This window comes from Maribellus sediminis (genome assembly GCF_011799805.1).
GTDB lineage: Bacteria > Bacteroidota > Bacteroidia > Bacteroidales > Prolixibacteraceae > Draconibacterium > Draconibacterium sediminis_A.
Window position 1 is genome coordinate 115,344 of the sequence record NZ_WXUB01000001.1, and the last position, 230,686, is coordinate 346,029.

The window sequence follows — 230,686 nt, forward strand, 5'->3', positions numbered from 1 at the left end:
AAGGTGTAGGTGGTGTGAATAAAGGTGCTGAATTGATGTTAATTGCAGCGATTGAAGAATTGGAGAGAAGATACAATGATCCAGTTATTGTTTTCTGCAACTTCAATCAGAAAAGCTACATTAGGAGAACGTTGGCTTACTTGATGAAAAAATATATATTAAAAAGGAATTCAAGATCGCCATTTGATGAGATAAGGAGTACAAACAGACTATTAGAGACTTTACCATTAATTTCCTACAATAAAAATATGAAGGTGGATCTGATTCTGGATGCCGGTGGTTTTCAGTTCAGTGATCAATTTGATAACAGCTCAAAAAGTTTTAGTAAACAAATTGAAAGATTGAGGTTGGCAAAAGAACAAGGTTCAAAAATAATTTTTTTACCTCAAGCCTTTGGTCCTTTCAATGATAGTTTAAGTGTCAGTAATATCAAAAGTATTAGTAAGTATGCAGATCTTTTTATTGCAAGAGAAAAGGTTTCTTGGGATTACTTAGTAAAAGTTCTTGGTAATGATTTGAAGGTTAAGGTTTTCACCGACTTTACAAATCTGGTTGAAGGAGAAGTCGAATCGGAATTGTTAGCAAAGGTGGAAAACAGAATATGTTTGATTCCTAATACAAAAATGATGACACATACCAATGGTAATAGAGGGAAAAAATATGTTGAGTTTTTTTTGGATTTGATGAATATGCTATATGAATTAAAAGAACCATTCTTTCTCCTTAATCATGAAGGCTTTGCTGATTTAAAACTCTGTAAAGAACTTAAGAGAAAAGCTAACATTCCAAATATTCAAATTGTAAATATTGAAGATGCAAAAGTAGTTAAAGGTATTATAGGTCGTTCTAAATTTGTCGTGTCATCAAGATATCATGGAGTAGCCAGTGCATTAAGTCAAGCTGTTCCTGTTTATGCAACAAGCTGGAGCCACAAATATAATTTGTTGTTTAACGATTATGATATTGACCAAGGAGTATTAAATTTTATGAATGGGAAGGAAAGCCTAAAAATTATCGAAACAGCGCTAAATAAAAAGGAGTTATTGGAATACCGACAACGTCTGCTGAAAGTGATACCAAATGTAAAAAGGCAGACTAACCTAATGTGGGATTCTGTTTTTAGCTTAATTTAAGTTTTGCATTTTTAGTATTCATGAATCAATAATTGCAGCATAAAAATCTTATTTTTTTATGATAAAAAAAATAATAAATGGGAACATTCAGAACAAATACCATTCAAGGAATTAAATGGTCATTTTTAAATAAAACCGCTACTCAAGGTCTTCTGTTTGTATTCTCTATCATTTTAGCCCGTCTGTTATCTCCCGATGATTTTGGGATGTTTGCAATGATCACTGTTTTTTCAAATTTTGGATTATTGTTCAACGATTTTGGATTTGGTCATGCACTTATCTACAAAAAAGAAACAACGAAGCAGGATTTCGATACCGTATTTATTTTAAATGTTTGGTTGGGAGTATTGTTATCTATCGTTTTTTATTTCTTAGCTCCTCTAATCTCAGATTTTTATGGAGAACCACGTTTAGAGAACCTGACTAAAGCTTTCTCAGTAGTCTTTGTTTTGCAGTCCGTAGGGCTAGTGAATATGGTTGAACTCAAGAAGAAAATTGACTTTAAACGAGTTGCAATTATTGAGAATATATCACTGTTGCTATCATCGATTTGTGCCATTATTCTTGCGTTTCTAAATTTTGGAGTTTGGAGCTTAATAGCACGTAACTTAATGAACATGATTCTGCGCACTATTTTGGTGTTTTTTGTATCATCCTACCGTCCTGGATTTAGTTTTACATTGACTGTAGTTAAAAAGCTATGGAAATATAGTGCAAGTGTTTCTGTAAATGGTTTTTTAACCTATTGGATGCGTAACCTCGATAATTTAATGATTGGTAAAATGATCGGGCAGCAATCTCTGGGTGTTTATAACATGGCTTATCAAATTATGCTCTTCCCCATTCGAAATATCAGCAATGTGATTAAAGATGTACTTTTCCCATCATTTTCTTCAATAAATAACGACATAAACAGAATAAGGGAAGTTTATTTAAAAGTGATTCAAACGATTGCTCTTGTTGCTTTTCCGTTGTTAGCTGGAGTATCCGTATTATCCGATTTATTTGTCTACTTGGTTTTGGGTGAAAAATGGGAATCTATGATACCAGTCTTAAGTTTGTTATCTTTGGTTGCTATTCCACAATCGGTATTTACAGTAAATGGTACCATTTATTTGAATACAGGAAGGCCTGATATTGCCTTAAAATTGAATATGATAGGTCTGCCGTTATATGCATTATCTTTTTACTTTGGGTTAAAATTAAATGGTATTATAGGTTTAGTACATGCCTATATTGTTACATATGCCTTTCTTGCCGTGCCAGCATATTATTTTAGTGCCAAAAACATAAAATTAAGGCTGTCTGAATTTCTTGGGAAATTACTACCTGTTATAATAGGGACTTTTGTTATGTATATTGGAGTGAAGATTGTTCGGCAAGTGATATTTAGGGATAGTATAGACTTGATATCATTTATAGTATTGATTTTCACAGGTGTTATTATATATTCTTTGGTTATACTGCTTTTTATTAGGAAGATAGATATATACAAATTATTAAAAGAGAATCAAATAAAATAGAGATCAATGGAACTTGTATCTGTAATCATCCCTACATATAACAGAGCTAATGTAATTGCTGAATCGATCAATTCAGTACTCAATCAAACTTACTCTAATCTTGAACTAATCATTGTTGACGATTATTCTACAGATAACACAGAAGAAATCATTAGAAATATGGGTGATAGAAGGTTAGTTTATTATAAGTTAGACAAAAACCGGGGAGCCTGTTTTGCCCGGAATTATGGTATTGAAAAAGCGCGGGGAGAATTAATTGCGTTTCAGGACAGCGATGATATTTGGCTTCCTACAAAATTGGAAAAACAAGTAAGTTGCATAAATGAACTGGATGGCTCGTATGGAATGGTTTACTGTAGTTTTACAAGGAATTACGGAAGTAAAAGCATTGTTCCTCGTCCGCAAGAGAAAAACACATCGGGTAACATACATAAAAAACTATTATATGGAAATTTTATAGGAACACCTACAATACTTTGCAAAAGAGATATTTTTAATAAAACTGGATCTTTTGATGATTCGCTTACTGCTTTGCAAGATTGGGATTTAGTTTTGAGAATCTCGAAGGAATATAAAATTATGCATTTAAAAGAAAGCCTGGTAAATGCGAGGATTACTTCGGATAGTATTACTAAAAACTTTAATAAAGGAATATTAGCGAGAGAATATTTTTTTAGTAAACACAAAGAAGATATGGATAAGATGACCTTACGGAAATGGCATTTCGGAATGGGGACCTTCTTAAAAAGAGCCAATCGATTAAAAGAAGCCCGCGAATCTTATTTTAAAGCCATAAATTTTCAATCGAAATGGGGGATTAAGGCTATAATGCAATACTTTCCCCTTGCACTGTCAATCAAGGTTTAAACAAAGATTTTGGATTTCGAAATAACAGTAAAATATACTCTTCTAACAGCCTAACCTGAAGCAAAAGTAAATTATAAAAGCTTGACAGATTTTGTTCATTGAAGAAACATGAAACAAGTAAGGCCTTCCTTTTATTTAACTGAAACTACCACGAATAAAATTTTGGATACAATTTGCTAAAAATGCTACGAAAAATCAAAAATGATTATAACGTATTCATTTTAGGATGAAGACCAGGATTAAAGAACCTATCTAATTAGGGGCTGTATTTAGTTTTTAAAAATAGTTATTTTCGCACGTTTGATTAATTTTAGAAGAGAAGAGATTTCGGCCAGAATAATATTAGATATGAATAGCGATATTAAACCTACTGTTTCTTTCGTGATTGTTTGTATGAATAATCTCAAAAACCTGTATCCTTGTTTGGATAGTATAAAAACACATACTACTGTTAATTATGAGACATTGGTTGTAGCTTATCTTTTTTCACAAATTAATCTGCAAAAATTGAAAGAAGATTATCCCTGGATCACTATAATTGAAAGTAATGAAATAAGAGGATTTTCTGAAAACAATAACTTAGCCCTACGACAAGCAAAAGGAGAATTTTGTTTTGTTTTAAATGATGATACGCTCTTTGAAATGCCCGTAGCAGACAAATTAGTCGATTCATTTGAATTTCAAAAAGAAGCCAGTATATTCTCGCCAACGATATTAAACGAAGACAATTCCATTCAACATTGCGGTAGACCGCCAATTAAAACATTTGATTTTGTTAAACATATTTTTAACCTGAAGAAATACGAAAATATCATCAGCAAATACAATAATCAAACTGGAATTTTTCAAACGTATAATATTTCAGGATCTGCGTTTCTTATTAAAACAGAGGTACTAAGAAAATTGAATTATTTTGATGAACGGTATTTTTTCTGTCCTGAAGATATCGCATTATCAACTAAGGCAAACCTTCAGGGGTATAAATGTTATGTAAACGAAGAAGTTAAGCTAAAACATTTACACGGTAAAACGTCAAAAAAGATTGAAGCAGCCACATTGCCTGCTTCACGGAAAGGAACGGTTATTTTTTATTCTGCTGATTATGGGGTGAATAAAAAACTGTTAGAAATCATTATATTTTTGGAGTCCTTAATAAAAATACCTGTTTATATTATCTTTTGGAATAAAATCAAATTAACTGCCTACCGACATGTAATGTTTAGCATATTTTCCAGCTCAACTCCCAAAGAGATTTTTATCAGATATTATAAAAAAATTGTGTGAATTTAGAGCAGCTTCATTAATCCTTCTTTCAAACTAATCTGCGGTATCCAGTTCAATTTCTTATTCATTTTACTTATATTAGCAACAGTGTCTAATACTTCATTTTTTCGCTGTTTTCCGGTAAATTCAAATTTATTCCCAACAATTTCTTGCACTATATCAATAACTTCTGCTACCGAATAGCTAATTCCTGTACCAAGATTAAACACATCAAAGCCATCAAAACCTTGGTCGATCATTTTAACTACAGCATCAACAACATCTGATACGTTAATGTAATCTCTCCTGGGACGCGGATCATCAAGAATTATTTTGGATTCGTTTTTGGTTTGTTGTATTATTTTTGATATCAAAAAATTTGAACTCTGGCCTTCACCGTAAATATTAAACGGACGAAATACGACTACCGGAACATTAAAATAGTTAGCATATGAATAACATAAGTCTTCGCCTTTTATTTTAGTGTCGGCATAGGGATTAAATGCTTTTAACGGATGTTTTTCATCAATGGGTAAATATTCAGGCTGACCATAAACATAAGAGCTAAAGAATATCATTTTAGCAGCCTTCTGTTTACACAATTCAAGAGCATGAAGGGTTCCAGTAATATTGGTATTGTAAAAATCGAAGGATTGTTGATAGGAATCCGGAACAAATAGTTTACCGGCAAGATGAATGAGATAATCAAATGAATCAATCTGCTTTAATAATTGCCAGTTTAACAAATCAATTCCGTTGGTTATATCAATTTCGATAATTTCAATATTCTTTTGCAGGAGCCTGTTTTTTAAATGGGTTCCTATAAAACCGGAACTACCTGTTATGGCGATCTTCATTAATTATCATTTTTTAAGAAACGTTCATATAAATTCCATTCCCCTATATCCATCCACGATTTTTCACTAACCGGGAAGATACCGATCTTTCCATTTCTTTTCATGACCAGACTCATTAAGTCGGTAATATGAAATATTCCATCATCGGGAATTACATCCAGTAGGTGTGGTTCAACAATATACATTCCGGCATTCACATGGAAGGTAAACTCCGGTTTTTCGGTTATATTATTTACCGAACCATCTTTGTCGAGGACAAAAGATCCATAAGGAAGCCGAAAACTTTTCACTGCTGTTACCGCTGTTATTTCGTTTTTGTTTTTCTTGTGATAATCTAATATTTGGGAGTAATCCTGATCAATTAAAATGTCGCAATTCGACACGAAAAAAGTGGATTTAATCTGATCTTTTATCAAAGAAAGGCTGCCTGCTGTTCCCCTTGGTGTATCTTCTTTATAAAATTGAATTTTATAATTTTTATCCGGCAAATTATTAAAATATGATTCGATCATATGAGACAGGTAATTTACCGACAAATAGAAATTTGATAAACCCGACTTGCAAAAATTATCAATAATCTTTTCAATAATTGTTTTTTCACCAATTGGAATGAGTGGCTTGGGTATAATATTCGTTAACGGTTTTAACCTGCTCCCTTTACCTCCTGCCATAATAACCACCGGAATAGCTAAATTCTGTTTTGGTTTGGATGAAACATCAAATTCTTCAGAAAATATTTCTTCCCAAAAATAGATATCAATTAATTCATTTGCCTCATTTACAACCGGCATAAACTGGGCTCTGATCTCTAACATTTTTTGTTTAATTTCTTCTTTGTTGTCAGAAACAGAGCAGACAATATCTTCACGGTTTAATGATTCTATTGCCTCATCCTGGAGAACTTTTCCTTGTATAATCGCCCTTTGCAGATCACCAATGCTAAGCAGGGATTTATATTTACTGTTTTCAAATACAATTAATAGTTTTACTCGCTCTTCATCCATCTTTTTTAAAGCTGAAAGAAGCGATTCTTTACTATCAATTATTAAATGTTCATATTCTTTTTCAGAATGCATAGCTAAACATTATATATATCTGTTTTATACTTATTCAAATTTTCATGTAAAGAAAACCATTCAATTGTCTTTTTCAGACCTCCTTCCAGACTATGCGTTGGCTGAAATCCTGTTAATTCCTTTAACAAAGTATTGTCACCCCAAAGCCGGAAAACTTCCGATTTCCCGGGCCTAATTCTTGATTTATCGGTTACGAAAGTGACGGATGAACCCATAATTTCTTTAATCATGTTTAAAGTATCACCCATCGAAATTTCAAAATTCGATGATAAATTTACTTCCTTACCAACAGCCTGTTCACTTTCGGATAATGCAATCAATCCATTACAAGTATCAGTTACAAAATTCAGATCCCTGGTTGGGGTTAAATCTCCAAGCATTATTTCCTTCTTCCCTGAAGCAATTTGGGTAATAATTGTAGGTATGATGGCACGTGCTGACTGCCTGGGGCCGTATGTATTAAACGGCCTTGCTATAACAACCGGCAAATTAAATGCATTATAAAAACTCATTGCCATGGCATCTGCTCCAATCTTTGAGGCAGAATAGGGCGATTGAGGCTGTTTGGGATGTTTTTCATCTATCGGAACATATTGTGCAGTTCCGTATACTTCAGATGTTGACATTTGCACAACTTTAATGTTGCCCAAATCTCTGGCTGCCTGACAAATATTTAATGCCCCTTTTACGTTAGTATCGACATATGAATCAGGAGCAACGTATGAATAAGGAATCGCAATAAGGGCAGCTAAGTTAAAAATTACGTCAACACCTTTCACGATGTTTCTGCATAAGTTCGAATCCCGAACATCTCCTGATACAATTTCCAGGTTGTCATTTTTAGGAATATATTCAAGCCAGCCCCAATCATTAAATGAATTATATAATGCTAACGCTCTTACTCGATAATTTCTGCTTAATAATTCCTCTACCAAATGAGACCCGATGAATCCATCTGCGCCAGTTACCAGAACTAATTTTTGGCTATTATTATTCATGCCTTTTTATTTTGTCATTATGTAAAAAAAAGATTGAACTAATTACATGATCGACATTAGGTCATTATATCTTTTATCTATTGAATAATTTGTGACAATAAAATCTCTGTTTTTTCTTCTTTGTTCTTCCTTATAGGAGTTCTCAGTCAATAATTTAATCGTTTCTGCGGTATTCCATTCCTGTAATAAAATTCCATGATTTTCTACTAAGTTTGCTACTCCTCCAACATTCATTGCAACGGGAATACTTCCACAAAGCATTGCTTCACAAATTGTACTTGGGAGCCCTTCACTTCTTGAGAGCTGTGCATAATATAAAGAATTCTGATAAATATTGTTGAGTTCCTTGTGTGTAACATGCGAACAAACTTCTAAATTTGAAGGTACATTGGTCAAATGAGACAGAAATTCTTTTGTCGTTCCAACCATGAGGAATAGTTTATCCGGCATTGCATTTGCTAATTCAATAAAACGGTCAATACCTTTCACCAGGTACCTTTCTTTATCATTCGTAATACTAACAGTAACTGCGAAATACTTTCTTTCTCCTTCCTTATAATGCCAATCCTCAACGACATAACCAGTTGGAATTGTTTTTATGTTTGCTTTACTACTAATTCTTAATATGGCAGGTATCAATTCTTTTGTGACAGGGATACAATATGTTGCATTTGATAGAACAAATTTTACCAGTTTGGCACGTATTGGATGCTTGACTGCACCATAATTAAATTCGGTTGAAAAATTAACATCATAACCTCCATTTACAACAAAAACCGATTTATGAAAAAGCTTTGCAAACAATACTGGTAAAAATGCATGGTAATCGGCAAACCAAATGAACATTTTTTTATATTTCCATCCCCAGAAGACCAGGAAAAAAAATTGCTTTAAAAGATTCATCATTATATGAAATGACGAGGAAAAAGGGTAAAATGCGATATCCTTTAAATTGTAATCCTTTTGAAGGATATTAATATCCTGAACAACAAACGTATTCCTTTTCTTATAAATAAAAAGAAGGTTTTCCTTATTTTTTCTTTCCATAGTATCCTTTTACGAATCCACGAGCTTCTTCCATGCCTAATACTTTTGTTTGCCACAATGCTTTAATTAACCCAAAGCCGTAAGCAAAAACCTGGATGTTTAAAGTTATCGGACTTAGCAAGGCAGCCGCTAAGGACTTGTATTTCATGAAAGCCTCGAAAAATGCCCATAGCACAATTAAAGCAAAACCGAAGCCGGTTAGCGACCACAATATCTTTGCGGTTGACGGAACCAGCAAGGTAAATAAGGCCAATGCAACAAGTCCAATTACAACCATTGCAGGAAGTAAATGAACCGGTTTTAACATCGAAGGATGTTTCTGTGCCAGGTTAATGCGGGCTACTCCCCAGTTAAATATCTGACGGTAAAATTTCGATAAACTTGTCCGGCGCTTGTGATAGACAAAAGCATCGGGGATAAGGCCTACTTTGTATCCGGCGTCGTATATACGTTGCGAAAAATCCATGTCTTGGCCATGGCGCAGTTTGTTCATTCCACCAATATTTTCGAATATTTTTCGGTGGATGCCCATGTTAAAGCTTCTGGGGTAGAATTTTCCAACCGACTTTTTACTTCCCCGGGTTCCGCCTGTCCCGATTAGCGAAGTCATGGAATAATTGATGGCTTTTAGAAGTGGGGAGAAGGACGGATGAAAGGTATCGGGGCCGCCGAAGGCATCGTAGTTGCTTTTAACGACTTCTTTGTCGATCTCCTTTAACCAGTGTGTGGGAAACATGCAGTCGGAATCCACATAGATATAATATTCGCCAAGGGCATTTTTCATCGCGTTATTTCGCGCTTCTCCCGGGCCTTTGTTTTCCTGGTAAATGGCCTTTATGTTTAAGCCGCTTTCCGATTTGTAGTGCTCTATAAATTGCTGAAAGCCGTCTTTCGATCCGTCATCAACGAACAGGAGCTCGAAGTTTTTGCGGTCGAACTCCAGATTTTCGGCCGATTGAAGCAATTCCTGTACTTCATCAACGCGATTATAAACGGCTACAATAACGGTATACTTCATTCGTTTATAATTGTTTATTTTTTATGGTAACTCATGTAACTCCCGTAATTTTAATCATCTGCGTTTGTGTGAAAAATTTTCTTATGGTCGTTTCATTTGCTACTGTTTGTTTTGGATCTTTTGTACCCATCGAAAAGAACGGAACCTAACAGAACTAAAATCAAGATATAGAAACTGTATTGCGAGAAAAGGTTTGCATTGTAATAATGCCCCGGATGAAAAACAAATTCTACTTTATGATCGCCCCGAGGAATTTCGATCCCTCTCAACACATAATTCACCCGGTAAATTTCGGCTTCTTTACCATCGATGTAGGCTTTCCAGTCGGGGTAATAAACCTCTGAAAAAACAGCAAGCCCGTTTTTGTCAGAACTGGAAGTATACGACATTCTATCCGGGGAATAATCATCGAGAGTTATCGATCCGTTAATACTGTTTCCTTCAGCTATTGATTTAAGTTTGTCTTTGTTTGTTGTCCTGATCACCGCTGTATTGGTGACATCGATATCGTTTAATGCGAGTATCTCGTCGTTTGGATTATCAACCCATTTAACGGAATCGACAAACCAGGCATCTCCCATCACAGCAGGATTGGTTTGAACACCGTTTTGGGTAATAAAATATTTGGCATTTAACATGTTCAAAACCGGCATGTGCATTTTACCGATGTGCTGTTCAATCATGTCCTGATACCTCCGGAGTTTTACAGGATGATATCCTCCGATCGACTTATGGGCGTTGGCAGTTACATTTTCCTGGAATGGAGAACCGGCTAAATTGAAAACACGGTACTGTGTGAACTTATTAATGACATGTGTAAGCAGTGCCTCTTCTTCTTCTTTGTTTTTTGGATTAAATTTAGCGGTGTATTCGCTTAATTTTTCCTGAAGTTCGGGCGAGGCATTCATTTCCTGCAGATAGATCTGACGATCGTTGTTGGATAAAGCATAGGTTTCTTCAACCAGGCTGTTTTTGTGAAATTGATCGATGCCAACATAACGACGTCCTATACCCCAAAAATCGAATACTGCCAGAACGATAATTGTTCCCCAAAACAGTTGTTTCGACAATTTCTTTCTTGATAACAGGTATATGGCAGCCGTTACCAAAACAACCAGGATCAAAGCCCGCCACAAATCGGCGCGGAAAACTCCGATACGAAAGGCCACCAGTTCGTTAATAAGCTGATCGACCTGGTTTCCTACATTTGGTTGACTCTGCCATTGGACGATCTGGTTTTGCTCAACATTACTGATATAGCTGTTGAATAAATGTGGAAGCGCAATGTTAATCAGCAAGAATAGTACAAAGCCTGCAGCAACAACCAGGTAAACAGGTTGTTCTTTTTTGAGACCGGGTACCTGCGCTTTTTTAGCCAGTAAGTCGTCGTCGGTACTTATTTGATACGCCGAGTAAAGCGCAAAAAAGCTTAATAATATAGCTGACAGCGCCAAAATAGATACCGGAGTTCGAAACTTATTGTACATCGGGAAATAGTCGATCCACAAATCGGTGAAGAACGAAAGATTTCCTCCCATGGCCAGCAGAAGAAAAAGAATAACCGGGATTAACAGGGCGGTTTTTAAACGGTCTTTTATTACGAAAACACCAATAACAAAGAGAAAGACAAACACAACTCCCAGGTAATTCGGGCCACCGCTAAATGGTTGGTCGCCCCAGTATTGGTTAAAACTTCCAAGTGTTTGGCGGTACTGGCGAGGTATTGAATTTAGCAATTCGCGATCCTGTGCTATTGACGCAGTTGATCCTCCTTTTACATTCGGAACGATCACCATCATGGCTTCGTCAACGCCGCTGCTCCACATGTTTATGTAGTCCTTATCCAGCCCTTTTTCGGTTTTTACTCCCTCGTTGCCAATGGTTAGTTCACTGCTGCCGCGAATTGACTGATCGTTGAAAAGGTAATAGTTTATCAACCGGGAGTAGTTTGGTGCAATACCCAAAATGGCTGCAACAACCAATACAAGAACTGTCTTCGAAAATTGTTTGAGTGTTTTTTCTTTAATCTGGTAAAACAGTTCAACGATACCAAATACCAGCAGAGAAATAAAGAAATAATAGATCATCTGAATGTGTGCCATGGTTATTTGCATGGCCAGGAAAAATGAAGTAAGAATGAATCCCCATCGGTATTTCCCTCTAAAAATCAGGATAATTCCGGCGAGTGTAGGTGGAATTAGTGCCAGCGTATATACCTTCATGTAATGGCCGGCAAGAATGATGATTATATTATACGAGCCAAGTGCGAAGGCAATAGCTCCTCCGGCCGATAGCAAGGGTGAAACTCCAACTGCGACCAACAAAATATAAAAGCCCAGCATGTACCAGAAAATGGAGGCCACTTCCCGTGGCATGCCTAATCGCATGGGGATATTGAAGACTTTTTTTAATGTTGATGCCCCTTTGTAATTAGCATGTACATATTCTGGCATGCCACTAAAAATCGATCCGTTCCAGATAACGGTTTCGTTTTCGTATTTCCTGAAATCCCGGGCTTCCCTTCCTTTTCCATATCCTCCAACAACATCTTCGCCTTGTAAGGTTTTGCCTTCCCAGGCCGGATAGAAATAAACAGAGGAAACAATGATCATGGCTAAAACAGCCAAAACATGCGGAACAAGACTTTTAAGAATGGGCTTGAAATTCATGGGTTGTGGTTTTTAAGCTTCATAATAAATTACCGGATAAAGTTGCATAAACTTTACCATTTACCAAAGGGGAATTTTAATATGTAGGTCAGTAAAAGATTTACTGAAGTTTCCCAAACAACTTCTTATAACTTATCTGCTCGCCAATAATTTTTCCAAGTTCTGAAATCGCAACGCGTTCCTGTTCCATGGTGTCGCGGTAACGGATCGTAACGGTGTTGTCTTCTGCTGTTTGGTGATCCACGGTTACACAGAACGGGGTTCCAATCGCATCCTGGCGGCGGTAGCGTTTACCAATCGAGTCTTTTTCGTCGTACTGACAGATGAAATCAAATTTCAGTTCGTCGATGATCTCGCGGGCTTTTTCAGGCAGACCGTCTTTTTTCACCAATGGCATAACAGCCAGTTTTACCGGGGCAAGTACCGGAGGCAATTTTAATACTACCCGTGTATCTTTTTCGAGTTGTTCTTCGCAATACGATGCCGAAATAACCTGCAGGAACATGCGGTCTACTCCGATTGAAGTTTCAACCACATAAGGCACATACGATTCATTCAGTTCAGGATCGAAATAGCGAATCTTTTTACCCGAATATTGCTCGTGTTGCGACAGGTCGAAATCAGTACGCGAGTGGATTCCTTCCACTTCTTTGAATCCGAATGGGAATTTGTATTCCACATCAACTGCGGCATTGGCATAGTGTGCCAGTTTTTCGTGCTCGTGGAAACGGTAGTTCTCGTCTCCGAAACCAAGTGCACGGTGCCACTTCATTCGCGTTTCCTTCCATTTTTCGAACCAGTCGAGTTCGCTGCCGGGACGCACGAAGAACTGCATTTCCATCTGTTCGAACTCGCGCATGCGGAAGATAAACTGACGGGCTACAATTTCGTTACGGAATGCTTTACCAATTTGTGCAATACCAAACGGGATCTTCATACGTCCGGTTTTTTGCACGTTCAGGTAGTTCACAAAAATTCCCTGGGCAGTTTCCGGACGCAGGTACACTTTTAGTGCACCGTCAGCTGTTGAGCCCATTTCGGTGGCAAACATCAGGTTAAACTGACGAACGTCGGTCCAGTTTCTTGATCCTGAAATCGGGCAAACAATGCCTTCGTCTTCGATGATCTGTTTCAATTCGGCCAGATCGCTATCATTTAACGCTTTTGAAAAGCGGTTGTGCAAAGTATTCCATTTTTCCTTATTGGCCAGTACTCTCGGGTTGGTTTCGCGGAATTGCTTTTCATCGAAAGCATCGCCAAAACGTTTGGAAGCTTTTTCTACTTCCTTGTTCATTTTTTCTTCGTACTTCGCCAGCTGGTCTTCGATCAACACATCGGCACGGTAGCGTTTCTTCGAATCTTTGTTGTCGATCAGCGGATCGTTAAAAGCATCAACGTGGCCCGAAGCTTTCCAAATAGTCGGGTGCATGAAAATTGCCGAATCAATTCCAACTACATTTTCGTGCAGCAGTACCATGCTGTCCCACCAGTATTTTTTGATGTTATTTTTTAACTCAACTCCGTATTGTCCGTAATCGTACACTGCTCCCAAACCATCGTAAATTTCGCTCGATTGAAATACATAACCGTATTCTTTGCAGTGTGCAACCAGTTTCTTGAAAATATCTTCTTGTGCCATCTATCTTTAATTATCTGAATTGAAGCACAAATGTAAACGATTTTTTTTATTTAGCTGCGAGCTGCAAGCTGCCAGCCGCGAGCTTTGCAATTCTTTTAAAATGAAAATTGAATTTCTATTAATTTGGGAATAAAATATTCAATATTGATGATTGAAAGATGAAGTATTCATGCACCTCATATGCCTGACTTTCGCTGACAATTTTACAATTCAGCAGTTTAACAATTCAATCCCCCAATCCTTCAATCCCCCAATCCTTCAGTCCCTCAATCCTTCCGTCCTTCAATTCTAGTCTACTTCCTCAAAATCGATGTATTCGCCTTTGCTGTCGGCAGCGTTTTTCTTGTGTTGAGGTTGTCCTTCAATGGTAACTTCTCCTTCAGGACGCCGTGGAGGTTGATTTCCTTGCTGCCGGTCTTGCATTTTTTGTTGCATGTTCTTAATTCCTTTGTCAACCAGCATAGGTAAAATGTAGCGTGTAAAAACACGAATGCCAAAATAGATCAGCGCTATGATTACTAGCGTCCGAAGAAAATTAACCAGGTATAATAGTACAAATAAGGTCATTTCAGCGTTATTTTTCTGTGGTGGAAAATAAAAAATTCACACCAAACGACAAATTTAGATATTTTGCTGAAGTGGGTGCAACAAAGCCAGTGATATTGTTGGTTGATAGGTAGAATTGGGCCCGCCGGCCGGTGTAACTGGCCGCCACTCCGGGTAAAAATTTATGAAAGTTTAACAGGCTGACGGTAGCTGCCAGGTTAACTTTTTCACCCAATTGGGTATGCATGAAACCACTGATATAATTGTCGGTGTATTTTTTTGTGTAGGTCAGCTGGCCCGAAACTCCCAAATCCAGGCTGTTTGTAAGTTTTTGTTTTAAGCTTGCTGTAAATTTCAGGGGAATTCGTTCAATCTCACGTTTGCTAACTTTACCTGCAGTCGTGATGTATGGGATCGAATCGCTAAAGGCCTGAATTGCCAGTTTGGGTTCTTTGTAGTTGGGCTCATCCGGGAATTTCGATTGATACAAATCATCCCGACTGTACCTGATCGCATCGGTAAACTCAACGTCGTAGGTATTGTGCTTAAATCCGATGTAACCAAGATCGAGAATCGCTGCTGAAATTTGAAGACCGTTGTCGAACCGATAATTTATTCCCAGATCGATTGCCGGGCTCAGGTTGTGAAAGTTGAAAAAATAATCGTTGGGTCGTGGGTTCGGTCGGATATTGGTAGCTCCTATTTCCTCGATATAAGTTACCTCAACCGGTGCCGAAAGGGTGTAATTTCCGTTTGGTTTCAAAATTAATTGTTCCGATTCTTCATTGGTGGTTACCTCAAAATTCAGTTCAGTAACATCATAATAAAAGCGGGCAAATAAAATCTTTGGTCGCACGCCAACCGAAAATCCTTCCCAGATTTCATAAGCGTAACCCACAGCAAGTTCGCGGAAATAGTAGCTTTTAAAAATAACGGGGCCAAAATCCTGGTTTTGCCCGTAATAGGGTTGAATGCCCTGGTCTAAAAACTTCAGGATTTCGTGGTCGAAATAACCTGTGGCATAGATGCGATCGCGGATCGACAAACTGAAATTGTGGTCGTACTTTTTCAAACTGAGGTAGAACATGGGAATATCGAACGTGCCGGTAGCATCGCCAGGTTCACCAAGTTCGTCGTAAAAATTCCCAAGGCTGTAGGTAAAATTTTTCGAGAAAATATAGTCGAGCGAAAAATTTGATTTCCAGTCGAAGGAAGCTCCTGAGATTAAAGGAAAGCCAATGATCAGTTTTTTGCTTTCGTTTTGATGTGCCGGATCAAAAAACGATGACTGACTGACGCCGGGAAGGAATTGCAAAGGATTTCCATCCTGCGATTTGCAGGGAACAGCAAATGTCAGTATTGAAATTAAAATCAGTAATAAGCTTTTTATTGCCTGCTTCATCAGCCTGAAAATATGAACGCAAAAATATGGTTTATATTCGATTACCTGAAAAAGGACATAAAAAAAGGCGGAACTTGCCGCCTTAATAGTTTATTGAATTTCAGATTATCTTTCTCTAACGTCGCCACCGCTCGATTCGTCAATGTCTTTTTTCTGCGGGTTTCCGTGGTAAACAATATCGGCGCCGCTGCTGGCATCGGCCTCCAGTTCTTCAGTAACTGTTAAACTGATGTCGGAACCACTGCTGGCATCCACCTTTGCATAAACCGATTCAAGGTCGGAAGCATCAATGTCGCTGCCACTGCTGGCTGACAGTCTCAGGTATTTTACTTTTCCGCTAAGTTCGGCATCAGAACCACTGCTGGTATCGAGCGACAGGTTTTTGTAATGTACATCAAGTTCGATATCGCTGCCGCTACTTGCCGAGATTTCCAGTTTTTCACCATCCAGTGTATTTTCCGATTCCACGTCGGAGCCCGATGAGGCTTTGATTGAAACCAGTTCGGTTACCGTAACATATACTTTTCGGGTTGCATTTCCGCCACCCCAGTTAAACCAATTGTTCTTTTTCATGTAAATGCGAAGGGTTCCGTTCTCAACCTCAGTTTTCAGGTCGTCGATAATATCATCGTCGGCTACTACTTTAACTGCTTCCGAATTACCCATGCTAATGTACAGGTCGATTCCGGTTGAGACAGAAATGGCATTAAAACCACTCAGGTTGCGGTTTTCGGTTTTGTCACTATTGCCTGCCAAAACCGGAACGGTGATGGCGATCATTGCGATTAGCAGAATTGCTTTAAGTTTTTTCATCTCTTTATGGTTAAAAATTTTCAGCGGTATTCGATGCCTGCCTGCGGTAGGCTGGGAACTTGCTTGTACTGATTCTCTTTATTGTAAATACTTTTACAAGCTCGTTTCATTTTTATGAATTGTTTTTGTCGATCTCTGTAAGGACGCAGGTAAATATTGAAAGTTACACACTGCCTACATTTTTATCACATTGCCACCCGACGATTTATGAAAATCGGTTTCTTTGGGATCACCGGCATAAAAAATATTTCCACCGCTATTGGCGTTGGCTTCCAGTCTTTTGTCGGCGCTTATCCAAATGTTGGCGCCGCTGCTTACTTTTGCTTCGGCATTCTTTGTTTTCAGATCCTCGGCTTTGATGTTCGATCCGGAACTGGCCCGTCCGTAAAAATCTTCAGCCAGTCCTTCAAGCTTAATGTTCGATCCGGCCGATGAGGCTGCATCTACCGTTGCAGCGTTTATTTCCAGTTTGATATTCGATCCTGCTGAGGCTCTTAATTCAAGCTCATCGGCAGAAATTTCATTTTCAGAATAAATATTGCAACCGGCCACGCCTTTTATTGCTTCGAATTTAGGCGCAGTTACAAAAACCTTAAAAGATTTGGCGTTTTTTACATTGGCCGTTGACCGGATGATCAGTTCGTGGCCGACCACTTCGGTTTCAATCACTTCAATCAGGTTTTCGTCGGCTTCAATAACAAGAGCCTTTGACTCACCCTGTGTGAGGTACAAATTAATTCCCCGGCTTGCTTTAATCTCATCAAACTGATCAAGCTCTCTTTCTTTCGTTGTAACGTTTCCGTTGCCTTTAATTGTGGGAGAAAATATACACGAAGTAAATAGAAGCGGGAGGCTAAGTAAAGCGAATAATACTTTGAATTTCATTTTAGCGCAATTGTTTGATTTAAAGCTGAAAGTTAAGCGGATTGCACCACGAACAGATTAATTTTTCGTTGAACACAGGAATTTCATCGGTAAACAAAATAATCTTCAATATCTTTTTGAAAGCTTTGCGTCTAGTTATGAATAACATATTGTCTTTCCAGACGGGAAATACTTTTTCCAATAGCTGAAAAAGTATTCAAAAAAGCCACCGCTGACATGAAAATTGCTAAAATTTGGTGAATTACGCTAAAAGAAAAGAACTCCACTGACGCTCGCTGTTCTCGATCAGTGTCAAACAGCTTTTCTTTTTAAACCTGCCCGACTGTGTTGTTCAGGCGGGCGCTGCATTCCCTAAATTTCTTTACGCATTTTCATGTAGGCGGAAGGAGTGGGCTTGTTAACATCAATTTTTGAAGAATCTTCATACCTGCATTGGCCTTTTTTGCTTCGTTTTTGTGTCAAGACAAAAATGAAGGCCTCCGGCAGGAATTATTGAGATTTTATATTATTAATCCAACAAATAAAATTCGTTGAAAACAAAAAAGACTGATCCAAAACAGATCAGTCTTTTCACTACCTCTTCTACCTCGTGTTATCCCCGATCGTTACGAGGTGGGCGTTCACCTCTGAAACGATCTTGCGGACGGTCTTTCATCCTTGCCTTTTGGGCATCAAATTTTATAAGTTGTTCTTCTGTCAACATCGACCGAACCTCCTGATGTTGTTTGGCCATAATTTTTTGAATATCCGCTTTTAGTTCTGAAATCTTGTCAATGTTCTGATAAATGGCATCCATATCAGCTTTTTCAGCGGTAGTCAGTGTTTGCTGACGAGCTTCCAGTTCGTTCAACTGGTTTTTCAGTGGCTTAATCTGTTTCGCAGTTTCAAGGCGAAGCGCTTTCATTTGTTCCTGTTGTTCTTCGGTAAAGAAATTGTCCATTCGTTCGGCCCTCAGGTCGTGGCGTTTCATCATTTCACCTTTCTTTTCCAAATCCCGTTTTCCTCTTTCAGCATTTTGGGCATTTACACTGCCGATTGCAAAAAAGGCAATCAATGCCAGTGTTAAAAATTTGATTTTCATGACTTTAATTTTTTGTTATTGAATTCGTTTTTTTTGACGGCATTAATTTTTTAAGGTTTAACGGTTGAAAAAGATCATATACTGAAACTTTACGTTATGGAATCCTAACTGGCTGAACAACAGCATGTACTTAGGGGGCTATTAAAAGACCAGTTCACCTGTTTTTAATATAAATTAACGTAATGAATAGTCGGTTTTGTTAACTTATATCAGGTAAGAATTGTTACTTTTGGCAGTTCATAACTGAATTGAAAGCCAATAAATTCAGAAAGGAGAAAAGATGATGAAGAAAAAAATTTGGATTGGAATAGCTCTGGTAGCAGTATTAAGCTTTTCGTTTTTCAGCTTTACACGCGATGAGAAAAACTTTGAGATTGCCAAAAACCTGGACATTTACCATACGCTTTTTAGGGAACTCAACATGTTTTACGTGGATGAGATCAACCCCAATGAGTTGGTAAAAACCAGTATCGACGATATGTTGCAGTCACTCGATCCGTATACCAATTACATTTCGGAAGACCAGATTGAAGACTTCCGTTTTATGACTACCGGAGAATATGCCGGTATTGGTGCGCTGATCGGAAAACAAGGAGATAAGATCATAATCTCTGAACCTTACGAGGGTTTTCCCGCACAAAAATCGGGATTAAAGGCCGGTGATATTATTCTCGAAGTTTCGGGAAAAGACACAAAGGAAATGTCTACCGAAGATGTGAGCAGCCTGTTGAAAGGCCCTGCGAAAAAACCGGTAACGATTAAAATTCAGCGTCCGGGCGAGAAAAAGCCTTTAACTTTTGATGTGGTTCGCGAGAAAGTGTCGATCGATGCAGTTCCGTACTATGGAATGCTTGACAAAAACACCGCTTATATCCGTTTGTCGAATTTTACCGCGAACTGTGGTGAGGATGTGAAGAATGCATTTCTCGAGTTAAAAAAGAACGATCCGGATGCGCTGGTACTCGATCTTCGTGGAAATCCCGGTGGACTGTTGATGGAAGCGGTAAAGATTGTGAACTTTTTTGTTCCGAAAGGCGAAGAAATTGTAAGCACCCGCGGCAAAGTAAAGCAATGGGATAAAGTTTACAAGGCTACTGCCGAGCCTATTGATACGACTATTAAAATTGCTGTTCTGGTTAACCGTGGTTCGGCTTCGGCTTCCGAAATTGTGTCGGGTGCTATTCAGGACCTCGACCGTGGAATTATCGTTGGTTCGCGAACATTTGGAAAAGGGCTGGTACAAACTACCCGCGATTTGAGCTACAATACAAAATTGAAAGTTACTACCGCAAAATATTACATTCCGAGTGGCCGCTGCATCCAGGCGTTGGATTACTCGCACCGTAACGAAGACGGAAGTGTTGGTCATGTACCTGATTCACTGATTTCAGAATTTACTACCAAACACGGACGAAAAGTATACGACGGTGGTGGAGTTGTTCCTGATTTAAAAGTGGATCAGGAAAGCCTGAGTACACTGGCTATTGAGCTGATGACGCAGTTCAAAATTTTCGATTTTGCGACCAAATATGCCAGCGAAAACGAATCGATTGCCACACCTGAGGAATTTAAAATCACGGATGATATCTACAGCCAGTTTGTCGACTATGTGAAAGCTTCGGATTTCCATTACGATTCGCAGTCGCAGGCCGATTTCGAAACGCTGCTTGAAACCGCAAAAGATGAAAAATACTATGGCCTGGCGAAAGAGGAATTCGAGGCTTTAAAAGCCAAACTCGAACCAAATCTCGATAAAGACCTGAATGGTTTCCGCGACGAGATCAGCGACCTGCTGGAAGACGAAATCGTGACAAGGTATTACTATCAAAAAGGTGCTATTCGTGCCGCTATCACTGACGACGACGGCATTAAAAAAACAATCGAGGCTTTGCATTCCGAAACTGCTTATGCGGGATACTTTCAGCCGGGACTGGTTATTTCAATGAATTAACAATTACGACATATATTTTTGAAAGGAGGCTGCCAGCCTCCTTTTTTTTGTCAAAACTTCAACATATTCTGGTTGTATGTGTTAGGTTTTAAAAGCCTACTTTAAATCGGTAATTCACAATCGCCTAAAATTTGTAATTTAAAGGCTTCAAGCGTCTTGTAAATAAAATCGACAGGCCTGCTTGCAGGATCACAAAACAACCAAATTGGAATAATTATGAAGCACCTTAAACGATTCATCCTTCCTGTTTTTTTACTGCTTATTTCTGTATTTCTGAAATATTTTCTCGAAAAGTACGATTTCACAAATGAAGCGTCGTATCCCGTATTTGACAAAATTGGTTCGATTTTAATGATCACCGGCATTGCCTGGATCCTAAGCTCATCATTACGAACGATCAAACGCATTTTTCTTGAGAAGTTTAATACGTCGAAAGAGGATAATCTTCGCTCGCGGAAATTCCATACGCAATTCAACATTCTTGAAAGTGTTTTTATCACGGTGATAATCGTAATTGCAATTGGCGCTGTACTGATGTTGTTTGATGACGTGAGGAAAGTGGGGATCAGTTTGTTTGCCTCGGCTGGAGTTGCCGGAATTATTGTGGGTTTTGCAGCCCAGAAATTTATTGGAGCTGTTATTGCGGGCTTGCAAATTGCGATTACTCAGCCTATCCGGCTCGACGATGTTGTGGTAATTGAAGGTGAGTGGGGAAGGATCGAAGAAATTACCTTGACCTACGTGGTTGTAAAGATCTGGGATTTGCGTCGTTTGGTAGTTCCGTCGACCTATTTTTTCGAAAAACCTTTTCAGAACTGGACCCGCACTTCGGCCGACATTCTGGGAACGGTTTTTATTTACACCGATTACAAAGTTTCGTTCGATGCCATGCGCGGAGAGCTGACAAGAATATTGGAGTCTACTCCATTATGGGATAAGAAAGTAAATGTACTTCAGGTAACCGATGCCAAACAAAATGGTGTGGAGGTGCGTGCGCTGATGAGTGCCAAAGATTCGTCAACCGCCTGGGACCTGCGCGTTCTCGTCCGCGAAAAACTGATTGAATTTCTTCAGAAAAATTATCCCGAAAGTCTGCCGAAAACCAGAATACTGGTTCAAAGCGATAGCGAACCAGGTGTAAAGATTGGTGGATTTGGTAAATTGCAACAAGGTTCTTAAAACACAGCAAAGTTCTAAGAAGTTCTAAACTTCTAATAACCTGAGAACCTGAAGATCACAATACTCATGTCTCACTACTCAATTCTATTAATTCAATGAAGATCTATTTTGCAGGCTCTATCCGCGGTGGCCGCGAGGACGCTGAGTTATATTATCAAATTATTGAATACCTCAAAAGCTTTGGTGAAGTGCTAACTGAGCATGTAGGCGATAAAACGCTTTCTGCTTTGGGCGATGACGGTCCAACTGACCGTTTTATCCACGACCGTGACCTCGAGTGGTTGCAGGCTGCCGATGTATTGGTAGCCGAAGTTACAACCGTTTCAATGGGCGTTGGTTACGAAATTGGACGTGCTGTTGAAGCCGGAAAACCGGTGCTCTGTTTGTTTCGACCCGAATCGGGTAAGAACTTATCAGCAATGATTGCCGGCTGCCCTGAAATTAAACTGGTCCGTTATGAGACTTTCGAAGAAGCACAAATGGCTATTTCTGCATTTATTGAGGGATAAACGATTCTTTCATCAGAAATAAAGTATTTTTTCATCGTGCAAGTGAAAGTGAGTCAGGTACTTTTGTAATCCATTATAAGTGTAGAAATAGAGGGACTCAGATATTTTCATAGTTTTGAATGAACTAAACACGAATGAATTTGTACAAATTCCGGTCGGGAATAATTCATTCTTACAAGATTGTATGAAACAGATAGCTCAATTGGTCGCTTTGTTTATTACATTATCTGCATTTCTTTTTCCTGCAAGGGTTGAAGCACAGGTAGTGATTAACGAATTTCTGGCTTCCAATACCGGAACAACTGTCGATCCTGATTACGGGGAAAGTGCCGACTGGATTGAAATTTACAACGCAGGGAATTCGGTGGTCGACATTGGAGGGTACTACCTTACCGATAATTTTAACAATACAAGCAAATGGAAGATTCCTGAAGGAACGCAAATTGAGCCACAAGGCTTCCTGCTTATCTGGGCCGATGGATATGACAACGGCCTGCACACCAATTTCAAAATTTCCGCTGATGGAGAAGAACTGGCTATTTTAAATCAGGATGGAATATTTATCGATTCGGTTTCATTCGGATTTCAGGAACCCAACATTTCAATGGGTCGAAAACCTGATGGTGGGCCGGATTGGAACTTTTTCCCCGAATCCTCTCCGGGTTTCCCGAATAGCACACAAAATTTTGAAGGAATTGTAAAAAATAAGCCTCTTTTTGATCCCTTGGGTGGAATTTTTAAGACGCCTGTTACAGTGTCGGTATTTAACTCTTTTGGAGGTGATATGCGCTATACAATCGATGGTTCTGTACCCACCGAGAATTCTCCGGTTTTAACTACAGACCTTCGAATTGAAAAAACTACAGTGCTCAGGGTGCGTATTTTTAAAGAAAACCAGGTTCCGGGTGAAACGGTAACCAACACTTATTTTATCGATGAGAATGATTCCATCGGGAAACTCCCGGTAGTTTCGCTGGCATCGGATCCTGAAAATTTCTGGGATACGGTGCAAGGAATTTATGTGCAGGATTTCAAACCTGAATGGGAAATTCCGATTAACATAGAACTTTTTGAAAACGATGGCAGCGATCGTGCAGGGTTTAACCTCGCAGCCGGCACAAAAATCAACGGATTGTATTCCTGGCAGCTTCCGCAGAAGATGTTAGGAATTTATTTCCGCAAAGAATACGGAAAAGGGAAGCTCGAATATCCGCTTTTATTTGATCGCGACCGATCTGCTTACGATGATTTTGCCTTAAGAGCATCGGGAAGCGACTGGGCTTTCACCCTGTTCAGAGATGGCATGGCACAAACGCTGACTGCTGATAACATGGACGTCGACTTCCAGGGAATCAGACCCTGTGTGGTGTTTGTCAACGGAGCGTACATGGGAATTCATAATATCCGCTCAAAAGTGAACGAAGACTTTATAGTGCAGAATCGCAAGCTTGGCGACCGGAAAATTGACATGGTAGAGAATGAAAATTATGTAGAAACCGGCTCACTTGATCAATACGCGGCGTTTGAAACTTTATACCACAAGGATTTGTCAAATCAGGCTAACTACAATGCTGTGGCCGAATTGATGGATATTGAAAATTTTACTGATTTTGTGATCACAGAAATCTACTCCCAAAATACTTCAGTCGATCATAACATCATGGCATGGAAGCCGCAGGACGGTGGAAAGTGGAAATGGATTTTGAATGATCTGGATCGCACCTTCTTCAATGCCGGGAATAACATGATTAATTTTTACGCCGGCAAAAGTGTGATTCCGCTTTCTGCGCTTCTTAAGAATGACGACTACAGGCATTATTTTGGTAAACGCCTGGCTGATCACCTGTTTACAACCTTTGATCCCGATCGGGTAAAGGCGATGATCGATGAATTTAGAACCAACATTGAAGAAGAAGTCCCAAAACATATTGAACGATGGAAGGGGACCAGTTCTGGCTATGGTGATCCGATTCCTTCAGTGGAGCACTGGAACAACGAAATAGACAAAATGAAGGTGTTTGCCGAGCACCGGCCAGCGGCCCTTTTAAATGATCTGAAAAACTATGGTTTTGAGGCCAGTAAATCTTTAGCGCTGCTGATATCCCCCGCAAATGCAGGTACAGTTAATTTCAACGGCATCAAAATTAAACAGGCTGAAAGCGAGGGTGCGTATCCCAAAAATGAAGAAATAAAGTTGTTTGCCGAAGCAAAAAGCGGAGATGATTTTATAGGTTGGAAAATACTCAGGAGTATTGCCATTATTGAGAAGGAAGCAGTTTGGAAATACAACGATTCAGGAACTGCTGCTCCTTCAACATGGAAAACTGCAGATTTTGATGATAGCGAATGGAAAGAAGGGCAGGCGGAACTTGGTTATGGCGACGGCGACGAAAATACACTGGTCGACTATGGAGGAGACGGCAGTAATAAACACATTACCACGTATTTCAGGAAAAAGTTCGTAATTGAAGATCCCGGCAATCTTGATAACTTAAAAGTTAATTTGAAATGCGACGACGGTGCCATAGTATACCTTAACGGTGTTGTGGTAATACGCGAAAACATGCCGGAAGGTGAAATAGTAAACTCAACCCGGGCTCTTACTGCTATTAGTGGTGGCGATGAAAGCGACTTTTTTGTTTATCCGGTTGATAAAACGCTTCTGGACACAGGTAATAATGTTATTGCCGTAGAAATTCACCAGGCAAATCCGACAAGTTCTGATATCAGTTTCGATTTGCAACTGACAGCATTTTCAACCGACAGTTCAGGTTTGATTACCAGTAACTCGTTAACTTTTACGCATACCGAAGATCTTGAGGTGATCGCACTTTTTGAAAGCGATGGAAGTTGTATCGTTCCGGAAGAGATTGCTGAAGAAATGATATTGAAAAAGGAATGTTCTCCTTATTGTGTGCCGGATGATGTTGTGATTACAAAAACGGGTAATCTTATCGTTGAACCGGGCGTTGAAATTTGGTTTTCGGATAATGTTTCAATGCATGTAACCGGCAAACTCGAAACAAGAGGAACTAATGAAGAGCCGGTGGTTTTCAGAAGTAATCCCGAAAGTAAAAACCACAAATGGGGAAACCTGAATTTTGTTAATGCCGATACCTCATATCTGACCAATATTATTATTGAAGATGCTTCGAAAGGAGGAAATCCGATACGGGAAATTGCTGCAGTTTCCGCTTTCAATTCCGTATTAATTATTGATGGTGCGGTGATAGAAAATGTTCATGAAAATCCGGTGCTTGGAAGATATTCTGATATTACGATGAAAAACAGCAGGCTGCATTCCGGGATAACGGGCGACCTTATCAATATTAAATACGGAAAAGGCTTAATCGACAGTTGTGAATTTATTGGGAATGACTTGCCGGATACCGACGCAATTGATTATGATGATGTTGAAAACGGCGTGATCAGGAATTCCTTTATTCGCGATTTTCACGGTTTGAACAGCGATGCGATCGACATAGGTGAAAGGGCAAAGAATATCACTATCGAAAATATGTTGGTGTATAACATTACTGACAAAGGTGTTTCAGTAGGGCAGCAATCATCAGCCAATATTTTAAATTCGGTTTTTGTCAACTGCAATTTGGGAGCCGGACTGAAAGACTCAAGCCGGGTGACAATAGATCATTGTACCTACTACGGAAATGGAACTTCTGTGGCCACTTACGAAAAGAATGAAGGTGACGCCGGTGCAAATGTGAGGATTACGAATTCCATTCTTTCGAATGCCTACGATGCCAGTTATTTCAGCGATTCAAAATCTACCATTGAAATTTCGCATTCAAGCTCCGACAACGATGAACTGCCGAGGTCAGGCAACAATTTATTTGTCGATCCTCAATTTGTCAATCCCAATTTGTTTGATTTTAGCTTATTGGCTGCTTCACCATGTATTGGTGCGGGATCCTCCGGGGATATCGGTTCAGATCTTTCGATAGAACACGAATTTAACCAGGTTTTAATAAGCGGAATAGCATTCAAATCTAATCCTGTATCAGAAATTATTGAGTTTATTAAACTCTCCAATCCGGGAAGGTCAGAAATTGATATTTCCGGTTATGTATTTACAAAAGGTATCACATTCGCATTTCCCGAAAATACCATTCTTGAGCCTGGTAAAGATGTTTACGTGGCCTACAACATAAGTTCTGATTTCTGGTTCAATAAAAACCGGGATGTTTACCAGTGGGAAAGCGGAAGACTGGCTGATGAAGGGGAAGCTATCAGATTGGAAACTCCCCAGGGAATTATTATCGATCAGGTGCATTACAATTTGGATGAAAGCTGGCCGGAAATCGCAAATGGAGAAGGTATTTCGTTAAATTCGAATGAGCTTGATAACCACTTTGGGAAGAACTGGAAGAAGAATAATTTGAACACTTTATTGAACGTAAAATCAGAGGATACAACGAATAGTAAATTGGCATTTTACCCAAATCCTACTTCAGGAGTAGTAAATATTTCAGGACTCGATACTGAGGGTGCACTTATCACTGTCTTCACTCTTACAGGAATTCCGGTGAAAAGTGAAAACCTCAATGCAAATCAGGCTCAAATTGATTTAAGTAATTTGCCTGAGGGAATGTATCTGTTGCGTTGTGGTTCGTATGCTCAACAAATTATATTATTGAAATAAGCTTACGGCGACAGAAAGCCGATTTCGTTCTCAAGAACTAGCAATCGGTGCTGCAATTGGCTTCCACCTGTTCTTTTTCAATTTGAAAAGTGGTGTGCCCAATACCAAAGCGATGTTCGAGATCGTTCTGCAGACGGGCCAAAAAAGCATCGTCGTTTCCGCCGGGCATGATCAGGTGAGCAGTAAGCGCCACTTTGGTGGTACTCATGGCCCAAATGTGCAGGTCGTGCACATTTATCACGCCTTTCTGAGCTTCCAGAAAGGTGCGGACCTCCTCCACTTTAATGTGATTTGGTACAGCATCGAGCGCCAGTCTCAGCGAATCGGTAAACAACTTCCAGGTACCCCACAAAACAACTGCGATAATCACAAAACTGGTTAGTGGATCGATCCAGAGTGCACCGGTGGACATAATAAGTAATCCGGCAATAACCACCCCCAGCGAAACGCCCGCATCGGCGGCCATGTGCAGAAACGCTCCCTTAATATTGAGGTCTTCCTTCTGGCCTTTCATAAAAAGCAGGGCGGTAATGGTGTTGATCACCACTCCGATTCCCGCAACAATCATTACTTGTGTTCCTGCCACCGGTTCAGGATTTTGGATTTTCCCAATGGCATCCCAGGCGATAAAACCTACAGCACCGAATAACAGCAGGGCGTTCAAAATAGAAACCAGAATGGTAGTTTTGCGCAGTCCGTAGGTGTATTTGCCGGTTGGTTTAATGGTCGCCATCCAGGCGGCAGTCCATGCAAAAACAAGACTCAGCACATCGCTGGCATTGTGGCCGGCATCGGCAAGTAACGCCGATGAATTGGCCAGCATGCCATAAATCACTTCTACCACCACAAATACCACATTTAGCGCAATGCCAATGGCAAAGGCCTTACCGTGGCGGTTGCCCGGCTCGTGGTGGTGATCATGTGAATGCGAATGTGCCATCCTTATTTTGTTAGAATAGAATTACAATGTACAAAAGTCAGTATAATAAACAGTACATATTTAAATCCTTAAATAATCTTCTGACTTACAACAATAAATACGTTTTTATTGAACTAACTCACCCTGATTGCGACTTCGTCACAATCGTCCCTCTCTATACGTAGAGAGGGAACAGAGGGAGAGTAAAATTCGTACATTAAAATGTTCTGGATCAATCATATGTAATTCATTAGCTGTAAATCAGCAATTGAGCTTTGGTTGTACTTAATTCCTTTTCCATTTCCAGTAAATTTTCCAGGCTGTCGTAATAAACAGTTAGTTCAAACAAGTACTCGGTAAGCGAAATTGAGCCTTTGTCCAAAGCCTTTTTCAGCAATTCGAGGTCGCTTTGTAAAGACAGCTGATCGCGAAATTCGCTGATGTTCTGCTGCAGCGCGATCGCCTTGGTATGAAGTGTTTTCATTTCGTTGTAAAAACGCATCTTTTCATCGATTTGCCGGTGCTGGGCCGCTTCGTTTTTCAGCCGTGCATATTTCACCGTGTTCTTGTTTTCAAACAGTGGAATCGATATTCCAACCGTAAGTCCCTGGAAATGTTCGCCAACTACTTTTTCGCTCATATAACCTGCATTCAGTTTGGGCAGGCTTTGGGCGCTTTGCAGCCTGGTGTTTTTTTCCGATATATCTATTTCCTGTTTTAACCAGTTGAGCACCGGATTGTTTACAGCCGCTTGTTCAACCCACTGTTCGAAATCAGTATCGATTGCCGACAGTTGAAAAACGCTGTCGTTAAAATCCACGGCATTTCCACCGTTAAGCGTTGCCAGTTGTTGCAACAACGTTTGCCGCTGAATTTCAATGTGTCGTAACTCAGCTTCTGTATTTAATAAGGTAACTTTTGCTTTGTTCCGGTCCAGAATGTTGGCTTCTCCTACATTGAGTTTTGTTTCAACCGATTGTGCAATCCGGCTGGCATTTTCCTGTCGTTTTTGGTATTCTGTTCGCAGTGCATTCTGGTAAGTGAGTTCAGCACAAATCAAACGCACCCGAAGAAAAATATCCAGCTTTTGCTTTTTGTATTCCAGTTCGGCCTGCTCATTTTTCATGTCAGCAATTTGATTGCGGTATGCATAGGCCGATGGAAAATCAAACGACTGCTGAACGCTGATGTCGGTACGGTTACCGATAGCCGAAGGGTTGCCCCACAAGTAATGAAATTCCACCTCGGGATTTTGCAGCTGAATACCTGTTTTATTGCCCATTTTTTCAGCTTCAACAGTTTTTCTGAGGGCTGAAAGCGTGGTATTGTTGTTCTCAATTTCAGCCAGTAAGGCATCAATATTATTTTGTGCCGATGAAAACTGGCCAATCGTTAGAACAGCGGTAAGTATCAATAGTAGTTGTTTCATTTCGATTCCTTTTTAGCGTATCCGTTTTTGTTTAAGGCATAGTAAACAATAGGCACAACATAAATATTCATGATGGTTGACGTAAGCAAACCACCAAGGATAACCTGTGCCATCGGGCTTTGTATTTCATTACCCGGCAGATCGCCTTTCATTGCCAGCGGAATAAGCGCGAGGGCGGCTGTTAATGCGGTCATCAGAATGGGTAACAAGCGGTCTTTAGATCCATGCACTAAGGTTTCGTACAACTTTTCGCCCTGTTGCTCCAGGTTCTGGTAACGCGAAACCAGCAGGATGCCGTTTCGGGTAGCGATGCCGAAAAGTGTAATAAAGCCGATAATAGCCGGAATGCTTAACATGCCCGACGTCAGCAAAATGGCAAAAATACCACCAATGAGCGCCAGCGGCAGATTTAGCAAAATGATGCCTGCCAACTTAAAGTTTTTGAATTCCTGGAACAGAAGCATGAAGATGACGAAAAGTGCTGCAATGGAAGTGAGTAACAACATGCGCGAAGCCTTTTCCTCGCTTTCAAACTGGCCGCCGTACTCAATGCGATAACCTTCCGGCAGTTCAATGTTTGCGTTGACGTTTTGTTTGATCTCTTCCACAACGCTGTGCAAATCGCGACCGGCAACGTTGGCCGAAACCACCAGTTTACGTTTTACATTTTCGCGGCTGATGGAGTTTGGCCCGCTGGCTGAAACGATTTCTGCGACTTCGCCTAGCGGTACTTTTTTCCCGTCGTGTGTATCGATCAATGCATTTTTAATGCCTTCCAGTTTTTCAGTATAATCGTTGTTGTACCGAAGTATCAGATCGTATGTTCTTTGTCCTTCGTAAATGTCCGCCATTTTTTCGCCGCCGAGTGCCACATCAACAAATTCGTTGAATTCGTGGATTGGAATGCCGTAAAATGCCAGCATATCGCGGTTGGGACGGATTTGAATCTGCGGGATCTCAATCTGCTGTTCTACGTTTACATCTACCAGCCCGTCGATATCAAAGATGCTTGATTTAATTTGATTGCCCATCTGGAACATCCGGTTTAAATCGGAGCCAAACAGTTTAATGGCGATGTTGGCGCGTGTTCCCGACAACATGTGGTCGATGCGATGTCCCAAAGGCTGACCTACGGTAAACGCAATTCCCGGAACTCCTGAAAGTTTGCTGCGGACGTCCTTCATAAACGTTTCCAGTTCGCGGTCTTTTAAAGTGAAATTCACATCGATTTCAGCACTGTTGGTGCTTTGTGAGTGCGTGTCGAGTTCACCACGGCCGGTACGCCGGGCGGTGCTGTTTACTTCAGGAATTGAAAGCATTTCTGTTTCTACCAGTTCGCCCAATTTGTCGCTTTCTTCCAGCGATGTTCCGGGTTGCGTGATCACCGATAGTGTTAAAGCTCCTTCGTTAAATTCCGGTAGAAAGCTTCGGCCAAAACCTGTGAAAATAAACAGAGACAGCACAAACAAGCCCAGAATTGGAATTGCAACTGCTTTTTTATGTTGTAATACCCAGATCAGTGAGCGTTCGTAGCCTATCGTGAGATTGCGTGCCAGCCAGCTTTCTTTTGAATTGCGGGAGAGATATTTGTCGCTTGATAACATCATTTTCGAAAGTAGCGGGGTGAGTGTCATTGCAACAATCAGCGACATAAACAGCGAAACGATATAGGCAATTCCGAGTGGTTTTAACATGCGGCCTTCCATTCCTGATAGGAAGAAGAGTGGCATAAAAGCAACGATGATAATTAAGGTTGCATTCAAAATTGAAGCCCTGATTTCTTTTGAGGCCTCGTACACCACCGTAAAAGAACTCTGGTGCTCGCCTTTTGGCAGCTGGAAATTTTGCCGGAGACGTTTGTACACGTTCTCCACATCGATAATGGCATCGTCCACCAGCGAACCGATGGCGATGGTCATTCCACCCAAACTCATGGTATTGATGTTCAGCCCAAAAAGGTTAAGCACAATTGCCGATCCCAGCAACGAAAGCGGAATGGCAAGCAGCGAGATCAGTGTTGTTCTGAAACTTCCGAGGAAAAGGAACAGGATGACAATTACCAGAACCGCTCCTTCCAACAGCGCACGTTGCACGTTGTTTACTGATGTTTCGATAAATTCTGCCTGGCGGAAAATTTTTGTATTGATGCTTACATCAGGTGGTAAGGTAGCCTTCATGGCAGCCAGCTTTTGCTCGATGTTTTCGGTAACCTCCAGTGTATTGGTCTTGGGTTGTTTCGAAATGGAAATAATGATCGCCTTTTTGCCATTGTGCGAAGCATATCCCATTTTAACGGCACTGCCGATTTTTACTTCTGCAACATCGTTTACCCGAACAGGTTTTCCGTCTATTATTTTGATGAAAGTATTTCCCAGTTCTTCGGGATTCGAAGTACGGGCTACGCCGCGCACCACGTATTCGTTACCGTGTTCACGAACGATCTTACCCGTCGAATTCTGGCTCATTTCGCGGCAGGCATCAGCCAGTTCGTTGATGGAAACACCGTAGAAATTCATTCTCAGGGGGTCGGCCAGCACCTGGTACTGTTTGTAATCGCCGCCAATAATGGTCACCTGCGAAACTCCTCCGGTGGCCAAAATTACGGGTTGTATATCCCATTCCGCGATCGAACGAAGTGTCATCAGATCGGTGGTATCTGATTGAAGACTGAGGAAAAATATTTCGCCCATAACACTCGACTGCGGAGCCAGGATTGGTTCGCCAACATTTGCCGGCATTGCTTCCTGAACGCTTATCAGTTTTTCACTAACCACCTGACGTGCTTTGTAAACGTCGGTTCCCCAATCGAAATCGACCCAAACAAATGAAAAGCCAAGTCCGGATGTTGAACGCACGCGACGAACGCCCATCGCACCGTTTACTGCTGTTTCTATGGGGTAGGTAACCAGGCGCTCTACTTCTTCCGGAGCCATGCCGTGTGCATCGGTCATTACAATTACGGTAGGTGCCGTGAGGTCGGGAAACACGTCAACATCAGTGTGTTTTACCGTGTAGATTCCAAACACGACCAGCACAACCGAACTCAAAATAATCAGGTATTTATTGTTCAGCGAGAACTTTATAATGTTGTTAATCATTGTGTTTTCTTTTTAGTGAACATGTCCGGCGTGGGCATCCAATGTTCCGGTGGCTTTAGCCAGTTTTACCTGCATGGCACCGTGTGTTACAATTCGCTCATCGGCACTCAAGCCCGAAATTACCTCGGTTTGTAAACCATCGGTTCCACCGATCTTAACTTCGCGTTTCTCAAACATTTCCGGCGTTTGCTGCACAAAAACATAGTAAATGCCCTGTTCTTCCAGAAGCGCACCATTCGGAACGGTTATCGCTTTGGAGTTGGTAAGGGTTTTCAGAAATATTTCAACAAAAGTACCAGGGGCAAAACCTGCATGGTTGGCAATTTCTATATTTACCGGGAAGAGGTAGGAATCATCGGGTGCCGATTTCCCAAAAGAAAGGATCTTGCCGTTCAGTTCGTCCAGCGTGAACGTTAGGTCATCATGCATGGTGCTGATGTTTGCTGTATTTACTTCCGGTAACAAGGGCAGGTATTTTTGCTGCACCTGCGCAGTGAGGAGCAGTTTGTTGTTTTGCGTGATGCTAACCAAAGGCTGGCCGGCAGCGACGTACTGTCCGTTGCTGACAAATATCTGTTTCACAAAACCATTCATTTTGCTCTTCACCATCTGACCGGATTCATTAAAATTTTTTGAAAGGTTTTCGTAAACTGCTTTGCTGGTTTCGTAGGCATTTTTGGCATTCAGTAATTCCTGCTCCGAAACCAGGCGGTCTTTCACCAGTTCCGATTTGCGTTCGTAATTGGCTTTGCTGGTTTCGTAATTGCTTTTGGCTTCTGCCAGTTGAACCGCAAAGTTGTTTTCGGCCATTTCGCTCGAGGAAATCGTGAAAAGCTTTTCGCCATTTGACACTGTTTTTCCTTCAACCAAATTGCTGTTGCTGAACAACACCAGACCGGCAGCTTTGGCAGCAATAATTTCTTCTTCGCCAGGTGCTGATTCGATTTTAGCCACTGTTTTTATTACCGGCCCGAACGCTTGTTCCCGGGGCAAAGCAGTTTCGAAATCGATTTTCCATGATTGCTCTTTTGTGAAAACGGTAGCGTTTACCGCCGATGGTTCGTCTCCGTGGTCATGATGTTCTTCCAGTTCCTCGTCGCTGGCAAAAACATCTACATCGGGAACAATAACCTCGAATTGATCTCCTCCGGTTTCTATTTCGAAATACAGCTTCCCTTCACCCGAAACAGTAGGATCAAGTGAAAAACTGTAGATGCCTTTTCGAAGCGGTTCGTTTAAAGTTTGGCTCACTGTTTTTCCATTAACGATGAGTTTGGCAGTTACTTTTCCCGATTCAAGTGGTTTGAAATTTTCAAGAAAAGTAAAGTGCGCCAGAATATTGGCCGACTCGCCTAATACCATGGCATCGGCTTCTGCAAACAGTTCAAAGTTAGCAGTGTAAGCGGTGAATTGAACTTTTTCGTGTTCGTGTTCCTCAGCAGCTTCGTGCTCGTGGTCTTGCTCAGCTTCTTCGCTGTGTGATGACTGGGATTGATGGCATGAGAAAAACATAAATGCAATAACTGCCATCCATAAGAATTTTGATTTCATTCTAATAATGTTGTTTAATTTTCCGAATAATAAAACGTGATTCCGGACGGGAGCCGGAAAGAAGTTTGGCGGGGAAAATTAAACCATTGGTGGAGCACGTAAACCTTTGGTTGACGCGTAAATACTTGCTGGTAAAGGAATGGTCCCTTCAATGTGATAACGCCAGTCGCAGGTATTTGTAATGAGTTGAGATTTGAATAATTCGGATGTGGTCAGGCTGTAGTTTTTTAGCAAACACGAGATAACCGTAGCCTGTTGTGCTTTTATTTGTTTCCCGGGAATTACAAGCAGGTGGTGCAAGGCACAATCGCTCGCTTCGTTTTCAGAATGATCGTGATTACAAGCTGTTGTGTGGCCATCAGCTTCATGCTGGTTGGTGTGTGTATGGTGACAACTGGAAATTCCGAAAAAAGGTTGCCCATCGTGCTGGTGATGAGGTACTAAAGCATGTGCCAGAATAACCGATCCGGCCAGCAATAAAAAAAGACTCCCAATATGTTTTAGTTTGCTTTTCAAAAAGTATAATTCCAGTTATTTGCTTCAGCGAATAACAAAAGTAAAAAAAAGTTGCTAAGCGAAAAGCTTAACAATAAGTATTTTGATGCGCTTCAAAAAGAAACCCGGCAGCTTAGAAATACTAAACAAACCGGGTTATTCCTTTCAATCCCTCAACTAAACTTTATTTCTCCTCATCTTTTTTCCGGTCGTAATGACAGCAGCCTGGCAGTTCGTTGTATACCTCATCCTTTGCTTTGTAATGTGGTGTATCGTGCCCTACTTTTGCAACGGCTTTTTCGATCTTGTCGGTGCTGGTAAGAGCATCGTCGAAAGTTACTTCCAGCATTTTTGTTTCTTTATTCCAGTCAGCTTTAGAAACTCCTTCAACCGCACTTGCAGCTTTTTCGATACGTTTTTCGCACATACCACAATTTCCAGACACTTTAATTTTTTCCGTTTTGTTTCCTGCAAAAACGGTAAATGCGCCCATTATAAACAGGGCTGCTAAACTCAAAACTTTTGCTTTCATCTTTTAAAATTTTAAATGGTTAATTATTAAGTTGTTATCCTAATTTTTAAATCTTTCCTTTTTCAAATTCACCCTTGAGGGGAATAAAAGGGGTGAATTTTGTTGAAATACTTATTCATCCTCCAGCCCCCTTCAAAGGGGGAGTTGAAAGCTGAATCTGAAGAAAATCTTTTAACATGTGCAATATCTGTTTTTTATTTTTTTCGTAATCGCAATGCATTGGTAATTACTGAAACCGAACTAAAGCTCATGGCAGTTGCTGCAATAATGGGACTCAGCAAAATGCCAAAAAACGGAAACAGGATTCCGGCAGCTACCGGGACTCCAACCGAGTTGTAAACAAATGCAAAGAACAGGTTCTGTTTAATGTTCTTCATAACTTTATGACTCAACTCACGAGCCCTTACAATTCCATTCAAATCACCTTTTACAAGTGTTATTTCTGCACTCTCCATGGCGATATCGGTGCCGGTGCCCATGGCAATACCAATGTTTGCCCTGGTAAGTGCCGGTGCATCGTTAATACCGTCGCCTGCCATGGCTACGATATGACCCTGGTCCTGTAATTCTTTTACTTTCCTGTTTTTGTCATCCGGAAGGCAGTTGGCAGAATAGCTGTCGAGCCCTATTTCATCGGCTACTGCCTTGGCGGTTTGTTCATTGTCGCCGGTAAACATGTGTACCTTTAAACCCTTTCGTTGCAATTCGTGAATGGCTTTTTTTGAGGTGGATTTTATGGAGTCGGCAACGCTGATAATTCCTTCTATGTTTTTAGTAGATATTACATACATCACTGTGTGGCCATAAGATTGCCATTCTTTTGCTTCATCTCGAACATCTCTTTCAGCGGTAATTCCAAAATCTTCTAACAAGCGGTGGTTTCCCAGACCAAATGTTTCATTTTTGTAAGTTGCCTTTACTCCTTTGCCGGTAATCGATTCAAAATCCTCTATTTTTTCGGTTTTGATCTTTTTCTCTTTAGCACCAGCAATAATGGATGCTGCAATGGGGTGTTCGCTGTTTGCTTCCAGGGATGCCGCCAGTTTCAACACTTCTTCATCGCTCATTTTACCGAACGATTTATAACTCTTGAGCGATGGTTTTCCTTCGGTAATGGTCCCGGTTTTATCGATTACCAGCGTATCAACCTTATTCATCTCTTCGATGGCACGCGCATCTTTTACCAGGACTCCGGACTGCGCCATTCGTCCCGAACCAACCATGATAGACATGGGTGTAGCAAGTCCAAGTGCACATGGACAGGCGACGATTAGAACCGCAACTGCATTTACAAAAGCGTAAACATAGGTCGGTTCGGGTCCCCAAATGGCCCAAATAATAAAAGTTGCTATGGCTACTGAAACCACAATCTGGACAAAATACTTCGAAATGGTATCCGCCATACTCTGAATAGGCGCCCGCGAGCGTCCGGCTTCATTCACCTGTTCCACAATTTGTGAAAGCAGGGTGTCTTCTCCAACTTTTTCTGCTTTCATTTCAAAGGCCGTTTTTCCGTTGACCGTTCCCCCGGTAACCTTGTCGTTTTTCTCCTTGTCGACCGGAATCGATTCACCGGTAATCATGCTTTCGTCGATCACGGCATTACCGTTCGTGATTACTCCGTCGACGGGTATTTTCTCACCCGGTTTTACTTTCAGAATGTCGCCAACCTGCACCTTTTCAAGTGGTATTTCCATTTCTTCGCCTTCGCGAATGATCCGGGCCACGGGAGGCGCAAGTTCCAGCAATGCCTTTATGGCTGAATTAGTTTTACTGTGTGCCTTTAACTCGAGCACCTGTCCCAGCAGCACTAGTGTAAGGATTACTGCGGCTGCTTCGAAATATACGTGAACATTGCCCTGTCCATCTTTAAATTGCGCAGGGAAGATGCCCGGCATGAGTATGGCAACTACACTAAACAAAAAAGCAGCCCCGACACCAATTGAAATTAGTGTCCACATGTTAGGACTGCGCCTGACTATTGAACTCCATCCACGTTTGAAAAAGTCCCATCCGGCATAAAAAACTACAGGAGTAGCCAATGCAAACTCAATCCAGTTCCAGACTTTTTCTGATGCAATGTTATTCAGTTTTAAAAAGGGAACCATTCCCGACATGGCTATTATTAACAAAGGCAGGCTAAATCCTACCGCCAGCCAGAACTTACGAAGCATTTTTTTGTACGCTTTTTCTTCCTCGCTTACATTCCCGCTTTTTTCGGGAACCAGGTCCATCCCGCACTTCGGACAACTTCCGGGGTGGTCTTGTTTTACCTCCGGGTGCATTGGGCAGGTGTAAGTTGTATTTTTGCTGCTGCTTTTTTTGCTTTCTTCTTTTTTCAGATCCATGCCACAAACCGGACAAGAGCCTGGTTCATTGTACATTTTGTCGCCTTCGCAACGCATGGGGCAGTAGTATTTGCCTTTTCCGTTTGATGATGCTTTATGTTGATGTTGGTGATTGTGTTGTTTATTATGCTCATGATGCTTGTGCGAACTACCACCGGCAGAATGATTGGCATGGTAAGATTGTCCTGCTTCTTCAACAGGAACAAGGTGCATGTTGCACACCGGACAATCACCCGGCTGGTCGTAGCTTTTATCGCCTTCGCAATGCATCGGGCAGGCATATTTCTTTACTTTTTCCATATTCATGTTTTTCTTTCTCTATGGATTAATGTGAAAGAACGCTTTTCTTTTCTTCGAACTCATCTTTGTTGATCTCGCCCCTTGCATAGCGCTCTTTTAAAATGTCAAGAGCCGATTTTCTTTCTGTTGAAACTGAGTTTCCAGAATTGACACTTTTGGTGACCGCCCAGATAATAAGTACCAGAATTGCCAGGCCAGCCAACCAGCCAAAGCCCATTCCCCAACTCATTCCATTCATTCCTGTTCCAATCATTCCGTACATGATGTGCCTCCTTTCTAAATTTTTACTACTGTAAAGTTACAATGCCGGCCTTCCAAATGCGTTACATCTTTTTTAAATTGATTTACACTATTTTAAGTCACACTTTATCGATCGATTTGCGCTTTTGTTCTCCCAGTTTTTTATAGTAGGAAGGCGTAAATCCGGTTACTTTTTTAAACTGTCCTGATAGGTGGGCCACACTGCTGTATCCCAGTTCCCAGGCAATCTCACTTAAGGTTTTTTCGTCGTACACCAGCAATTCTTTAACTCGTTCAATTTTCAGGTTAATGAGGTGCTTTTCGATGGTTGTACCTTCAATCGACGAAAACAAGGTGCTCAGATATGGATAATCAAGATTCAATTTACCGGTGAGGTAGTCCGAAAAATTCTCTTCGTGTTCGCCCGAGTGCTGATACACGTAATCGATTGACGCATTCCTGATCTTTTCAATCAGGCGGCTTTTGGCATCGTTGATGATTTCGAAACCAACTCTTTTTAATTGTTGGTTCACTTGTTTTACAGTTTCGTCGCGAAGTACTTCAGTAGTAGTCACCTTTCCCAATTGCACGTTTTCCACTTCAATACCTGCTTCACTGAAGATCTGCGAAACTACCATCACACAACGCTGGCAGACCATGTTCTTAATGTTTATATCCATAATCGTAATTTTATCGCTAGAATTCCATGTTCATGGTTACGCTCTTTCGAATATTTACGTCTCTTTTTTTGTTAAGTCGTTTACAGACAGTTTCTTTACCTCTATTTTGCGAGTCGGATGAGTTCCTTCCTCTTCGTTTTCTTCATTTACGAACGAACAGGAGCGCATCTCGAATTTTGCATTTTTATCGAACAGCATTTTGATCCCCAGTGCCAGCATGACAATAGCAACCAAAACCACAGATACGATAATTGTTTTGATGATCATGAGCGTCTTATTTAATCGTTTCTTTCGTCTCTCCGCAACTCAACATCATATCCCCGAAATACGGATTCCGGATTTCTTTTTCAGCGCTAAACCAGTAAGCTCCCTGATCGCCGTTGGCCATAGGGCAGTACTGATAATAAGTAGTGTCGTTGTCAAGCCCGAACATTTTCAGGCTTTTGTACAATGCAAGATTTAAAGTGGCGTATTCTAATCTCTGCTCGTCAATGTTGTTGCTGTTACCAATTTTTTGCAATGCCGGTTTTAAGGTTTTTAGTTGATCCATCCAGGCCATGTGGGCATCGCCTTTGAGGAGCTCCATTTCAACATTACCCAATGCATTGGCCGAATTTTTTGCTTCGGTACTCACTTTGGCTGCATCCGAAGCAATAAATGCCTCGTTCATTTTTAAGTAGGTTTCGTAAAAAGCAGTGAGTTGTTTCACAAATTTTGGATCGACTTTAACCTGTTCAATCACTGCATTTTCTTTATCAGAACTCATATTCATTTCGCCGTGATTGTGACCGGTTGTGATCGCTTCACCTCCGGGATTCATCATACTTTGTTTGCCTTGTAACTGAGCGGCTGCATCAATTTTGAATACGCCGTTGGTAGCAATTACCTCGCCTTCTTCGAGTCCTTCGGCTACCACATAATTATCGCCCGCTTCAGGTCCGAGTGTAATTTCATGATACAGGAACGTTGGATTCTCGCGCTCCGGAACTTTTACGTAAACCACTGCTCGTTTTCCTGTCCACAGCACCGCTGATTTTGGCACAAGCAACTGTTCCGAATTACTGGCTATGCGCGATGTAACGGTACCCGAAACAAACATCTCGGGTTTGATTTTTTGTCCGGGATTGCGTTGTTCCACCCTCACTTTTGCAATACGTGTTTTGGCATCGATGATCGGATCGATAAAAGCTACCTTGCCGCTAAATTTCTCAGCGGGTAACGACGGAATGATGAATTCAACCTTGTCGCCACTTTTGACCCATGGAAGGTCGCTTTCGTAGGCATCAAACTGTATCCATACGGTGCTGAGATCCACAACTTTAAAAAGTGCGCTGCCTTCTTTTACGTAATCGCCCAATGCCACGTGGCGCATGGTGACGGTCCCCGAGATGGGTGAAACCACATCGAAATGCACCTTCGGTTCGCCATTCTTTTCAATTTCGGCTACTTGTTCATCGCTAATGTCCCACAACCTGAGTTTGTTTTTTGCGGCATTGTACAGTGCCGGCCGGCTTTCCTTAAATTGTGCAGCCTCAATCAGCTCACGCTGTGCAGTAACCAGATCGGGTGAATAGATGGTGGCCAGTTTGTCGCCTTTTTTTACGTCCTGGCCTGTAAAATTGATGAACAGTTTTTCGATTCGGCCTCCATAGCGGGCAGTTATAAAAGAAATATTGCGTTCGTCTTCCTGTACTTTTCCCTGCAGAAAGATTTCATTTTGCGGTGTTTCCAATTTTACAACTGTTGTACGGATATTTGCCAGCTCGGCTGCCGCTTCCGTTAACATCAATTCATTCGGATTGGTGTTGTTTTCATCGTTTTGCATTGATGAAAGCGGAATAAGGTCCATGCCGCAAATGGGGCAGTCACCCGGTTCGTTTTGTTTTATTTGCGGGTGCATCGAGCAGGTCCAGACGGTGGCTTCCTCTGCTCCATGATCGTGTCCTTCGTGGCTTTCAGTTGCTGATCCTGCTTCGGTACTTTCTCCCCCATTGTGGAAGAACAGCCAGCCCAGTAACAAACCGGCCGCCAGCACCACCAGCACCAGTTTGTAATTCGTTTTTATATTTTGAATGATCTCTTTCATTTCTTTCTTTTTTTAGGTCTTCAGTTTATTTTCCCATCAGGTATTTTATGTTTGAAATAGCCGCCTGCTTGTCGGTTTTGGCTTTTTCGAGTTCCAGCGCATATTTCAAAAGTTTGCGTTCCATGCGCAGCAACTCTTCGAAATTCTTTCCGCTGGTGGCGTACTCGGTTTCCATGATATTCAGCGAACGCTGCGCTAGCGTGAGTTGCATATTGTACAATTCTATTCGCCGGTTGGCATCCATGTACTCCGTGTAAGCCGCTTCGAAAATCGCTTCAAGCATGTTGTCCTTGTTTTGCATTTCGAATGTTTTAGCCGATTCCTGCAGTACCACCTCTTTTACCATGGAGTTGTATTTATTTCGGTAAAGCGGAATGCTTAAGCCAATGCGGGGAAACATAAAAGCATCTTTCCCTTCCAGGTTCATTTCGCCTTTACCGACATTGATATAATCGAATCCGACCGAAATTGAAGGGCTTCCCTGCTTGCGGGCTACTTCCTGTTTCAAACTGAACAGTTCCCGCTCCAGTTCCAGCTTCAACAACTGGTGGTTTTGAGCGCGAATACTATCGAGGATGGCCACTTTTGAAAATTCAAGGTCGTTTGCCCATAAGTCGTTTGGCAATTTTACGGGTGTGTCCAGCGTGTCATTCAGCATTTGGTTGAAAAGTACCGTTTGCGAACGCATTTTATCCTTGAGCAATGCCAGTTGGTTCTCCAATTCACCGGTTTCCATTTCTATCCGGTATTCATCGACTGTTGAAACCAGTCCGGCTTCTATTTTAGCCACTGCCAGCTTCTGAAATGCCGATAAAATCTCCAGATTTTCACCGGTAATATCAATGGCTTTTTGCGTGAAGTACAGGTTGAAATAGGTCCCCCTAACGTCGTTGAACAATTGCGATTTAGCTTCTTCAAACAATTCATATTTCACTTTAGCCGCCTGAACTGCCACATTTTCGCGGGCATTCAAAGTTCCGAACCAGGGAAACATCTGGGTAAGTGAAACCTTAAACCGCTGCGGGCCCATTCGGGTTTCCACCGGTTGAATAAAATATCCAAATGCCAGTTGCGGATCGGGCAGGGCGCTCACCTGAGGAGCTACCTCCAAAGCCGCCATGTAGTCGTCGAATTTGGCTTTCAGTCCCGGATTATTTTCAGCTGCCGTTACCAGGTAGGTGTTCAGCTCATCCTGCGCTTTTGTTGGCATTGTTGCCAGAATCAGCAGGCTGCTGATGATATATATTAATTTCTTCATAATTAACCCTCCATTTTTTTGAGCTGTTTTTTTACCAGGCGTTCCTGCCACATGCTGTACAGAACTGGTACCACAAACATTGTCAGTACCTCAATGGTCATACCGCCAAACAGTGGAATGGCCATCGGAACCATAATATCCGATCCTTTTCCGGTGGAAGTAAGCACCGGTAACAGCGCAATCAATGTTGTAGCTGTGGTCATCATGGCCGGGCGCACCCTTTTCGAGCCGGCCTCCAATACAATGGCACGCACTTCTTTTACGCTTGTGGGCTTGTGTTTTTCGTGCAATTGTTTCAGGTAAGTGCTTATCAAAACACCGTCGTCGGTGGCAACACCAAAGAGTGCGATAAATCCCACCCAAACGGCCACACTAAGGTTGATGGTTTGTACCTGGAAGAGATCGCGTAAGTTCATGCCTTCGATGCTGAAGTTTAGAAACCACGGTTGTGCATACAACCAGATCATGATAAATCCGCCGGCCAGTGCTACAATTATCCCCGAGAAAATGAGTGATGTTGAAGTGACTGACTGAAACTGAAAATACAGGATCAGGAAAATTATAAGCAGGGAGAGTGGTACCACGATCAGCAGACGTTTGGTAGCCCGGATCTGGTTCTCGTAATTCCCGGTGAAAACATAATTCACTCCGGCAGGAATCACTAATTCTCCCGTTTCGATTTTCTCTTTCAGAAATTGTTGTGCATGTTCCACCACATCCACCTCGGCATAACCATCCTGTTTATCGAATATGACATAACCAACAAGGAAGGTGTTTTCGCTTTTTATCATTTGCGGACCACGGGTATACTGAATGTCTACCAGGGTACCCAAAGGGATCTGTGCACCTCCGGGTGTTGGAATCAAAATATTTTTCAGGTCTTCCGGGTCATCGCGGAATTCGCGGGCGTAACGTACCCTGATCGGGAAGCGCTCGCGGCCTTCAACAGTATTTCCCAGTTGCATTCCGCCAACTGCACTGCCAATTATCCGCTGCAGGTCCAGCACCGAAATCCCGTATCGTGCAATGGCATCGCGGTTGATCTTCAGTTCGATATAAGGTTTCCCTACTATACGGTCGGCAAATACCGACATTGGTTTAACACCTTCCACTTCTTTAAGTAAGGTTTCTAACTCCAGCCCAACTTTCTCTATGGTCTCCAGGTCGGGTCCAAAAACTTTTATTCCGATGGGTGCCCGCATACCGGTTTGCAGCATTACCAAACGTGTTTGAATGGGCTGTAATTTCGGTGCGGAAGTCAGTCCCGGAATATTGGCCTGCTGAACGATCTCATCCCAAATATCATTAGGCGAATGAATTTCATCACGCCACTGACGCAGGTATTCACCGTTTTTGTCTTCAATTAACCGGTCTTTATCAATTATCCCGAATCCATCTGTTTCAGGATTATAAGTACCACCATCTTTTAAAAGATATGCTCCTTCGTCGTTCACTTTGAAACGCATGCGGTGCCCTTTGTCATTCAGCATGTATTCCGGTCGGTAGTTGATCACATTTTCATACATCGAAACCGGAGCCGGGTCGAGAGCAGAACTTACACGGCCCCATTTGCCGATCACATTCTCCACTTCAGGAATTGAGTTTACTTTTTTATCGAGCAGGCGAATCACTTCCAGGTTTTCTTCAATACCCGAGTGTGGCATCGTTGTTGGCATCAGCAGGAAAGAACCTTCATCGAGTGAAGGCATAAATTCCTTTCCCAGTCCCGGGAAATTCCGGTCGGCCGATGCATAAAATTTGCCTGCCTTTATTTTTTCGGGAACAAACCCGAACAACTTATCAAATCCCTGCCAGGTCATGATTCCGAAAGTGACTATCAGGATTGGGACGCTCAGGAATAGCCATTTGTGGTTAAGGCTCCAGCGTAAAATTACCGGGTAGAAATATACCACGGATGATAAGGCGCCAAGCACAAATCCAACGATTATGGCAATATAGATGAAATTGGCAAAAGCGCTGTGTTGTGCACCCATCGGCATCCATGCCCGGGTTAAAAACCAGAGCACAACAAGCAATGTAATGGCTATATTGATGTAGTTAATTACTTTTTTGCTGAGCCATTTCTCGCTTAACAAGCCATTCACACCAAAAGCGGTCAGTGCAAGTGCAATGAAGTTCCCCGAAATTATTGCCAAAACAATTCCGGCAATTATCAGAACGCCGTTCCAGAAAAAGCGCATGCGTTTTTTATCCGATTTCAGCGAGAAAACAATATTGGCCAGCATCGGAATGATCATTAATCCCAGCAGCAGTGCCGAAACCATGGCAAAAGTTTTTGTGAAAGCCAGTGGCTTAAACAATTTCCCTTCGGCAGCCTGCATGGCAAAAACCGGCAGGAAACTAACGATGGTAGTTGTTAACGCAGTAATAACAGCACCGGCTACTTCTACCGTTCCTTCATAAATGACCTGGGTGAGTTTTTTCCCTTTTGCACCTGCATTTTGTGGTAGCTCCAGATGTCGGATTATGTTTTCTGAAAACACAATCCCAACATCCACCATCACGCCGATGGCAATGGCAATTCCCGAAAGTGCTACGATGTTGGCATCAACGCCAAACTGCCGCATGGTAATGAAGGTCATTAACACACCAATAGGCAAGACACTCGAAATGAGAAAGGATGCACGCAGATTGAAAACGAGCACGATCACCACAATAATACTGATCAGTATTTCAAGTGTTAATGCTTCTTCCAGTGTCCCCAATGTTTCCTTTATTAAACCGGTACGATCGTAAAACGGAACGATGGTAACTTTAGAAGTGGTTCCGTCTTCCAGCGTATGTGATGGCAAACCAGGAGCGATCTCTTCAATTTTAGCCTTAACATTTTCGATGGCTTGCATGGGGTTTGTGCCATAACGGGCAACCACTACACCACCTACGGCTTCGGAGCCACCTTTGTCGAGGCCACCACGACGGGTTGCCGGGCCATAATTAATCTTTGCAACGTCTTTTAACCGAATTGGGACGTTGTCGCGCACCGTGACCACACTTTTCTCAAGGTCTTCCAGGTTCTTCACATAACCCAGTGCCCTGACCAGGTATTCAGCCCTGTTAAATTCGATGGTTCGGGCACCGATATCGAGGTTGCTGTTTTTTACAGCCTGTATAATTTGTGCAACATTCACCCCCTGTGCTTTCATGGCAGCGGGATCGATATCGATCTGGTATTCTTTTACAAAGCCGCCAATTGAAGCGACTTCAGCCACGCCTTCTGCCGAAGTGAGCGCATATTTTACATAGTAGTCCTGAATGGTGCGCAGTTCCTGCGGATCCCAGCCACCGGCAGGTTTACCATTTTTATCGCGGCCTTCGAGTGTATACCAGTAGATTTGTCCGAGTGCAGTGGCATCGGGGCCAAGAGCCGGTGTTACATCATCGGGGAGCGTTCCCTGGGGCAAGGAATTTAGCTTTTCCAGTATCCTTGTGCGGCTCCAGTAAAATTCAACCGATTCGTCGAATATGATATAAATACTGGATAGCCCGAAAATGCTGTTGCTTCTGATGGTTTTAACACCAGGAATACCAAGCAGCGCAGTTGTCAGCGGATAGGAGATCTGGTCTTCAATATCCTGTGGCGACCTCCCCGGCCATTCGGTATAAACAATTTGCTGATTTTCGCCAATGTCGGGTATGGCATCCACCGGAACCGGATCGCTTGGAAGAATTCCGGTCTTCCAGCTAAAAGGAGAGGTTACAACTCCCCAAATAATGAAAGTAGCAAGAACCAGTACTGTAACCAGTTTATTTTCAAGAAAAAAGCGAATTATTTTATTGAGCATATCTTATTATCCTATGAGATTAATACAACAGAGAAACCGGATCATGAGCATTCATAATCAGTTAATTTATCATAATAAAATCATAAAAGATATACCTGTTCCTCGGCAAGAAATTCGAGTACTGTTGGAGGTGGAGGATCGTCGGTTAAAGTAAAGTTTTCTTCTGAATACTCAGAAGGAATCAATAAATCAAGATCGATAACGGAATGCTGTAATACGTCGATCTCTGCCAGAACCGGAATCGTATAAATTGCCGGTGTAGAAAAATCATCTTTTACCTGGTAGAAATGGTTTTCATTGGTACAGCATCCGCCGTCGTCGCAGCACGAGTCGGCTTCATCGAACATGGCAACCGAAACCAAATGGCCGCCGCAGAAATGTTTGCTCACAGCCATCCCCATTGTTGATACCAAAAGGAGCGTTGCTAAAACGATATGGCTGAGTTTTTTAATCATTACTATTTACTGTAAAAACAGTTGATCCTTGTAAAAGTTTAATACCTAAGATTTGACTAATTTACAGTTTTTCTGCAATATAGCCTGCTTTTTTAATATTGGTGATCAACGCATCGATATCAGCACCCTCCGAAGAGAAACTTACCAGTTTGTCGGGATGGGCCAGATCGATGGAATAATCAACTATTCCTTTTGTTTCTTTAAGGATCGGCTCTACTTTCATGGCACAATGCGGGCAACTCAAGTCTGTTTTCAGTTTAACTTGTTCCATTTTCAATTCTTTTCCACAAAGTTAAAGGCGAAACAGCCACGGGTTTTTATATAATTTTTGAAAAGTATTGTAAGATTTTGGCAAAGGCTTCACAATCCGATATGATCCAGCGGATTGCGGTGTTTGTCTTTTAGTTTTTTGTATTGACCGGGTGTCATGCCAGTTTCTTTTTTGAATTGCGAAGACAGGTGAGCTGCGCTGCTGTAACCCAATTTAAAGGCGATTTCGCTGGCAGTAAGTTCGCCGTAGGAAAGCAGCTCTTTTACCTTTTCAATTTTTTGAAGGATGGTAAACCGCTCGATCGTTAGCCCTTCCGATGATGAAAACAGGGTAGAAATTGATGAATAATCGGCACCGATCAGCGCCGAAAGATGACTGGAAAGGTTGACGTTTAGAATTTCGTTTTCGCTGTGGTGCACCAATTTTATGATCTCCGATTTCACCTGGTCGACAACAATCTTTTTTTTATCGTGTAACAGCTCAAATCCTTTGCTGTGCAATATTCTGGAAATATTTTCGAGTTGATCGGTGGTGGGTTGGCGGTCGATTTCGGCTTCGCCCAGTTTTATCTTCTGCACCTCGAATCCTTCGTTTGTCAGCACTTCCTGAACCGATTCGATGCACCGCGGACAAACCATATTTTTTATGTGTAACACTGCCGACATGATCTTTCTGAACTTTACCAATGATTAATTCTGTCAATATACGAAACCCAATTTCAAATAAATAGTTTAGTGCAGGCCGACAAAGAAGATTTCACGTTTAATCCACTTTTGAAACAGCTTTTAAAATGGCCGGGAAATAGATCAGGTCGTAATCTGAATCGTAAGCCAGGTATTTATTCACCCAATCGGGCTTAAATTTCTCCTTAAACAAATAAAGTCCTTTAAAGTGGTTGAGCGGCTTTAGATTTTCAAGAGCAAATTTCATCGAGCGTTCAGCCATGTTTCTGGTTTCAGTATTTCCGGTAAACGGTACCATTCCTAAATTCACTTTCGAAATTCCCTGTTGACGGAAATATTCGAACATTTCAGTTAAAAGAAAATAAATAATGCCGGTTGGAGCGCTGTCTGAAGTTCGTATCAGATCGTAGGTTCCTTCCGAGTTGGCATAATCCGGCACAATATTCAAAAAGGCCACAATTTTGTCTTCCGAATTTTCGATGCTAAGAATGGTTGTTTCCTTGATGACATCGGCTAAAAACATTCCCTGCGAAAAGATGGTCTCCTTCTTTCCCGGCTTTTTTAACCATTCGTCAGAAACCTGTTTTAGCTTTTGAATGACTCCGTCTTTTACAGGATGAGGATGAATATGAAAGGTGTAGCCTTCTTTTTTTGCTTTGTTGATGGCATTTCTCAGGGGATGCATTTTCGATCCACTCAAACTAAAAGTTTCCAGGTCGAGTATGGCTTCCTGACCAATAAAAAGTGTTTTCTTATTCAGTTTGTTAAACCACTTTGTCGATTCCTCCGGAATTCGGTAATAAAAGGTTCGCAAGCCGTTTTCGTACGCATATTTTTCGAAATCGTGTAACAATTTCTTTTTTGCCGATTTTGTTTCGCAAACAGGCAATTCAAGCACTACGGCAAAGTTCTTATGGATTTTGTAGGCCAAAAAACCATCGTTATGAAAAAAGAAAAGCTTATCGTGGTAGTACTTAAAATAGTCGAGTGCCGAGTCGCCGTAATTTTTTACTAACAGTTTGGCGTGGGCAATTTCGTTTTCGTCACTTTTGGCATCGTGGTCGAAAATGGGTTTAACAGCCAGAAAAATTGCAGAAATAAACAGAAATCCACTGCACCAGTACATGGAGGCAATAAAAAACTCGCCAAAGTGTGTTGACGGAATGTATTGCGAAGAGTCGAAAAAGAAGATTAAACGGGAGGAGGCTTTAATGGCTTCGAAAAAACTGTAATCGAAACCCATGTGGTGCTTTTCGAGAAAAAAGGTAGCTGCCACCGCATATAACAGAAGTGATGCCAACGAAACGATCCATATTTTCCACCAACTTGTTCGAAACAGCGGAAGTGATTTTACATGATAAAACCGGTGCGTGATGAGCAGGCTGAGAAAGGCTACAAATGAAATTGTGGCCTCTTCGTAATCTATGCCTTTTACCAAATGTCCGATAACCGATACGGCCAGTAATACCAATGTAATTCTTCTTGCCCGTTTTACGCCACGCAACAAATAAATGGCTAAAATTATCAGTAGTACGCCAATTACAAATACACTGTATTTCGAAACAGCAATGGCCAGCTGAGGCAGTAATTTTTCGAGAATAACGATGCGATCGGGGATTGAAGGAGTAATTGCCGAGATAACGTTGATGATACCCGAAATAAAAATAATGAACACCGGCAGTACCCGCGATAGCACATTCTTTTTTGAAAAGAGGAAGGATCCTAAACCGATGAGCAAAGGCATCCAGAATTCAAAAAAACGAAAGACCAAAGTAATGGTAGCTGCACCTGTTAATGGAATGCCGCTTTTTACGAAAACGTAGGTCATGGTTACTTCAATGGCACCCATTCCGCGTAAAAACGGCGACATAATCAATAACATTACCATGATGATGTAAGCGATTAACGACACCATTAAAGTTGGATGAAAACCCAATGCCAGCATCGAAATATAAACGTGGGCAATGCCAGCAAACTCGATAAATACCGACGATATAATGGTGTATAAAAAGTGTTTTTTATTTAAGCGCGTGGTATTTATGTTGTCGACAATGATGGATATTCCCGGATTAAAACGAAGCAGGAGTTTGTACACCAGCTTTCTTTGGAGCAGCGACCACACCGAGTAAATTACTAGTGCAATTAGCAGGGTAAGCAATAAAAAGGGGATCAATTCTTTTGATGTGAGCCTGTTTTTAAGCAATAATAACCCGATTACAGGAATAGCAACCAACACTACCGAAATTAGTCCGGTTAGTCCGTAAATGTACGATGCATAATAAATATCGGTATTGTTAAGGCCCTTCTTTTTAAGCGGTTTGGTAAAAAATACAAGTGAAGAAAAACCACCGGCCGGCAAAAAAACACTGATCAGGTTTCGTTTCAGAAACAATATTAGGGCATCCCAAACTGCGACTTTCAATCCAATGGTTCGAAAACTGAATACATACATTAAAGCTTGCAGAAAGAGATAAATAACCGTGACGAAAAGCCCGAGTATCAAATAAAACGAATTAATGTCTTTCAGAGTATTCTTTATTTCAACCAGTTCGAGATGCTCATTTTTTATGAAATAAATACTCATAACCAGCATTAACACCGCAAGTGCAACCTGCCAGATAGACTTGTGTATTTTAATATTTCTCAGCCTTTTAAACATGTAATACTTGTGCGGGTTTCAGCTAAAAGTTTCTTTTTTTTGAGGCAACAAAAACACATGCCAGAAATGTTGCGTGTTACCAAAGTTAATTTTTTATTCAGTACCATATTTGAATGAAATGTTAACGATGGAGCAATTCCAAAACCTGCCGTCAATTTGTATTGAGGGAATTTATTTGCGTGTTAGAGCTCGGAAAATTTGATGATCCAGCCATCGCTTCGTGGATTCAGGCGCTCGTTCAATCCGGGGCCGATTACTACAATCCCGCCATCGGGAGTTACAATTGCTTTACTTGCCTGTTCCAAACGCATGTTTAGCAGTTTTTCATCCAGAATGTTTCCATCCGGATCGATACGCAGCAACCAGGGGCCAATTTTTCCGGAGAATGAACTTGCTTTTGTTCCGGCAATAATGAAGTTTCCATCGGGTAGAATACTAACATTATTTCCTCCTTCAGCTCCCTCTCCATCATAGTTTTTGGTCCAGATCAGTTTGCCGTCGGCACTTAGTTTTTTAACAACTATGTCGAAGTCGAATACCGGGTATTCGCCGGAGATGTCATTCAGGCACAATCCGCCCCAGCCAACCATTATAAACGAGCTGTCGGCAGGCGAACAACAAACACACTGCGGCCATTCTTTGCTGTTGGGCGAAGGCAGGTGGCTAAACCAAAGTTGATTTCCCTCGCTATCGGTTCTGATCACGGCAACATCGCAGTCGTTTTCAACTTTACCGGCAACCTGGGCGCCAATAATAAACTGGCCGTTTGGCATTTGCTTGATGGAGTTGGCACAGCCTTTTCCGTTGTAAGTTTTTTCGCTGATTATTTCTCCGCTTTCATTCATCTTTGCCAGCCATATTTGCGGTATTTCGCTCCCCGTTTCAAGTTTATTGCCGGCTATCATGAATTCACCATTCGTTAAAGGAAACACATCGTTGCCGGTGTATTGTTTGTCAAGATTCGTTTCCCATTTTAGCTGCCCATTCTTGTTTGTTCGCCTTAAAATGCTTACTGTTTTTTCACCTTCAGTTGATTTGGACAGAATCAGAAAATCATCATCGCCCAGTGCAATTATTTTTTCGGGGATATCATTTCCGGGAGATTCAAATGTTTGCTCCCACATCAATTCGCCATCTTGCCGGTAACAATCCAGGTGCAAATCGGCCGAAGATCCACTTCCGCTTGCGCCCAGAACCAGGTAATTCCCGTCATTTGTCCGGGTGATGTCAGTATAATAATCCAACTTGTCGTTCCCTGAATATTTTTCCCAAACGATATTCCAGGATTGTGAGAATGCCGGTACCACCAACATGAGCATTAGCAATGCCGATAAGTAAGTTGATTTCATGTTTTTTCAAAGATTAAGTTGATTTCTGCTGTATACGGATAATTCAGTGGCAGGTTTAGAATGAATATATATTGTTGAAATGACCAGAAGGTCTGTTTTCATTCCTTTAAACGCAAAAAGAAATTTCTTATCTTGCTACGCCTTAACTAAACCGACTCTTGTAAAAGCTAAGGTTTTAAGGAACCGGGATTCAAACTTAAATTTTACTAAACATGGATAATAAAGAATCGAATCAACTAAATCGGAGGAAGTTTCTTGGTCTTTCGGCGCTCGGACTTACCGGACTTACCATCCTTCCGAGTTGGACCATCAACGGAATTAAAATTGCTCCAAGCGATCGTGTAACCATGGGTTTTATTGGCCTTGGTCAGCAGGGAATGAATGACTTTCGCAGTTTCTCATCGGTTCCGGGTGTTGAAATTGTTGCCGGTTGCGATGTTGATAGCATGAAAACGGAACGTTTCAAACGATCGGTTGAAGAGTGGCAAAAATCGCTGGGTTTAGCTCCCCGGGTCGACAGATACGAACAGTACGAAGAACTGCTCGAGCGCAAAGATATCGATGCTGTTGAAGTATGTACGCCCGACCACTGGCATGCTTTGATGACCATTCACGCCTGCCAGGCCGGTAAAGATGTTTATGTACAGAAGCCACTGTCGTTTACCATTACCGAAGCGCAAAAAATGGTGCGCGTTGCCAACGACAACAAACGCATTGTGCAGGTAGGAAGCCAGCAACGTTCAAGCGGCGAATTCCAGAAAGCCATCGAACTGGTTCAAACCGGAGCGATTGGCCACATCGATAAGATTTATGCCAAAGTGGGCGATCCGCCAAAACCACTGGATCTGCCGGAAGAAATGGTTCCCGGCAACCTGAATTTTAACCTGTGGATGGGACCTCTGAACGATCCGAATATTCATTATCATCCTGATCTGTGTCCTCCTATCTCGCTCGACCCGCCGGAAAGAGAGAAACTTTGGGGAGCATGGCGTTGGTACCGCGAAACCGGTAACGGTTTTACTGCCGACTGGGGTGCTCACATGTTTGATATCGCGCAGGCTGCCATTGGAATGGACGGATCAGGTCCTGCCGAAATTATTCCGAAAGGATACGATGGCGCCGAATACCTGACTTTTAAATATTTGAACGGTGTTGTAATGACCGAGCAACCCTATCTTGAAGATATGCCGGGAGCTCAGGGAATTAAATTCATTGGCGATAAAGGCTGGATTGAAGTGGGACGGGGTTACCTGGCCTGTTCCGATTCGTCGCTCGTGCCCGATGAACTGGCCGGCGCCCGCCCCGGAGATTTAACTGCTGCCGAAAAGGCCCGCAAATTTAAGGAAATGCAAAAAGCGCAGGCAAAAGGTGGTGGCAGTTTCGAAATCAGTTCGCCACATATGCAAAACTTTATCGATGGCGTTCGCTCGCGGCAAAAAACAATTGCCCCGATTGAGGTGGGAGCAAGTACTGCCATTGTGTGTTGCCTGGGTAACATTGCTACCGAATTGCAACGCCCTGTTAAATGGAATGCAGCCACGCAAAGTTTTGGCGAAGACAAGGAAGCCTGGAACCATCGTTTGTACCATTATAAATACAGGGGATCGTATAAATTATAGGTCAGCAAAATTTCGAAACCTTTGAAACAAGTCCCGGAATAAGGGGACGAGTTTCTTTTTACCATAATAAACCTAATAAAAAATTTGTCAGATGAATAAAAGAGAATTTCTAAAAGGACTTGGCTTGATTACAGCCGGCGGTATGGTGACAAGTGCCATTAACCCGCTTTCTGCTGCAACAAGTGTCAGCAGTTTACCGGCCAAAAAGAAAATTGGTTTGCAACTCTATTCGCTCGGAAAAGAATTAACCGACGACGTTCCAGCCGGATTGAAAAAAGTGGCTAAAATTGGCTATGCAACGGCAGAGGCAGCCGGTTATCGCGAGCGGAAAATGTATGGTTACGATATTGCCGAATTTATAAAGGTAGCGGATGATTCGGGTTTGAAAGTATCCGGATCGCATGTAAATCCGCCGGTGCGTAAGTACACCAAAGACAATAAAAGTGAAATTGCCGATTTTTGGAAGGCGACGGTTGAAGATCACGTAAAACTTGGTGTTTCATCCCTGGTTCAGCCAGGAATGCCACAAGTAGAAAGTAACGAGGATGCAGCAATGGTTTGCGAGGTTTTTAATAATGCCGGAGAGATTGCAAAATCGGCAGGCATTAAATGGGGCTATCATAACCACAGCGGCGAATTTAAACGCGTTGTAAAGCCTGAAGATAAGGAGAAGCAAAGTAATCCGTGGCAACGTGTAGGCGACGTGATTTACGACCTGATGCTGAACGGAACTGATCCGGACCTTGTATTCTTCGAAATGGATGTGTACTGGACAGTAATGGGCCAAAACGATCCGTTGGAGTATTTTAAAAAATACGCCGGCAGGTTCCCCGTGTTACATATTAAAGACCGCAAAGTTCTTGGTCAATCGGGAATGATGAACTTCAAGAATATTTTCACCAAAGCCTATGAAAACGGGCTCGATGAATTTTTTGTTGAACTGGAAGGGATTGGAAAAGAAGATAATATGACGCAGTTTGAGGGCGTTGAGGCCTGTTTCAATTACCTGAACAAAGCTTCGTTTGTAAAATAAAGGCCAGGGATCCGATCCCTCCAAGGGATCGGATCCTTTATTTTTTTAACCCTGCTAATTCTCTATGGGCACCGCGTTGTTGTAATCTTCTTGGGTGATTTTAACTATCCTTTCTTCAAGTAGTAAAGCATGGGCCGAATCCGTGAGGACTAATAGCTTTTTAGAATCAAATACTATACGTACAGAATCTACAGAGGCAATAGAGAAAAAAGACCGACTATCCGAATCTTCACCCATTTGTCTTTCAAATTCCAGCCTAGAATTTGGTGATAAAAATATACTATCAGATACAGATGTCCCTCTATTTCGATATCCTACAAGCGAAACATCAAAATCTGTATCATTTACCAGGGTATAGGTTATTGTAGGTTGGTTAGTGTACCAACAAGAATACAACGGTAACATTAATAAAAAATATATAATGATTTTTTTTGTTTTCATGGTAGAATTCTATTTGTAAGTTGTAAAAAGATAATCAATGTTTTCTTCAGTAGGGTTGTCAAACATCTTTTTCAAATCATCTCTCCATGCCCACCAGTTTCCTGAGGATGTCGGAAGAGCCCTTTCAATCTCGGATAAGGTATAACCCCAAGCTTGATCATTCGGTCGCAGGCTATTAAATTTTCCTTGGTTATAGTCATCAATTAAATCAATTACTAATGGTGTATATCCTTTTAAATCATCAATTTCTGAAATATCAACCAATTGATATTTATTATTATAAATGCCATATCCTTGATAAATATCGTTCGTTATTTGCCATTCAACTCCTACGGCCCAACTTTCAGGTATTCTTTTATTAACCACCCACAAGATATCTCCATAGCCAGAATCCCAATGTGATACATGTGCCAATTCGTGAATTGTTGTGCCAAAAATACCCCTACTGTCTTTGCCATTTCTATGTATGAGCACCGTCGCCGATTGTGCAATAACATTCAAATCAAAAAAATGAGAAGCAGAAAAGAAGTCAACCCTACCACCGATATGGAGTCGTTGTTCCAAAAGACCTTTCTCGTCACAAAGCTTCGTTTGTAAAATAAAGGCCAGGGATCCGATCCCTCCGAGGGATCGGAGCATTTATTTTTTTAACCTGCTAATACCCTATCAGCAACGCATTATTGTAATCTTCTTCGGTGATTGTATAAGTATATCTGAAGGTGCTTTCACTTACCTTACCACCAGCATAATTATCAATAATAAGAATATTCCTTGACGATGTATCATTATAGAAATAATCAATTCTAACAGAATCGTTAAACACAATACTTGCTTTAATCAAAGACTTTCCAAACGGATACTTTGATGTTTGATTTTCGCCATCTTCAACATAGAAGAATTCAGCCTCGGCCCCTTGATTTATAACCGTTACAGAGTCTAAGACAATTGAGTGACCAGCATCTGTTCTTGGTGCGATTATTTTAAGGTCACTATTTGTTGTATTGATAAAGTTAAAATAGGTAATAGATTCGTTGTCTTTAGTACAAGATGTTAGGAATAAAACTCCAATAAAAAATACAAATAACTTCTTCATAGAAAAGATTTTAATATAATTCTAGTAGTAATTCTATCTGAGCATCGGTTGTGCCATTCAACTTATATGCTTTAAGCGCATCTTCCAAACTACTTATACCATACGTGTCTTCAAGAATATGGTAATTAATATCTGCTAAAGTGTATCCGAAAATCTGATCATTCGGATAATTATTATTACCGGGTATATTTAAACCATAATGTAATCCTCCGTTTCTTTGATTAAAATCATCTAATAAATCAATAAAAACTGGAGAATATTCCCATTGAACGTCAGTTCTTCTCCAATCTTGTTTATCATCATGATTGAAATTTGTCATCCCATAGCTGTGATACTCATCATTAGTAATCGCCCACTCAACAGCTTCTGCCCAGCTTTCATAAATAACCTTATTTACTTGCCAGTACTGAATGTTACCGAGGGACTGGGAATGTACCTGGTGCCCCAATTCATGAGAGGTCGTTCCAAATATTAAATTAGTAGGTTTGTAACTCCCGCTTGAATATTTTCCATAAACTTTGATATCAGGTAATATACCACTACTACTCCAATCTCCCCAGAAAACACCAGAACCTTCTTCGTCAATATAACATAGCTTAGTTTTACTCCCGTCTGAAAGAATTGGTCGTCTTATTCCCAAATTATTTTTATAAAACTGTTTGTATGCTGCACGATGTATTGTTGCAAACATAATTGATTTTCCACCTTGTTCAATATTAAGATTCCAATCACCACTCTGATTCGGACCATTAAAATAAGCTTGCCCAAATGAACCATCACGTATATCGTAGTATGCCCTTTCCCATTTAATACTATAGTTGGCATCGTTGCTAAAGGTTCCATTGCAGGAGTAGTTTCCATTTGCATCGGTAATGTCGGAATAGGTAGTAAACCACCGGCGAGCGCGTACCTCAACTCCTTCTAGCGGAATGTAATGGCTGTTTACACTGTTGGTTACATAATGATAAATTGGTCGGGCACAAATATTCTCACCCTCGGGAATTTCACCCGTATTCTCATCCCCGTCGGCGGGTACCTCTTCGGTTGGGTCACCTGCGTTAACCGGCTCTCCGGTATCGCAATAAATATATTCGTAATGGCTAAAAACTTTAATCCGGGTGGAATATGAATTGATAATATCATCGAATACTTTTATGTTTCCGGCAGGTCTCCAACTTGTCGATTTTAATGTGTTTTCAGTTTGTGCGTTTTCGTCCAGGTTTCCGGTAATCCGCAACGCTTCGTTTTCCAGTTTTAACCAGTCGAAATGTTCTATTCCTGTACTTTTTAGTTCTGTCAATTCTTCTCCATATTCAGGTAAATACAAATTTGCAAGTTTCTGGTACTGCACCTTAGGAAAAACATAATCAACAGGTACTACCGTATATTGCCAGGTTATCTCGTTTTTAGGAATTTCCGGGTCGTGGTAATGTGTGCCACCTCTTTTAATTTCAACATCGAGAGGATAATCGTAAATATAAAGCGTTGTATCGCGGGTTATTAAATCAAGTTCCTTTGTGTTTTTGGGCCTGAACCGAACATAGAAATGGGTAGCCTCGATTTCTAAACCCGATTTGAGTTTGTTTTCGGTTTGTAAGTTTTCATAGGCAATTTTCATGTTTTCAACCGAATAAGGATTTTCAAGTTGTTTTCCCAGTATCATAGGGCCATCTTTGAAATGATCTTGTTCTGCAATAATTTCTCCATCCTGTTCATGAGAATAAAACTCTTCTTTCACACAACCAGCGAAAGTGAATAATAGCATAATAATACCTAAAAAAGCTGATCTTTTCATAATTTTGTAGTGTTTCTGGGGATTTGGAGGTGCAACTCCATTTCCCTGTTAATAAAAATAAATATTTGGGCCGGAGGAAACTCCGGTCTTTTTGTAACTGTGATTTGGGTATATTTCATAAAATAATTCGGAATTGAGGTTAAATATTTCTTGTGAAATTAGAAGATTTATTTTATTAAACCAACATTTTGATAATTAGGGGGGGGGTAATTTAGAGTTGTTCAAAATAAAAGAATCCGACTTTTAAAAGGTGATTAATACCAAATAGAAAGAGGCTGTTAGAAATTAATCTGACAGCCTCTTTTGATTTATAAAAATTGGGTTTTTTCTTTTTCCGAATTAGTACCTCGACATCATGGCCGAAATACCACCACCGTTTTTCACGTTTGAAAAGCCGCGGCTCATCAATACCTGCTGGGCATAAGCCGAACGGGCTCCACTGGCACAATACACAATAATCTCGCGATCGGTATCGTCACCCAAATCGGCATTACCCGACATCAGGTCATCCAACGGAATATTGATAGCATCAGGGAACGCACCGCTTCTGAATTCTCCCGGCGTACGAACATCAATTACCAGGCGCTCCAGTTCTTTAGCGCTTACGTTGTTGTTCGTTTCGGTTTCTTCCATCACCTTTTCGTTGATGCTCTTTTTCTCGATTGCCAACAACATCATGTTGACGTTTTTGAAACCTGCAGTTACCGCGTGGCGCTGCAACGAAATATGACCTCCTGAGATATTTTTTACCTCCTGGCATCCTGCTCCAATAAGCATACGAACGGCTTGGTGACCTTTCTTACCGGTTTCATCATAAATCAGTACCGGAATATCTTTTGGAATTCTGTCGAGGTTAGGCTGCAAATTTTCAAGCGGCAAATGGTAAGCACCATTCATATTGCTTTTCTGGTGGGCAAATACGTCGCGGATATCCAGTACTATCAGTTTTTCCTGAGTTTCAAGGTATTCATCCAGTTCCGAAGCTAAAATGCTGGGTCCGTAACCGCTCATCTTGTTTTCTGCCACGTAGGCTGCCATGTTCATGGCGTCGTTGGCGGTTCCGATTGGTGGCGAATAGGCAAAATCGATATCAGCAATTTCGCTTACCGGAAGTTTGGCGGCACAAGCAGTTGCAATTACATCCAAACGTTTGTCGGCGCCTTTGTAACCTGCGGTCTGGCCACCCAGTACAACACCGGTGTTTTTATCGTAAACCAGCATTACACTCACTGTTTCTGCGCCCGGATAGTATGAAGTGTGGTGTTCCTTGTGAACCACAACGGCATCGGCATCGATACCGGCAGCGCGGGCCTGTTTTAGCGATAGACCGGTAGTTCCGGCAACGGCTTCAAATACTCGAACAACCGAAGTTCCGATCGATCCTTTGTAGCTGTGATTTCCACCCAATGCGTTTTCGGCGGCAATCCTTCCCTGGCGGTTGGCAGGTCCTGCCAGCGGGATACGTACTTTTTTATCGTTTACACGGTGCTCAATTTCCACCATATCGCCGGCAGCAAAAATATCAGGATCCGAAGTTTGCAATTTATCGTTCACCAGCAAACCACCGGCTTCGCCAATTTCCAAACCGGCATCTTTGGCCAGTTGCAAGGTGGGGCGGACTCCAATCGACAACAGTACCATGTCGGCATTAATGGTTTTTCCGTTATCCAGTTCAACCGTGTTGTGGTTAATTTTTGTAACCGCAGTTTCGGTATGAACACCAACGCCGTAGGCTTTCAACTCGCGGGTGATAAACCCGGCCGTTTCAGCTTCCATAATCGACATTACATGCTGCATTTTTTCTACCACATGCACTTTCAAACCTCTTTTTACCAGCGCTTCCACCATTTCGAGCCCTATAAATCCACCACCCACGACTACGGCCGTTTCCGGTTCTTCGTTTTTCAGGTAGTTGTCAATTTTGTCCATGTCTTCCAGTGTCCACAAGCTGAAAACATGGTCGGCAACAGCACCCGGAACATCAGGTTGGATTGGGCGGCCACCCTGCGCTAAAATCAGTTTGGTATAATCGAATGATTTTTTTGAACCGTCGCGGCCATCAATGGTATGAACTACTTTGTTCCCGCGGTCGATTGAATTTACCAGCGTATGCGTATGTACTTTAACCTGGTATTGTTCATCGAAACTCTCAGGGCTCTGAAGAATCAGTTTCGAACGGCTGTCGATATCGCCGGCAATGTAGTACGGCAGTCCGCAGTTAGCGAACGAAATGTCAGGGCCGGCTTCCAGCATCGTAATTTGTGCCTCGGGTGACAGGCGACGTGCTTTTGCCGCCGCAGTAGCTCCGGCAGCAACTCCTCCAATGATTAAAATCTTTTCCATTATATTATTTTCTGTTTGTTATTATTTGCGTCTTTTAAATAATCTAGATATCTAGATATGTCGCTGCAAAAATAGAGAAGATTCTAAAAAGGATTAACAAAGGATTGCGAATGTTAAGTTATTGTTTAGCGACTTAAAGTCAACTGGAACGATGTTAAATTATCATACTCAATTTACCATCCTGATTGAGTTTGGAAGAGTAGTTTTCAGAACAAAAATGTTTTCCAAAGGATAGCTAAATAGCAGAATATAAAGTGAATATGTATTACGTTTTGGCTAACTTTAGATTGAAAAACTAAATGGTTTGCTTGTGTTTTCAGCAGGCTTGAAATTTAATTTTTAGCGCAGTTTTTTACGTCCGAATGTGTCAAATATTGAGTGTCCTGAAAAATGACAGTAAAAAAGCTATGAAATATCAGTGGATGCTCTTAAGCAAATGATTGTGCACAATAGTTAATAATCGAGTATCTTTAATAGAAAAATCAACATTCTGTTCATGAATAAACATCATCTAATCGTAATTGGTCTGTTGTTGCTGGCGGTGCAGAGTTTTGGACAGGATTCGCTGCTTACCATCCAAACAGCAGTGCAATCGGCTTATACCCGAAATGCCGAACTTCAGCAATTGTATGCCCAGTTAAAACAAAAGGAAAATGTCTGGCGTTCGGAAACCGGTATTTCCGCGCCCGAGGTCAGCTATTTTAAAGAAGGGATTTCATCGGGGCCGGGCGATGCTTTCGATGAGCAACGCATTACCATTTCGCAGGAAATTGACTTTCCGCTTACTACAGCTTATCGTTTAAAAGGTTTGAAAGAAGAAGTACAGGCGATCGAACTTCGGATAAAAGCCAGAGAAAATGAAATTAAGGCTGCCGTAAAAGGAAAGTATGTTGAAGTGCTGTATGCGCTTCGGCTTCAAAAATCGCGGCAACATCAGGTGGAACTTGCCCAGGAATTGTACAATGCCGTTTACACCAAGTTTGAAACCGGAATGGGAAACGGTATCGATCTGGCCAATGCCGAACTGCGCCTTGAGCAATCGAAAAATAACCTCGATCAAACCGAGTGGATTTTGCATCAGGCCCGTTACGGTTTGTTTTATGCCATGGGTTTACCGGTAGCCGATCAGAAATACAGCATTCAGTTTTCTGATTCGCTGAGCGCTACAGATATCGAGATCTCGCAAATTATGACCCTGGCAGTACAGGAAAATCAGCCCGATTTTTTATCCACAGAGCATGAGCTTTCGGCTACCAACTATTTTTTAAAGGAAGCCAGAAGCAACATTCTGCCCGATATCCGGCTAAATCTGTACACCCAGGATTATGGTAGCGGCTACGATTACCGCGGTTTTGAAGTGGGCCTGAAAATACCCATTTGGTATCCCTTCGATCAGCGCGGAAAGATCAACATGGCATTGGCACGTCAGGAGGAAGTTCAGTGGAAACAACAGGAAATAAGGCTGGATATGAAAAAGCAGATTGAATATGCCTGGCACAATTATTCGGTGAGCCGCAAAATTATTGAACGCTACAATACTACCATGCAGAGTAAGGCGGCACATTTACAAAGTCTTACCTTGAAAGCGTATCAGCTTGGTGAAGTTGATTTGCTGAATCTCCTGAATGCTCAGCAAACATTTTTATCGGGCGAAGAAGGCTACCTGATGGCTTTGCGCGATTATTACCTGCAATTGGTTTCGCTTGAAAAATACCTCGAACAGGATCTTGTTTATTAACCCACTCAACCAGAAAATACCAACGAAATGAAGAAAATAATTTTACTCCTGACAATTGCCGCAATTACAAGCACGTTTTTCGCCTGCAATTCTAAAAAGACAAAGGAACAATCCGCAAGTTCCGAACAAACTGAGTTGCCACCTTCGCTTCAGAAGGCAAGCACTGAGCTTAAATTGATCCACTTATCAGATAAAGAGCAAAAAGAGCTGAGCATTGAAACGATGGTTGTAAGCAACAACTTTATCGATTACACGGTTTCAGCTCCCGGCGTAGTGTTTCCGGCACCAAATCACGGCAGTATAATCAGCACGCCAATTAACGGACAAATCAACAAAGTGAATAAATTCGAAGGTCAGTGGGTACGTAAAGGTGAGGTACTGTTCGAGATTCAAAGCCTGGAATTTGGCACCCTGGTTTCGGAATACCTGCAGGCTTTTGCCGAAGAACGTTATCAGACCAACCGTTTAAGCCGGATAAAGCAACTGGTGGAAGAAACCATTACATCAACAAGTGAATTGGAGCGTGCAACTGCTGAATACGATCGCGCTTCTGCTTCGGTTCGGGCAAGCTATTCGAAACTAAAGGCAGTTGGCGTTTCTGATGCCGAAATTAAAGCGTTTACCGAAGCTGAAAATATTGATCCGCTTCTAAAAATATCGTCGCCGATCGATGGGGTAATTGAAAAGAACTTTGTGGAACTTGGGCAGTCGGTTAATGCGCTTGAAAACCTTTCGAGAGTGCTTGATACGCGCGATGTTTTGGTTCGTGCCTATTTATCGCCCGATGATGCCCGCCTGATTAATGTGGGTGATTCAGTGGATATTTTGAAACGCGAGAAAGCCGAGAATTTACTGTCGGCAACCATTACTTCGGTCAACCCCGGACTCGATGAAAGCAGCCGTTCGGTAATTGCGAATATTCTGGTTCCAACAAAGGATGGTTGGCCCAAACCGGGTGAAAATGTTCGCTTGTCGATTTCTACTTCTTCGCAACGGGAAATAATCGCGATCCCCGTGAAAGCTTTAACCTACGACGGTAACGATCCTGTGGTGTTTGTGAAAAAAAGCGTAGGTGTTTTTGAGAAACGATTTATCGGAGTTTCCGAAATCCGGGACCAGAGTGTGTTTGTAAACTCCGGATTGGACAAAGGCGAAGAAGTTGCCGTGTCGAATGTATTCAGCCTGAAAGCGCTTTCACGTTTCGATATTATTGCTGAAGAATAACCAGGAAAGAAAAACACCATGCTAAAACAAATCATAACATTTAGTGTCCGTCAAAAATATGTGGCCCTGGCCTTGGTTATTCTGATGGCTGTTGCCGGATATTTTTCTTTGATTCAGTTACCAATTAACTCGCTGCCCGATGTAACTCCGGTGCAGGTGCTGGTTATTACCAAGGCAGGCAGGTATTCGCCTTACGATGTGGAGAAACTGGTAAGTTACCCCATTGAAACGGCAATGAACGGTTTGCCCGATGTAGCTCAGGTGCGTTCGATTTCTCAGTTTGGATTATCGGCTGTTACGGTTGAATTTGAGGAGAAGACCGATATTTATTTTGCGCGTCAGATGGTGAGCCAGCGTTTACAGTCGATTAGCGATGAACTTCCACCCGATGTTTCCAGCCCGCAATTGGGGCCGATTACAACAGCTTTGGGCGAAATTTACCAGTATGTTGTTCGTGGAGAAAATTACTCGTTGACTGAACTCCGTGAAATACAGGACTGGCTGATCGCGCCGCAATTAAAAGTGGTGAAGGGAGTTACGGAGATCAACTCGTTCGGAGGTTTTGTAAAACAATACAATGTGGTTGTTCAGCCCGGGCGGTTGCGCATGTTCGGAATCGGGATTTCTGAAGTGATCACTGCCATAGAAAACAATAATAGTGTTTCGGGTGGTAATTACCTCGAACACAATGGCGAGCAGTTTATTATTCGCGGTGTGGGGCAGATCAATAAAGTGGACGACCTGGAGAATATTGTGATTACCAACATCAACAACAAACCTGTTTTTATAAAAGATGTTGCAGCTGTTGAAATTGGGACGCAAATCAGGCAGGGTGGAGTTACCCAGGATGGAAAGGGAGAAATTGTGACCGGTATTGTAATGATGCTTCGAGGGGGAAACGGTCGACAGGTTATTTCAGCGATCGAGGAAAAAATCGACAACATCAATAAGAATTTACCCGAAGGAGTTAACATCGAAAAATTCTACGATCAGTCGGATCTGATCAGCCGGACCACAGAAACCATTTCTACCAACTTATTGGAAGGAGGTTTTCTGGTTATTGTGGTACTCTTGTTACTACTTGGGGAGATTTCGGGTGCATTGATCGTCGCTATGGTTATTCCGTTTTCCATGTTGTTTGCCTTTATAGGAATGCGTGAGTTTGGATTGGCTGCCAACCTGATGAGTTTGGGTGCCATCGACTTTGGTATGGTGGTCGACGGCTCGGTAGTAATGGTGGAAAACATTGTTCACGGCCTTCAGAAAGAAAAAGGAGGAGATAAAAGCGAGATCATTCGAAAGTCAGCTCAACAGGTGGTTCGCCCCATCTTTTTTGGTGTTTTGATCATTCTGATGGTTTATGTTCCGATTATGACCTTCAGCGGAATGGAAGGAATTTTATTCCGGCCAATGGCGATAACGGTTGCAGCAGCCGTACTGGGTTCGCTGTTGCTGGCACTTATTTTTGTGCCGGCTATTTCATCCATCGTTTTCAGGAAGGGAGTTAAGGTGAGGCGGAATTACCTGATCGATTTTTTGCGTCCACTATATAAAACGCAACTGGCATTATACATGAACAGGAAGTGGTTTGTTGCCTTGTGGGCAGGAGCATTGTTTGCTGCTTCAGTCTTCCTGATGACTCGCCTCGGAACAGAATTCATTCCCGAACTGGATGAGGGTTCCATCCTGATTGAACAGGTTCGGATGCCTTCGGTTACACTCAACGAGTCGTTAGAAAATGCCAACTGGCTGGCCGGGAAACTGGTTCAGAATATACCCGAAATTCAAACCGTGGTTCCAAAAACCGGCCGCTCCGATTTGGCAAACGACTGGATGGGAGTGCACCAAACCGATGTGTGGGTGATTTTAAAACCTGCTGAAGAATGGCGAAAGGGAGTTACAAAAGAAGATATAGTAGCGCAGATTCAACCTTACCTGGAAACTGAACCGGGGCTTTCATACAACTTTACCCAACCGATTGCTATGCGAGTTGATGAGCTGACAAGTGGCGTGAAATCGGACCTGGCAGTAAAAATATATGGCGAAGATCTGGATGTGCTTAGTAATATCGGTGATAACATCTCGAACCTGTTGCCGGGTTTAAATGGTACCGATAATTTTTATGTGGAACAAACGGTAGGGCAGCCCTACATCACCATCGAGATTGATCGCGAAGCGGTGGCATCTTTTGGTTTGAATGTGGATGATGTGCAGCAGGTTATTGAAGCCGGAATTGGCGGGCAGGAGGTTGGACAGCTCTACGAAGGACAGCGTCGTTTTGGAATCGCCATCCGTTACCCCGAAGATATTCGCGACGAACTGCACAAAATACAGGATGTCCCGGTTCACCTTCCCAATGGCGATTATGTGCCGTTAAAGCGGGTGGCCGAAATTATCTTGCAGGAGGGTCCGCGCGAAATCCAGCGCGAAAACGGCTGGCGCCGGTTGATCGTTGGGATCAATATAAAAGGGATCGACCTGGGAACTTATGTTTCCAATCTTCAGAGCGAGATTATGGAAAAAGCAAATATTCCGGCCGGATACTTTGTAGAATACGGAGGTACTTTCGAAAACCAGCGACGTGCGATGAGGCACCTTTTGCTGGTTGTTCCGCTTTCAATTTTTATCATCATCGGCCTGTTGTACCTCAATTTCGGTAGGATGCGCTATGCCATTCTTATTTTGCTGAACCTGCCCTTTGCTTTGTCCGGAGGAATATTCCTGTTGTGGGTTCGCGGCATGTACCTGTCGGTTTCAGCCAGTATCGGATTTGTGGCCTTATTTGGGGTAGCGGTGTTAAATGGTATTGTGCTGATCGATCACATCAACGAGCTTCGAAAGGAGAAGAAAGGGGCGTTAAAAGACCTTATTGTTGAAGGTTCAGCAGATCGATTACGACCGGTATTAATGACCGCGTTAGTGGCCAGTCTTGGTTTTATACCGATGGCATTTAATACCGGCCCGGGTTCCGAAGTACAACGTCCGCTGGCTACAGTAGTTATCGGTGGTTTGATCACCTCAACTTTGCTCACATTAATGGTACTTCCAATAGTTTATCACTGGATGGAAAAAAGAGACCTAAAGAAAAAAGCGAAAACAGCAAAGTAATTTTTATCTGGGTAAGCTTTTGTAAGCTGCTTTTGTACATGCGGCGCCGTTTCCGGCGATACTTAGTGGGCATATAAATTCGAGTGAAAATTGATAAAAATCCACCGGAAATGAAGGTGCTACAGAAAGCAGAAGTTAATTAACGATATCGTCGAGTTTCACCTGGTTTTCGAGCAGATCCTGAATAGTAGTTGCTTTCAGGTAAGCGATGATCTGGTTGTTCAACTTGCCCCAGAAACCTTTTGAAGCGCATTTTCCTTCGCGTTTGCATGAATAGTTGTGCGATAAGCAATCGACCACGCAAACACCGGGTTCAAAAGCATTGTGAATATCGTTGATGGTAATTTCTTCAGGTTTTTTCGTGAGAACATAACCACTTTTTCTGCCGGAAGCTTTCGTGATAAGGCCGGCAACTTTCAGTGAATTCATAATGTGATCGAGGTACTTATACGAGATATTCTGATTCTTGGCGATATCTTTCTGATAAATGCCATTTTCAGAATCGTTCATAGCTATCTCAAGAATAGCACGAACTCCATACCTGGTTTTTGTACTGAATTTCACAAGTGGTTAGTTGAATATGCTCTCAAATATAATTAAAAGAAAAAGTAATATAAACCTTGTCGTCAACTTTTACAGTTCCAAGAACTTTTCTGGGAGGATCGATATCGAAGGCTGATAGTTTAACTTCGAGATTACCTTTAATTACAAGGCCCTCATTCTCGCAGTGGTCAACTTCACAAGGAATGATGTAATTATGTGTTTTCCCGGCAATGGTAATTTGAGTCTGTAATAATGTTCCGCCGGTTTCTTCGTCAAATTCGGCCGAATCGTAAGATTCAAGCCTGATGTTTATGAAAGGATATTTAGCAGCATTTAACAGCTGGTAAAAATCATTTAGCATTAATTTGTTGGGCCCCGAAAAATCGTACACCGGAATGTGAATATTCTGGGTGTGATTTTGGTTTTCGGCTTTTTGGTTGTTGATTTTGGTGTTGTAGTTGATAAATTCAAACTTGTTGATGTTTGATGAACCTTTGATTAATACATAGTTTTTGCATTCGCCTGGATTCTCATTGTCACGGTTGTTGTAAGCCAAAACCTGAAAATTCAAAGCAATGAGCAAAAGGAGTAAATAATATTTTCGGTAATCAGGCAACGATTGAAATTTATCAGTGAAGAAAAAACTTGTCCGGAATGTTTCAGCCGGACAAGTTTACAAAGTCCCAAAGTTTAGAATGAAATAGCAGCTTCAAGTACTACTCCATTGAACTTACCCCCATCAATATCTCCATGAGCTGGTCCATCATATTTTTGATTTACGTAGTCGAGTTTAACCAATGTGTTTGGTGTCATGTACCAACCACCACCGAAGTTGGCGCGGTTAACTGTCGATCCGTCGTTGTTGTCAACTTTGTTGAAACGGGTTCCAACATAAAAAGTACCGAATCTGTAGATTGCCTGAGCAGCGGTTTGTGTAAAATCCTGGTCGTTACTTTTTCTTACACCCTTCATGTTTTCGTAAATTCCGAATACTTCCAGTCCGTGGAATTTCACAAAAAGGTTAGCCATGTAGCTGTTCATTTCCGTCTGGCCACTGCTCGGATCCCAACGGCCTGAACGGAAGTTGTCGCCTTCGGCAGCAGCTGTCTGCATAACGTTGTAGTAACGTGCACCGGCACGGTCGCCACCCCACAGGTACGATCCGCTGTGTCCTTCACCAACATGGTAACCTGAAAGTGTAGCTCTTACACGCAGGTTTTCTGTAATGTTGTTGTCGTAACCAACTTTCCAGTTAAATACGAGGTCTTCGCCAAGGTCGCCGCCACGTCCGTAGTTCATACGTCCGTTGTTTGCACCAGCCAAAGCCAGAAAACCATTGCTGCGGAACATAACTTCCAATCCAGGATTGGTTGTGTAAGCATCCATTACCCAGTTTCCTACAAACGGGTTGTTCAGTACACCGGCGTTGTTGCTGCGGAAGTAGTGTGCATCACCATAATCAGGCATCATAACACCTGCTTTAATGGTCAGGTACTTCATAATGTTATCGGCAGCCGGCAAAAACGGCATGTTGTCGATAAGCAAATAACCGCCTTCAACCCATGCTTCGTTGTGGTGACGCGACGAAAGGTAGGTGTTCATGTGCAACTGAATACCAGCTGCTAAATCGGTAGTTATACTAAGGTTAGCAGTAGGGAGGTTGAAATTGTTTTTCAAATCAATCAATTCCACATCTGCTTCATGGTCAATCGCTTGCAATTGTATGGCGAAATCGGCTCCAACTTTAACTTTTACTTTTTCGAAAGTAGTCGGATCGAGTTTGGCCTGTTCGAATTGCTGGCCAAATGAAATCATGCTTACAAAAGCAGCAGTAATTACAAGAATAAATCTTTTCATTTTAAATAGAATTAGATAATTTACGTTATTACTAAAGCCGAAGAGTTTCGGCCTCTTTTTTATTATTTCTCAGATTTTTTTAAGGTAAGGTCGTAGCTGATCACTACTTCGTCGCCGGTTTTTAGGGCGCCCATCATGGCTGTTGGAGGATCGATACCAAAATCGCTCATTTTTACAGGCATTTTCCCGGCAATTTTTACCGTTGAATCGCTTGCGTCGTGAAGCGTAAATGGCAATTCAACTTCTTTTGTTTTTCCGGCAATACTAAGTTGTCCTTTAATTTTTGTTGCCGTGTTGGCAGAAACGGAAATATTCTCTGCCGATTTAAAAGTGATTTTCGGGTGCTTGTCGCCTTCAAGAGCTTTGTAGGTTTTGCCATCCATAATTTTGTTGTCGCTCTTTACGTTTTTCACCTCGCAAACCACACTTACATCCGAAACATTCACAATTCCGCTCGCGTCGTTTGTTACGGCAGCGTCGCAACTAAAATCGGCAACTTCAATTTCCCAGTCGTGTACCGAAGAGGTACCTAAAATAACCATTTTGCTAGCTGTTCCATCTACTTTGTACGGAACATCTGCTGTTGAAACAAGGTGCGCAGATAAAATCAATGCGCTTAAAATCAAGTATTTAAAATCTAGCTTTTTCATAATAAATTGTTTTCCTATATGTCCTATCGAATAAGTAGGACAAAGATATATTTGAAGCCTCAAATCGAAACCTGACAAAAGTCAGGAATTGCTGTATTTTAAATAAGTCTGATTAACTGAAAGCCTTGTCTATACAGTCAAATAATGCAATTTCATAATTCATTTATATGTTGAAAATCAAAATATTGGCAGGGAACATTTTGAGATTAATTTCGTTAATTTCCGAAAGTTGAATGATGATTTTTAAGCTTTGGTTTTTGCTTATTTATATCCATTCTGTTAGCATTTTGTTTACAATGACGGTTTTTGGGCAGGAAAATAGCTTTGCAGGAGAGCGCTACCTCATGGTAAAAAAGCAAATTGAAGCACGTGGAATAAATGACAAAGCAGTTTTGAGTGCATTCAGAACGGTTCCGCGGCACGAATTTGTTCTTTCCGAATATGTCCGTTATGCCTACAACGATTATCCCTTACCTATCGATGAGGGCCAGACCATTTCTCAACCTTTTATAGTAGCTTTTATGACCGATGCGCTCGATCTAAAGCATACCGACCGGGTATTGGAAGTCGGGACCGGCTCGGGTTATCAGGCTGCAATAATCGCACAAATCTGCGATTCGGTTTTTACTATTGAAATCTTTGAAGCGCTCACGGAAAAAGCCAAAGCGACTTTTGAGAAGCTCGGATACCAGAATATATATTGTAAGATAGGTGACGGCTATCTGGGTTGGGAAGAGAAAGCGCCTTTCGATGCCATTATTGTTACCTGTGCTCCCACTCACATTCCTAAAGCACTGGAGGATCAACTGGCTGAAGGAGGACGGATGATTATTCCGGTTGGGGAAAACCAGGTGCAACATCTTGTTTTGCTTGAAAAGCACAATGGAAAATTAAAAGAAAGGAAAGTTTTGCCGGTGCGTTTTGTACCTATGATCGACGAAGAAGGGGATAAGTACTGAAAGCTTTGAAATTGGAGCCTAAATTTTTTTATTTTAGGGCAACCAAAAATCAAATTATGTCAAAATCAACTTTCTTCTACCTGTTTCTTCTTCTTATTTTAATGTATTCAGCCGCTTGTCAGCCTGTTGATCCGCAGCGACAGTGGAGTATGTACCGTGGTACTTATGCGTCGGGAATTCTCGATGAAGCTAATTTGCCTCAGAACTGGGACATTGAAACGGGTGAAAATGTTGCCTGGGTTACAGAGATACCGGGTCTGGGTCACTCTTGTCCGATAGTTTGGGGCGACAATGTTTTTGTAACAACGGCGGTCAGCCAAGTGGATAGCGGTGCGATTAAAACCGGAATTTACGGCTCTATTGGGTCGGTACCCGATACTTCGGTTCATCAGTGGAAAGTTTATTGCCTCGACAAAAAAAGTGGTAAGATGAACTGGGAACAAACAGCATGCACGGGAGTTCCCGAACAAAAACGTCACCCGATGTCGTCGCATGCCAATTGCACACCGGCAACCAATGGTGATTATGTGGTCGCATTTTTTGGCTCCGAAGGGCTGTATTGCTACGATATGAAAGGACAGTTGCAGTGGAAGAAGGATTTTGGTGTGCTTAAGTCGAATTTCTTTTTGGTGCCCGATGCGGAATGGGAATTCTCGAGTTCACCGCTTATTCATAAAAATGTGGTTATTATTCAATGCGATGTACACGAAAATTCTTTTGTAGCTGCCTTCGATCTAAAGACCGGAAAAGAACTCTGGAAACAGGAACGCGACGAGTACCCGGGCTGGTGTACACCTAATATTTATTCCGACGGAAGCCGTGATATTGTTGCCGTTAATGGCTACAAACACCGTGGTGGCTATGATTTTGAGACCGGTGAAGAAGTCTGGCGCATGTCGGGTGGCGGCGATATCCCGATACCGACGCCAATAGTTGGAAACGATCTGGTTTATTTTAACAGTGCTCACGGAAAGATATCGCCAATTCTGGCTATCGATAAATCTGCTGAAGGAGATTTAACATTGGCTGAAGATGAAACTTCTAATGAACATGTAAAATGGGCATTGTTGAGGGGAGGCGCTTACATGGGAACCATGTTGCTTTACGGCGATTACCTGTACAATGCGCGTTGGAATGGCCGACTGAGCTGTTACAATGCCTTAACGGGTGAGGAGGTTTATTCCGAGAAAGTGGGGCACGGAAATAGCTATACTTCGTCGCCGGTTGCTGCTGATGGTGTGATTTATATTGTAGACAACGACGGTGTGGTGTACAGTGTTAAGGCCGGTCCGGAATATAAGCTGCTTAGCGAAAATAACCTCAATGAGGTGTGCATGTCGACCCCTGCCATTACCGATTCTTATTTGCTGTTTCGTACATCCCGTCACCTTATTGCAGTTGCAGCAACTAAAAATTAGGCTATCATAAAAAGACTTTAAATTGGCGGTTTCCCGGGGTCTTACTTTTCATTTATCGAAGAATTTGTGCTACTTTCGCCGGTGATTTAGATTTAAAAGCATGTGGGTCAGGGTTTCCCGGATTATTCTTAGGAATAGAATTTTACTTCTTAGTATTTTAGCAGTGATCACCATCTTTTTTGGCTACCATGCCCGAAAGGTGGAAATGTCGTACGAATATGCCTCCTTGCTACCCAAGAAAGACCAGGCCTACAAGGATTACCTGAAATTCGTTGATGTTTTTGGAGAAGAGGGAAATCTCATCATTGTTGGAATAAAAGATACAGCATTTTTCACCCTCGATCATTTTAACCGTTGGGAACGTTTAAGTAACGAATTATCGAAAATTGATGGAGTGGAAAACCTCCTTTCGGTTACCAATACTTATAACCTGGTTAAAGACACCGAAAAAAAACAGTTCAGAGTGGTGAATACCTTTCCCGACACGATTGCGAGTCAGGAAGAACTGGATGAATACACCAAAGAATTCAAGCGGTTGCCTTTTTACCGCGACCTTGTTTACAATCCCGAAACCGATGCCTATGTGCTGGCCATTACGGTGAACAAGGATAAAATGAAAAGCAAGGAACGCGAAGACGTGGTGGCCGATATCCAGAAAGTTTGCAAGGCTTTTGAACTGGATGAGAATGTGAAACTGCATTATTCCGGTCTGCCTTATATCCGGGTGGTGAATTCGGTGAAGATCAAAAAAGAACTGTACATGTTTAGCGCCCTGGCTTTGGCCATTTGTATTGTAGTCCTGTTCTTCTTTTTCAGGTCGTTTAAAGCTGTTTTTGTGCCTGTTCTCATCGTTATTGTTGGCGTGATCTGGGCCATGGGAATGCTTTCCCTGTTCGGTTATAAAATCACCCTGCTTTCAGGTATGATACCGCCGTTGCTGATCGTGATTGGAATTCCGAATAGTATCTATATGCTCAACAAATTTCATCACGAATTTGTGAGCCACGGAAACAAGGTAAAGGCATTGCAACGGGTGATCATAAAAATCGGGAATGCTACTTTCCTAACCAACCTGACGACTGCATCAGGTTTTGCCACTTTTATGATTGTGAAGAGTGATATCCTGCGGCAGTTCGGTATTATTGCTTCGCTGAATATCCTTGGTCTGTTTGTGTTGTCGCTTTTGCTGATACCGATTATTTTTAGTTTAATCGGACCGCCATCGTCGAAACACGTTGGGCATCTCGACAATAAATTTGTATCAGTCATTATTCAAAAACTGATACACATCACGCGCTACCACCGGAAAAAAGTATACATAATTACCATCGTAATTTTGGTTATTGGCCTGTTTGGCATTACCCGTATGAAAAGTTCGGGTTACATGGTGGACGATATTCCCGAAAGCGACCCGGTGTATGTCGATCTGAAATTCTTCGAAAATAACTTTCACGGGCTGATGCCACTTGAAATTATGGTGGATACCAAAAAACCACAGGGGGTAATGCAGCTCACTACATTCCGAAAAATTGAACAGCTGGAAAAACGGCTGGAAGCTTACCCCGAATTATCACGGCCAACATCGCTGCTCGATCTGCTGAAGTTTTCGAAACAAGCATTTTACAACGGCTTCGAACGATACTACAGCCTGCCCAACAACCGTGAAAAAAACTTTATTCTTCAATATGCTCAATCGGGGGAAGAAAATGCGCAACTTCTGCACTCCTTCCTCGACAGCACGCGGCAAACCACCCGAATAAGTATACGTGTAAAAGATGTGGGTACGAAGCGGATGAAGGAATTATACACCGATTTTTACAACGACATTGATTCCGTTTTTACTTCGGATAAATATGATATAACAGTCACCGGATCGAGCATTACGGCGTTTAAAGGTACGCAGTACCTGTTGAAGAACCTGTTTACCAGTTTAGGACTTGCCATATTACTGATCTCGTTGTTTATGGCCTTTATGTTCTCATCCTGGCGAATGGTGATCATGAGTTTAACACCTAATGTTATTCCGCTTGTTATTACTGCGGCGGTAATGGGATATACGGGTATTCCAATAAAGGCTTCCACTATTTTGGTATTCAGTATTGCCTTTGGTATTTCCGTGGATAATACTATCCATTTCCTGGCCAAATACCGGCAGGAACTCAACCATACAAACTGGGATATCCGCGAATCGGTGGTACTGGCGCTAAAAGAAACCGGGGTAAGTATTTTATATACATCGGTGGTGCTGTTTTTTGGATTTGGAATCTTTAGCATCTCCAATTTTGGCGGAACACAGGCTATGGGTATTCTGGTTTCGTTAACGCTGATGGTAGCGGTGACTTCCAACCTTATTTTGTTGCCATCCTTACTATCCGGACTTGAAAGACTGACCACTACCGAAGCATTCAAAGAGCCGTTGTTGCACATTTACGACGAAGAGGAAGACATTGAACTCGACGATCTGGAAATTGCAACCGATGACGAACACAAAAAAGAAAGTTGATGTATACAGTTGAAGAACTTCAAAATCTGGTTGAAAAAGAGGTAAGCAAACGGTCGGCTGATTTGCTGAAGCAGTCGCCGGTGGAGTTGTATCAGCCCATAAAGTATTCGCTTGATATGGGTGGAAAACGTCTGCGGCCGGTATTGCTCTTGTTGGCTTATAACCTGTTTTCAGAAGAAATAGGGAATGCAATGCCTGCTGCCCTGGCAATAGAAGTTTTTCACAACTTTACCTTGTTGCACGACGACATTATGGACAAGGCAGAAGTTCGCAGAAACGAGCCGACTGTTCATATCCGATTTGATGAGAACAGCGCCATCCTTTCTGGCGATGCCATGGCATTTCAGTCGTATAAATACCTTGTGGAATGTAAATCACCACGCTTGATCGAAACCATCGAATTGTTTACCAACACCGCAATTGAAGTTTGCGAAGGCCAGCAGTTCGATATGGATTTCGAAAAACGGCTGGATGTAAAAGAGGAGGAGTACCTCGAAATGATCAGGTTAAAAACTGCTGTTTTGCTGGCTTGTGCTTTAAAAGGCGGCGCTTTGCTGGCCGATGCTGCCCCGGAAATGGCCGACGCACTGTACAGATTTGGCGAAAACCTGGGGCTCGCATTTCAGTTGCAGGACGATCTGCTGGACACATTTGGTGATCAGCAAACTTTCGGAAAAAAGATCGGCGGCGATATTCTGGCGAATAAAAAAACCTTCCTGTTGATTAACGCGCTTGAAAAAGCAAGTGCCGGTAAACGTGAAGAATTACTTGGCTGGATCGAAAAAACTGATTTTGTTCCTGCAGAAAAAATTGGGGCGGTTACGGCTATTTATATTGAAAGTGGTGCAAAAAAATTAGCCGAACAAAAAGTTGACAGTTATTTTAACGAGGCTATCTCAATTCTTGATGATTTGGCACTTCAAGATGTTGTGAAACAGCAGCTTCGGAAATTAGCGCTGAAAATGCTTACCAGAAAGCAATAGCGCGCGAACCGGCCAAACAAATATTCTAATTTTAAAGAAAGCCCGGTTGCTTAAAACCAAAACAATGCTAAATTTGTTAGCTGTTTAAAATTTTAAAGAAATCCCGGAAAAAAACGGTATAAAAATCTAATCCGATATGGCTCAAAACATAGGAAAAATCATTCAGGTTATTGGACCTGTAGTTGATGTTAGTTTTGAAAGAGAAGGAAGCGAACTTCCTGCAATTTACGATGCACTTGAAATCCCGAGAGAAGGTAAGGAAAGCCTGATCATTGAATGTCAGCAGCACGTTGGCGAAAATACCATACGCTGTGTAGCAATGGACTCAACCGATGGCCTGAAAAGAGGTACTGAAGTAACGCCTCTTGGCAGTCCGATCAGAATGCCAAAAGGAGAAATCGCTCTTGGCCGTTTGCTGAACGTGGTAGGCGATTCCATCGATGGTTTGGAGCAGCTGCCAAAAGAAGGCGGAAAAATTCACAACGAACCACCAAAATACGAAGATCTTACAACCGAAACCGAAGTGTTGTACACCGGTATCAAGGTTATCGACCTGATTGAGCCATACGCCAAAGGAGGTAAAATTGGTTTGTTCGGTGGTGCCGGTGTTGGTAAAACCGTGTTAATCCAGGAATTGATCAACAACATTGCTCTTGCACACTCCGGTTTGTCTGTTTTTGCAGGAGTTGGAGAACGTACACGTGAAGGTAACGACTTGCTTCGTGAGATGATTGAAGCCAACATCGTTGATTACGGTGAAGAATTCAAGGAGTCGATGGAAAAAGGTAGTTGGGACCTATCGAAAGTGGATGAAACAAAATTAAAAGAATCGAAACTGGCCATGGTTTTTGGACAGATGAACGAACCTCCCGGTGCTCGTGCCCGTGTAGCACTTTCGGGATTAACCATTGCTGAAAGTTTGCGCGATGGCGACGGAAGTTCCGGTGGTGGTCGCGACATCCTTTTCTTTGTCGATAATATTTTCCGTTTTACACAGGCTGGTTCCGAAGTTTCGGCGCTGCTTGGTCGTATGCCTTCAGCGGTAGGTTACCAGCCGACACTTGCCACCGAAATGGGTGTGATGCAGGAACGAATTACATCAACCAAAAACGGATCGATCACTTCGGTTCAGGCGGTGTATGTGCCTGCCGATGACTTGACTGACCCTGCTCCGGCCACAACTTTTGCTCACCTTGATGCCACAACAGTATTAAGCCGTAAAATTGCTGAGCTGGGTATTTATCCTGCTGTTGACCCGCTTGATTCAAGTTCAAGGATTCTTACACCGGAGGTTGTTGGTGAAGAACATTACAATTGTGCTCAGGACGTGATCATGTTGTTACAGCGCTACACCGAACTGCAGGATATTATTGCAATCCTCGGTATGGACGAACTTTCAGAAGAAGATAAACTGGTTGTTCACCGTGCGCGTCGTGTACAGCGCTTCCTGTCGCAGCCGTTCTTCGTGGCCTCTGCATTTACCGGTCTCGAAGGTAAACTGGTTTCTATCGAAGACACCATTAAAGGTTTCCGTATGATTATGAATGGCGAAGTGGATAGGTATCCTGAATCGGCATTTAACCTGGTTGGAACCATTGAAGAAGCCATTGAGAAAGGCGAAAAAATGTTAGCTGAAAATTAATTCGGAAAGGAAGAACATGTACCTTGAAATTATTACACCCGATAAAAAGGTTTTTGAAGGAGAAGTAAAGTTGATACAGCTTCCCGGAAGTAAAGGAGCCTTCGAAATGCTGAAAAACCATGCCCCGATTATTTCTACCCTTGGAAAAGGAGTAATTAAAATTGAGGATATGGACAGCAAAGAACAGCTGTTCGAGATTGATGGCGGTGTAGTTGAAAATAAGGCCAACAAAATAATTGTACTTGTTGAATCTGTTTGAGAATAAGAATATGCTTATATTTCCCCGTAGAGAATTCTGCGGGGATTTTTATTTTATTATATCCACTCAGCAGTCTGAAATGAAAGAGGCAGAGTTTTAACTAAATCAATGAAGATTAAGTTTTTGGTCATACGTTTTAGTTCTATTGGCGATATTGTACTAACATCGCCGGTGGTACGTGGTCTGAAACAGCAGGTTGAAAACGCCGAAGTTCATTTTCTTACCAAAAAGAAGCACGCTTCGCTGGTCAGCTCAAATCCATACATCGATAAGGTACATTTATTCGATGAAAATATAGCAGACCTGATCACCCAACTGGAAACCGAACACTTTGATTATGTGATAGATCTTCACCAAAACATCAGGAGTAACCGTGTACGCAGACAACTAAAAGCGCCCGCTTTTGCTTTTCAGAAGTTGAATCTGGAGAAGTGGTTGATGGTGAAGTTTAAAGTAAACCGGCTTCCCGATCAGCACATTGTGGAACGCTACATTAAGTCGGTTTCTGTTTTTGATGTAAAAGATGATGGTCAGGGTCTCGATTTCTTTATTCCAGAAAATGAGGAGTTTAAGCAGGAAGAGCTTCCCGAGCTGTTTCAGAAAGGTTACGTTGCTTTTGTAATTGCCGGAACTTATTTCACCAAAAAACTACCGGCTGATAAAGTTTCCCAAATCTGCCAGCAAATTCCGTATCCTGTAATTCTGCTTGGCGGTAAAGCTGAGCAGGAGGAAGGCGAGAAAATACTGTCGGAATCAAAAGGAAATGTCCTGAATTACGCGGGTAAAATTAGCCTGAACCAATCTGCGTCGCTTGTTCGCGATGCGCGCGTAGTGCTTACTAACGATACCGGATTAATGCACATTGCAGCGGCGTTTAAAAAGAAGATTCTCTCTTTCTGGGGAAATACTGTACCTCAATTCGGCATGACTCCGTTCCAGGCAGATCCCGCATCAACAGAGCTGGAAGAAAAGGATTTGAAATGTCGCCCGTGCTCAAAACTGGGCTACCAGAAATGCCCCAAAAAACATTTCCGTTGTATGAATGACATCAATTTAGCGCAGGTTGTTAATTGGATCAATGAAAACTACTAAAGCGTAGCAAATGCTTTCTTCAGTCTTTCCAAAGCTTCTTCCAGAACACTTTTCGGGCAACCAACATTAACACGTAACCAACCCTCGCCGCCGGTTCCAAAGCGGCCGCCATCGTTTAGTGCCAGTTTTGCTTCTTCAATGGTGAATTTCATCAGTTCATCGTTTTTCATGCCATAGGCCGAAAAGTCGAGCCAAACCAGGTAAGTTGCCTCCGGTTTCATCACTTTTACCTTTGGCAGATGCTTATTAATGAAATCTTCCAGAGTTTTATAATTCTTCCATAAATAGTCAAGCAGTTGTTCGAGCCATTCGTCGCCGTGTGTATAAGCGGCTTCCATGGCGATTGTTCCAAAAATATTGCCCATTCCCAGGTGTCCGACTCCCATGGTTCGTTCGTATCGTGCAAACTTTGTTTTGTCGGGAATAATTACCAGCGACGAGGATAAGCCGGCTACATTAAAGGTTTTGCTTGGCGCCATCGAAATCATGCAGTTATTGGCAACTTCCTCTGAAATACTGGCTAACGGAATATGCCGGTTGCCTTTGAAAATAAGGTCGGAATGAATTTCGTCCGATATGATCATGATCTTATTTTCGAGACAAATGTCGGTGAGAGCAACCAGTTCCTCACGTGTCCAGGCCATTCCTCCCGGATTTTGAGGATTGCTCAGCAGCAGCAGTTTGGTGTTTTCGTCGATTTTCGATTTCAGATTCTCCAGGTCGAAAGTGTAGCGTCCGTTCTCCAGTTTCAGCGGATTTTCAATCATTTTTCGTTTCGTTCCCTTTACGCAGTCGAAAAACGGGAAATACACGGGCGGCATTACAACAACTCCGTCACCGGGTTTCGAAAACGTTTCAATTCCCAGGGTAAGTCCGGCAACTACTCCGGGGCTAAAACTTATCCATTCTTTTTTGATGTCCCAGTTGTGGCGACGCTTCATCCAGTTAATGATCGATTGAAAATACGAATCCGGGCGAAAAGTATAGCCCAGCACTTCATGTTCGGCGCGTATACGAATGGCATTCATAATAAAATCGGGAGTGCGGAAATCCATATCGGCCACCCAGAGCGGCAACAGATCATCGGCTTTAAAGTACATTCCCATGCCGTCGTGCTTCAAACAGTTGGTTCCTGTCCGGTCTATTTTTTCGTCGAAGTTGTATTTCATGACTGGTATTTGTTTCGAGGTTTCGAAGATAATCGAAATCTTTTCCTGTAAAAAATTTATCCTGCGTTTTGCTTTTTTCCACTTATTCGATAGCCTACACCAAATAGCAAAGCTTCAGCCCGGAATAGTGGAATGGCGCGGATAAGAACGATTGCGAAGAAATCGTTGAAGTATATTTTCGATCCAACCTTATAGTAGGCGCGTGAGCTGTAATAATCTGTATTGCCAAAATAGAATCCATAAGCCGCAAAAAAGTTTGTTCGGCCAAACAGAAATTCGGTTTGCAGGTTAGGGCCAAATCGATAACTAAGATCATCGGTTCCGGTGTAATTAAAATTTTGTCTGGCATACTGCGTTGCAGCACCGTCGCGAATAAAATCCATACCCACCCCCAGTTTATTGATCATGCTAATTTGCCGCGAATAATTTAGCGACAGTGTGAAAAATGTAAAGCGCTGATCGTAATTGTTAACTTCCTTCGTTCCTAAAACAGTATACAGCCAGTATTCATTTGTTCTATAAGGTTCTCGTGGTTCTTTTGGCACCGTATACTTTTCAATGGGTTTTTCAAATTGTGTACCTATCGAAAATTGATGGTTTATGCTGTTAATGCCAAGATTTGGGGATTTTACAAGTCCGTTAGAGAAATGATTGAGGCCATATGAATATTCAATAAAAACAGGGTGCAAACGTATTTTTGAATAAAACTGTGTTTCAGCTGCGATATTCAAATGCGAGCTAACGGCTGTATTTAATGGATTCGTATCCTTGTCATATATTTTATTCAGATAAGCCAGGCCAATTTTGCCTCTGAATCCCACATCGAAAACCCGACGCTGTTTTAAAAATGAGAATTGCATGAACGTGGTTAACGAATGAGCATGACCCAAAACTTCGGGATAGTTATATGATTTATACTTATAAGTAAATCCATAATTAGGGTAGTTGTAATATCTTTTCCATTGTGCTCCCAGTTTATTTTTCGTGGTGTATGTAAACGAGAAACCATCAACACGGTTGGCTGAAATGGGTTCGATTAGAGGTGAATGAACCAGGATTGAACCAAAGGAATAGGAGATGTCGATGCTTTCCTGTGCATGAGCAGCAAACTGGTTTGTCGAGAAAGCAATGATTGATAGTGGTAATAGCCTATATATAAATTCTTTAATCCTCATTGAGGTCTTCTGTATGTGCAGCAATAAGTTAAAGCTTTTTTGTTTTCGAAATACATTAATGCAAAAATGACCTTTAGTCTTTTTGTGTCGCGAACTTAAAAATAGAGTTTAGTGTCTTTGCATGTGCAAATAGGCGGAAATAAGGTCTGGAAGATGAAGGTTAGCATTAAAACTGTTGTAATATTCAGACATACAGTATTTTAGGTGGAATTAGTGTTCGATGCTGTGTTATTTTGATGAAAGTATATAAAATTAATTTAATATACAGATGCGTATAATGGCATGATATTTGATGTTACATAATGTAAAAATAACAAAAAGCCTGTATATAAAGCGAATTAGAGTTCTTCTATCACCCATATACAAATCCTATGTTAAGCTTATATTTAATCTTTCAAAACAAAACACATGTTGTGCAGCATTTATGTTGAAAAACATATATGTTTGTATCGTCATTCATGTTAAACACTAAAATTGAATGGTTATGAAAACAATTAAATTTTTATCTACAGTATTGGCGGTATCAATTGTAGCAATTGCAACCGCGGTTGAAAAACCCAAAATGAATGTGGTCCCCTTAAGTTCGGACAGAGCGGTGGTTTCGATCCAAAACGACAGACCTGCCGTGTTCGAATTGAGCATTGTAGCTAACAACGGTGATTTGGTTTATTACAAGCAAAGCGCCAAGCCATTGAATACTTATCAGAAAGTTTACGATTTCAAAGAGTTGGAAAATGGCAATTACACGCTTACGCTTAAAGTTAATGACACCAGGTTGTCGAAAGAGTTTGAAGTAGCATCTTCAGGAATTTATGTAGGCGAGTCAAAACTTCGTTTCGATCCTTACTTCGCATTTGCTGATGATGTGTTGAAACTTTCTTTCCTGAACTTCGATGGTGAAAGTTATTCTTTAAACATTTACGACGAAAATGGTTTGGTTTACAAATCAAGATTAGGAAAAGATTTCAACATGGTAAATGGTTACGACCTGTCAGCTTTGGCAAAAGGTAATTACGATGTTGTACTGAGCTCAGCGAATAATGAATTTACTTATAGTATAGTAAAATAGATTAGAAAATGTTATTGGTTTAAACGGGCCGGAAATCAAATCGATTTTCGGCTTTTTTTTGTCTGTATTTTTTGAATTGGAATTTCAGCTTTATGTTTCCTAAAGTTACGAGCCGATATGTTTTATCGGTTTTTCTTTTTTTCCACTTATCCCGGTAATTATCAATAGGATTAAAAAAGAAAAGGCTGCCCAACTGACAGCCTTTTTAACCTAAACCAACTAAACCTAATAAACCACAAGCACACCAGAAAGGCGTGCCCGGTTAATCTTAAATATCTTTATAACCTATTTAACGCTTTCTTATGCGTCAAAGATAGGATTTTTTTTTGCGATAAGAAATTGGTACAGAAATTAAGCGCTTTACTTTAAATAAATGTTGTATTGATTAAATTTGTAATTCATATTACAAATTGATCTATGAAAGCACAATTCTTATCAACGGTATTGTTTTTACTGATATTTTCAGCCTTAAACGCTCAGCCCAAATACGAATTCAGAGGCACCTGGGTGGCCACTGTGGTAAACATCGACTGGCCAACAAAGCCAGGTTTAAACAGTGAAACACAGAAGAAGGAAGCCATTCAGATTATTGAGACACAAAAGGATCTGGGAATGAATGCCATTATTCTGCAGATCCGTCCGGCTGCCGATGCTTTTTATGCCTCGCATCTCGAGCCCTGGTCGCGTTACCTGAGTGGAAGTCAGGGAACAGCACCCGATCCCTATTACGATCCGTTGAATTTTTGGATTGAAGAATGCCACAAGCGGGGAATGGAATTGCATGCCTGGCTAAATCCTTATCGTGTGGCTCAAAATGCTGAGGATCCGCTTGCTGCAACTCACATCGCTTTTCAACACCCCGAGTGGATATTAAAATATGGAAACAAATTGTATTTCGATCCGGGAATTCCGGAAGTGAGAACCTTTATCGCTAAAGTTGTAAGCGACATCGTTCGACGCTATGATCTGGATGCCATTCATATGGATGATTATTTTTATCCTTATCCGCTGTCAGAACCATTTCCGGATACGACTTCGTTTTTCATGTATAACCGAGGTTTTAAGCCCGAGCATCTGGCTGACTGGCGCCGCGAGAATGTCGACATAACCATCAAAATGCTGAATGATTCGATTAAGGCAACCAAGCCCTGGGTAAAATTCGGGATCAGTCCGTTTGGCGTGTGGCGCAACATTGCTGACGATCCGAATGGCTCTGAAACTACAGCCGGTGCAACCAACTACGATCATTTGTATGCCGACATTGTCAAATGGCAAAAAGAAGGCTGGATTGACTATTGCCTGCCGCAATTGTATTGGTTCATTGGTCATCCGGCGGCCGATTTTGAAGTGCTGGTCAACTGGTGGAAAAAACATACCTACGGACGTTCGATGTATATCGGTCTGGCTCCTTACCGCATTGATGCTGAATCGCAAACACCTGAATGGCGCGATCCGGCGCAAGTTCCAACCCAGATCAGGTTATTACGGTCGACACCGGGAATGGATGGCGAAGCCTTTTACAGCAGCAAACACTTTAACCGCGATTTGCTGGGTTTTCAGGACAGTCTGAAAACCGATTTATTTAGAAAACCTGCACTGGTCCCGCCAATGCCCTGGCTCGACAATACTCCACCTCAGCCAATTTCGGAACTCAAAAAACGCGGACGTAAATTTTCCTGGGATACTAAAGAGGCAAGCAAGGAGTTGGACAAGGCCTGGCAATATGTGATTTATTTGAATGAACTGGATGAAGCTTTCGATCCCGGAAGTGCGAAATTTATTTACGCTGTACAAAAGGGAAAAGAAATAAAGCTGGAGCGAATTAACAAAAAGCGAAAGGAATACGAAGTCAGAATATCGGTACTCGACCGTTTGAATAACGAAAGCAAAATAAGTATACCCGTACAAATTAAGCTGTAGGCTAACCCGGAGCAAGAACAGAGAACGGGTACCAGGGAAGGATTCTGAAGATCCAGAATACTATTACCACGGTGAAAATCACCCAGGGCGTGTATTTCATGTAAAACAGGTTGGGCAGTTTCCAGTTGAATACCTTGTTCAATATAGAATGCGCATAATGATAAACGATTAGCAGGGCAGCCGGTAAAAACAGGAAATTGTAGCTAATAACACCGGCAATGTCTAAATGTAAAAGGCTGTGTAAAGCCCGTTGCGAACCACAGCCCGGACAATAAGCTCCGGTGAGTGAATGGAACATGCATTTAGGGAAAATCTCGTGTTTATTCGGATCGAGTACAAAAAAAACAACTGCTACTCCCACAATCAGGAGTAGCAGTATAATGTTCAGAATTTTCTTCATGTATTAAAAATCGAGTGCATCGAGCGATAAGCCGGCAATAACACCAAATACTGAAAGCATGAACACAACAATCAGAATGGCAAATGCACTGGCAAATCCTATCCAGGCCCATAATTTAGCATTTTTACTTGCATTAATTGCGCCTTCGTAATCGCCTGCATTCCATTTCGAATTTACCTGGGCAGCAAAAACAATGGAAACAATTCCCAAAATCTGGCAACAGAAAATGGTAACCAGTATGGCAAAAACAAGATAATTTGGAGGCGGCGATTGAGGCTTTGTGATTTGTTCAGTCATAATTTTTTGTTTTTAATAAAGAGGGAATAAAGATTGTATTCAAATTTAGGGTAACATTTCATAAAATAAAAGCATTTAGGATTTATGTTAACAGTAATCTGCCTGTTTTCGTATTAATGGTTTTTATATGCGCACTTTCGATATTTTTCGTCTATTAACAACTCTTTAACAACTTCCGGATTAAACCCTTAAAAGACAAATTCGTCTTAATTGTATATTTGCAGCGCTAAGAAAACAATTGAAACAAAGGTTTAGTATATGAAGAAAATAGTTCTATGGCTTCTTATTTTTAATTTTTCCGCCGTCCTGGCATCAAAAGCTAATGTTGAAAAAACAGGTCCGGAAAGTGACGACGGAAAAGGAAAAATAAAGGGCGTTATAATTGATAAGGCAAGCAGCACACCCATGGAGTTCGCTAACATTGCCATTTACGATAGCGAAGATTCCACGCTGATTACAGGAGGAATTACCAATAGTAACGGCGAATTCGAAATTGGAGATGTTACTTATGGAGCTTATTATTTACAAGCCAATTTTATTGGATTCGATCCGCTCTACATAAATGATATTGTACTTAATCGCGAGAATAAAATCGAAGATCTCGGTGAAATAGACCTGAGTGTTTCAACGGTTGCGCTTGGTGAAGTGAATGTAGTTGCCGATCGTGCTGCGGTTGAGTACAAACTCGATAAAAAAGTGGTGAATGTGAGCCAGGTTATTAGTGCCGCTGGTGGTACTGCAGTTGAGGTTTTGGAAAATACACCTTCGGTTCAGGTTGATATCGACGGGAATGTATCACTTCGGGGATCATCGAACTTTACCGTGTTGATTGACGGGCGCCCAAGTGTACTTACCGGAAGTGACGCTCTTCAGCAAATTCCTGCATCGGCAATCGAAAATATCGAGATTATCACCAATCCTTCGGCAAAATACGAACCCGACGGAACCACTGGGATCATTAACCTGGTAATGAAAAAGAATTCGATGAACGGACTCAGCGGAATTATAAACGCTTCGGTTGGAACACGCGATAAATACCGCGGCGATTTTACTTTGAGTTACCGGACTGAGAAATTCAACATTACAGCCGGTGCTGATTTTCAGGATGAAAATGGAAAGGGTGGAAGTTATTCGCGGTCGGAAACGTATGCAGGCGACAGTATCGATTACCTGAATATGGATGGTACCCGGTTGGATAACCGTAAGGGACACAACTTTAAAGCAGGGGTTGACTGGTTTGTTTCTGATAATACCACTTTTGGAATTCAGGGACGCGCCGGAAGCCGTGAGCGCTTCAATACCGGAGGTGGAAAAACCCATGCTTTTACCAATTACGGAGGGCCCGAAGAATTCTCGATTTCCGAAGAGACTTCAACACGCTCGAACGACTTTTACAGCGGGACAATGAGTTTTCAGCATAAATTTAATGGCGAAGGCCACCAACTCGATGCCATGGCGTTTTACTCGCGCGACAAAGGCGACGACGAAGAAGTTGAAGGAGAGATCTGGTCGGATGCCGATTATGAATACGATGTTAATAATCCGGTTTACGCCGAACGGGTTTCAACGGTTGAAGGTGAAAACGAACACGATTTTCGTTTCCAGGTTGATTATGTGTATCCGTTCAGTAAAGACGGAAAGCTGGAGGCCGGAATGATGAGCCGTATTGAAAAGGAGGAAGAAAGCCTCGATTTCAGAGACTATGATCAGGCCTCAGATACCTGGATTCCAAACGATCAGTATTCAAGTTTAACCGATTTTCGTCGCGATATTCACGCGGTGTACACCACTTTCAGCAATAAATTAGGAAACTTTAGTTACATGGCCGGTTTGCGTGGGGAATACACATTACGCAAAATCGACAATACCAACGCCGACGGAACTTCTGAATTGAACCGTTTCGATCTGTTTCCAACTGCGCACATTTCGTACCCGCTTGGCGAGAACAACGAATTTATGGCTAGTTTTAGCCGCCGTATAAACCGCCCGGGCGGATGGGACCTCGATCCGTCGCCGAATTATTTTAACCGTTACACGATTCGTTTTGGTAATCCCGACCTGAAACCGGAATATACCAATTCTTACGAGCTGGGTTACATGCGCCGTTTCGGGCGTTCATACGTATCGCTCGATGCATTTCACCGCGTGACCAATAACAAGATCGACCGTTATTCGGTGCTGGGTGAAGACGATGTTTATTACCTCTACACCGATAATTTTGATAAGGATTATGCCACCGGACTTGAATTGACAGGAAACGTAAATTTCACGAAATGGCTGATTGTAAATGCCAGTACATCCATGTATCATTACCGCATTACCGGAACGTTGGAGGGCGAATCGATCGACCGTACCAGCACCAACTGGAGCGGACGGATCAATACTACTTTCCGTTTCTCGGATAATTCGAGGATGCAGATCCAGGGATTTTATAACGGCCCATCGGTTTCGGCACAGGGAGAGCGCAAAGCCATGATTTTTAGTAACATCTCGTACCGTCACGATTTTATGAAGAAAAAGCTTACAGCTACGGTGAGTGTTCGCGATCCGTTCGGTACTGCAAGTTATGAAGGTGAATCGTACGGCGAAAATTTTAGTCGCTCATACAAATGGGAGCGCGAACCACGTGTAGTGATGCTTACGTTGAGCTACAAACTCAACAATTTTAAAGAAGACAGAAATGGTAACCGCGGCGAAGGCGGCGGAATGGATATGGATGGAGGAGGGGAGTTCTAAACCCTTTTCTCTGAAGGAAATTGCAGATTAAAATACGCCACAAAAATACGAAATGCCGTTCATCGTTTGATGGATGGCATTTTTGTTTTTGGGGTGAAGGGGAAAAACTTAGTCTACTTAACTATCCATGACAGAATTAAATTTTTATGTACACCACCCCCCGGCTGAAGCCGGACCCCTCCTCGGGGAGTAGGGGAAATGTTCGTGCCGGAAAATTTGTATGTATTTCAATAGTTGAATTGAAAAAAGAATTTCTCCTCCAGTGAGGAGGAGTACGCAGCCGGAGTTTACGGAGGCTGGGGGAGGTGGTGTTCTCGCTTCTATTCATTGCTATCCCGAGACTTCGCAAGAGCAATCTCTTTCTTAATTAAAATAATAATCTGATGTGTTTTTTAAATGCCAGAAAACCAGTGATGTATGCAATGAGAATCTAAATTATAACTGAAAAAACAGTTTACAAACTGAAAAAACAGTTGCAAAACTGAAAAATCCGTTGTAAGTTTGTGATCAACTTGAAGAAAAGTCTCAATACTAAATACTCACGACTAAAAGTCTGAATCATGAAACGACTCACCCGGAAAGAAGAGGAATTAATGAAAATCCTCTGGCAACTAAAAAAGGCCTTTGTAAAAGACATTGTGGAAGAATATCCCGATCCAAAACCGCATTACAACACTATTTCTTCGCTGGTTAGGCTCTTGCAGGACAAAGGAGTGATCGGCTACAAACAGTATGGCAATACCTACCAGTATTTTCCGCTGCTTACGAAAGAAGACTACCGGAAGTCGTTTATGACGCAGGTGGTGAGCGATTATTTCGACAACTCGGTGAAAAGTGCTGTGGCCTTTTTTGTAAAAGAAAAAGGATTGTCGGAAGACGAATTGAACGAGTTGATTGAACTCATCAAAGGGAAAAAGTAATGGAAAGCTTCCTGATTTATATTGGCAAGTCGTCGCTTGCGGCCGGGGCATTTTACTTGCTTTACCTGGCGCTGTTCCAAAACCGGAAACAGTTTGTGTTTAACCGGATTTACCTGCCGGTATCGCTGGCTCTGAGTTTTTTGATACCGCTGATTACATTCACAAGTATTCGTTATATCGAAGCCAGACCGGTTGAATACACCGGTTATGCTTACCTCGCCGAATCTACGGCAGTTTCTGTGGTTCCTGAATTTCAACTGCAGTGGTACCATTATTTAAGCGCTTTGTATGTACTCGGTATGGCAGTATTTGTATTGTACCTTATTCTAGGTCATGTAAGGGCCCTGAACATTGTTAAAAACAGCCGCTTAACCTGTCTTTTCAACGTTAAGGTGAATGTAACTTTAAAAGATGTTCATCCTTTTTCGTTCTTTAATAAAATTGTGATTTCGGAAAACACGCTTGAACATCCCGGTCTGCCCTTGATTGTGCAGCACGAAGAGATCCATGTGCGCGAAAAACACACCCTCGATATTCTTTTTGCTGAACTGCTGTTCCTTTTGCAATGGTTTAATCCCTTTGCCTGGCTCATTAAAAGTGCCATAAAGGATAACCTGGAATATCTGACCGACCACGAAGTAGTAAAAACCAATAATCCGCAAGCCTACCAGCTGGCCATGCTCGAACTGTTACATAAACAAAGTGTGGCGCCTTTTCTTACGGCACTGAATGGCTCGCAACTAAAAAACCGAATTGTTATGATGAAAAAGAAAACCGAAAACAAATATGCACTGCTTAAACAACTTGTGGTGCTCCCGCTACTGGCCATTTTGGTTATGGGACTGTCGAACAAGGAAGTTAAAACTGAGATTGTTCAGCCCGAAAAGCAAATTGAAATTGTTGTTGATGGTAAAGCCATTCCAAAAGATGATCTTAGACTTCGGTCAGTTGATTTTTCCGTTGGAATAAATAGTGAGATTATTATTGATGCCTTAGATGTTGACAATGTGATAGCCACATCTTTAGACATAACTGACCAGATAAATGTATTGTACATCAGGACCTCAGATTATCTTCCCGGATCGGATGCTGAGTTTGAGTATCATACAACGAAAAATATCAATTTAGACGAGAGAAGGCTAAACGACGAATATTTCTACGCAATTGATGGTAAGATAGTAAGCAAACAAGAATTCACGGAAAAAGGAAAAAAGGGTTTTGAGAATGTCGTTTTTCTTACCGGGAAGGATGCTACAGGTAAATATGGTGAAAGCTATAATGGTGTATTAGCTGATGCTACTTCCGGTGTTTCAAACTTTGTAATATCGTCAGAAGGAGAGCAGATCGATACCAAAATTAACGAACAAATACGCTTTCATGATAATGACGTCCCAGATCCAAGAACAGAACAGTTTAGTCGTTTTATGAACAATATGCACAAAGACGGTAATGTTGTTCTCGACCCGCACGATGCTGAACTTCCTTATATTACTGTTGATGGGGAAAGATTAACCAATAAATTAATGATTAGCGAAGACGATATCGTTTCTATTCAGGCGAATCAGCCACCGTGGTCTGATAGCATGGGAGAAGATTATAAATATGGCGAAATTCGTATAACAACGATTAAGTCTTCTTTTCCCGGAAATAGAGATGATGAATCCTTAACAGAAAAACAAAAACCTGAATTCCCGGGTGGTGAGCCGGCACTCAGAAATTACATTCAGAGTAACTTGAATTATCCTCAAATAGCCATTTTTAACGGAATCAACGGAACTGTATATGTTTCGTTTCTAATCGACGAAAATGGGAAGGTTGTTAATCCTAAAGTTAAGGGAGGAGTAGATCCGGCATTGGATAAAGAAGCTTTGCGTGTGGTAAGTAGTTTACCTGCCTGGAAACCTGCAGAGGAAGATGGACAGCCTGTAAAGGCTGATTATACTGTACCGGTAAAATTTGAGTTGAGTGAGGACCTTATGCGCGAATACAAGAAAGTTGACTGGAATGGTAAGTTGGTCATGAAATACGCTTATTCCGTGAGCGGGAAAGTGACCGATAAACAAGGTCAGCCAATTAGCGGCGCAGCAGTTACTATTAAAGGAAAAAGCATTGGTACCGTCACCGACACGGATGGTAATTATAAAATTGGTTTGAACGACGAAAACGAATCATTGATTTTTACCTCAATGGGTTATCAAGCCAGGGAAATTTCGGTTGCCGGAGCCGATAATTTAGATGTACGGCTTGAAACCGATAAAACTTCCGGATCAGCAGGATGGACATTATCTGGTGGAATTAATGGAGTTGTAGCTGCAAATGGAGACGATGTTACCATAACTCCGTCTTCTTCAAATGGAATCAAAATATCCACCTACGGTCAGGAAGATAATCAACCGCTATACGTTGTGGATGGAAAAATACAAGCATCTCTCGATTACCTAAATCCCGCCGATATTGAATCACTCTCGGTTTTGAAAGATCAGAGTTCAACTGCGCTTTTTGGCGAAAAAGGGAAAAACGGGGTATTTCTAATAACTACGAAAGGAGCAGAACAAAAAACTATTTCTCCATCAGAAAAAAGCCAGGCAAGTATTAGTAATAAAGCGGCACCCGAGAGTGTTGTTAAAGAGACCATATACAAAGTCACAGGCAAAGTGACAGATGAAAACGGAGATCCGGTGCCGGGAACAAGTGTGCTGATTAAAGGCACAACACTTGGAACTGTGACAGACTTCTTTGGTCTTTACGAGATTCGCTATGGAAAGCCAATTGAAACCTTGATCTTTAAGATGAATGGTCTTGAGACCATTGAAAGAAAAGTAGCGAATGAAACCACAATGGATGTTTGTCTCAAGCCCATGAAGAGTGAAGAAATGGAAAAGCTGGAGGATAATTCAGTTGAAAAAAATGACGCAGTTGATAATCCGGATATAGAATTAAAATATGGTAAGCCGGTTGGGAGGTCAGTCTTTTCTTCAGAGCCAACTCACCTTTTATCATCGTTTCAGGTGATTTTAGAATTGAATGGTGATAGGGTTATCATGGAAGGTAGTGTGGGATGTACATTTAGAAGTGTAGAATTCATTGCCTCTGATGAACAATTTGTAAAAATTGGTCCATCCGGAATGATTACTTCAAATGATGTTAAGAACGAAAATTTTTCGTTCGAGCTTACAAATAAAAATGGGGAAATACGGTTAAAGGGAGACAAAGGAACTTTCTGGACCAATTTGAGCTTTACTGCTGTTGAAGGGAAAAAATATCTGATTACTGATCATGAAGTTGTTGAAGTAAAGGTTGACCCATTAATTATTTTAAATGGGGAAAAAACGGATAAATCCATGAGTGAGATTACTGGGGCTAATGTTGGCTCGATGACAATATTAAAAGATGCTACAGCCAGTGAATTGTATAACGAGGAAGGTAGAAACGGTGTGGTTGTCATAAACACCAAAGATTACAAAATAAGCACTGAATTAGACCTGCGTAAATTCTTTGCCCGTAATATGAAGTATCCGTATATAGCTGTGGAAAATAATCAGGAGGGAGTAGCTAAAGTAGCTGTGAAAACTGATAGTAGAGGAGCAGTGCGGGAAATTCTTGATAACATACCCGAAAATGCAACCGCTGTTGGTGAAGTAGTTGTAGTGGCTTATAAAAGTGATTCTCCTGAAGGTAACGGTTTGGAGCATGCTGATCAGGTTTTTGAAAAGGAAGTTAAACGGGTAATCGGCAAGCTTCCGCTAATTGATATTCCTGAACTCAAAGGGAATTTGGTATTTACCGTAAAGTTCGTACTGCAAAAAAGAGAATGAATTTACTCCCGATTCTAAAAAAAAGGATGGCATCCGTTTCTGATTCGTATCAGACGGATGCCATCCTTTTTTCTTGAAGCTAATTACTTGAAGCTTGCGACTATTTTTTGCTAATAATAGCCACCCAGCCACCACCGGGAGCCATTTTAACTTTTACAGTAGAACCTGAAGTAACCTGCACTGTTTCCTGTGCAAAATCGGCTGCGTGTTTGTCGGCGTTTATGCCATCTTTCCACACTTTCATGGTATAAGTTCCGTTGCCCAGGAAATCGAGTTTCAGTTCCATCTCTCGCGGATCCCAGTCGGTTAATGCCCCAACGTACCAGGTGTCGCCCGAGCGGCGTGCAATGGCAACATAATCGCTTACTTTGGCTTCCAGTACTTTGGTATCGTCCCAGGTTGAAGGAACTGCAGAAAGGAATTCCATACATTCCGGCTCGCGGTAGTAATTCGATGGATTATCGGCCAGCATCTGTAGCGGGCTTTCAAACACCACATACAAGCCCAACTGGTGACAGCGGGTACCCATGCTCATCGGTTCAGTGAAAACAGGATTGAAATTTAACTTGGTTTTATTGATCATTGCACCCGGTGTGTAATCCATCGGGCCGGCAACCATGCGGATAAATGGCAGGGTAAGGTTGTGCTCCGGATCGGGCAGTTCCGACCATTTGTTGTTCTCCAGCCCTCTTACTCCTTCGTATGAAATTACGTTGGGGTAGGCTCTGTCGAGACCAACCGGTTTATAGGCTCCGTGAAAATCGACCAGCAATTCGCGTTTGGCACATTCCTTTGCAATTTTTTCGTAGAAGTTCACCATCCACTGATCGTCGCGCTGCATGAAATCGATTTTAATGCCTTTCACTCCCCAGGCTTTAAACTGGTCGAGTGCTTCAATAAGTTTATCGTCGAGCGTTTTCCATACCACCCAAAGTATGATATCTACGTTTTTGGATTTGCCGTAATCAACAAGTTCCCGGATGTCAATGTCATCAACCACATCCAGTACATCGCCAAGGTGGTACCAGCCTTCATCCAGAATAATGTAATCGAGGCCGTATTTCGAAGCAAAGTCGATGTAATACTTATAGGTTTGATTGTTAATTCCCGATTCAAAATCAACTCCGTAAATGTTGTTGGCATTCCACCAGTCCCAGGCTACTTTCCCCGGTTTAATCCAGTCGGTGTTTTCAATAAGCTGTTCCGGTGCCAGTTGATAGATCAGGTCCGATTGAATCAGATCGGCATCATTTTCAGTGATCAGCATAACACGCCACGGGAAATTACGCGGGCCGCTGCACTCGGCAATATAATCGGCATATTTCGTGGGTTTCATATCCCGGTCTCTGATCAGTTCTTCTTCCAAAACAACTCCGGGGAATTTACCGACCAAAGCATTTGCATTTTCGTCGCTCCCCTGCAGCCACAAACCGGCATAGTCCAGCAATCCCGATTCCGAGATATAGGTTTTTACGTTGTTTCCGCAATCAACCAGCATTCCGGTAGAACAAAAACGATCGCTTCCAACGTTCGAAAGTTTGTCGCGCAGGTACACGCGTTCCTGGTGACTCATAAAACTTTCTTCTTCGGGGAACCAAATATTGTGATCGGCCGGAAAGTTGAAGTTTACTTCTTCGCTCATTACTTTATAATCGCCTTTTTTATTCGATACCCAGCGATAGGCAGCGCCTTTGTCGTAGGCACGAACCTCAAGCGAATGGTCTTTAAACGAAAGTGTAAGCTGATTGTATTCATCTTTTATTGTGGCAAATTTGCGCTGCACCACCGGTTTCAATTCCTGGGAAACCGAAGCAGTTTTCGCTTTTTTTACCTTTTCGCCGATTCCCCACGAGGTAGCATCATCAAGTGTCATAGAAATGGTTGAAGGAGCAATAATTGCTTTCCCATTCAACAGAACCTCATAACTTATTTTTTCACCGACAGCGATTTTTACTGTAATTTTTCCGGTAGGAGACTCGAGTGTGTAATCCTTTGCTGCCAGGTTAAAGCCAAGTACCAGCAAAGCAAACAGAAAGATTAGTTGTTTCATTTTTATCAGGTTTAATATTTAGTTTTCGAAAGTACAAAATTATTCCCGTGCCGAACTGTCACATATGTTTACAATGCTGGTATAAATTATTTTTTATGCTTAAATTCAGATTTTAAATGCGAACAGATCATGAAAAATACGACACTTTTACTGCTTCTTGTAATGATTTTTAGTCAGAGTAAGCTAATGGCAACCGAATTTGAAAAAGATGTATTTCAAACTTCGAAAGGCGAATTAACCATCAGTTTTATTGGGCACGGAACGCTAATGATGAAGTTTAACGACAAAGTCATCCATATTGACCCGGTTTCGGGCTATGCCGATTATGCAAGCCTGCCAAAGGCCGACTTGATTTTAATTACCCATGAACATGGCGACCACCTGGATGCGAAAGCTATCGATGCCGTTAAAAAGGACAATACCAGTATTGTGTTAACTGCCAAATGCAACGAAAAATACAAGGGGACAGACGTCATGAAGAATGGCAACACCAAAATGTTTGATGGCATCGAGGTAACAGCGGTGCCGGCTTATAACATCAAGCATGTGCGTGCCGAAGGGCAGCCTTTTCATCCAAAGGGTGTAGGAAATGGTTATGTCATTCGCTTTGGCAACAAAAAAGTATATGTGGCCGGCGATACCGAAAATATTCCTGAAATGGCCGATTTAAAGGCAATCGACATTGCGTTTCTTCCCATGAACCTACCCTATACCATGACACCTGAGATGTGTGCGGAAGCTGCGAAATCGTTTCAACCCAAAGTTTTGTATCCCTACCATTTCGGAGATACCGATACTAAAGAGTTGTTAAACCTCCTAAAATATCAGAATAAAATAGAGGTGCGTATCCGCAAATTGAATTAAAAAAACCGGGCAAATTAAGATCAACATACCTGGTTAGTGAGGTACAAACTTTCTCATTATTTCACCGTAAACATGAGTTTAAGTTGTGTTTATTTTGCTGCTTTGTTGCAGCCTCTGTAAATGCAAATTGAAGTTGCTGTGAGACCGATTGCTGCGAACGCAATAAGAAAACCGTAAAAAATATTTGCAGATAAATTGGCACAGCACGACAGGAAGCCAAGTAGCAGTGTCGCAAAGAAACCTAATATTCCCCAAAGTCCCAGGTTGTAGCAAATAAGCACTAAAATCTTTTTCATAGCCTTGTATTTAAATGAATAATTTCCTGGTATAAAAATAGATTTCAAAATGAACAAAAGATCAAAAAAGAATATGGCAATCAGCAAATGTTCGGGTGATATTTTGTATTTTTGAAGTTGAGGAAAGTAACGACAGAGTGTGATATATTGCACACATTATCAGTAAAACATCACAATAGAAACTGCCATATTGCAGATTAACCGAAGCAAAAAATAATGGCGATGGGATATAAAAAAGAAACTTGCCTGAACTGTACCATCAAATCAAATGTGGTGTCTTCGCTTACTGAAAAGGAACTGGCCCGCCTCGAGACCGGTTGTCTTCAAAATGTATTTGAGAAAGGTGAACTGATATTCAAGGAAGGTATGCCGGCCAACCATATCGTTTACATTCGCGAAGGTTTTGTGAAACTCAGTAAAAAAGGAATAGGAGGAAAAGATTATATACTGAGTATTGCCAAGAAAGGTGCCTATCTCGGAATCAATAACTTGAATAAAAAAACACGTTTATATTACACTTCGGCCATTGCGTTAACCACTACCGAGCTGTGCTTCATCGATATTGAACTGTTTGGAATGTTATTAAAAGAGAACGGCAAATTTGCCACCGAGGTGATCTATTATATTTTCGATGACGAAATGAATTATTTCGACCGCTTGGTAAATAACGTACAACAACAGGTGCCGGGAAGACTGGCTAACACCTTGTTTTATTTCAAAAACCAGGTTTATGGTTCTAATCCTTTCAAGATGAACATTACGAAAGTTGAGCTTGCTTCGTTAATCGGCACTTCACGCGAAAGTGTAACACGCCTGTTAAAAGAGTTTCAGGAAGAAGGGATAATCCGGGCAGATAAAAATGCCATTACCATTCTCGACGAGAAAAAACTAAAGGAAATACAACAGAAAGGCTAGCCTACCATGCTGAGGTGGCGTATTTTTTCGTAGTTCAATATGGATATTTCACTGCCTTTCATCTCGATAATTTTATCGCCAACAAAATCTTTTATTACCCTTGAAAGGCTTTCCTGAGACATGTTGGTAACGGCCGCCATTTCCTTTTTTGAAATGGGTACTTTGAATTTTTTGCGTCGATAGATACGCAGACTCAGGCACAATAAAAGGTCGGCAAATCGTCCGTGCAACTGTTTCAGTGTGAGACAAGCTGTGCGGTCGTACCAGAATAATGATTCATCGCTTAGCTGCTTCATCAGACTTGCTGCGAAACCTGCGTTCTGATTGATAAAATCCTGAATAGTGCTTTTGTCGTGCAAGCAAACTTTTGTTTCGGTGTAGGCCTGCACCGAATATGGGTACAGGTTTTTACCAAAAAGTGCCTGCAAACCGAGCAATTTTCCTTTTCCTTCAATGGATAGGATCATTTCTTCATGACCATTTTCACGATACAGTTTAACCAAACCCGTTTTCAGGTAAACCAGATGGCTGGCCATCACTCCCTGTTTAAAAATGGTTTCACCCTTTTTAAAAGTAATTTCTGCCCTGTTTCGGTTTATCTCGATTAATTGCTCAACAGTGAGTTCTTTGAATGGAAGAGACATACAGGCGCATCCGGTGCACTTTTGAATTAGTTTTGAATTTGGCATTTTTAGCTCACTTAAGGGCACGAAGATAATCAATTAGCACTTATAATTTTTATAACATCAATCATATTCTTGATATAGATCAAAAATAGTAATGAGTACGAAGGTAATTCACCTTGAGGCGCTTGAACCGGTTTTTGTCGTCTCAAATTGTCATGCATTCTATTTTTGAAACGTCGGTTATGCGACTCAAATTTTACTTAAAGCAGGACATGAGAGAGGCAATTTTTTTATTGTTTTTGGTGCAAGTTATATGCTTGCCGAAAAAGAACTTCCCCTTAAATTTTAATACCCTTTTAATAAAACCGGGATCGCCTTTCCGGTTCACTGCAGAACTATTCAATAACCTATAATTCTATTAAAAATGAAAAAGTACATTTTTTACACGCTTTTTTTAGCCCTCGTGGCTTCGATTTCTTTCACCGGATGTAAGTACGACGATCAGTGCGATTGTCCAGAAAATGGAGCAGATCCGTATGAAACATTAACATCGTATTTGGTTGAAAATGACATGGACCTCCCCGCTGTTTTAAGCTCGTGGATCACAGCACGTCCGGCAAGTGCCGATGAGGTTTCAACCTTTATTGCTACGTATGATATTTTCGATTTACGTGGTGAAACGGATTATGCCAACGGACATATTGAAGGTGCGGTAAACGTAACACTTGGTAATTTGTTGGAAAAAGCAGCCAGTACAACAAAACCTATTCTTGCGGTTTGTTATACAGGGCAAACTGCTTCGCTTGCCGTTGTTGCACTTCGCTTAAGCGGATATGCTGATGCCAAGGTTTTAATGTGGGGAATGAGTGGATGGACTTCAACACTTAGCGGTCCGTGGTTAGCCAACTCTGGTAACGAAAACGGTGTAATTGGTGTTGGTAATGCCAACTGGACAAGTGATGCAGTTTCTTCCGATACATCTCACGATACTCCTGAACTTCTTGTTTCTGCGACCGACGGTGCCGGAATTCTTGAAGAACGCGTTGCAGCCTTACTTGAAAATGGCTTTAAAGGAGTTGCTTCATCAGCTGTTCTTGATGCTCCTGCCAGCTACATGATCAACAATTACTGGGCACTGGCTGATGTAGAACATTACGGACACATTACCGGAGCACACCGTATCAATCCGCTTTCAATTCAAAATGGTGAAATCGATTTATTAGATCCTGATAAACAAATTTGTACTTACTGCTGGACAGGTCAGACTTCATCAATGATTACTGCTTATTTGAATGTATTGGGCTTTAACGCTGTTAGTTTGAAATTCGGAGCAAACAGCATGATTTATTCTGAATTAGAGAGCCACAAATTTGTTGCGCCAACAGTTGATTATCCTGTTGTAAAGTAAGCTGGCTCAATTGAGATCAACTTATGAATCATTTTTCATTCATCTAAAAAGAAAATCATGCGAAAGATATTATTTATAATTACCGCCGTTCTTTTTATTGGCTATACTGCCAATGCCCAGGGATGTGCAGAACCGGCATCGGAAGACGGTGTAAATGTGTTTGGATATTTACAGACTCAATACGATTACGGGTTTACGGAAGGTGATAACACTTCATCCTTTGGTTTTAACCGTGCACGAGTGGGTGTAATGGGCAATATCCCATACGATTTTAGTTACTATGTTTTACTCGAAACCAGTCCGTTTAAAAAAGACGGTCCAAAAGCTTATTTGCTCGATGCGTTTGTTACTTACTCGCGTTTCCCTTTTCTGAAGGTTAGTATGGGTTCGTTCAAATCGCCTTTCGGACAGGAATTGAGTACTCCGTGTAATGCGCTCTATACGATCAATCGATCAAAATTTGTGAACGAACTTACTGCTCCCGACCGCGATATGGGACTGATGTTACTGGGTGGAGCTGATACCACTCTGTTTCAGTATTCGGTGGCATATATGAACGGAACCGGGTTACTGGTTGCCGATAAGGACAAATACAAAGACCTTGTTGGACGTTTGATCGTTCATCCGATCGACTGGTTTCAGTTTGCGGGTAGTTTCCGTTTAGGCAAATCCGTAAGCAGCGATGAAACTGTTGAAGATGCTGATGAAAGAAAACGTTTTGGAGCCGATTTCCAGATTGAAAAATTTGGATTCCTGGTTCAGGGCGAATACATCTGGGCCGAAGACAAAGGTTCGTACCTGGTTGGTGGCGGCTGTGGCGGCGATCCTGAATTGGTTCAGGGTAGCGTTAAACGTCAGGGCCTTTCTATCATGGCACTTTATAATACACCCTGGAATCTGCAGCCCGTAATTAAATACGAAAATTACGATGACGATATCGATTTTGACGGATACAACAACTACGAGCACGTTACCACAATTGGTTTCAACTATTTCTTCAACGAGTGGACTCGTCTGCAGGTGAACTACGAATACAAGGCTGAGTGGGCAGGTGAGGTTGATAACGACATGTTAATGGTACAATTACAGGTGAAATTCTAATTCTTCAAAAAATTTATACAATGAAAACAAATAAGTTTTTTCTACTTGGATTCTTAATGCTGCTTGTTGCAGCAGTTTCAGCCCAGGATTTGATTTCAGAAAAAGATCTGGCAAAGATCTACAAAAATAACGACGTTGTTGTGGTTTGGGCCGGTGCAGCTGATGGTTACAAAGTACACATTACCGGATCGATAAGCCTTCCACATTCAACATTGTGCACCGATCAGCCTGTTCGCAACCTGATCAAGTCGCCGCAGGAAATGGCGAAGATTTTGGGAGAACATGGTATATCGCCTGATAAAACGATCGTAGTTTACGATGAAGGATCGACAAAATATGCAGGCCGCATGTACTGGATGTTAAAGTATCTGGGAGCGCCTAATGTTAAAATGCTGGATGGTAACATGAAAGCATGGAAAGCCGGTCGCAAACCCATTACCGGTGCTCCGGGTAAAGCTGCTGCCACAACATTTACAGCAAAAGTTGATGCTACTCAACTGGCCAAAATGGATGAGGTTAAAAAAGCTGTTGATAATGCTTCTTATGTTATTGTTGATGCGCGTACTCCGGAAGAATATGCGGGAACAGCCGAAACCGAATTGGAACGGCCCGGTCATATTCCGAGCGCGGTAAATGTTAATTACGAAACTTTATCGGATGCCAAAGGCCTGTTAAAATCGAGCGATGAATTAACAGCAATGTTCAAATCAAAAGGTATTACAAAGGATAAAACCGTTATTGTATACTGCGAGACCAGTGTACGTGCCGGCGTAATTTACCTGGCATTAAAAGGACTTGGATACGAAAACGTAAAAGTATACGATGGAGCTTATTTAGAATGGCAGTCAACTGCAGCTAACACTGTAGTTTAAGCCTTTCACATGTCCTGAACGCCCGGTATTTACCGGGCGTTTTTTTATGCTTTTATTTTGACAATAAAAAAGCCACCCGCGATAATTGGATGGCTTTGGTGGTATTTACTTCTTACTTTTCAATCTGTATGCTGGTATCTAAATCAATTCCAGATCCCAGCTCAATTTTGTCCAATGTCTTCATTTGGATATTCGACGAATTCAATATTGAATTCAAATTATTTTCATCCACATCTGCCAGACTTAGGAAATCAGATGGAACAACTACTACTCTGAAGGTTTGATTCAGTGTATAATCGTTTGGTAAGGTTGAAAAATCAACATCTCCGTCCAGAAAAACCGACATATCAACAACGCGATCGTTAGAGATATCTCCGGTAAAATCGAAATTGTATACCAAAATAGCACCGGAATCAAAATAGGTGGTTTGCGGAAGTGGACGCCAGTAATCCAAACCATCTTCATTTTTCCACAAAATATAGGTTAAGATCACATCCGACTCGTAAGGATCGAATCCATTATCCTGAAAATTAAATAGGAGTTGATATCCATTTGCATTGGTAAAATTACCGGTAAATTCAAAAGTAGTTCCAACAAAGTTGTAACCATCTTCTCCGGGAGGGCCAACCGGACCAACAGGCCCTTCGCATGCGCCCAGAATTAAGGCTGCTGCTGCGATTAGTAAAATGCTTGTAAGTTTTTTCATGACTCTGAATTTTTTGGTTATTGAATTGTTTTCAAATCGGTTTTAAACAAGTATGGTGCCAAAAAAACCTTCGGCAATCGCCGAAGGTTCAATTTATATCTGATTATTTTTGTTTAGTCAGCTGATCCCGGTACCGGAACTGTGGCTGTTTTTATATAACCAACATCACCCATAATATAGGTGTCAGGGCCAAGTTTCATATCCGAGTTCATCATTTCTTCCCAGGTAACTTCTTTACCTGTGTAAGCCGATACCCTACCCATAATTGCAGTAAGAACCGAATTGGCGGTAGCTTCAGCTTCATTGAAAGGAATATTCTGACGGATACAGGTAATCAGGTCTTTGTGCTCCTGAACGTATGGACTGGTTTCGTGATCTTCGTACGAGAACAGTTCGTTACCCTCCAAATCTACAATTTTCGATGTTCCCCCTTGTGAAGTAAAGGCTTTACCTTTGGTTCCGTGCATTACCTCGTTTACAGCATTTGTACAGCCATTAATCTGACGACAGGTACTTAAAACTTGTCTTCCGTCATCCAAATCGAAACGAACTGCAAAGTTATCGTACTGGTCACCGGTGGGTCGACGCTGACGCGATCCAAATCCCAGGGCTTTTATCGGATGCTTGCCAAAAAACCAGTTGGCTACATCGATATTGTGAACGTGTTGTTCAACAATGTGGTCGCCCGAAAGCCAGCACCAGTTTACCCAGTCACGGATCATCCACTCCATTTCGCTCCAGGCCGGATTACTGTTACGGTACCATAACTGACCGCCATTCCAGTATACTTCGGCTGTTGTAAGCTTGCCAATGGCATTATTCGAGAGTTCTTTGTAAACGTTTATGTATTTATGCTGGTGACGGCGTTGTGTTCCGGTAACTACTTTCAGTCCCAGGTTATCAGCCATTTTTGCAGCAGCCAAAACTTGACGAACGCCTGCAGTATCTACTGCCACAGGTTTTTCCATGAAAACGTGTTTTCTGGCTTTTACTGCAGCCTCGAATTGTTCTGGGCGAAATTTAGGCGGTGTGGCAAGAATAACGATGTCTACACCCGAATCGATCACTTTTTCAAAAGCATCGAAACCAATGAAACAGTTTTCGTCCGGAATTTCCAATCCGTGTTCTTTTTTAATTCTATCGCGGCAACCGTCGATTCGGTCTTGAAAAACATCACCAAGAGCAGTTATGGTAACTGTTGATCCGCCAGCCTCGAGAAAGTTGTTGGCAGCACCTGTTCCACGTCCACCACAACCGATAACACCGGCTTTTAATACTGTTCCTTCCGGAACCTGATCGAGCAATGGCGGGAAGTTGTAATCTCTTTGTTTCCAGTCGTAAATAGCACTGCTTCCGGCAGAGCTATCGCCTGAAGTACACGATGTTAACGGGCCAAATCCAATGGCTCCGGCGGCTCCTATTGCAGCAGCTCCGCCTAAAAATTTTCTTCTTGAAAATTGACTTTCACTCATAATGTTTATGTTTTAGTTGAATTAGGATTTTAAATGTACCTATTTTTTCCCTGTTTTCTCATCGAATTCGCAAACTACTCTAAAACTCATGTAGTTGCAGTCGGATAACCACCAGATACTTTTAGGAATCTGCGGGTCGGTTTTCATCCAGGCTTCCGATTGAGTGTGATCACGTGCGGCTGATCGAACCTCGCCGGCTGCACTTTTAAAGGTACCACCGCGAATAACTCTTTCAGTTCCCATTGCCGGTCCCTTAGGATCGGTAGCTCCGTCGCTTAATTGTGTGTAGGCGTCTTCGGCGTACCAGTCAAGGCAATATTCGGCGGCGTTACCCAGCATATTTTTCAAACCAAACGGATTGGCTTCCACATCTTCGGGTACACCTGTTTTTAATCCGCTGTTTTTTTCATAGATCACGTAGCTGTTGATCAGCTCGTTGCTCTTACCGAAAAGATTTCCTAAAAATCCTTTTTCGGCGAAATCTTTTGGATCTCCTTCAAAGAAATAAGGTGTTTCGGTGCCGCCTCGCGCTGCATATTCCCATTCGGCCTCGGTGGGTAATCGATAGGTTTTACCGGTTACCTGCGATAACCACTTGCAGTAAGTTTCAGCCGAATGATAACTCATCGTTATTGCAGGGCGGTCTCCCATACCCCAGTTCTGATCGGGTTGTCCGTAAGGTGGCGTAGGTCCTGTAATGGCATCAACTTCACCTTGCAAGCGGGAGCCTTCTGTATCGGTTGAACGGCCTTCGGCAGCTGTGGCTCCGTAGAAAGCAAGGTATTCATTCCAGCTAACTTCTATTTCAGCCATAAAGAACGGACTCAAATTCACCGTTTTTTGCGGACCTTCATCAGCTTCGCGATATTGTTCTTTTTCAGGGCTTCCTATTTTAAAACTTCCTCCCGGAATGGCTTTCATATTAAATGAAATGGTGGTTCCCGGAATCTGCTCAGTAAAATCTTCCAGTGCACTTACTGCAGTCGGTTCAGTAAATTTCTCTAAGTTCTCGTTTCCGGTACTTCCAAATTCAACATTTTTGGCGTGAAGTGCATTCGGATCGTAATGTCCCACATTCAGGTGACAGTTAATACAACGCAACTCATCTTCGTGCTGCGTATAGTATAAGTGAGCATCCTGTCCTTTACGGTTAAGCGTGATCGGGAACAGGTTTGAATGGCATTTTACGCACGACGCTTTAAACACATGGTGTTGTGCCTGGTCTAGACTTGATTTGGCCTCCCAGTTAAAATCAGCCGAATCTTTGAAAAAGAAACCATAGGCATCGCGTGCCGAAGCCTTTATTTTTTCTTTTAAATAACCTTCTCCTTTGGGGGGAAGATGACAGTCAACACAGCCAATTTTAATACCGACACGGGTATCGTAGTGAACGGATAACTTCCAGGAATCGGTAACGTGCGGATGAACATGGCACATTTCGCATGATTCAGGAGTTGATGTGGCTTCAATTGCTTTATTCGAATAAATGGCTGCAAGCAGCCCAATGACAAAGCCAATAAATAATACTAGTAATAGTTTTTCGCGTAGAAATTTTACAAAACGGCGTAGCATACACGTGGTCGTTTATTAGGTTCATGAATGATTTAGGTCTCAAATTTAATAATTTTCTTAAGTGATTTTAGTGTTTTATAACTATTTAAATTCGAAAAATAAAGCCAAAAGGTTGCCCGGATACGACAACCTTGGGAGAGTTTTAAAATTACAGGAATACAAGAGAGATAAGGGAAATATCTCGATATGCAAGATAGCTTGATTGCTTTTATAACGGATTATGTCAAGATTATGAGTGCATTAAACGTTTGTTAATGCATTAAGCATAAGTTAATTAATCCTTAAGTCTGTCTCGGTAATTTGTTGTAAATTACGGTATGATTAACCTGCACCAAAACATTACCGATATTCTGGAACTTGTGTTTCCAACTCTTTGCATTACCTGCGGTGAACGGCTTATAACCCAGGAAAAACTGGTGTGTTTTAATTGCTGGAACGATCTTCCGGTAACTCATTTTCATTTAGAGCCCGAAAATAAGGTCGCTCAACTTTTCTGGGGCCGCGTAACTATTGAAAATGCAGCTTCTTATTTTTCATACCGAAAAGGGAGTAAGTACCAGCAGCTCATTCATTTTACAAAATACAAAGGCTTAAAAGAGCTTGGTTATGAAACAGGAAGAAAATATGGATTCGTTCTTCGGGAATCGTCTGCTTTTTGTGCTGCTGATTTTGTTGTGCCGGTGCCGCTACATCCTAAAAAAGAGAAGAAGCGTGGATACAATCAATGCAAATGGATAGCAGAAGGTATTGCTGCATCGATGGATAAGAAAGTTGTTGCGGATAATTTGTTCAGAAAAACTTACACAAGCACTCAAACACGAAAAAACCGCTACGAGCGCTGGCAAAATGTGGAAGGTATTTTTGGAATCCACCGGCCCGAAGAATTTGAAAATAAACACCTGCTTTTGGTTGACGATGTGGTAACCACGGGCTCAACATTGGAAGCCTGCGCTTTCGAGATTCTTAAAATAAAGAATACAAAAGTGAGTATCGCTACTCTTGCTTTTGCCGATTTCTGATCCGGATTTTCACATTGGCAGAAAAGCATTGTATTTATTGACATAACTTCTCCGAAAATCCCTAAACAATGTCTTGCTTCAATCTGTTAAAGCAACAGTATGAACGCGATTTAATCATCAAAAAAAAGTATAGAATAATGAACATTAAAAATTTACTATTGATTATGCTGGTTGTGATTGGTTTTACGGCCTGTAACCAAAAACCGGCAGGCAATGAAGACTCAAACGTGAAGTATTACAGGCAGTTGTTATTTAGTGAAACTCCATGGGATTTGGAACGCGGTTCTCATGAAATTTCGGCTGACGAAGCTCAAAAAGTGAATAATTATAAATTCACCTGGAACGACAACGGAACCCTGGCTTCAGTGGAATATAACCGTAACGGCGTGTTGCTTGGATATTCGAATCTGCGTGCTGCTAAAATAACTTACACATACGAAGGAGACAAACAAGTTAAAAAATTCTTTAATGAGGATGGTGAGCAAATAGAAAGCGGTGGTACTTATACCCAGGAATATACACTCGATGATTCGGGAATGCGTGTTGCCTTGCGTTTTCTTGATAAAGATGGAAACCCGGTTGAAAACAGAAACAACATTCACAATTATGTGTGGTCGAAACTTGACAACGGAATGATTCGCGAACTACGTTACAACCTGGCAAAAGAAGAAACCATTATGAATCCGTTTTGCCCGTTTTACGAGTTGCGCTTTAGTTACAACGACAAGGGTTATGTAACCCGAATGGCAAATTACGAAGCCGACACTTTATACGATTGCACAGCCGAGAATTGTGGCGATGTGGGCGTTTCTTACTTTCTGTTCGAAAATAATGACAAAGGCGATTTGCTAACGTTTTCGGTACACAGCACCACCGGCCAGTTATCGAATTTGTACTGGGGCTGGGCAAAACGAAGCAATACAGTTGATGAAAACGGAAACCTTGTAAAAATGGTGATTTACGACCAGGATGATGAATTGCTTGGTGGTAAAGGAATACCTGTTACCGAAAACGAATACAACGAGCACGGAGCTTTGGTGAAAAGTATTTCGAAAGATGGCGACGGAAATGTAGTTAACAACCCGAACAGCGGAGTTGCCATTGTTGAATACAAGTACGACGATGAGGGACGACGTGTTGAAACCCTTCGTTACGACAAAGAAATGAACCCTGTAGAAAGTAATAGTTAAGTATTTACGATATTATGATTCACTTTAAACCGATTTTGAACTTTTTTACGCTCTCATTAGTTGTTCTGCTGCTATCCTGTTCAGGAGGGCAAAAAAAGGTGGAACAGGCAGATTCCGGCGTTGAAGCGTCGACCCCAAAAGTTGAGATAAACAGCGAAGCCAAATTATTGCTGAAAACTTTAAGTGAAATGGGCGATTATGCCAACAGCCGTAATTTTCCTTCGCTTATAAAGCCTTCCGCAGTATTTGAAGAGCTGGATGGCAATATACAGATCATCGATTTGCGAAGTGAAGATGCCTATGACGACGGACACATAAAAGGCGCTGTCCAGGTTAGTTTTTCTGATCTTCCCGCTTATTTTTCCAACGATATCAAACCATTTGAATACGACAAGATTGTGATGGTTTGTTACAGTGGGCAAATAGCCAGCTATGCTACCTCGTTATTGCGCCTGGCAGGTTACGGGAACGTTTATGCCATGCGCTGGGGAATGAGCGCCTGGAATAAATATTTTGCTGAAGATTCTTGGCTCGATAATGTTTCATCGGAATTTCAGGAACAACTGGAAACTGCGGAACATGATAAAGCAGCTGTTACCGATTTGCCAAAACTGAATACCGGAAAAACAAGCGGCGATGAGATTTTGCAGGTTCGCATCGATTCACTGTTTGCTGCAGGATACTCCGAAGCGCTCATCCATGCCGACGATGTTTTTGAAGATCCGGCGCATTATTACACCATAAATTACGACCGGAAAGACAAGTACGAATCGGGGCATATTCCCGGAGCAGTTCGTTATAAACCGGGTGGCACGCTCGGTATTGTTTCCGAAATGCAGACCATCCCAACCGATAAAGAGGTAGTGGTTTACTGTAATACCGGGCATAATTCAGGTTTTGCTACGGCATATTTGCGCTTGTTTGGTTACGATGCCAAAACCCTCACTTTTGGGAACAATGCATTTATGTACGATAAAATGAAGGAGGAAGAAAGTGCGCTTTCCTGGCTTCCGTTTACCGAAGCCGAAATACACGATTATCCATACGTTAGCAACTAAGAAAAGTAGTTCGAAGATATTTTATTCCGGCCTGATCGTTGGATCGGGCCGGAATTTATAATTTAGGACTTCCGGATTTTCTTCTTCCGAAAGGATAAAAACCGAATCGAAACCAAGCTGATTTAAAATCACCCAAGCCTTCGAACTTGTTGAAATATCTTTTGAATAAAGCAAAACAGCTCCTTTCAATTCCGCCAGTTTTTCCTTGTTCTCCTTTTGAGTTAGTTCGTTGAACGGGATGTAAACTGAATTATTGAAGCGCCGGTCTTCGTCAAATTCAATTATGGTATAATCACCATTTATATTACTAAGTTCCTGCACCGAAACTGTATTTTGTTGCGCCGCTTTCAATGCATCATTTACGTTTCTTTTAAACAGGTTCGGATTAAAAGTTTGCACTAAAACCAGTACAACTATTAGTAGCAGAAATGCTATTATCCAACTTAATTTTCTAATCATCTTTTTCGATTTTATTCACAACCGCCATCCAGCTGCGATTCTTCCAGTCGCCTGGCTTCAAGGTATTGCATTTTTAAACTATCTGGCAAACTGTTAATCTCAGTGAAGGTTCTGCGTGCCTTGTACCGGTTCTCAAACAGCGCATTCTCGCGTGGCGTAATGCGTTCGCCTTCAAATTTACTGAGCATAACGAGTTTGTACCATTCATTCAAACCACCTTTCATAACAAACGAATTTTTATATCCCAGCCCGGTGGCGATTGTCCAGGCTAAGTTGGCTGTTTCGTTGCCATTACTGTAATAAATGTTGCGTACTTTTTTTTGATTAAGGTAACCTTCCCAGTTCGGATTCAGCAGGTCATCAAAAGGAATATTTATCGATCCGGGAATGTTGCTTTTCATGTATTCTACTTCGCTTCTCAGATCGATCAATTGAACGGTGGTATCTTCATTATTCATAAAACGGGCCACTTCATCCACTGTAAAATACATGTCGCTGGCAGCTGCTAACTCAACAAGTTCGCCTGGTTTAACCTTGAAGGTTTTTGCGGCATTAAAAGGCAGAAATGCGAGGATAAAACCAACTCCCACCAGTAAAACCGATATTTTTATTCGTGCATTCATTTTCAAATTAAATTTCGGAAGTGATGTCGGGACGTGCATATTTTTTCTCGGCCATTTCTGCAAGCCAGAACATGATTATCGCTGCAACAATCAGCAGAAAAGTAAAAACACCCGGAGACACACCCATCCACTCATCAATTCGTACCGGACCTTTGTAATTGGCGCCTGCCAGTGTTTGTATCATCGGGTAAGTTTCGGCAAAAACAAAAGCGCCTGCCAGCCCGCCAAAAAGAAAAAGCAAGGCATCAATCTTTCCAATCGACAGGGCGCTGATACCTGTTCCGGGGCAAAATCCGCCCATTATAAATCCGGCTCCCATAATTACTCCGCCAACCAGTGTTGCAGTTATGTAATACGGATTTACGTACACCATATTCAGGTTAAGCAAGCCAAAATAGCTGAGCAACTGCGAACCTGCCAGCGCTACGATGGCAGCTGTAAAGAATACTTTTAAAACAGTAGTGTCGTAGCCGTAAAACATACCGGCAAGTTTTCGGCTCGAAGAAAAACCAGCCTGTTCCAGGGCAAAGCCAAAGCCAATGCCAATTAGAAAGCCAATGCCCAGATTCAGCCATTGAGGAAGTTCGTTAAGTACAGTAATCGGTCCCATAATTAAAGATTGATTTATTGAAGGATTGATGGACTGAAGATTAGATCCAAAGCTTTCTGAAAAACCACGCAAAAATGTAGGCCGAACCAAAAATGCCGATCATGGTCATAAATCCGGCTACTGAAAGGACGGCCATTCCTGAAAGTGCTGCTCCGCTTGTACAGCCGCGTGCCAGTTGTGCTCCGTAAACAAAAAACAAGCCGCCTAAAAAAGCGAAAAACAATCGCTTCCCGTTTGTTATGTTGGGCGATTTTTCAATTTTGAATTTTAGGCGACCGGACAAGGCCCCCGAAATAAATCCACCGAGAAACATTCCCAGCACCTCAAGTGCCAGCCAGTTTTTCAAGGGATTCTCCCCGTTTTCGAAATATTTCCGGTAATACGACGATTCCATTGCATGTTCGTGGTCGACTGCTTCAACGGCAGCAACAACAGCATATTTCAATCCGCCACTTGCTCCCAGTCCGCGCCCCGAAAAAAACATGGCGCTCAATAGTACCATTCCGAGCAACACACCGGCAAGGTATGGGTTCATGTATTTTCTTTTCATAGTAGTAGAAGGTTTTGGTTAACAAATAACCATCGAACACTAAGACAAATCAAGCGAGTTTATTGTTTTGAATAATGCCGAAGAAACTTTAAAAAATAACGAATCGTTACTGTGTTAGGTAAACATTTAATATGATAACTTTGTGGCAAGGTATTTGAAATGCATTCTGAAAATCAAAAACGTACACCATGAAAACGCTAACCTTCTTTCTATTGTTGATTTTAACCCTGACAGCTACCGCACAAGATAAGATCATCAAAAAAAATGCTGAGATATTGAATTGCAAAGTCACGGAAATTGGTGCCGATGAGGTTAAATATTATTATGCCGAAAGCCCAAAGTTGATTTTTGGAATTGATAAAGCACTGGTTGACCGGATTGAATTTGGTACCGGAGAAGTTCTCGAGATCGAAGAAAACACCTTTAGAAATCCGGAATATTACGTGAATCAGTCGAAAAATGCATTAAAGGTGAATTTCCTGTCGCCACTATTCGGGACTACCGAATTGGTTTATGAACGTAGTCTCAAACCAAGCCAGTCGTGGGAAGTAGCTTTGGGAATTATCGGTCTTGGAAATGATATTGACGACATCGATCCGTTCGGATTTTATGGAAAGTTTGCGTGGAAATTTATGCGCGATCCCGATTTTTACATGACCCGAATGCACTATTCCCACCTTTTGAAAGGCGGATATTTTGCGCCTGAAATTGCAATCCGACATATGGCGTATGATCAGTATTACTATGATTCGTATTACGATTCGTATGGAAATTACCATTATAAAACAGGTGAGAAAAGAGAAAATCGTACAACTTTAGCCCTGATGTTGAAGCTTGGAAAACAATGGGTGTTCGATGATTCATTTTTGATAGATACCTATGTAGGCGTTGGATATGGATTTGGTGCCGATGAATACGATGGCCTGCCTTACGGTTTCATTGTAGCTCCTGATGATTTTCCGATTGCATTAACCTCCGGTATAAGAGTTGGTTGGGTGTTTGGTAAGTAGTTTCCTCGCGAAAGTTTCAACTTCTTGCCGCTTTCTTTGTTTGGGGTAAAAACAGAAAGTCGGAATGGAACTAACAATAAGTCAATATTTCCCGGGCGTGCGGCCCAATGTAACGTTGCCAACAAAGCAAATGTTTGAGCTGTTGGGTGAACAAGGTATTCGCAAAATGGTAAGCGATCATTACGATCTTATCGTGCAAAGTCCTATTAAAGAGCTGTTCCCAAAAAATCCGATTGCCCTGGAAAAAGCCAAGGAACATTCAGCTGATTTCTTTATACAAATTTGTGGCGGGCCTGATTATTTTAACCAGAATCGTGGAATGCCGCAGCTAAACCGACGTCACCGGCCTTTTAAAATTACTGCTGAAGCTCGTATTGAATGGTTGAAATGTTACCAGCAGGTTTTGTCAAAACTTGAATTACCTGAAGATGTTTTGCAATCGTTTTGGAACTATCTCGATGTTTTCTCGAAATGGATGGTGAACAGTTACGATGTTGGTCTAAAGTCGGTAATAAACCGCTAGCGAAATTACATTGTTAAACTGGTTGTTGTGCCAGTAATAGTTGGTTCCTGAAGGCTGATTTCGGATAGGTACTACCGATAAAGCCAGGCGAAGATCGATGGAGGCACGTTCCAGAAAATCAAACTGAAATCCTAGAAATGGCTGAAGGTCGAAAGTGTTGAACGGATGCTGATCTTCTTTTGGGAATTCCCCGTAATTATCCAATTCTTTTGAATGAATAAGCACTCCGGGAGCGATGCCGGCAATGATCATACTTCTTTCGTTGGTTCTGAAACCCATAAAAATAGGAATGTCGATATAACCCAAACGCATCACGTATTTTTCTACTTCCGGCTGTTTAGGATCGTACTTTTTTCGCGAGCCTTTTTGCGAATATTTAATTTCCATGCCGGCAACAATCGCCGGTGCAACATCGGTTTGTACAAAAATACCGGCCAGGATTCCGGCTTTGTTATAGCCTTTAAAATAGTCGCCTTCAACCTGCGAACCGTTAAAGCCAGCTATCAATCCGGCATCGAAACGCTGGGCAAACAGTACATTTGCAGCCAGCAATAAAACTATCGTGATCAGAAACTTATTCATAAAACCAATTTACATATATTTTTTCAGTTCTGCTTTTAACTGCTCAACTCCTTTTCCTGCTTTTTCAACAATATAAGTTACATTCTTCTGAAACACTTCCGGTTTTCCAGGATCGACTACGAAAATGGGTGTTCCTCTGCGAACATAATTTACCAGGCTCGCGGCCGGGTAAACAGCCAGAGATGTTCCGATTACTACCAAAATATCGGCACTTTCCACAATGCCTATTGCTTTTGGAATATTTGGAACAGGCTCTCCGAACCAGACAATATGCGGGCGAAGCTGACTGCCTTTCTCGCAACGGTCGCCAATATCCAGCGCCCAGTGATCGAGTTCATACACCAAAAACGGATCGATGGTACTGCGGGCTTTCATCAACTCGCCATGCAGGTGAAGTACTTTTGTGCTGCCTGACTGCTCGTGAAGGTTATCCACGTTTTGGGTCACCACTTCAACATCAAAATGATTTTCGAGTTCGGCAATGGCCTGGTGTCCTGCGTTCGGTTCCGCCTGTAAAAGCTGTTTTCGCCGCTCGTTGTAAAAGCGCAAAACAAGTGCCGGATCACGCTCCCAGGCTTCCGGAGTGGCCACTTCGGTTACATCGTAACTCTCCCAAAGTCCGCCCATATCGCAGAAGGTTTTTAGTCCGCTTTCCTGGCTCATGCCCGCACCCGAAAGTACCACCAGCTTTTTCTTCATTGACATAAGATTTGTTTAAAAATACAATTTCTGAAGTATTGTTTCAAAAAAAACCTTTTGATCACCTGTTTCAGTCTATTTCTGATATTTTTGTACAGTGATTGATCCGGCTACCATAGAACGCATTTTAGATGCAGCAGAAATCTCAGATGTGGTTTCTGATTTTGTAACACTTCGAAAACGTGGTGTTAACATGTTGGGACTATGTCCTTTTCATAACGAAAAAACTCCTTCGTTTACAGTTTCGCCGGCAAAAGGCATTTTTAAATGCTTTGGTTGCGGGAAAGGCGGTAACTCCGTGAACTTCATCATGGAGCACGAAAATCTGAGTTATCCCGAAGCCCTGAAGTGGCTGGCAAGCAAATACAAAATTGCTGTTGTTGAAGAGGAAGAATCAGAGGAACAGAAACATCTGAAAGACGAGCGCGAAAGTTTGATGATTGTGACGGCTTTTGCCCAGAAATTTTTTACGCGGTATTTGTGGGAAGAAAACGAGGGACGAACGATCGGACTGAGTTATTTTCGTGAACGCAGTTTTCGCGACGATATCCTGAAAAAGTTTGAAGTAGGTTTTGCACCCGACGGAAAAACACCTTTTACTGATGCCGCCCAAAAGCAAGGTTACCGCATTGAGTACCTTGAGAAAACAGGACTCACAATTAAACGCGACGACTGGATGCGTGACCGCTTTGCGGGCCGTGTGATTTTCCCGATTCATAATCTCGCCGGCCGGGTTATCGCTTTTGGCGGACGTATTCTGAAAGACGACAAAAAAACAGCCAAATACCTTAATTCTCCGGAGTCGGATATTTATCACAAAAGCCGGGTTCTGTATGGGATTTACCAGGCGAAACGCGAAATTACACAACTCGATAAATGCTACCTGGTTGAAGGCTACACCGATGTGCTTTCGATGCACCAGGCGGGTATTACAAATGTTGTAGCATCTTCCGGAACGGCATTAACACCCGACCAGATTCGTATGGTCCGCCGGTTTTCGCAAAACATTACCATCATTTACGATGGCGATGCAGCGGGAATAAAAGCTTCACTGCGTGGAATCGACCTTGTGCTTGAAGAAGGAATGAACGTAAAGGTGTTGTTGCTTCCTGATGGCAAAGACCCCGATTCTTTTGCCAAGCAGAAAGGAGCCAGTGCGTTTCTGGAGTACATTAAGAATAATGAAACCGACTTTATTCGTTTCAAAACGCAGTTGCTGTTAAAGGAAACCGAAAACGATCCGATTGCAAAAGCAAAACTGATCACCGAGGTAATTCGCTCAGTTGCTGTTATTCCCGAAGCGATTACACGTTCAGTTTATATTAAGGATTGCAGCCGTTTGCTTGATGTGGATGAGGAAGTGCTGTACACCGAAGTGCGCCGCCAAAAATACAAGCAGGACGAAGATTTCAGGAAAAAGGAAGAACGAAAAATGGTAAGTGCTCCCAAAGTTCAGCAGGAGGAGAGAACAATTTCTCTGCCGTCGGATATGCTGACCGAGGATTTGCAATTTTTGCGTTTTCTGCTGAAACATGCCAATGCCGTTATCCAACTTAAAATAAAAGGCAGTAAAGAAGCCTTTGAAACCACGGTAAAGGAGTTTATGGTGACCGAAATTGAAGCTGATGAGCTGGTTTCTGAAAATCCCCTTTTCCAGAAGGTCTTTTACGAGGTAGCCGATCATATTGAAGAAGCGGGTTTTGATCCATGGCGCTATTTTATTTACCACGCCGATGGCGAAGTAAGTAAGTTGGCTACTGATCTTCTTTCGGATAAATACATTGAAAGTAAACGCTGGAAAAAGGCGGGTGCTTACACCGAAGCTGAAGAAGATATCCTGGATATTTTGATTCCCAGAATAGTAAACGAATATAAGCTCAGCAAGGTAAAACTGATACTCGACGAAATTGAAAAGGCCATCGACGCGGCATCGGCGGCTAACGATTTTGATAAGGTAATTGAAGAACAGTCGATGTATATGAACCTGAAAAGGGTACAAAAGGAACTTTCTGACGCACTTGGAAGAAGAGCCATAAATTAATTGCTTATGCGAACTAATTTTATCGAAGACAGGAATGAAATTGATGCGGTGATCAGGGCTTGTAAAACCTGTTACCTGGCCATGTCGGTAGGAGATAAACCTTATATTTTGCCAATGAACTTTGCGCTCGAAGGAGATGTCGTTATCCTGCATTCAGCGCAAGAGGGCCGCATGTGGGAAAGTATTTTGAAGAATCCAAAGGTGTGTATCAACTGGACTTTGGGAGAAGAACTTGCCTGGCAGGATGTTCGGGTTGGATGCAGTTACAGGGTTAAATCAAAGTCGGTGGTACTCGAAGGAACGGTGGAAATTGTTGACGATTACGACGAAAAATACCGCTGCCTTGAGTTATTAATGAAACAATACAGCGACAGGGAGTTTAAATTTGGCGAACCGGCTGTAAAGAATGTGGGCGTTTTTAAAGTTCACATCGATGAACTGGGAGCAAAGGAATTTGGCGCAAAGGCAACAACTCCATGGAACAGCTAGATTATAAATTATGATATTCGTTACCGGAGGAACAGGATTAGTTGGATCGCATCTGCTTTTTGAACTTACAAAAGGCGGTGAAAAAGTAAGGGCATTAAAACGCCCCACCAGTAATCTCAGTCAGGTTGTCAAAACCTTCTCTTATTATACCAACGACGCGCAGAAACTCTTCGACTCGATTGAATGGGTGGATGGCGATATTCTTGATTATTTTGCGCTGGAAGAATTGCTGAGAGGTGTTGACGTGATCTACCATTGTGCTGCCATTGTTTCTTTTGATGGAAGGGACCGGAGTAGAATGATCGGTAACAACGTAGAAGGAACTTCAAACCTGATAAATGCAGCCCTTGAAAACCAGGTGAAACGAATTTGCCACGTAAGTTCGATTGCAGCCCTGGGAAAGCGTGAGAACGGCGAAATGGTAAATGAGGAAACCAACTGGATTCCCGCAAAAAAGCACTCGGCCTATTCCGAAAGCAAGTTTTTTTCTGAGGCCGAAATCTGGAGAGGAGTGGAAGAAGGAATCGATGCGGTGATTGTAAATCCGTCTATTATTTTAGGGCCGGGAAACTGGGAGAACAGCAGTGCTAAATTTTTCAAAACGGTTTGGGATGGCATGAAATACTATACCCGGGGAGTTACCGGTTATGTTGATGTTCGTGATGTGGTTAGTGTTATGCTGCAATTGATGAACGAAGCACATTTTGAACGGTGTAAAAATCAGCGTTACCTTTTAAATGCTGAAAATCTAACCTACGAGGAAGTATTTAACCAGATTGCGGATGCAATAGGCAAACCACGTCCTTCGGTTTTTGCCTCCGATTTTATGACAGCAATAGCATGGCGCCTGGCGAAAGTTGGAAGCTGGTTCACACGAAAACAACCGGTACTAACGAAAGAGGTTGCGACCGGACGGAATGATATTAATAACTACGATGGATCGAAAATCATTACTGCCATCAATTTTCAATACACCCCTGTTTCAGCATCAATAAAAAATACCGCAAAACTGTTTTTGGCTGACGTAAAATAAAAAAGGGCAGAAAATTCTGCCCTTGTAATAAATAACGTCCTAACTTTTTTATCATCCGAGATGAAATGCCCGTTAAAGCACCGGACCTTAAACTGTCCGAATTATTTCAATGAATATGGTATGGTTACAATCAATAAGTAGCCAATTTTGTTAACCTGCTGTGTGCGAACACTTTCGCGCACGGGAAAGGGGGCAACTCTTGTTCAAAAAGCTGCCCATAAAAAAACAAAAAGATAAAAAATAAGGGTTTGTGGGTCTAAAGTAAAAACACCTAGAGGAGAAATCCAAATTTTTCTATAAGAAAATTATGTAGCGTTCGCAAATATACATAGACATTAACCAGCTGCGGGCCATTAATTTAGGTCGTATTTTGCTTTTTGGGGAATGATGAGATTTAACGATTTGAACAGTTTTGAATCATGTAAATTTCTTATTTAACTTAATTTTTACAGACTTGCTGATTTCTTAAAATACCTATCTTCACCAAAAATATAATTTGGATGCCGGACCTTTCAAATATCAAAAATATCATCTTCGATTTGGGGAATGTTTTGTTGAATCTTGATTTTGATGCTTCGATAAAAGCTTTTCAAAAACTGGGATTGAATAAAGCTGCGATCAATCCTTCAGTGGCTTTTTCCGATTCGGTATTCTATAACCTGGAAACGGGGCGGATTACACCGGCAGAATTCAGATCCAGAGTTCGGGAACTGCTTAATAATCCAAATGCTACCGATCAACAAATCGATGATGCCTGGTATGCCATGATCCTCGATATTCCCGAAAAGCGGGTTAAAACCTTGCAGGATCTTCGAAGTAAATACAGAATTTACCTGTTCAGCAATACCAATGAGATTCATATTGGCAGGTTGCTTGAGGAATTTAAGGCTATTTACGGATTTGAATTTTCGAGCCTGGTTGATGAGGTCTTTTATTCGCACGAAATAAAGGCCCGAAAGCCGGAAATAGAGGCCTTTGAGAAAGTAATTAAATTATCGGGAGTTGAACCGGTAGAAACACTTTTTATCGACGACCTTGAAAATAATATTCTTGCTGCTGATAAAGCTGGACTAAAAACATTATGGTTGAAAGCCGGAATGGAAATGGCGGATTTATTTTAGAATGCGGATCCGCAGGATTCGAATATCTTCCTCTGGTCGCCAGTTTTTATCCGTTTTCATTTTTACGATTTTGTCTACCACATCCATCCCCGAAGTTACCTGCCCGAAAATAGTGTAAGCGCCATCGAGGTGAGGGGCACCGCCAACCGTTTTATAGGCCTGACGCTGTGCTGCGGAAAATTTGATGCCGTTTTGTTCTTCCAGATCGTTAAGTTCTTCGTCGAAATATTTTCTTCCCGAAACAATGTAGAATTGTGAGCCGTCAGAGCGACGTCGCAGGTTTTTGGTATCCGGTATTCGTGGTGAGCCTATCATTCCACGTTTGTGGTATAATCCCGGAACAATGTGTGCCGGAATGGTGTAACCCGGTCCTTTCCATCCTACATTCTCACCCGGTTCGGCATAACGTGTATCGGCAGCTCCGCTCTGAATCCCGAAATCGGCAATTACCCGGTGGATTAAAAGGCTGTCAAAATAATGTTCTTTAGCCAATCGAATAAAATTATCGCGGTATTCGGGGGTTTCATTAAAAAGCTTTATGGTTATGTTGCCGGCATCAGTTTCAATAACCATTCCTTTTATTTTAGCATTTTCGGCTGCTGTTTCTTTATTCGCTCCCAATTTAAGTGATTCCAGGTTCTCCGGATCGTGTTTTTTTCGAAGTAATTCAGCAATATAAATCGAAGGAATTGCAAAGCTCTGATGTTCGTAGCTTACGGTGGCGGAATAACCAATTCCCATGGCTTTCTTATTTGAAACAAAAACCGGTGCACCGAATTGCGATCGACGAATTCGATTGGTTATACGGTACAATTTTGTGCCTTTTACCGTTGCCATGTTTAGCATTTTTCCGGTAAAAAGCTGGATGGTTCCTCCTGGAGAAGGCGATACCACCATGGTTTTGGCAGAATTGGGAAGTTTGCCTTCAACAAGTTTTATCGGTGTTCGTTTAATGCCGTCGACCTGAAGAATGATGAGGTCGTTAATTCGGTCGAAAGCAACAAATTTATCAGCATTGTAGGTTTTATCCTCATTGATGGGTTTCACATTAACTTTGGTAGCCTGGTTCACCAGCGAGTATTTGGTTACAAGCAGGTTCTCACCCACAAAAAATCCTTGTCCGCTTTCGAGAATGCGAGTACCATCGTATGAATCAATATTTGCAACAGCATCCGAAATTTCCTTCCAATCTTCGTTGGAGTTATCGGGAGTAGTGTTTTGGCTTTTTTCTGCCGGTTTTTCTGCCGGAGTTTGTTCCTTTTTCCCTCCGCCACACGAAGCAAAAATCAGTGCAAAAATCAATATGACAGTAAAGCGGATCATCAGTTCAAGACTTTAACGGTAATTTTTACATCGGTATACGGCCGGTTATTCTCGTCGGTTTTTAGCGATGCTATTTTATCAATCACATCGAATCCCGAAATACATTCGCCAAAAATGGTATATTTTCCATCCAGTTCCGGGTAGCCACCAACTGTTGTATAAGCTTTGCGTTGAGTCTCGGTAAATTCCAGCAGACCTGGATTCAGGTTGTATTCTGTTTCAATTTTATTCTTGATTTCTCCTGCCAGTTTTCTGAAATCTTCCACCTTGTTTTCTTCCTTTAGCTTTTTAAGTTCGTCTCTGGCTTCGGGAGTCATGTATTTCTGAACGATCTTATTTCTGATGGGACGGTTAACAGCCAATTCCATGGTATCGAGCGCACCTTCGGTATAAACACTGCCTTCGATAATAAAAAACTGCGAAATGTCGGATTGCTTAAAAGGATTCACTTCGTCGGGTTGCCGGGGGGCACATAAAGCTCCCTTTTTATGACAATAGTGCGACAGAATTTCGTCGTCTACCGTTTTGTCGGGATCGCCATATCCAATCCGTTTACCGGGAGGTGCATTCCGGCTGCTTTTCGATCCGCCCTGGATCAGAAAATCGTGGATAACACGGTAGAAAAGTGTGCCGTCGTAATAGCCCTCATTGGCCAGTTGTATAAAGGCATCACGGTGTTTTGGTGTATCGTCGTAAAGCCTGAATTTCATGCTGCCCATGTTGGTAGAGATTTCTATTTCTCTGGACTGGGCATGGCCTGAAAAAGTAATTAAAACGGTTAAAAGAAATACATATACGAATCGAACCATAAGCTATTTTACTATCTCAATTGTCATTTTAACATCGCTGAGTGGGCGGTCGGATTGATCGGTTTCTACAGCGGCAATTTTATCCAGCACATCAAATCCTTCCACCAATTCACCAAAAATGGTGTACTCGCCATCCAGCGAAGGGTAACCTCCGATGGTTGTATATATTTCACGCTGCTCGGCAGTTAATTTTTTCAATGGTTGCTGTTCCCATAAACTATCGGCTTCAGCTCTTATTTCAGCAACGCGGACATTAAAACCTTCGCGGTCGTTGTTTTGTCTGAACGTATTTAACTCGTTGTTGGCTTTGGAGAAACACTCCTGGTAAAATTCATTTTTTGCCCGGCTATTCATCATCATCTCCATCGAGTCGAGTGCCCCGTTAGTCATTACTTCTCCCTGAACGATATAGAATTGCGAGCCGCTTGATCTTTTTTCAGGATTCGATGGGCCTCCTCTTCTAGCCGCTGCCAGTGCACCTTTTTTATGAAAATGATTCGGTCGTAATTCTGCCGGGATTGTATAACCGGGATTTCCGCCCCCCAGGCGTTGACCGGGTTGGGCATTTTTCGAATCGGGATCGCCACCCTGAATCATAAAATTCTGCATCACCCGATGAAAAAGCAGGCCGTCGTAATAACCTTCGTTCACCAATTTCACAAAGTTTTTTTTGTGTTCGGGTGTGTCGTTGTATAGCTTTAATTTCATGTTCCCAAAGTCGGTTTTAATCAGCACCATGGTTTCTGTTTCCGCCGGTTTGGCGCCACACGCTGCCATTTCAACTCCCACGAATGCGATCAACAGAAAAATAAGAAACTTCTTCATCGGAATAATAAATTGTTTAATATTGAATTTTAAAATTCCCGTAAAGATATAAAGATGACCAAGATTGTCCCAATCCTATTTTTATTGAGCCTATTTTATGCCTGTTCTTCACCTTCTAATAAAGCAGAAAATACGACAACTAAGTCAGTGGAAAAAATCGTGGAAGCTTATGCCGAACCTTATATCCCTGAACTCCCGAAGCAACTTCACGAAATTTCTGGGCTGTTGATTTACGACCAGCTTTTTTGGGGATTTAACGACAGCGGGGGTGAAGCGAAACTGTTTGCGTTCAATAAAAAGGGAGCTATAAAAAGAGAAATTGAAGTTGAAGGCGTCGAGAATATCGATTGGGAATCGATTACCCAGGATGCTGATAATATTTACATCGGAGACTTTGGAAATAACAACGGATATCGTAAAAATCTGAGAATACTTAAATTAAATAAGGCGAACTTCAGCCAAGAAGCGGAACAAACTATAGAAGCCGAAAAGATTGGTTTTGAATATGATAAACAGGACACATTTGGGTATGCACCAATTAGCACACCTTTTGATTGTGAAGCGACGACTTCGTTTGGCGATGCTTTGTATATCTTCAGTAAAGACTGGCAAAGGGGAACAACCGTAAGTTATAAAATTCCGAAAGAGGCGGGAAGGTACCGGCTGACCGCACTTGATACTTTTAATGTTAGAGGATTGATTACCGGGGCCGACATCAACTCCGATAAAAATAAGCTGGCTTTACTGGGATATGCCGATTACCATACTTTCATTTGGTTGTTTACCGATTTTGAAAATGATGATTTTTTTGGCGGTGAACGATTGCGGATAGAAATCCCAAATCTGGATGACGCACAATCGGAAGGAATAAGTTTTTGGGGCAACGATTCCTTGCTGGTTTCATGCGAAAATTCGCGAGGTATAAAACAACAGGTTTTTGTTGTAGATTTGTTGAAACTGAACCATGGAACATATCAGGATAAATGATAAACTTCGACTTGAACGCGTAAAAACGGACATGGCGCCGGTGATATTCGAGACCATCAATCGTGATCGGGAATACCTGAAAAAATGGTTGCCGTTTGTGAATTATACACTTGAAATGTCAGACACCGAGCGTTTTTTGGAAAGTGTTAACAACAACGGGAAGGACGAGATATTCAGCATTTGGTATAACGAAGAATTTGCCGGACTGATCGGGTTTAAAGATATTGATCGGGTAAATCGAAAAACGGAAATCGGTTATTGGCTGGCTCAAAAAATGCAAGGAAAAGGAATCATTACAGATTGTGTGAAAAAGTTATGTCGTTATGCCTTTCAAAAATTGAAAATGAACCGCGTTCAGATTAAAGTGGCCGAGCAAAATGCAAAAAGCGAAGCTATTCCTTTAAAGTTAAATTTTAGTTTTGAAGGTATTGAACGGGCAGGCGAACTTCACGAGGACAAATTTGTGAACCTGAAAGTATACAGTTTGCTGGCAAACGAACGTTTTGAAGACTAACAGCAGCTTTTGTCCGCTCAAAATCTGTTGTGGAGTAGATTGATCAGGTTCATTTATTGGGTAAAATCCTATGTAATCTCCTGATTATTCCTATATTTGACCCGAAAATTCATTTGTTCGAATTTTAAACAGTAAGCATGAAAACAGAAATAGTAGAAGAGAAGTCAATCAGAAGAAATCTCTACAGGGTATTGCGCAAAACTGGTGTAACCAAAGAGAATATCTGCCTGAGCGCTTCTTTTATTGAGGATCTGCACTTCGACAAAATCGACTGGACCATTTTTACTTATTACCTTGAACGGATATTCAACATATCAATTCAGGATGAAGAGATAAGTAAATTTGGTAAGGTGAACGATACGTTGCATTATTTGCGTGGCGAACTGCACTACCTGAGTAATTAAGAAAAAAGCATCAAATTTTATAAAGGGCCTTGGTATCAGGGCCCTTTTTTTGTGAACTTTTCCAATGATTAATTGTAATTTCGATAGAAGTTAATCTTAATTCAAAATAATATGGAAAACCTTTCAGAACAACTTTATGGGATTGTAACGGTATACGGCCCAAAATTAATTGGAGCAATTATTACGCTGGTAATTGGTATGTGGATCATATCGATTCTCCGGAAAGCGTTAAGCAGAAATTTCGAGAAAAGAAACGTCGATCCTTCGCTTCGTGGCTTTCTTAACAGTATGATCGGCATTGGCCTGAAACTGATGTTATGGATTGCTGTGATTGGGATGATGGGAGTGCAAATGACCTCGTTTATTGCAATTCTTGGTGCTGTTGGTCTGGCAGTAGGAATGGCGCTATCAGGCACATTACAGAACTTTGCAGGGGGTGTGATGATCCTGCTTTTCAAACCTTTCAAGATTGGCGATTTTGTCGATGCCCAGGGACATGCCGGAATTGTTAGTGAGATTCAGATCTTTAATACCATCCTGAAAACTCCCGATAATAAAACGATAATTATCCCGAATGGTGGTTTATCTACCGGATCGATGACCAACTTTTCAACTGAGATGAAACGTCGTGTTGATTTTACCTTCGGAATTGCTTATGGCGACGACGTGGATAAAGCAAAGGAAGTTTTATTGAAATTGATAAAAGCTGATGCACGTATCATTAATGATCCTGCAGAACCGTTTATTGCCGTGAGCGAACTGGCCGATAGTTCGGTAAACCTTGTGGTTCGTGTATGGGCAGAAGCTGCCAATTATTGGGGAATTTATTTCGATTTACACGAAAATGTGTACAAAACATTTGCGAAGGAAGGCCTTAACATTCCATTCCCACAAATGGATGTACATCTTCAGAAATAGTTTTAAAAACTACAATAAAAAAGGCTGCCGGTTGATTTTCCGGCAGCCTTTTCTTTTACATTTATTTCAATAGATACTGAACAAAACAGTAACATTATCAGGCAAATAGCCGCTTGGTATTGCTTCGTTTAAAATTTCCGTTACATTTGTGCGCCCGAAAATCGAAGAGCCGTGATCAAAAACATTTTTCGATTGTTGAGGAGATAGAAAAACGACAGAAAGACCATGAAAGTTATACTCTTAATTCTTTTAGCATTTGGAGCGGTGGTTGCACTTGCCACCTGGATCAGCAATAAATTTTCAGGAAAAAGCAAAGAAGCGGAACAAGAGGAAGAGGATAAAATTGAAATCCCTACCGATTGCTGTGGTGCGCACGAGGTTTGCGAATTTGAAGAGATGTTGAAGAATCCGGAAGAGATTGTTTATTACGAAGATGAAGAACTGGACCGCTTTCGTGGAATTGCTGCCGATGCCTACACCGACGAACAAATCGACGAATTCCGCGAAGTTCTCTATACACTCAAAGACGATGAAATTAGAATGTGGCTCTTGAGTATCGAGCGTCGACAGTTGCAGTTGCCACAAATCCTTCGCCAGGAAGCCATGTTACTTTTTGCTGAAGTTTCCCAGTAACAGGTCAAACCAGTTTGATGGTTTTGCCCATCACTTCAATCACATCTCCTTTTACCAGTTTTGCCCGTTTTCGGTATTCGGTTTCGCCATTGCGGATAACTTCACCATCTTCCACAATTATTTTTGCGTGCCCGCCGGTTTGAGCTATTCTTAAAAGCTTCAGGAGTTTTACCAGTTCGATATAATCATCGGTAAGATTAAATTCGCGCATTACAATCCAAGTTTAGTTTTTATTGCATCCGGAATCGCATCTTTATGAACCAGGATGGCAATGGTTTTCAGGCGCACATAATCATCAGTAAGGTGGAGGTAGCCTTCGTAGTCGTTGCTGTCGACACCCCACGAGTTTTTAGTGTAAAAGCAATCTCTGCCACCGGCTTCTTTCGATAATCCAACAAAATGCATCAGGTGATCATCGGTTGTTGTTCGCCTGTAGAACGTTTCCTGACGCATTTCCTGGTCAACCTTACCAATTTGTTTTTGAGGCAAATCAGCTTTTCCATTTTTATGCCTGAACGTTTTTTCGCTGGTGTCGCCATCCCAGCAAACGGTGTAGCCTTGGTTCAATGAATAATACATTACTTCCATCAACTCATCGATTGGTAAGTTGTAATACAGGTCGTGCGACCAGTTGTCGGGCACTTCCAAAACAAAAGGCTGGTAATACGCATGGTGGCTAAAAGAAGTCAACTCCACGTAATCATCAGGATTTATACCCAGCTTATCACGCAATTCAAGTGGTGTGTATTTCGAGTCTTCGTATTTGATCTGTTTAGGCAATTTCCCGAGTTGTTTTTTTAGAATAGGTTCCAGCGAAGACAGGTCGGAAGCATCAAAATTCTCGCGCTTTTTGTTCAGTTCTTTTACTTCTTGTTGTAATTGGGCGACCAACTCGCGGTGTTTGTATTCATCGTCAACCATGTTACCGGGAAAGGCTTCGTAGGTTGAAACGCCATGTTCGCGAACCACGTTCATTACATCGTGTGCCTGACCACCCTGACCAAAGTTGTTATTGCCTTGAAAAAGCAGGTAGTCGGAAGCCTTGTTTAGATAAGCATAATAAACAGAGTACATCATCGACAAACGAGTTTCAGGAAATCCTTTACGTAGAATTTCAGACTCCAGGAAACTGGTAGTTGCAAAACTCCAGCAGGTACCGGTACTACCCTGATCGATAACAGCGGTATGTGGCAATTCCTTGACGATGGTAAATTGTTCTTTTTCAGCTGCATCCTGGGCGTAGTTCACGCCTGAGAAAATTATTAAAATGGCCGACAGCAATAATAACTTCTTCATTTTTATAGATTTTTATATTCTTCCTGGACCTTTCGCGGCAGACTTTTTACGATCATTTCGTATGATTCGTCGATCATTTTGCCAAGAAGGGCAGGAGGTACCGTTCCATCTAAAATAATGGTATTCCAGTGTTGTTTGTTCAAATGGTAACCTTGTGTTATGGCGGGATAATGTGCCCGGAGTTCAATGTTTTTCTCCGGATCGTTTTTTAAACTTATCTTCGATTCGTCGAGACTAAGCAGGCAAAACATTTTATTCATAACCTTGAAAACCAGTGTGGTTTCATCGAATGGAAAACCTTCGGTTACGGCTTTTTTTGCAATGCAATATTCTCTTAGTTCTTCAACGTTCATTTCGATAATTCTGAAAAGATAAAAGTAACAGATTCGGCGTGAAAACAAAAGGAGAAACGAAATATACAACAGAATTGTTCTTTACCCCGCTACCTCATTTTGTACGGCATCTCCGCTTGTGGGAAGAGCTGAAGAAGGGCGATTGCGTTGATATAATCCGGGGATTTACATGGTTGGGTAAAATGCATCCTTGAAATGTTCGAGCTCGTGTCCTTGTTTAAAAAAAATGACAGTAATTATGTCGAAACGGGTGTCAATATCCAGATCGTTTTCGATGATGTAGGCATCGGCAGCTTCAACAATGCGTTTTATTTTGGTGTTGGTAACCGCCTCCGAAGGATGTTCGTAACGAAGTCCGGACCGGGCTTTTACCTCAACAATTACCAGTTCTTCGCCGTCCATGGCAAGAATATCGAGTTCGAGGTGTCCGTAGTACCAGTTGGTAGCAACAATTTCGTAACCCAGTTTTACAAGGTGCTGTTGTGCCAGTCCTTCTGCTATTTCTCCAAGTTCGCGGGTGCTAACCATGCTATTAGTTTAGAGTTTAAAGTTCAGTGTTCAAAACCCAACTAAACGAATTCATTTGGGCAGGTTCAAGGTAGAAGTAAATGGTGTAAAGGCAAAGTTCGAACGCAGTCAATCTTACTCAATCTTCTTTCAATCTGCATTAATCTACATCAATCTCAAAATTGTTCCTTTCTCATGAACCTCCATTTCCCATTCGCGACCAAACATCAGCGCCAGGTTCAGCTTGTCGTGACCGGCGGGTAATCCGAAGCAAACAGGGTAAGTTAAATCACTTACTGCATCAGCAATAATTTCATGGACCGACTGTCCGAATGGAGATTCATTGTCTTTCATGTCGGTGAAATCGCCGATGATCAGTCCGGCCAGGTTATCCAGTTTCCCGCTTAGTTTTAATTGATGGATCATCCGGTCGGTGTGGTACAGAAACTCATCAATATCTTCCAGAAACAGGATCTTACCTTCGGTATCGAGATCGTAAAATGTACCTTGCAAACTGCTCACAATCGACAGGTTTCCGCCAATTAGTTCGGCTTTTACTTTACCTTGTCTGTTGAATTCGTTGCTTGTTATTTCGTAGGATGCCGTGTTTTCGGTAAGCACTTGCATCAGCGAAGTCAGGTTCTCATTTGGTGCTCCTTCGTCGTTGAAAAAATAGCGGGGCATGGCACCGTGAATGCTGGGAATTTGATAATTATTAAGGCAGCAATGCAAAATGGTGATGTCGCTAAAACCCACCAACCATTTCGGGTATTCAATGAAATTTGAAAAGTTCAGCTCGTCAATAATCCGAACTGTGCCGTAGCCACCACGCGAACAAATAATTGCGGCACAATCGGGATCGTCGAGTGCTTCCTGCAGGTCTTCCAAACGTTGCTCGTCGGTACCGGCAAACTGATAATGTTCGGCAAAAACGTGTTTCCCTAATTCAACAGTGTATCCGGCATTTTCAAGCCATTCTACTGCGGGGATCACATGTTCACGGGCAATTTTGCCAGCCGGTGAAACTATACGGATTTTCAGCCCGGGTTGTAATGGTGACGGTGTGATCATGGCATTCGTTTAATTTAAAGTTAATGCTATTTCGGCAGAAAAGTACTGGTTCAGATCGTTGCGCTGGTCGAGCGATTTCCAAATACTGGCTATGTTACGTGTAGGAACTGCATCGTAAAGAACTTTGTCTTTGTAGAGCACCTTGACATTTTGGTCCGGATCAAGCATTTTATCGTTGAGCAAAATAAGGAGTTCATGAATTTGATCAGCTTTTTCAATGGTAATCGTTTGTCCATCAATACTGGCAATGATTTCGGCATCTTTCACAGCTTCTTCCTTCGGAACTTCCAGCCAGTAGAAACGCGAGTGCGTAACACCACTTTGTTTCCAAACCACTTTATCGGGGTAAGCAACCCGCTCGAACTGCGCCATCCATTCAATGGCAACGGTATCTTTTTTTTCCATCCAGTGCCCCATGCCTTCGTGAATCTGCACATCGTGCACATAACCGTGCGGATCGTTTTCCTGCAAACTATCCAGCATTTCGCCCCACTGTGCAGCAATATTATTTCTGTTGTAGGCGGCATCTTCGGCACCCATTTGAATATCGAAAGGAAGGTTTCGCAATCCCAGCGGTGATGCGTCGTTCGGGTGCCCGGCCATCATGGCGGCTGCGGCAAACCAGTCGGCCATACGTGGTGCAAGCTGGTAGGTACCGTCGCCACCTGCCGAATATCCGGTGAGATAAACCCGGTTAGTATTGATGTCTTCAAAAACATTGGACAGCTGAATGAATAGGGCAAAAAAAGCATCGATATGTTCCTGGTGCCAGAGGTTCCAGGTGTTGGTAGGTGCGCGCGGAGCCATATAGATTCCCTCTTCGGGTTCGTATAATTTTTGCTGATTCCCCCACTGCTGGTCGTTTACTTCAGCCGGCGCATTACCGCCTCCATGCATCGAAATGTACAAACTCCAGCCTTCGGGCGGTTTTTCGCCAAACTTTTTATACTTGAATTTAAGTTGATGGTCGCCTAGAATCAAGGTTTCATTTTGCCACTCGCTTTCATATTCCTTTTTGAATTCGGCTTTGAGATGTTCATTGATCAACTGTGCTGCCAACTTACTTTCGTCTTCCGAAATATGCTTGCCCAGCTCCGAAATTCTGCCCGGATCTTCAGCCAGAAAGGTTTTCAGATTCCGAATGTTCTTTGAATTTTCTGGATTCTTGTTAATACAGGCAGCTAGCGCAATTGTGGTGATTCCAAGTATAAAAAATCGCTTTAACATATTTCTTTCCTTTGTGTTTCTGTTTTTATGCCGATAAAATCTCGTACAGTTCTTCTATATCTTCTGCAAAAAAATCAGGTGACGCATTACGCAATTCTTCGGGTTTTCCAAAACCGTAAGATACGGCAATGGTGGAAAGATTGTTTGCTTTTCCTCCTTCAATATCGAAAACAGTATCGCCAATCATAACGATCTCCGGAGAAGGTGAAAGTTGTTGCATTGTCATTAAGTCGGTAATAATCTGAGTTTTTGTGGCTTTTTCCCCTCCGTAATCGGCGCCTTTCAATTGAATAATGTATTTATCCATTTCGAAATATTCCATAATCTGAACGGCATATTTCTCGAGTTTCGATGTGGCGATGTACATTTTTTTACCCAGCCGGTCGAGTTCGGCAATCATTTCAAGAACACCGTCGTAGGGAACATTTTGGTGCCAGCCATTCTCGCCATAAAATTCCCTGAAATACTCCACTGCTATTTTAGTGTCTCTTACGTTCAGACCAAAAAGTTGGCTAAAACCCCATTGCAGCGGCGGCCCTATGAATCCATCGAGCAGGTTTTCAGGATAATCATCGATGTGCATTTTGTTTAGCGAATATTTCAGCGAGTTGATGATTCCCTGAGTGTTGTCGGTCAGGGTTCCGTCGAGGTCGAAAATTATATGCGTGAATTGTGTCATAATCTGAAAAACGCGAAGTTAAAGCATCCGCAACATAATTACAATTTCGGAACAGTTTTTGATTTTATGTTAATATCGAAAACCAGTAAACATGTAGCCATGAAAAAACATTACTTAAATCTTTCGATAATATTTTTGCTGGTCACTGGATTTTACTCAGAAAAGGCATCTGCCGGAATATTTTCTGGAAAAATCGATTCCATTCAAATTGTGTTTGATAAAAATCAACTGGTGTTACCTGGCGAGTCGTTTAAAATCGGGATCATCTCGTTTCATAAAAAGGGAAAAACAAAATCAACTTTTGGATTGCCGGGAGGATCCGTGTTTTGGTGGAAATACAATACCGAAATAATTGGTGGTGATATTTCCGGCGCGAAAATAACTGTAAATCCGCAACTTGCTCCGGCAATGGGCAAATATATAAGTATCAAAGTCTGGCCGAAACGCGAACCCGAAAAAGCGCAAAAAATACTTATTCCGCTCAATTACGAGACTAATATTGATTTTGTTGCCGATTACGGTTTCGATAAAGCCCCGGGTTGTTTTTTTACGGGAGAGGTAGTAAGTACTTTCAACAACGGAATTCAGGTATCCGAACGAGTTCATCGTTACAATTCGAAGAATTTTGAAGCACGTTTTGTCTTTGACGGAGTTAAACTTGAAAAAGGGAAATTTCAGATTGAACCCGATTTTGAGCAGATTTCCGGACACCGTGTTGGAATAGCCATTAATGCCGAACAAGATAAAAGTTTGTGGGGAAGTTCATTTTTTGAGCTCGATTACAAACACAACTATTCTCTTGATTTTTTCGGGAATTCGGGAGGTAGTGGTTTTAGCGGAAGCGATGGCCGCGATGGTTTTATGGGAGGAAATGGTTCTTCGGGCGGAAACGGACAAAACGGTGCTCCGGGATACGATGGCCCGGATGTAGGCGTTTGGGCGGATATGTATTACGATTCGTTGCTGGAATGCCAACTGCTGTATGTGTATGCCGAAAATTTCAATACTGGCGAAGCATTCAAATACCTGATTAATGTTGATGGCGGAAAGTTTTCTGTAAGTTCGAAAGGTGGCAGCGGCGGCAGTGGAGGGAATGGCGGCGACGGTGGTAATGGTGGGCGTGGTGCCGACGGAGAAGTTTGGTACAAAACTGTCACAAAAACCAGGACTGTACGCAAACCTTTCTCCGAAACAGTTACCCGAAAAGTAAAAAAGAGAAGACCAACACGGACAGGACAGGAGGAAGAATATGAAGAAACCGTTACGGAAACCATAACCGTTTATCGCGATGTGAAGGAAACTTATCAGGTTCAGGAAAGACATCAGAAGCCGGGTGAAAAAGGAGGACACGGTGGTGACGGTGGTGCAGGCGGTTTAGGAGGACCCGGAGGTTGGGGCGGTAACATTTTCCTGTATTTCACCAACGATGCAATGATTTATAAAAACCTGATCGTTGCCAATAGTAAAGGCGGTAGTGGCGGCTCCAACGGAAGTGGAGGTGATGGCGGCCGCGGTGGCAATGGTGGATATGGTGAGCCGAATGGTAAAAACGGGTACTCCGGATACGATGGCCCGTACGCAATGGGATGGGCACCCGACGGTAGAAGCGGTGATATTATTATAGGAAATACGGAGGAATTCTTCTTTTACGGAAATACACCGGTTGACCAGGAAACCACTCAAAATAGGTCCTTTTAACTCTCTGTAAATTGTCTTTGTTAGCATTCTGAAAAACAACTATCTTTGCAGCCCTGATTTCAAGAGTAAGAAAATTTCAAATATTTCAGAATGAGTAAGTTCAAACGTACATTGATTACCACGGCATTGCCTTATGCAAATGGCCCGATTCATATTGGTCACCTGGCCGGAGTTTATGTTCCTGCCGATATTTATGCCCGTTATTTGCGGCTAAAAAATGAAGACGTAATCATGATTGGTGGCTCTGACGAGCACGGTGTGCCAATTACGCTGAAAGCCAAAAACGAAGGTGTAACGCCACAGGATATTGTTGATCGTTACCACGGTATCATCAAAGACTCATTCGAGAAATTTGGTATTTCGTTCGATGTTTACTCGCGTACAAGTGCGCCGATTCATCACGAAACTGCGAGTGAATTTTTCAAAAAACTCTACGACGAAGGCAAATTTATTGAACAGACTTCAGAACAATATTTCGACGAAGAAAATAAACAATTTCTCGCCGATCGCTACATTATCGGTACCTGTCCGAAATGTGGTTTCGAAAAAGCATACGGCGACCAGTGTGAAAGTTGCGGAACTTCACTCAGCCCAACTGAGTTGATCAATCCAACCTCAACCATCAGCGGAAACCAGCCGGTTTTAAAGGAAACAAAACACTGGTACCTGCCGCTCGATCAGTACGAACCATGGCTGCGCGAGTGGATTCTGGAAGGACACCAGGAATGGAAGCCGAATGTGTACGGTCAGGTGAAATCGTGGATCGACGGCGGTTTGCAACCGCGTGCAGTTACACGCGACCTGGATTGGGGTGTGCCGGTTCCGGTGGAAGGAACCGACGGAAAAGTGCTTTACGTTTGGTTCGATGCCCCAATTGGTTACATTTCGGCTACCAAAGAACTAACTGAAGATTGGGAAACCTACTGGAAAGATCCTGAAACACGTATGTTGCATTTTATCGGCAAGGACAACATCGTTTTCCACTGTATTATTTTCCCGAGTATGCTGAAAGCTGAAGGTACCTTCAACCTGCCGGAGAATGTACCTGCCAACGAGTTTCTGAACCTGGAGAGCGATAAAATTTCTACTTCGCGGAACTGGGCAGTTTGGTTACACGAATACCTCGAAGAATTCCCCGGCAAAGAAGACGTATTGAAATATGTACTTACTGCGAATGCTCCGGAAACCAAGGATAACGATTTTACCTGGAAGGATTTTCAGGCCAGAAATAATAACGAGTTGGTTGCCATACTCGGTAATTTTGTAAACCGCGCACTGGTGCTTACCAACAAATACTACGATGGTGCAGTGCCTGCTCTTGGCGAGTTAAGCGATTATGACAAGGAGGCGCTGGCTGAGATCGGAAAAATCAAAGCTGAGGTTGAAAAAAGTATCGATAATTTCAGGATTCGCGAATCGCTGAAAAATGCAATGGACCTGGCTCGTTTGGGTAATAAGTACCTGGCTGACGAAGAGCCCTGGAAGGTGGTAAAAACAGATCCGGAGCGCGTGAATACCATCATGAACATCTGTTTGCAGATTACCGCGAACCTGACGATTTGTTTGGAACCATTCCTGCCTTTCAGTATGGATAAACTGCGTGGATTCCTGAACCTCGGGAAAATGGATTGGGAGCATTTTGGAAGCACCGAATTGTTGCCGGTTGGTCATCAGGTTAACAAGCCCGAACTGCTATTCGAAAAAATTGAAGATGCTACCATCGATGCTCAGATACAGAAACTGCTGGATACTAAAAAAGCCAACGATGCTGCAAATGCTGTGGCAAAACCGGCCAAAGAAAATTGTTCGTTCGACGATTTCATGAAAATGGATATCCGCACCGGAACTATTCTTGAAGCCGAGTTGGTGCCAAAAACCAAGAAGCTGCTGAAACTGAAAATCGATACAGGAATCGACCAACGAACTGTAGTTTCGGGAATTGCAGAATATTATCAACCCGAAAATATTATTGGGAAACAAGTGTCGATTCTTGTGAACCTGGAGCCACGCAAAATTCGTGGAATTGAATCTCAGGGAATGATCCTGATGGCTGAAGATGCCGACGGATCGTTGAAATTTGTTTCGCCTGTTGACAAGGTGAAAAACGGATCAGAAGTTCGATAGGTTTAAGCGGAATTCGTTATGGTAAGCATCAAAAGAACAAATTCGAAGGATAAAGATTTTGTGAGTTTGGTGGCAGAACTAAATGCTTTTCTGGCCATTATGGATGGTCGCGAACATGAATTTTACAACCAGTTCAACCAGATCGAAGACATCCGGCATGTTGTGGTTGCTTATGTTGACGAAAAACCGGTTTCCTGCGGTGCCATTAAAGCTTTTGATGCTGATTCGATGGAGGTGAAACGAATGTTTACCCTGGAAGCTTACCGCGGAAAAGGAATAGCGGGCAGGGTATTAACAGAGCTCGAAACCTGGACACAGGAATTGGCCTTGTCGAAATGTGTTCTCGAAACCGGCAAACGTCTTCCGGATGCCATTCGTTTGTACACGAAAAACGGATATCAGCAGATCCCGAATTACGGGCAATATGTGGGGATGGAGAATAGCGTTTGTTTCGAAAAATTATTGAACAAAAAATAAGCGCCAACATAGCGTTGGTGCTTTTCCACAGGTTCTCTTGCCGTGTTAAAACGGGTAGGTGCCTGTATTACTATATTAAACCGTTTCTGTACGCAGAAGCGGTTTTTAGTTTTAGATTACCACCACCAGAACAACCAGCAGCGCAAGCAACATCAGTAAAATAAACTGGTTACGCACAAATAGTCCGAGCAGGATGAGTATCTCCACCTCGTCGGTAATTGGCGTGGCCAAATCGATGGTGCCTTTGTCTTTGGTAATGAATTCGTGCGACGTGTAGGTAATAATGTCGATTCCATCAAATTTCCACGACCACTTCGACTGCCAGAAGTTTTTAATCTCAAGTTCAAACCGTTTTCCGTTGATAAGGATATCGCTGCGGGGATTTAAAAAATTGATCATAATGGTGCCCAGCAGAGACTGGCCGTTGGAGTCGTAGATCTCGAGTTTCGAAAGAAAAAACTCACGGTTCAGCGTAAACAAACGGCCGTTAATAATTGCCTGTGCTTTCGAGCTTACCATACTTTCCCAGTTGATGCTCCCGATTTTTTCATTGCCCTGCGAAATTTCGAGTTTCGACCCAAATATTTCTTTCGTCCAACTAAGTTTTTCCATCTTCCTTTTTCGCTTTCGAGATGCAATTTATGAATTTTAGAAAGAATAAATAAGGGGGTAATGCATCATCAATGTCTTTTGACATTTATTAACATATTGTGTTGTGTGGTTTTTACACGAAATGGTGTGCTCGTGTTGAAAAAGCTGGTTTTTGTTGCTGTTAAGGCATTTATTAATAGGTGGTTCCAAGGAATTTTTGAAACTCGCGGAAGTCTTTAACCGATTTTACATTGCGCGGCAGAGCAGGAGAGTGAATTTGAATCTGGCGGCCTGTTACAAAGATTTTTTGTTTCGGAAAACAATCTTTGAGTTGTACAAGGTAGTTTTCGAGCTCTTCTTTTGGAATGGAATTGGTGAATGCGGTAAACGCAAAATCGATGGTTTTCAACTCACTTATTTTTTGAAGATCGTCGAAGGGAACTGACTGACCAAGGTAAAAAATATCGAAACCACGTTTTTTTGCCAGATAAGAATAAAACAAAAGACCCATTTCGTGCAATTCTTCTTCGTGGGTAAAAAAGAGCATGGTAGAGCCTCTTTTTCGATCTACTTTAAGCTGATCGATAGCTGTAATCAGCTTCTGCCGGAACAGGTTGGTAACAAAGTGTTCCTGTGCAGGGAAAATCGAACCCACCTGCCAGTAGGTTCCAACCCGCTCAAAGAGGGCAAAAAAGACGTCGAAAAAAGCTTCCTCGATATCGTTCTTTTGAAGGATCTCATCTATAAGATCTTCAAAACCCTGGGTGTTCATGTCCACCATGAGCAACATAAAGCGCTCGAGGTAATCCGAATCAGAACTTTTGTCTTCCGATATTTTTAGTACTTTATCTCTTAATTCAGCATCATCCCAGCCGGCAATTTTTGAAATCTTAAAGCCATTTTTTGTCAGCATTGAGATATTAAGCAGGCGTTTCAGGTCGCTGTCGTCGTACCAGCGGATGTTAGTATCCGTTCGATGCGGATTCAGCAGGCTGTAACGCTTTTCCCAAATGCGTATTGTATGCATTTTTATGCCCGATAGAACCTCAAGGTCTTTTATTGAATATCCTGACTCTTTCATTTGTTTAAACTTATCTGTTTTTAACAGTATATCATAGGTTAGAATACTTAAATGCGGAAATCGATAAATTGTTCAATCATATTACGTGTAAAATTAAACAGAAATTTATTAAGTGTAACTAATAAATTGATTTAATGAGTGATGTGTAATTGAAAAAAGGATTCTAGGAGGAATCCTTTTTTCTAAAAAAGTCATGACGTGTTTTTATTACTCCGGAATTAATACTTTGTCGATTACATGAATAACTCCGTTCTTTCCCTTAATATCTGCTTTAATTACTTCGCTGTCGTTGATGTGAACTCCATTCGACAAATCAATTTTAATTTTCTTCCCGTTTAATGTAGCTACTGAAGTGTTTGTTAAATCACTCGACATTACTTCTCCGCTTACCACATGATAGGTTAAAATTGGAGTCAGTTGTTCGGCACTCAAATCTTCAATCCCCTTAACTCCGAGCTGTTTAAATAGCTTGCTGAATGCTTCGTTGGTCGGCGCGAAAACCGTGAATGGCCCGTCTGCACTCAATGCACCTGCAAGATCAGCTTTTGTTACAGCCTCAACCAGTGTCGAGAAATCGGGATTCGAAACAGCAATCTCAACTACAGTTGATGAATTGTTTCCGTCTTTGGCAATACTATGGAGCGAAACTCCGGTTACTAAAATTACTGCCAGCACGGTGGCTAAAATACTTTTCATTGTTTTCATTGTTCAATTTTTTTATGGATTTATTATTATTTAAAGTGTTTTCCAGAAACCACAGCATTACAAATTTGCAATGCCGTGGTTGTGCATTATTATTGTGGTAGGAGAACCTTGTCGATTACGTGTATAACTCCGTTTGCTCCCTGTATGTCTGCCGCTATAACATTGCTGTCGTTAATTTTTACACCTGATGATAAATCAACGGAAACCGTTTTTGATCCGCTAAGTGTACCAACTTCTCCATTTGAAAGATCGGTTGATAATACATTTCCCTGAACCACGTGATACAGTAGAATAGGCGTAAGCTGTTCTGCCGTAAGGTCAGCAATTCCGGAAACTCCAAGTTCCTGAAAAAGAGCTTCGAAGGCATCGTTGGTTGGCGCAAATACAGTAAATGGTCCAGCGGCACTCAGGGCATCAGCCAGACCGGCTTTTACCACAGCACTAACCAAAATGCTGAAGTTCGGATTGTCTATGGCTAAATTCACTACCGATGGCGGCAGGATAACATGATCAACCACATGGATCACTCCGTTATCTGCCTCAATGTCTGCAGCGGTTACCATTGTATTGCTGTTGATGCTTACACCGTTGTTCACACTGACATAAACATCCATTGGGTTGTTACTGAAAGTGGACAAGGTAGGATAGTAACCGGTTTCCAGATCGCCCGACATTGCTTTGCTGCCTATAACATGGTAGAGCAAAATGCTCTTTAGTGTTTCTGTTGGAACATCATTCAGCGAACCGGCGCCTAAGTCAGAAAGAAGCGCATTGAAAGCATCGTTGGTAGGCGCAAAAACAGTCAATTGTGCCCCTTTATCCGAAACCGCACCAACCAGGTTAGCTTTCGTTAGCGCTTCAACCAAAACAGAAAAGTCGGGATTTGCTATTGCAATATCCGCGATCGTGTTCGTCTCTTCCGGCATCATATCGTCATCATCGTTGTCGCAAGCAGTAAAACCTACCGCCAGTACAAGCATCAAAACCGGAATTAGAAATCTCGTTCTCAGGTTCTTATTAAATTCAATTGTTTTCATCATTTGTAGCTTTTAATCGTTACTTATTTTAATTGTTTTGTCTTAAATAATGTTTGACGTTTACTAGAACAAGGCTAAACAAATAATGTTTAAAAAACAATTTAAAAAAGTAAACAAAAAATAATTCATTACCTCAAAAGCCTATTAAATAAGCACTTTAATTATAAAGTTAAAAAATGTTAATAGAACAAATGGAGCTTCAATTTAGTTAAGATTGAAATACTTTATTGTTTTCATTTCTTTCACGGATAATTGCAAGTTGAATCTAATAAGATGCTTATGTTAAGTAGTTGATTATCTGTATTATGTCTTCATTTGGATTGACATTTGTCAAGGCTAAGGAGTATTTTTGAGCGGATTATATCTCTAAATTTAGAAAATACAACTAATTAAACTAGACTATGCCGGTTCAGTTAAAAACACTGCTCCCCCTTTTCGCATTGTTTATTCTGCTTTTTTTAATCGCACGTCATTTTCTCATCCCTGAATCTTTTGGAAAGTATGGCCACTATCGTGCCGATTCAATGGATGAGATCGCAGTTCTTCCCATCCATTATGCCGGGAAAAGCGTGTGTATTGAGTGTCATGATACCGAAGCTGAAATGCTTGAATCGGATCAGCACGCTGGTCTGTCGTGCGAAATTTGTCACGGTCCCAATGCCAAACATGCCGATGACTACGATGTAAAGGAATTTCTGGTGAAAGATGGCAGCAGAATATTTTGTGGCCGATGCCACGCTGTAAATGCTGCACGTAAGCTGGAAAATGTTATTCAGGTTGATGTAGTAGAGCATCATCCTGAAAAGGAAAATTGTACTGATTGTCATAATCCACATGCGGTATGGGAGATAAAAGAATGAAAGATTCACGGCGGAATTTTATAAAAAGAACAGCTGCACTTGCCGGAACTATTCTGGCAACATCGGCATTAAAACCATTTTCGGCAGTGATTTTTGCTACCGGAAAGCCAGAAGATCCAAGCAAACCCTGGTACGGGATTGGAATTGATATTGAAAAATGCATTGGATGCGGAATGTGTGCCAAAGCCTGTAAACTGGAAAATGATATTTCACAGGAACCTTTTTATTTCAGGTCGTGGGTGGAACAATACACCATTAGAACCGATGGCACCATTAAGGTTGAGTCACCCAACGGTGGTATCGATGGTTTTACACAATCAGTGCCTGATGAAGAGATCTATAAGACTTTTTTTGTGCCGAAAATGTGCAATCACTGCGCAAAATCACCCTGTACACAGGTTTGCCCGGTTGGTGCAACCTATGAAAGTCCGGAAGGAATCGCCCTGGTTGATGAAAAATATTGTATGGGTTGCAGCTATTGTGTTCAGGCTTGTCCTTACGGTTGCCGGTACTTACATCCCGAGACCAAAACAGCCGATAAATGCACGCTGTGTTATCATCGAATTACCAAGGGATTACAGCCGGCATGCATGGAGGTTTGTCCTACACATGCGAGGATTTACGGAGATTTAAACGATACGGAAGGAGAATTGTACAAATTTCTGAAGGAGCATAATTGCCAGATTTTAAAACCCCATTTGAATACTGGTTCTAAACTATTTTATAACGGATTAAGTTCGGAGGTGCGATAATATGGAACATTTATATGATATTCTGAATCAAGTGGATGGGTATATTTATCCGAACGAGATAGCGCTTCAATGGGGAATTCTTATTGTCCTCTATCCTTACATTACAGGTTTGGTTGCAGGTGCATTTATCCTGGCCTCACTCGAGCGTGTTTTTAAAGTAAAAGTCCTTCGCCCAACTTATCATCTGGCACTTTTAACGGCTTTGGCATTTTTATTGGTAGCCGGGTTACCATTGATTTCACACCTGGGGCACCCTTTACGAGCCTACGAGATCCTTATGACGCCGCACTTTTCATCCGCGATGGCCATTTTCGGCTTTGTGTATTTGTGGTACCTCATGGCAGTTCTTTTACTGGAAATTTGGTTTGATTATCGCCGCGACCTTGTTATTTGGTCGCAACAATCAACAGGAATTAAACGAAGGATATATAAGATACTGACGCTTGGCGTAACCGACATTTCTCCAAAAGCCCTCGAGTGGGATGAAAAACTCGGCTACATCATCACTGTTATCGGAGTTCCTTCTGCGTTCCTTTTGCACGGATATGTTGGTTTTATATTTGGCTCGATCAAAGCTAATCCATGGTGGTCAACTGTAATGATGCCGGTTATTTTTCTGTTGTCGGCAATGGTTTCAGGTATTGCGCTGGTTATGTTTATGTATATGGTCATCTCCCGTATTCGAAAAGTAAAGATCGACATGGCCTGTCTCGACGAAATTGGCAAATTTTTGTTTCTGGTTTTGATTCTTGATTTCACGCTTGAATCGCTCGACCAGGTTCACCGGATTTACGAAGCCGAAGAGTCTTTTGAAATTTTACACTTACTGGTAACAGGAAAATTAACCTATACACTTTTAATTTTCCAGGGACTAATGGGAACTGTAATCCCATTACTGATACTAGGTTTTTTCAGAATATCCCTTCCGGAAGAAAAAGTACGGAAACCCCTGTATTTTCTGGCAAGTTCGCTTGTCCTTTTCGGAGTCTTTTTCATGCGGTGGAATGTAGTTATAGGAGGGCAGCTCTTTTCAAAGAGTTTCCTTGGATTTACCAGCTTTAAATTAGGAATGGTTGGTTTGGAAGGATTTTGGATGGCACTATTCTGGATGATCCTGCCCTTTATGATTCTTTCATTATTACTCTGGTTATTACCTCCCTGGAAAAAGCAACTGGGATAAAGGCACCGACAAACTGAGTCTACTTTTCCAGTGGTGGTTATTTTAAATGATGTTGAATTTTAAACAAATGCATCATGAATGAAGAGAAAACAAATTTACCCGAACTGGAAGCCCTCAGGAAAGATTTGGATGCACTGACCGATAGATTGGCAAAAGTCGAAAGTTTGCTGGTACAATTGAAAGGTCAGCGTGTTGTGCCCGGCAAAAGTGAACTTCCCGAAGAAGAAGCTATCGACATTAAATTCCCGTTTCAATCCAAAGGGTCCATCGAATATGGCATTGGAGAATATGGAATGGCCTGGATAGGAAATATCGTATTGTTTTTTGGATTAATCTTTCTTGTTAATTACCTGCAAAATTCAGGAAGTTCATTAACGGCCGCAGCAGTAGGATTTTGTTCCGTTGCCTTGGTTTATGTTTCTTCCTATTACACCCGAAAATCGCTTTCGGTTCTTTCAAAACTACTGGTATTTAACGGCCATTTTTTATTGTATTTCTTTACGCTTCGACTCCATTTTTTTCAGGAAACTCCGCTTATTCAAAATAAAATACTGGGTTTTATTTTGCCGTTAGTTGTTTCGGCGGGAATGCTTTACATCGCTTTCCGAAAAGAATCGCAGTTTACAGCAGTTCTTTCATTACTAATGTTGGTTGCAGCATGTGTCTTTTATGACGTTGTGGGTGTTGTATCCGGTGTTGCGGCTATTACGGCAGTACTGGCTGTATTCCTGTATTATCGGTTTGGATGGATAAAGCTTACTTTTGCCTTCATATTCATCATTTATCTGACCCATTTAACCTGGCTGCTGAACGATCCTTTTATGGGGCATAACCCGGAATTTATTGCCTCACCGGGAAGCGGATACGTTTATTTTATTGCCACCGGATTTATTTTTTCAATTCTTGCTCTGATTCCAAAAAGAGAAGAAGTCTCCAACGAATTTATTATCTCCTCTATCATTTGGAACGGAATTGGTTTCACCATTCTGCTGGCGGCAATTGTTGTCACCTATTTTGCAGAGAATTACGTACCGATATTTTCAGCGATTACTGTGCTTTGTATTTTATGGGCAGTCATTCTGAAACTGAGATCCCAAATAAAGATCATCGCATCCATGTACGTCTTGTACGGATTTCTGGCATTGAGTGTAGCTATTTTCGGCATTTTGGGACTACCAAAATCATACGGACTTTTTGCGCTGCAAAGCTTGCTTGTGGTTTCCTTTGCCCTATGGTTCCGGTCACGTTTCATGATTATCATGAATACTATTCTCTTCCTGGTACTATTAATCTTTTTCATTCAGTCGAAGTCGTTTAACGACCTGACCAATTTCGCCTACATGTTGGTGGCTTTTATATCAGCACGAATAATCAACTGGAAAAAAGAGAGATTGAACATTAAAACTGAATTTGTACGCGATATCTACCTGGTAGCAGGATTTGCCATGACACTTGTTGCGTTCTACCATGTTTCACCTCCTTCATACATTACCGCCTCGTGGATTTTTGCAGGAATAATGTTCTTTTTAATGAGCCTTCTTATCAAAAACATCAAATACCGATGGCTGGCTATTGCAACAATGATTGTTTCGGCAATCCGCCTGATTTTTTTCGACATGGCAAGTGTAAATATCGGGTACCGGGTTCTTGTATTCCTCGGGCTTGCCATTATTTCTATTACAGTTTCAATCATGTATACAAAATACCTGGTAAAGAAAAAGGAATAAGTTCAATCTGTTTCCCGGCGCTAACATTTTTAAACGCCGGATCGTAATCGATATAAAATGATGAAAATGTACAGACAAACCGGATATAAATTAATATTCCCTGCGCTCTTGCTTGCTTTCGTTTTTTGGAGTTGTTCACATACAGCATCCAATACCGGATGGAATCAGTCTGATTCAGTATTGGAAGAAGGAGTTGTTGTTCATAAAAATGGCGATTTAACAGAGATGGCTGTCGAAGCACCTCCCTTTACCGAAGGAATTTACCCCTGCAACGATTGTCATACTGATATCGAACCTAATCCTAACAGAAGGGAATTGGTTGATTTTCATGACGACATCAGCGCCATTTTCGATCATGACAGTGAAAACCGTTGGTGCCTCGATTGTCATGATATGAACAATCGGGATTCGTTGAGACTGGCCAGCGGAAAACTACTTTCTTTTGAGGAATCCTATAAGCTCTGCGGACAATGCCATGGCGAAAAACTAAGAGACTGGAAAGTTGGGGTACATGGCAAAAGAACGGGATACTGGAACGGTAAAAAAGAATACCTCCTTTGTGTGCATTGCCATAATCCACACTCTCCCCGATTTAAAGCATTGATGCCGGAACCGCCTCCTGTCAGGCAAGAGGATATTCATATTTATGAACCGAAAACCGAGGAAGATGGAAAAGAATAAATCAAGGAGGTCCTTCCTTAAAAATATTTCACTGGCTTCTGCTTCTGCGCTTGCCCTTTCAGGGTGCACACTAAAAGAGTTGGAAAAGTTCTTTCAAAAGAATTTCAGGACTTTGTCTGAAGAAGAAAAAAAGGAGCTTATTGCAGAACTGGAAGCCGAATACAAAGAAAAGTATCAAAAGGATTTTCATGTTTCTGATAAAGCAGCAATCGATGGAACTTTATTTGGATATGCTCTGGATGTATCGAGATGTATTGGGTGCAGAAGGTGTGTTTATGCCTGTGTTGAAGAGAACAACCAATCGCGTGAACCACAAATTCACTGGATTCAGGTGCTGCAAATGGATAAGGAGAGAGGTATCGACTTTGCGCATTCCGATGTTCATTATGATCCGGAAACCGTTCCCGAAGAAGGACATTTCTACCTACCTGTTCAATGTCAGCAATGCCGCACACCGCAGTGTACAACCGTCTGTCCGGTAAAAGCAACTTGGCAGGAACCCGACGGGATTGTCGTGGTGGATTACAACTGGTGTATCGGTTGCAGGTACTGCATGGCGGCTTGTCCTTACGGGGCACGACATTTCAATTGGGCAAAACCGGAAATCCCGGAAGAGGAAATAAATACAGAAACTCACTATCTCGGAAATCGGCCAAGAATGAAAGGTGTGGTGGAAAAGTGTACTTTCTGCATTCAACGAGTGAGAGCAGGAAAATATCCGTCCTGTGTTGAAATCTGCCCGGTAGGTGCCCGTAAATTCGGGAACCTGCTTGATCCGGACAGCGAAATTAGATATATACTTGATAATAAAAGGGTTCTGGTCCTAAAAGAAGAATTGAATACTCAACCCAAATTTTACTATTTCTTCGGAGTGTGATTTTATATTTCCACGCAGGGATTACGCATTGAGGTCATGTTTTAAAACTAAAAACCGTTACCAATGAATTTTATCTATTTTATAAAAGGCAGTATCCGACTGATTTTTAAAGGATCGAAAACATATTATGCGTGGTTACTCTTTTTGCTGATTCTAATTGTTTGGGGCGGATTAGGTTACGCCAATCAACTTAGGGATGGTCTGATAACCACTCATATGAGGGATTCGGTTTCATGGGCTTTTTATATAGGTAATTTTACCTTTCTGGTTGGTGTGGCAGCTGCAGCCATTATGCTGGTGATTCCGGCTTATATTTACAACTGGAAACCCATTAAAGAGATTGTAATATTTGGAGAATTGCTGGCGGTTTGTGCGGTTATTATGTGTATCGCGTTTATCGTGGTCGATATCGGAAACCCATTGAGATTCTGGCATATGTTACCTGTTTTGGGTACGATGAATTTTCCTTACTCCATGCTTTCCTGGGACTTCTTTTTTCTCCTGGCCTATTTGATCATCAATTTTGTAGTTGTGTCGCATCTGTTATACTCAATTTTTTACAAAAAGGAATACAGGAAAAAGATGGTACTGACCATCGTTTTTATCAGCATACCTATGGCGGTGGGCATTCATACAGTTACAGCTTTTCTTTACAATGCCTTACCGGCCCGACCATTCTGGAACAGCGCTTTGCTGGCACCTCGTTTTCTGGCATCGGCCTTTTGTTCGGGGCCTGCTATTTTATTGATATTGTTTCAGATTCTTAGGAAAATGACTCACTTCGAGATCAAGGACGAAGCAATATGGAGAATCGCTGAACTGATGGTGTATGCAATGTTTATCTATCTGTTTTTTACAATTGCTGAACTCTTTAAAGAATTTTATTCCGGCACTCAGCATTTGTTGTACTGGAAGTATTTACTCTTCGGAATTGGCGAGAATAAGGAAATAGTGCCATATAGCTGGTTGTCGATCAGTTTGGGTTGTCTTGCATTTATTCTTTTTCTGATACCGAAAACGCGGAAAAATTTTGTAACACTAAACATCGGCGCAGTAGCTATTTATGCCAGTGTATATGTTGAAAAGGGTATTGCGCTGATAATCCCCGGATTTACTCCTGATGTTTTGGGCCAAATTTATGTTTATACTCCATCAATGACCGAAATCAGGACTGCAGCAATGATCTTTTCGTTGGGATCGTTACTCTTTACCTTTGTGGTAAAAATCGCCATCGCCATTATTTTTGAGAACTATAGCATTGATTCAATAAGCTTTCAGAAAAGAGGTATGAACATTCAACCCGAAACGTAAAAGAATAAGTTTATTTCTTCGTTCGCAACAAATTTATAGTGGTAAGGAATTAAAATGAATTATCAATTTTGTAACTGGGATTCAACAAAAGAATAAAGGATTGAAAGACCCGGTTCTAATTCTCATGGCACGAAAGATTAAGAGAACCTTAAATTGATTTTCCGGAAACATGATTTTTCTTAACATTTGTCAAAAACAACAGGCTTCCAGGCACTCAATCTGCTAAAAGCCTTAATTTTGCGGCACGATTTTCAAAAAACAACTTTCAACATGGCAGAAAAAGATAAAAAGCTTTTCGCTGATTTTAGCCCTGTTTCTACAGAGGAGTGGGAAGCAAAAATTAATGCCGATTTAAAAGGCAAAGACTACGAGCGCGCACTGGTTTGGAAGACTTACGAAGGATTTAGCGTGCGTCCGTATTACCGTCAGGAAAACCTTGCCGGGAAAGAGTACCTGGAAAGCTTACCGGGAGAATTTCCATACGTGCGGGGAAACAATAAAACCAGTAACAACTGGTTGATCCGTCAAAACATTTTTGTAACAGATTTCGAGGCAGCCAATAAAAAGGCGCTCACTATTTTGGGTAAAGGAGCTACTTCGCTCGGTTTCTTGTTTAGCGACTGTTGTGCAGTTACTAAAGAAAACCTGGCTGTGTTGCTGAAAGACATTTGTCTGGAAGCAGCTGAAGTAAATCTGGTTTGTCCAAGCGATGACTGTAACCTGGCTGAATTGTTTGTCGATCATGTTTCGGCAGGCAGTTGGGATAACAAAAATGTGGTAGCGTCAACAGCAACTGACCCGATAGGTACTTTTGTACTGCAAGGTATAATTGCCAGTGATGCAGTTACAAAACTTAAGGCTGTTGTAGAAAAAGCCAAGGCTGTTCCAAATTTCAGAACCATAGCTGTTCATGGTAAATTCTTTGCCAACAGCGGTGCTTCAATTGTTCAGGAACTGGCATTTGCGCTGGCACAGGGTGCCGAGTATTTAACAGGTTTGACCGAAGCAGGTGTTTCGATCGACGATGCTGCAAAAGCAATTAAGTTCAACATGGGAGTTGGAAACAACTACTTCATGGAAATTGCCAAGTTGCGTGCCGGTCGTTTATTGTGGTCGAAGATTGTGGAAGCTTACGGACCGGAATGCAAGTGTTCGGCTAAAATGATCGTTCACAGCGAAACCAACCGTTACAACAAGACAATTTACGATCCGTATGTGAACATGCTTCGTACACAAACCGAAGCCATGTCTGCTGCTTTGGGCGGTGCACACTCGCTGACTGTTCTTCCTTTCAACGCGGTTTACGAAGAAACTACCGAGTTTTCGGAAAGAATCGCTCGCAACCAGCAAATTCTGTTACAGGAAGAATCGCACCTGAACAAGATTGCAGACCCGTCAGCAGGTTCATACTACATCGAAACACTGACTGAGTCGATTGCTGATGAGGCATGGAAACTGTTCCTCGCTGTTCAGGACTTAGGTGGTTTTATTGCTGCTTTCAAAGCAGGATTTGTTCAGTCTGAAATTAAAGCGATGGCCGCCGAACGCGATAAGCGTGTTGCTCAACGTCGCGACAATATTCTGGGAACAAACCAATTCCCGAATTTCACCGAGAAAATGAAACCGGGTTTCGATGGTTCACTTTTCGAGCCGATTGATTTGACTGCCGAAGGTGCCGAAGTGGAAACTTTGAAACCTTACCGCGAATCACAGGCTTTCGAAGCACTGCGTTATACAACCGATATGTACGCCCAGGAAAACAAACGTCCGCTGGCTTTCATGCTGACCATGGGTAGCCTCGCTTTCCGTAAGGCACGCGCCCAGTTTAGCTGCAACTTCTTTGCCGTAGCCGGTTTTGATGTTGTAGATAACAACGGATTTGCAACGGTTGAAGAAGGTGTTGCCGCAGCAAAAGCTGCCGGAGCCGACATCGTTGTGGTTTGTAGTTCTGATGAAGAATATGCTGAAATCGCTCCAAAAGTTGCTGAACAGCTGGATGGAGAAATCCTGGTTGTTGCCGGTGCTCCTGCCTGCATGGACGAGCTGAAAGAAAAAGGAATTACCAATTTCATTCACGTGAAGAGCAACATTCTGGAAGATTTAAAGTCGTATCAAAGCAAACTTGGAATCTAAATCACATGATCCTGGATATTGGATACTGGATTCTCGATCAAGCATCAAATATCTAACATCGAGTATCGAGGATCAAAAATCAAGTCAAGATGAAACCGAATTTTAAAGACGTAAATATAAAAGCAGCGGCGGCGCAGAAAGATCTGACCGAATGGGCTGCAAAGAACAATATCAAAAAAGACTGGATGACACCGGAACAGATTCCGGTGAAACCGGTTTACACCAAGGAAGACCTTGAAGGAATGGAGCACCTGAACTACGCAGCAGGTTTGGCACCATACCTTCGCGGACCATATTCTGCCATGTATGCCATGCAGCCCTGGACTATCCGTCAGTACGCGGGTTTTTCCACTGCTGAAGAATCAAACGCTTTCTACCGTCGTAACCTTGCGGCCGGTCAGAAAGGTTTGTCAGTGGCATTCGACCTTGCAACTCACCGCGGATACGACTCAGATCACCCACGTGTGATCGGAGACGTTGGTAAAGCCGGTGTGGCAATCGATTCGATTCTGGATATGAAGATCCTCTTCGACCAGATCCCGCTCGATAAAATGTCGGTGTCGATGACCATGAACGGAGCCGTGCTTCCGGTAATGGCATTCTACATTGTAACCGGTCTGGAACAAGGTGCTACCCTGGAACAGCTTTCAGGAACAATTCAGAACGATATTCTGAAAGAATTCATGGTGCGTAACACTTACATTTACCCGCCGGAATTCTCGATGAAGATCATCGCAGATATTTTCGAATTTACTTCGAAGAACATGCCGAAATTCAACTCGATTTCGATTTCGGGTTACCATATGCAGGAAGCCGGTGCAACTGCCGACATTGAAATGGCGTACACGCTGGCCGACGGTCTGGATTACCTTCGCACCGGAGTGAAAGCAGGTTTGGATATCGATGCGTTTGCACCACGTTTGTCGTTCTTCTGGGCAATTGGTATGAACCACTTCATGGAGATCGCAAAAATGCGTGCTGCTCGTATGATCTGGGCGAAACTGGTGAAACAGTTCAATCCGAAAAACCCAAAATCGATGGCGCTGCGCACACACTCGCAAACTTCAGGATGGTCGCTGACCGAGCAGGATCCGTTCAACAACGTAGGACGTACTGCAATTGAAGCGATGGCTGCAGCACTGGGACACACCCAGAGTTTGCACACCAACGCACTGGATGAGGCGATTGCATTGCCAACCGATTTCTCGGCGCGTATTGCACGTAACACACAGTTATATATTCAGCAGGAAACTGAAATTTGTCGTTCGGCTGACCCGTGGGCAGGTTCGTACTATGTTGAAGCACTGACACACGAATTGGCTCAAAAAGCCTGGGCGCTGATCGAAGAAGTGGAAAAACTGGGCGGTATGGCAAAAGCCATCGAAACCGGTGTACCGAAAATGCGTATCGAAGAAGCTGCAGCACGTGCTCAGGGTAGAATCGACGGTGGTTCACAAACCATCGTAGGTATCAACAAATACCGTCTTGAGAAAGAAGATCCGATTGATATTCTGGATATCGACAACACTGCGGTTCGTGCATCACAGATCGAGCGTTTGAATAAACTGCGTGCCGAACGTAACGAAGCTGAAGTTCAGGAAGCGCTGGCAGCCATCACCAAAGCCGTTGAAACCGGCTTAGGTAATTTGCTGGAGTTATCGATCGAAGCTGCGAAAAAACGTGCATCTTTGGGTGAAATTTCAGACGCCTGCGAAAAAATAGTAGGCCGTTATAAAGCAGTAATCAGAACGATTGAAGGCGTGTACAAGTCAGAAGCTAAAGATAAATCAGAGTTTAAAGAAGCTCAGGAACTGGCCAAACAATTTGCCGAAATGGAAGGTCGCCAGCCTCGTATCATGATCGCAAAAATGGGTCAGGACGGACACGACCGTGGTGCAAAAGTGGTTGCTACCGGTTACGCCGACCTTGGTTTCGACGTAGACATGGGACCGCTGTTCCAGACTCCGGAAGAAGCTGCCAAGCAAGCCGTTGAAAACGACGTACATGTGGTAGGTGTTTCTTCGCTGGCTGCAGGACACAAAACGTTGGTTCCTGCGATTATCGAAGAACTGAAAAAACTTGGTCGCGACGACATCATGGTAATTTGCGGTGGTGTAATTCCGGCACAGGATTACCAGTACTTGTACGACGCAGGTGCGGTTGCCATTTTTGGCCCGGGTACCAGCGTGGCAGGTGCCGGTAAAAAAATCCTCGAGATTTTAATCGAAGCCTACAAAGAAGACTAATCTTTAAATGCGAAACTCATAGTAGAAGTCGCTATATACTGAAAGCCGGTTCCGTTTGGGACCGGCTTTTTTTATCCAACCCGTACCGGGTTGTTGGCAATGTTTGTCAACATTGCTACTAAAATCGAACGCATACTGCGTTCAGGATTTGGAAAAAGAAAAAATTTGTACGAGTTGCATGTTTTGTGTTGGTATGAGAATCTGTCGTTTCCGATAAAAATCCGGTACGGATTTGATTATAATAGCAGCAAACGTATGTTTGATGCGAAAGAACCCGGTACGGGTTCGATATACCACCGGCCCGCAAATCAATCGAAAAATTCAAATAAGAACCGATCGTCATAATCAACCTCAAACTTTTTAAAAAAAGCGAGGTATTCTTCCTGAAACGTTGTTTTATAATGGTGTTCTTTTTGATTCTGGATATAATTAACAACAGTATCTACCTGCGATTTACTGTACGAAAAACACGCATAACCATTTTGCCACTGAAACTTTCCGGGAAACCACTTTTTATCATTGATAAAATTGGACGACGCTCGTTTGATCTCTTTAATTGTTTCCGAAGGAGATTTGGCTGGCGAGAAACTCATAAAAACATGTACATGATCGGGCATGCCGTTTACTTCAAAACTTCTGTGTCCCATCGAATTGATCAACCCGGCTATAAACGGGAATACTTCCTTTTGTTGTTCGGGCTGTAAAAGTGCTTCTCTGAATTTAACTGCAAATACAAAATGCAGATAGATTTGTGTGAATGTTCCGGGTGTCATTTTTCTTTTAAAGGTAAGAAAAACAGGTGATTTTATCCAACCCATACCGGGTTGTGGTTTCCACCGTGAATAATTTATGCTATTAGAAGCCAACCCGAACCGTGTTGTTGGTAATGCTTGACGACATTGCTACAAAAATCGAACACATACTGCGTTCCGGATTCGGAAAAAGAAAAAAGTTCATACCGGGTTGCATGTTTTTGTCTGAAGGCAAATCCGTTGTTCGGAAGAAAATCCGGTACGGATTTGATTATAATAGCAGCAAGCGAAAGCTTGATGCGAAAGAACCCGGTACGGGTTCGATGTGCCATTGAACTAATTTTAGTCAAAGAAATCGAACAAGGAACGTCTTCGTTCTCGATTTCAAAATTTTGAGGAGCAGCCAGGTATTCTTCGTTGAGAAATATGGTGAAAGAAGGAAAACGATCGATTTGTTACCGGTTCGAAGCCGGTCGTGTAAAATTGACAACAAGATATAGCTGAAAATAAAATTATGTTACTTTTATGGACGCAAAGAAATCAAACTTTAAATCAACTAAAATGAGGAAAAATCTACTACTTCTTTTACTATTTCTGTTATGTGTTCCCAGCTCGTTTGCGCAATATACGCCGTTTTACCAATGGACCTTGCTGCCTCCTGCGGTGATGGATGAAATCATTGGTGAATCATCGGGGGAAACAGCCATAAATCATGTGATTGAGATGGTGGGTTATCAACGTAACCGCCCTGCAAGTGAATATGGTTCGGCAGATTTTCGCGAAGGAAAATATGTGCTTGACAAGTTAAACGAATATGGAATCGCAGGAGCCAAAATCGAACGTTTCGAAGGTGGTGAAACATGGGATGGTATTAAAGGAGAATTGTGGGAGATTGAACCGGGAAGAAAAAAACTGGCCGATTATAAAGACATTGCGCTTTCGCTGGCCGACGGAAGTCAACCAACCGATGTAACCTCCGAATTGATTTGGGTGGAGGAAGGCCGGGAAGAAGACTTTGAAGGTTTGGATGTTGCAGGCAAAATTGTTGTGACATCAGGAACAGTTGGCAGTGCCCACAGAACAGCAGTGGAAAAAGGTGCTGTTGGTGTTGTTGCTTTTGGCTCGAGCCGGGAACTTACGGTTCCACTTGCTATTCCTGCCAGCGGAATCAGGGGAGAAAACGCAACGTTTGGTTTTTACCTCACGCCACGCGAAGGTTACCAATTGCGTGACCGCTTGATTCATGGCGAAAAAATTAAAGTACATGCTGTTGTTGAGTCACAAATGTTGCCGTACGAACTGCAGGTGCCAACTTGTGTTATTCCGGGCAGCGATCCTGATGCAGGAGAGGTTATTCTTTCAGCTCATATTTTCGAAGGTTATTCAAAACAGGGAGCCAACGATAACGTATCGGGCGGTGCAGCCATTCTCGAAGTGGCACGCATCATTAATCAATTGGTTGCCGATGGCCGCATAGAACAACCCAAAAGAAGTATCCGTTTTATCTGGGTGCCCGAATTCTCGGGAACAATTCCGTGGGTGAGTGCACATAAAGACATCATGGACCAAACACTTTGTAACATCAACCTCGACATGGTGGGGCTTCACCTGAAAAGCAACAATTCGTTTTTTAGTCTGATGCGTACCACTTTTGGTAATCCGCATTATATAAACGATGTGATGGAAAATTACTTCGTGTACATGGGGGAGGTCAATCGCGAAATTCTTGCAAACAGGAGCAATAAAAAAATTGCCAATCAGATTATTGCGCCCAGCGGAACCGACGATCCTTTTTATTACCAGGTGGAGCAACATTACGGCTCATCGGACCACGAAGTATTTAATAACTGGACCATGCATGTGCCTGGAGTGATGCTGATTACATGGCCCGACATGTACTACCATACCTCACAGGATACTCCTGATAAACTCGATGCCACACAAATGAAACGCGCAGCAGTTATAGCAGCTGCGGGCGCTTATAACATCGCTTCAGCCGATGAAGAAATGGCCGGTTCGATTGCGGAAACCTCATTTACTTACGGATCGAAAAGAATGGGGATTGAACTGGCCCGTGCATTGGATGAATTGAAATATGCTGATGCAGAGTCGTTTGAACCCACCTGTAAAAAAGTAAAAGCTTATTTGGAAACTACTTATAAAAACGAGCTTGCCACTCTTCAATCGGTTGCTGAACTGGCTCCGAACAGTAAAGTACTTGGCAAACAGTTGGCAACATTGAGTGCATCGACGAAGCAGCTTTTCGAGGCCAATTCAGTAGTTTTGGATAATCAGATAGAATTGACAGCTACAAAACTAGGCTTGAAAGTTCCTTCGTACAAGCTTACAGAATTGGAAAAACAAGCGAGCGAATTCGTTCCTGTTCCCTCGGAAAAATTGTCGACAGGTAAATTTGGGATTGAACGTGCAGTGTATGCATTGCCCAAAGATATTTTGGAGAAATACCCTTTTAGAAACATGGCAAATGCTACTGAATTTTGTGCTTTAATTAATGGTAAAAACAGTGCATTGGATATTAAAAAGATGTTGGATACCCAACATAAAAAAGAATCGGATTTGCAAAGTGTTTTAAATTATTGCGAGTTGCTGCGCCTGGTAGAACTCATAAATTGAGTACTCGACATTAATTTATCGAAAAAATGAAACCATAGAATATGAAGAAATGGGCCGGTTCCTTTTTGGGGCCGGCTTTTTCATGTAATTAAAGCTTTTCCAGGGCAGCCGCTACTTCTGTTACATCAGACCTGTCGCCGTGGGTTGAGCTAACTTTTGAATAGATAACGGTGCCTTTTTTGTTGATTACAAAAGTTGATGGATAAGCTGTTTCTTTTGGGGCATCCCACCTGAGACCGTATTTATTTATCATTTTATAATTAGGGTCGAGAGCAAAGAAAAATCCATCGGGAAAGGAAAAATCTGAGGCAAATTCAGTAGCTTTTTCCAGTAGAACTTCAGAAGGTCCTGGGTAAACGAACAGCACTCTGGCACCGGATGCTTTAAACTGGTCTGTTCCGGCAATAAATTCGCCCACCTGCCTGGTACATATCGGACATTGGTACTCGGGCCATCCGCGAAGAACGATCAGGACCACCGGGCCTTCCTTATACAATTGGCTTAATTTTATACTTTCTCCACCAATCAGATCCAGTTTAAAATTGATGGCTTTATCGCCAGTTTTTACTTTAGCGTTTTGCGCTAAGGCAATTATTGGAAGACTTATTAAAAGGATTGCGAGTACTTTTTTCATGACAGAACTATTTTTTAAAGTTTTATAACACAGGATTTCAGTAAAGGTTGTTAGGTCTGCCACTTTCGGTGAAGCATGAAAAAAGCGAACCCCTAAGAGATTCGCTTTCCTAAAAATACTGTTTAACCTTAATTCAATTTAAAATCGTAGTTATACACATTCTTTCCGCTGATAAGAACGGCCATGTAGTTACCTGAATCAAGTTTCGATAAATTGAGTGCCTGCTTAATATCGTACTTCGGAAGTAAGCTTTCCTGGTATACCCAATATCCGTTATCCTTGTCGTAGAGCAATATTCTGGTATCTTTATCGTCAATATTCGGAAAGGTGAATTCCAGGAATTTGCCATCAAGTTTAAAATCAGGAGAAAGCTCCTCTTTTTGCCCTGTAATTTGAACAGTTCCGTTTTTTACTACCAGGTTTTTCAAGCTATTTTCGTTACCTACTTTAACTATGAAGGTGTAATTCCCGTCGTCGAGGTTCGAAAAATCGTAAATCTTCTTATAGTCAAACGTTGCCGGTTTCTCTTTATCTGAATAGAGAACACTGCCGTAACCGTCTTCCAATTGAACAACAATCGGAACATTCGGTACCGTATGAACATCAACTTCTGTTTTTTCTTTTTTTACCGGAATAATTTCAACGTCTAATATTCCTTTTGCTATTGTGCTGCCTGATGTCGTAACAATTAAGAACAACATCAGTAAAATTCTTAATTTTTTCATGACTTAAAATTCGAATTGTTTTTGCCAGGCTCTTTCGCCGGTTAAAAGACGAATCCAAATCGGATCCGTCTTTTAAAACAGTAAACCTGAACTTTATTATAAATGAAACTCATAATTATAGAGCTGATCGCCTGTTTCCACAACGGCGTTGTAATCTCCGGCTTTCAGTTTCGATAAATCAATTTCCTTGTTAATGGAAAAATCATTTGCCAGATCATTCTCAAAAACCAACTCGTTTGTGCCGTCGTCGTATAGCTGGAATTTGACATCCTGTTTTTCAAAATTCAGGAAGGTGAGCTCGAGCTCATTCCCGATAAGTTTGAAATACGGTTTCAACTCTTCTTTTTGACCTGAGATTTGAACATTTTCATTTTGGATATTCATCGAACTCAAAAGAGTTTCATCTCCAAGAACGACCGATAAAGTATAGTTTCCATCGTCAAGTTTCGAAAAATCATAGAGCTTCTCATACGAATCTCCGGGGTGTTTTATATGATGTGTATTAACCATCTCGCCATTCGCATCGGTGACTTCAACCATACATCTGTCACCATTGTTATCACTAACACTTACCAGCGCTTTTTCATTTTTGCCTGGGATAACACTTACATTTAGTAATCCGGTTGCCATAACCGAGCCGGATGCTAGAATTGTTACAAGTAGTAACATTGTTTTTTTTAAGTTTTTCATGACATCCAATTTTAAAGTTAAAACTTATGTTTTCTTTCAATTCTTACAACATTCTTAGACTCATTCAGTTTTTTAAAGTTTGTAAAGAAAAATTAAATACTGTTAAGTATTTTAATCGATATGGCGTGCAGTATTAAACCGTGTTAAATAAGGGTGTGCAGGTGTAAAGTTTGTGAAAAAATGAAACCGGGAATTCGGTATTAAGCAGGCATCCACAGCATAAGTGCTTCCTTTTGAAGCAACGACACATTCAGGGTATAAAATAAAAAGCGGATCTCAAACGAGATCCGCTTACTACCTTTTCAAACCATTAAAACAATTAATCTACCCTCAAGCTATGTTGATATACATCGTAATCATTTGCAATCACCAATTCATAGTAACCCGGTCTAAGTTCCGAAAGGTCAAGTCTCTTATGAATGGAGAAGTCATTGCCAAGTTCAGTTTCTGCCAGAACTGTTCTATTCTTGTCATACACATACAGTTTAACATTTTCCTTTTCGTAGTTCAATAACGACAAATCAACATGTTCGGCGTTGTGCTGAATGTACGGCTCTACAAATTTGCGTACATCAATTACTTCAATTGCACCATTTTTAATGGATAATTGTTTGGTGACCTTTTCGTTGTCAATTTTAACCGTATACCAGTATACTCCATCTTCTAGATTTGAAAAATCGTAACGTTTTTTCAATTCGCTTTTTGGTACCTTTGTTTCCATTTTGTACAATTTGTCCCCATATTGATCAAAAATGCCAATCTCGTAGTTTACTATTTTCGAATTGGTAATTTCAACAACAGCTGCTTCAGGATTATTTGAAGCCAGGTTTACTTTCAGATTTCCAGAGCCAAATGCAACAGATACTGATAACATCGCCATAAGTCCTACAAATAGTGTTTTCATTGCTTTCATTGTTTCTAATTTTTAAAAATTGTTTTTTCATTGTTATATACTGTATAAAGGAATTAGAAAGAATATTGTTTAGGTAACAGGCGTATATAGTAAACAATAATTAGTTTTAATGTTTTGAAAAGCCTGTGTTTAAAGGGTTTTTAGAAATTAGTTAAAAAAAGTTAAATATATTCGAAAACAACTAATTACTGAATCAAAATTCAACATGGAATATTTCTGGTACGAATGACAGGTATATGACTATGCGCTGGCTTTGTTGAGTTACTTTGAAAGGGAAAGCCAAACTTTTAATTGATTGTGTAAACCTTAGTTTTGCTTTATGTAAATAAGATGCAAACTACACATGATAGTGATTGTAACGGGAATTTTTTTGATTTCTTTTAGTGCTGTGGTAAAGTAAGAAAAAGCTCTCGTAAAAAATCATTAAAACTGAAATTAGTGTGGCCATAACCCATGCGAACTACTACCAGCTTTTTCGAAGGGATGATGTAGATCCGTTGCCCCAAAAATCCGTCGGCAAAAAATACATCGTCCGGCACATCTGTTAATGCATTTTCCGGTTTCCATTCTTTTAGCCAAAATGTACCTGCATACTGTCCTTCGGAAGCTTCCGCCGGAGTTTTCATAAAATCAACCCAGTCTTTTGAAAGGATTGTATCTCCGGCAAAAACGCCGTCATTCAGAAACAACATTCCAAATCTTGCCCAATCTCGGGTAGATCCGTAACTGTATGACGAAGCCACAAACAAGCCGTTGGCATCGGTTTCAACTTTTGTATGCAGCATCCCGGTGGGGTAGAGTAGTTTAGTGTAAATAAAGTTGTGGTAATCAGTGTCGTTATTTATCTTATTTCTGAGAATGCCCGATAAAAGGTTGGCATCGCCTGATGAATAATTCCAGTAAGTTCCGGGAGCGTATGCCTGTTCATTGTCGAGTATCGAAGCCAGCATATCGTCTTTTTGCATCAGCATTATTGTGGCATCAGAAATGGTAAAGTAATTCTCGTACCAGTCCAATCCCGACGACATTTGAATGATATCTTTAACCGAAATATTTTTACGATTGTCGTTATTCCATTCCTTAAATCCGGCTGGTTCTTCAACGTTTAGTTTTCCCTGGTCGGCTAAAATTCCTGCCAATGCGCCGGTGATCGATTTTGTCATCGACCAGCCATGAAACATCGTATTTGCATCGTATCCGTCGAGGTATTTTTCGGTAATTAGTTGATTGTCGTAAACCACTGCAATACCCAATGTTTTTTTGAAGGGTTCGCTGCCCGGTGCATCAAAACAAGTATCGATCAGTTCATTTAACCGGGCGTAATTTACTCCTTCCGTTTTGTTTTCGGCAAGAAGGTCGCCTTTTGGCCAAAGGATCGTATCCTGCGCGTAATTCGGGGCAGGGATATTTATTGCTGCGTCCTGCAACTTTTGCTCGTTTTTATTTCTTACCAGAACAGCTCCCAGGCCGTCGCGGTAGATGGCTTTGCGTTTGGCAAGGCCAAAAACAGTGGATGTTACCGATTTCTCATCGTAATCGATTTTCGACTTTGCCAGACTGATTGGGAAAAAAGACAAGTCTTCGGCTTCAACTCTTTCCGGAGTTTTGTTGGCCAGAAATACACTCGAACACATACCCTTGGCTGCAAAAGCTGTAATTATCGGTAGTCGGGGCCAGGCGAACCAGGTCGCTGCAATCAGTACGACGATAAGAAATGAAACCAGTATTTTTTTGATGAGTTGTTTTTTCATGATCCGGTATTTCCAGTTTTTAATTAAACTAAAATTAGAAATAATTTGTCACTGAGGCTTTTTGATGTCGCACAAAATACGGTGTTTCGCGGAAATTAGCCGAAATACCTTATTTTTATACTTTATTTTATTCTGAATACTATGAAAAACCAAAGCCTGGCAAAAATCTATACCGATGCATTTCATAAGAACTGGGATAGTCTTGCTTTTTCTGATTTCGACGGTGGCGATTTTAAATACAAAGATGTAGCCAAGATCATTAAATCGCTACACTTGTTTTATCAACTTTCGGGCCTGCAACCCGGCGATAAGATTGCTGTTTTAGGCCGAAATTCTGCCCGGTGGGGAGCTGTTTTTCTTTCAGCAATTTCTGCGCGCCTGGTAATTGTACCTATTTTGCCCGATTTCAATAAAAACGACACCAACCATATCATCAATCATTCCGAATCGAAACTTTTGATTTGCACCCGCGGGCAGTTGGAGAAGATCGATATCGATCATTCTGAAAACCTGCAGGCGGTGGTTGTCTTGGATGATTTTAGTTTTCATGGCGGAAAAGATGAGAACCTGCAATACAAACTCAGCGATGGATTTCAGTATTACGATGAAAACGAATTAACGAAAACCGCATTCAAATTTGAAGAGTGGGATAGCGAAGAATTATGCGTGATCTCTTATACATCGGGAACTTCAGGATTTACCAAGGGAGTAATGATCCCGGAAAGAAGCCTGGTGTCGAATATTATTTATGCACAGGAACATATGCCTTTAAAACCGGGCAACAGAATTGTTTCGTTTTTACCAATGGCGCATGTTTACGGTTTGTTATTCGAATTTTTATTTCCTTTATCAACCGGATGTCACATAACTTTCCTGAGTAAAATGCCAACCCCGGCAATTATCACAAAAGCTTTCGGACAGATTCAACCTCACTTGATTTTATCGGTACCACTTATCATCGAAAAGATTTACAAGAAGCGAATCTTACCTGCGATCGATAAGCCGGTAATGAAAGTCTTGTTGAAGATACCGGTGATTTCGGGAGTTATTCTAAAAAAGATCAAGGCAAAAATGATCGAAACATTTGGCGGACAGTTTTTCGAGATCGTTATTGGTGGTGCGCCGCTGAGTGCCGATGTAGAAAAATTCTTTAAACGCATTAAATTTCCTTTCACCATTGGCTACGGAATGACCGAATGCGGCCCGCTGATCAGTTATGAAGCCTGGGATAAAACAATGCCATCATCAGCCGGGACACTGGTCGATCGCATGGAGGTTCGGATCGATTCGGAAGATCCGTACAATGTGGTGGGCGAGATTCAGGTAAAAGGCGAAAATGTGATGCTGGGTTATTTCAAAAATGAAAAAGATACCGAAGCTGCTTTTACTGAAGATGGCTGGCTCAAAACCGGCGATTTGGGCGTGATCGATAAAAACAACTTCATTTATATTCGAGGGCGTTCAAAAAATATGTTGCTCGGACCATCGGGTCAAAATATTTATCCCGAGGAAATTGAGGCCAAACTTTCGAACCAGAACTATGTTGCCGAATGTGTGGTTGCCGATAGAAACGGTAAACTGGTTGCCATGGTTTTTCCCGATAAGGAAGCCATGCAGGCAGATAATATAAGCGACGATCAACTTCCTGATATTATGGAAGCTAATCGGAAAGCAGTGAATGGTGAACTGCCAAAATACGAACAACTTGCTTCCATTGAACTGGTAGCCGAGGAGTTTGAGAAAACACCAAAGAAGAATATAAAACGGTATAAATACGTATAAAAAAAGGAGGGCGGTTAAGCTCTCCTTTTTGTTGTTATTATTTTTCGAGTTTGTTTAAATGTACATCCATTTGCGGGAAAGGAATCTTAACACCGGCTTTGTCGAGTGCCAGTTTCCCTGCTTCGTAAACATCAAAATATACGGTCCAGTAATCTGATGGCTTGGCATATGGGCGCACAGCCAAATGGACAGCACTTTCGCCCAGATCGGAAACTCCAACAAAAGGAGCCGGATCTTTCAGCACATTCGGATGATCAACCATGATTTTCATTAAGGTGTCTTTTGCATCTTTTATATTAGAAGCATAAGATATACCAAAGGTCATATCAACACGAATTACACCCTGGGTAGTGTAGTTTACAATGTCGTTGCTCGAAACCGCTGCATTAGGAAGAATTACTGTTTTATTTTCAGGAGTCAGCATCGTAGTAACAAAAATGTGAATTTCCTTAACCGTTCCTAAATGTCCTTGCGAAACGATCAGGTCGCCCACTTTAAATGGTTTAAACAACAGGATCATTACTCCTCCGGCAAAGTTGGCGAGTGTGCCCTGTAGTGCCAACCCAACTGCCAGACCCGCAGCACCCAGCACTGCGATAAACGAGGTGGTTTTCAAACCAACCATTTCTGCAATACTGATAAGAAGTAATACTTTCAGCAGAATGCTTACCAGGCTTCTCATAAATCCCCTAAGCGAAACATTAACATCGCGTTTTACCATTACACGGTCGGTCGTTTTCACAATCCGTCTAATGATCCACAAACCGATAATAAGAACGATTATTGCGATAAGTACTTTCATCCCGTAAACAGCAATAAAATCGTAAGCTTTTTCTAAATAATCATGGAATTGTTCGTTCATAATGTTTGGTATTAAAATTTTAAGAAATTTACTGAAATAAAATATGTCAAACAACTACCTGAAGAGAATGATCAGAAATTCGAAGACCTTAAAAATATGCTTATTTTTAAAGGACCAACTAAATCTGATATGACAACAAATAAAGCAATGACCTCGCCGACAGAGAGATTATTGTCTCTCGACTTTTTCAGGGGATTAACCATGATCTTACTTGTAGCAGAAGGAACCAATTTATGGTCTGTGCTAATGCATGAACCCATTTCGGGGAGTTTCCTTGAACCTTTTTTCCTGCAGTTTCATCATCATCCCTGGAATGGATTGCGGTTCTGGGACCTTATTCAGCCATTTTTTATGTTCATCGTTGGAGTGGCTATGCCATTTTCTTACGAAAAACGGATAAAGAACGGGTCTTCCGGAAATCAAATTACAAAGCATATTCTGCAGCGGTCGGTAATTTTGCTGGCTTTGGGTGTCGGCTTACATTGCGGGTATCGCCGGAAACTGGTTTGGGAGCTTTGGAATGTCCTTTCGCAACTGTCGGTCACAATTTTAATAGCCTACTTTTTGATGCGTTATAAATGGGCCACTCAAATCATAGTGTCAATTGGATTGCTTTTACTGACCGAATTATTATACCGGACTTTTCCCATTGAAGGTTATAATCAACCTTTTGTTAAAGATCATAATTTTGGTAGCTGGATGGATATGGTACTCATGGGAAAAATCAATAATGGCGGAGGCTGGGTAGCTATTAATTGCATTCCAACTGCGGCGCATACTATTTGGGGTGTTGTAGCCGGTCAACTTTTGCGATCGGCAAAACCCAGCACTGAAAAACTCAGATTTTTATTTATTGGAGGAAGTCTTTTTGTGCTTTCCGGATATCTTTTGGATTGGACCTCGATAACACCCATCATAAAAAGAATAAGTACCTCGTCGTTTGTGCTGGCATCGGGCGGCTGGGCTTTGCTTGTTCTTGCATTCAGTTACTGGCTCATCGATGTAAAGAAGCGCAACAACTGGATCTTTCCATTTGTTGTTGTGGGTATGAATCCGATATTTATTTATCTTTTTTTCAATACGGTTGGCTCACAGTGGTTCAACGGTTTTGTGGCCATTTTTACTACCGGATTTCTAAACTGGTTACATACCCCGGAGTTTATTGTCGGGATATTTACCTCGTTAACGATACTGGCATTCGAGTGGTGGATGTGTTATTATCTTTACCGGAAAAGAATCTTTTTTAGAATTTAAGTGATATATTAATAAACAGATCAAAAGGAATTTCAACATAAATAATCAATAAAATGAATACAAATCGCAGAACTTTTATTCGGACTACAACGGCAGCCGCTGTCGGAACTTTCCTGTTGTCGCCGGCAATGGCAACTGTGGCGGCTAAAAAATCATCCTTTAAAATGTCTCTGGCAGAATGGTCGTTCCATCGGGCTTTGTTTGCCAACGAAATGAGCAACCTCGATTTTCCAAGAGTTACCCGTGAACTGGGACTCGAGGGCGTGGAATATGTGAACCAGTTTTTTAAAGACAAAGCCAAAGACGAGAAGTACCTGGCAGAGTTGAAAAAAATCGCTAAAAACGAAGGCGTTAAAAATGTGCTGATCATGTGCGATGGTGAAGGAATGGTTGGACATCCTGAGAAAGCAGAGCGCGAGAAGACGGTGGAGAACCACAAAAAGTGGATCGATGCTGCAGCATTTCTGGGCTGCCATTCAATACGAGTGAATGCCGGTAGCCGTGGAACTTACGAAGAGCAACAAAAACTGGCAGCCGATGGACTACGGATGTTGTGTGAATATGGCGATACCCAAAAAATAAATATAATTGTTGAAAATCACGGAGGCTTGTCGAGTAACGGAGAATGGCTGTCGGGGGTGATGAAAATGGTAGATCATAAGCGAGTGGGAACTTTGCCTGATTTTGGAAACTTTACGATAAACAATCAAACCAGAGAAACTTACGATCGTTATAAGGGTGTTGAATTACTGATGCCTTATGCCAAAGGAGTAAGCGCAAAATCACATGTTTTTGATAAAAACGGCGATGAAGCAGAAATGGATTATTACCGACTGATGAAGATTGTTGATGAGGCAGGATACAAAGGATTTGTGGGAATTGAATACGAAGGTTCGGAGCTGCCCGAGAAAGAAGGAGTAATCGCTACTAAAAAATTATTGGAGAAAGTTTTTCTAACCCTATAGTTTTCAGCAATAAAATCGTATAAGATTTCAAGTAGGATATTTCAGGTTATCAGTACCTTACAGGTTAAATGATGTTAATTTAATTTTCCAGCGAAACAAAGCCTATTTGATTGCGTAAATACCACATACAACTTTGCGTAGCAATACGAACTTAAGTGGTTGATTGAAAACATTTAAGACAAAGTTTGAGAGGTCATTAGTTGTTTGTCTTTCAGAAAAGCGGTGATAGCATCACCGCTTTTTTTTTAAAATAATATTCTGAAAAACTTCGACTCAAAAGGTTTTAACGTTACCGAACCATTTTCTATATTTTCTCCAAGAACATTAACCTGTTTTAAATAGATTTCTTCCTGAGTGAGCCCATTTATCAAATGGAGTGTTGCATTTTGTCCGTTTATTTCACGCACCTGGATTACAACGGAGTTTCCATCTATCGAAGGAATGGAGTTGATGAGTAAAACGTTTTCAGGCCAGCCGCTGATAAAAGTTCCACTGTTTTGATCCTCACCTTTACCTCCTCCAGGCAAAACTCTTGTTAAAAAAGGTATCCTGTTACTCCAGCCAAATCTTACTGCGTCCTGTCGGTGATTTTCAGGATTGCTCGAAATCGTGTAAGTCCAGGTATGACCGCCGCTCTGCTCGGCATTAAAATTGGTCACCCAGTAGTTGTTCATTGGCCAGCCAAAAATATGCGTAGTTTCCGGAGTTGCGCCTGCCTGGTACCTACCCGTATTTATTCCTCCAAATTGCATCAGCGGGATTTCTTTCGAACTTAGAATAATTTGCGCATCCTTGTTACTTAAACGGGCATAGTTTTGCACCGAATTCCAGTCGTTTGATGAACCGGGTATCTGATCAATTCCGGCTCTGATTTCGCCTCCCTGCACATCGAATGCCAGAACACCATCGTTCAATTGAAAAGGAAAAGCAATATAAATTCCTTCGGGATCGGTCACTGATTTTTTCTGAATCGAGTAATACAAGTCGATTCGTTTGGTTGTATTGAATAGCCTGATCTCAAAAACAAAATCTCCGTCAGCAATGGCAGCCTTTGTATTCCCTTTAAAGCGAATTGTGTTCCAAACAGGGCTTTCTTCATACCCGTCGAACCAAACTTTCTCAAGAGATTCGCGCGTGAAATTATCCAGGCGATAAGCTTCCATTTGTGACCGGTTATCCAGTAGTTCATAAATAAACTCTCCCAATTGGTATTTTGCATCCTGATTGACCAACTCCTTGTTCAGTTGCTTATCTACCAAACTTGATATCGTACCTTTTTCGGTGTCAATTTTGATTTTATACCAGGAGTTTTCCATTGTTTCTTTCACTCCTATGCCAAAGGTTTCAGGCCACAGTTCATTTTCAGGGACCTCAATGAAATATTTTTTATAACCAAAGGCAGGAACATCGTTGGCCCAAATTGCCCAGTAAGTTCCATCAGAATGTCGTTCAATTGGTTGCGCATAAGCCTGTTTTCCTGAAGCATCAATTAATTTGAAATTGCGGTCGCGCGGAATGATCTGATGATCGATGTAAACGGTGAACAAACCACTTCGTTGCCAGTTTAGCGTATTGTATACCAGTAGTGTTGGTTCAGCCGCTCTTTCCACATGACTTTGCAGCAATCCCAGCGTTTCCTCCCTGATTATTTTTGCACGCCGCCCGGCTTCCCAGGCATACGATTCTTTCAAAGCACGTTGTTCCATGGTGTTTTTTGAGAAAGGCTCGCGCACGCTTCCATGGTAGCCGACGGTATGTTCGGTGTAAAACAACAACGCACTGTTTGTTTCATCGGTTTTAAAGTCAATGTTTTTTGGGAGTTCCGATCCTTGCAGTGCTGCCATCGTTAGTCCGACATTATTAGCTATCAGGTCGGTCAGTGCTTCGCGGGTAGTGGCTACTTCACGAGCCGAAGCCCCAAATCCATCGGTCCACCAGTCGGGCCAGGCGCCTCGAATTACCCGGAACTCTGAACCGTGTTTCGCTTCCATTTCCTCGAAAAATTCGGTGGTTGTGGCTGTTTTCAATTTGGGCCAGGTATATTTTTCGTTCCATGTTCTGATCATGTCGGAAGCCAGAGTTGATGGCGGTGAATTATCCGTCAGAAATCCGGAATGCTGAATAGAAATAAGATCGTATTCATAGCCTTTGGCTTCCAGATCGGTAAGGTAAGTAAGCAGTTCATTTTCGAATACATTAAAATCTCCTGCATGAATTTTGAAAACTGTGTTACCGGTCATGTAGTGTTCGGCACGGTACGCCAGCATGCGTTTCCCCGAAGGAGATTCCCACCAGAAAAGTGTGGGTTTATCGAAAGCTATCAATGCCCGGTGTCCGTGGGTTCCCATGTTCAGGTATTTCACTCCCAGGTCGGAATAGTACTCGTTTAAACACCAGCCAATTCCGTTCACATCGTTTTGCATGGCGACTTTTACATCCAAACCATTTTCTCTGAAGTTTTTGATGGGTTGCAATGACGCTGCAAGAACCTGTTCATCGGGTAAGCCATCAAAATTGAAATACATACCTGTGAGCTCGATCCTGCCTTCTACCACGCGTTTTTTCAGACGTTCAATCTGCGATTGTGGGCGACTGTTTAAATATTCGTCAACTGGCCAGGTAGCTTCGCAGGTCCAACGGAATTTGGCATTATCGGGGTAGGAGTCGGTATTGTCGCAATAATCAAGAGCATAATCGATGTATCGCAAATGTTCGGCAAGAATTTCAGTTTGAGGACGTGTGTATCCAATATCGGTGTGTGAGTGCTGAACAAAATTTACCCGCCACTTTTTTACGGGTTTTAAATTTAGTTGTCCTTCCTCGTTAAAATCACCAACTTCAAGTCGGTAATTTACTGTCTTGTCTTCTTCCACCGTGGGAAGGTTTACTTTCAGATAGTTGTACCCAAAATTTACATTTTCCTCTTTTACCAGTTTATCCTCGATGAAAATTTTGGCCGGTCCGGGATTGCCGAAATGCAAAACACCGGCCACTCCCAGTTGATATTCTTTCCCGTCGGTTTCGGCAATAGCCGGAAAGCTCTTGAAGCTTAAGCCGTTTTTTATTTCGAATTTGAAGGTCATGTACCACGAAGTGAGATCGAAATTTCCACCTGTTACTTTCAAATTCAATGGCTTACCTTTTTCCAGCTGATTCGCAGGAATTTTCAGGTACATAAATCCAAATCGGTCACCGTGCTGGTCAACCATATCCTTTTTGAAGGAGAGGGTCTTTCCATCCGGATTCTCCAGTTTCCATTCATCTTTTCCATCCGCCCAAAATTCAAAAGCCGGCTTTCCATTTATTTCCAGGCCAAAACTTGCTTTGCCGGGTGACGAACCGAGTCCGGCTAACCAAACGAAAGTTACGTATTCGTCCTCAAGTTTTTCAGGAACGGCTTCTGTTTGCCACTCCATACTTGAGTTTCCATCGGTTGCCCGAATCAGTAGGCATTCTTTGGCCATAGGAATAGAAGAGTAGTAGCTAAAATCGTCACCTGTAATCTTGTGGGCAAAACCATTTGTAATTTTTATGTTTTGAAGGTTGGGAATCTGCGCCCACGTATTTGATATGTTGAGGATTAAAATGAAATAGAAAATTAGCTTTTTCATAATACAGTCTTTCTTATTGTTTCCCTTTTGTACGTTTCAAAAACGAATTATATTTTCTGAATCAGATTTCCAGGTTCCTCCCGGAAATACAATGAAGTGATAACTATAATATAGCGGCCAAATAAGCTTCGTTTTACATGCTTTTGGCAAATTTCTTTTGGCAATTTAAGCATTATAATAGAGTTTTCTGATATCGCAGTATTAAACGGTTTTCGAATTTTCAATACGAAAACTGGTTATGCAGAACAGGTTGGTTCAAATTGGTCATTCTTTTTCAGGTGGAATGGAAAATTCGAATCGGTTTTTTTTCTTCGGCAGTTCTTTTGGGTTCAACTTCGTTTTGGTAAAACACACACTACTGATTTACACGGTGAATTTTCAACAGACAGTGACTTGTTACACCAGTCATTATATTTTATGGTATCATAGAAGAAAGTTCCGATTTTGAACCGATATTATTTATCCGGAAACTTAAATTATAAAGGAATTTATACTAAAGAAATTCTTACCACTTTATTCTTAATCATTTATCCTCCTGCATGATTAAGGTTTACAGCGTTACCGATTTTATGACAGGTAATTGTAACTAACTTTTTTAATAAAATATCGCGTTCGAAGCTTACTTAAATATTTGGTGTAGCTACAATTGCGTCACTATCAACATATTGTATTTTCGATTAATAATCACTAACTTATACTTACTTACCGTAGAACCGTACCGATTTTCAACCCAATCTGCACTTCTTAATTGTTTTCCGATATAATTTCTGGTGATTATTTGGATGGAAAATAAAAACTAATAACACTAACTTTTAAATAACAATCAGATGAAAAAACTAACACTTGCTTTTATCATTCTTACAGGAATAATCTTTTCCGTTGACGCCAAATCATGGCGCGTGAACAATACTCCTGGCATTGATGCCGATTTTACTACCTTAACTGCTGCTCAGGATAGTGCCTCTGCAGGTGATACGTTGTACATTGAAGGCTCAGCTACTTCGTATGGGAACTTTAACATCAATAAGAAACTCATCATAATCGGGCCAGGCTATTTTTTGACTGAAAATGATTCTGCACAGGCACTAAAACAAACGGCCATTTTAGGTCAGGTTCAAATTTTTGCTGACGGAACTGTTTTATCAGGGATTTACGCCACGGGATATGTATTAAACAGAGCCAGTAATGTAGTAATTACAAGAAATTATGTAACTGAATCCAACAACGGAATTAGTGTAGCCCACGATGTATCCAATATACACGATGTTGTGGTCAGCCAGAATTATTGTGTCAGAATCTCCAGGAACAGGGATGTAAGAGATGTGCTCATATTCAACAATATAGTAGAATCTTATATCCTCATGGGAACCGCATCGGATAATTTTACAGGCGTAATAAAAAACAATGTTGTTGGCTATTACATCGAAGCTGTTCATGCTGAGATCAAGAACAATATCATTTATTACAGCAGTAATCCATACAATGGCAGTTACATCGGGTATAAAGTATTACCTGGTAGTACCTATCATTATAATCTGTTTGCAGGCACAACAGTACTTACTGGGATTGGTAATGTGGCAAATGTGGATATGAATGACGTTTTCACTGATTTTACCAACAAAAACGTGGATAACGATTTTATGCTGAAAGAAGGTTCGCCGGCATTAGCCGCCGGAGAGAATGGATCCGACTGCGGTGCTTTTGGTGGCGATCAGCCCTATGTATTATCGGGAATCCCCGGAGTTCCGCATATTTATGAGGCGATCATTCCAACTTCAGCTTCCGGCGACAGTGGATTAAAAGTGTTTTTAAAGATTAAAACCAATAACTGATTAATAAAAGAATGAAGACAACAAGATTAATACGAATCGGTGGTGTGCTCTTTCTTCTTTTATTCCTCTTTAATTTTGTCCCGTTTGATGCGGCTGCACGAACAGCTTATACAGAAGAAGCCGGTTTAACGGGATACGAAAACCGGGGAGCAATATCAGGAAACGACCATACTATTGATTTTAACATAGTGCAAGAATTATCTTCTCTTTTTAATAATGAAAAGGGGAGTATTCTTAAAATCGAATATTTTTTCGACACCGATCCGGGTTATGGAAAAGGAATAGCTCTTGACTTTACTACCGGTAGTGAAATTACCATTGATGAAGCCATACCGGTACATGCACTGGACGAGGGAATACATATTTTTTATATGCGGGTATGCGATGAGGCCGGACGATGGAGTCAAACACTGAACAGAATATTCCTGAAAACCAGCTTGCAGACCGATAACAGTTACAACATTACCAGGGCGGAGTATTTTTTCGATACCGATCCCGGAACAGGAAACGGCTTTTCCGCTGACTTTACCCTTAGCAACAAAATCGCTTTAGACAATAATTGGGCAGTAAATGCGCTAAGCGATGGTGTTCACATGTTGTATGTAAGGGCAATGGATGAATTTGGACAATGGAGCCAAACTTTTCACCGCTTGTTTTTAAAAACGCATCTGCAAAGCGATGTGATGAATATTGAGGAAATCGAATATTTTTTCGATACCGATCCCGGGAATGGCAACGGAACCAAAATGGAAAATCCGGGGGGCGAACAGCTCACCGTTGAACAGATAATCCCTGTTGAAGATTTGAGTGACGGTCTTCACAGTATCAATATCCGATGCAGGTTCTCCAACAATAACTGGGGACAGCTTTTCCACAGGAGCTTTATTAAATATCCGGCATACGATGTAGTAAAAGTGGAGTATTACTTCGACAATGATCCCGGGCGTGGCAATGCGATTGATATACCGGTCACCGCTTCCGAAATGGTTATCATCGACGATGTATTCTCCATTAGTTCGCTTACATCAGGCAACCACACCATTAGTATTCGTGCCTTAAGCGAAAAAGATAAATGGAGTGAAGTATTTACAGCAACCCTTACCGTTTTTGGAGGAGTTGGTATTGATGAAGCCGGTAAGGACAGAGCTTTTGTGAAAGTTTATCCAAATCCTACAAACGGATTCCTCATCGTAGAGATAAATAATATAAACCAAGAATTTGAAGTACAACTGATATCTACGAATGGCTCGGTTTTGCTCGACAGGAAGATTACGGTTAATGGCAATACAACACTGGATCTAAGCTCTTTTTCCAATGGTATTTACATTCTTAAGTTTCTTAATAAGAAGGAAGTTAGAACACAAAATATAATTTTAAGCCAATAGATTTTTCTACGTGTAATTTTAAAGGGTGAATCGTAGTGCTTATTCTAATTTGTCCTGAAACATTTTTTCGTCATTTAATCAGATAGCTTAGTTATCTTTTTTTCAGGTAGAAAGGTAGGTTTGGATCGACTTTGCCACCACCGCCTCTTCTTTTGGTTTCAACTTCGATGAGGTACACCAAACCAACACTAATTTGTGTAGTAAGCGATAAACGCCGATTATACTTCAGCAGATCCTCATCCATATTATAAGTGAAATTCGGAACGCCGTTAATGATACCGGAGTTAACAAGTGTAGCCGTTCCGTCTATTTGAAAGGCCAGGTTATCGGTCAGGTCGTAGTTAAAACCAATGCCAAGTCCACCATGAAAAGCCGGCCATTTTTTCTGATCAGAGTTGGAAGTACCACGGGCATAAAGTATGTCGGATTCCGGTTCTGTTGTGATATATCCATCCCAGGCAATATTGGTTTCAGGATCGTATCCACCTGTCATTTGTGTATAAACCGGATGTTCTTTATACGATAGATCGGTCCCCACAAAAGCCACAACACCCGTTAGTTTTACAAAGGGCTGAAAGTTGGATTCAGGGAAAAAAAAGTACTTATAGTTTACTGCCAGGTTGATCAGGGAAGTTTTGTATTTGATAGCTTCCTGGTAATACTCGTTCTGATAATAACTAAAGTACGGCGTTAAGTAATAATTGTAATAGGGTGGATTGTCGTTGTAGCCTTTTAAAGTAGAATAATCTACTTCGATGCCAAAAAAGCCGCGTTCGGAGATTTGAAACAGTACTTCTCCCTCAAATCCGTATGACAGTTGTGGAGTAAAACGTTCGGTGCTTTGGGCTGGTGTATTTGCAATGGCATCAGGATGCGGCACGTCAGAGCTGCCAAATTCGCTGATTAACATTCCCGAGTTGGCTGCAATGCGGAATCCTACCAGCTGAGAATTAGCTATTCCGGGCAATATCGAAAGCAAAAATAATAAACATATGATCTTTTTGGCATCCATGTGTAGCAGAAATTGCAAGTCATAAGTTAAGCCGTTTTTCTTAAAAACAAAAGAACATCGTTTAATAACTAGCGGCGTTCTTTTACTTCCTTGGCGTCAACAACTTTAAAAAGTTTATCTGCTCTTCTTAAAATGGTGTCAATTGGCACAGAGATGCGTTGTCCTTTTAAACCTTCTTCCACCGGATTTAACTCGAAACGAATTTCGGAAACTTCGCCTTGATATACTCCTGTGGTAGGTCCGGTTACAATAATTTCTTCACCAACTTTCAGGTTGTTGGTTTCGAGTTTAAGTTCGGCCACACCAATTTTTTTGAAGTAGTTGGTTACTTTTCCGATGTATAATTTTCGTTTGCTGGCCCTTGATCCGTAATTGTGGCTCCATTCGCCCAAACGTTGACCCAGGTAATAGCCGTCCCAGAATCCACGGTTGAATACCGAAGTCAGTCGCTCGTCCCAGTCTTCAATTCGTTCGTCGGTGAAGTCTTTTTCAAAATAAGCTTCCACGGCTTCGCGGTAGCATTGTACCACGGTTTTTACGTATTCGGCTGAACGGGCGCGCCCTTCGATTTTGAGGACTGAAACGCCGGCATCGAGTATTTTATTCAGAAAATGAATCGTTTTCAGATCCTTGGGCGACATGATGTATTCGTTGTCGATCTCGATCTCTGCTCCTGTTTCCTTGTCGGTAACGGTATAAGCACGACGGCAGGTTTGCAAACAGGCACCGCGGTTGGCCGATGAGTTCATTTCGTGTAAGCTGAGGTAACATTTCCCGCTGGTGGCCATGCAAAGTGCACCGTGCACAAACATCTCAATTTTTATAAGATCACCATTTGGCCCTTTTACATTTTGCTCTTTAATCTGGTTACTGATTTCCCAAACGCGGCCCAGGTTCATTTCGCGTGCCAGTACCACAACATCGGCAAAATTGGAATAAAACTTTACTGCCTCGATATTTGTGATGTTTACCTGCGTTGAAATATGAACTTCGAGGTTGACAGAACGGGCGTACTGAATAACAGAAATATCGGCAGCAATAACTGCAGAAACTCCCGCTTCTTTGGCGGCGTCAATAACCTCATGCATTTTATCCAACTCGCCATCGAAAATTTCCACGTTCATGGTCAGGTAGGTTTTTACCTTGTTTTCGGTGGCAATGCTTACAATTTTACGAAGGTCGTCGAGGTTGAAATTATTGGATGAACGCGATCGCATGTTCAGGTTCTCTACACCAAAATATACTGATCCTGCACCTCCCTGAATAGCCGCCATTAACGATTCGTACGAACCTACCGGCGCCATAATTTCCACTTCTCTTCGTTCCATTCTGATAAATTTTGCGGCGCAAAGTTATTGAACTTTTCCAAAGTCCGAAACTTTGGAAAAGTTTATCATTCAGCGAGATGGAAATACTTACACAAACTTCTCACGTTTCTGCAGGTTGAACAATCCGTATAGTATGAATACCAGCATCCCGATTCCAAGGAATATTCGGTTTTTTCGGATGGTGCCTTCCCAGATTACTTCATTCAAATTATTAGGAATCTTGAATGGATTGAGGAATGGATTCCACTGCGTATTTCGCATAGCATCCTGCAGAATGAGTAAGGCCACACCAATTAAAACCATGGCAACCGCGGTTCCGTTCCCGTTTTTTATCAGGGTTGAAAACATAAATCCCATCGATCCCAGGAATATGATCGGGAACATGAGCTGCACCGACATTTCGAAAATATTCACTTTATACAAAAGCACGGATGCCAGCGCTGAAAACAGCACAATGATTATAAAAACCAGTGTGTAGATCATGATCAGGCGAACGAGCCATACTTTGTATCGGTAATTCGGAATTCCGAACAAAATCTCCAGCATGCGTGAATCATCGTCGTGCTGAATACCAAATACCGAAGGATAAAAGATCAGCAAAACACCCGGAAAGATGAGCAATCCATAAACGGTATCTTCACCCATGCCGCGGTTCTCCAAAACCTGCTGAATGGCAAAAAACAGGAAGAATCCGAGTGCCGCAATCAGGAACCAAATGAAACGGTTTGCAAAAATGATCTTAAGATTGTACCTGATCATTTTCATCAGGATGTACAAGTTGTTTTTCATATTGAGTTTTGCAGCCATTTTACATAAAGTCTTTAAGTAAGCACAAATAAGCATCTTCAAGGTGAGGCGACACGTTTACAGCGTCGGGTGTTGGTTGTTCTTTCGCCAGACAGCGTACCTTGATGTTTTCGCCATCGCGCATGTGGTGAACGATCATTTGTTTGTTCGCAAAGTTGTCGAATTCCTTAGCTGGCAACGAGAACTGCCAAACAAATTTATTACCCATATTCACCATATCGCTTGGTGTTCCAAAGTATTTCAGGTTACCCCGGTTAATTACCGCCACCTGGTTACACGAACTCGAAATGTCTTCGATGATGTGGGTCGAGAATATAACGATACGTTCGCGACTCAGTTCTACCAGCAGGTTACGGAAACGGATACGTTCGCGTGGGTCGAGACCGGCAGTTGGTTCGTCAACTACCAGTATTCGTGGTAGGTTCAGGAGTATTTGCGCAATTCCGATACGTTGTTTCATACCTCCCGAGAAAGAACCGATCTTATCGTTTCGGCGTTCCCACATGTGAACGTTTTTCAACACGTATTCCAGGCGTTCGTTTCGAATTGTTGTATCCTTGATTCCTTTCAGAATTGCCTGGTAATCGAGGAATTCCCAGGCCGACATATTCTCGTAGGTTCCAAAAGCCTGAGGCAGATAACCTATCAATCCCTGAAGTTCTTCACGGTATTTCTGCGTGTCCATTCCATTGATCCAGATCTTTCCGTAACTCTGTTCAAGAATACCGGTAATGATCCGCATCATGGTTGATTTTCCTGCACCGTTCGGACCTAGTAATCCAAACATTCCGGTTTTAATTTCGAGCGAAACACCATTGAGTGCCCTGAACGGTTTCTTACGTTTCCCGATAATCGGTATCTGACGAACCATGGTAAAGTAAGCTCTTCGCAATTTGCCAAAGCGTCCTTCAATACGGGCAACGTTCACATTTTTGTTATGAATGTATTCGCCAGAACTATAAATGATCAGCAGCAAGAACCAGATGATGCCAATAAAAATAACCATACCCAGGTTATCCCAGTTTTTGTAAAAAACAAACAGGAAAACTGCGGGAATCACCCAGTAAATGATATTGTATATCCATTTTTTCAGCTTCAAATAAAACTGCTTGCCGCTAGCTTCATGCTGGTTAATAAGCACCTGATTAAACGGTATCCACAAAAGAAAAGTAAAGAAGTACACGCCATGCGACATGATCCACATCCACAGGTTGCTTTCCAGGTAGAAAAAGGTAAAATACACTACAAAGACAAACAGCGGTAGTTGCCATACGAGGTCGTAAAAGTCGCGAATGTGTTTATAATCGCGGGTTAATCCGGCACGTTCGCGGATTTTGATTCCCGATTTCCATTCGCGGACGAAACGTGAATCGCGGTCGTAAATTTTAACCAGTTTCCTTATTTTAATAACGATCGGCTCTTTTTCGTCGATCACTTTTTCGCTGGCTTGTCGCAGGCTGGTCATCACAAAAGCGATAATTCCAGGAACCAGTATGAGCAGCAGCATGTAATCGAGCAGCTGCCAAATAAATGAATCAACTTCAAGATAGATCAGGATTGAGCCAACCACGTAGGTTACGATTATCCCGGTTTTTAAACCCCAGTGCAGCGATTTTAACCAGTCGAGTGCATTTTCCAATCCGGCATAGAGTGTTGGAATGAAAACCAGAGTCAGCAATGTACTCAGTGCCAAACCGCCGATAACGGTAATGGCAAACGGTGCCCCGATAGCTCCAACATATTCGGCCTGACCCATAGCAAGCGGGAACAAGGCAACAATAGTCGTAATTGCGGTGATCAGGATCGGACGAACACGCGACAGTCCGGCGGTCATTAAAGCACGCGATTTACGGAAGCCACGTTTTCGTAAGATATTCGTAAAGTCGATAAGGATGATACCGTTGTTCACCACCACTCCAATCAGGATAATAAAGCCCATTAGGGTGTTGGCGTTGAACAGGCTGTTTCCTGTAAAAATCAATGCCAGGAACGAGCCAATTGCAGCCAGCGGGATCGAGAACATCAGTACAAACGGTGTTGAAACCGATTCGAAAACTGAGGCCAGAATCATCAGAATAAGGATGAATGCAGCAGCAATCAAAAACTTAAATTCCGAATACTGATCTTCTTCGTGAACGACTTCAACGGCTACACCCGAAGGCAGTTTATGTGAGCCAATAATATCATCGATCTCCAGGCGATACGCCTCGAGGAGGTCTTTTGATTGTTCAGCTTCATTAACAAAGCTGTAAGTGAGTTCGATCTGTTTTTCCTGGTTCACGCGGGTAATGCTGGCCATACCATCGGCATAAACCAGTTCGGTCAAATCCTGCAAATCGTAGGTGGCACCCTGGTTATTGCTGATCTGAAGTCGGCGCAAATCATCGATTCCTTTTTCCGAATCTTCCTCTTCAACACCCTCGGGCAGTTTTTCTTTTACTACAATTTCGTATTCTTCAGTACCCTGTTTAAAGTTTACACCGGCAGTAAATTCACGGGTAAAGGTTCCCAGTTCTGAAGTAATATTGTTGAGCGAGATGCCATATTCGGTGAGCAGTAGCTGGTTAAAATACATGTGAACCTCAGGCCGATTCCTTGAAACACTGACGTTGGCACGGCGAATCGATTCCAGGTCTTCGATGTAGTAGAGCAGGTCGTCGGCAACGCCTTTCATCACGGTGAAGTTTTCGCCTTTAATAACAATACGCTCCTGGTTACTGCCGATTCCCATAAATTGTGCGAAACCCTGGGTGCCGGAACGTCCTCCGCCACCGCCACCGCGGAAACTACCGCTCGATGTTGGGGCTTCCAGACTTATCTCGGCCTGCGAAATATTGTTGAAGCGTTTTTCCACATCGCTTTTAATTTCGGCGATGGTCCGGTCGGCAATGTCTTTATAATCATCTTTCAGAATAAAGGTGAGAATGGCTTCCTCCTCTTCGATGGTGGCCATCAGATCTTTCTTCTCTTCAATATCGTTCAAACGGCTTTCTACTTCGGTAACAACCTGGTCGGTGGCATCGAGTGTTGAACCGGTTGGCATGGTCACATAAATCGAGAACTGTGTTTCTTCTACTTCGCTAAGGTTGTTTACACTGAGTGCCAGAACAATAAAAACTGTAAGGAAGAACATCACAATCGCTCCGATTATGGTGCGACCCGGAACCCGCATACTTGCCTTTAGAAGAAGAACATAAATTTGAATGATGCGGTTGTTGGTGGTTACTTTTTCGTAGAAAATGTTGTGTTGGCGTTTGCCACGCAGTAACAGGTGAGCGCCCATTGGGATCAACAGCAAAGCAACAAATAAGGAAACCATCAGGGTTGAGATGATCGAAATACCTACGTGTTTTCCCAATAGTTTGATCATATATTCGGAGGAGAACAGGAAGGGAAGAAATACTGTAACCGTAGTTAATGTGGCGGCTACGATTGATCTCCAAACTTCCTGGGTGCCTTGTGTTACAGCTGTCTCAGCATCAAAGCGGTTCCCCGAAAGCCGGTATATATTTTCGAGCACAACAACGCTGTTATCGAGAAGCATCCCGATGGCAAGTACAAGTCCAACCAGTGTTAAACTGTTCAGCGAAAGGTTGAAGGCATAAAAAAGATTGAACGCAGTAAAAACCGATATTGGAATGGCCAGTGCGATGAAGGAAACAATGCGCATGTTCTTCAAAAACATCCACAGCACGAAAATGGCCAGCAGCCCGCCAACCATTGCAAGGTTGATCATCTGGTCGATGTTGTTTTCCATGGTTTCGGCCGTGTTGGTCTGAACCACAATTTCGACATCTTTTGCTGCCAGTTTTTCATTCAGCCTGGCGATTTGATCTTCAACACGGTGCGAAAGTTCAATCAGGTTGGCTTGTGAATCGCTCACCAGCCGCATCGAAACTGCATCGAGACCATTAACACGGCTGATCGAAGTTTCTTCACTCACGCCAAAAAATACATCAGCTACGTCGCGCAGATAAATTGGACCTTCGGCTACAACAATGTTTTCTATATCTGAAACCTTGTCGTATTCGGCTGTTACGTGTACAAAATACTGTTTGTTTGCATCGTGCAGGTAACCGGCAAAAGTTCGGTTTTGCGAGTTCCCGGAAATCGCGCTTCTGATCTGCGAAGGCGTAATTCCGTATGCTTCGCAGGCAGCCGCATCATAGGTTACTTCAATCGATCTTTCACGTCCTCCGTAAACGGCAACCGAAGCCACTCCGTCGATGTTTTCTATCTCTGAAGTGATTTCCTGGTCAACGATGTTGCGCACACGGTCTACACCGCCGCTTCCCCTGACCTGCAACTCCATAAACTGGTTGGTGAGTTGTTCGATATCAACTTTGTTTACCACTACCCTAAAATTGTCATCGAGATCGGCCGTAATCAGATCGATCTTTTCCTGCAGTTTAAGGAAGGTGTATTTTACGTTTACGTTCTGCTTAAAATTTACCTGTATTGACGCCGAGTTGTTGTTGATGAACGACTCCATGCTTTCGATGCCTTCCATGGTACCAATGGCGCCCTCAATCGGTATCACTGCCTGGTTTTCCATGTAAGTCGGGTCCACCTCGATGCGCGATTGAATTTGCACATAAAGCATGGGGAGTTCGGCATTTGGCATTAATTCCACCGGCAGCATCTTATAGGACACAAAACCCAAAAGGGTAAGCCCTATAAAGAGCATGCTGATGAATATTTTTCTATTTATGATGAACTTCATCCGTTTGTTTTATTCTTTTCAGGTTTGTGTTAGCTGGCTTTTTCTACTGCTTTGTCCGATCTTACAAATAGCAATCTGAATCTGTCGAGCACATCGTAAACACAAGGAATAACCACGAGTGTTAACAAGGTTGAGGTGATCAGACCGCCAACAACGGCCAGTGCCATTGGCGAACGAAGCGATGCACTTTCACCAAAACCAAAGGTCAGTGGCAGCAGTGCTAAAATCGTGGTCAAGCTGGTCATGATGATCGGGCGGATACGTTGCTGACCGGCCTGTAAAATAGCCTGCCGGCGATCCACTCCGTCGCGAATAAGCTGGTTGATGCGGTCGATCAGAATTATCGAGTCGTTCACCGCAATACCTACCAGCATAATCACACCGATGATGGCCATAATATTAAATGTTTTACCCATTATGAAAAAGATGAGTATGGTACCAACAACCGCCAGTGGAATCGTAAGCAGAATGGTGAAAGGATGAATCAGCGACTCGAACTGAGAAGCCAGAACCATGTACACCAGAACGATCGAAAGGATCAGTGCAAATGTAAGGTTGCTCAGTGATTCCTGACGTTTTTCCTCTTCACCGGTCACCATAATGCGGTAATCGGGAAGCAGGTCGATGGTGGCTACATGCTCGCGAATGTCTTTGGCAACATGGTCGAGTGCAACACCTTTTTCGAGTTGTGCAGTAACTTTTCCGATCCGGTTTTGGTTTCTGCGGATAATTTCTTTAGGAGCTACACCGTACGAAATATCTGCGATTTCGTTCAGCCTGAATACCTGTTCGCCCGAGGTGATCAGAATTGAGTTAATCTCATCCAATCCTTTTTCGGGAACTTTGATGGTGATGTCCTGCATTTCGCCATTCTTTTCGAGCTGGCCGGCAGTCCTACCTTCAAGCTGTTCCTGAATTTGAGAAATTACCGTGCTGATATTGAGGTTGTACATTCCTGCACGCATCCGGTCAACATGCACTTCAACTTCGGGTGCACCGTCTTCAATCGAAGTTTGAACATTGAACAAACCATTCATCCCGAGCATTTTCTCCTTCACCTGGTTCACAATGTTTTCTATCTCATCGAGTTCTTCTCCGCGAACCTCAACAACTACCGGTGCTTCATCGGTTCCGAGAATGGACTGAAGGGCACTTTCTTCCTGAGAAAAGGTCAGTTCCAGACCTTCAACATTAGCTGTTAAATTCGAAAGCGTTTTTACAATACTTTCAGAAGAAACGGTTGTCTCCGGTTTCAGGATCACTGTTATCTGTGCGGTATTCTCGCCTTCGAAAACGGCAGTTTGATCACCGGCGATTCCCGAACTCGGGCCGGCCTGCGCATAAATAATATCAAGGTTATCGCCCAGGTAATCCATCAGAATGTCTTCAATATTCCGAACCGTTGATTCCGTGCGGCTAAGTTTTGTGCCTTCCTGTAATTTTAAATCAATTTTAAGTTCCCGTGTTTCTGTTTTCGGCATGAATTCCGTTCCGATATAAGGAACCAGCAAAACCGAAGCACCAATAGCTACAGTGGCAACAATAATTACCAGCCATTTAGCATTTAAAACTTTATCGAGAAAACGACCGTATCCTCCAACCTGTATCGACTTGGCTTTAACGGGTGACTTTTTGTTTCGGTAGAAACGATGGTACATCATAGGGATAAGGAAAATAGCTACAACCAGCGATGAAAGCAGTGAGAAAGCCACTGTCCAGGCCTGGTCTTTAAAGAGCTCGCCCGATGCTCCGTGCAAATAAACAATCGGAAGAAATACTATAATCGTAGTAAGTGTTGAAGCGGTGATCGCTCCCCCCACTTGTGATGTTCCGGTTATGGCTGCCTCGCGCACACTCATGCCGTTTTCGTGGTTTCTGAAAATGTTTTCCATTACCACGATGGCGTTGTCTACCAGCATACCCGCACCCAGTGCCAATCCTCCCAATGTCATAATGTTTATGGTGAGGTGGTTGAAATACATCAGGTTAAAGGTGGCAATGATAGAGATCGGGATAGCAATACTTACAATCAATGTAGTACCAAGCCGGCGTAAAAACAGGAAGAGAACAACAATCGCCAGCAAAATACCCAGTAAGGCGGTATTCTGAACTTCTTTTATCGCACTGCTGATAAAACGTCCCTGGTTGGTAACCTTGGTTAGTTTGTAACCCGGCAAAGCTTTTTCGATGTTTACCAGAGCTTCATCGATCTGTTCTACCGATTTAACGGTGTTGTATTTTGTTTCCTTGTATATCGACAAGCCTAAACAACGCTCGCCATTGATGTGAACAATGTTATCCGGTTCCTTATTTCCTTCGCGAACAAAGGCAACGTCTTTCAGGTAAACAGGAGCCATTTCAACCGATGATCCGGTTTCGGTGGCTGATTGTGTACGAACTGCTTTGTAACCAACAATCAGGTTTTCGAAATCTTCGGCGGTTTGCAGCATGGAAACACCTTTAACAATGTACTGGATTCCCATATCGCTGATACGACCTCCGGAAACATTGCGGTTAAAGTTTTCGATGCGTGACGAGATTTCGTCCATTGAAAGATCCTGCGATTCAAGGCGATACACATCTGTTTCGATGATGATCTCGCTTTCTTCCTGACCAGAAAGTTCCACTTCGGCTACACCTTCCAAACGAACCAGTTCGTTGCGGATGTAGTTTTCCGCTACTTTTCTGAGCTCGTTCATATCGGAAATCTCATTGTGGGTAAGGCCAATGATCATTACCGGCGTTGTATTCGGGTCGTGCTGGGTTATTTTCAGCTCGTCGATTTCAGCGTTCTGGGTTAGTGTATTTAATGCTTTCTGCAGGTCGAGAAAGGCTTCGTCCATGTCCTTGTTCCAGGCATATTCTACGGTGACCTGTGCCGATCCCACGCGCGAAACAGAAGTAACCTGGATAACATCCGACTGGCGAATGGCCAGTGCTTCGATGTTCTCCACAAACTGTTGCTCCATTTCTTCAGGTGGTCGTTCGCCCGAAGTCACTTCCACAAAAATGCGGGGCGAGTTCAGGTCCGGGAACAGGTCAACACCCAATTTATCGTACGAAATGTAGCCGAGGAGTACAACTCCAAGTACCACCATCAGCACGGTAACCGGGTAATTGACAGCAAATTGTGTTAATTTCTTCATAATATAAAGTTAGAAGTTGGAAGCATGAAGCTGGAAGTACCGATGACTTCCGGCGTCCGACTTCCGGCTTTATTATAAAATCACTTTAACTTTTGAATTGTCGCGCAGGGTTTCAAATCCTTTAATGATGAGTCGGTCGTTGGCACTCAGGCCTTCTACAACTTCAACTTCATCCTGGTTCGAAATACCGGTGGTGATTCTGCGGTCTTCCGCCGAGCTGTTACGCCCAACAATAAACACATATTTTCCGCGTGATCCCGATAGGATAACATCTCTTGGAATGACAATAACACTGTCCTTTTGTGCTGTTACAATATTGGCTTTAATGAACATTCCGGGGCGAAGTTTCAACTCCGGATTTTCGATTTGCAGCTTGCCGGCAAATGTCCGTGTTTCGGTACTGATTACCGGTGACAGTTCTGTTACATGCCCGATAAGCGTATCTTCTGTGAGTGTGTAGTTGGTAATTAAGGCTTCCTGTCCGATTTTTATTTCAGAAATGTTTTTTTCCGGAAGGTTGATTTCAACAAACATTTTGTCGTAGCTCATTAGTTTTACCATGCTTTCGCCGGTGTTTACGCGCACGCCTTCGGTGTAATAGGGCAGTTCCACAATAATTCCCGCAAACGGAGCAGTAACCTGCATTTTTGCCATCTGAATCTGCGCATTTTCGTAACTGTACTTGGCGTCGATTTTTGAAACCTCAGAGTTACGCAATTCACGCAGGGTAACACCGCCTTTTTCATACAACGACTTTTGTTTGTCATATTCCTGCTCCGAGATCTCCAGGTTCAGTTTTCTTGATTCCATGGAGAGGCCATTTTCGTACTCTTCGTTTTCGAGTTTAACAATCACCTGGCCTTTTTCAACGCGATCGCCCAATTTGAATTTACGACCGGTTTTTGGATTGATCTGCAGGAAATATTCTCCTTCAATTTCCGAAGTCAATTCTGTTTCAGAGCCGGCTTTTGCGGTTCCGGTGGTTGAAATAAACTGCTGAATACTTTTCAGTTTGATGTTCTCAACAGAAACGGGTACCGCCAGGTCCGACGATTCCGAGGAGGGTTGGTTGTTGCAGGAAGCCATTAATGCCACAGCAACGATCAGGTAAAGTAATTTTATATTCTTCATGGTCAATTGTTTTTCAGATGTTATTTACTTTCTTCGTTCAGGTAGAGTTCGGTAGGAAGAATTGCTTCTTTCCTTTCGAAATCGTACAAGGATTGTATTTTCAGGTTTAATAATTCAATTTTATAGTTGATGAGTGCCTGGCTGTATGAAATTTTGTTTTGCGACAACTGGGTTTGGTACAGGTTAAGGTCCATACCGGTCAGGTCGCCGTTTTCGTAACGCTCGAGGTTGATCTCGTAAGTAAGCTGTGCGTTTCTTTCGTTTTGCTTGGCAATATCAATTTGTGTCAGCTGGTTTTGCAGGTTGCGATACACCTGTCTGATATCAACAATGATCTGCTTTTTTTCTTCCGATAAGCTTAACTCGTTCGATTTAATGGCTGCTTCAGAAGCCGCGATCCTGGCTTTCTTTTCGCCCCAGTCGAAGATTGGGATGTTGAATGTTAAACCAACCGAGGGGCTCCGGGTAGGCTGATCGAAAATCTGGTTCAACTTTTTATCGTCACCGGTGATACCTACGCGAAGATTCATTTCACCCATGAATTCGTTCAATGATTTGGTTTGGATAAGATCGAACTGGCTGTTTTCGATATCGATTTCGCGCTGGCGTATTTCCATTCTAGAATTTAATCCGTTCTGGATTGCCAGTTCCATATCTACCGGAACAGGATTCGAACTGATATCTGCCAGGATCAAAATGTCTTCGTAGAGGTCCATGCCCAGGTAAAGTTTTAGCTGGTCTTTGGCATTTTCAAAATTTACCTCATTGTTTTGAACCGTTGATTTGGCTGTTGAAAGGTTAAGTTCGGCCTGGTACAATTCTTCCTTAGCTGCCAATCCTGCGTTTACTTTGTTAACGATGATGTCGTAACTTTTTTGGGTATTTGCCAGCTCTTCTTTGGCAATGCTCAGGTTCATTTGTGTCATATACACATTGTAAAAGAACTCTGTAACATTTCGTTCGAGATTCAATCGCTGCATTGCGTAACTAATCTTGGCGTTTTCGAGGCTGAGCTCTAATTGCCGAAGTTGCACTTTCAGACGGTTGTATGTGAATAAAGGCTGATTGAAATTAAGATAGAGGTTATTATAAAACACCTCACTTTTATTTTCAGGATCTGAACTGTTTAATGTTGAGTTACTGCTCGACCAGCCAAACTCATTAATTAACGAGATGGTTCCATCTGTCGGGAGAATTGGTTGAGAAATAGTAAACCGGGTGTTCGATTCAAGGTTCTCGTTGGTATACCACTCCGAAAAACGTGTATCGAAACGTCGTTGGTTACTGTAATTCACCGGAGTTACTTCGAGCGAAAGGCGCGATTTTAATGCTGCCCGCTGAGCCTCAAGCGATTTTTGATAACGTTCGAGGTTTAGCAACGATTGCTGCAGATCGGGACTTCCGGTTTGCGCAATTGACAGTGCCCGGTCGAGTGTCAGCGTTACCTGTGCCTGTGCTGTATAAAATGACAGGCCGCTTAGCAGCAAAAGAATTGTGACTGTTTGGAATAGTCGGTGTCGAGATCGTGTCATTATCTGTTTTTTTATTGTTTACTGTTCAACCAGCTTTACTGCGTCGGCAAATACCATCCGAAGCTGGGTTTTATTTGTTAGTTCAATTAATGCTGTATCGGGCGAGAAGTAGTAGGTACCCAGATGGTTCCAGCCGGTTTCTGCTCCCGCAATATCGAGTGCTGCTTGTTCCGGTCCATCTTCGCCGTGAATTATAAAATTGTAATTACCTTTTTCTTCGTTTCTGTCGCGGCCGCGGGCACGCATTTTATACAGGTGAAAGTACACATCGTAGTAACCGGCCGATTGAATCGGAACGTTCCAGCGTGCCACCTGGTCGCCTTCGCCCCCCTTTATATAATATCCCGAGCGAACATATTCGCCATAGAAATCTTCGTTGGTTATAGCTGTCCAGCTGGTTGCCGGCCGCCACCAGTTTACTCCCTGGTACTTGCTGGTCTTTTCTTCTTCCTTCACAATGAGTTTCTCGAGCAAGCTAACGTTTTCGTTTTTGGTTACCGAGAATTCGTGATCTTCATTATCCACCACAATTTCGTTTGGTAATTTAAACTGAACGGGAGTTTCAACAATACGTTCGCCTTCCACCGGTTTTGCTTTCGGATCTTCTTCCACATCTCTGAAAAATTGCATCATTGTTTGAGGAATATTCTTCGAGGTCATCGTATTGAGTACCACCATTCTTGGCGATCCATCAAGCAGGTAGCTCAATTCTTTGGTTTGGTGTGCTTCCAGGTAGATCAGGTGGTCGATCGATTCATCGCCACCGCCACCGGGGCCGCGTCCAGGGCCTCCTCCTCCCATTCGAAATGAGAGTCTTACCAGTCCTTCAACGTCGGAAAAATTGGTTACTTTCAGGCTAACCATTGTTTTCATTGCATCGCCGCTTTTTACTTTAACGGCTTTTATTGGTGAAATCAGGTAGCCCGGTAACGCCTTTGCTTTAAACCAGTCGTCCATTATCGGTATCAATTCAATACCAAAACGGTCGTAGATCATTTTGTCGAAATCCTCGAAGGAAATATTCTTGTACCTGTTCTCGGTTAAAACTTGTCGCAAGAAATCTTCGAACTCTTTTTGTCCGGCTTTCCACTGTATCATCGAGAACAACACGTCGCCTTTAAGTTTGATCACATTGTCGACAATGTCTTTTTGATCGGGATCGGCAAGAATCTGCTCAAAAGTTTCATCCTGCAGAGCAACGTTTGCCAGCACATCTTCGCTTTCGCCATTCATATTACTCATAAAAATAGAGCGCATGTCCATGGCCTGTCCTTTCAGGTATGCTTCGAAAATACGGTTGGTAATCGGCCATTTATCCGACTGAATATTGTTTTGAAAATTGTATAACATCGGGAAGATGAAATAAGGATTTGGTTTTTGCGTCATTTCCATATTCCCTCTTGAGAAATTTCGGTCTGCCTCATATTCTTCGATGAACTTCCGGATAAAACCTTCCATTACCCGGATTTCCTTATCCATATCGGTCATTTCTCCTTCACCACGGCGCCCCCATCTGCCAACATTTTCTTTTTGTTTTTCAAAATCGGCATCGCGCATCATGTATCCTTTTTCAGGAATAAGCACCTGTTGTGGCTGAACAGCCTCTTGTACCGAAGTCCACATGCGAGCATACGTTTTGAATTGTGCCGGTACTTCAACAATATTGAAGCGTGTTCCGCTATAATCGAGGTTATAGGTGCGTTTGAAATCTTCGAAACGTTCGCTGATAATGCTGGCCAGTGTATCTTTCGATTCCGGGAATTGTTCCGAGAAATAATCGTGACCATTGATGTACCAAAGGCCAAAAGTGATGTTATCCTTTTCTATCGATTTTTGTTTGTAATGACCGATTGCCAGCGATACTTCAGTTAACGGATTCTCGTTTTTGAAACTGTATTCACCGGCAGTAATTTCGTTAATATTACCTTGTGAAACGGCCTGTAGTCCTTCGCTGGTTTTTACCCGAAGCGAATAATTTACAAATTGAGGATGGTACCAACTTACATCTTTTGTGCTGTAGGTAACACCGGTTTTGGGATACCAGTTGGCTTCCTTGGTAAGTAGTACATATTCGGGCGTGATAAAAGCAAAACGTTTATCTACATTCAATACAAATTTCCCGTATTTCTCCTGACGTGTTTCTTCTTCAATGTCAAGGTAACAATATGTTTCGTCGATACTGCCCGAGTAAGCAAATTCGATAATTGCTGAATCGCCAACTGCCAGGTTAATGTTATCGGAAAGAATAATGAGCTGTTTGTCGCGAAGGAAGCGCACATCGTTGCCGTTTAATTTTATACCTGAAAGCTCTAAGCCCGCATTCAGACTAAAAATAAGTTTGTTGAGTGGCTGTTTCCGATCGTTCAGAATAGCCATTTTAGAAACTACGTCGATTATATTTTCGTGATGCACTACTTCCAGATCGTTGGAAAGGATGGTTGGAACCGCTTCACCAACGTATTTATTATTTAGCTCAACTATTTCGGCACGCAGTTTTTCATTTTGTTTGAAATTATAAATGTGTTCGAACCCAAGGTAACCGGCACCGGCAATAAAAACAATGGCGAAAATTAGCGAAAACCAGGTCATTGCTTCCGATTGTGGCAAACGTTTCAGCAGGAAAATGGTCAGGAAGATAAAGCCGGCTCCCAGTCCGAAATACATTCCGCGGTGGATGAGAATGGTTTCGAGGTTACCGAATCCTACAATGTCGGAACTCAACATGGGGATGTTGAAGGCCATATAATCGAAAATATAGTAGAACTTGGCTTGTAACAGGAACAATGTGATTCCGATGTATCCCAGCACCAAAACAAAGGTGATGGCCTGGTTGCGGATAACACTCATCAGTAAAAATGAAAGCCCCATGATAAAAACCAGCGTTGGAATACTGATGAGCAACAGATAAACGCCGTAAGCTGTCCAGTTAATGGCAGTTCCCTGGGCCAGCGAATTGAATATCAGCGCCATGATTACCACTGCGATGTTCAGGATCATGAAAACCTGCATGTTTCCAAGGGTTTTTCCAATAACGTACTCACCGTTGGTCATCGAGCGCATATAAATTACTTCGGTGGTGTCCAGCTTTTTATCACGTTTTAAAAAGTCGGAGGCCAGGAATACGGCTATAATTGCCTGTGCAACGTTCAGAATTAAAAGGTTGAAGTATGGAATGGCGCTTGGAATCGCACGAATTGCCCAACCTTCGTCGCCACCGCCTTCGATCACCATTCCGAAATTCATTCCGAAAAGGACCAGCAGCGACAGGATACTAAATATCCTGAAGAACCAGCTGCGGAACAGTGTTTTGCGCTCGTATTTCGCAATAGAAAATATATTGTGTAATGAAATCATGTTTTCAGTTTTAGGCGTTTGACCACTGGTTGAGTTTGTTTTCCATAAAATGCACGTAGGCGTGCTCGAGGTTCGGCGCTATTTGTTTGCCCTGGTAGCCGTTGATGTTATCGGTAACTACCTGAACTTCCCAACCACCGTCAATAGGAATGGTGGAAATCACCGGGTATTTTTCATTGATCTCGAGGTATTCTGCTTCGGTGGCTTCAATCTGCCAAACATTTCCTTCGGCTTCTTTAACCAATTGTTCGGGTGAACCGTTAAATGCCAGTTTACCTCTATTCAGAAGTGCCATGTTATCGCAGGTACTCGAAATGTCGCCAACAATGTGGGTCGAAAGGATGATGATCACATCGCGGGTGCTGATGGTTGACAGCAGGTTCCGAAAACGGATACGCTCCTCCGGGTCGAGACCGGTGGTCGGCTCATCCACAATAATCACCTGCGGATCGTTGATTAGCGCCTGTGCAATTCCAAGGCGGCGTTTCATACCTCCCGAAAGTTTGTTGGCGTTGCGGTCGCGTGCTTCAAACAAACCAACTTCTTCCAGCATCTGGTCAACTGCAGAACGGCGGACAGCGCTGTTTTTCATACCAGATAAACGGGCAGTATAATCCAGAAATTCATAGGTTTTTAACTTTGAGAAAAAACTAAAATCCTGGGGCAGATAACCCAGCATCTGACGAATTTCGCGGCGGTTTTTCGATAACTCCATATCGTTGAACCATACTTTCCCGCTTGTTGGCTTCATAAGCGTTACGAGAATTCGCATGAGGGTTGATTTACCAGCGCCGTTAGGGCCGAGCAAACCAAACATTCCGTTCGGAATTTCAAGGTTCAGGTTATTTACTGCATAACTACCGCCCTTGTATACTTTGTTGAGATTTTCAATTTTTATATGCACAGTGCAAAATTCAGATTAGACAAAACACTGACTTGGACTAAGAAAGCGAGCAATCGTTTAAAAGCATCTGTAATTAAAATCAATGAAAATTACAGTTTAAATTTTTGTGACTTGGGTATGGAAAACTTACCGGGAATTATTCTATAAGAATTTGCGAATAAGTTGTGAAGTTAGCGGCTTGGTATTTAGTGTTTTAGTTTACAGGTTGATGATGATTAAATAAAAAGCCCTGTTTGAATTAATAATCTCAAACAGGGCTTTTCAAAAGTTTGCAAAGCTGTTATAATTCTGCAAGAAACTTGTGGTCGGTAATGTAATCGGTAACTACCACCTCGTAATCACCTGCTTTCAGTTTCGAAAGGTCGAGGCGTTTCTGGATGGCCAGATCTTTGCCGAGTTTAAATCCGTCGATGTGTTTTCCGTCCTGGTAAATGTTTACATAAACCGGTTTTTGCGGACTGTTAAAAAACGAAATGTTCAGCATTTTTTCTTCCAAACAGAAATAAGGCTCATAACACCGCATGGGCGCGCCAACTGAAATGCTTTCTCCATCAAGTAGCAGGTTACGTTTTACGCTTCTGTTACCGTAGTTAACACACATGCAGTAGCTTCCGTCTCCCAATTCAGCGAAGTCGAATACCTGATTGTATTCTGTTTCTTTCTGATTGGTCCGTTTAAAATACAGCACTTCACCGTTACAATCGGTGAGTGTTACTTCGAGCGTTGCAGCTGTTGGGGCCTTATAAGCCAACATGGCTTTGTTGGCCTCAACGGGTATTACATTCATCGCGGGGAAGTCTGTGGCATTTCCTACTGATACAATAAAAAATGCCAGGATTGCTAAAATCCAGGTCTTTGTTTTCATGACTGTTTTCTTTTAATTGTTATTAAATGGCTGATTAAAACTACGAATAAGAAACACGTCAGTCAACTTAATTCGGTTAAGTGTTTGTAAAAAAAGACAAAAGGGTCGATTATGTGGGTGAAATGCACATAACGATCCTTTTCGACGTTCATTAGTCGACGAAATACAATAGTGGTTGAACGACAGAATTTGCAGTCGAATTACATTTTTGGGAGAATACAAGAAAATGAATGGCTGTTTAGCGTTTCATGATGCCGTAGCAAATGATCTTAAGGATGGTGTCTACGCTTCGTTCCAGGTTTACATCGCCGTAATAGCCGGCAGTTAATGGCATTTCCAAACCTTTGATAGCGGTAGTAATACCAATGGCAGCCAGGTTAAAGTCGTAAATCTCGAATTCGTTTTTGCGTACGCCTTCAATTAAAATACGTTTGATCATTCGGATTTCGTCTTGCTCGTATTTCCGTTTTACTTCATCGATAAAGCCAACCGCAGTAATGTCATTCTCGATGGCGTGGTAAAAATTGGCCAGGTTTCTGAATGTGGCGAGCTTGGTTAAAATATAATCGCGCAGTTTATCAACCGGATCGGTATTACGGTTGATCACGATCTCGAGTTCATAAGCGAGAATTTCAACCTCTTTCATGATCACTGCCTGGAAAAGGTCTTCCTTACTATTGAAATAGTAATACAATGAGCTTTTCCCCTTCCTTACGGCATTGGCGATGTCGTCGAGAGTGGTTTTTTTGAAGCCGTATTTACTAAAGATTTCGCGGGCGATTTTCAGGATGTTTTCGCGGTTTGCATCCTTTTTGTTGCCGTTTTTGCTTAAGTTCTGCATGTCAGATTTTAAACGAAAATATGAACAAATATAATTATTTATTTTACCCGTGAAACAATCTTTAGAATTTTAAACTTTTAGGGACGATAAATGCTTCGTTTCACGGAAATGCCTGTATTTTCTTGATATTTAAAGATTTATTATTCGAAAATCCGATTATGCTTCATCTTTTGCCAGCCTGAAATCCAGTTGTTTCCGTTCGAGGTTGGTGCGCCAAACTTTTACCCGGATTGAATCGCCTAATTGATAGGTTCGATGCGAATGCCGGCCAACCAGTGCGTAATTGCGTTCGTCGAAAACATAAAAGTCGTCATCCAGCTCGGCAATCGGTATCATACCTTCAATTTTATTTTCCAGTTCAACATAAACGCCCCAGTCAGTTACACCCGAAATTACCCCGGAGTAAATATTACCAATGTGGTCCTGCATAAATTCCACCTGCTTGTATTTTATCGACGAGCGTTCGGCATTGGCAGCGCGGCTTTCCATGTCGGAAGAATGTTTGCACAGATCTTCGTATTTCTGTTCGTTTGCCGAGCGTTCGCCTGCCAGGTATTTCTCGAGCAAGCGGTGCACCATCATATCAGGATAGCGTCGGATGGGCGATGTAAAGTGCGTGTAATATTCAAAGGCAAGTCCGTAGTGCCCAATGTTTCGGGTTGAATATTCGGCTTTTGCCATTGAGCGGATCGCCAAAGTTTCAACCACGTTTTGTTCGCTTTTGCCTTTTACCTTATTTAAAAGATTGTTTAACGAAGTGGCAATGGCTTTTGGTGTTGTTAGCTGAATACCATGTCCGAAGCGCTGAATAAAGGTGTTGAGTGAAACCAGTTTGTCGGGATCGGGCTTGTCGTGAATTCGGTACACAAAGGTTTTAGGCTTTTTATTACCGCTTACATTTCCCACAAATTCGGCTACCCGCTTATTGGCCAGCAGCATGAATTCCTCGATCAGTTTATTCGATTCTTTGGCTTCCTTAAAAAATACAGTGAGTGGTTTGCCTTTTTCGTCAATCTCAAACTTCATTTCAATACGGTCGAAAGCGATGGACCCAGAGCTGAAACGTTTCTCGCGCAATTGAACCGCAAGTTCATTCAGTTTCAGCATTTCGTCTTTAAAATCTCCTTCGCCGGTTTCAATGATTTCCTGGGCTTCTTCGTATGTAAAACGGCGGTCGGAAAAAATGACTGTTTTACCAAACCACTCTTTTTTGAGCTCAGCTTTGTCGTTCAATTCGAAAACAGCCGAAAAGCACAGTTTTTCTTCGTTCGGACGCAGGGAGCAAACGCCGTTCGACAGGCGTTCGGGAAGCATCGGTACAACCCGGTCGACCAGGTAAACCGAAGTTGCACGCTCGCAGGCTTCCGTTTCAATTATCGAATTCGTTTTTACATAATGCGTTACATCGGCAATGTGAACACCAACCTCCCAGTTACCGTTATCCAGTTTTTTTAGCGACAATGCATCGTCAAAATCCTTGGCATCAACCGGGTCGATGGTAAAGGTTGTTGTACTGCGGAAATCGCGGCGATTTTTAATTTCTTCGGCTGAAATTTCCATCGGGATTTTTTCTGCCGCCTTATCCACATTTTCAGGGAATTTGTGAGGCAGGTCGTATTCAGCAAGAATGGCATGCATTTCTGCATCGTTATCGCCGGTGTCGCCCAACACTTCTTTAATCACTCCAAAAGGGCTGCGTGCCTTCGAAGGCCAGTCGGTAATTTCGGCAATAGCTTTCTGCCCGTCTTTAGCACCATTCAAATGTTCTTTCGGAATAAAAATATCGAAACTTACTTTGCCTGCCGGGATCAAAAATGCAAAATTACGCGATACCTGAACAGTACCCACAAACACCGATTTTGCTCGCTCAAGAATCTCAATCACTTCACCTTCTACATCGTGTTTTTTACGGCGGGCAAACAACCGGATGTGCACTTTATCACCGTCCATGGCATGGTTCAGGTTGCGCGATGAAATGATTACGGGGCGCTCCAGTTCGTCGCTTACCACATAGGCAAAACCCTGAGCTTGCATTTCAACCACACCACTTGCGGTTCCTGTTTTGGCCTTCAGTTTATATTTTCCTCTCGATATCCTGTCGAGGTAATCATCATCGGCAAGTTCTTCCAAAACAACGTTTACCAGTTTGCGTGTTTCAGGTTCTTTTAATCCAAGTGTTCCCGAAATCTGACGGTAATTCACTGATTTGCCAGGCTCTTCGTAGAGCATTGACAGGATGGTGCTTTTAAGTTTCTTTTTATTGAACGTGGTGGTCTTCTTCTGTCTAAAGCCTTTATTTTTTTTCTTTTTCTTAGCCATTTGCCTTAAAATATATCAAACCAAGTTAATATAATTCCGAAACAAGGAACCTGATATTTCCAATTACTTTCAAAAAAAAATAAGCCCGGTTAAAGGTTAATCAACCTTTGTTGTGTTTAGCAGTACTAACTTAATTTAACAAAGCACAAGGCAAAGAGTTAACAGGAATTTGTATGTTTGTAGACCAATTTTAGAGCATGAAACGAGCATGAATTTAACTAGTCGAATTCGCCTAAGTACTTTTTAAGTTAAAACTGGTAGGAGGATGATTCAAGTGCGAGTTACATATGATACCTTTAAAATTAACTATTTTAATCATATGAAGTTTAAAGGCAAAATACCTTTTGCAATTGTAGCAGCATTAACCTGGGTGGTCATTATTTCGTCGTGTGCCAATATTGGCATGCCAACAGGCGGACCCAGAGACACTATTCCTCCCGTTTTATTAAGCACAGAACCCGATTACCAGGCCCTGAATTACGATAAAAGTGATGTGCGGTTTACATTCAACGAATATATCGCAATTGATGAAATATCGGAGACACTTGTGATTTCGCCACCTTTGAAAAAACGGCCAACTATCCGGACAAAATCCAAAACGCTGATCATTCAGTTTAACGAAGATTTGAAAGACAGCACTACCTACTCGCTCGATTTTAAGAATTCGCTGGTGGATAACAACGAAAAGAATCCGATTGAAAATTTGCGTTTTTCTTTTAGTACCGGTCCTGAACTGGATACACTGCGTCTAGCAGGTCAGGTTGTAAACGCTTTCAATATGGAGCCTATCGAAAAAGGTTTGGTGCTGTTGCAGCGCAACCTGCACGATTCGGCGGTGTTTAAAGTAATACCCGACTATATTGCCCGGACCGATGAGCATGGCATGTTTTTAATGGATAATATCGCGGCCGGAGAATATCATGTTTTTGCGCTGAACGATATGAACAACGACATGATGTACAACGAAGGAGCAGAAGAAATTGCTTTTGTTAACGATGTGATTGTACCACGCGCCGAGTTTCACGAAAGTGGCGACACGCTTGTTAGCGGCCTCGATTCGATGCTGATTTTAGGGCACATCCACTTTTACCCTGAGCCGGTTTATCTAAGGTATTTCATGGAAGACATTTTTGAACAGTACCTGGAAACTGCCGAGCGTGAAGCCCGAAACAAATGTGTTTTTATTTTTAATGAATCGGTGAAGGACACTTTCAATGTGCGTTTGATCGATAATGATGCAAAGGACTGGAACATATTGGAGTACAACCAGAATTTGGATTCGATTGTGATGTGGATTGCCGATACAACACTAATGAAACAGGATTCGCTTTTTATGGAACTATCGTATATTCAACTTGATTCGATGAGCCAACCTTTTGTATACAAGGACACCATGCTGATGCAATTTTCGGCGCCAAAACTTGACGACAAACGAAAAAAGCGACGTGAAGAACAGAGCGAAGAGGGCCCAAAACTCATTGAGCAGTTCAATTGGCAAGCCAACATAAAAGGAACGATGGAGCTGAATGCTTCCATTCAAATTACATCACCAGAGCCGGTGGCCAGTATCGACAGCACCATGTTTTCGCTTTACCTGGCTGAAGATACGCTCAAAACTCCTTTGAATATTAAATTTCGCAAAGCTGAAAAAGCACATCGCAGCTACATCATTTCATACGACTGGGAGCCGCAAACTAAATATGCGCTGAGTATCGATTCGGCGGCCTGTTTTAATATTTATGGCATTTCGAGCAAGGCTTTCACAAAGAATTTTGAAACCCGCGAAGAAGATTATTACGGTTCAATCACTTTTGAGTTTTCAAATGTTACCGGGCCGATGATCGTTCAATTGCTTAAAAATAACGACGACGAAACGGTTATCCGCCAGCAAAGTTTTGATAAGGACGGGAAAATTGATTTTCTCCTGCTACCTCCCGAAAAGTACAAAGTGAAAATTATTTACGACGACAATAACAACGGGAAGTGGGATACGGGAAGTTATCAGGATAAATACCAGCCCGAGCTTGTTTCATACATTCCCGAAGTGATTAAGCTGCGCTCGAACTGGAGTGAAACCCACGCGTGGGATGTAACGCCGGATGTTTCTTTCCAAAAAAATATCATCGATAAAGAACTGGAAGAAAAGAAACGCAAGGACGCACTGGAAAAAGCCCGCAAAGAAAAAGAGCAGGAGCAAAAGAACAGCATGTTTAAACCGGGTTCTTCTTCCGGCCTGACCGGTGGTGGAGGCATCAGATAATCTGAACGCTCAGGTATTTATTTCCGTTAAATTTCGTAAGTTTAATCAACTTTAAAACAAAAAAGATGGCAAGCATCAGAAACCTAAAGAAAGACATCGATCTGATAATGTCGCTTACCTTAAGCGATTGTTTTTATGTACTGGAATACAATTCAAAAGTAGATCAGGAAGCGGTGTATAAAATAGCCGGAGAAGTAGTTACAGCTCACCGTGAATTACGATTGAGAGCCATCCATCCTGATGGGAAAGACAATCCGAAACTGGTAAAAGAATACTATAAAAGTCTGGTAACAGATATGCTGAAGGCTGCCGATGCCGCACTCGAAAAGCTTTCGCAGGAAGTAAAGAAAGCAGCTAAGTAGTATGAGTATTGATTGAATTAGATTGATTGCAGATTGGTAGAATCATCAACAATCTACTTCAATCTTTTATCCATCTCCAACAATCCTTACTTCTTATTTCAGGTTGAATATTTTATGTGCCACAACCTCACCTTTGTAGTAGGTTGTAATTTCCCACTTGCCTAGTTTGTCTTCAAGTGGTTCCCAAATACAGTCGCCCAGGTAAAATTTATAATCGTTTGTGCGAATAAATTGTTCGCCCGTAAATGGTGGCCGGATGTTTCCTTCTTCATCCGTAAACGGCGGGTGATCAATTCTGAATTCCAGTGTTTCGCCCTTTCCGTTTTTAATGTGTAATACATAACCAAATTCAGTTCCGATACTGGCCTTAATATCGGTGCTGAAATCCAGAATCTTTGGAATTTCAGAGCTGTTGCGATCCCAACCGGAGTATTCGCCATAGCTGTACATTTTAAAGACAGGCCTGCGTTTTCCCATCGTTAATTTTTTCTGCAAAAATAGATAATCTCTATTTAGATTAAATAAAATCTATATATTTTTGCGCATCTAATTTCAAGGGGAAGTGGTATACATTCGAAAACATAGTGCATTATTAGCGGTAACTGTTCTGCTGGCCTATTTTTTCATTGCCCAGACTTCGATCCAAAATAAGCATACCCACTTTTATCCCAATGGAGTTATAATTACCCACTCACATCCCGTAAATCATAACAACAACGAGCCCATACAGAATCACGGGCATACAAAAACCGAGATTTGTTTTTTCAACAATGTACATTTCGATTTTTACAACATTGCTGAACCCCCGAGTTGTTATGCAATTTTAAATGAACGTCCTGTCGTATTTTATATTCCAAAAAGCCAGGTCGTAAATTCTAAATTTTTCCAAAAATCCGATCCCCGCGGACCACCTTCGGTTGATGTAATAGCTTAATTAAGACCAAAGATTAATACATCATTTTTAACCGAATACTTTTTACATTATGATAAAATCAGTGACCGCACTTTTGGTGCTGTTATTCTCTTTTCAGTTGGTGGGAGCAACTGGGGATGATGATGACAAAAAACCAAAAACAGACGCCATGCTTTTTGGCGACGTAAAATCGGGCGGAGAACATATTCCTTTTGCTTCAATACGAATAAAAGGAACAACAATTGGAGCAGCGGCCGATGCAACCGGCCATTTTAAAATGACCAACCTTCCTGTGGGAGATCAAACTGTAGTTGTTTCAGCCATTGGATATATTCCTTTAGAAAGGAAAGTCACGCTGGAATCGAAGAAAAGTGTAACGATACTTTTTGAGTTGGATGCTGATATGATCGGCATCGAACAGGTTGTTGTTTCAGCCGACCGGAATGCTAAAAGCCGGAAAGAAACTCCGTCGATCGTAAACAGTTTGAATGCCGAGTTATTCGAACGCACACAAAGTGTTACACTTAGCGAAGGACTGGTGTTTTCGCCCGGACTACGTCTGGAGAATAATTGCCAGAACTGTGGTTTTTCGCAGGTACGAATGAACGGTCTGGAAGGGCCTTATTCGCAGATCCTGATCAATTCGCGGCCGGTGTTCAGCGGACTGGCCGGTGTGTACGGACTTGAGCTGATTCCGGCTAACATGATTGAACGTGTTGAGGTGGTTCGCGGAGGTGGATCGTCGATGTACGGTAGTAACGCCATTGCCGGAACTGTAAACCTGATCACAAAAGACCCGATAGCCAATACCTTTGAGGCAGCTGTTACCGATGCTGTTTTTGGAGTGAATAACGATATGGATGCGGCCAACGATCTCAGCTTAAATATGAATGGTTCGTTTGTAAGCGACGATTATCAGACCGGGTTCAGTATTTTCGGATTTCATCGCGACCGCGATTACCTCGATGCCAATGGTGACGGTTATTCCGAAATGTCAACCATAAAGAATACTACTGTTGGAGGACGTTTGTTCCAGCGTGTTGGAGACCGAGGCAAATTTACCCTCGATTATTTTCATATTGATGAATCGCGACGAGGTGGAAACAAATTCGACTTGCCCGAGCACGAGGCTGATATTGCCGAAAGTATTGATCATGCCATTAATTCAGGTTCGCTATACTTTGATGTGCTGATGCGTGAAGACGATAAATTCTCAGCTTTCCTGTCGATGCAGGCTGTCGACCGCGGAACATATTATGGTGCAAATAAAGATCTTTCGGCTTACGGACAAACCAACGACCTGACGTATTCTGCCGGAGTACAGTATACACGGTCGATCAATTACCTGCTTTTTTCACCTGCAACAATAACCTCGGGTATCGAATCGAACGGCAGCGACCTCACGGATAAAAAATTAGGATACTGGGATCCTGATGAAGATGTGCATTACGGAAATACGCTGGTGGCCGATCAGACCGCCAGAACCCAGGCTGCATTCCTGCAATCGGAATGGAAAGGAGAAAAAATTGTGTTCAGCGCCGGACTTCGATACGATCATTATAATATCAGCGGACATGGTGAAGAGAACGATGATGTAACAGGCGATGTATTAAGCCCGAGAGTGAATTTTCTGTATGATATTTCGGAGCATGTTCAGGCAAGGGCGGGTTATGCACGAGGATTTCGCGCCCCACAAATTTTCGACGAAGATCTGCATATCGAAACTTCAGGCTCGCGAAAAGTAATTCACAATAACGATCCAAATCTGAAGCAGGAGTCATCAAACAGCTTTACGGCTTCCATCGATTTATCGGATCATTCGGGGCAGTGGCAATACCAGTTTTTAGCCGAAGGTTTTTACACCCAGCTGATCAATCCTTTTGCCAGCGAATATGGAGATGTTGATGAAAACGGCACAGTGGTTTATACCCGTGTAAATGCTGAAGACGGTGCAAGCGTAGCAGGTGTTAACCTGGAACTGAATGTTTCGCCGTCGAATAAACTTCAGTTACAATCGGGATTTACGGTGCAGTCGAGCAAATTTGAAAAGCCACAGGAATTCAATGAAAAGCGTTTTTTCAGAACGCCGAATTACTATGGTTATCTAAGTATGAATTACAATCCGATTCCGGTTTTTAACATTGCGCTAACCGGGAACTATACCGGATCGATGTTAATCCCGTATTTCGGAAATACGATAGCCGATCCTGAAGCCGGCGAATTGCGCGAAAGCGATCCTTTCTTCGATCTGGGATTGAAACTGAGTTATGATTTCAGGGTAACGGATTATATCCAACTTCAATTAAACGGAGGGGTTAAAAATATCTTCAACAGCTATCAGAATGATTTCGATAGCGGTATTGATCGCGATCCGGGTTATATCTACGGGCCACTTAATCCGCGAACCATTTATTTCGGATTAAGTATCAGAACACTTCGATAGAACTTAATTGATTAAAAACGATTGGTGATAGAGCCGTTCAGCAAATGTTGAACGGCTTATTTGTTTTCTGGTTTAGTTAAACAGTTTGATTCCAAAAAACAGGGTTCTCGGTTTTGCAGGGCCATAAATATAACCGCTGTCGCGGTTTTTACCCGAATCAAAATCATTCTGATAGGCGTCGAATAAATTGCTTACACCACCAAAAATCTCAATCGAAGAATCGATTCGTTTCAACGAAACAGTGTAGGCCAGTTTAATATTGGTTTCCATGAATGAAGGAGAATTAAAGAGTTCGTCCATTTCAGGAGTTCCCGTATCCCCAGCCAGACCATAGTGCGGAACCAGCATACGCCCCGTGTAAACGCCCGATAATGCTGCACTAAATCGTTGATTTGGAGTCCAGCTAAAAGTATAATAGCCATAAGTTTCCGGTGTGCGCAGGTAATTCTTTTCTCCAGGCAATTCTTCTGACCAGGTAACTGCTTCATCGTATACGCTTTTTTGTAAAGTAAGGCCTCCTTCAATTTGAAGCTTGCGGTTGAAATTTGCCCGTGCTTCGAAAGTCGCTCCATAAACGGTGCTTTTCCCTCCGTTTCGTTTTTCCATCAGGGAATTACCTGCATCGTTTGTACCAATTTCTTCCAGTATGAAAGCATCTTTTAACTGCGTATAGAATCCTTCGAGTGTAAATCCGATAATGTGTTTTTCAGTTGGTTGGTCCCAGTTGAAAGAGGTGCTCCAGCTTTGAGATTTTTCTTCGGAAAGCTCATTCGCCAGCTGAACAGTTTGAATGCCTCCTCCGGCAAATGCGATGTGCATATCAGCATCAAAAGCTTGTGGCGCTCTGAATCCTGTTGACCAGGACACTCGAAGCTGGGAATTCAGATTTGGTTTTAATAGCAGCGAAACCCTTGGATTAAGGATCAATTTGTCAACAAAATTATGTTTGTCGGCCCTGATTCCGGCGAGCACAGTTGCTTTTCGTGTAACTGACCAGTCGCTTTGTACAAAAGCTCCCAGGTTTTTTGTATTCTGGTCAATCAGGTAATCGTATGCTTCAATCTGATCGTAAACATCATCCACTACGTATTCCAGTCCGAAAGTAAAGATGTTCGTCCCTGAACCCGCAAAATCATTTATGGCATGGTTCAGCTGCGAACCAAACTGGTAGGTATAATTTTTTGAATGACCGTAAGGCGGGGCATTGTTGTAAGCTTGCAATTCTTCACCGCCGTCTGGCGCAATACCGGTAAAATGTTTTCTTTTGGTGTACTGTCCGGCAGTGTATAAAACCAGGCTGGTGCGTGTACTAAAATTGTTTTCATAGTCAGCGCCGCCCATAATAATATCGTGTGTGCGTTCTTCCGATTGTTTCGCTAAATATGCGGGACCTTCAATCATTTCGCCTCCGTATCGGTATTCATTTGTCGCCGAAAAATTGGCTTCAATTTTCTGGTCTTCGTCGATTTTAAAAAATGAATTTAGCCCGAACGAGTTGTTGGTTATCTCAGGTAGTTCCGAATAATTATCAGCGTTGTGATCATACGCTTCACGTTCCCGATGAAAGGCGTAAAGCGCCATTCCGGCATTTCTTTTTTGCGAAAGTGCAGTTAAAGTTCCGTTTACGTTGTAATCGAGCGCCTCGCCTCCTATTATCTGGTTATTCGATGTTACTTCGTATGAATTGCGTTGAGGCAGTTTGGTGATAATGTTTACGGTTCCGCCAATTGCACTTGAACCATAGAGCGCCGATGCACCACCACGAACCACCTCAATCCGTTCAACCAGTGCGGTAGGTAATTGCTCCAATCCGTACAATCCGGTTAGCGGGCTAAAAACCGACCGGCTGTTAATTAGTATTTGACTGTAAGCGCCACCAAGCCCGTTCATTCGAAGTTGGGTGTAGTTGCAGGTCTGGCAGTCGGTTTCCATTCTTAAGCCCGGTTGAAAACTCAAGGACTCGGAGATGGTTTGTGCCGCCACGTTATTAATTGTTCTATTATCCAAAACGTTTACGATAACAGCACTTTCGGTCTGACGCTTAAATGTTTTTGTGCCGGTGATAACCACCTCATCCATGCGGATAACATCTTCTTCCAGTTCAAATTTTACTTCCAATGTCTTATTTGCTTCAAGCACAACATGCTTCTTTTGCTCCTTGAAACCAACCATTTTAGCTACCAGAATAAATTCTCCTACCGGCAAATCCACCAACATGTAGTGCCCGGTAACATCGGTAGTTGTTCCGTAGTTTGTTCCTTCAAGATAAATGTTTACAAAGGGAATATGCTCTCCTTTCGACACAACATGGCCCGTAATTACCACATCGTTGGGCCCGGTCTGGGAATAAGCTAATTTTAAAGTGAGCATTAAAATCAGGACAGTAAAAATTCGTATATAATTCATTTTTGTTATCATTCTTAAATTGATTTGGCAAATGTAGATTCGGGAAACATATAATGCAAATAATTTAGAACAATTCTAAATAAAAACAATTCTACAGCCAACAACTTCTTATTTGCCGCCGCATAAAAGATTATTAAATTTGCTGCGTTATTAAAACCAACTTGATACTGCAAAGATGAACGACGAATTAAATACCGGTGCCAAAAAGAAAGATCTTCGGAACAATATCATTGTAATTACGCTCGCAGTAATTCTGGTGGTGGTTGTGGGCCTTTATTTTATGCAAAGCCGCGAGCACAAAAGCATTGTGAATGAAATAAGTGCTGAAAAAGATTCCATACAGTTTCAACTTACAGAAATTGCTGCCAGTTACGATTCGTTGAAAACCGAAAACGATACCATTAACGAACAGCTTTTTGTGGCTCAGGCAAAAGTAAAGGACCTGCTTTTAGAGGTGGAACAAACCAAAAAAGTGAGTTACTCCAAAATTTCGGATTACCAGAAACAGGTGACAACTTTACGTGGAATTATGCGCGATTTTGTTGTACAGATCGATTCTTTGAACCGACGCAACGAGGAATTAATGGCCGAAAACCTGGAGGTAAAGCAACAGTTTAAACAAGCCGAGCAGCGGAATCAACAACTGAGTCAGGAAAAACAGCAACTGCAGCAAAACCTGAAAAGAGCATCGAAACTGGAAACGCGCGACCTGCTTGCTGAGACAATCAATTCAAGAAATAAGGAAACCAAATTCGCAAAACGCGCAGAAAAAATCCGGATCTATTTTATACTGGGGCAGAATGTGGCAGCCGAACGGGGAGCAAAAACGATTTATGCACGGATTATGCGTCCCGACCAGTTGCTGATGAGCAAATCGGAAAACAACCTGTTTCAATTTGAAGACCTGAAAATTCAGTATTCAGCAATGCGTGAAGTGGTGTACGAAGGCAAAGATTTGGCTGTGGCTATTTTCTGGGACAATACCGGCGAGCCTGAATTGATGACCGGAACCTACACCGTGAATTTATTTGCTGATGGTTTCGAGATTGGCGAAACAACTTTCACGCTTCAATAAACATTTTCTACTCTGAATATTTTATGGAGTACAATGAAGTTGTATAAAGTTAAAATTCATAATTATGATTTTTAATAGAATAAATCAACTCTTTGACTCTCCCTCTTCTCCCTCTCTACGCGTAGAGAGGGACGATCCCGAGTACTCGCGGATCAGGGTGAGTAATTTGAAATATCCTTCAGGATTTATTGTGTTTGTCTTGCCAATTATCTGTAAATAAGTTCATATTGTGTGTTTAAAACTAAACAAGTTTAAATTGGATTATGGCAACTTTTCTGTTTGATGAAATTATTTTTGGCCCCGTCGAAAGCCGGCGTCTGGGTGTTTCGCTCGGTATTAACCTGCTGCCCACCACTGCCAAAGTTTGCTCGTTCGATTGCATTTATTGCGAATGTGGTTTCACACCCAAAGCATACGAAGAAAAAGTAACGCTGCCAACGCGCGAAGAAGTTCGCGAAAAACTGGAAGCCAAACTCCTTGAAATGGGAGAGGAGAAACGCCTTCCCGATGTGATTACTTTTGCGGGCAACGGCGAGCCAACGCTGCACAAGGAATTTGCCGGAATCATTGATGATACCATCGAATTGCGCGATAAACTGGCTCCTAAGGCACGAATTGCGGTACTTTCGAATGCTACCATGTTGCACCGCAAACCGGTGTTCGATGCGCTGCTGAAAATAAAAGACAATATTCAGAAACTGGATTCGGCATTTGAAGAAACCGTTCGAATTCTGGACTGCCCAAAAGGTGATTTTGACCTGCAGAAAACGATCGAACAACTCATTGCCTTCAACGGAAAAGTGATCATTCAAACCATGTTTGTTCGTGGTTCGTTTAAAGGACAAAGCCTTGATAACACCACCGAAAAAGAAGTTTCAGCCTGGCTCGAGCTGCTTAAAAAAATAAATCCCCTGCAGGTGATGATTTACACCATTGCAAGGGATACACCGGTTGAAACCCTCGAAAAAATTCCGCTCGAAGAACTTAACCTGATCGCTGATCGCGTTCGCGAAGCCGGATTTGAGGTTCAGGTTTCAGGGTAAGTCAGTTTAGCGTTCAAAGTTCAAAGTTGTTTACGGATACTCTGAACTCTGAACAAGGAACTCTGAACTACAACGTAGTCCGATACCACTCCGAGCTTTTGCCCATCCAGCGAATGCCGGCAACAAAACCTTTCAGTTTCAGCAGTTCATCACCTTCGAGCCAACCATAACAATCGTAGGTTTTACCTGATTTTGGATCGTAAATGCTGCCGCTGTTCCATTCCTTTTTATCAGGATTGTAAACAAAATTGTTCAGGATCTGAAGCCCAACGATCGAACGTTCTCTTAATGCCGGATCCGGATTCTCGTCGTCTTTTGGTGGCGCTCCGTTTTCATACTTTTCAGGAATCATGTACACGATGGTTCCAATGTATTTGCCGTCTTTTTTCTCTACCTCAATTTTTGTGGTTTTTTCCTCGTTCCACCACACGCCAACAATTTTATCGGCTTCCTGGGCGTAGCTGCTAAGCGCATAAATTCCAAGGAAAAAAAGAATGATTAGTTTCTTCATAATGGCTTAATTAACTTAATTTTATAGCACTAAATATAGAAATATTTAAAGTTCATGCTTTAAAAACCTTTTCTTTTTTTAGCTGTTCATAGGAAGCAGTTAAGCATTTTTAATAAAAACCTGACAGAGAAATCAAAATCATATGAAACGAGCATCTAAATTCATTGCACCCAATTTTGTGCCTTTAGAGCGAGTTCCATATGATACCTCTGAAAACAGACAATTCTAATCATATGAAAATCGTAAAACGCATTCTTCTTGGATTATTAGCTCTTATTTTACTCGTACTTATTACCGCCATCGTTTACCTTCAGTTTCTGAAAACGACCGCAGTACCGGATTACAACAAAGATTTTGTTTTATATGGATTGAAGTCGGAGGTTGAAATCATGCGTGATTCACACGGAGTTCCGCATGTTTATGCCGAAAACGAAGATGACCTTTACCGCGCTGTTGGATTTGCCATGGCTCAGGACCGGCTTTGGCAAATGGACTTGCTTCGACGGGTGACGCAAGGAAGATTGTCGGAAATTCTCGGCAAAGACCAGGTTGAAACGGATCTGATGATGCGGGCTTTGCGTATCCAGGAAAAGTCACAAAAAATACTCGACAATTCCGATCCCAAAATTGTGGCCGCACTCGAAGCTTTTTCCGATGGTGTGAACCAGTACATCGCGCAGTTTCCCCTGGCACCTGAATTCAAAATTCTGGGTTATCAGCCCGAATGGTGGAAACCGGTACATTCGATCAACCTGATCGGTTATATGTCGTGGGACTTATCGATGGGCTGGGGTACTGAGTATTTTTTGCATCAGTTGCGTGCTCAAGTTCCGGACAGTCTGATTGCTGAGATGATTCCCAATCTTGAAAATCATAAAACACTTATTTACCCTGAGTTTGGCTTGAATAAGATTTCAGCAGAATCGACTTTACTTTCTGCTTCTCAGAATCTAAAAGACCTGGGAATCGAGATTTTTAACGGAAGCAACAACTGGGCAGTAGCCGGCAAAAAAAGTACCAGCGGAATGCCGCTGATGGCTAACGATATGCACCTGGGATTATTCGCGCCGGGCATCTGGTACCAGATGCATCAGGTAGTCGACGGAAAAGTAAACGTAACCGGGGTTGTAGTACCCGGGCAACCTTTTATTATAGCCGGACACAACGACCGCATTGCCTGGGGAATGACCAACGTGATGGTGGATGACCTCGATTTTTATGCCGAAAAACTCAACGAAGATTCTACAAAATACTGGTTCGAAGGCGCCTGGAAAGACTTTGATATACACCACGAAGTTATTAAAACTAAAGAAGGCGATTCGGTGCAGGTTGATCTTAAATTTACCCACCGTGGCCCGATGGTTAACCGTTTCAAAAAGGAAAAGGAGACACCGCTATCCATCCGTTGGCTGGGTAACGAAATGAGCAACGAAATACGTTCGGTTTACCTTTTGAACCGTGCCAAAAACTGGGATGAATTTCGCGATGCCTGCAGTACTTTTACCTCGGTGAGTCAAAATATTGTTTATTCCGATGTGGACGGAAATATTGGCTTGCAATGCAGTGCAGGCTTGCCGATTCGTGAAGGTTCGGGCATTCAGATTTATCCCGGCGACAGCAGCAAATACGACTGGCAGGGATTGGTTCCTTTCGAAGAGCTTCCCTACGAATTCAATCCTGAGCGAGGCTATGTTTCTTCGGCCAATAATAAAACGGTTTCAGCCGATTATCCCTACTACTTCAGTTACTGGTTTGCCACACCGAGCAGGATCGATCGCATCCGCGAAATGCTGGAGGCGAAAGAGAAATTAGGTATTGATGATTTTAAGGCGATGCACAGCGATTTTGAATCGAAAACAGCAGAGCGAATGACACAGGTGTTCTTAAAATCGCTTCAGCAATCAACTGAATATTCCGAGACAGAAAAATCTGCATTAAACCTGCTGTCGGGGTGGGATTATGTCCTGACGCGCGAAAGTCAGGCGGCTTCCATTTTTGAGGTCCTGTACCGCAAATCGATGCTCAACCTGGTAAAAGATGAGCTTTCTCCGGAACTTTTCGAGGGAATAAAAGGGCAGAAAGTATTGCTGGAGAATTTGATGATCAATGTCCTGCAGGATAAAAATTCATCCTGGATTGATGATGTAAATTCACCCGAAAAAGAAAGTTTCGATGATATTGTAATACAGTCGTTCAAAGAAACGGTTGACGAACTGAGCGAACAACTTGGAACCGATACTGAACAATGGCAATGGGGAAAATTGCACAGTTTTACACTGAGTCATCCGCTGGGAGTGGTACCTGTTTTAGATAAGCTTTTAAAACTGAACCGGGGGCCGTTTGAAGTGCCTGGAAGTTACCATACCGTTTGTCCATATTCCTATTCGTTTACCAATTTGTACAAAGCCAATCATGGAGCATCTGAGCGGCATATTTTCGATACCAAAAACTGGGACAATTCGCAAACGATTATTCCAACCGGAACCAGTGGAATTCCGGCCAGCCCGTTTTACCTCGATCAAACCGATCTTTACCTGAACAATCAATATCACGATGATCCGTTCAGTAAGCAAACGGTTGAAAAAAAGGCTGCCTTCAGAATGAAACTGACACCGCAGTAAACACTGCCGGGAACTTGAGTGTTTTAAGTAAAAGAACTTCAGGATCATGGGTAAAAAGAAAAAGAAAAAAAGTGCACCAATTTTTGTTATTTCCGGCGGTCGTGGAATTGCCGGAAACAACCTGGTACAGTCCATCCTGATTCAATACCCCAACAACAAAATTCCTGTTGAGATCTTTGGTGGTGTTGATTCTGAAGAAACGATTTTTGATATCGTAATGAGGGCCAAGAATGAAGGCGCACTCGTAACGCACACCATGGTGAATCCTGATCTCCGTTTGAAGGTAAACGAACTCTGTAACGATTTCAAGGTTGAAGTGATCGATCTGATGGGCGATCTGGCAGCTTATCTCGACCGGACCCTGGATGTGGAGCCACTGCAACATCCGGGATTGTACCGCGAGTTGAACCAGCAGTATTTCGATCGTATTGAATCCATCGAATTTACGCTGGCACGTGACGACGGGATGAGTCCGCAGCGTTTAAAAGAAGCCGAAATTGTACTCACCGGTGTATCGCGTGCCGGAAAAACCCCGCTGAGTGTTTACCTGGCCATGTACGGCTGGAAAGTGGCAAATGTGCCTTTGGTTCCCGGAGTTCAACCACCGCCCGAGTTGTTTGAGATCGATCGGAACCGGGTTTTTGGCCTGCACATCGGAGCTGGTCAGCTGATTACCCACCGAATAAAGCGCATGCAGGACTGGAACAATCACCGAAGTGAGTCCTACATCGATCAGCGATCGGTACGCGAGGAGATTAGAAACGCCATGTTTGTATTCGATCGCGGCGGATTTACAATCATAAATGTTTCGAATAAACCCATTGAAAGCACAGCTAACGAAATTCTGAAACACATGTCGAAACGGTTTATGTACCGCGGGCGTAAACTCGAATCGCCTTACCACGATCAAAAACCGGAATAAGCGCGCAAGTTTTTTTTAAGGTCCGTGTCATAGTGATATTATAAGCTTAATTTCATTATAAGTATGAGCGGAAAATTTAGCTGGAGAGCGTTTATCAGTTTTGGATTGACGTATGCAATGGTGATTCTTTTGGTGTCGGGTTTGATACTGTATGTTTCGCCTCCGGGACGCTATGCACATTGGGTAAACTGGACGTTGTGTGGATTGACAAAAGAAGAATGGCAAGGTTTGCACACCCTGTTTTCATTCAGCTTTATCCTGCTTTCCATCTTTCATTTATTTTCGGCAAACTGGAAAGCCTTTCTTAGTTATTTCCGTTCGAAAAAGCAAAACGGATTTAATAAGAAGAGAGAGTTTGCACTTTCTACCCTTTTGATTCTGGCCGTTTTTTTAGGGACCTACTTTTCAGTTCCACCCTTCGAAAATGTGATGACTTTGGGTGAAGATCTCACCAATTCGTGGGAAAATACCGAAGACCGTGCGCCGGTGCCTCACGCCGAGTTGCTTACACTTGCCGAATTAGCCGATCAACTTCGTTTGGAATCAACCGATGAAATGACGCGTAAACTTCAAAATCATCAGATTAAATTCGAAGATGTCCATACACAAACGTTGGAAGAAATGGCAGCAGCTAATAATACAACTCCGGCGGAATTGTACGAAATAGTATCAAAAAAAGCCGGGAATTCGATGCAGGGATCGGGAGTCGGGAGAAAGACACTTGAAGATTTTGCCACGGAGCTAAATAAGAATGCCGACGATCTGGTTCAAATTCTAAAAGACAACAATATTCAGGCTGATAAAAAGCAAACACTGCGCACGATTGGTGAGAACAATGATCTTCCTCCGCGCGATGTGTATGAATTGATCAGTAAATGATTTTAAAACCGGAGCAATTGTGTTAATTTTCCTTTGTAAATGTCCGACATCGAAATCATAGAACAGCTAAAACAGGGCAACGAGCAGGCTTTCAGAAAACTGGTTGAAAGTTACCGGAAGCTTGTTGTGAATACCTGTTATGGCCTGTTGCATAATCGCGAAGACGCCGAGGATGTCGCGCAGGATGTGTTTATTGAAGTGTATCGTTCTGTCGATAGTTTCAGGGCCGATGCCAAATTATCCACCTGGTTGTATCGCATTGCGGTTAATCGTTCGTTAAACCACATTCGCGACAATAAAAAGCACCGCTGGTTCAGTTTGTTCGAATCGGATGTAAAAACTGAAAACAAAAAGCTGTTGCAGGTAGAATCGAGTCTTACCGATCAACCGGAGTTTGAACTCGAAAATAAACAGCGCGCTATTATTTTGCATCAAGCGATTGGCAGTTTGCCAGAGAAACAGAAAGTAGCTTTTTCGCTGAGTAAATACGAAGACCTCTCGTACCAGGAAATTGCCGAAGTTATGGAACTTTCGGTTTCATCGGTAGAGTCCTTGTTGTTCAGGGCAAAGAAGAACCTTCAGAAAAAATTATATACCTGCTACAAAAAAAAGTGCATGTAGCGCAAGTTTTTAAAAATGAACGTGTCATACTATTAAATACTGAAAAATGAAGTGCAAGGATGTAAATAGTAAATTAATTTTCTTCCTCGATGAAGAGCTTCCGGCAACGGAGATGCAGGCTGTTAAGGAGCATCTGGCCGGTTGCACCGATTGCGCGCTCTTCGCAGAAGATATGAAGAAGACGCTCAGTATTTTGGAAACTGAAAAAACGCCGGAACTCAATCCGTTTTTCTATACTCGTGTTAAAGCGAAAATGGAAAGTCAGGAGGTAGAACAGGTTCTAAATCATCGGCCGGTGTTGGTAAGGGTTTTACAGCCGCTTGCGTTCTCAATTATCCTTTTGATTGGAATTTACGCCGGAATAAAACTGGGAGCTACCGGAACGACTTCAAAAACAAAGACCGTTTTGGCCGAACAGGATATGATTCCTTACTGGAACGAACTGGATGCCGAACCCATCGAAAGTTTCTTAATGGAATAGATTATGGCAACAAAAAATACATACCGCATACTTATTTGGGTGATTGTGATCCTGGTTGCCACCAATCTGTCGATGGGCTTATCGTTCTGGTTCCATAAACATCAGGATAATAAAATGGCAGAAAAAGCAGCTGAGGAACATGTTCAAATGCCGTCGGAACAGCGGACAAGGTTCTTTCGTGATCAGCTGAATCTAAGCATAGATCAGGTGGATGTGTTCAGAACTTTAAACCGGAAATACAATCAGAATGCACGTCAGATTTCGAATAAACTGGAACGATTGCGGGTTGAAATGGTGGATGAACTGGATAAGGAAGATCCTTCAGAAGAACTGCTCGATTCAATTGCAACTGAAATCGGGGATCTTCATAAGGAACTGAAAAAGGAAACCATTGAATATTACCTCGGAATGAAGAAGGAGTGCGACAGTGCTCAGCAGGAAAAGTTAAAGGAAATATTCCTTACGGTTTCAAAAACCAAAGAAGATGTGTCGCTGCCGGGAAGAGGGCGTGGTTATGGAAAGCGAAGAACAGAGTAAAACCAAAAAAACATAGACAACTGACCCGGAGCGCCGGGAAGGATCGAAAAACAACAATTTAAATATTAAGACGATGAAAACGAGAAGCTTACGAAAGTTTGCCTGGGTGTTCTTTGCCCTGGTGTTAACAACAGCAACAGTATTTGCACAGGGAAGGAGAAGGTCAAATACGGTACAAAACAATCAGAATCTTCCTTGTCTCACACAGATTTCGAACCTGAGTGACCAGCAGAAAACAGAGATCGAAAAACTGGAAACCGATCATCAGAAAGCGATGGCTGATTTGCGCGAGCAGCGCCGTTCAACCACCGATGCAGTTGGGAAAAGTGAGATCCGCACCACGATGCTCAAAAATGTGGATTCACACCGGAATGAAGTGAAAGCATTGCTGAACGAAGACCAGCAGCTTCAATACGATCAGCTGCATGCCTCTGCAGGTTACGGAAAGAATCAGGCCAATCAGGGACGTGGAAATGCGAACTTCAGGCGACAGGATAGTGGCAATGGTAATACCGGTTTCCGCAGTCAGGGAAACGCTTGTGGAAATCGTAGCTACTCAAGAGGTCAGGGCCGTGGTAAGCGTGTTGGGAACCAGGGCAGACAAGGAAATTGTATCCAATTGAATAACAACTAAAGTGTCATTCTGCCAGATTGATAATTAGTTATAATCATTTAAATTTTTAATTATGAAAACAAAAATTGTATTTGGATTGGTGGCAGGAATGGCCATGCTTTTTACTGCCTGCTCGGAGTCGACTGATGGAATTGACGAGTCGTTAGTTGACATGAAAAGTTCGGAGTTGGCAGGAACCTGCGACTCCTGTGATTTCTCGGCGGTATTAAACCAGGATGAAATTGACGGACTCTTGTGGATGTATGAAGAAGAAAAAATGGCTCACGACGTTTATGTTTATTTCTTCGATTTATTTGGAATGCCTGTATTTAACAACATTGCCGCCAGTGAAGCAAATCACATGGCTTCGGTTTTATACCTGCTTGAAGGGTATGAAATTGAGTTTACAAAAGCAGAAGGTGATGGCGTTTTTAACAATCCGGATATCACTGCACTGTACGACTGGTTAATTGCAGCCGGTACCGATTCGATGGCAGCACTGGCAAAAGGTGCTTTGATTGAAGAAACCGACATTAACGATTTGATTGCAGCGCTTGCTGCTACCGATGTCGAGAATATTCTACGGGTTTATACCAACCTGAAAAGTGGTTCAGAAAGTCACCTGCGTGCCTTTGTGAATACGCTCACCAGCCTCGGTGGTACTTACGAACCGCAGCTTCTTGATGCTGATTATTTTGCTGCTATTCTTGCCACCCAAAACGGCAAACGCGGTCAGGGTAAAGGACAAGGCAATGGTCAGGGAAACAAAGGAACTAACGGTAAAGGAACACAATCCGGTTCAGGAAATGCTAATCAGAACGGAAACAACGGAACCGGATCGAATGGCTCTAACGGAACCGGAATTTGCGATGGTACCGGGACTACTTCTTCCGGGCAGAACGGTAATTCAGGTTCTTCCGGTAATTCAAATGGAAAGGGTAAATAGAAAATATTCCCCCCTTTGATTAAAAAGCTATCCTTTGAGGATGGCTTTTTTTGTGCTTTCTCATTTCAGTATTAAAAAATGGCTGAATTTAGAGCAGCTTGTCAGATAATTGGCAATAAACTATAAATTTGTAGGCTTAAATCGGTGAGACTATGATTTTGTTTGCAAAAATCATTTAGCCGAACTGAATCCGAGCGAAAGTCGAGGGATCTCATGGGTTCTGTTTCCAGCGTATTAATACGAATGAAACACAGGATATTCCATCGGGATGCCTCGTAAGCTTGCTAAGAGGTGGAAGATAAATATAAGTTACAGATATAAGAAAGCATAAAGATCATGACACGTTTGAAGATTAAAGAAATTTTGACGAGTGGAAAAGCCGGCAGCGAAGTGGTTGCAAAAGGTTGGGTACGAACAAAACGAGGAAGCAAGAATGTGAATTTCATTGCTTTAAACGACGGCTCTACCATCAATAATCTTCAGGTAGTTGTTAATGTTGAAAGTTTCGATGAGGCTTTACTGCGCGATATCAACACCGGAGCAGCTTTGGCTGTAACCGGCGAGTTGGTTGAATCGGCCGGAAGCGGACAAAACATCGAATTGAACGCTACAAAAGTAGAATTGCTTGGAAAAGCCGATCCGGAGAAATTCCCGATCCAACCTAAAAAACACTCGCTCGAGTTTTTGCGCGAAAATGCTCACCTGCGTTTCCGCACCAACACTTTCGGTGCAGTGTTCCGCATTCGTCATGCCATGGCATTTGCCATTCATAAATATTTTAACGAAAAAGGATTTAACTACCTGCACACCCCGATTATTACGGCCAGCGATGCCGAAGGAGCAGGGCAGATGTTCCGGGTTTCGACACTAGATCCTAAAAATCCACCTTTAACCGAAGAGGGTGAAATTGATTATTCACAGGACTTTTTTGGGCGTGCCACCAACTTAACCGTTTCGGGCCAGCTGGAAGGTGAATTAGGTGCTTTGGCCTTGGGTGAAATTTATACGTTCGGACCTACTTTCCGTGCCGAGAATTCAAATACAACACGTCACCTTGCCGAGTTCTGGATGATTGAACCTGAAATGGCTTTTTACGATCTGAAAGACAACATGGATCTGGCTGAGGAATTCCTGAAATCGTGTATCAAATACGCACTTGATAACTGCATGGATGATCTGCAATTCCTTGCACAGCGTCTGGAGCAGGAAGAAAAGAACAAACCACAGGATCAGCGTTCGATGAACCTGATCGAGAAACTGGAGTTTGTGTTAAACAACGATTTCATTCGCCTGACTTATACCGAGGCGATCGACATTTTGAAGAATTCAAAACCTTATAAAAAGAATAAATTCCAGTTCCCGGTTGACTGGGGAGTGGACCTGCAAAGCGAACACGAACGTTACCTGGTTGAAAAACACTTTAAATGTCCGGTAATCCTTACCGATTATCCAAAGGATATTAAAGCGTTTTATATGAAGCAGAACGACGATGGAAAAACCGTTCGTGCGATGGACGTACTTTTCCCTCAAATCGGAGAAATTATTGGGGGATCGCAGCGTGAAGAAGACCTGGTTAAATTGGAAACCCGCATGTCGGAGATGGATATCCCTACAGAAGAAATGTGGTGGTACCTCGATACCCGTCGTTTCGGATCGGTTGTACATAGCGGCTTCGGACTGGGTTTTGAACGCTTCATCCTTTTTGTCACCGGAATGGGAAATATTCGTGACGTAATCGCTTTCCCAAGGACTCCAAAAAATGCCGAGTTCTAAGAAAGTTTAGAAGCTTTGCTTCGAAAAAATATTAAATTTACGAAGTTAAGCATTGGGATATGGAGCAGAAACTAACATTACAGCAGAAGCTTTTACAGAAGCTGTCACCTCAGCAAATACAGGTGATCAAGCTTTTGGAGATCCCGACAATGCAACTCGAACAGCGGATAAAAAAAGAACTGGAGGAGAATCCGGTTCTTGAACTTGAATCCGATAGTCCTGTGATGGATGATGACCCGTCTGATTTTTCCGATAGCGATGAAAACCGCGACGTGGATAACGAAGAGTTTTCCATGGAAGATTATTACGAAGACGAGGAAATTCCCACCTATAAATTAAATACCAACAATTTTTCGAAGGACGATAAATATGAGGATGTGCCGTTTTCAGTTGGAACCTCTTTTAATGAGTTTCTGAGTGAGCAATTAAGCTTGTCGGAACTGAACGAGAAGGAGCAGCAGCTGGCAGAATACGTTCTCGGCAATATCGACGACGATGGTTACCTGCGTCGCGACCTGATGTCGATCAGCGACGATCTGGCTTTTAATATGAACCTTGATGTTCCGGAGGAAGAACTGGAAAAGATCCTCAAAGTGATTCAGGATTTTGATCCGCCCGGGGTGGGGGCCCGCGATTTGCGCGAAAGCCTGATTTTGCAGCTCGACCGGAAAGAAGGTCCGGATTACAAGCTGGCAAAAACCATTGTAAAAGATTTTTTTCCCGAGTTTACCAAAAAGCATTACGATAAGATTCGGTCGAAACTGGAGATTTCGGAAGAGGAACTGAAAGACGGTATCAACCAGGTACTAAAGTTAAATCCGAAACCCGGAAGTTCATACAGTAATCCGTTGAATAAATCGAATCAGCACATCGTTCCCGATTTTATTCTCGAAATTGTGGATGGCGAGCTGAGTCTTTCGCTTAACCAACGGAATGTTCCTGAATTAAAGGTGAACGATGCCTATCAGGAAATGCTGAAGACCATGAGCGAGAATCAAAAGGCTAAAAAGAACGATAAGGAAGCCCTGCTTTTTGTAAAACAGAAACTCGATTCGGCCAAATGGTTCATCGATGCCATTCATCAGCGGCAAACAACCCTGCTGCTTACCATGTCGGAGATCATTAGTTTTCAGAAAGAATTTTTTCAGGAAGGCGACGAAGCCAAGTTAAGACCAATGATCCTGAAAGATATTGCCGAACGAACCAATCTCGATATTTCCACCATTTCAAGGGTCTCGAACAGTAAATACATTCAAACACATTTTGGTATTTATCCGCTGAAATATTTCTTCTCGGAAGGGATGCAGAAGGACGACGGGGAAGAGGTTTCAACCCGCGAGATCAAGAAAATTCTAAAAGAATGTATTGAAAACGAGGACAAACATAAGCCTCTTACCGACGAAAAACTGGCATCCATTCTAAAAGAGAAATCCTACAATATTGCCCGCCGGACGGTAGCAAAATACCGTGAGCAGCTCGATATTCCGGTTGCACGGCTGAGAAAAGAACTCTGATATGCAGGAAAAGTTAGCCAAAATTATTTCCATTGTTTTTCACCCCGTGTTAGTTCCCACGCTGGGCATGGTGTTGCTGATGAATTCAGGATTCTATTTTTCAATGTTGTCGTGGGAGGGAAAGCGTTTTGTGTTGCTGGTAGTATTTTTTACTACCTGTATTTTGCCCTTGCTACTGGTTTCCATCATGGCCATTAATCCGCGTTTCGACATCAGCATGCCCAAAAGTACCGACCGTGTGATTCCGCAACTGGCAGGCGCTGTGTTTTATTACCTCGGATTTATCTTGTTGGGCCGGATGAATATTTTCCCGGTATTCAAGTTGTTTATGCTGGCCGGTGTTTTAGTATTGGTGGCACTGTTGATCGTTTCATTTAAATGGAAGATCAGTAACCACATGGCTGCAATTGGTGCCGTAACCGGAGCTTTTTTTGCGCTTTCGTTTCGAAAAGGTTTGAATCCGGTTTATGCCTTGTTGATCGTCATCCTGGTATCCGGGCTGGTTGGTACAGCCCGTTTGATATTGAAAAAACACACTATTGGGCAGGTAGTTGCCGGGTATATTCTGGGATTCGTGATACTTTATCTTGTGATTTATTTTGTTTAAGTAAATCTGTTCGTTTTTCCCGATTCTTAAGTTTTTAATTGCCAAATGTCCTGAAAGGACTAAATGTGAATAACCACCGGTAGAACCGGTGACAGATCTGGATTATTTTAAAATTACCAGTGCTATTTTTTAAGTTCTCATAAAGTTGCTTTCCACGTGCGGCGCATGGTATTTCCCATTTCAATAAGAGTAGTAGGTTGCGCCTTTTTTTAACCAGATCGGCCAACCCAGGGCGACACTTACCGTCTTTCGACGGAACGTTTGCCCTGGGCTGGTTGATGTCGCGCCTTCAGCGCTTAAAATATTCTGTTTCGTTGAGTTGAAGCACTGAAAGTGCGTCATATTTTAGCCCGGGGCAGAGTATATCGTCGTTAGACGATAGCGTCGCCCCGGGATACGTGCAGTATCTAAACAAGGCGCAATCAGGTAATAGAATTGAAGTGACCGGCCAACCATGCGCCGCAATATGCAGCCCGGGTCAATCATCAAATAAGTTTGCAAATAGTTGAATTCCTGCGTCAATTTTTTGTAGTTGTCAGAAGTTGGAATTTAACTGTGTGTGAGACGCACGGTTATTCAATTTTAGTCCTTTCAGGACTTTTTAGAACGTCTGATTCAGTTAGGAACTAATCTGAAATAAACACAAAAAAAGCCCCGTCTAATCAGACGAGGCATTTATCGTTTTCAATTTATATTGATTCGCTTTTAATCCACAAACTTGTACCCGATACCTTTCAGGGTTTTGATGTGGTTGTTGCCGATCTTTTCGCGTAGTTTGCGAATGTGTACGTCGATGGTACGGTCGCCAACTACTACGTTTTCGCCCCAAACCGAGAAATAGATTTCTTCGCGGGTAAATACTTTGCCCGGTTTTGAAACCAGCAGCGAAAGCAGTTCGAATTCTTTTCGTGGAAGGATCATTTCTGTATCGCCGATACGGATGAGGTAACGTTCCTTATCGATCATCAGGTTACCAATGGTAATGATATTCGAATCCACTACTTCAGCAGCAGGTTGTGTAGCTTCGCCTGTACGTTTCAAAAGGGCTTTAACACGGCTGATCAGCACTTTCGGACGAACCGGTTTAGTGATGTAGTCGTCGGCACCGGCCTCGAAACCTGCAATCTGTGAATAATCTTCACCACGAGCTGTAAGGAAAGCGATTACTGTGCTGCTTAATGATGGAATTTTACGTAACTCTTCACAAGCTGCAATGCCATCCATCTCGGGCATCATCACATCAAGAATAATAAGGTGAGGCGTTTTCTTTTCGGCCACCTTTATGGCTTCAACACCATTTTTTGCGGTATATACTTTGTATCCTTCTTTTTCGAGGTTGTAGCTCAAAAATTCGAGGATGTCCAATTCGTCGTCAACTAATAAAACTTTAAACTGAGTGTCGCTCATAACTATTCAATTAAGGTGGCAAAGTTAGATAACTACTATTAAGAAACCATTAACTTTTATTTACAGTTAAGATAAAGACAAAGTTAGGCGATTATTTGGCTTTTTCAAGCGTAAAGTTAAAGGTGGTTCCTTTGTCGACAAGGCTCCGCACATTAATCGATTGATTGTGTGCCTCGATAATGTGCTTAACGATTGATAATCCGAGTCCTGTACCGCCCTGTTCGCGCGAACGCGACTTGTCGACGCGGAAGAATCGCTCGAAAATACGCGGCAGATCTTTTTTCTCAATTCCGATCCCGTCGTCGGCAACCTCAACGATAATGTTGTCTTCCAGATCGTGAAACGAGATGTTTACATTGCCCTTTTTTCTTCCGTACTTAATCCCGTTTACCACAAGGTTGGTAAGTACTTCGAGTATTCTTTTTTTATCGGCCTGAACGATAATGGGGCGCTCTGGTTTGTTAATTATCTGGAGGCTTATTTTGTTTTCGTTCGCTTGCCATTGCTCCATTTCAATTACCTCTTCTGCGGTCTTCACAATGTCGAAACGCGTCAGGTTCAGCTTCAATTCACCTGATTCAAGTTTGGTGATCGATTCCAGATCTTCTACAATCGAGATCATTCGGTCGATACTTTTTTCGGTGCGTTTCAGGTAAAGCATGTTAATTTTTGGGTCTTCCAGACCGCCTTCGAGCAGCGTCAAAACATAACCCTGAATGTTAAAGATCGGGGTTTTCAATTCGTGTGAAACATTACCTACAAAGTCTTTTCGGTACTTTTCAAGTTCCTTTAATCGTTCAATTTCCTTTAGCTGAGTTTTGGCCCATTCTTCCACTTCAAATTTTACCCCGAGCAACAAACTGTTCGGATCCATTTCAATTTTATCCATTTTGTTCCCGCTTAAGGGCAGGTCGCGAATGGTGTTGTAAATGGGTTTTATTCGGTCGATAATGTATTTCCGAATAATAAACGAAATGCTGAAATAGGCAGCTACAAAAAATAGCACCACCGGAATAAGAAGTACAAGCAGGTACTGGCCATAGTATTTGACCAGCAACAACATGGCCAATACCAGTATGGTGAGTATGGCTGCAACAATTGTGGCAAGAAATTTTGAAGAATATGTTCTCATCGTTGAAAAATGAATTCGAATAATAAAACCTAAAATCGTTATTCGAAATTAATGCGGCAAATGTATAAAATTTGCCTTACTTCCTGATTAACAGAAAATTTACGGTTGCTTAATGTTTTTTTAATATTCGTTATCAACGCTTCTATGCAGAGAGCATTTATATTTGCCCGCCGTTAGGTTGAGCCTGAATGGTGAAATACAGGGCTTGACAAAACAATTACAGACAGTCGATTATTATTGATCTCTCTTTGGATACTCATGATGCAATAATAATTTGAATATAATTTTGAAAATAAACTGAAGTCCTTAATTTTAGAGGGTAAAGTTGAAGACTAAACTGAATTGAAGAAACAGTATCAAAGAATACTTCTTTTAGCCGACATTAAATTCTGCATAAATGGATAACTTTTATTTAATTCTAGTTGTCGTACTTTTCGCTTTGGCAATCTCTGATTTGATTGTAGGTGTAAGTAACGACGCCGTAAACTTTTTGAACTCAGCTATTGGCTCGAAAGCCGCCCCTAAATGGGTAATTTTTCTGATGGCCAGTTTGGGGGTTCTCGTTGGAGCCACGTTCTCTAACGGAATGATGGAAGTAGCCCGCAAGGGAATTTTCCATCCCGAGATGTTCTACTTCTCCGAGATCATGGTGATTTTTCTTGCCGTGATGATCACCGATGTTATTCTTCTCGACATGTTCAACACCTTTGGAATGCCTACATCAACAACGGTTTCCATTGTTTTCGAGTTGCTCGGATCGGCTGTAGCCGTTTCTGTTGTGAAGATTAAAGCAGCCGGCGGATCCATCGTAATGGAACTTGCCCAGTACATCAATTCCGGGAAGGCGCTGGCCATTATCTCCGGTATTTTGGTGTCGGTGTTTATCGCATTTACGGTGGGTGCGGTGGTACAGTATATTGCCCGAATGGTGTTTACGTTCCAGTACCGAAAAACTATGAAATATGCCGGGGCGATATTTGGCGGGCTTGCCATAACTGCCATCACCTATTTTATGCTCATTAAAGGTATTCACGGTTCGTCGTTTGCCGATATTAAACTGCCGGGAGGCGAATCAATCGAGAGCTGGTCGGCCTCAAACACCTGGACAATTATGCTTTACAGCTTTTTGTTCTGGACCGTGCTTATCCAGTTGTTGCGTTGGATATTTAAAATAAAAATATTAAAAGTAGTTGTATTGGCCGGAACCTTTGCCCTGGCAATGGCTTTTGCCGGTAACGACCTGGTGAACTTCATCGGAGTGCCACTGGCCGGTTACAACTCGTTTAAAGCCTGGGTGGCTTCCGGAGGTCCGGCACCCGATTCCTTCACCATGGAAATGCTGGCCGGGAAAGTAGGTACACCAACTTATATGTTGCTGATTGCAGGCTTTGTGATGATTATTACGCTGATCATGTCGCGAAAAGCCAGGTCGGTTGTTGCAACTACCGTTGACCTTTCGCGCCAGTATGAAGGCGGAACAGAACGTTTCGATTCGTCGCTGGCAGCCAGAGTGCTGGTTCGGTCGTCAACACGCTTTAATAATAAGCTGACCAAGGTATTGCCGGGAGCGCTTACACGCATGGTTCAGTCGCGGTTCGAGCCATATTCGTATGTAAGCGAAGATGAAACCGACGGGCCCGCATTCGATAAAGTAAGGGCCGCCGTTAACCTGGTGGTAGCCAGTATTCTTATTGCTATTGGTACTTCGTTAAAACTTCCCTTATCAACCACCTATGTAACTTTTATGGTGGCTATGGGTACTTCGCTGGCCGACCGTGCATGGGACCGCGAATCGGCTGTTTACCGTATTTCCGGAGTGTTTTCGGTAATCGGTGGATGGTTCCTGACCGCTTTAATCGCCTTTTCGGTTTCGGCAATTATTGCACTGCTGATATCGCTCAGTGGTAACTTCATGATTTTTGTGTTTATAGCCCTTGCCATATTTATGGTCATCAGAACTCAGATCTTCTTTAAAAAACGTGCTAAGAAAAAAGCTGCTGAAGAAGAAGAAGATATTGATGTTGCCGATGCCAATGAGCAGATCATCGAGAAAAGTTCGAAACAAGTGGTAAAAGCTATCGTATCGAGCAACCAAATTGTGTCGCTGGGTATTGAAGGCTTTGTACAGGAAGACCGTGGTAAGTTGAAAACGGCAGAGGAAGCTTGTATGACCTTCTCTAAAAAGGCAAAACGAAATAAGGAGAAAGTGTATTCAACCGTAAATAATATTACCGCCGGAACACTTGAAACGAGCCACTTCTACGTGCAAATGATCGAACATCAGCGATTAATGGCACACGCCGTTCATTTCATGCTCGAACCAATGATCAAGCATGTTGAAAACAATCATAAACCATTTATCCCGGAACAGATTGAAAAACTGAACGAACTCAGCCAGCAGATGGATTCGCTTTTTAACTATGTTTTACATGCCGTTAAAGAAGAAAATTTTGATGAGCTGGATAATATTGTGAAAGAGCGGGATAACCTGATTGATTTGCTGAAGAAAATGGAGAAAAACCAGATTAAACGCATTAAGAACAAAGCAGTGAATACCAGAAATTCACAACTTTTCTTCAAAATTATCTCCGAAATTGAGTTCCTGTTGTTGCATGTTGTCAACCTTGTAAAAGCACAACGCGACTTCATAACAAACACACGTCAGATTAAATAAATACTGAGGTAATTATATATTGAAAGAGCCATCCGTTTTTGCGGATGGCTCTTCGTTATTTATAGCCTGTTTATTGAAAAAGAAACTTATAATGTTTCGATAGATCCGGTGGTAAAAATTGTTACTACACCATCGTTTTCGCTGCTTACAAGCAAAAGATTGGTGCCGGTAGGGCTTTCTTCGGCCGAAACAAAAGCCAGTCCTTCGGGTGCATCGCCGGTTTTTAACCACTGCAGGTATTTCGGATTACGTGGATTGGTAACATCGTAAACAGCAACAGCATCAACCCGCTCCATTCCTACAAACAGCAGTTTTATGTTGCCAATAGTACCAAGCACAACACCTTCAGGTTCGGTACTTTTATCATCGCTTCTGCCGTCTTCGTAGTTGTCGTTTAGGTAAGCCTGAACATCCAGTTCATCTCTGCTGTCGAAAACCTGATCGCCCGAGTTGCCATCCCATACACTGAACGAACGGGCTCCGTACGAATACAGTGCCTCGTATTCTTCATCGTCATCCAGATTTCCCAGTGTGGTTGTTATTTTCAGGCGACCAAGGTTTATCTTTTCCTGCAGATATTCATAATTCGGGAAAACCGTGGCATCGAGCACTATATCTTTCACACGGTCTTCTTCCGAAAACCCGGGGTAATCTCTTGAATCTCCTTCGTTCGCCGTAAATACATAAGGAATAGCATTGTCAGTTAACACCGCGATAGCATCGGGCATATAAATACCATATGCCGGCCAGTTTCCCGGATTGTATTCATCATTTTCGTCACTTGGATCGATTGGGTTTTGAGGAAGGCTGTAATCTTTAAACCCAAGTGGCAAAATATCGGTAATAGTTTGTGTTTCGATGTCGATTTTGGCCAGGGCATTGTTTTCCTGTAAGCTTACCCAGGCTGTTTTCGAGTCTTCTGACACGGTAATGTATTCCGGCTCGATATCCTGAGCAAAGCTGGCATTCGGGCCAAAAATTCGCAGACCTTTTTCCATCAGTTCACCGGCCTGCGACGCAAAACCAGAAAAACCGAGTGTGGTTGCAGTCAGCGAACTCACTTCGATAATGGAAACGGTACCTTCAGGATCCACATCATAATCATCGTTAGGCTCGCCTTCGTTGGCCGAAAGAATGTAATTCCCATCGGGAGTGAAGGTGACCATGTCGGGCAGTGCACCTACGCCGATTTCGCTAATTAATGTCAGGGTAGCAGCGTCATAAATGGCAACTGACCCCGGATCGGTTTTTACGTCAGCCTCAAGTGCGGCAGCCAGCATTCCATTTTTAACTGCTACACTGTTTACACCGCCTCCGCTAACCGCAATACTTGTTTTATAGGATAACGTTCCTGCCGGGCTAAGGTCGAACACGTCAATTTTACTATCTGCCGCATTGTTCACCACAAACAATTGCATGCTTGCCGGATCGTAAGCGCTTATTTCTGCTGCACCTTCGCCATATTCAATGGTTTTGCTGTGGTAAGTAAAGAAAATGTCGTTTTGCCCAAGTGCTTTACCATTTCCCGATTTCAGAACCACATGATCAGTTTCGTCAAACTGCGATTGGGTGCACGAAAATAACAGGGTCGTTGCCAGACTTGCGAGAACTAGTTTTTTCATAATTGAATAATTAATATTTAGTATTTGGAATAAATAATGTTCATCTGAGATCAACTTTGCGTGGAAAAAATACGACAATTGGAAGCACTGGAAAACACTATTAAGACGAATTAATCCTTTTTTAATTGAAATGTAATTTCATCGAAAAATTGGCAGGTATCCGCAATTTGTGTACGGTGGTTAACATCGGAGAAGAAGTGGCCGGTATTCATAAGTTTAATGCCGAATAAGTTGGTTCTACTGGAGGGAAAATTTTCCCAACATAAATGTCGGAGTTAATCTGCGCCTTTCCACAAAGGATTTCATGTACACCGAGCTCAGATTTATTCCAATCGTAATAAAAGTCTAACACCTCTTTAATAAGCACATATTTTCTTTGTGCTATATCTTTAGTATGAATAAGCGACAGATTGACGTATCAGTGATCTCGGACCTCCACCTGGCAACGCACGCCTGTAAACCCAAAAAAGTATTGGAGTACCTGAAATCCATCCACACCGATCTCCTGATCTTAAACGGCGATATTATAGACTCCTGGCGTTTTTCGAGAAATTATTTTCCAAAGAATCATTTAAAAGTTATCCGCCAACTGATTAAAATGATGGAAAAAGGAACCCGGGTGATCTACATTACGGGTAATCACGATGAGTTTCTGCGAAAATTCAGCGGTACCAAAGTTGGTTTGCTCGAAATTGCCAACCAGTTTATTTTTGAAGCAGGTGGAACGAAAACCTGGATTTTTCATGGCGATGTTTTCGATGAGATCATTCACCGATCGAAAAGACTGGCAAAGTTTGGAGCCGCACTTTACGGCTTGCTAACCTTGTTGAATAAATTGCTTAACTGGTTGCTGCTACCTTTTGGCAAAAAAGAGATCATCATTTACAAAAGTCTGAAAAAGAATTTTGTTCGCGAAAAAAGTACGACTTCCAAATTCGAAAGTCAGTTGGGTCAATCGGCAGTTGTGCAAGGCTACAATAGTGTAATTTGTGGCCACACACATCTTCCGAAATTTAAGATGCTCGACATTGATGGAACACCGGTTCAATACATCAATTGTGGCGATTGGGTGGAGCATTTGACAGCTGCCGAATTTTACAACGGCGAATGGCATTTATACGAACACAATCATATGGACGAAGAAAACCAGGCTGATGAAACGGATATTCCGGCCGAACAATTCATTTACCAGACTTTATTAAAGGAACTTACGTTTTCGAATTTAATAGAAGCCCGCCCGTGAAAATTCTTTATGCCATTCAGGGAACCGGAAACGGGCACCTGGCGCGTGCAACAGAAATTATTCCTTACCTGCAGGAATTAGGGGAGACTGACTTGCTGGTTAGCGGAATTCAGGGCGATATTCGATTGCCTTTCGAAGTAAAATACAAGCTCTATGGTTTCAGCTTTATTTTTGGCCGAAAAGGTGGCGTCGATATCTGGCAAACCATTTTAAAATTCAGGCCATTCCGATTATTACGCGACATTCTGAACTTACCGGTTCGCGATTACGACGTGGTGCTTTGCGATTTTGAACCCGTTGCTGCCTGGGCCTGTAAACTCCGTAAAGTAAAATGCGTCGGTGTCAGTCACCAAAATGCTGTTTTGCATCCGAAGGCACCAAAACCGGCTAAGTCAGAACTTTTTGGCCGGTTGATATTAAAGCATTATGCACCCACCGCCACCAACTACGGTTTTCATTTTAAGGCGCTCGATGCGCTGAACTTTACCCCGGTGATCCGCTCTTCGATCCGCCAGGCTGTTCCCGCACAAAAAGGTCATATTACAGTTTATTTGCCGGCTTTTAGCGACCGCCAAATTGAAAAGTTGCTCATTAATTTTAACCAAATACGCTGGGAGGTATTTTCAAAAAATACACGGGAAGAATATACACGTGGCTCCATTTATTTTTCCCCGGTTTCGATGAAAAACTTCAACCGTTCGTTTGTCAATTGCTCCGGAATTTTGTGTTCTGCAGGTTTTGAAACGCCCGCCGAGGCTCTTTTTATGGGAAAGAAATTGTGTGTGGTTCCCATGAAGAATCAATATGAACAAGCTTGCAATGCAGCATTTTTAGCTGAACTGGGTATCCCGGTTATCAAGCATATTTCCGATTTTCAGGAAAAACTACAGATGTGGTTGTCCGACCAGGAAGTTGTTCAAATAGCCTACCCCGATCAAACAAGGGAAATCATTCACGTAGTGGTAAACAGATATCAGAATTGATCTGTATGGATTCTATAATCTTGGTGGATTAAGTCGAAACAATGGATTTGCTACCGGAAGTATCGAATGTTTGTAGAAAAAATAGTCGGGTATTGAGTATTACAAAATTGTTACGATCGTATTTTTATTGACAAACAGCTTGTTAACTAGGTTTTAGGTAATAATTTAATCGTTTTGTAATAATTTTGTAACTGTGCTGTAATTGCAGTCTGCCACTTTTGCCCTCGAAATTAAAATTCAATCTTAAGTTAAAATGAAAAAAACAATTCTGCTGGTATTGTTTGTTCTAGGAGCAGCAATAACGAGCTTTAGTCAGGAAGTATCTGAAGAGTTTAAACCAAATGGCAAACCACTCGCATTGATATTTACAAATTTCCATACCGCAACTTCTGATGGTAACACCCTCTCGGAATTTGAAAACACCCGTGCTTATTTAGGTTATGAATATAATTTTAGTCAGGACTTTTATGCAAAAGTTGTTTTTGATGTTGGTGATCCAAAGGATGGTGGTGGCCACCAGCTTTCAGCATTTCTGAAAAATGCGTACGTAGAATACAATAAAGACAAATTGAAAATGTATTTCGGTATGATTTCGACTACCCAGTTTAAACTGTCTGAAAAGATGTGGGGTAACCGATACATGATGAAATCATACCAGGATGAATACAAATTCAACTCAAGCGCCGACCTTGGATTTAATATCGACTATGCGTTCGCGGATTTTATCAGTGTCGATTTTTCAGTAATTAATGGAGAAGGATACAAAAAAATTCAGGGCGATGATCTGCTAAGACCAGGACTGGGAACTACAATCACACCTGTGAAAAATTTAGTTGCCAGAGTATATGTTGACCAATACGGAAAAGATGTAAAACAGCAATCACTTGCAACTTTCCTTGCCTATAACACCAAAAAGTTGGCAGTAGCCGGAGAATATAACTATCAAACAAACTACAAAATGGTAGATGGTCAGGATATGTACGGTACTTCTTTTTATGCCTGGTATAAACCAAACAGCAACTGGAAAATTTTTGCCCGTTACGACGATTTGAACTCAAAAGCACTGGAAGGAGAACAGGATGGCTGGAACATCAGTCATGATGGACAACTTATGCTTGCAGGCGTTGAATACTCACCGGTAAAGGGAGTAAAAATTACACCAAACGTACGTTTGTGGAATCCGGATGAAGTGGATGCAAAGAATACCACTTATTTATACCTCAGCGCAGAGCTTAAATTCTAATATTATCTCTAATAAGAACATTTAAAAAGCTAAAAATGAAAAATTTTGCACTTCTAATTTTAACAGTATTTCTGTTCGGTGCATGTTCGAATTCTTCAAGCAAAAAAAGCGAAGAGAAATCAACAAGCAGTAAAAAAGTAACACTTACAGCTGCAGGAGCAACGTTTCCAATGCCATATTACAATTTAGTATTCAAGGCATATACTGCCGAAACCGGAACTCTTCTTACTTACGGAGGAATCGGATCAGGCGGGGGAATTCGCAGTTTGACAGATAAAGTGGTTGATTTTGGAGCCACCGATGCTTATCTCGATGATGCCAAACTTGCAGAAATGCCTGCTGAAGTTGTACACATTCCGACTGTTCTTGGAGCGGTTGTAATTGCCTATAACCTTCCCGGTGTCGACGATCTTAAACTTTCCAACGAACTATTGGAAAAGATATTTATGGGTAAAATAACCCGTTGGAACGATGCTGCTTTAAAGGCAAATAATCCGGGATTGACCTTGCCCGACATGGAGATTACTTTTGTTCACCGTTCGGATGGCAGCGGAACTACTCATATTTTCAGCGATTACATGAGCAAAATAAGTACCAACTGGGCCGACAATGTTGGTACAGGAAAATCATTGCAATGGCCTGTTGGAATGGGTGCAAAGGGTAATCCTGGCGTGGCCGGTACCATCAAGCAAACTGAGGGAGCTATTGGTTACATCGGTTCTGAATACGCATTCGCACAGAAAATTCAAACAGCAAAGGTGCAGAACAGTGCCGGAAACTATATTTTACCATCGATCGAGTCTGTTAGTGCGGCAGCCAATGCCGAAATTCCTGCAGACACACGTGTTATGCTCACTAACTCATCCGATCCGGAAGCCTATCCGATTAGTGGATTTACCTGGATTATTTTGTACAAAGAGCAGAGCTACGATGGTCGTACAAAAGATCAGGCAATGGCAACAGTTTCTTTTCTTGATTGGTTAATTAGCGATGAAGCCCAGGAACAGGCCGAGAAAGTGCATTATGCACCACTGCCTGCCTCAGCAGTGGAAAAAGCAAAAGCCATTTTGCGTTCAGTTACCTACGACGGAACTGCTTTGTTGAAATAATACGACATGACTATAAAATGTACATGGAACTATTTTCATGTACATTTTATTTTTCCCTCTATTTTATTAATTAAATGAACAGTGATAAAATAACTAAAGCCGTTCTGTTTGCATCTTCCTTTGTGATTTTGTTGATTGCAGGAGGAATGATTTTCTCGCTTGCAGGAGGTGCAATTCCGGCTATCAAAGCTTTTGGATTAAAGTTCATATGGGCGAATACATGGAATCCAACTGAAGGCCAGGAGAATTACGGTGCATTGCCATTTATTGCAGGAACGATACTCACTTCGATTGCTGCCCTTTTAATTAGTTTACCACTGTCGTTTTCAGCTTCTCTTTTTCTTGGAGAATACTTTCGGGGAACACGCCTTGCCAGGATATTGGGTACAATGGTCGACCTCTTAGCAGGTATACCTTCAATTGTATATGGTTTGTGGGGATTTTATGTGTTACGTCCGATGTTAATTGCAGTGGGATTACCGAATCAGGGATTTGGGATTTTCACAGCAAGCATTATTTTGGCAATCATGATCATTCCTTATGCCACTTCGTTGAGTACCGAAATCATTACTATGGTTCCCGGAGAATTAAAGGAAGCAGCTTATTCTTTGGGTGCAACCCGAACCGAGGTGATCTTTAGCGTGATTGTACCTTCGGCAAGATCAGGAATTGTTGCCGGTTATATTTTGTCGTTTGGCCGTGCACTTGGAGAAACAATGGCAGTTACCATGCTCATCGGGAATGCGAACAAAATACCGGACAGCTTTTTTGGAACAGGAAACACCATGGCTTCTGTTATTGCGAATCAGTTCGGAGAAGCTGACGGACTTAAGTTGAGTTCGCTTATTGCTATTGGATTACTCTTGTTCCTTATGACAGGAGTAATTAATAGCCTGGGGAAATTCATTATCAAAAAAATGGGGTAGGAAATGGAGTCACTTGCAAATCTTTCGTCAAAGAACCTTGAAAGAAGAAATTTAAAGGACAGACTTTTCAAAGGATTGGTCATTTTCTTGTCGATGCTTACAATTTCTCCTATTGTGCTCATCATTTACAAGCTTATTGAAAAGGGCATTCGTCAAATCAGCTTTGATTTCATATTAAAAACTCCGCCCGACACTTTTCAGGCAATGACCGCATTGAGCAATGGTGAACTGATACCAGGCGGGATTGCAAATGGAATAACGGGTACGCTTTTAATGGTAACACTGGCATCAGTAATTGCTATTCCTGTTGGAGTAATAACCGGAATTTATCTGTACGAAAATCCGGATAAATTTATGGCGAACATTACCCGAAATATCTCCGATATATTACAGGGTGTACCATCCATTGTACTTGGTTTGATAGCTTATATTTGGGTGGTAAAACCTATTACCAGCGGATTTTCTGCTTTGGCAGGCAGTGTTTCGCTGGCCATAATGATGTTGCCTATGATTGTTCGCTCGACAGAAGAAACATTGAAAATGATTCCTCAAAGTATTAAGGAGGCGGCTCTGGCATTGGGAGTGCCTTATTACAAGGTTTTATTGAGAGTGCTTATCCCAACCGGATTTAGTGGACTGCTAACCGGTATTTTATTAGGTATATCACGAATTTTAGGCGAGACAGCACCACTGATGTTAACAGCATTGGGAAGTTCTGTAATCAACCTCGATATTACAAAGCCAACAAGTGCCGTGCCTTTGCTTATTTGGGAATTCTATAACGATCCAAACATGGTGGATTTAATTTGGAGTTCGTCGCTGTTGTTAATGGCAATGGTGCTTGGTTTGAACCTGCTTTCAAAAAGGATAGCAGCCCGAACAAAATAGATTATAACAATGAACGAAAATACGGTAAAAATAAAAGATCCGGTTCTGTCAATACGCAATCTTTCTGTTTCATACGAGAAAGGAAAGTATGCTGTTAATGATGTTTCTGCTGACATAAAACGAAATGCAGTTACCGCAATTATGGGTCCATCCGGTTGCGGGAAAAGTACGATGTTACGGGCCATTAACCGCATGCACGAATTGTATGAAAACATTGAGACAAAGGGAACGCTGATCATGAATGGGAAAGACATTACGCACATGCCGACCATTCAATTAAGGAGAATGGCCGGAATGGTTTTCCAGCGTCCGAATCCTTTTCCAACCATGAGTATTTACGATAATGTGGTGGCCGGTTACAAATTGAACGGTATTCGAATGAAACGCTCGGAGCGTGATGATATCGTTGAGCGCTCGTTACGCGACGTAACGCTTTGGGATGAAGTAAAAGATAACCTGCACAGGAAAGGTACATTTCTTTCAGGAGGGCAACAACAGCGTTTATGTATCGCTCGTGCACTGGCATTCGATCCGGAAGTTATATTGCTGGATGAACCCACCTCAGCTCTCGACCCGGTGGCAACTGCCAAAATTGAGGATCTGCTGGTAAAACTGAAGGAGAATTACTCCATCTTAATGGTCACACATAACATGGCTCAGGCCGCAAGGATTTCTGATTATTCCATGTTTATGTACCTGGGTGAACTTGTTGAATATGATAAAACAAAAGACATGTTCACTAATCCCAGAGATCGAAGAACAGAGGAATACCTGACAGGTAAATTCGGTTAAAATTTTTAACTTCACTAAAATTAAGAAATTATGACTTTAAGAAAAGATGATGCCATAAACAGCATAATGAGCGATTTCGAAGAATTCGCGAATATGGTGCTGCATCAACTCGATTTGCTGGAGAATTTTGTTTCTTCAGGAGAAGTTTCTTTTTCGAAAACGCTAACCAAAGAATTAGTGGACAACGAAAAGAAACTGGACAAAATGGAGGTGAAGATTAGCGATAAAATTATTAATACCATAACGCTTTATCAGCCGGTAGCTTCCGATATTCGTAAAATTTTTGCCTGTTATCGAATTGTAATTAGTTTGGAGCGTGTTGGAGACATGGTCCTCAACATTCATAACTTAATCGAGAAAATTAAAATTCCTAAGGTTTACCAGGAATTATCGGAGGTAATTTCAAATATGTTGGTACAAAGCTCAAACATGGTAAATAAAGCATTATTGGCTTATACCAACGATGACAAAGATTATGCAATCTGGACCATTAAAAATGATTCAGTAATTGATGAGCTAAATAAAAAAATGCTGAAAAAGGCCATCAAAAAAAGCACTAACACCGATGAGGATAAACAGTTAATGACTAGTTTCATTAACCTTAATAGTATGCTTACTACCATTGAACGTATTGCGGACCACGCCACAAATATCGCTGAAGCTGCCATTTATTCAATTGAAGGTAAGGATGTTCGGCATAAATCTGATGTTAAATAAATCATGGACAATCCCATTCCAAAAATACTCATAGTCGACGACGAAAAGGATCTTTGTGAGATTCTTGAGTTCAATCTTTCGAGCGAAGGATTTCAAACTACAGTTGCACATTCAGCTGAACAGGCATTAAAATTTTCGCTCGACGAGTTTGATCTGATTCTTCTTGATGTGATGATGGGAGGAATTTCAGGGTATAAAATGGCAGATCGCATTCGAAGAGAAATGCAACTTTCGGTACCAATCATTTTCATGACTGCCAAAACAGCTGAAAATGATATTCTTACAGGCTTTAATGTTGGTGGCGATGACTATATATCAAAACCTTTCTCAATAAAAGAAATGGTAGCCCGAATTAAAGCGGTTCTTAAGCGGGGACGACAGGAAACTGGTCAGGTACGGGTATATAAAGAAGGAGAACTGGAAGTAGATGTAAACAGCAAGACCGTAAAGATTGAAGATAAAATAATAAGCCTTACAAGAAAAGAATTCGAAATCCTTACCATGTTACTCAAACATCAGGGGCAGTACATTAGCCGTGAAGAGATTCTGAACCGGGTATGGAGCGATGATGTAATTGTAACGGAACGAAATGTGGATGTTAACATAGCTCGTCTTCGAAAAAAGATAGGGGATTATGGAAATAAAATTAAGGGCAAATCAGGATTTGGTTATGCTTTCAAGAATTAGTTAAACACAATTAAAAAAAATAAACTGTGCCAATTCAGCAATCATTTAGGCAAAAAATATTCTACTACTTTATAGCAGTATTCTTATTGTTTACGGTAGCAATATTACTGTTTCAGCTGCAGCGGGAAAAGAATTATAAAACCGGCCAGCTCGAAAATACGCTCAAAAACGTAACTGAGGTTACGCATAATTTTATCGAGCATTACGACTTGATGAAAACCGGTAATTTTAGTAAAGCCGATACCTTAAAAGAACTGATTCCTCAAAGTAACATTCGTTTGACCATTATTGATAAAAAGGGTGTTGTTCTGTATGATAGTTTTGTATTTGACTACAAGAATATGGAGAACCATTTTGAAAGGCCGGAGGTACAGAAAGCACTTTATTCAGGTGAAGGTTCTAACATCAGGCATTCAGAAACTACAGGCAAGGACTTTTATTATTACGCCCGCAATTATGATGCGTACTTTGTAAGAACCGCCATGCTTTACAATGTTGAAGTTGAAAATTTTCTTAAAGCTGAGCGGGTATTCCTGTTCTTTATAATTGCCATATTTTTGGTTATCTGGCTGGTAATTAACGAACTCACAAAAAGATTATCAATATCGATAACAAAGCTGAAAGATTTTGCGATAAAAGCAGGACATAACGAAGCCATAAACGAGGATGAAGCACGGTTCCCTGATAATGAACTGGGTGAGATCGGATCTCAGATCGTTAAGATCTACAACAACCTGAGAATCGCTAATCATGAAATTGCGCTCGAAAAAGAACGACTGTCAAACCACATGAATATTCTAAACGAAGGAATAGGTTTTTTTAATCCGGCCAGGGAGAAAATGCTGGTGAACAGTCATTTCATACAACATGTGAGTATGATCTCAGATACTTCAACCATTTCTGCCGAGAATGTTTTTATGATTCCTGAGTTTAAGAAGGTAAATAAATTCCTGGATGAGAACCTTAAAAAAGACATCGAGTTTCTTGACAACGAATTACCACAGATTGAGTTCACAATCAATAAAAACGAAACATATTTCAAGATTCAGTGTATTGTTTTTGCCGATAAAAGTTTTGAAGTACTGATAACCGATATCACCCGCCCTGAAAAGCGTCGTTTACTCAAGCAGCAGCTTACTTCAAATATTGCTCACGAGTTAAAAACACCTCTCGCTTCTATAAAAGGCTATTTGGAAACGCTGATGGGCAATCCGAATATAAACAAGGAAAAGCAGCAATATTTTATCGAACGGGCAAGTGTACAGGCCGAACGATTGAATTTGCTTTTGAATGATATTTCGTTGCTAAACAACATTGAAGACGCAGGTGAACTTTTCGAATTCAAATCCATCAATATTAGGAACATTGTTTCGGATGTGATTGAAAACCTTGAAAACCGGTTAACGTCGAAAAATATCAAGTGTAAGATAAATATTGACGATGAGGTGGAAGTGAACGGAAATGATTCTTTACTTTCCTCAGTTTTTCAGAACCTGATTGAAAACTCCATTAATTATGCGGGTGAGAATATAAAAATTGAAATAAAAAATTATCTGGAAGATAAGAACTACCATTATTTCAGTTACACCGACTCGGGAGTAGGAATACCGGAAGAACACCTGCACAGAATATTCGAAAGGTTCTACAGAATTGATTCAGGCAGGACCCGTGAATTAGGTGGAACAGGTTTGGGATTATCCATTGTTAGAAATGCCATTCAATTGCACAAGGGTAATATTTCTGCAAGAAACAAACCCGAAGGTGGCATTGAGTTTCTCTTTACCCTGTCAAAAAAATAAGATTAGATCAAAGCCTATTGGAAAGAGCCTTTAATTAAGTATTAAAGGCTCTTTTTATTTAAAAACGATTAAAGTTAACCCCACTTCATTACAATTCTATTAAAAATAATTAATCCAAGTTTCATTCATATGTAATAAGGCTGTAACATAATTGCGGTTGGTTTGCGGTGGATATTTAAGTATACGATTTTAAACACTGCATATTTTTATGAAACAGCTTATTATTGGAAGCCTGTTAATCATCCAGACAATTTACTCGCTTGCCCAAACCGGAACGGTAAAAGGGCAGATAACCGATGCCAACACAAAGGAGTCTCTTATCGGCACTACCGTGATGTTAAAAGGGACGACAATCGGTACAATCACCGATTTCGATGGAAACTACGTCATTCCAAAGGTTGAGCCGGGAATGCATACCCTGGTTATTTCTTTTATTTCATACGATCCGCAAGAATTTGAAATTGAAGTAAAAGCAAATGAAGAAACCGTCGTAAATGCCGAACTGAAATCGGCTACCATTGAAGTGGAAGGTGTTGAGGTAGTGGCGAAAGCCAACCGCGAAACTGAGAACATGTTGCTGGTAGAACAGAAAAATGCCGTTATGGCAACACAGGCTATCGGTGCCCAGGAAATTTCGAGAAAAGGAGCCAGCGATGCTGAAGCTGCCGTTACAAAAGTTTCCGGTGTATCGAAGCAGGAAGGCGTTAAAAACGTATTTGTACGTGGATTAGGCGACCGTTTTAACGCTACCAGTTTGAACGACTTCCCGGTGCCTTCGGAAGATCCCGAGTACAAGAACATTTCGCTCGATTTCTTTTCATCCGACATTATTAAAGCCGTTGGAGTGAATAAAGTATTTAGCGGAGGAATGACAGGCGATGTTGCCGGGGCAGAAATCAATATCAACTCGAAAGAACTTGTTGGGAGTTCTGAGTTTAATGTTGATATCAAAGCTACTGTTAACTCTCAAACATATAATAAGTATTTTATGATCCCCGATGGAGTCAGTGGTTTTGGATTCGCACAGAATACCAGCAGCCCATCCAGCGGAGAAACATATGCCTTTAAAAACTCGCTGGATCCTGCAACACAAAGTATGCAGTTGGGGAAAGGCATCGGTATTTCCGCTGGTAAAAGTTTTAACCTGGGAGCAAATAACAATCCTTTGAGTTTTTACATCATTGGTAGTTATTCCAACGATTTTAACTTCACCGACGGAACCACCCGCCAAACAACTACAACAGGTACCGTTTATCGCGACCAAAAAACAAAAGAATACGAAACCGAATACCTGCATTTTGCAACCGCAAATGTGAATTACTCTTTTAACAAGTTTAATCTGAGCTATAATTTTATGGCCATCCATACCTCCAACCAGGTATTACGCGAAGATTTCGGAATGGATGGTAATCCGTTCAATAATAACGGAGAGAACGATTACCAGGGATTAGTACGACGTCAGCAAACCAATGATAATACTTTGCTGGTAAACCAGTTTCGGGTTAAAAAGGAATTTACAGATCGCATTTCTGCCGATGCAGGTGTGGCTTACAATTATACCAACGGAAAAGAACCCGACCGACGTGTAAATTATTTAAGCTATGTAGGCAATAATACACTGGAACCGCTGAAAGGGCAGGGTAACCAACACCGTTACTTTGGCGATTTAAAGGAAAATGATATCAACGCACTTGCAAAAGTTACCTATAAACTTAATGATGATGCAGATAACATTTCATCGATTGTAGTAGGGTACAGAGGCCGTTTCCTAAACGACGAATACAACGCCAGTGCCTGGGACAACAGTTGGTTGAAAAATCTGCCACAACTCGACCGTGATAATTTCTCGCTCGATGCCATTTTCAACCAGGAAGGATTCGAGGCCGGAAACTTCGCCAATAAGAATTACAAAACCTACATGTACTCGGTTGATAAAACCATTCATTCAGCTTTTGTCGAATTAAATTATGAGCTGACAAGTGATTTAGTTTTGAATCTTGGAGTGAAGGCTGACGATGTAAACATCGCCTTGAAATACGATTTGGATTTGAACGACCAGAGTCCTGCAAAAGCAGACTCGATCGACGAGTTTTTTATCCTTCCAAGTCTTAACCTGAAATACTCACTCAACGATAAAAACGCGCTGCGTTTAGGGGCAAGCAAAACGTACACTTTGCCGCAGTCAAAAGAAATTTCG

At 41.9% G+C, this 230,686-nt stretch carries 185 protein-coding genes (2 of these 185 only partly in view); 90 read left to right on the top strand and 95 right to left on the bottom strand.

The genetic code is table 11. The features are described 5' to 3' along the window. From HFD85_RS00440 to HFD85_RS00455, 4 genes are all read left to right on the top strand, one after another. On the top strand, positions 1-1,133 hold the 3' portion of the coding sequence (locus tag HFD85_RS00440; RefSeq protein WP_167604637.1) for a polysaccharide pyruvyl transferase family protein. It extends 16 nt beyond the left edge of the window; only the last 1,133 of its 1,149 coding nucleotides appear in the window; its start codon lies off the left edge, out of view; it ends in the stop codon at positions 1,131-1,133. A 77-nt stretch (positions 1,134-1,210) separates the two neighbouring features. Next, positions 1,211-2,656, top strand: a complete 1,446-nt coding sequence (locus HFD85_RS00445; protein WP_167604638.1) for an MOP flippase family protein — start codon at positions 1,211-1,213, stop codon at positions 2,654-2,656. A gap of 6 nt (positions 2,657-2,662) precedes the next feature. Then, positions 2,663-3,523 (top strand): glycosyltransferase family 2 protein, encoded by an 861-nt coding sequence (locus HFD85_RS00450; RefSeq protein ID WP_167604639.1) that lies wholly within the window; start codon positions 2,663-2,665, stop codon positions 3,521-3,523. A gap of 348 nt (positions 3,524-3,871) precedes the next feature. Then, a complete protein-coding gene (locus tag HFD85_RS00455; protein WP_167604640.1) occupies positions 3,872-4,807 on the top strand; it encodes a glycosyltransferase in 936 nt (311 codons plus the stop codon). 2 nt (positions 4,808-4,809) lie between these two features. Here the strand turns inward: HFD85_RS00455 and HFD85_RS00460 are convergent, their stop codons facing one another. The 12 genes from HFD85_RS00460 to HFD85_RS00515 all read right to left on the bottom strand — a co-directional run bounded on the left by HFD85_RS00460 (position 4,810) and on the right by HFD85_RS00515 (position 18,817). After that, positions 4,810-5,643, bottom strand: a complete 834-nt coding sequence (locus HFD85_RS00460; RefSeq protein ID WP_167604641.1) for an NAD-dependent epimerase/dehydratase family protein — start codon at positions 5,641-5,643, stop codon at positions 4,810-4,812. Continuing rightward, positions 5,643-6,719: a nucleotidyltransferase family protein gene (locus tag HFD85_RS00465; protein ID WP_240924988.1), complete on the bottom strand. Its 1,077-nt coding sequence runs from the start codon at positions 6,717-6,719 to the stop codon at positions 5,643-5,645. The genes HFD85_RS00460 and HFD85_RS00465 overlap by 1 nt, the downstream gene beginning before the upstream one ends. 2 nt (positions 6,720-6,721) lie before the next feature. After that, positions 6,722-7,717, bottom strand: coding sequence for an NAD-dependent 4,6-dehydratase LegB (locus tag HFD85_RS00470; protein WP_167604642.1), 996 nt, complete (start codon positions 7,715-7,717; stop codon positions 6,722-6,724). A 42-nt stretch (positions 7,718-7,759) separates the two neighbouring features. After that, positions 7,760-8,764, bottom strand: a complete 1,005-nt coding sequence (locus tag HFD85_RS00475) for a glycosyltransferase (protein ID WP_167604643.1) — start codon at positions 8,762-8,764, stop codon at positions 7,760-7,762. Continuing rightward, entirely contained in the window at positions 8,748-9,782 is a 1,035-nt protein-coding gene (locus tag HFD85_RS00480; RefSeq protein ID WP_167604644.1) for a glycosyltransferase family 2 protein, read from the bottom strand. Before HFD85_RS00480 ends, HFD85_RS00475 begins: the two co-directional genes overlap by 17 nt. A gap of 92 nt (positions 9,783-9,874) precedes the next feature. Next, a complete protein-coding gene (locus tag HFD85_RS00485) occupies positions 9,875-12,451 on the bottom strand; it encodes a YfhO family protein (protein ID WP_167604645.1) in 2,577 nt (858 codons plus the stop codon). A 100-nt stretch (positions 12,452-12,551) separates the two neighbouring features. Beyond that, the gene (locus HFD85_RS00490) at positions 12,552-14,090 is read right to left on the bottom strand and encodes a glycine--tRNA ligase (protein WP_167604646.1); all 1,539 of its coding nucleotides are present in this window, start codon (positions 14,088-14,090) and stop codon (positions 12,552-12,554) included. Between the two features lie 288 nt (positions 14,091-14,378). After that, positions 14,379-14,657, bottom strand: a complete 279-nt coding sequence (locus HFD85_RS00495; RefSeq protein ID WP_167604647.1) for a DUF4834 family protein — start codon at positions 14,655-14,657, stop codon at positions 14,379-14,381. Positions 14,658-14,664: 7 nt separating this feature from the next. Then, positions 14,665-16,038 carry a DUF5723 family protein gene (locus tag HFD85_RS00500; protein WP_167604648.1) on the bottom strand — a complete coding sequence of 458 codons (1,374 nt, stop codon included), beginning with the start codon at positions 16,036-16,038 and terminating at the stop codon, positions 14,665-14,667. Positions 16,039-16,143: 105 nt separating this feature from the next. Further along, positions 16,144-16,851: a head GIN domain-containing protein gene (locus tag HFD85_RS00505; protein WP_167604649.1), complete on the bottom strand. Its 708-nt coding sequence runs from the start codon at positions 16,849-16,851 to the stop codon at positions 16,144-16,146. Between the two features lie 174 nt (positions 16,852-17,025). After that, positions 17,026-17,736 carry a head GIN domain-containing protein gene (locus HFD85_RS00510; RefSeq protein WP_167604650.1) on the bottom strand — a complete coding sequence of 237 codons (711 nt, stop codon included), beginning with the start codon at positions 17,734-17,736 and terminating at the stop codon, positions 17,026-17,028. Between the two features lie 592 nt (positions 17,737-18,328). After that, positions 18,329-18,817, bottom strand: coding sequence for a Spy/CpxP family protein refolding chaperone (locus tag HFD85_RS00515; RefSeq protein ID WP_167604651.1), 489 nt, complete (start codon positions 18,815-18,817; stop codon positions 18,329-18,331). 280 nt (positions 18,818-19,097) lie between these two features. Between HFD85_RS00515 and HFD85_RS00520 the strand changes: the two genes are divergently transcribed. The 4 genes from HFD85_RS00520 (at position 19,098) to HFD85_RS00535 (ending at position 27,116) form a co-directional block, all read left to right on the top strand. Then, complete coding sequence (locus tag HFD85_RS00520) at positions 19,098-20,768, top strand: S41 family peptidase (protein ID WP_240924989.1); 1,671 nt, start codon at positions 19,098-19,100, stop codon at positions 20,766-20,768. Between the two features lie 216 nt (positions 20,769-20,984). After that, a complete protein-coding gene (locus HFD85_RS00525) occupies positions 20,985-21,947 on the top strand; it encodes a mechanosensitive ion channel family protein (RefSeq protein ID WP_167604652.1) in 963 nt (320 codons plus the stop codon). A gap of 95 nt (positions 21,948-22,042) precedes the next feature. Next, entirely contained in the window at positions 22,043-22,456 is a 414-nt protein-coding gene (locus tag HFD85_RS00530) for a nucleoside 2-deoxyribosyltransferase (RefSeq protein ID WP_167604653.1), read from the top strand. A 184-nt stretch (positions 22,457-22,640) separates the two neighbouring features. Beyond that, a complete protein-coding gene (locus HFD85_RS00535) occupies positions 22,641-27,116 on the top strand; it encodes a lamin tail domain-containing protein (RefSeq protein ID WP_167604654.1) in 4,476 nt (1,491 codons plus the stop codon). 37 nt (positions 27,117-27,153) lie between these two features. On the opposite strand, the gene HFD85_RS00540 is transcribed toward HFD85_RS00535, so the two are convergent. From HFD85_RS00540 to HFD85_RS00625, 18 genes are all read right to left on the bottom strand, one after another. Beyond that, entirely contained in the window at positions 27,154-28,056 is a 903-nt protein-coding gene (locus HFD85_RS00540) for a cation diffusion facilitator family transporter (protein ID WP_167604655.1), read from the bottom strand. Between the two features lie 229 nt (positions 28,057-28,285). After that, entirely contained in the window at positions 28,286-29,464 is a 1,179-nt protein-coding gene (locus HFD85_RS00545) for a TolC family protein (protein WP_167604656.1), read from the bottom strand. Beyond that, entirely contained in the window at positions 29,461-32,562 is a 3,102-nt protein-coding gene (locus HFD85_RS00550; protein WP_167604657.1) for an efflux RND transporter permease subunit, read from the bottom strand. The genes HFD85_RS00545 and HFD85_RS00550 overlap by 4 nt, the downstream gene beginning before the upstream one ends. 12 nt (positions 32,563-32,574) lie before the next feature. After that, positions 32,575-34,113, bottom strand: coding sequence for an efflux RND transporter periplasmic adaptor subunit (locus HFD85_RS00555; protein ID WP_167604658.1), 1,539 nt, complete (start codon positions 34,111-34,113; stop codon positions 32,575-32,577). Positions 34,114-34,191: 78 nt separating this feature from the next. After that, the gene (locus HFD85_RS00560) at positions 34,192-34,629 is read right to left on the bottom strand and encodes a hypothetical protein (RefSeq protein ID WP_167604659.1); all 438 of its coding nucleotides are present in this window, start codon (positions 34,627-34,629) and stop codon (positions 34,192-34,194) included. A 163-nt stretch (positions 34,630-34,792) separates the two neighbouring features. Then, on the bottom strand, positions 34,793-35,140 hold the full coding sequence (locus tag HFD85_RS00565; protein WP_167604660.1) for a heavy-metal-associated domain-containing protein: 348 nt from the start codon (positions 35,138-35,140) through the stop codon (positions 34,793-34,795). 194 nt (positions 35,141-35,334) lie between these two features. After that, positions 35,335-37,788, bottom strand: coding sequence for a copper-transporting P-type ATPase (locus HFD85_RS00570; protein ID WP_240924990.1), 2,454 nt, complete (start codon positions 37,786-37,788; stop codon positions 35,335-35,337). A 25-nt stretch (positions 37,789-37,813) separates the two neighbouring features. After that, entirely contained in the window at positions 37,814-38,050 is a 237-nt protein-coding gene (locus HFD85_RS00575; RefSeq protein WP_240924991.1) for an SHOCT domain-containing protein, read from the bottom strand. Positions 38,051-38,147: 97 nt separating this feature from the next. Further along, positions 38,148-38,708: a helix-turn-helix domain-containing protein gene (locus tag HFD85_RS00580; protein WP_167604662.1), complete on the bottom strand. Its 561-nt coding sequence runs from the start codon at positions 38,706-38,708 to the stop codon at positions 38,148-38,150. A gap of 54 nt (positions 38,709-38,762) precedes the next feature. Next, complete coding sequence (locus HFD85_RS00585; protein WP_167604663.1) at positions 38,763-38,975, bottom strand: hypothetical protein; 213 nt, start codon at positions 38,973-38,975, stop codon at positions 38,763-38,765. 7 nt (positions 38,976-38,982) lie between these two features. Continuing rightward, positions 38,983-40,794 carry an efflux RND transporter periplasmic adaptor subunit gene (locus tag HFD85_RS00590; protein ID WP_240924992.1) on the bottom strand — a complete coding sequence of 604 codons (1,812 nt, stop codon included), beginning with the start codon at positions 40,792-40,794 and terminating at the stop codon, positions 38,983-38,985. Positions 40,795-40,819: 25 nt separating this feature from the next. Then, positions 40,820-42,052 (bottom strand): TolC family protein, encoded by a 1,233-nt coding sequence (locus HFD85_RS00595; RefSeq protein WP_167604664.1) that lies wholly within the window; start codon positions 42,050-42,052, stop codon positions 40,820-40,822. Positions 42,053-42,054: 2 nt separating this feature from the next. After that, the gene (locus HFD85_RS00600; RefSeq protein WP_167604665.1) at positions 42,055-45,855 is read right to left on the bottom strand and encodes an efflux RND transporter permease subunit; all 3,801 of its coding nucleotides are present in this window, start codon (positions 45,853-45,855) and stop codon (positions 42,055-42,057) included. A gap of 80 nt (positions 45,856-45,935) precedes the next feature. Next, a complete protein-coding gene (locus HFD85_RS00605; RefSeq protein ID WP_167604666.1) occupies positions 45,936-46,310 on the bottom strand; it encodes an HYC_CC_PP family protein in 375 nt (124 codons plus the stop codon). Between the two features lie 61 nt (positions 46,311-46,371). Beyond that, the gene (locus HFD85_RS00610; protein WP_167604667.1) at positions 46,372-46,581 is read right to left on the bottom strand and encodes a heavy-metal-associated domain-containing protein; all 210 of its coding nucleotides are present in this window, start codon (positions 46,579-46,581) and stop codon (positions 46,372-46,374) included. Positions 46,582-46,670: 89 nt separating this feature from the next. Continuing rightward, a complete protein-coding gene (locus HFD85_RS00615) occupies positions 46,671-47,267 on the bottom strand; it encodes a helix-turn-helix domain-containing protein (protein WP_240924993.1) in 597 nt (198 codons plus the stop codon). Positions 47,268-47,343: 76 nt separating this feature from the next. After that, positions 47,344-49,923, bottom strand: a complete 2,580-nt coding sequence (locus tag HFD85_RS00620) for a phosphatidylglycerol lysyltransferase domain-containing protein (protein ID WP_167604668.1) — start codon at positions 49,921-49,923, stop codon at positions 47,344-47,346. A 182-nt stretch (positions 49,924-50,105) separates the two neighbouring features. After that, the gene (locus tag HFD85_RS00625; RefSeq protein WP_167604669.1) at positions 50,106-51,272 is read right to left on the bottom strand and encodes a hypothetical protein; all 1,167 of its coding nucleotides are present in this window, start codon (positions 51,270-51,272) and stop codon (positions 50,106-50,108) included. A gap of 212 nt (positions 51,273-51,484) precedes the next feature. Here HFD85_RS00625 and HFD85_RS00630 point away from each other — a divergent pair, with 212 nt between their 5' ends. Both HFD85_RS00630 and HFD85_RS00635 read left to right on the top strand, forming a co-directional pair. Then, positions 51,485-52,891 carry a Gfo/Idh/MocA family protein gene (locus HFD85_RS00630; RefSeq protein ID WP_167604670.1) on the top strand — a complete coding sequence of 469 codons (1,407 nt, stop codon included), beginning with the start codon at positions 51,485-51,487 and terminating at the stop codon, positions 52,889-52,891. A 91-nt stretch (positions 52,892-52,982) separates the two neighbouring features. Continuing rightward, on the top strand, positions 52,983-53,924 hold the full coding sequence (locus HFD85_RS00635; protein ID WP_167604671.1) for a sugar phosphate isomerase/epimerase family protein: 942 nt from the start codon (positions 52,983-52,985) through the stop codon (positions 53,922-53,924). A gap of 54 nt (positions 53,925-53,978) precedes the next feature. Here HFD85_RS00635 and HFD85_RS00640 read toward each other — a convergent pair whose 3' ends face one another. From HFD85_RS00640 to HFD85_RS00660, 5 genes are all read right to left on the bottom strand, one after another. Beyond that, positions 53,979-54,365 carry a hypothetical protein gene (locus HFD85_RS00640; RefSeq protein WP_167604672.1) on the bottom strand — a complete coding sequence of 129 codons (387 nt, stop codon included), beginning with the start codon at positions 54,363-54,365 and terminating at the stop codon, positions 53,979-53,981. Positions 54,366-54,374: 9 nt separating this feature from the next. Continuing rightward, positions 54,375-55,004 carry a hypothetical protein gene (locus tag HFD85_RS00645; protein ID WP_167604673.1) on the bottom strand — a complete coding sequence of 210 codons (630 nt, stop codon included), beginning with the start codon at positions 55,002-55,004 and terminating at the stop codon, positions 54,375-54,377. A gap of 16 nt (positions 55,005-55,020) precedes the next feature. Then, positions 55,021-55,458 carry a hypothetical protein gene (locus tag HFD85_RS00650; protein WP_167604674.1) on the bottom strand — a complete coding sequence of 146 codons (438 nt, stop codon included), beginning with the start codon at positions 55,456-55,458 and terminating at the stop codon, positions 55,021-55,023. 10 nt (positions 55,459-55,468) lie between these two features. Beyond that, a complete protein-coding gene (locus tag HFD85_RS00655) occupies positions 55,469-57,253 on the bottom strand; it encodes a hypothetical protein (RefSeq protein WP_167604675.1) in 1,785 nt (594 codons plus the stop codon). Between the two features lie 339 nt (positions 57,254-57,592). Beyond that, positions 57,593-59,596, bottom strand: a complete 2,004-nt coding sequence (locus HFD85_RS00660) for an FAD-dependent oxidoreductase (RefSeq protein ID WP_167604676.1) — start codon at positions 59,594-59,596, stop codon at positions 57,593-57,595. A 496-nt stretch (positions 59,597-60,092) separates the two neighbouring features. Here HFD85_RS00660 and HFD85_RS00665 point away from each other — a divergent pair, with 496 nt between their 5' ends. Genes HFD85_RS00665 through HFD85_RS00675 form a run of 3 tightly spaced genes read left to right on the top strand, consistent with a single transcriptional unit; the run spans position 60,093 to position 65,666 of the window. Continuing rightward, positions 60,093-61,334, top strand: coding sequence for a TolC family protein (locus HFD85_RS00665; protein WP_167604677.1), 1,242 nt, complete (start codon positions 60,093-60,095; stop codon positions 61,332-61,334). Between the two features lie 27 nt (positions 61,335-61,361). Then, entirely contained in the window at positions 61,362-62,558 is a 1,197-nt protein-coding gene (locus tag HFD85_RS00670; RefSeq protein WP_167604678.1) for an efflux RND transporter periplasmic adaptor subunit, read from the top strand. A gap of 18 nt (positions 62,559-62,576) precedes the next feature. Continuing rightward, positions 62,577-65,666, top strand: coding sequence for an efflux RND transporter permease subunit (locus HFD85_RS00675; protein ID WP_167604679.1), 3,090 nt, complete (start codon positions 62,577-62,579; stop codon positions 65,664-65,666). 135 nt (positions 65,667-65,801) lie between these two features. Here HFD85_RS00675 and HFD85_RS00680 read toward each other — a convergent pair whose 3' ends face one another. The 4 genes from HFD85_RS00680 to HFD85_RS00695 all read right to left on the bottom strand — a co-directional run bounded on the left by HFD85_RS00680 (position 65,802) and on the right by HFD85_RS00695 (position 68,716). Next, positions 65,802-66,230: an RrF2 family transcriptional regulator gene (locus HFD85_RS00680; protein WP_167604680.1), complete on the bottom strand. Its 429-nt coding sequence runs from the start codon at positions 66,228-66,230 to the stop codon at positions 65,802-65,804. Positions 66,231-66,252: 22 nt separating this feature from the next. Further along, a complete protein-coding gene (locus HFD85_RS00685) occupies positions 66,253-66,765 on the bottom strand; it encodes a YceI family protein (RefSeq protein ID WP_167604681.1) in 513 nt (170 codons plus the stop codon). Positions 66,766-66,899: 134 nt separating this feature from the next. Further along, positions 66,900-68,066: a hypothetical protein gene (locus HFD85_RS00690; RefSeq protein ID WP_167604682.1), complete on the bottom strand. Its 1,167-nt coding sequence runs from the start codon at positions 68,064-68,066 to the stop codon at positions 66,900-66,902. Between the two features lie 62 nt (positions 68,067-68,128). Then, a complete protein-coding gene (locus HFD85_RS00695) occupies positions 68,129-68,716 on the bottom strand; it encodes a YceI family protein (protein WP_167604683.1) in 588 nt (195 codons plus the stop codon). 233 nt (positions 68,717-68,949) lie between these two features. On the opposite strand from HFD85_RS00695, the gene HFD85_RS00700 reads away from it, so the two are divergent. The 7 genes from HFD85_RS00700 (at position 68,950) to HFD85_RS00730 (ending at position 77,572) form a co-directional block, all read left to right on the top strand. Beyond that, complete coding sequence (locus HFD85_RS00700) at positions 68,950-69,675, top strand: protein-L-isoaspartate(D-aspartate) O-methyltransferase (protein WP_167604684.1); 726 nt, start codon at positions 68,950-68,952, stop codon at positions 69,673-69,675. A 56-nt stretch (positions 69,676-69,731) separates the two neighbouring features. Next, complete coding sequence (locus HFD85_RS00705; RefSeq protein WP_167604685.1) at positions 69,732-71,093, top strand: outer membrane protein assembly factor BamB family protein; 1,362 nt, start codon at positions 69,732-69,734, stop codon at positions 71,091-71,093. Between the two features lie 163 nt (positions 71,094-71,256). Further along, on the top strand, positions 71,257-73,596 hold the full coding sequence (locus tag HFD85_RS00710) for an efflux RND transporter permease subunit (RefSeq protein WP_240924994.1): 2,340 nt from the start codon (positions 71,257-71,259) through the stop codon (positions 73,594-73,596). After that, positions 73,596-74,579 carry a polyprenyl synthetase family protein gene (locus tag HFD85_RS00715; RefSeq protein ID WP_167604687.1) on the top strand — a complete coding sequence of 328 codons (984 nt, stop codon included), beginning with the start codon at positions 73,596-73,598 and terminating at the stop codon, positions 74,577-74,579. The genes HFD85_RS00710 and HFD85_RS00715 overlap by 1 nt, the downstream gene beginning before the upstream one ends. Positions 74,580-74,715: 136 nt before the next feature. After that, positions 74,716-76,221 carry a F0F1 ATP synthase subunit beta gene (atpD, locus tag HFD85_RS00720; protein ID WP_167604688.1) on the top strand — a complete coding sequence of 502 codons (1,506 nt, stop codon included), beginning with the start codon at positions 74,716-74,718 and terminating at the stop codon, positions 76,219-76,221. A gap of 16 nt (positions 76,222-76,237) precedes the next feature. After that, positions 76,238-76,480 (top strand): ATP synthase F1 subunit epsilon, encoded by a 243-nt coding sequence (atpC, locus tag HFD85_RS00725; protein WP_167604689.1) that lies wholly within the window; start codon positions 76,238-76,240, stop codon positions 76,478-76,480. Positions 76,481-76,588: 108 nt separating this feature from the next. Next, a complete protein-coding gene (locus HFD85_RS00730; protein ID WP_167604690.1) occupies positions 76,589-77,572 on the top strand; it encodes a glycosyltransferase family 9 protein in 984 nt (327 codons plus the stop codon). On the opposite strand, the gene HFD85_RS00735 is transcribed toward HFD85_RS00730, so the two are convergent. Then, positions 77,569-78,741, bottom strand: a complete 1,173-nt coding sequence (locus HFD85_RS00735) for a MalY/PatB family protein (RefSeq protein WP_167604691.1) — start codon at positions 78,739-78,741, stop codon at positions 77,569-77,571. The two genes, HFD85_RS00730 and HFD85_RS00735, sit on opposite strands and share 4 nt — an antisense overlap. Before the next feature lie 56 nt (positions 78,742-78,797). After that, complete coding sequence (locus HFD85_RS00740) at positions 78,798-79,916, bottom strand: acyloxyacyl hydrolase (RefSeq protein ID WP_167604692.1); 1,119 nt, start codon at positions 79,914-79,916, stop codon at positions 78,798-78,800. Between the two features lie 484 nt (positions 79,917-80,400). Between HFD85_RS00740 and HFD85_RS00745 the strand changes: the two genes are divergently transcribed. Both HFD85_RS00745 and HFD85_RS00750 read left to right on the top strand, forming a co-directional pair. Beyond that, on the top strand, positions 80,401-80,985 hold the full coding sequence (locus HFD85_RS00745) for a T9SS type A sorting domain-containing protein (RefSeq protein ID WP_167604693.1): 585 nt from the start codon (positions 80,401-80,403) through the stop codon (positions 80,983-80,985). A gap of 417 nt (positions 80,986-81,402) precedes the next feature. Further along, complete coding sequence (locus HFD85_RS00750) at positions 81,403-82,905, top strand: glycoside hydrolase family 10-like protein (RefSeq protein ID WP_167604694.1); 1,503 nt, start codon at positions 81,403-81,405, stop codon at positions 82,903-82,905. 1 nt (position 82,906) lies between these two features. Here HFD85_RS00750 and HFD85_RS00755 read toward each other — a convergent pair whose 3' ends face one another. Together HFD85_RS00755 and HFD85_RS00760 are read right to left on the bottom strand one after the other, a co-directional pair. Continuing rightward, positions 82,907-83,305, bottom strand: a complete 399-nt coding sequence (locus HFD85_RS00755) for a DUF2752 domain-containing protein (RefSeq protein ID WP_167604695.1) — start codon at positions 83,303-83,305, stop codon at positions 82,907-82,909. Positions 83,306-83,308: 3 nt separating this feature from the next. Then, a complete protein-coding gene (locus HFD85_RS00760; RefSeq protein WP_167604696.1) occupies positions 83,309-83,602 on the bottom strand; it encodes a CD225/dispanin family protein in 294 nt (97 codons plus the stop codon). Positions 83,603-83,860: 258 nt separating this feature from the next. Here HFD85_RS00760 and HFD85_RS00765 point away from each other — a divergent pair, with 258 nt between their 5' ends. From HFD85_RS00765 to HFD85_RS00775, 3 genes are all read left to right on the top strand, one after another. Next, positions 83,861-86,338 carry a TonB-dependent receptor gene (locus tag HFD85_RS00765; protein ID WP_167604697.1) on the top strand — a complete coding sequence of 826 codons (2,478 nt, stop codon included), beginning with the start codon at positions 83,861-83,863 and terminating at the stop codon, positions 86,336-86,338. Positions 86,339-86,898: 560 nt separating this feature from the next. Then, the gene (locus HFD85_RS00770; RefSeq protein WP_167604698.1) at positions 86,899-87,258 is read left to right on the top strand and encodes a BlaI/MecI/CopY family transcriptional regulator; all 360 of its coding nucleotides are present in this window, start codon (positions 86,899-86,901) and stop codon (positions 87,256-87,258) included. Further along, on the top strand, positions 87,258-91,073 hold the full coding sequence (locus HFD85_RS00775; protein WP_167604699.1) for a M56 family metallopeptidase: 3,816 nt from the start codon (positions 87,258-87,260) through the stop codon (positions 91,071-91,073). The genes HFD85_RS00770 and HFD85_RS00775 overlap by 1 nt, the downstream gene beginning before the upstream one ends. Positions 91,074-91,173: 100 nt before the next feature. Here the strand turns inward: HFD85_RS00775 and HFD85_RS00780 are convergent, their stop codons facing one another. After that, on the bottom strand, positions 91,174-93,123 hold the full coding sequence (locus HFD85_RS00780; protein ID WP_167604700.1) for a glycoside hydrolase family 97 protein: 1,950 nt from the start codon (positions 93,121-93,123) through the stop codon (positions 91,174-91,176). A gap of 129 nt (positions 93,124-93,252) precedes the next feature. On the opposite strand from HFD85_RS00780, the gene HFD85_RS00785 reads away from it, so the two are divergent. Beyond that, on the top strand, positions 93,253-93,987 hold the full coding sequence (locus HFD85_RS00785) for an MBL fold metallo-hydrolase (protein WP_167604701.1): 735 nt from the start codon (positions 93,253-93,255) through the stop codon (positions 93,985-93,987). A gap of 89 nt (positions 93,988-94,076) precedes the next feature. On the opposite strand, the gene HFD85_RS00790 is transcribed toward HFD85_RS00785, so the two are convergent. Then, a complete protein-coding gene (locus HFD85_RS00790) occupies positions 94,077-94,283 on the bottom strand; it encodes a hypothetical protein (RefSeq protein WP_167604702.1) in 207 nt (68 codons plus the stop codon). A 222-nt stretch (positions 94,284-94,505) separates the two neighbouring features. Between HFD85_RS00790 and HFD85_RS00795 the strand changes: the two genes are divergently transcribed. Further along, entirely contained in the window at positions 94,506-95,198 is a 693-nt protein-coding gene (locus tag HFD85_RS00795; RefSeq protein WP_167604703.1) for a Crp/Fnr family transcriptional regulator, read from the top strand. On the opposite strand, the gene HFD85_RS00800 is transcribed toward HFD85_RS00795, so the two are convergent. Continuing rightward, positions 95,195-95,887, bottom strand: a complete 693-nt coding sequence (locus HFD85_RS00800; RefSeq protein WP_167604704.1) for a Crp/Fnr family transcriptional regulator — start codon at positions 95,885-95,887, stop codon at positions 95,195-95,197. The genes HFD85_RS00795 and HFD85_RS00800 overlap by 4 nt on opposite strands. 361 nt (positions 95,888-96,248) lie before the next feature. Between HFD85_RS00800 and HFD85_RS00805 the strand changes: the two genes are divergently transcribed. Genes HFD85_RS00805 through HFD85_RS00815 form a run of 3 tightly spaced genes read left to right on the top strand, consistent with a single transcriptional unit; the run spans position 96,249 to position 99,205 of the window. Next, entirely contained in the window at positions 96,249-97,232 is a 984-nt protein-coding gene (locus tag HFD85_RS00805; protein WP_167604705.1) for a rhodanese-like domain-containing protein, read from the top strand. Positions 97,233-97,289: 57 nt separating this feature from the next. Then, on the top strand, positions 97,290-98,333 hold the full coding sequence (locus tag HFD85_RS00810; RefSeq protein WP_167604706.1) for a porin: 1,044 nt from the start codon (positions 97,290-97,292) through the stop codon (positions 98,331-98,333). Positions 98,334-98,353: 20 nt separating this feature from the next. Next, a complete protein-coding gene (locus HFD85_RS00815; RefSeq protein WP_167604707.1) occupies positions 98,354-99,205 on the top strand; it encodes a sulfurtransferase in 852 nt (283 codons plus the stop codon). 112 nt (positions 99,206-99,317) lie between these two features. On the opposite strand, the gene HFD85_RS00820 is transcribed toward HFD85_RS00815, so the two are convergent. From HFD85_RS00820 to HFD85_RS00830, 3 genes are all read right to left on the bottom strand, one after another. Then, a complete protein-coding gene (locus HFD85_RS00820; protein WP_167604708.1) occupies positions 99,318-99,911 on the bottom strand; it encodes a hypothetical protein in 594 nt (197 codons plus the stop codon). Positions 99,912-100,024: 113 nt separating this feature from the next. Then, complete coding sequence (locus HFD85_RS00825) at positions 100,025-101,383, bottom strand: Gfo/Idh/MocA family protein (protein WP_206081821.1); 1,359 nt, start codon at positions 101,381-101,383, stop codon at positions 100,025-100,027. Positions 101,384-101,422: 39 nt separating this feature from the next. Continuing rightward, a complete protein-coding gene (locus HFD85_RS00830; RefSeq protein ID WP_167604709.1) occupies positions 101,423-102,955 on the bottom strand; it encodes an SUMF1/EgtB/PvdO family nonheme iron enzyme in 1,533 nt (510 codons plus the stop codon). Between the two features lie 317 nt (positions 102,956-103,272). Here HFD85_RS00830 and HFD85_RS00835 point away from each other — a divergent pair, with 317 nt between their 5' ends. The 3 genes from HFD85_RS00835 (at position 103,273) to HFD85_RS00845 (ending at position 106,222) form a co-directional block, all read left to right on the top strand. After that, complete coding sequence (locus tag HFD85_RS00835) at positions 103,273-103,974, top strand: ComF family protein (protein WP_167604710.1); 702 nt, start codon at positions 103,273-103,275, stop codon at positions 103,972-103,974. 137 nt (positions 103,975-104,111) lie between these two features. After that, positions 104,112-105,164 carry a BRO1 domain-containing protein gene (locus tag HFD85_RS00840; RefSeq protein WP_167604711.1) on the top strand — a complete coding sequence of 351 codons (1,053 nt, stop codon included), beginning with the start codon at positions 104,112-104,114 and terminating at the stop codon, positions 105,162-105,164. A gap of 14 nt (positions 105,165-105,178) precedes the next feature. Next, positions 105,179-106,222, top strand: a complete 1,044-nt coding sequence (locus HFD85_RS00845) for a rhodanese-like domain-containing protein (RefSeq protein ID WP_167604712.1) — start codon at positions 105,179-105,181, stop codon at positions 106,220-106,222. Positions 106,223-106,243: 21 nt separating this feature from the next. Here the strand turns inward: HFD85_RS00845 and HFD85_RS00850 are convergent, their stop codons facing one another. Genes HFD85_RS00850 through HFD85_RS00865 form a run of 4 tightly spaced genes read right to left on the bottom strand, consistent with a single transcriptional unit; the run spans position 106,244 to position 108,464 of the window. Further along, a complete protein-coding gene (locus tag HFD85_RS00850; RefSeq protein WP_167604713.1) occupies positions 106,244-106,681 on the bottom strand; it encodes a rhodanese-like domain-containing protein in 438 nt (145 codons plus the stop codon). 11 nt (positions 106,682-106,692) lie between these two features. Beyond that, the gene (locus HFD85_RS00855; protein WP_167604714.1) at positions 106,693-107,304 is read right to left on the bottom strand and encodes a rhodanese-like domain-containing protein; all 612 of its coding nucleotides are present in this window, start codon (positions 107,302-107,304) and stop codon (positions 106,693-106,695) included. 7 nt (positions 107,305-107,311) lie between these two features. Then, complete coding sequence (locus tag HFD85_RS00860; protein ID WP_167604715.1) at positions 107,312-107,914, bottom strand: YeeE/YedE thiosulfate transporter family protein; 603 nt, start codon at positions 107,912-107,914, stop codon at positions 107,312-107,314. A 40-nt stretch (positions 107,915-107,954) separates the two neighbouring features. Next, positions 107,955-108,464: a YeeE/YedE thiosulfate transporter family protein gene (locus HFD85_RS00865; protein ID WP_167604716.1), complete on the bottom strand. Its 510-nt coding sequence runs from the start codon at positions 108,462-108,464 to the stop codon at positions 107,955-107,957. 188 nt (positions 108,465-108,652) lie between these two features. On the opposite strand from HFD85_RS00865, the gene HFD85_RS00870 reads away from it, so the two are divergent. After that, complete coding sequence (locus HFD85_RS00870; RefSeq protein WP_167604717.1) at positions 108,653-109,474, top strand: hypothetical protein; 822 nt, start codon at positions 108,653-108,655, stop codon at positions 109,472-109,474. A 64-nt stretch (positions 109,475-109,538) separates the two neighbouring features. Continuing rightward, entirely contained in the window at positions 109,539-109,997 is a 459-nt protein-coding gene (locus HFD85_RS00875) for a globin domain-containing protein (RefSeq protein WP_167604718.1), read from the top strand. Here HFD85_RS00875 and HFD85_RS00880 read toward each other — a convergent pair. Together HFD85_RS00880 and HFD85_RS00885 are read right to left on the bottom strand one after the other, a co-directional pair. Next, a complete protein-coding gene (locus tag HFD85_RS00880) occupies positions 109,974-110,579 on the bottom strand; it encodes an outer membrane beta-barrel protein (protein ID WP_167604719.1) in 606 nt (201 codons plus the stop codon). The genes HFD85_RS00875 and HFD85_RS00880 overlap by 24 nt on opposite strands. A 9-nt stretch (positions 110,580-110,588) precedes the next feature. After that, positions 110,589-111,278, bottom strand: a complete 690-nt coding sequence (locus HFD85_RS00885) for an SIR2 family NAD-dependent protein deacylase (protein WP_240924995.1) — start codon at positions 111,276-111,278, stop codon at positions 110,589-110,591. A 97-nt stretch (positions 111,279-111,375) separates the two neighbouring features. Between HFD85_RS00885 and dnaG the strand changes: the two genes are divergently transcribed. The 4 genes from dnaG (at position 111,376) to HFD85_RS00905 (ending at position 115,962) form a co-directional block, all read left to right on the top strand. Continuing rightward, entirely contained in the window at positions 111,376-113,319 is a 1,944-nt protein-coding gene (gene dnaG, locus HFD85_RS00890) for a DNA primase (RefSeq protein WP_167604721.1), read from the top strand. 6 nt (positions 113,320-113,325) lie between these two features. Next, complete coding sequence (locus tag HFD85_RS00895) at positions 113,326-113,808, top strand: pyridoxamine 5'-phosphate oxidase family protein (protein WP_167604722.1); 483 nt, start codon at positions 113,326-113,328, stop codon at positions 113,806-113,808. A gap of 10 nt (positions 113,809-113,818) precedes the next feature. Continuing rightward, positions 113,819-114,841, top strand: coding sequence for an NAD-dependent epimerase/dehydratase family protein (locus HFD85_RS00900; protein ID WP_167604723.1), 1,023 nt, complete (start codon positions 113,819-113,821; stop codon positions 114,839-114,841). 500 nt (positions 114,842-115,341) lie between these two features. Beyond that, positions 115,342-115,962, top strand: coding sequence for an HAD family hydrolase (locus tag HFD85_RS00905; RefSeq protein ID WP_167604724.1), 621 nt, complete (start codon positions 115,342-115,344; stop codon positions 115,960-115,962). Here HFD85_RS00905 and HFD85_RS00910 read toward each other — a convergent pair. Genes HFD85_RS00910 through HFD85_RS00920 form a run of 3 tightly spaced genes read right to left on the bottom strand, consistent with a single transcriptional unit; the run spans position 115,954 to position 118,919 of the window. Further along, on the bottom strand, positions 115,954-117,285 hold the full coding sequence (locus HFD85_RS00910) for a peptidylprolyl isomerase (protein WP_167604725.1): 1,332 nt from the start codon (positions 117,283-117,285) through the stop codon (positions 115,954-115,956). The genes HFD85_RS00905 and HFD85_RS00910 overlap by 9 nt on opposite strands. Further along, the gene (locus tag HFD85_RS00915) at positions 117,285-118,094 is read right to left on the bottom strand and encodes a peptidylprolyl isomerase (protein ID WP_167604726.1); all 810 of its coding nucleotides are present in this window, start codon (positions 118,092-118,094) and stop codon (positions 117,285-117,287) included. The genes HFD85_RS00910 and HFD85_RS00915 overlap by 1 nt, the downstream gene beginning before the upstream one ends. A 3-nt stretch (positions 118,095-118,097) precedes the next feature. After that, positions 118,098-118,919 carry a peptidylprolyl isomerase gene (locus tag HFD85_RS00920; protein WP_167604727.1) on the bottom strand — a complete coding sequence of 274 codons (822 nt, stop codon included), beginning with the start codon at positions 118,917-118,919 and terminating at the stop codon, positions 118,098-118,100. A 54-nt stretch (positions 118,920-118,973) separates the two neighbouring features. Here HFD85_RS00920 and HFD85_RS00925 point away from each other — a divergent pair, with 54 nt between their 5' ends. The 5 genes from HFD85_RS00925 (at position 118,974) to HFD85_RS00945 (ending at position 122,375) form a co-directional block, all read left to right on the top strand. Further along, positions 118,974-119,906, top strand: a complete 933-nt coding sequence (locus tag HFD85_RS00925; RefSeq protein WP_167604728.1) for a hypothetical protein — start codon at positions 118,974-118,976, stop codon at positions 119,904-119,906. Next, positions 119,884-120,420, top strand: coding sequence for a GNAT family N-acetyltransferase (locus tag HFD85_RS00930; protein WP_167604729.1), 537 nt, complete (start codon positions 119,884-119,886; stop codon positions 120,418-120,420). The genes HFD85_RS00925 and HFD85_RS00930 overlap by 23 nt, the downstream gene beginning before the upstream one ends. Before the next feature lie 137 nt (positions 120,421-120,557). Beyond that, positions 120,558-120,824, top strand: a complete 267-nt coding sequence (locus HFD85_RS00935; protein WP_167604730.1) for an acyl carrier protein — start codon at positions 120,558-120,560, stop codon at positions 120,822-120,824. A gap of 111 nt (positions 120,825-120,935) precedes the next feature. Further along, entirely contained in the window at positions 120,936-121,742 is an 807-nt protein-coding gene (locus tag HFD85_RS00940; RefSeq protein ID WP_167604731.1) for a mechanosensitive ion channel family protein, read from the top strand. 225 nt (positions 121,743-121,967) lie between these two features. Continuing rightward, the gene (locus tag HFD85_RS00945) at positions 121,968-122,375 is read left to right on the top strand and encodes a hypothetical protein (protein ID WP_167604732.1); all 408 of its coding nucleotides are present in this window, start codon (positions 121,968-121,970) and stop codon (positions 122,373-122,375) included. Positions 122,376-122,379: 4 nt separating this feature from the next. Here HFD85_RS00945 and HFD85_RS00950 read toward each other — a convergent pair whose 3' ends face one another. From HFD85_RS00950 to HFD85_RS00980, 7 genes are all read right to left on the bottom strand, one after another. Further along, complete coding sequence (locus HFD85_RS00950; RefSeq protein WP_167604733.1) at positions 122,380-122,586, bottom strand: RNA-binding S4 domain-containing protein; 207 nt, start codon at positions 122,584-122,586, stop codon at positions 122,380-122,382. Beyond that, on the bottom strand, positions 122,586-123,671 hold the full coding sequence (locus HFD85_RS00955; RefSeq protein ID WP_167604734.1) for a C1 family peptidase: 1,086 nt from the start codon (positions 123,669-123,671) through the stop codon (positions 122,586-122,588). Before HFD85_RS00955 ends, HFD85_RS00950 begins: the two co-directional genes overlap by 1 nt. A 2-nt stretch (positions 123,672-123,673) precedes the next feature. After that, positions 123,674-124,024 (bottom strand): MmcQ/YjbR family DNA-binding protein, encoded by a 351-nt coding sequence (locus tag HFD85_RS00960; protein ID WP_167604735.1) that lies wholly within the window; start codon positions 124,022-124,024, stop codon positions 123,674-123,676. Positions 124,025-124,189: 165 nt separating this feature from the next. Then, positions 124,190-124,552 (bottom strand): YraN family protein, encoded by a 363-nt coding sequence (locus HFD85_RS00965; protein WP_167604736.1) that lies wholly within the window; start codon positions 124,550-124,552, stop codon positions 124,190-124,192. A 144-nt stretch (positions 124,553-124,696) separates the two neighbouring features. Beyond that, positions 124,697-125,602, bottom strand: a complete 906-nt coding sequence (locus tag HFD85_RS00970) for a S66 peptidase family protein (protein ID WP_167604737.1) — start codon at positions 125,600-125,602, stop codon at positions 124,697-124,699. A gap of 9 nt (positions 125,603-125,611) precedes the next feature. Beyond that, on the bottom strand, positions 125,612-126,829 hold the full coding sequence (locus HFD85_RS00975) for an alpha/beta hydrolase family protein (RefSeq protein WP_167604738.1): 1,218 nt from the start codon (positions 126,827-126,829) through the stop codon (positions 125,612-125,614). Positions 126,830-126,854: 25 nt separating this feature from the next. Then, positions 126,855-127,508 carry an HAD hydrolase-like protein gene (locus HFD85_RS00980; protein ID WP_167604739.1) on the bottom strand — a complete coding sequence of 218 codons (654 nt, stop codon included), beginning with the start codon at positions 127,506-127,508 and terminating at the stop codon, positions 126,855-126,857. 99 nt (positions 127,509-127,607) lie between these two features. On the opposite strand from HFD85_RS00980, the gene HFD85_RS00985 reads away from it, so the two are divergent. The 3 genes from HFD85_RS00985 to HFD85_RS00995 all read left to right on the top strand — a co-directional run bounded on the left by HFD85_RS00985 (position 127,608) and on the right by HFD85_RS00995 (position 131,807). Next, entirely contained in the window at positions 127,608-129,206 is a 1,599-nt protein-coding gene (locus tag HFD85_RS00985) for a hypothetical protein (protein WP_167604740.1), read from the top strand. Positions 129,207-129,296: 90 nt separating this feature from the next. After that, positions 129,297-131,330 carry a methionine--tRNA ligase gene (gene metG / locus HFD85_RS00990; RefSeq protein ID WP_167604741.1) on the top strand — a complete coding sequence of 678 codons (2,034 nt, stop codon included), beginning with the start codon at positions 129,297-129,299 and terminating at the stop codon, positions 131,328-131,330. 18 nt (positions 131,331-131,348) lie between these two features. Continuing rightward, positions 131,349-131,807 (top strand): GNAT family N-acetyltransferase, encoded by a 459-nt coding sequence (locus HFD85_RS00995; RefSeq protein ID WP_167604742.1) that lies wholly within the window; start codon positions 131,349-131,351, stop codon positions 131,805-131,807. 111 nt (positions 131,808-131,918) lie between these two features. Here HFD85_RS00995 and HFD85_RS01000 read toward each other — a convergent pair whose 3' ends face one another. The 4 genes from HFD85_RS01000 to HFD85_RS01015 form a co-directional block, all read right to left on the bottom strand. Further along, a complete protein-coding gene (locus tag HFD85_RS01000; protein ID WP_167604743.1) occupies positions 131,919-132,419 on the bottom strand; it encodes a hypothetical protein in 501 nt (166 codons plus the stop codon). A 172-nt stretch (positions 132,420-132,591) separates the two neighbouring features. Continuing rightward, on the bottom strand, positions 132,592-133,479 hold the full coding sequence (locus HFD85_RS01005; protein WP_167604744.1) for a MerR family transcriptional regulator: 888 nt from the start codon (positions 133,477-133,479) through the stop codon (positions 132,592-132,594). A gap of 207 nt (positions 133,480-133,686) precedes the next feature. Next, on the bottom strand, positions 133,687-134,184 hold the full coding sequence (locus HFD85_RS01010; protein WP_206081822.1) for a fasciclin domain-containing protein: 498 nt from the start codon (positions 134,182-134,184) through the stop codon (positions 133,687-133,689). Positions 134,185-134,273: 89 nt separating this feature from the next. Beyond that, complete coding sequence (locus tag HFD85_RS01015) at positions 134,274-135,224, bottom strand: fasciclin domain-containing protein (protein WP_240924996.1); 951 nt, start codon at positions 135,222-135,224, stop codon at positions 134,274-134,276. Between the two features lie 398 nt (positions 135,225-135,622). On the opposite strand from HFD85_RS01015, the gene HFD85_RS01020 reads away from it, so the two are divergent. The 9 genes from HFD85_RS01020 (at position 135,623) to scpA (ending at position 146,988) form a co-directional block, all read left to right on the top strand. Then, positions 135,623-136,081 carry a cytochrome c3 family protein gene (locus tag HFD85_RS01020; RefSeq protein ID WP_167604745.1) on the top strand — a complete coding sequence of 153 codons (459 nt, stop codon included), beginning with the start codon at positions 135,623-135,625 and terminating at the stop codon, positions 136,079-136,081. After that, positions 136,063-136,833 (top strand): 4Fe-4S dicluster domain-containing protein, encoded by a 771-nt coding sequence (locus tag HFD85_RS01025; protein ID WP_206081823.1) that lies wholly within the window; start codon positions 136,063-136,065, stop codon positions 136,831-136,833. Before HFD85_RS01020 ends, HFD85_RS01025 begins: the two co-directional genes overlap by 19 nt. Position 136,834: 1 nt before the next feature. Further along, the gene (gene nrfD / locus HFD85_RS01030) at positions 136,835-138,013 is read left to right on the top strand and encodes an NrfD/PsrC family molybdoenzyme membrane anchor subunit (protein ID WP_167604746.1); all 1,179 of its coding nucleotides are present in this window, start codon (positions 136,835-136,837) and stop codon (positions 138,011-138,013) included. Between the two features lie 74 nt (positions 138,014-138,087). Then, positions 138,088-139,740 (top strand): hypothetical protein, encoded by a 1,653-nt coding sequence (locus HFD85_RS01035; protein WP_167604747.1) that lies wholly within the window; start codon positions 138,088-138,090, stop codon positions 139,738-139,740. Positions 139,741-139,806: 66 nt separating this feature from the next. Next, positions 139,807-140,421, top strand: a complete 615-nt coding sequence (locus tag HFD85_RS01040; RefSeq protein WP_206081824.1) for a cytochrome c3 family protein — start codon at positions 139,807-139,809, stop codon at positions 140,419-140,421. After that, a complete protein-coding gene (locus tag HFD85_RS01045) occupies positions 140,408-141,298 on the top strand; it encodes a 4Fe-4S dicluster domain-containing protein (RefSeq protein WP_206081825.1) in 891 nt (296 codons plus the stop codon). Before HFD85_RS01040 ends, HFD85_RS01045 begins: the two co-directional genes overlap by 14 nt. Before the next feature lie 63 nt (positions 141,299-141,361). After that, complete coding sequence (gene dsrP, locus HFD85_RS01050) at positions 141,362-142,609, top strand: sulfate reduction electron transfer complex DsrMKJOP subunit DsrP (protein ID WP_167604749.1); 1,248 nt, start codon at positions 141,362-141,364, stop codon at positions 142,607-142,609. Between the two features lie 270 nt (positions 142,610-142,879). Beyond that, the gene (locus tag HFD85_RS01055; protein WP_167604750.1) at positions 142,880-144,742 is read left to right on the top strand and encodes a methylmalonyl-CoA mutase family protein; all 1,863 of its coding nucleotides are present in this window, start codon (positions 142,880-142,882) and stop codon (positions 144,740-144,742) included. An 89-nt stretch (positions 144,743-144,831) separates the two neighbouring features. Continuing rightward, positions 144,832-146,988: a methylmalonyl-CoA mutase gene (gene scpA / locus HFD85_RS01060; RefSeq protein WP_167604751.1), complete on the top strand. Its 2,157-nt coding sequence runs from the start codon at positions 144,832-144,834 to the stop codon at positions 146,986-146,988. 308 nt (positions 146,989-147,296) lie between these two features. Here the strand turns inward: scpA and tnpA are convergent, their stop codons facing one another. Next, positions 147,297-147,806, bottom strand: coding sequence for an IS200/IS605 family transposase (gene tnpA / locus HFD85_RS01065; RefSeq protein ID WP_206081826.1), 510 nt, complete (start codon positions 147,804-147,806; stop codon positions 147,297-147,299). Between the two features lie 495 nt (positions 147,807-148,301). Here tnpA and HFD85_RS01070 point away from each other — a divergent pair, with 495 nt between their 5' ends. Continuing rightward, complete coding sequence (locus tag HFD85_RS01070; RefSeq protein ID WP_167604752.1) at positions 148,302-150,374, top strand: M28 family peptidase; 2,073 nt, start codon at positions 148,302-148,304, stop codon at positions 150,372-150,374. A gap of 88 nt (positions 150,375-150,462) precedes the next feature. Here HFD85_RS01070 and HFD85_RS01075 read toward each other — a convergent pair whose 3' ends face one another. The 5 genes from HFD85_RS01075 to HFD85_RS01095 form a co-directional block, all read right to left on the bottom strand. Beyond that, positions 150,463-151,008, bottom strand: a complete 546-nt coding sequence (locus HFD85_RS01075) for a peroxiredoxin family protein (RefSeq protein ID WP_167604753.1) — start codon at positions 151,006-151,008, stop codon at positions 150,463-150,465. A 128-nt stretch (positions 151,009-151,136) separates the two neighbouring features. Next, positions 151,137-151,733, bottom strand: a complete 597-nt coding sequence (locus HFD85_RS01080; RefSeq protein WP_167604754.1) for a hypothetical protein — start codon at positions 151,731-151,733, stop codon at positions 151,137-151,139. A gap of 96 nt (positions 151,734-151,829) precedes the next feature. Next, positions 151,830-152,423, bottom strand: a complete 594-nt coding sequence (locus HFD85_RS01085) for a hypothetical protein (RefSeq protein ID WP_167604755.1) — start codon at positions 152,421-152,423, stop codon at positions 151,830-151,832. Between the two features lie 319 nt (positions 152,424-152,742). Next, positions 152,743-153,336 carry a T9SS type A sorting domain-containing protein gene (locus HFD85_RS01090; protein WP_167604756.1) on the bottom strand — a complete coding sequence of 198 codons (594 nt, stop codon included), beginning with the start codon at positions 153,334-153,336 and terminating at the stop codon, positions 152,743-152,745. 380 nt (positions 153,337-153,716) lie between these two features. Then, positions 153,717-155,087 carry a serine hydrolase domain-containing protein gene (locus HFD85_RS01095; protein ID WP_167604757.1) on the bottom strand — a complete coding sequence of 457 codons (1,371 nt, stop codon included), beginning with the start codon at positions 155,085-155,087 and terminating at the stop codon, positions 153,717-153,719. 141 nt (positions 155,088-155,228) lie between these two features. Here HFD85_RS01095 and HFD85_RS01100 point away from each other — a divergent pair, with 141 nt between their 5' ends. Next, positions 155,229-156,869 carry an AMP-binding protein gene (locus tag HFD85_RS01100; RefSeq protein WP_167604758.1) on the top strand — a complete coding sequence of 547 codons (1,641 nt, stop codon included), beginning with the start codon at positions 155,229-155,231 and terminating at the stop codon, positions 156,867-156,869. A 37-nt stretch (positions 156,870-156,906) separates the two neighbouring features. Here the strand turns inward: HFD85_RS01100 and HFD85_RS01105 are convergent, their stop codons facing one another. Next, complete coding sequence (locus tag HFD85_RS01105; RefSeq protein ID WP_167604759.1) at positions 156,907-157,731, bottom strand: mechanosensitive ion channel family protein; 825 nt, start codon at positions 157,729-157,731, stop codon at positions 156,907-156,909. Positions 157,732-157,860: 129 nt separating this feature from the next. On the opposite strand from HFD85_RS01105, the gene HFD85_RS01110 reads away from it, so the two are divergent. Next, on the top strand, positions 157,861-158,985 hold the full coding sequence (locus tag HFD85_RS01110; protein WP_206081827.1) for an acyltransferase family protein: 1,125 nt from the start codon (positions 157,861-157,863) through the stop codon (positions 158,983-158,985). 53 nt (positions 158,986-159,038) lie between these two features. Next, on the top strand, positions 159,039-159,950 hold the full coding sequence (locus HFD85_RS01115; protein WP_167604760.1) for a sugar phosphate isomerase/epimerase family protein: 912 nt from the start codon (positions 159,039-159,041) through the stop codon (positions 159,948-159,950). Between the two features lie 245 nt (positions 159,951-160,195). Here the strand turns inward: HFD85_RS01115 and HFD85_RS01120 are convergent, their stop codons facing one another. Further along, positions 160,196-163,561 (bottom strand): glycoside hydrolase family 38 N-terminal domain-containing protein, encoded by a 3,366-nt coding sequence (locus tag HFD85_RS01120; protein WP_167604761.1) that lies wholly within the window; start codon positions 163,559-163,561, stop codon positions 160,196-160,198. 827 nt (positions 163,562-164,388) lie between these two features. Here HFD85_RS01120 and HFD85_RS01125 point away from each other — a divergent pair. Then, positions 164,389-165,393 carry a right-handed parallel beta-helix repeat-containing protein gene (locus HFD85_RS01125; RefSeq protein ID WP_167604762.1) on the top strand — a complete coding sequence of 335 codons (1,005 nt, stop codon included), beginning with the start codon at positions 164,389-164,391 and terminating at the stop codon, positions 165,391-165,393. An 11-nt stretch (positions 165,394-165,404) separates the two neighbouring features. Continuing rightward, positions 165,405-166,778, top strand: coding sequence for a T9SS type A sorting domain-containing protein (locus tag HFD85_RS01130; RefSeq protein ID WP_167604763.1), 1,374 nt, complete (start codon positions 165,405-165,407; stop codon positions 166,776-166,778). A 91-nt stretch (positions 166,779-166,869) separates the two neighbouring features. On the opposite strand, the gene HFD85_RS01135 is transcribed toward HFD85_RS01130, so the two are convergent. The 12 genes from HFD85_RS01135 to rnr form a co-directional block, all read right to left on the bottom strand. Then, on the bottom strand, positions 166,870-167,790 hold the full coding sequence (locus HFD85_RS01135; protein WP_167604764.1) for a hypothetical protein: 921 nt from the start codon (positions 167,788-167,790) through the stop codon (positions 166,870-166,872). A 68-nt stretch (positions 167,791-167,858) separates the two neighbouring features. Continuing rightward, positions 167,859-169,118: a peptidase U32 family protein gene (locus HFD85_RS01140; RefSeq protein WP_167604765.1), complete on the bottom strand. Its 1,260-nt coding sequence runs from the start codon at positions 169,116-169,118 to the stop codon at positions 167,859-167,861. Between the two features lie 87 nt (positions 169,119-169,205). Continuing rightward, on the bottom strand, positions 169,206-169,925 hold the full coding sequence (locus tag HFD85_RS01145; RefSeq protein WP_167604766.1) for a hypothetical protein: 720 nt from the start codon (positions 169,923-169,925) through the stop codon (positions 169,206-169,208). 1 nt (position 169,926) lies between these two features. Continuing rightward, the gene (locus HFD85_RS01150) at positions 169,927-174,648 is read right to left on the bottom strand and encodes an efflux RND transporter permease subunit (protein WP_167604767.1); all 4,722 of its coding nucleotides are present in this window, start codon (positions 174,646-174,648) and stop codon (positions 169,927-169,929) included. Positions 174,649-174,677: 29 nt separating this feature from the next. Beyond that, a complete protein-coding gene (locus HFD85_RS01155) occupies positions 174,678-177,794 on the bottom strand; it encodes an efflux RND transporter permease subunit (RefSeq protein WP_167604768.1) in 3,117 nt (1,038 codons plus the stop codon). Between the two features lie 72 nt (positions 177,795-177,866). Beyond that, positions 177,867-178,925 (bottom strand): efflux RND transporter periplasmic adaptor subunit, encoded by a 1,059-nt coding sequence (locus tag HFD85_RS01160; RefSeq protein WP_167604769.1) that lies wholly within the window; start codon positions 178,923-178,925, stop codon positions 177,867-177,869. A 20-nt stretch (positions 178,926-178,945) separates the two neighbouring features. After that, positions 178,946-180,457, bottom strand: a complete 1,512-nt coding sequence (locus HFD85_RS01165; protein ID WP_167604770.1) for a TolC family protein — start codon at positions 180,455-180,457, stop codon at positions 178,946-178,948. 18 nt (positions 180,458-180,475) lie between these two features. Beyond that, positions 180,476-183,811 carry a golvesin C-terminal-like domain-containing protein gene (locus HFD85_RS01170; RefSeq protein WP_167604771.1) on the bottom strand — a complete coding sequence of 1,112 codons (3,336 nt, stop codon included), beginning with the start codon at positions 183,809-183,811 and terminating at the stop codon, positions 180,476-180,478. 10 nt (positions 183,812-183,821) lie between these two features. Then, positions 183,822-184,715 carry an ABC transporter ATP-binding protein gene (locus tag HFD85_RS01175; RefSeq protein WP_167604772.1) on the bottom strand — a complete coding sequence of 298 codons (894 nt, stop codon included), beginning with the start codon at positions 184,713-184,715 and terminating at the stop codon, positions 183,822-183,824. Positions 184,716-184,995: 280 nt separating this feature from the next. Then, a complete protein-coding gene (locus tag HFD85_RS01180; RefSeq protein WP_167604773.1) occupies positions 184,996-185,580 on the bottom strand; it encodes a hypothetical protein in 585 nt (194 codons plus the stop codon). 238 nt (positions 185,581-185,818) lie between these two features. After that, a complete protein-coding gene (locus HFD85_RS01185) occupies positions 185,819-186,421 on the bottom strand; it encodes a TetR/AcrR family transcriptional regulator (protein ID WP_167604774.1) in 603 nt (200 codons plus the stop codon). Between the two features lie 156 nt (positions 186,422-186,577). Further along, complete coding sequence (gene rnr / locus HFD85_RS01190; protein ID WP_167604775.1) at positions 186,578-188,740, bottom strand: ribonuclease R; 2,163 nt, start codon at positions 188,738-188,740, stop codon at positions 186,578-186,580. 319 nt (positions 188,741-189,059) lie between these two features. Here rnr and HFD85_RS01195 point away from each other — a divergent pair, with 319 nt between their 5' ends. Both HFD85_RS01195 and HFD85_RS01200 read left to right on the top strand, forming a co-directional pair. Next, positions 189,060-191,000 carry an Ig-like domain-containing domain gene (locus HFD85_RS01195; RefSeq protein WP_167604776.1) on the top strand — a complete coding sequence of 647 codons (1,941 nt, stop codon included), beginning with the start codon at positions 189,060-189,062 and terminating at the stop codon, positions 190,998-191,000. Positions 191,001-191,065: 65 nt separating this feature from the next. Continuing rightward, positions 191,066-191,362 carry a hypothetical protein gene (locus HFD85_RS01200; protein WP_167604777.1) on the top strand — a complete coding sequence of 99 codons (297 nt, stop codon included), beginning with the start codon at positions 191,066-191,068 and terminating at the stop codon, positions 191,360-191,362. 93 nt (positions 191,363-191,455) lie between these two features. On the opposite strand, the gene HFD85_RS01205 is transcribed toward HFD85_RS01200, so the two are convergent. Further along, on the bottom strand, positions 191,456-191,839 hold the full coding sequence (locus HFD85_RS01205; RefSeq protein ID WP_167604778.1) for a DUF3859 domain-containing protein: 384 nt from the start codon (positions 191,837-191,839) through the stop codon (positions 191,456-191,458). A gap of 506 nt (positions 191,840-192,345) precedes the next feature. On the opposite strand from HFD85_RS01205, the gene HFD85_RS01210 reads away from it, so the two are divergent. Then, the gene (locus HFD85_RS01210) at positions 192,346-194,718 is read left to right on the top strand and encodes a TonB-dependent receptor (RefSeq protein WP_167604779.1); all 2,373 of its coding nucleotides are present in this window, start codon (positions 192,346-192,348) and stop codon (positions 194,716-194,718) included. Positions 194,719-194,790: 72 nt separating this feature from the next. On the opposite strand, the gene HFD85_RS01215 is transcribed toward HFD85_RS01210, so the two are convergent. After that, positions 194,791-197,124 (bottom strand): TonB-dependent receptor, encoded by a 2,334-nt coding sequence (locus HFD85_RS01215; RefSeq protein WP_167604780.1) that lies wholly within the window; start codon positions 197,122-197,124, stop codon positions 194,791-194,793. Between the two features lie 175 nt (positions 197,125-197,299). Here HFD85_RS01215 and HFD85_RS01220 point away from each other — a divergent pair, with 175 nt between their 5' ends. Beyond that, complete coding sequence (locus HFD85_RS01220) at positions 197,300-198,199, top strand: hypothetical protein (RefSeq protein ID WP_167604781.1); 900 nt, start codon at positions 197,300-197,302, stop codon at positions 198,197-198,199. Between the two features lie 263 nt (positions 198,200-198,462). Next, positions 198,463-199,242, top strand: a complete 780-nt coding sequence (locus tag HFD85_RS01225; RefSeq protein WP_167604782.1) for a radical SAM protein — start codon at positions 198,463-198,465, stop codon at positions 199,240-199,242. Between the two features lie 67 nt (positions 199,243-199,309). Here the strand turns inward: HFD85_RS01225 and HFD85_RS01230 are convergent, their stop codons facing one another. Further along, positions 199,310-199,753 (bottom strand): DUF2147 domain-containing protein, encoded by a 444-nt coding sequence (locus tag HFD85_RS01230; RefSeq protein WP_167604783.1) that lies wholly within the window; start codon positions 199,751-199,753, stop codon positions 199,310-199,312. 233 nt (positions 199,754-199,986) lie between these two features. Here HFD85_RS01230 and HFD85_RS01235 point away from each other — a divergent pair, with 233 nt between their 5' ends. From HFD85_RS01235 to HFD85_RS01285, 11 genes are all read left to right on the top strand, one after another. Next, on the top strand, positions 199,987-202,374 hold the full coding sequence (locus HFD85_RS01235; protein ID WP_167604784.1) for a penicillin acylase family protein: 2,388 nt from the start codon (positions 199,987-199,989) through the stop codon (positions 202,372-202,374). A gap of 46 nt (positions 202,375-202,420) precedes the next feature. Next, positions 202,421-203,296: a pyruvate, water dikinase regulatory protein gene (locus tag HFD85_RS01240; protein ID WP_167604785.1), complete on the top strand. Its 876-nt coding sequence runs from the start codon at positions 202,421-202,423 to the stop codon at positions 203,294-203,296. A 63-nt stretch (positions 203,297-203,359) separates the two neighbouring features. After that, complete coding sequence (locus HFD85_RS01245; protein WP_167604786.1) at positions 203,360-204,175, top strand: DUF4405 domain-containing protein; 816 nt, start codon at positions 203,360-203,362, stop codon at positions 204,173-204,175. Between the two features lie 39 nt (positions 204,176-204,214). After that, positions 204,215-204,796, top strand: coding sequence for an RNA polymerase sigma factor (locus HFD85_RS01250; protein ID WP_167604787.1), 582 nt, complete (start codon positions 204,215-204,217; stop codon positions 204,794-204,796). Positions 204,797-204,842: 46 nt separating this feature from the next. Continuing rightward, positions 204,843-205,277: a zf-HC2 domain-containing protein gene (locus HFD85_RS01255; protein ID WP_167604788.1), complete on the top strand. Its 435-nt coding sequence runs from the start codon at positions 204,843-204,845 to the stop codon at positions 205,275-205,277. Between the two features lie 3 nt (positions 205,278-205,280). After that, complete coding sequence (locus HFD85_RS01260; RefSeq protein ID WP_167604789.1) at positions 205,281-205,814, top strand: periplasmic heavy metal sensor; 534 nt, start codon at positions 205,281-205,283, stop codon at positions 205,812-205,814. 73 nt (positions 205,815-205,887) lie between these two features. After that, positions 205,888-206,448, top strand: coding sequence for a Spy/CpxP family protein refolding chaperone (locus HFD85_RS01265; protein ID WP_167604790.1), 561 nt, complete (start codon positions 205,888-205,890; stop codon positions 206,446-206,448). A 52-nt stretch (positions 206,449-206,500) separates the two neighbouring features. Beyond that, a complete protein-coding gene (locus HFD85_RS01270) occupies positions 206,501-207,373 on the top strand; it encodes a DUF2202 domain-containing protein (protein ID WP_167604791.1) in 873 nt (290 codons plus the stop codon). Positions 207,374-207,709: 336 nt separating this feature from the next. Then, positions 207,710-209,146: an asparagine--tRNA ligase gene (gene asnS / locus HFD85_RS01275; RefSeq protein ID WP_167604792.1), complete on the top strand. Its 1,437-nt coding sequence runs from the start codon at positions 207,710-207,712 to the stop codon at positions 209,144-209,146. A 59-nt stretch (positions 209,147-209,205) separates the two neighbouring features. Beyond that, a complete protein-coding gene (gene rpoN, locus HFD85_RS01280; RefSeq protein WP_167604793.1) occupies positions 209,206-210,660 on the top strand; it encodes an RNA polymerase factor sigma-54 in 1,455 nt (484 codons plus the stop codon). A 1-nt stretch (position 210,661) separates the two neighbouring features. Beyond that, positions 210,662-211,267, top strand: a complete 606-nt coding sequence (locus HFD85_RS01285; RefSeq protein WP_167604794.1) for a phosphatase PAP2 family protein — start codon at positions 210,662-210,664, stop codon at positions 211,265-211,267. A gap of 705 nt (positions 211,268-211,972) precedes the next feature. Here the strand turns inward: HFD85_RS01285 and HFD85_RS01290 are convergent. Further along, positions 211,973-212,674: a response regulator transcription factor gene (locus HFD85_RS01290; RefSeq protein ID WP_167604795.1), complete on the bottom strand. Its 702-nt coding sequence runs from the start codon at positions 212,672-212,674 to the stop codon at positions 211,973-211,975. 91 nt (positions 212,675-212,765) lie between these two features. Beyond that, complete coding sequence (locus HFD85_RS01295; protein ID WP_167604796.1) at positions 212,766-213,806, bottom strand: sensor histidine kinase; 1,041 nt, start codon at positions 213,804-213,806, stop codon at positions 212,766-212,768. A gap of 397 nt (positions 213,807-214,203) precedes the next feature. On the opposite strand from HFD85_RS01295, the gene HFD85_RS01300 reads away from it, so the two are divergent. After that, positions 214,204-216,480 carry an inorganic phosphate transporter gene (locus HFD85_RS01300; RefSeq protein ID WP_167604797.1) on the top strand — a complete coding sequence of 759 codons (2,277 nt, stop codon included), beginning with the start codon at positions 214,204-214,206 and terminating at the stop codon, positions 216,478-216,480. Positions 216,481-216,566: 86 nt separating this feature from the next. Here HFD85_RS01300 and HFD85_RS01305 read toward each other — a convergent pair whose 3' ends face one another. After that, positions 216,567-218,102 carry a choice-of-anchor I family protein gene (locus HFD85_RS01305; protein ID WP_167604798.1) on the bottom strand — a complete coding sequence of 512 codons (1,536 nt, stop codon included), beginning with the start codon at positions 218,100-218,102 and terminating at the stop codon, positions 216,567-216,569. A 394-nt stretch (positions 218,103-218,496) separates the two neighbouring features. Here HFD85_RS01305 and HFD85_RS01310 point away from each other — a divergent pair, with 394 nt between their 5' ends. The 11 genes from HFD85_RS01310 to HFD85_RS01360 form a co-directional block, all read left to right on the top strand. Next, on the top strand, positions 218,497-219,345 hold the full coding sequence (locus HFD85_RS01310; protein WP_167604799.1) for a UDP-2,3-diacylglucosamine diphosphatase: 849 nt from the start codon (positions 218,497-218,499) through the stop codon (positions 219,343-219,345). Next, positions 219,342-220,328, top strand: coding sequence for a glycosyltransferase family protein (locus HFD85_RS01315; RefSeq protein ID WP_167604800.1), 987 nt, complete (start codon positions 219,342-219,344; stop codon positions 220,326-220,328). Before HFD85_RS01310 ends, HFD85_RS01315 begins: the two co-directional genes overlap by 4 nt. Positions 220,329-220,581: 253 nt before the next feature. Then, a complete protein-coding gene (locus HFD85_RS01320) occupies positions 220,582-221,571 on the top strand; it encodes a hypothetical protein (RefSeq protein WP_167604801.1) in 990 nt (329 codons plus the stop codon). A 35-nt stretch (positions 221,572-221,606) separates the two neighbouring features. Then, complete coding sequence (pstS, locus tag HFD85_RS01325) at positions 221,607-222,680, top strand: phosphate ABC transporter substrate-binding protein PstS (RefSeq protein ID WP_167604802.1); 1,074 nt, start codon at positions 221,607-221,609, stop codon at positions 222,678-222,680. 74 nt (positions 222,681-222,754) lie between these two features. Next, a complete protein-coding gene (gene pstC / locus HFD85_RS01330; RefSeq protein WP_167604803.1) occupies positions 222,755-223,606 on the top strand; it encodes a phosphate ABC transporter permease subunit PstC in 852 nt (283 codons plus the stop codon). A gap of 3 nt (positions 223,607-223,609) precedes the next feature. After that, positions 223,610-224,494, top strand: coding sequence for a phosphate ABC transporter permease PstA (gene pstA / locus HFD85_RS01335; protein ID WP_167604804.1), 885 nt, complete (start codon positions 223,610-223,612; stop codon positions 224,492-224,494). Between the two features lie 9 nt (positions 224,495-224,503). After that, entirely contained in the window at positions 224,504-225,286 is a 783-nt protein-coding gene (gene pstB, locus HFD85_RS01340) for a phosphate ABC transporter ATP-binding protein PstB (protein WP_167604805.1), read from the top strand. A gap of 30 nt (positions 225,287-225,316) precedes the next feature. Then, entirely contained in the window at positions 225,317-226,003 is a 687-nt protein-coding gene (locus tag HFD85_RS01345) for a phosphate signaling complex PhoU family protein (RefSeq protein ID WP_167604806.1), read from the top strand. A 3-nt stretch (positions 226,004-226,006) separates the two neighbouring features. Then, positions 226,007-226,690, top strand: coding sequence for a response regulator transcription factor (locus HFD85_RS01350; RefSeq protein ID WP_167604807.1), 684 nt, complete (start codon positions 226,007-226,009; stop codon positions 226,688-226,690). 26 nt (positions 226,691-226,716) lie between these two features. Continuing rightward, a complete protein-coding gene (locus HFD85_RS01355) occupies positions 226,717-228,489 on the top strand; it encodes a sensor histidine kinase (RefSeq protein WP_167604808.1) in 1,773 nt (590 codons plus the stop codon). Between the two features lie 208 nt (positions 228,490-228,697). Beyond that, positions 228,698-230,686: the 5' portion of a TonB-dependent receptor gene (locus HFD85_RS01360; RefSeq protein ID WP_167604809.1), read on the top strand. Its footprint extends 735 nt past the window's final position; 1,989 of the gene's 2,724 nt are visible here — the first part of the coding sequence; it begins with the start codon at positions 228,698-228,700; its stop codon lies beyond the right edge, outside the window.

Coding starts and splice junctions, on each gene's coding strand:
- HFD85_RS00445 (WP_167604638.1), top strand. CDS start 1,211: ATGGGAACATTCAGAACAAATACCATTCAAGGAATTAAATGGTCATTT.
- HFD85_RS00450 (WP_167604639.1), top strand. CDS start 2,663: ATGGAACTTGTATCTGTAATCATCCCTACATATAACAGAGCTAATGTA.
- HFD85_RS00455 (WP_167604640.1), top strand. CDS start 3,872: ATGAATAGCGATATTAAACCTACTGTTTCTTTCGTGATTGTTTGTATG.
- HFD85_RS00460 (WP_167604641.1), bottom strand. CDS start 5,643: ATGAAGATCGCCATAACAGGTAGTTCCGGTTTTATAGGAACCCATTTA.
- HFD85_RS00465 (WP_240924988.1), bottom strand. CDS start 6,719: ATGCATTCTGAAAAAGAATATGAACATTTAATAATTGATAGTAAAGAA.
- HFD85_RS00470 (WP_167604642.1), bottom strand. CDS start 7,717: ATGAATAATAATAGCCAAAAATTAGTTCTGGTAACTGGCGCAGATGGA.
- HFD85_RS00475 (WP_167604643.1), bottom strand. CDS start 8,764: ATGGAAAGAAAAAATAAGGAAAACCTTCTTTTTATTTATAAGAAAAGG.
- HFD85_RS00480 (WP_167604644.1), bottom strand. CDS start 9,782: ATGAAGTATACCGTTATTGTAGCCGTTTATAATCGCGTTGATGAAGTA.
- HFD85_RS00485 (WP_167604645.1), bottom strand. CDS start 12,451: ATGAATTTCAAGCCCATTCTTAAAAGTCTTGTTCCGCATGTTTTGGCT.
- HFD85_RS00490 (WP_167604646.1), bottom strand. CDS start 14,090: ATGGCACAAGAAGATATTTTCAAGAAACTGGTTGCACACTGCAAAGAA.
- HFD85_RS00495 (WP_167604647.1), bottom strand. CDS start 14,657: ATGACCTTATTTGTACTATTATACCTGGTTAATTTTCTTCGGACGCTA.
- HFD85_RS00500 (WP_167604648.1), bottom strand. CDS start 16,038: ATGAAGCAGGCAATAAAAAGCTTATTACTGATTTTAATTTCAATACTG.
- HFD85_RS00505 (WP_167604649.1), bottom strand. CDS start 16,851: ATGAAAAAACTTAAAGCAATTCTGCTAATCGCAATGATCGCCATCACC.
- HFD85_RS00510 (WP_167604650.1), bottom strand. CDS start 17,736: ATGAAATTCAAAGTATTATTCGCTTTACTTAGCCTCCCGCTTCTATTT.
- HFD85_RS00515 (WP_167604651.1), bottom strand. CDS start 18,817: ATGAAAATCAAATTTTTAACACTGGCATTGATTGCCTTTTTTGCAATC.
- HFD85_RS00520 (WP_240924989.1), top strand. CDS start 19,098: ATGATGAAGAAAAAAATTTGGATTGGAATAGCTCTGGTAGCAGTATTA.
- HFD85_RS00525 (WP_167604652.1), top strand. CDS start 20,985: ATGAAGCACCTTAAACGATTCATCCTTCCTGTTTTTTTACTGCTTATT.
- HFD85_RS00530 (WP_167604653.1), top strand. CDS start 22,043: ATGAAGATCTATTTTGCAGGCTCTATCCGCGGTGGCCGCGAGGACGCT.
- HFD85_RS00535 (WP_167604654.1), top strand. CDS start 22,641: ATGAAACAGATAGCTCAATTGGTCGCTTTGTTTATTACATTATCTGCA.
- HFD85_RS00540 (WP_167604655.1), bottom strand. CDS start 28,056: ATGGCACATTCGCATTCACATGATCACCACCACGAGCCGGGCAACCGC.
- HFD85_RS00545 (WP_167604656.1), bottom strand. CDS start 29,464: ATGAAACAACTACTATTGATACTTACCGCTGTTCTAACGATTGGCCAG.
- HFD85_RS00550 (WP_167604657.1), bottom strand. CDS start 32,562: ATGATTAACAACATTATAAAGTTCTCGCTGAACAATAAATACCTGATT.
- HFD85_RS00555 (WP_167604658.1), bottom strand. CDS start 34,113: ATGAAATCAAAATTCTTATGGATGGCAGTTATTGCATTTATGTTTTTC.
- HFD85_RS00565 (WP_167604660.1), bottom strand. CDS start 35,140: ATGAAAGCAAAAGTTTTGAGTTTAGCAGCCCTGTTTATAATGGGCGCA.
- HFD85_RS00570 (WP_240924990.1), bottom strand. CDS start 37,788: ATGGAAAAAGTAAAGAAATATGCCTGCCCGATGCATTGCGAAGGCGAT.
- HFD85_RS00575 (WP_240924991.1), bottom strand. CDS start 38,050: ATGTACGGAATGATTGGAACAGGAATGAATGGAATGAGTTGGGGAATG.
- HFD85_RS00580 (WP_167604662.1), bottom strand. CDS start 38,708: ATGGATATAAACATTAAGAACATGGTCTGCCAGCGTTGTGTGATGGTA.
- HFD85_RS00585 (WP_167604663.1), bottom strand. CDS start 38,975: ATGATCATCAAAACAATTATCGTATCTGTGGTTTTGGTTGCTATTGTC.
- HFD85_RS00590 (WP_240924992.1), bottom strand. CDS start 40,794: ATGAAAGAGATCATTCAAAATATAAAAACGAATTACAAACTGGTGCTG.
- HFD85_RS00595 (WP_167604664.1), bottom strand. CDS start 42,052: ATGAAGAAATTAATATATATCATCAGCAGCCTGCTGATTCTGGCAACA.
- HFD85_RS00600 (WP_167604665.1), bottom strand. CDS start 45,855: ATGCTCAATAAAATAATTCGCTTTTTTCTTGAAAATAAACTGGTTACA.
- HFD85_RS00605 (WP_167604666.1), bottom strand. CDS start 46,310: ATGATTAAAAAACTCAGCCATATCGTTTTAGCAACGCTCCTTTTGGTA.
- HFD85_RS00610 (WP_167604667.1), bottom strand. CDS start 46,581: ATGGAACAAGTTAAACTGAAAACAGACTTGAGTTGCCCGCATTGTGCC.
- HFD85_RS00620 (WP_167604668.1), bottom strand. CDS start 49,923: ATGTTTAAAAGGCTGAGAAATATTAAAATACACAAGTCTATCTGGCAG.
- HFD85_RS00625 (WP_167604669.1), bottom strand. CDS start 51,272: ATGAAATCAACTTACTTATCGGCATTGCTAATGCTCATGTTGGTGGTA.
- HFD85_RS00630 (WP_167604670.1), top strand. CDS start 51,485: ATGGATAATAAAGAATCGAATCAACTAAATCGGAGGAAGTTTCTTGGT.
- HFD85_RS00635 (WP_167604671.1), top strand. CDS start 52,983: ATGAATAAAAGAGAATTTCTAAAAGGACTTGGCTTGATTACAGCCGGC.
- HFD85_RS00640 (WP_167604672.1), bottom strand. CDS start 54,365: ATGAAAACAAAAAAAATCATTATATATTTTTTATTAATGTTACCGTTG.
- HFD85_RS00645 (WP_167604673.1), bottom strand. CDS start 55,004: ATGCTCCGATCCCTCGGAGGGATCGGATCCCTGGCCTTTATTTTACAA.
- HFD85_RS00650 (WP_167604674.1), bottom strand. CDS start 55,458: ATGAAGAAGTTATTTGTATTTTTTATTGGAGTTTTATTCCTAACATCT.
- HFD85_RS00655 (WP_167604675.1), bottom strand. CDS start 57,253: ATGAAAAGATCAGCTTTTTTAGGTATTATTATGCTATTATTCACTTTC.
- HFD85_RS00660 (WP_167604676.1), bottom strand. CDS start 59,596: ATGGAAAAGATTTTAATCATTGGAGGAGTTGCTGCCGGAGCTACTGCG.
- HFD85_RS00665 (WP_167604677.1), top strand. CDS start 60,093: ATGAATAAACATCATCTAATCGTAATTGGTCTGTTGTTGCTGGCGGTG.
- HFD85_RS00670 (WP_167604678.1), top strand. CDS start 61,362: ATGAAGAAAATAATTTTACTCCTGACAATTGCCGCAATTACAAGCACG.
- HFD85_RS00675 (WP_167604679.1), top strand. CDS start 62,577: ATGCTAAAACAAATCATAACATTTAGTGTCCGTCAAAAATATGTGGCC.
- HFD85_RS00690 (WP_167604682.1), bottom strand. CDS start 68,066: ATGAAAAGATTTATTCTTGTAATTACTGCTGCTTTTGTAAGCATGATT.
- HFD85_RS00695 (WP_167604683.1), bottom strand. CDS start 68,716: ATGAAAAAGCTAGATTTTAAATACTTGATTTTAAGCGCATTGATTTTA.
- HFD85_RS00700 (WP_167604684.1), top strand. CDS start 68,950: ATGATGATTTTTAAGCTTTGGTTTTTGCTTATTTATATCCATTCTGTT.
- HFD85_RS00705 (WP_167604685.1), top strand. CDS start 69,732: ATGTCAAAATCAACTTTCTTCTACCTGTTTCTTCTTCTTATTTTAATG.
- HFD85_RS00715 (WP_167604687.1), top strand. CDS start 73,596: ATGTATACAGTTGAAGAACTTCAAAATCTGGTTGAAAAAGAGGTAAGC.
- atpD (WP_167604688.1), top strand. CDS start 74,716: ATGGCTCAAAACATAGGAAAAATCATTCAGGTTATTGGACCTGTAGTT.
- atpC (WP_167604689.1), top strand. CDS start 76,238: ATGTACCTTGAAATTATTACACCCGATAAAAAGGTTTTTGAAGGAGAA.
- HFD85_RS00730 (WP_167604690.1), top strand. CDS start 76,589: ATGAAGATTAAGTTTTTGGTCATACGTTTTAGTTCTATTGGCGATATT.
- HFD85_RS00735 (WP_167604691.1), bottom strand. CDS start 78,741: ATGAAATACAACTTCGACGAAAAAATAGACCGGACAGGAACCAACTGT.
- HFD85_RS00740 (WP_167604692.1), bottom strand. CDS start 79,916: ATGAGGATTAAAGAATTTATATATAGGCTATTACCACTATCAATCATT.
- HFD85_RS00745 (WP_167604693.1), top strand. CDS start 80,401: ATGAAAACAATTAAATTTTTATCTACAGTATTGGCGGTATCAATTGTA.
- HFD85_RS00750 (WP_167604694.1), top strand. CDS start 81,403: ATGAAAGCACAATTCTTATCAACGGTATTGTTTTTACTGATATTTTCA.
- HFD85_RS00755 (WP_167604695.1), bottom strand. CDS start 83,305: ATGAAGAAAATTCTGAACATTATACTGCTACTCCTGATTGTGGGAGTA.
- HFD85_RS00760 (WP_167604696.1), bottom strand. CDS start 83,602: ATGACTGAACAAATCACAAAGCCTCAATCGCCGCCTCCAAATTATCTT.
- HFD85_RS00765 (WP_167604697.1), top strand. CDS start 83,861: ATGAAGAAAATAGTTCTATGGCTTCTTATTTTTAATTTTTCCGCCGTC.
- HFD85_RS00770 (WP_167604698.1), top strand. CDS start 86,899: ATGAAACGACTCACCCGGAAAGAAGAGGAATTAATGAAAATCCTCTGG.
- HFD85_RS00775 (WP_167604699.1), top strand. CDS start 87,258: ATGGAAAGCTTCCTGATTTATATTGGCAAGTCGTCGCTTGCGGCCGGG.
- HFD85_RS00780 (WP_167604700.1), bottom strand. CDS start 93,123: ATGAAACAACTAATCTTTCTGTTTGCTTTGCTGGTACTTGGCTTTAAC.
- HFD85_RS00785 (WP_167604701.1), top strand. CDS start 93,253: ATGAAAAATACGACACTTTTACTGCTTCTTGTAATGATTTTTAGTCAG.
- HFD85_RS00790 (WP_167604702.1), bottom strand. CDS start 94,283: ATGAAAAAGATTTTAGTGCTTATTTGCTACAACCTGGGACTTTGGGGA.
- HFD85_RS00795 (WP_167604703.1), top strand. CDS start 94,506: ATGGGATATAAAAAAGAAACTTGCCTGAACTGTACCATCAAATCAAAT.
- HFD85_RS00800 (WP_167604704.1), bottom strand. CDS start 95,887: ATGCCAAATTCAAAACTAATTCAAAAGTGCACCGGATGCGCCTGTATG.
- HFD85_RS00805 (WP_167604705.1), top strand. CDS start 96,249: ATGAAAAAGTACATTTTTTACACGCTTTTTTTAGCCCTCGTGGCTTCG.
- HFD85_RS00810 (WP_167604706.1), top strand. CDS start 97,290: ATGCGAAAGATATTATTTATAATTACCGCCGTTCTTTTTATTGGCTAT.
- HFD85_RS00815 (WP_167604707.1), top strand. CDS start 98,354: ATGAAAACAAATAAGTTTTTTCTACTTGGATTCTTAATGCTGCTTGTT.
- HFD85_RS00820 (WP_167604708.1), bottom strand. CDS start 99,911: ATGAAAAAACTTACAAGCATTTTACTAATCGCAGCAGCAGCCTTAATT.
- HFD85_RS00825 (WP_206081821.1), bottom strand. CDS start 101,383: ATGAGTGAAAGTCAATTTTCAAGAAGAAAATTTTTAGGCGGAGCTGCT.
- HFD85_RS00830 (WP_167604709.1), bottom strand. CDS start 102,955: ATGCTACGCCGTTTTGTAAAATTTCTACGCGAAAAACTATTACTAGTA.
- HFD85_RS00835 (WP_167604710.1), top strand. CDS start 103,273: ATGATTAACCTGCACCAAAACATTACCGATATTCTGGAACTTGTGTTT.
- HFD85_RS00840 (WP_167604711.1), top strand. CDS start 104,112: ATGAACATTAAAAATTTACTATTGATTATGCTGGTTGTGATTGGTTTT.
- HFD85_RS00845 (WP_167604712.1), top strand. CDS start 105,179: ATGATTCACTTTAAACCGATTTTGAACTTTTTTACGCTCTCATTAGTT.
- HFD85_RS00850 (WP_167604713.1), bottom strand. CDS start 106,681: ATGATTAGAAAATTAAGTTGGATAATAGCATTTCTGCTACTAATAGTT.
- HFD85_RS00855 (WP_167604714.1), bottom strand. CDS start 107,304: ATGAATGCACGAATAAAAATATCGGTTTTACTGGTGGGAGTTGGTTTT.
- HFD85_RS00860 (WP_167604715.1), bottom strand. CDS start 107,914: ATGGGACCGATTACTGTACTTAACGAACTTCCTCAATGGCTGAATCTG.
- HFD85_RS00865 (WP_167604716.1), bottom strand. CDS start 108,464: ATGAAAAGAAAATACATGAACCCATACCTTGCCGGTGTGTTGCTCGGA.
- HFD85_RS00870 (WP_167604717.1), top strand. CDS start 108,653: ATGAAAACGCTAACCTTCTTTCTATTGTTGATTTTAACCCTGACAGCT.
- HFD85_RS00875 (WP_167604718.1), top strand. CDS start 109,539: ATGGAACTAACAATAAGTCAATATTTCCCGGGCGTGCGGCCCAATGTA.
- HFD85_RS00880 (WP_167604719.1), bottom strand. CDS start 110,579: ATGAATAAGTTTCTGATCACGATAGTTTTATTGCTGGCTGCAAATGTA.
- HFD85_RS00885 (WP_240924995.1), bottom strand. CDS start 111,278: ATGAAGAAAAAGCTGGTGGTACTTTCGGGTGCGGGCATGAGCCAGGAA.
- HFD85_RS00895 (WP_167604722.1), top strand. CDS start 113,326: ATGCGAACTAATTTTATCGAAGACAGGAATGAAATTGATGCGGTGATC.
- HFD85_RS00900 (WP_167604723.1), top strand. CDS start 113,819: ATGATATTCGTTACCGGAGGAACAGGATTAGTTGGATCGCATCTGCTT.
- HFD85_RS00905 (WP_167604724.1), top strand. CDS start 115,342: ATGCCGGACCTTTCAAATATCAAAAATATCATCTTCGATTTGGGGAAT.
- HFD85_RS00910 (WP_167604725.1), bottom strand. CDS start 117,285: ATGATCCGCTTTACTGTCATATTGATTTTTGCACTGATTTTTGCTTCG.
- HFD85_RS00915 (WP_167604726.1), bottom strand. CDS start 118,094: ATGGTTCGATTCGTATATGTATTTCTTTTAACCGTTTTAATTACTTTT.
- HFD85_RS00920 (WP_167604727.1), bottom strand. CDS start 118,919: ATGAAGAAGTTTCTTATTTTTCTGTTGATCGCATTCGTGGGAGTTGAA.
- HFD85_RS00925 (WP_167604728.1), top strand. CDS start 118,974: ATGACCAAGATTGTCCCAATCCTATTTTTATTGAGCCTATTTTATGCC.
- HFD85_RS00930 (WP_167604729.1), top strand. CDS start 119,884: ATGGAACATATCAGGATAAATGATAAACTTCGACTTGAACGCGTAAAA.
- HFD85_RS00935 (WP_167604730.1), top strand. CDS start 120,558: ATGAAAACAGAAATAGTAGAAGAGAAGTCAATCAGAAGAAATCTCTAC.
- HFD85_RS00940 (WP_167604731.1), top strand. CDS start 120,936: ATGGAAAACCTTTCAGAACAACTTTATGGGATTGTAACGGTATACGGC.
- HFD85_RS00945 (WP_167604732.1), top strand. CDS start 121,968: ATGAAAGTTATACTCTTAATTCTTTTAGCATTTGGAGCGGTGGTTGCA.
- HFD85_RS00950 (WP_167604733.1), bottom strand. CDS start 122,586: ATGCGCGAATTTAATCTTACCGATGATTATATCGAACTGGTAAAACTC.
- HFD85_RS00955 (WP_167604734.1), bottom strand. CDS start 123,671: ATGAAGAAGTTATTATTGCTGTCGGCCATTTTAATAATTTTCTCAGGC.
- HFD85_RS00960 (WP_167604735.1), bottom strand. CDS start 124,024: ATGAACGTTGAAGAACTAAGAGAATATTGCATTGCAAAAAAAGCCGTA.
- HFD85_RS00965 (WP_167604736.1), bottom strand. CDS start 124,552: ATGGTTAGCACCCGCGAACTTGGAGAAATAGCAGAAGGACTGGCACAA.
- HFD85_RS00970 (WP_167604737.1), bottom strand. CDS start 125,602: ATGATCACACCGTCACCATTACAACCCGGGCTGAAAATCCGTATAGTT.
- HFD85_RS00975 (WP_167604738.1), bottom strand. CDS start 126,829: ATGTTAAAGCGATTTTTTATACTTGGAATCACCACAATTGCGCTAGCT.
- HFD85_RS00980 (WP_167604739.1), bottom strand. CDS start 127,508: ATGACACAATTCACGCATATAATTTTCGACCTCGACGGAACCCTGACC.
- HFD85_RS00985 (WP_167604740.1), top strand. CDS start 127,608: ATGAAAAAACATTACTTAAATCTTTCGATAATATTTTTGCTGGTCACT.
- metG (WP_167604741.1), top strand. CDS start 129,297: ATGAGTAAGTTCAAACGTACATTGATTACCACGGCATTGCCTTATGCA.
- HFD85_RS00995 (WP_167604742.1), top strand. CDS start 131,349: ATGGTAAGCATCAAAAGAACAAATTCGAAGGATAAAGATTTTGTGAGT.
- HFD85_RS01000 (WP_167604743.1), bottom strand. CDS start 132,419: ATGGAAAAACTTAGTTGGACGAAAGAAATATTTGGGTCGAAACTCGAA.
- HFD85_RS01005 (WP_167604744.1), bottom strand. CDS start 133,479: ATGAAAGAGTCAGGATATTCAATAAAAGACCTTGAGGTTCTATCGGGC.
- HFD85_RS01010 (WP_206081822.1), bottom strand. CDS start 134,184: ATGAAAACAATGAAAAGTATTTTAGCCACCGTGCTGGCAGTAATTTTA.
- HFD85_RS01015 (WP_240924996.1), bottom strand. CDS start 135,224: ATGATGAAAACAATTGAATTTAATAAGAACCTGAGAACGAGATTTCTA.
- HFD85_RS01020 (WP_167604745.1), top strand. CDS start 135,623: ATGCCGGTTCAGTTAAAAACACTGCTCCCCCTTTTCGCATTGTTTATT.
- HFD85_RS01025 (WP_206081823.1), top strand. CDS start 136,063: ATGGGAGATAAAAGAATGAAAGATTCACGGCGGAATTTTATAAAAAGA.
- nrfD (WP_167604746.1), top strand. CDS start 136,835: ATGGAACATTTATATGATATTCTGAATCAAGTGGATGGGTATATTTAT.
- HFD85_RS01035 (WP_167604747.1), top strand. CDS start 138,088: ATGAATGAAGAGAAAACAAATTTACCCGAACTGGAAGCCCTCAGGAAA.
- HFD85_RS01040 (WP_206081824.1), top strand. CDS start 139,807: ATGTACAGACAAACCGGATATAAATTAATATTCCCTGCGCTCTTGCTT.
- HFD85_RS01045 (WP_206081825.1), top strand. CDS start 140,408: ATGGAAAAGAATAAATCAAGGAGGTCCTTCCTTAAAAATATTTCACTG.
- dsrP (WP_167604749.1), top strand. CDS start 141,362: ATGAATTTTATCTATTTTATAAAAGGCAGTATCCGACTGATTTTTAAA.
- HFD85_RS01055 (WP_167604750.1), top strand. CDS start 142,880: ATGGCAGAAAAAGATAAAAAGCTTTTCGCTGATTTTAGCCCTGTTTCT.
- scpA (WP_167604751.1), top strand. CDS start 144,832: ATGAAACCGAATTTTAAAGACGTAAATATAAAAGCAGCGGCGGCGCAG.
- tnpA (WP_206081826.1), bottom strand. CDS start 147,806: ATGGGTTGGATAAAATCACCTGTTTTTCTTACCTTTAAAAGAAAAATG.
- HFD85_RS01070 (WP_167604752.1), top strand. CDS start 148,302: ATGAGGAAAAATCTACTACTTCTTTTACTATTTCTGTTATGTGTTCCC.
- HFD85_RS01075 (WP_167604753.1), bottom strand. CDS start 151,008: ATGAAAAAAGTACTCGCAATCCTTTTAATAAGTCTTCCAATAATTGCC.
- HFD85_RS01080 (WP_167604754.1), bottom strand. CDS start 151,733: ATGAAAAAATTAAGAATTTTACTGATGTTGTTCTTAATTGTTACGACA.
- HFD85_RS01085 (WP_167604755.1), bottom strand. CDS start 152,423: ATGAAAAACTTAAAAAAAACAATGTTACTACTTGTAACAATTCTAGCA.
- HFD85_RS01090 (WP_167604756.1), bottom strand. CDS start 153,336: ATGAAAGCAATGAAAACACTATTTGTAGGACTTATGGCGATGTTATCA.
- HFD85_RS01095 (WP_167604757.1), bottom strand. CDS start 155,087: ATGAAAAAACAACTCATCAAAAAAATACTGGTTTCATTTCTTATCGTC.
- HFD85_RS01100 (WP_167604758.1), top strand. CDS start 155,229: ATGAAAAACCAAAGCCTGGCAAAAATCTATACCGATGCATTTCATAAG.
- HFD85_RS01105 (WP_167604759.1), bottom strand. CDS start 157,731: ATGAACGAACAATTCCATGATTATTTAGAAAAAGCTTACGATTTTATT.
- HFD85_RS01110 (WP_206081827.1), top strand. CDS start 157,861: ATGACAACAAATAAAGCAATGACCTCGCCGACAGAGAGATTATTGTCT.
- HFD85_RS01115 (WP_167604760.1), top strand. CDS start 159,039: ATGAATACAAATCGCAGAACTTTTATTCGGACTACAACGGCAGCCGCT.
- HFD85_RS01120 (WP_167604761.1), bottom strand. CDS start 163,561: ATGAAAAAGCTAATTTTCTATTTCATTTTAATCCTCAACATATCAAAT.
- HFD85_RS01125 (WP_167604762.1), top strand. CDS start 164,389: ATGAAAAAACTAACACTTGCTTTTATCATTCTTACAGGAATAATCTTT.
- HFD85_RS01130 (WP_167604763.1), top strand. CDS start 165,405: ATGAAGACAACAAGATTAATACGAATCGGTGGTGTGCTCTTTCTTCTT.
- HFD85_RS01135 (WP_167604764.1), bottom strand. CDS start 167,790: ATGGATGCCAAAAAGATCATATGTTTATTATTTTTGCTTTCGATATTG.
- HFD85_RS01140 (WP_167604765.1), bottom strand. CDS start 169,118: ATGGAACGAAGAGAAGTGGAAATTATGGCGCCGGTAGGTTCGTACGAA.
- HFD85_RS01145 (WP_167604766.1), bottom strand. CDS start 169,925: ATGGCTGCAAAACTCAATATGAAAAACAACTTGTACATCCTGATGAAA.
- HFD85_RS01150 (WP_167604767.1), bottom strand. CDS start 174,648: ATGAAGTTCATCATAAATAGAAAAATATTCATCAGCATGCTCTTTATA.
- HFD85_RS01155 (WP_167604768.1), bottom strand. CDS start 177,794: ATGAAGAAATTAACACAATTTGCTGTCAATTACCCGGTTACCGTGCTG.
- HFD85_RS01160 (WP_167604769.1), bottom strand. CDS start 178,925: ATGAAGAATATAAAATTACTTTACCTGATCGTTGCTGTGGCATTAATG.
- HFD85_RS01165 (WP_167604770.1), bottom strand. CDS start 180,457: ATGACACGATCTCGACACCGACTATTCCAAACAGTCACAATTCTTTTG.
- HFD85_RS01170 (WP_167604771.1), bottom strand. CDS start 183,811: ATGATTTCATTACACAATATATTTTCTATTGCGAAATACGAGCGCAAA.
- HFD85_RS01180 (WP_167604773.1), bottom strand. CDS start 185,580: ATGAAAACAAAGACCTGGATTTTAGCAATCCTGGCATTTTTTATTGTA.
- HFD85_RS01185 (WP_167604774.1), bottom strand. CDS start 186,421: ATGCAGAACTTAAGCAAAAACGGCAACAAAAAGGATGCAAACCGCGAA.
- rnr (WP_167604775.1), bottom strand. CDS start 188,740: ATGGCTAAGAAAAAGAAAAAAAATAAAGGCTTTAGACAGAAGAAGACC.
- HFD85_RS01195 (WP_167604776.1), top strand. CDS start 189,060: ATGAAGTTTAAAGGCAAAATACCTTTTGCAATTGTAGCAGCATTAACC.
- HFD85_RS01200 (WP_167604777.1), top strand. CDS start 191,066: ATGGCAAGCATCAGAAACCTAAAGAAAGACATCGATCTGATAATGTCG.
- HFD85_RS01205 (WP_167604778.1), bottom strand. CDS start 191,839: ATGGGAAAACGCAGGCCTGTCTTTAAAATGTACAGCTATGGCGAATAC.
- HFD85_RS01210 (WP_167604779.1), top strand. CDS start 192,346: ATGATAAAATCAGTGACCGCACTTTTGGTGCTGTTATTCTCTTTTCAG.
- HFD85_RS01215 (WP_167604780.1), bottom strand. CDS start 197,124: ATGAATTATATACGAATTTTTACTGTCCTGATTTTAATGCTCACTTTA.
- HFD85_RS01220 (WP_167604781.1), top strand. CDS start 197,300: ATGAACGACGAATTAAATACCGGTGCCAAAAAGAAAGATCTTCGGAAC.
- HFD85_RS01225 (WP_167604782.1), top strand. CDS start 198,463: ATGGCAACTTTTCTGTTTGATGAAATTATTTTTGGCCCCGTCGAAAGC.
- HFD85_RS01230 (WP_167604783.1), bottom strand. CDS start 199,753: ATGAAGAAACTAATCATTCTTTTTTTCCTTGGAATTTATGCGCTTAGC.
- HFD85_RS01235 (WP_167604784.1), top strand. CDS start 199,987: ATGAAAATCGTAAAACGCATTCTTCTTGGATTATTAGCTCTTATTTTA.
- HFD85_RS01240 (WP_167604785.1), top strand. CDS start 202,421: ATGGGTAAAAAGAAAAAGAAAAAAAGTGCACCAATTTTTGTTATTTCC.
- HFD85_RS01245 (WP_167604786.1), top strand. CDS start 203,360: ATGAGCGGAAAATTTAGCTGGAGAGCGTTTATCAGTTTTGGATTGACG.
- HFD85_RS01250 (WP_167604787.1), top strand. CDS start 204,215: ATGTCCGACATCGAAATCATAGAACAGCTAAAACAGGGCAACGAGCAG.
- HFD85_RS01255 (WP_167604788.1), top strand. CDS start 204,843: ATGAAGTGCAAGGATGTAAATAGTAAATTAATTTTCTTCCTCGATGAA.
- HFD85_RS01260 (WP_167604789.1), top strand. CDS start 205,281: ATGGCAACAAAAAATACATACCGCATACTTATTTGGGTGATTGTGATC.
- HFD85_RS01265 (WP_167604790.1), top strand. CDS start 205,888: ATGAAAACGAGAAGCTTACGAAAGTTTGCCTGGGTGTTCTTTGCCCTG.
- HFD85_RS01270 (WP_167604791.1), top strand. CDS start 206,501: ATGAAAACAAAAATTGTATTTGGATTGGTGGCAGGAATGGCCATGCTT.
- asnS (WP_167604792.1), top strand. CDS start 207,710: ATGACACGTTTGAAGATTAAAGAAATTTTGACGAGTGGAAAAGCCGGC.
- rpoN (WP_167604793.1), top strand. CDS start 209,206: ATGGAGCAGAAACTAACATTACAGCAGAAGCTTTTACAGAAGCTGTCA.
- HFD85_RS01285 (WP_167604794.1), top strand. CDS start 210,662: ATGCAGGAAAAGTTAGCCAAAATTATTTCCATTGTTTTTCACCCCGTG.
- HFD85_RS01290 (WP_167604795.1), bottom strand. CDS start 212,674: ATGAGCGACACTCAGTTTAAAGTTTTATTAGTTGACGACGAATTGGAC.
- HFD85_RS01295 (WP_167604796.1), bottom strand. CDS start 213,806: ATGAGAACATATTCTTCAAAATTTCTTGCCACAATTGTTGCAGCCATA.
- HFD85_RS01300 (WP_167604797.1), top strand. CDS start 214,204: ATGGATAACTTTTATTTAATTCTAGTTGTCGTACTTTTCGCTTTGGCA.
- HFD85_RS01305 (WP_167604798.1), bottom strand. CDS start 218,102: ATGAAAAAACTAGTTCTCGCAAGTCTGGCAACGACCCTGTTATTTTCG.
- HFD85_RS01310 (WP_167604799.1), top strand. CDS start 218,497: ATGAATAAGCGACAGATTGACGTATCAGTGATCTCGGACCTCCACCTG.
- HFD85_RS01320 (WP_167604801.1), top strand. CDS start 220,582: ATGAAAAAAACAATTCTGCTGGTATTGTTTGTTCTAGGAGCAGCAATA.
- pstS (WP_167604802.1), top strand. CDS start 221,607: ATGAAAAATTTTGCACTTCTAATTTTAACAGTATTTCTGTTCGGTGCA.
- pstC (WP_167604803.1), top strand. CDS start 222,755: ATGAACAGTGATAAAATAACTAAAGCCGTTCTGTTTGCATCTTCCTTT.
- pstA (WP_167604804.1), top strand. CDS start 223,610: ATGGAGTCACTTGCAAATCTTTCGTCAAAGAACCTTGAAAGAAGAAAT.
- pstB (WP_167604805.1), top strand. CDS start 224,504: ATGAACGAAAATACGGTAAAAATAAAAGATCCGGTTCTGTCAATACGC.
- HFD85_RS01345 (WP_167604806.1), top strand. CDS start 225,317: ATGACTTTAAGAAAAGATGATGCCATAAACAGCATAATGAGCGATTTC.
- HFD85_RS01350 (WP_167604807.1), top strand. CDS start 226,007: ATGGACAATCCCATTCCAAAAATACTCATAGTCGACGACGAAAAGGAT.